The sequence below is a fragment of the Simiduia agarivorans SA1 = DSM 21679 genome (genome assembly GCF_000305785.2).
Taxonomy (GTDB): Bacteria; Pseudomonadota; Gammaproteobacteria; order Pseudomonadales; family Cellvibrionaceae; genus Simiduia; species Simiduia agarivorans.
In genome coordinates, this window is record NC_018868.3 from 3340444 (window position 1) to 3571129 (window position 230686).

General features: G+C 57.4%; 202 protein-coding genes and 1 riboswitch (2 of these 203 running past the window's edge). Of the genes, 79 read left to right on the forward strand and 123 right to left on the reverse strand.

From position 1 onward, the window contains the following. The 3 genes from M5M_RS15100 to M5M_RS15110 form a co-directional block, all read left to right on the forward strand. On the forward strand, positions 1 to 1831 hold the 3' portion of the coding sequence (locus M5M_RS15100; protein ID WP_015048362.1) for a DUF389 domain-containing protein. The gene continues 89 nt to the left of window position 1, outside the view; 1831 of the gene's 1920 nt are visible here — the last part of the coding sequence; its start codon lies beyond the left edge, outside the window; its stop codon occupies positions 1829 to 1831. Positions 1832 to 1946: 115 nt separating this feature from the next. Next, a complete protein-coding gene (locus M5M_RS15105; RefSeq protein ID WP_042455147.1) occupies positions 1947 to 2561 on the forward strand; it encodes a type 2 periplasmic-binding domain-containing protein in 615 nt (204 codons plus the stop codon). Continuing rightward, complete coding sequence (locus M5M_RS15110; protein ID WP_015048364.1) at positions 2558 to 3205, forward strand: type 2 periplasmic-binding domain-containing protein; 648 nt, start codon at positions 2558 to 2560, stop codon at positions 3203 to 3205. Before M5M_RS15105 ends, M5M_RS15110 begins: the two co-directional genes overlap by 4 nt. 36 nt (positions 3206 to 3241) lie before the next feature. Here M5M_RS15110 and efp read toward each other — a convergent pair whose 3' ends face one another. Beyond that, positions 3242 to 3808 (reverse strand): elongation factor P, encoded by a 567-nt coding sequence (efp, locus tag M5M_RS15115; protein WP_015048365.1) that lies wholly within the window; start codon positions 3806 to 3808, stop codon positions 3242 to 3244. Between the two features lie 41 nt (positions 3809 to 3849). After that, positions 3850 to 4998 carry an elongation factor P maturation arginine rhamnosyltransferase EarP gene (gene earP / locus M5M_RS15120; protein WP_015048366.1) on the reverse strand — a complete coding sequence of 383 codons (1149 nt, stop codon included), beginning with the start codon at positions 4996 to 4998 and terminating at the stop codon, positions 3850 to 3852. A 102-nt stretch (positions 4999 to 5100) separates the two neighbouring features. Here earP and M5M_RS15125 point away from each other — a divergent pair, with 102 nt between their 5' ends. Beyond that, positions 5101 to 5565 carry an META domain-containing protein gene (locus tag M5M_RS15125; protein WP_015048367.1) on the forward strand — a complete coding sequence of 155 codons (465 nt, stop codon included), beginning with the start codon at positions 5101 to 5103 and terminating at the stop codon, positions 5563 to 5565. On the opposite strand, the gene M5M_RS15130 is transcribed toward M5M_RS15125, so the two are convergent. The 9 genes from M5M_RS15130 to trpE all read right to left on the reverse strand — a co-directional run bounded on the left by M5M_RS15130 (position 5540) and on the right by trpE (position 15314). Beyond that, entirely contained in the window at positions 5540 to 5926 is a 387-nt protein-coding gene (locus M5M_RS15130; RefSeq protein WP_015048368.1) for a VanZ family protein, read from the reverse strand. The genes M5M_RS15125 and M5M_RS15130 overlap by 26 nt on opposite strands. Then, positions 5923 to 7575: a mechanosensitive ion channel domain-containing protein gene (locus M5M_RS15135; RefSeq protein ID WP_015048369.1), complete on the reverse strand. Its 1653-nt coding sequence runs from the start codon at positions 7573 to 7575 to the stop codon at positions 5923 to 5925. The genes M5M_RS15130 and M5M_RS15135 overlap by 4 nt, the downstream gene beginning before the upstream one ends. 56 nt (positions 7576 to 7631) lie before the next feature. Then, positions 7632 to 8261, reverse strand: a complete 630-nt coding sequence (locus tag M5M_RS15140) for a 2OG-Fe(II) oxygenase (RefSeq protein WP_015048370.1) — start codon at positions 8259 to 8261, stop codon at positions 7632 to 7634. Between the two features lie 106 nt (positions 8262 to 8367). Further along, positions 8368 to 10746: a fatty acid cis/trans isomerase gene (locus tag M5M_RS15145; RefSeq protein WP_015048371.1), complete on the reverse strand. Its 2379-nt coding sequence runs from the start codon at positions 10744 to 10746 to the stop codon at positions 8368 to 8370. Between the two features lie 15 nt (positions 10747 to 10761). Continuing rightward, complete coding sequence (locus M5M_RS15150) at positions 10762 to 11355, reverse strand: DUF2179 domain-containing protein (protein WP_015048372.1); 594 nt, start codon at positions 11353 to 11355, stop codon at positions 10762 to 10764. Positions 11356 to 11371: 16 nt separating this feature from the next. After that, positions 11372 to 12169, reverse strand: coding sequence for an indole-3-glycerol phosphate synthase TrpC (gene trpC, locus M5M_RS15155; RefSeq protein ID WP_015048373.1), 798 nt, complete (start codon positions 12167 to 12169; stop codon positions 11372 to 11374). Positions 12170 to 12199: 30 nt separating this feature from the next. Next, complete coding sequence (gene trpD / locus M5M_RS15160; RefSeq protein WP_015048374.1) at positions 12200 to 13237, reverse strand: anthranilate phosphoribosyltransferase; 1038 nt, start codon at positions 13235 to 13237, stop codon at positions 12200 to 12202. A gap of 12 nt (positions 13238 to 13249) precedes the next feature. Next, a complete protein-coding gene (locus M5M_RS15165; RefSeq protein ID WP_015048375.1) occupies positions 13250 to 13828 on the reverse strand; it encodes an anthranilate synthase component II in 579 nt (192 codons plus the stop codon). A 16-nt stretch (positions 13829 to 13844) separates the two neighbouring features. Further along, positions 13845 to 15314: an anthranilate synthase component I gene (gene trpE, locus M5M_RS15170; protein WP_037433904.1), complete on the reverse strand. Its 1470-nt coding sequence runs from the start codon at positions 15312 to 15314 to the stop codon at positions 13845 to 13847. Between the two features lie 308 nt (positions 15315 to 15622). Between trpE and M5M_RS15175 the strand changes: the two genes are divergently transcribed. Continuing rightward, positions 15623 to 17791, forward strand: a complete 2169-nt coding sequence (locus M5M_RS15175; protein ID WP_015048377.1) for a cation:dicarboxylate symporter family transporter — start codon at positions 15623 to 15625, stop codon at positions 17789 to 17791. A 476-nt stretch (positions 17792 to 18267) separates the two neighbouring features. Here the strand turns inward: M5M_RS15175 and M5M_RS15180 are convergent, their stop codons facing one another. Both M5M_RS15180 and rpe read right to left on the reverse strand, forming a co-directional pair. Next, positions 18268 to 18942 (reverse strand): phosphoglycolate phosphatase, encoded by a 675-nt coding sequence (locus M5M_RS15180; RefSeq protein WP_015048378.1) that lies wholly within the window; start codon positions 18940 to 18942, stop codon positions 18268 to 18270. Next, positions 18939 to 19613: a ribulose-phosphate 3-epimerase gene (gene rpe, locus M5M_RS15185; RefSeq protein ID WP_015048379.1), complete on the reverse strand. Its 675-nt coding sequence runs from the start codon at positions 19611 to 19613 to the stop codon at positions 18939 to 18941. Before rpe ends, M5M_RS15180 begins: the two co-directional genes overlap by 4 nt. Positions 19614 to 19712: 99 nt before the next feature. Here rpe and M5M_RS15190 point away from each other — a divergent pair, with 99 nt between their 5' ends. Then, entirely contained in the window at positions 19713 to 20780 is a 1068-nt protein-coding gene (locus M5M_RS15190) for a DUF3530 family protein (protein WP_015048380.1), read from the forward strand. Between the two features lie 55 nt (positions 20781 to 20835). Here the strand turns inward: M5M_RS15190 and M5M_RS15195 are convergent, their stop codons facing one another. Genes M5M_RS15195 through M5M_RS15205 form a run of 3 tightly spaced genes read right to left on the reverse strand, consistent with a single transcriptional unit; the run spans position 20836 to position 23405 of the window. Beyond that, complete coding sequence (locus tag M5M_RS15195; protein ID WP_015048381.1) at positions 20836 to 21573, reverse strand: hypothetical protein; 738 nt, start codon at positions 21571 to 21573, stop codon at positions 20836 to 20838. A gap of 38 nt (positions 21574 to 21611) precedes the next feature. Next, positions 21612 to 22307 carry an N-acetylmuramate alpha-1-phosphate uridylyltransferase MurU gene (murU, locus tag M5M_RS15200; RefSeq protein ID WP_015048382.1) on the reverse strand — a complete coding sequence of 232 codons (696 nt, stop codon included), beginning with the start codon at positions 22305 to 22307 and terminating at the stop codon, positions 21612 to 21614. Next, positions 22308 to 23405, reverse strand: coding sequence for an aminoglycoside phosphotransferase family protein (locus M5M_RS15205; protein WP_144062479.1), 1098 nt, complete (start codon positions 23403 to 23405; stop codon positions 22308 to 22310). A gap of 81 nt (positions 23406 to 23486) precedes the next feature. On the opposite strand from M5M_RS15205, the gene M5M_RS15210 reads away from it, so the two are divergent. From M5M_RS15210 to M5M_RS15235, 6 genes are read left to right on the forward strand one after another with little or no spacing between them, the layout of a single operon-like run. Continuing rightward, entirely contained in the window at positions 23487 to 26036 is a 2550-nt protein-coding gene (locus M5M_RS15210; RefSeq protein WP_015048384.1) for an LPS-assembly protein LptD, read from the forward strand. A 10-nt stretch (positions 26037 to 26046) separates the two neighbouring features. Next, positions 26047 to 27336 (forward strand): peptidylprolyl isomerase, encoded by a 1290-nt coding sequence (locus M5M_RS15215; RefSeq protein ID WP_015048385.1) that lies wholly within the window; start codon positions 26047 to 26049, stop codon positions 27334 to 27336. A gap of 24 nt (positions 27337 to 27360) precedes the next feature. Then, entirely contained in the window at positions 27361 to 28341 is a 981-nt protein-coding gene (gene pdxA, locus M5M_RS15220; protein ID WP_015048386.1) for a 4-hydroxythreonine-4-phosphate dehydrogenase PdxA, read from the forward strand. Further along, entirely contained in the window at positions 28338 to 29135 is a 798-nt protein-coding gene (gene rsmA / locus M5M_RS15225; RefSeq protein WP_015048387.1) for a 16S rRNA (adenine(1518)-N(6)/adenine(1519)-N(6))-dimethyltransferase RsmA, read from the forward strand. Before pdxA ends, rsmA begins: the two co-directional genes overlap by 4 nt. After that, a complete protein-coding gene (apaG, locus tag M5M_RS15230) occupies positions 29132 to 29509 on the forward strand; it encodes a Co2+/Mg2+ efflux protein ApaG (RefSeq protein WP_015048388.1) in 378 nt (125 codons plus the stop codon). Before rsmA ends, apaG begins: the two co-directional genes overlap by 4 nt. After that, positions 29509 to 30327, forward strand: a complete 819-nt coding sequence (locus M5M_RS15235; RefSeq protein WP_015048389.1) for a symmetrical bis(5'-nucleosyl)-tetraphosphatase — start codon at positions 29509 to 29511, stop codon at positions 30325 to 30327. Before apaG ends, M5M_RS15235 begins: the two co-directional genes overlap by 1 nt. A 246-nt stretch (positions 30328 to 30573) precedes the next feature. On the opposite strand, the gene galE is transcribed toward M5M_RS15235, so the two are convergent. Continuing rightward, positions 30574 to 31587 (reverse strand): UDP-glucose 4-epimerase GalE, encoded by a 1014-nt coding sequence (gene galE, locus M5M_RS15240; RefSeq protein ID WP_015048390.1) that lies wholly within the window; start codon positions 31585 to 31587, stop codon positions 30574 to 30576. Positions 31588 to 31898: 311 nt separating this feature from the next. Between galE and M5M_RS15245 the strand changes: the two genes are divergently transcribed. Genes M5M_RS15245 through M5M_RS15255 form a run of 3 tightly spaced genes read left to right on the forward strand, consistent with a single transcriptional unit; the run spans position 31899 to position 36630 of the window. Further along, positions 31899 to 33821: a PrkA family serine protein kinase gene (locus tag M5M_RS15245; RefSeq protein ID WP_015048391.1), complete on the forward strand. Its 1923-nt coding sequence runs from the start codon at positions 31899 to 31901 to the stop codon at positions 33819 to 33821. A 15-nt stretch (positions 33822 to 33836) separates the two neighbouring features. Beyond that, a complete protein-coding gene (locus M5M_RS15250; RefSeq protein ID WP_016389695.1) occupies positions 33837 to 35120 on the forward strand; it encodes a YeaH/YhbH family protein in 1284 nt (427 codons plus the stop codon). Beyond that, a complete protein-coding gene (locus tag M5M_RS15255; protein ID WP_015048394.1) occupies positions 35110 to 36630 on the forward strand; it encodes a SpoVR family protein in 1521 nt (506 codons plus the stop codon). Before M5M_RS15250 ends, M5M_RS15255 begins: the two co-directional genes overlap by 11 nt. Before the next feature lie 16 nt (positions 36631 to 36646). Here the strand turns inward: M5M_RS15255 and M5M_RS15260 are convergent, their stop codons facing one another. Together M5M_RS15260 and M5M_RS15265 are read right to left on the reverse strand one after the other, a co-directional pair. Next, positions 36647 to 36916: a hypothetical protein gene (locus tag M5M_RS15260; protein ID WP_015048395.1), complete on the reverse strand. Its 270-nt coding sequence runs from the start codon at positions 36914 to 36916 to the stop codon at positions 36647 to 36649. Next, positions 36913 to 37524 (reverse strand): response regulator, encoded by a 612-nt coding sequence (locus tag M5M_RS15265; RefSeq protein ID WP_016389698.1) that lies wholly within the window; start codon positions 37522 to 37524, stop codon positions 36913 to 36915. The genes M5M_RS15260 and M5M_RS15265 overlap by 4 nt, the downstream gene beginning before the upstream one ends. Before the next feature lie 534 nt (positions 37525 to 38058). Between M5M_RS15265 and M5M_RS15270 the strand changes: the two genes are divergently transcribed. Beyond that, the gene (locus M5M_RS15270; RefSeq protein ID WP_024330480.1) at positions 38059 to 39366 is read left to right on the forward strand and encodes a sensor histidine kinase; all 1308 of its coding nucleotides are present in this window, start codon (positions 38059 to 38061) and stop codon (positions 39364 to 39366) included. Between the two features lie 7 nt (positions 39367 to 39373). Here M5M_RS15270 and M5M_RS19685 read toward each other — a convergent pair whose 3' ends face one another. Together M5M_RS19685 and crp are read right to left on the reverse strand one after the other, a co-directional pair. Continuing rightward, the gene (locus M5M_RS19685; protein ID WP_015048398.1) at positions 39374 to 39988 is read right to left on the reverse strand and encodes an MliC family protein; all 615 of its coding nucleotides are present in this window, start codon (positions 39986 to 39988) and stop codon (positions 39374 to 39376) included. 2 nt (positions 39989 to 39990) lie between these two features. After that, the gene (crp, locus tag M5M_RS15280; protein ID WP_015048399.1) at positions 39991 to 40629 is read right to left on the reverse strand and encodes a cAMP-activated global transcriptional regulator CRP; all 639 of its coding nucleotides are present in this window, start codon (positions 40627 to 40629) and stop codon (positions 39991 to 39993) included. A gap of 395 nt (positions 40630 to 41024) precedes the next feature. Here crp and M5M_RS15285 point away from each other — a divergent pair, with 395 nt between their 5' ends. Further along, positions 41025 to 41447 (forward strand): OsmC family protein, encoded by a 423-nt coding sequence (locus tag M5M_RS15285; RefSeq protein ID WP_015048400.1) that lies wholly within the window; start codon positions 41025 to 41027, stop codon positions 41445 to 41447. A 56-nt stretch (positions 41448 to 41503) separates the two neighbouring features. On the opposite strand, the gene M5M_RS15290 is transcribed toward M5M_RS15285, so the two are convergent. From M5M_RS15290 to M5M_RS15300, 3 genes are all read right to left on the reverse strand, one after another. Next, positions 41504 to 41977, reverse strand: coding sequence for a GAF domain-containing protein (locus M5M_RS15290; protein WP_015048401.1), 474 nt, complete (start codon positions 41975 to 41977; stop codon positions 41504 to 41506). Then, positions 41974 to 42615: a 2-polyprenyl-3-methyl-6-methoxy-1,4-benzoquinone monooxygenase gene (gene coq7, locus M5M_RS15295; protein WP_015048402.1), complete on the reverse strand. Its 642-nt coding sequence runs from the start codon at positions 42613 to 42615 to the stop codon at positions 41974 to 41976. Before coq7 ends, M5M_RS15290 begins: the two co-directional genes overlap by 4 nt. A 92-nt stretch (positions 42616 to 42707) precedes the next feature. Continuing rightward, entirely contained in the window at positions 42708 to 45116 is a 2409-nt protein-coding gene (locus M5M_RS15300) for an ATP-binding protein (protein ID WP_015048403.1), read from the reverse strand. A 197-nt stretch (positions 45117 to 45313) separates the two neighbouring features. On the opposite strand from M5M_RS15300, the gene M5M_RS15305 reads away from it, so the two are divergent. Further along, on the forward strand, positions 45314 to 46813 hold the full coding sequence (locus M5M_RS15305) for an AAA family ATPase (protein WP_015048404.1): 1500 nt from the start codon (positions 45314 to 45316) through the stop codon (positions 46811 to 46813). A 52-nt stretch (positions 46814 to 46865) separates the two neighbouring features. Here the strand turns inward: M5M_RS15305 and M5M_RS15310 are convergent, their stop codons facing one another. From M5M_RS15310 to prmA, 8 genes are all read right to left on the reverse strand, one after another. Further along, complete coding sequence (locus tag M5M_RS15310; protein ID WP_015048405.1) at positions 46866 to 47846, reverse strand: HAD family hydrolase; 981 nt, start codon at positions 47844 to 47846, stop codon at positions 46866 to 46868. A 72-nt stretch (positions 47847 to 47918) separates the two neighbouring features. Then, positions 47919 to 49511 carry an arylsulfatase gene (locus M5M_RS15315; protein ID WP_015048406.1) on the reverse strand — a complete coding sequence of 531 codons (1593 nt, stop codon included), beginning with the start codon at positions 49509 to 49511 and terminating at the stop codon, positions 47919 to 47921. A 342-nt stretch (positions 49512 to 49853) separates the two neighbouring features. Beyond that, on the reverse strand, positions 49854 to 51143 hold the full coding sequence (purD, locus tag M5M_RS15320) for a phosphoribosylamine--glycine ligase (RefSeq protein ID WP_015048407.1): 1290 nt from the start codon (positions 51141 to 51143) through the stop codon (positions 49854 to 49856). A gap of 168 nt (positions 51144 to 51311) precedes the next feature. Beyond that, positions 51312 to 52895, reverse strand: a complete 1584-nt coding sequence (gene purH, locus M5M_RS15325; RefSeq protein ID WP_015048408.1) for a bifunctional phosphoribosylaminoimidazolecarboxamide formyltransferase/IMP cyclohydrolase — start codon at positions 52893 to 52895, stop codon at positions 51312 to 51314. Positions 52896 to 52991: 96 nt separating this feature from the next. Then, the gene (fis, locus tag M5M_RS15330) at positions 52992 to 53276 is read right to left on the reverse strand and encodes a DNA-binding transcriptional regulator Fis (protein ID WP_042455827.1); all 285 of its coding nucleotides are present in this window, start codon (positions 53274 to 53276) and stop codon (positions 52992 to 52994) included. Between the two features lie 17 nt (positions 53277 to 53293). Then, entirely contained in the window at positions 53294 to 54283 is a 990-nt protein-coding gene (dusB, locus tag M5M_RS15335; RefSeq protein WP_024330478.1) for a tRNA dihydrouridine synthase DusB, read from the reverse strand. Positions 54284 to 54480: 197 nt separating this feature from the next. Continuing rightward, on the reverse strand, positions 54481 to 55917 hold the full coding sequence (locus tag M5M_RS15340) for a zinc-ribbon and DUF3426 domain-containing protein (protein WP_015048411.1): 1437 nt from the start codon (positions 55915 to 55917) through the stop codon (positions 54481 to 54483). A 202-nt stretch (positions 55918 to 56119) separates the two neighbouring features. After that, complete coding sequence (prmA, locus tag M5M_RS15345; protein WP_016389708.1) at positions 56120 to 56995, reverse strand: 50S ribosomal protein L11 methyltransferase; 876 nt, start codon at positions 56993 to 56995, stop codon at positions 56120 to 56122. 177 nt (positions 56996 to 57172) lie between these two features. Between prmA and M5M_RS15350 the strand changes: the two genes are divergently transcribed. Further along, on the forward strand, positions 57173 to 58201 hold the full coding sequence (locus M5M_RS15350; protein ID WP_015048413.1) for a LacI family DNA-binding transcriptional regulator: 1029 nt from the start codon (positions 57173 to 57175) through the stop codon (positions 58199 to 58201). Between the two features lie 28 nt (positions 58202 to 58229). On the opposite strand, the gene M5M_RS15355 is transcribed toward M5M_RS15350, so the two are convergent. Beyond that, positions 58230 to 59195, reverse strand: a complete 966-nt coding sequence (locus M5M_RS15355; RefSeq protein ID WP_015048414.1) for an integron integrase — start codon at positions 59193 to 59195, stop codon at positions 58230 to 58232. Positions 59196 to 59872: 677 nt separating this feature from the next. Here M5M_RS15355 and M5M_RS20250 point away from each other — a divergent pair. Together M5M_RS20250 and M5M_RS15360 are read left to right on the forward strand one after the other, a co-directional pair. Further along, positions 59873 to 60331 (forward strand): hypothetical protein, encoded by a 459-nt coding sequence (locus M5M_RS20250; RefSeq protein ID WP_144062480.1) that lies wholly within the window; start codon positions 59873 to 59875, stop codon positions 60329 to 60331. Positions 60332 to 60739: 408 nt separating this feature from the next. Then, positions 60740 to 61174: an NADAR family protein gene (locus tag M5M_RS15360; protein ID WP_015048415.1), complete on the forward strand. Its 435-nt coding sequence runs from the start codon at positions 60740 to 60742 to the stop codon at positions 61172 to 61174. A 541-nt stretch (positions 61175 to 61715) separates the two neighbouring features. Here the strand turns inward: M5M_RS15360 and M5M_RS15370 are convergent. The 5 genes from M5M_RS15370 to M5M_RS15390 all read right to left on the reverse strand — a co-directional run bounded on the left by M5M_RS15370 (position 61716) and on the right by M5M_RS15390 (position 68263). Then, on the reverse strand, positions 61716 to 62588 hold the full coding sequence (locus M5M_RS15370) for a LysR family transcriptional regulator (protein ID WP_015048417.1): 873 nt from the start codon (positions 62586 to 62588) through the stop codon (positions 61716 to 61718). 24 nt (positions 62589 to 62612) lie between these two features. Beyond that, positions 62613 to 63104: a DUF6841 family protein gene (locus M5M_RS15375; protein WP_015048418.1), complete on the reverse strand. Its 492-nt coding sequence runs from the start codon at positions 63102 to 63104 to the stop codon at positions 62613 to 62615. A 337-nt stretch (positions 63105 to 63441) separates the two neighbouring features. Further along, positions 63442 to 63759 carry a DnaJ domain-containing protein gene (locus M5M_RS19690; protein WP_015048419.1) on the reverse strand — a complete coding sequence of 106 codons (318 nt, stop codon included), beginning with the start codon at positions 63757 to 63759 and terminating at the stop codon, positions 63442 to 63444. Positions 63760 to 63870: 111 nt separating this feature from the next. Continuing rightward, the gene (locus M5M_RS15385) at positions 63871 to 64956 is read right to left on the reverse strand and encodes an efflux RND transporter periplasmic adaptor subunit (protein WP_015048420.1); all 1086 of its coding nucleotides are present in this window, start codon (positions 64954 to 64956) and stop codon (positions 63871 to 63873) included. Beyond that, the gene (locus M5M_RS15390; protein WP_015048421.1) at positions 64949 to 68263 is read right to left on the reverse strand and encodes an efflux RND transporter permease subunit; all 3315 of its coding nucleotides are present in this window, start codon (positions 68261 to 68263) and stop codon (positions 64949 to 64951) included. The genes M5M_RS15385 and M5M_RS15390 overlap by 8 nt, the downstream gene beginning before the upstream one ends. Before the next feature lie 140 nt (positions 68264 to 68403). Here M5M_RS15390 and M5M_RS15395 point away from each other — a divergent pair, with 140 nt between their 5' ends. Together M5M_RS15395 and M5M_RS15400 are read left to right on the forward strand one after the other, a co-directional pair. Then, positions 68404 to 68592: a YgaP family membrane protein gene (locus M5M_RS15395; protein WP_015048422.1), complete on the forward strand. Its 189-nt coding sequence runs from the start codon at positions 68404 to 68406 to the stop codon at positions 68590 to 68592. 291 nt (positions 68593 to 68883) lie between these two features. Next, entirely contained in the window at positions 68884 to 69231 is a 348-nt protein-coding gene (locus tag M5M_RS15400) for a rhodanese-like domain-containing protein (RefSeq protein ID WP_015048423.1), read from the forward strand. Positions 69232 to 69268: 37 nt separating this feature from the next. On the opposite strand, the gene M5M_RS15405 is transcribed toward M5M_RS15400, so the two are convergent. From M5M_RS15405 to M5M_RS15435, 7 genes are all read right to left on the reverse strand, one after another. After that, the gene (locus tag M5M_RS15405) at positions 69269 to 70927 is read right to left on the reverse strand and encodes a two-component system response regulator (protein ID WP_015048424.1); all 1659 of its coding nucleotides are present in this window, start codon (positions 70925 to 70927) and stop codon (positions 69269 to 69271) included. 4 nt (positions 70928 to 70931) lie between these two features. Then, complete coding sequence (locus M5M_RS15410; RefSeq protein WP_015048425.1) at positions 70932 to 71357, reverse strand: response regulator; 426 nt, start codon at positions 71355 to 71357, stop codon at positions 70932 to 70934. After that, the gene (locus M5M_RS19695; RefSeq protein WP_016389716.1) at positions 71347 to 73824 is read right to left on the reverse strand and encodes an ATP-binding protein; all 2478 of its coding nucleotides are present in this window, start codon (positions 73822 to 73824) and stop codon (positions 71347 to 71349) included. The genes M5M_RS15410 and M5M_RS19695 overlap by 11 nt, the downstream gene beginning before the upstream one ends. Positions 73825 to 73981: 157 nt before the next feature. Continuing rightward, the gene (locus M5M_RS15420; protein ID WP_015048428.1) at positions 73982 to 74398 is read right to left on the reverse strand and encodes a hypothetical protein; all 417 of its coding nucleotides are present in this window, start codon (positions 74396 to 74398) and stop codon (positions 73982 to 73984) included. A gap of 11 nt (positions 74399 to 74409) precedes the next feature. Next, the gene (locus M5M_RS15425; protein ID WP_015048429.1) at positions 74410 to 74868 is read right to left on the reverse strand and encodes a hypothetical protein; all 459 of its coding nucleotides are present in this window, start codon (positions 74866 to 74868) and stop codon (positions 74410 to 74412) included. A 42-nt stretch (positions 74869 to 74910) separates the two neighbouring features. Then, complete coding sequence (gene feoB, locus M5M_RS15430) at positions 74911 to 76995, reverse strand: ferrous iron transport protein B (protein WP_015048430.1); 2085 nt, start codon at positions 76993 to 76995, stop codon at positions 74911 to 74913. A gap of 45 nt (positions 76996 to 77040) precedes the next feature. Then, entirely contained in the window at positions 77041 to 77268 is a 228-nt protein-coding gene (locus tag M5M_RS15435) for a FeoA family protein (protein WP_015048431.1), read from the reverse strand. A gap of 181 nt (positions 77269 to 77449) precedes the next feature. Between M5M_RS15435 and M5M_RS15440 the strand changes: the two genes are divergently transcribed. Further along, the gene (locus M5M_RS15440; protein ID WP_015048432.1) at positions 77450 to 77911 is read left to right on the forward strand and encodes a hemerythrin domain-containing protein; all 462 of its coding nucleotides are present in this window, start codon (positions 77450 to 77452) and stop codon (positions 77909 to 77911) included. Between the two features lie 35 nt (positions 77912 to 77946). Here the strand turns inward: M5M_RS15440 and moeA are convergent, their stop codons facing one another. Beyond that, complete coding sequence (gene moeA / locus M5M_RS15445) at positions 77947 to 79182, reverse strand: molybdopterin molybdotransferase MoeA (RefSeq protein ID WP_015048433.1); 1236 nt, start codon at positions 79180 to 79182, stop codon at positions 77947 to 77949. Between the two features lie 48 nt (positions 79183 to 79230). Further along, positions 79231 to 79875: a two-component system response regulator NarL gene (narL, locus tag M5M_RS15450; protein WP_015048434.1), complete on the reverse strand. Its 645-nt coding sequence runs from the start codon at positions 79873 to 79875 to the stop codon at positions 79231 to 79233. Positions 79876 to 80195: 320 nt separating this feature from the next. On the opposite strand from narL, the gene M5M_RS15455 reads away from it, so the two are divergent. The 5 genes from M5M_RS15455 (at position 80196) to M5M_RS15475 (ending at position 87059) form a co-directional block, all read left to right on the forward strand. Next, positions 80196 to 81866, forward strand: a complete 1671-nt coding sequence (locus M5M_RS15455; RefSeq protein WP_015048435.1) for an MFS transporter — start codon at positions 80196 to 80198, stop codon at positions 81864 to 81866. Between the two features lie 242 nt (positions 81867 to 82108). Beyond that, the gene (locus M5M_RS15460) at positions 82109 to 83596 is read left to right on the forward strand and encodes a glutamate-cysteine ligase family protein (RefSeq protein ID WP_015048436.1); all 1488 of its coding nucleotides are present in this window, start codon (positions 82109 to 82111) and stop codon (positions 83594 to 83596) included. Between the two features lie 10 nt (positions 83597 to 83606). Continuing rightward, positions 83607 to 84596 (forward strand): M14 family metallopeptidase, encoded by a 990-nt coding sequence (locus M5M_RS15465; protein WP_015048437.1) that lies wholly within the window; start codon positions 83607 to 83609, stop codon positions 84594 to 84596. Between the two features lie 24 nt (positions 84597 to 84620). Further along, complete coding sequence (locus M5M_RS15470; protein WP_015048438.1) at positions 84621 to 85820, forward strand: MFS transporter; 1200 nt, start codon at positions 84621 to 84623, stop codon at positions 85818 to 85820. Positions 85821 to 85865: 45 nt separating this feature from the next. Further along, complete coding sequence (locus M5M_RS15475; protein ID WP_015048439.1) at positions 85866 to 87059, forward strand: GAF domain-containing sensor histidine kinase; 1194 nt, start codon at positions 85866 to 85868, stop codon at positions 87057 to 87059. Here M5M_RS15475 and M5M_RS15480 read toward each other — a convergent pair. After that, on the reverse strand, positions 87037 to 88866 hold the full coding sequence (locus M5M_RS15480) for an ATP-binding protein (RefSeq protein ID WP_015048440.1): 1830 nt from the start codon (positions 88864 to 88866) through the stop codon (positions 87037 to 87039). The two genes, M5M_RS15475 and M5M_RS15480, sit on opposite strands and share 23 nt — an antisense overlap. Positions 88867 to 89109: 243 nt before the next feature. Between M5M_RS15480 and M5M_RS15485 the strand changes: the two genes are divergently transcribed. From M5M_RS15485 to M5M_RS15515, 7 genes are all read left to right on the forward strand, one after another. Next, positions 89110 to 92898: a nitrate reductase subunit alpha gene (locus M5M_RS15485; RefSeq protein WP_015048441.1), complete on the forward strand. Its 3789-nt coding sequence runs from the start codon at positions 89110 to 89112 to the stop codon at positions 92896 to 92898. Further along, positions 92898 to 94439, forward strand: coding sequence for a nitrate reductase subunit beta (gene narH / locus M5M_RS15490; protein WP_015048442.1), 1542 nt, complete (start codon positions 92898 to 92900; stop codon positions 94437 to 94439). Before M5M_RS15485 ends, narH begins: the two co-directional genes overlap by 1 nt. Next, complete coding sequence (narJ, locus tag M5M_RS15495; RefSeq protein WP_244431038.1) at positions 94436 to 95170, forward strand: nitrate reductase molybdenum cofactor assembly chaperone; 735 nt, start codon at positions 94436 to 94438, stop codon at positions 95168 to 95170. Before narH ends, narJ begins: the two co-directional genes overlap by 4 nt. Before the next feature lie 2 nt (positions 95171 to 95172). Beyond that, positions 95173 to 95847 (forward strand): respiratory nitrate reductase subunit gamma, encoded by a 675-nt coding sequence (gene narI / locus M5M_RS15500; RefSeq protein WP_015048444.1) that lies wholly within the window; start codon positions 95173 to 95175, stop codon positions 95845 to 95847. A gap of 127 nt (positions 95848 to 95974) precedes the next feature. Continuing rightward, entirely contained in the window at positions 95975 to 96736 is a 762-nt protein-coding gene (locus M5M_RS15505; protein WP_015048445.1) for a peptidylprolyl isomerase, read from the forward strand. Between the two features lie 25 nt (positions 96737 to 96761). Beyond that, the gene (gene can / locus M5M_RS15510; protein ID WP_015048446.1) at positions 96762 to 97406 is read left to right on the forward strand and encodes a carbonate dehydratase; all 645 of its coding nucleotides are present in this window, start codon (positions 96762 to 96764) and stop codon (positions 97404 to 97406) included. Between the two features lie 132 nt (positions 97407 to 97538). Continuing rightward, a complete protein-coding gene (locus M5M_RS15515) occupies positions 97539 to 98225 on the forward strand; it encodes a hypothetical protein (protein ID WP_144062481.1) in 687 nt (228 codons plus the stop codon). Positions 98226 to 98246: 21 nt separating this feature from the next. On the opposite strand, the gene M5M_RS19700 is transcribed toward M5M_RS15515, so the two are convergent. Beyond that, positions 98247 to 102140 carry an EAL domain-containing protein gene (locus M5M_RS19700; RefSeq protein WP_015048448.1) on the reverse strand — a complete coding sequence of 1298 codons (3894 nt, stop codon included), beginning with the start codon at positions 102138 to 102140 and terminating at the stop codon, positions 98247 to 98249. A gap of 137 nt (positions 102141 to 102277) precedes the next feature. On the opposite strand from M5M_RS19700, the gene M5M_RS15525 reads away from it, so the two are divergent. Further along, positions 102278 to 102838 carry a lipid-binding SYLF domain-containing protein gene (locus M5M_RS15525; RefSeq protein WP_015048449.1) on the forward strand — a complete coding sequence of 187 codons (561 nt, stop codon included), beginning with the start codon at positions 102278 to 102280 and terminating at the stop codon, positions 102836 to 102838. 7 nt (positions 102839 to 102845) lie between these two features. Here M5M_RS15525 and M5M_RS19705 read toward each other — a convergent pair whose 3' ends face one another. From M5M_RS19705 to M5M_RS15540, 3 genes are read right to left on the reverse strand one after another with little or no spacing between them, the layout of a single operon-like run. After that, positions 102846 to 104594 carry an ATP-binding response regulator gene (locus M5M_RS19705; RefSeq protein ID WP_015048450.1) on the reverse strand — a complete coding sequence of 583 codons (1749 nt, stop codon included), beginning with the start codon at positions 104592 to 104594 and terminating at the stop codon, positions 102846 to 102848. Between the two features lie 52 nt (positions 104595 to 104646). Further along, positions 104647 to 105420 carry a substrate-binding periplasmic protein gene (locus M5M_RS15535; RefSeq protein WP_015048451.1) on the reverse strand — a complete coding sequence of 258 codons (774 nt, stop codon included), beginning with the start codon at positions 105418 to 105420 and terminating at the stop codon, positions 104647 to 104649. Further along, the gene (locus tag M5M_RS15540) at positions 105417 to 107246 is read right to left on the reverse strand and encodes a serine/threonine protein kinase (RefSeq protein WP_015048452.1); all 1830 of its coding nucleotides are present in this window, start codon (positions 107244 to 107246) and stop codon (positions 105417 to 105419) included. Before M5M_RS15540 ends, M5M_RS15535 begins: the two co-directional genes overlap by 4 nt. Positions 107247 to 107369: 123 nt before the next feature. On the opposite strand from M5M_RS15540, the gene M5M_RS15545 reads away from it, so the two are divergent. Next, positions 107370 to 107990, forward strand: coding sequence for a DUF6962 family protein (locus tag M5M_RS15545; protein WP_015048453.1), 621 nt, complete (start codon positions 107370 to 107372; stop codon positions 107988 to 107990). Here M5M_RS15545 and M5M_RS15550 read toward each other — a convergent pair. From M5M_RS15550 to M5M_RS15560, 3 genes are read right to left on the reverse strand one after another with little or no spacing between them, the layout of a single operon-like run. Continuing rightward, positions 107973 to 108263, reverse strand: a complete 291-nt coding sequence (locus tag M5M_RS15550; RefSeq protein ID WP_015048454.1) for a DUF6482 family protein — start codon at positions 108261 to 108263, stop codon at positions 107973 to 107975. The two genes, M5M_RS15545 and M5M_RS15550, sit on opposite strands and share 18 nt — an antisense overlap. Before the next feature lie 55 nt (positions 108264 to 108318). Next, positions 108319 to 109554, reverse strand: a complete 1236-nt coding sequence (locus M5M_RS15555; RefSeq protein WP_015048455.1) for an MFS transporter — start codon at positions 109552 to 109554, stop codon at positions 108319 to 108321. A gap of 8 nt (positions 109555 to 109562) precedes the next feature. Then, the gene (locus M5M_RS15560) at positions 109563 to 111011 is read right to left on the reverse strand and encodes a pyridoxal phosphate-dependent decarboxylase family protein (RefSeq protein ID WP_015048456.1); all 1449 of its coding nucleotides are present in this window, start codon (positions 111009 to 111011) and stop codon (positions 109563 to 109565) included. 112 nt (positions 111012 to 111123) lie between these two features. Here M5M_RS15560 and M5M_RS15565 point away from each other — a divergent pair, with 112 nt between their 5' ends. From M5M_RS15565 to M5M_RS15575, 3 genes are read left to right on the forward strand one after another with little or no spacing between them, the layout of a single operon-like run. Further along, positions 111124 to 112293, forward strand: a complete 1170-nt coding sequence (locus tag M5M_RS15565) for an alanine racemase (RefSeq protein WP_015048457.1) — start codon at positions 111124 to 111126, stop codon at positions 112291 to 112293. After that, the gene (locus tag M5M_RS15570; RefSeq protein ID WP_015048458.1) at positions 112294 to 114705 is read left to right on the forward strand and encodes a penicillin acylase family protein; all 2412 of its coding nucleotides are present in this window, start codon (positions 112294 to 112296) and stop codon (positions 114703 to 114705) included. After that, entirely contained in the window at positions 114702 to 115652 is a 951-nt protein-coding gene (locus M5M_RS15575) for a threonine/serine dehydratase family protein (protein WP_015048459.1), read from the forward strand. The genes M5M_RS15570 and M5M_RS15575 overlap by 4 nt, the downstream gene beginning before the upstream one ends. A 47-nt stretch (positions 115653 to 115699) precedes the next feature. On the opposite strand, the gene M5M_RS15580 is transcribed toward M5M_RS15575, so the two are convergent. Together M5M_RS15580 and M5M_RS15585 are read right to left on the reverse strand one after the other, a co-directional pair. Continuing rightward, a complete protein-coding gene (locus M5M_RS15580; RefSeq protein ID WP_015048460.1) occupies positions 115700 to 116140 on the reverse strand; it encodes an aconitase X swivel domain-containing protein in 441 nt (146 codons plus the stop codon). Further along, positions 116141 to 117310, reverse strand: coding sequence for an aconitase X (locus tag M5M_RS15585; RefSeq protein WP_015048461.1), 1170 nt, complete (start codon positions 117308 to 117310; stop codon positions 116141 to 116143). It lies immediately after the preceding gene. 88 nt (positions 117311 to 117398) lie between these two features. Between M5M_RS15585 and M5M_RS15590 the strand changes: the two genes are divergently transcribed. The 5 genes from M5M_RS15590 (at position 117399) to M5M_RS15610 (ending at position 119497) form a co-directional block, all read left to right on the forward strand. Beyond that, complete coding sequence (locus M5M_RS15590; RefSeq protein WP_015048462.1) at positions 117399 to 117797, forward strand: hypothetical protein; 399 nt, start codon at positions 117399 to 117401, stop codon at positions 117795 to 117797. Further along, positions 117797 to 118249 (forward strand): YaiI/YqxD family protein, encoded by a 453-nt coding sequence (locus M5M_RS15595; RefSeq protein WP_015048463.1) that lies wholly within the window; start codon positions 117797 to 117799, stop codon positions 118247 to 118249. Before M5M_RS15590 ends, M5M_RS15595 begins: the two co-directional genes overlap by 1 nt. Positions 118250 to 118293: 44 nt before the next feature. Beyond that, complete coding sequence (locus M5M_RS15600) at positions 118294 to 118650, forward strand: SpoIIAA family protein (RefSeq protein WP_015048464.1); 357 nt, start codon at positions 118294 to 118296, stop codon at positions 118648 to 118650. Next, a complete protein-coding gene (locus tag M5M_RS15605) occupies positions 118647 to 119228 on the forward strand; it encodes a DUF1287 domain-containing protein (protein WP_015048465.1) in 582 nt (193 codons plus the stop codon). The genes M5M_RS15600 and M5M_RS15605 overlap by 4 nt, the downstream gene beginning before the upstream one ends. 65 nt (positions 119229 to 119293) lie before the next feature. Then, entirely contained in the window at positions 119294 to 119497 is a 204-nt protein-coding gene (locus tag M5M_RS15610; RefSeq protein ID WP_015048466.1) for a hypothetical protein, read from the forward strand. Here the strand turns inward: M5M_RS15610 and M5M_RS15615 are convergent, their stop codons facing one another. The 4 genes from M5M_RS15615 to M5M_RS15630 are packed head-to-tail and all read right to left on the reverse strand — an operon-like array spanning position 119498 to position 123390. Continuing rightward, positions 119498 to 120361 carry a phosphotransferase gene (locus M5M_RS15615; RefSeq protein WP_015048467.1) on the reverse strand — a complete coding sequence of 288 codons (864 nt, stop codon included), beginning with the start codon at positions 120359 to 120361 and terminating at the stop codon, positions 119498 to 119500. A gap of 1 nt (position 120362) precedes the next feature. Further along, complete coding sequence (gene pnuC / locus M5M_RS15620; protein ID WP_015048468.1) at positions 120363 to 120986, reverse strand: nicotinamide riboside transporter PnuC; 624 nt, start codon at positions 120984 to 120986, stop codon at positions 120363 to 120365. Positions 120987 to 120988: 2 nt separating this feature from the next. Continuing rightward, positions 120989 to 121249 carry a YkoF family thiamine/hydroxymethylpyrimidine-binding protein gene (locus M5M_RS15625; RefSeq protein WP_015048469.1) on the reverse strand — a complete coding sequence of 87 codons (261 nt, stop codon included), beginning with the start codon at positions 121247 to 121249 and terminating at the stop codon, positions 120989 to 120991. Between the two features lie 11 nt (positions 121250 to 121260). Next, positions 121261 to 123390: a TonB-dependent receptor gene (locus M5M_RS15630; RefSeq protein WP_015048470.1), complete on the reverse strand. Its 2130-nt coding sequence runs from the start codon at positions 123388 to 123390 to the stop codon at positions 121261 to 121263. Between the two features lie 66 nt (positions 123391 to 123456). After that, positions 123457 to 123552, reverse strand: a riboswitch (TPP riboswitch). Between the two features lie 72 nt (positions 123553 to 123624). Between M5M_RS15630 and M5M_RS15635 the strand changes: the two genes are divergently transcribed. Then, entirely contained in the window at positions 123625 to 125331 is a 1707-nt protein-coding gene (locus M5M_RS15635) for a hybrid sensor histidine kinase/response regulator (protein WP_015048471.1), read from the forward strand. Between the two features lie 163 nt (positions 125332 to 125494). On the opposite strand, the gene M5M_RS15640 is transcribed toward M5M_RS15635, so the two are convergent. From M5M_RS15640 to M5M_RS15680, 8 genes are all read right to left on the reverse strand, one after another. Beyond that, positions 125495 to 126070 carry a YajG family lipoprotein gene (locus M5M_RS15640; RefSeq protein WP_015048472.1) on the reverse strand — a complete coding sequence of 192 codons (576 nt, stop codon included), beginning with the start codon at positions 126068 to 126070 and terminating at the stop codon, positions 125495 to 125497. A 367-nt stretch (positions 126071 to 126437) separates the two neighbouring features. Next, the gene (locus M5M_RS15650; protein ID WP_015048474.1) at positions 126438 to 127100 is read right to left on the reverse strand and encodes a DUF4386 domain-containing protein; all 663 of its coding nucleotides are present in this window, start codon (positions 127098 to 127100) and stop codon (positions 126438 to 126440) included. 155 nt (positions 127101 to 127255) lie between these two features. Beyond that, positions 127256 to 127852 carry a DUF998 domain-containing protein gene (locus M5M_RS15655; RefSeq protein ID WP_015048475.1) on the reverse strand — a complete coding sequence of 199 codons (597 nt, stop codon included), beginning with the start codon at positions 127850 to 127852 and terminating at the stop codon, positions 127256 to 127258. 112 nt (positions 127853 to 127964) lie between these two features. After that, positions 127965 to 129041: a DUF5700 domain-containing putative Zn-dependent protease gene (locus tag M5M_RS15660; RefSeq protein WP_015048476.1), complete on the reverse strand. Its 1077-nt coding sequence runs from the start codon at positions 129039 to 129041 to the stop codon at positions 127965 to 127967. A 162-nt stretch (positions 129042 to 129203) separates the two neighbouring features. Then, on the reverse strand, positions 129204 to 129542 hold the full coding sequence (locus M5M_RS15665; protein WP_015048477.1) for a tRNA-binding protein: 339 nt from the start codon (positions 129540 to 129542) through the stop codon (positions 129204 to 129206). 101 nt (positions 129543 to 129643) lie between these two features. Beyond that, entirely contained in the window at positions 129644 to 130903 is a 1260-nt protein-coding gene (locus tag M5M_RS15670; RefSeq protein ID WP_015048478.1) for a 2-oxo acid dehydrogenase subunit E2, read from the reverse strand. A 191-nt stretch (positions 130904 to 131094) separates the two neighbouring features. After that, complete coding sequence (locus M5M_RS15675) at positions 131095 to 132072, reverse strand: alpha-ketoacid dehydrogenase subunit beta (protein ID WP_015048479.1); 978 nt, start codon at positions 132070 to 132072, stop codon at positions 131095 to 131097. Positions 132073 to 132074: 2 nt separating this feature from the next. Beyond that, the gene (locus tag M5M_RS15680; RefSeq protein ID WP_015048480.1) at positions 132075 to 133250 is read right to left on the reverse strand and encodes a thiamine pyrophosphate-dependent dehydrogenase E1 component subunit alpha; all 1176 of its coding nucleotides are present in this window, start codon (positions 133248 to 133250) and stop codon (positions 132075 to 132077) included. 355 nt (positions 133251 to 133605) lie between these two features. On the opposite strand from M5M_RS15680, the gene gndA reads away from it, so the two are divergent. The 4 genes from gndA (at position 133606) to M5M_RS15700 (ending at position 139553) form a co-directional block, all read left to right on the forward strand. Then, positions 133606 to 135135, forward strand: a complete 1530-nt coding sequence (gene gndA / locus M5M_RS15685; protein WP_015048481.1) for an NADP-dependent phosphogluconate dehydrogenase — start codon at positions 133606 to 133608, stop codon at positions 135133 to 135135. Between the two features lie 162 nt (positions 135136 to 135297). Next, the gene (locus M5M_RS15690) at positions 135298 to 136872 is read left to right on the forward strand and encodes a methyl-accepting chemotaxis protein (RefSeq protein ID WP_024330157.1); all 1575 of its coding nucleotides are present in this window, start codon (positions 135298 to 135300) and stop codon (positions 136870 to 136872) included. Position 136873: 1 nt separating this feature from the next. Next, on the forward strand, positions 136874 to 137632 hold the full coding sequence (locus tag M5M_RS15695; protein WP_015048483.1) for a type 2 periplasmic-binding domain-containing protein: 759 nt from the start codon (positions 136874 to 136876) through the stop codon (positions 137630 to 137632). Positions 137633 to 137705: 73 nt separating this feature from the next. Beyond that, positions 137706 to 139553, forward strand: coding sequence for a DUF4382 domain-containing protein (locus M5M_RS15700; RefSeq protein WP_015048484.1), 1848 nt, complete (start codon positions 137706 to 137708; stop codon positions 139551 to 139553). 225 nt (positions 139554 to 139778) lie between these two features. On the opposite strand, the gene M5M_RS15705 is transcribed toward M5M_RS15700, so the two are convergent. From M5M_RS15705 to M5M_RS15720, 4 genes are all read right to left on the reverse strand, one after another. After that, entirely contained in the window at positions 139779 to 140696 is a 918-nt protein-coding gene (locus M5M_RS15705; protein ID WP_015048485.1) for a histone deacetylase family protein, read from the reverse strand. After that, a complete protein-coding gene (locus M5M_RS15710; RefSeq protein WP_015048486.1) occupies positions 140693 to 142531 on the reverse strand; it encodes a GNAT family N-acetyltransferase in 1839 nt (612 codons plus the stop codon). The genes M5M_RS15705 and M5M_RS15710 overlap by 4 nt, the downstream gene beginning before the upstream one ends. A gap of 118 nt (positions 142532 to 142649) precedes the next feature. Beyond that, positions 142650 to 144332 (reverse strand): dipeptidyl-peptidase 3 family protein, encoded by a 1683-nt coding sequence (locus tag M5M_RS15715; RefSeq protein ID WP_015048487.1) that lies wholly within the window; start codon positions 144330 to 144332, stop codon positions 142650 to 142652. A gap of 63 nt (positions 144333 to 144395) precedes the next feature. Beyond that, positions 144396 to 145295, reverse strand: coding sequence for a hypothetical protein (locus M5M_RS15720; protein WP_015048488.1), 900 nt, complete (start codon positions 145293 to 145295; stop codon positions 144396 to 144398). 158 nt (positions 145296 to 145453) lie between these two features. On the opposite strand from M5M_RS15720, the gene M5M_RS19710 reads away from it, so the two are divergent. Then, positions 145454 to 149239, forward strand: coding sequence for an ATP-binding protein (locus M5M_RS19710; RefSeq protein ID WP_015048489.1), 3786 nt, complete (start codon positions 145454 to 145456; stop codon positions 149237 to 149239). On the opposite strand, the gene M5M_RS15730 is transcribed toward M5M_RS19710, so the two are convergent. After that, positions 149218 to 149541: a nucleoside triphosphate pyrophosphohydrolase family protein gene (locus M5M_RS15730; RefSeq protein WP_015048490.1), complete on the reverse strand. Its 324-nt coding sequence runs from the start codon at positions 149539 to 149541 to the stop codon at positions 149218 to 149220. The two genes, M5M_RS19710 and M5M_RS15730, sit on opposite strands and share 22 nt — an antisense overlap. Before the next feature lie 199 nt (positions 149542 to 149740). On the opposite strand from M5M_RS15730, the gene M5M_RS15735 reads away from it, so the two are divergent. Beyond that, complete coding sequence (locus tag M5M_RS15735; protein ID WP_015048491.1) at positions 149741 to 150361, forward strand: outer membrane beta-barrel protein; 621 nt, start codon at positions 149741 to 149743, stop codon at positions 150359 to 150361. A 113-nt stretch (positions 150362 to 150474) separates the two neighbouring features. On the opposite strand, the gene M5M_RS15740 is transcribed toward M5M_RS15735, so the two are convergent. The 6 genes from M5M_RS15740 to M5M_RS15765 all read right to left on the reverse strand — a co-directional run bounded on the left by M5M_RS15740 (position 150475) and on the right by M5M_RS15765 (position 156161). Next, complete coding sequence (locus M5M_RS15740; RefSeq protein ID WP_015048492.1) at positions 150475 to 151719, reverse strand: hypothetical protein; 1245 nt, start codon at positions 151717 to 151719, stop codon at positions 150475 to 150477. Then, positions 151716 to 152417: an ABC transporter ATP-binding protein gene (locus M5M_RS15745; protein ID WP_015048493.1), complete on the reverse strand. Its 702-nt coding sequence runs from the start codon at positions 152415 to 152417 to the stop codon at positions 151716 to 151718. Before M5M_RS15745 ends, M5M_RS15740 begins: the two co-directional genes overlap by 4 nt. 10 nt (positions 152418 to 152427) lie before the next feature. Continuing rightward, on the reverse strand, positions 152428 to 153660 hold the full coding sequence (locus M5M_RS15750) for an ABC transporter permease (protein WP_015048494.1): 1233 nt from the start codon (positions 153658 to 153660) through the stop codon (positions 152428 to 152430). After that, a complete protein-coding gene (locus M5M_RS15755) occupies positions 153657 to 154892 on the reverse strand; it encodes an ABC transporter permease (RefSeq protein ID WP_015048495.1) in 1236 nt (411 codons plus the stop codon). Before M5M_RS15755 ends, M5M_RS15750 begins: the two co-directional genes overlap by 4 nt. After that, positions 154889 to 155644 carry an outer membrane lipoprotein-sorting protein gene (locus M5M_RS15760; RefSeq protein ID WP_016389742.1) on the reverse strand — a complete coding sequence of 252 codons (756 nt, stop codon included), beginning with the start codon at positions 155642 to 155644 and terminating at the stop codon, positions 154889 to 154891. The genes M5M_RS15755 and M5M_RS15760 overlap by 4 nt, the downstream gene beginning before the upstream one ends. Before the next feature lie 226 nt (positions 155645 to 155870). Then, entirely contained in the window at positions 155871 to 156161 is a 291-nt protein-coding gene (locus tag M5M_RS15765; RefSeq protein ID WP_015048497.1) for a hypothetical protein, read from the reverse strand. Positions 156162 to 156411: 250 nt separating this feature from the next. Between M5M_RS15765 and M5M_RS15770 the strand changes: the two genes are divergently transcribed. The 3 genes from M5M_RS15770 (at position 156412) to M5M_RS15780 (ending at position 159004) form a co-directional block, all read left to right on the forward strand. Then, the gene (locus M5M_RS15770; RefSeq protein ID WP_015048498.1) at positions 156412 to 156939 is read left to right on the forward strand and encodes a hypothetical protein; all 528 of its coding nucleotides are present in this window, start codon (positions 156412 to 156414) and stop codon (positions 156937 to 156939) included. Between the two features lie 61 nt (positions 156940 to 157000). Beyond that, entirely contained in the window at positions 157001 to 158104 is a 1104-nt protein-coding gene (locus M5M_RS15775; RefSeq protein ID WP_015048499.1) for a phosphoribosylaminoimidazolesuccinocarboxamide synthase, read from the forward strand. An 87-nt stretch (positions 158105 to 158191) separates the two neighbouring features. Then, complete coding sequence (locus tag M5M_RS15780) at positions 158192 to 159004, forward strand: 2OG-Fe(II) oxygenase (protein ID WP_015048500.1); 813 nt, start codon at positions 158192 to 158194, stop codon at positions 159002 to 159004. 73 nt (positions 159005 to 159077) lie between these two features. On the opposite strand, the gene M5M_RS15785 is transcribed toward M5M_RS15780, so the two are convergent. The 3 genes from M5M_RS15785 to M5M_RS15795 are packed head-to-tail and all read right to left on the reverse strand — an operon-like array spanning position 159078 to position 163795. Further along, the gene (locus tag M5M_RS15785; protein ID WP_015048501.1) at positions 159078 to 159971 is read right to left on the reverse strand and encodes a DUF4340 domain-containing protein; all 894 of its coding nucleotides are present in this window, start codon (positions 159969 to 159971) and stop codon (positions 159078 to 159080) included. Continuing rightward, positions 159964 to 162846, reverse strand: coding sequence for a Gldg family protein (locus tag M5M_RS15790; RefSeq protein ID WP_015048502.1), 2883 nt, complete (start codon positions 162844 to 162846; stop codon positions 159964 to 159966). The genes M5M_RS15785 and M5M_RS15790 overlap by 8 nt, the downstream gene beginning before the upstream one ends. Then, positions 162836 to 163795 carry an ABC transporter ATP-binding protein gene (locus M5M_RS15795; RefSeq protein WP_015048503.1) on the reverse strand — a complete coding sequence of 320 codons (960 nt, stop codon included), beginning with the start codon at positions 163793 to 163795 and terminating at the stop codon, positions 162836 to 162838. The genes M5M_RS15790 and M5M_RS15795 overlap by 11 nt, the downstream gene beginning before the upstream one ends. 467 nt (positions 163796 to 164262) lie before the next feature. Between M5M_RS15795 and M5M_RS15800 the strand changes: the two genes are divergently transcribed. From M5M_RS15800 to M5M_RS15825, 6 genes are all read left to right on the forward strand, one after another. Next, positions 164263 to 167073, forward strand: a complete 2811-nt coding sequence (locus M5M_RS15800) for an ExeM/NucH family extracellular endonuclease (protein ID WP_015048504.1) — start codon at positions 164263 to 164265, stop codon at positions 167071 to 167073. A 70-nt stretch (positions 167074 to 167143) separates the two neighbouring features. Further along, positions 167144 to 167539: a hypothetical protein gene (locus tag M5M_RS15805; RefSeq protein ID WP_144062483.1), complete on the forward strand. Its 396-nt coding sequence runs from the start codon at positions 167144 to 167146 to the stop codon at positions 167537 to 167539. Between the two features lie 79 nt (positions 167540 to 167618). After that, positions 167619 to 169067, forward strand: a complete 1449-nt coding sequence (locus M5M_RS15810; protein ID WP_015048506.1) for an efflux RND transporter periplasmic adaptor subunit — start codon at positions 167619 to 167621, stop codon at positions 169065 to 169067. A gap of 12 nt (positions 169068 to 169079) precedes the next feature. Beyond that, positions 169080 to 172184 carry an efflux RND transporter permease subunit gene (locus M5M_RS15815; RefSeq protein WP_015048507.1) on the forward strand — a complete coding sequence of 1035 codons (3105 nt, stop codon included), beginning with the start codon at positions 169080 to 169082 and terminating at the stop codon, positions 172182 to 172184. 3 nt (positions 172185 to 172187) lie between these two features. Then, positions 172188 to 172886 carry a heparan-alpha-glucosaminide N-acetyltransferase gene (locus M5M_RS15820; RefSeq protein WP_015048508.1) on the forward strand — a complete coding sequence of 233 codons (699 nt, stop codon included), beginning with the start codon at positions 172188 to 172190 and terminating at the stop codon, positions 172884 to 172886. Between the two features lie 37 nt (positions 172887 to 172923). Next, positions 172924 to 173595 carry a YoaK family protein gene (locus M5M_RS15825; protein ID WP_015048509.1) on the forward strand — a complete coding sequence of 224 codons (672 nt, stop codon included), beginning with the start codon at positions 172924 to 172926 and terminating at the stop codon, positions 173593 to 173595. 98 nt (positions 173596 to 173693) lie between these two features. Here the strand turns inward: M5M_RS15825 and M5M_RS15830 are convergent, their stop codons facing one another. Together M5M_RS15830 and M5M_RS15835 are read right to left on the reverse strand one after the other, a co-directional pair. Then, positions 173694 to 175604, reverse strand: coding sequence for a ricin-type beta-trefoil lectin domain protein (locus M5M_RS15830; protein ID WP_016389746.1), 1911 nt, complete (start codon positions 175602 to 175604; stop codon positions 173694 to 173696). Positions 175605 to 175749: 145 nt separating this feature from the next. After that, on the reverse strand, positions 175750 to 177501 hold the full coding sequence (locus M5M_RS15835; protein WP_015048511.1) for a DUF885 domain-containing protein: 1752 nt from the start codon (positions 177499 to 177501) through the stop codon (positions 175750 to 175752). A gap of 148 nt (positions 177502 to 177649) precedes the next feature. Here M5M_RS15835 and M5M_RS15840 point away from each other — a divergent pair, with 148 nt between their 5' ends. Further along, on the forward strand, positions 177650 to 178687 hold the full coding sequence (locus M5M_RS15840; RefSeq protein ID WP_015048512.1) for an acyltransferase family protein: 1038 nt from the start codon (positions 177650 to 177652) through the stop codon (positions 178685 to 178687). Here M5M_RS15840 and M5M_RS15845 read toward each other — a convergent pair. The 7 genes from M5M_RS15845 to M5M_RS15875 all read right to left on the reverse strand — a co-directional run bounded on the left by M5M_RS15845 (position 178660) and on the right by M5M_RS15875 (position 183639). After that, the gene (locus M5M_RS15845; protein ID WP_015048513.1) at positions 178660 to 179193 is read right to left on the reverse strand and encodes a DinB family protein; all 534 of its coding nucleotides are present in this window, start codon (positions 179191 to 179193) and stop codon (positions 178660 to 178662) included. The genes M5M_RS15840 and M5M_RS15845 overlap by 28 nt on opposite strands. Positions 179194 to 179274: 81 nt before the next feature. Further along, positions 179275 to 180045: a heme ABC transporter ATP-binding protein gene (locus M5M_RS15850; RefSeq protein ID WP_015048514.1), complete on the reverse strand. Its 771-nt coding sequence runs from the start codon at positions 180043 to 180045 to the stop codon at positions 179275 to 179277. Continuing rightward, positions 180045 to 181067, reverse strand: a complete 1023-nt coding sequence (locus M5M_RS15855; RefSeq protein ID WP_015048515.1) for a FecCD family ABC transporter permease — start codon at positions 181065 to 181067, stop codon at positions 180045 to 180047. The genes M5M_RS15850 and M5M_RS15855 overlap by 1 nt, the downstream gene beginning before the upstream one ends. Beyond that, positions 181067 to 181912, reverse strand: a complete 846-nt coding sequence (locus M5M_RS15860; protein WP_015048516.1) for a heme/hemin ABC transporter substrate-binding protein — start codon at positions 181910 to 181912, stop codon at positions 181067 to 181069. Before M5M_RS15860 ends, M5M_RS15855 begins: the two co-directional genes overlap by 1 nt. A 4-nt stretch (positions 181913 to 181916) precedes the next feature. Continuing rightward, complete coding sequence (locus tag M5M_RS15865; protein WP_015048517.1) at positions 181917 to 182357, reverse strand: ExbD/TolR family protein; 441 nt, start codon at positions 182355 to 182357, stop codon at positions 181917 to 181919. Then, a complete protein-coding gene (locus tag M5M_RS15870) occupies positions 182354 to 182932 on the reverse strand; it encodes a MotA/TolQ/ExbB proton channel family protein (RefSeq protein ID WP_015048518.1) in 579 nt (192 codons plus the stop codon). Before M5M_RS15870 ends, M5M_RS15865 begins: the two co-directional genes overlap by 4 nt. A gap of 8 nt (positions 182933 to 182940) precedes the next feature. Then, positions 182941 to 183639, reverse strand: coding sequence for an energy transducer TonB (locus M5M_RS15875; RefSeq protein WP_015048519.1), 699 nt, complete (start codon positions 183637 to 183639; stop codon positions 182941 to 182943). A 235-nt stretch (positions 183640 to 183874) separates the two neighbouring features. Here M5M_RS15875 and M5M_RS15880 point away from each other — a divergent pair, with 235 nt between their 5' ends. From M5M_RS15880 to M5M_RS15890, 3 genes are read left to right on the forward strand one after another with little or no spacing between them, the layout of a single operon-like run. Then, entirely contained in the window at positions 183875 to 185896 is a 2022-nt protein-coding gene (locus M5M_RS15880) for a TonB-dependent hemoglobin/transferrin/lactoferrin family receptor (RefSeq protein WP_015048520.1), read from the forward strand. A gap of 7 nt (positions 185897 to 185903) precedes the next feature. After that, positions 185904 to 186293, forward strand: a complete 390-nt coding sequence (gene hutX, locus M5M_RS15885; protein ID WP_015048521.1) for a heme utilization cystosolic carrier protein HutX — start codon at positions 185904 to 185906, stop codon at positions 186291 to 186293. Beyond that, a complete protein-coding gene (locus M5M_RS15890; RefSeq protein ID WP_015048522.1) occupies positions 186290 to 186814 on the forward strand; it encodes a HugZ family pyridoxamine 5'-phosphate oxidase in 525 nt (174 codons plus the stop codon). Before hutX ends, M5M_RS15890 begins: the two co-directional genes overlap by 4 nt. Here M5M_RS15890 and M5M_RS15895 read toward each other — a convergent pair. The 4 genes from M5M_RS15895 to M5M_RS15910 all read right to left on the reverse strand — a co-directional run bounded on the left by M5M_RS15895 (position 186811) and on the right by M5M_RS15910 (position 189315). Continuing rightward, positions 186811 to 187659: a substrate-binding periplasmic protein gene (locus M5M_RS15895; RefSeq protein WP_081640206.1), complete on the reverse strand. Its 849-nt coding sequence runs from the start codon at positions 187657 to 187659 to the stop codon at positions 186811 to 186813. The two genes, M5M_RS15890 and M5M_RS15895, sit on opposite strands and share 4 nt — an antisense overlap. Positions 187660 to 187750: 91 nt before the next feature. Then, the gene (locus tag M5M_RS15900) at positions 187751 to 188455 is read right to left on the reverse strand and encodes an SDR family NAD(P)-dependent oxidoreductase (protein WP_015048524.1); all 705 of its coding nucleotides are present in this window, start codon (positions 188453 to 188455) and stop codon (positions 187751 to 187753) included. Between the two features lie 12 nt (positions 188456 to 188467). Next, positions 188468 to 188887, reverse strand: a complete 420-nt coding sequence (locus M5M_RS15905; RefSeq protein WP_015048525.1) for a thiol-disulfide oxidoreductase DCC family protein — start codon at positions 188885 to 188887, stop codon at positions 188468 to 188470. Then, on the reverse strand, positions 188884 to 189315 hold the full coding sequence (locus M5M_RS15910; RefSeq protein WP_015048526.1) for a DUF3429 domain-containing protein: 432 nt from the start codon (positions 189313 to 189315) through the stop codon (positions 188884 to 188886). The genes M5M_RS15905 and M5M_RS15910 overlap by 4 nt, the downstream gene beginning before the upstream one ends. Positions 189316 to 189401: 86 nt before the next feature. Here M5M_RS15910 and M5M_RS15915 point away from each other — a divergent pair, with 86 nt between their 5' ends. Both M5M_RS15915 and M5M_RS15920 read left to right on the forward strand, forming a co-directional pair. Then, positions 189402 to 190703, forward strand: coding sequence for a DASH family cryptochrome (locus tag M5M_RS15915; RefSeq protein ID WP_015048527.1), 1302 nt, complete (start codon positions 189402 to 189404; stop codon positions 190701 to 190703). Then, a complete protein-coding gene (locus M5M_RS15920) occupies positions 190700 to 192247 on the forward strand; it encodes a cryptochrome/photolyase family protein (RefSeq protein ID WP_015048528.1) in 1548 nt (515 codons plus the stop codon). Before M5M_RS15915 ends, M5M_RS15920 begins: the two co-directional genes overlap by 4 nt. A gap of 4 nt (positions 192248 to 192251) precedes the next feature. Here M5M_RS15920 and M5M_RS15925 read toward each other — a convergent pair whose 3' ends face one another. Continuing rightward, a complete protein-coding gene (locus tag M5M_RS15925; protein WP_015048529.1) occupies positions 192252 to 192869 on the reverse strand; it encodes a substrate-binding periplasmic protein in 618 nt (205 codons plus the stop codon). Between the two features lie 308 nt (positions 192870 to 193177). Between M5M_RS15925 and M5M_RS15930 the strand changes: the two genes are divergently transcribed. Further along, entirely contained in the window at positions 193178 to 193534 is a 357-nt protein-coding gene (locus M5M_RS15930) for a hypothetical protein (protein WP_015048530.1), read from the forward strand. A gap of 150 nt (positions 193535 to 193684) precedes the next feature. Here the strand turns inward: M5M_RS15930 and M5M_RS15935 are convergent, their stop codons facing one another. Beyond that, positions 193685 to 195919, reverse strand: coding sequence for a TonB-dependent receptor (locus M5M_RS15935; protein ID WP_015048531.1), 2235 nt, complete (start codon positions 195917 to 195919; stop codon positions 193685 to 193687). 250 nt (positions 195920 to 196169) lie between these two features. On the opposite strand from M5M_RS15935, the gene M5M_RS15940 reads away from it, so the two are divergent. The 4 genes from M5M_RS15940 (at position 196170) to M5M_RS15955 (ending at position 201408) form a co-directional block, all read left to right on the forward strand. Beyond that, positions 196170 to 197192, forward strand: a complete 1023-nt coding sequence (locus tag M5M_RS15940; RefSeq protein WP_024330150.1) for an AraC family transcriptional regulator — start codon at positions 196170 to 196172, stop codon at positions 197190 to 197192. Between the two features lie 100 nt (positions 197193 to 197292). After that, a complete protein-coding gene (locus M5M_RS15945) occupies positions 197293 to 198465 on the forward strand; it encodes a hydroxymethylglutaryl-CoA reductase (RefSeq protein ID WP_015048533.1) in 1173 nt (390 codons plus the stop codon). Positions 198466 to 198490: 25 nt separating this feature from the next. Next, the gene (locus M5M_RS15950) at positions 198491 to 199789 is read left to right on the forward strand and encodes a spinster family MFS transporter (protein ID WP_015048534.1); all 1299 of its coding nucleotides are present in this window, start codon (positions 198491 to 198493) and stop codon (positions 199787 to 199789) included. Then, complete coding sequence (locus tag M5M_RS15955; RefSeq protein WP_015048535.1) at positions 199786 to 201408, forward strand: AMP-binding protein; 1623 nt, start codon at positions 199786 to 199788, stop codon at positions 201406 to 201408. The genes M5M_RS15950 and M5M_RS15955 overlap by 4 nt, the downstream gene beginning before the upstream one ends. A gap of 187 nt (positions 201409 to 201595) precedes the next feature. Here M5M_RS15955 and M5M_RS15960 read toward each other — a convergent pair whose 3' ends face one another. From M5M_RS15960 to M5M_RS15970, 3 genes are read right to left on the reverse strand one after another with little or no spacing between them, the layout of a single operon-like run. Beyond that, positions 201596 to 202027: an acyl-CoA thioesterase gene (locus tag M5M_RS15960; RefSeq protein WP_024330148.1), complete on the reverse strand. Its 432-nt coding sequence runs from the start codon at positions 202025 to 202027 to the stop codon at positions 201596 to 201598. Positions 202028 to 202034: 7 nt separating this feature from the next. Continuing rightward, positions 202035 to 203195, reverse strand: a complete 1161-nt coding sequence (locus M5M_RS15965; RefSeq protein ID WP_015048537.1) for an iron-containing alcohol dehydrogenase — start codon at positions 203193 to 203195, stop codon at positions 202035 to 202037. Between the two features lie 3 nt (positions 203196 to 203198). Next, positions 203199 to 204959 carry an acyl-CoA dehydrogenase C-terminal domain-containing protein gene (locus M5M_RS15970; RefSeq protein WP_015048538.1) on the reverse strand — a complete coding sequence of 587 codons (1761 nt, stop codon included), beginning with the start codon at positions 204957 to 204959 and terminating at the stop codon, positions 203199 to 203201. A 93-nt stretch (positions 204960 to 205052) separates the two neighbouring features. Between M5M_RS15970 and M5M_RS15975 the strand changes: the two genes are divergently transcribed. Continuing rightward, a complete protein-coding gene (locus M5M_RS15975) occupies positions 205053 to 205958 on the forward strand; it encodes a LysR family transcriptional regulator (RefSeq protein WP_024330147.1) in 906 nt (301 codons plus the stop codon). On the opposite strand, the gene mgtE is transcribed toward M5M_RS15975, so the two are convergent. The 6 genes from mgtE to M5M_RS16005 all read right to left on the reverse strand — a co-directional run bounded on the left by mgtE (position 205953) and on the right by M5M_RS16005 (position 214441). Next, on the reverse strand, positions 205953 to 207296 hold the full coding sequence (gene mgtE / locus M5M_RS15980) for a magnesium transporter (RefSeq protein ID WP_015048540.1): 1344 nt from the start codon (positions 207294 to 207296) through the stop codon (positions 205953 to 205955). The genes M5M_RS15975 and mgtE overlap by 6 nt on opposite strands. A gap of 6 nt (positions 207297 to 207302) precedes the next feature. After that, positions 207303 to 208211: a universal stress protein gene (locus M5M_RS15985; protein ID WP_015048541.1), complete on the reverse strand. Its 909-nt coding sequence runs from the start codon at positions 208209 to 208211 to the stop codon at positions 207303 to 207305. Between the two features lie 169 nt (positions 208212 to 208380). After that, the gene (locus M5M_RS15990; RefSeq protein ID WP_016389759.1) at positions 208381 to 209982 is read right to left on the reverse strand and encodes a Na/Pi cotransporter family protein; all 1602 of its coding nucleotides are present in this window, start codon (positions 209980 to 209982) and stop codon (positions 208381 to 208383) included. Further along, a complete protein-coding gene (locus M5M_RS15995; protein WP_015048542.1) occupies positions 209983 to 211386 on the reverse strand; it encodes an MBL fold metallo-hydrolase RNA specificity domain-containing protein in 1404 nt (467 codons plus the stop codon). A gap of 66 nt (positions 211387 to 211452) precedes the next feature. Beyond that, positions 211453 to 213417: an alpha/beta hydrolase family protein gene (locus M5M_RS16000; protein ID WP_015048543.1), complete on the reverse strand. Its 1965-nt coding sequence runs from the start codon at positions 213415 to 213417 to the stop codon at positions 211453 to 211455. Between the two features lie 130 nt (positions 213418 to 213547). Then, positions 213548 to 214441 (reverse strand): LysR family transcriptional regulator, encoded by an 894-nt coding sequence (locus tag M5M_RS16005; protein WP_015048544.1) that lies wholly within the window; start codon positions 214439 to 214441, stop codon positions 213548 to 213550. A 139-nt stretch (positions 214442 to 214580) separates the two neighbouring features. Between M5M_RS16005 and M5M_RS16010 the strand changes: the two genes are divergently transcribed. Continuing rightward, positions 214581 to 214973: a DoxX family protein gene (locus tag M5M_RS16010; protein WP_015048545.1), complete on the forward strand. Its 393-nt coding sequence runs from the start codon at positions 214581 to 214583 to the stop codon at positions 214971 to 214973. Further along, positions 214970 to 215743, forward strand: a complete 774-nt coding sequence (locus M5M_RS16015; RefSeq protein ID WP_015048546.1) for a DODA-type extradiol aromatic ring-opening family dioxygenase — start codon at positions 214970 to 214972, stop codon at positions 215741 to 215743. The genes M5M_RS16010 and M5M_RS16015 overlap by 4 nt, the downstream gene beginning before the upstream one ends. Before the next feature lie 17 nt (positions 215744 to 215760). Here the strand turns inward: M5M_RS16015 and M5M_RS16020 are convergent, their stop codons facing one another. Continuing rightward, on the reverse strand, positions 215761 to 216474 hold the full coding sequence (locus tag M5M_RS16020; RefSeq protein WP_015048547.1) for a hypothetical protein: 714 nt from the start codon (positions 216472 to 216474) through the stop codon (positions 215761 to 215763). A 323-nt stretch (positions 216475 to 216797) separates the two neighbouring features. On the opposite strand from M5M_RS16020, the gene elbB reads away from it, so the two are divergent. Both elbB and M5M_RS16030 read left to right on the forward strand, forming a co-directional pair. Next, positions 216798 to 217448, forward strand: coding sequence for an isoprenoid biosynthesis glyoxalase ElbB (gene elbB, locus M5M_RS16025; RefSeq protein ID WP_015048548.1), 651 nt, complete (start codon positions 216798 to 216800; stop codon positions 217446 to 217448). Further along, positions 217448 to 217846, forward strand: coding sequence for a hypothetical protein (locus M5M_RS16030; protein WP_015048549.1), 399 nt, complete (start codon positions 217448 to 217450; stop codon positions 217844 to 217846). Before elbB ends, M5M_RS16030 begins: the two co-directional genes overlap by 1 nt. Here the strand turns inward: M5M_RS16030 and arsJ are convergent. The 7 genes from arsJ to M5M_RS16065 form a co-directional block, all read right to left on the reverse strand. Continuing rightward, positions 217843 to 219009 (reverse strand): organoarsenical effux MFS transporter ArsJ, encoded by a 1167-nt coding sequence (gene arsJ, locus M5M_RS16035; RefSeq protein WP_016389764.1) that lies wholly within the window; start codon positions 219007 to 219009, stop codon positions 217843 to 217845. The two genes, M5M_RS16030 and arsJ, sit on opposite strands and share 4 nt — an antisense overlap. A gap of 114 nt (positions 219010 to 219123) precedes the next feature. Then, entirely contained in the window at positions 219124 to 220134 is a 1011-nt protein-coding gene (locus M5M_RS16040) for an ArsJ-associated glyceraldehyde-3-phosphate dehydrogenase (protein ID WP_015048552.1), read from the reverse strand. Between the two features lie 17 nt (positions 220135 to 220151). Then, positions 220152 to 220493: a metalloregulator ArsR/SmtB family transcription factor gene (locus tag M5M_RS16045; protein ID WP_015048553.1), complete on the reverse strand. Its 342-nt coding sequence runs from the start codon at positions 220491 to 220493 to the stop codon at positions 220152 to 220154. Positions 220494 to 220574: 81 nt separating this feature from the next. Continuing rightward, complete coding sequence (locus M5M_RS16050; RefSeq protein ID WP_015048554.1) at positions 220575 to 221132, reverse strand: TMEM165/GDT1 family protein; 558 nt, start codon at positions 221130 to 221132, stop codon at positions 220575 to 220577. A gap of 60 nt (positions 221133 to 221192) precedes the next feature. Then, positions 221193 to 222542: a DegQ family serine endoprotease gene (locus M5M_RS16055; RefSeq protein WP_015048555.1), complete on the reverse strand. Its 1350-nt coding sequence runs from the start codon at positions 222540 to 222542 to the stop codon at positions 221193 to 221195. 59 nt (positions 222543 to 222601) lie between these two features. Then, positions 222602 to 223036 carry an Hsp20/alpha crystallin family protein gene (locus M5M_RS16060; RefSeq protein WP_015048556.1) on the reverse strand — a complete coding sequence of 145 codons (435 nt, stop codon included), beginning with the start codon at positions 223034 to 223036 and terminating at the stop codon, positions 222602 to 222604. Between the two features lie 72 nt (positions 223037 to 223108). Further along, positions 223109 to 223582, reverse strand: a complete 474-nt coding sequence (locus M5M_RS16065) for an Hsp20 family protein (RefSeq protein ID WP_015048557.1) — start codon at positions 223580 to 223582, stop codon at positions 223109 to 223111. Between the two features lie 301 nt (positions 223583 to 223883). Here M5M_RS16065 and M5M_RS16070 point away from each other — a divergent pair, with 301 nt between their 5' ends. Continuing rightward, positions 223884 to 224696, forward strand: a complete 813-nt coding sequence (locus M5M_RS16070; protein WP_015048558.1) for a sterol desaturase family protein — start codon at positions 223884 to 223886, stop codon at positions 224694 to 224696. On the opposite strand, the gene M5M_RS16075 is transcribed toward M5M_RS16070, so the two are convergent. The 8 genes from M5M_RS16075 to M5M_RS20255 form a co-directional block, all read right to left on the reverse strand. Beyond that, positions 224673 to 225185 carry an acyloxyacyl hydrolase gene (locus M5M_RS16075; protein ID WP_162141140.1) on the reverse strand — a complete coding sequence of 171 codons (513 nt, stop codon included), beginning with the start codon at positions 225183 to 225185 and terminating at the stop codon, positions 224673 to 224675. The genes M5M_RS16070 and M5M_RS16075 overlap by 24 nt on opposite strands. An 11-nt stretch (positions 225186 to 225196) precedes the next feature. Continuing rightward, positions 225197 to 225562, reverse strand: coding sequence for a hypothetical protein (locus M5M_RS16080; RefSeq protein WP_015048560.1), 366 nt, complete (start codon positions 225560 to 225562; stop codon positions 225197 to 225199). Beyond that, positions 225555 to 226100, reverse strand: a complete 546-nt coding sequence (locus M5M_RS16085; RefSeq protein WP_015048561.1) for an RNA polymerase sigma factor — start codon at positions 226098 to 226100, stop codon at positions 225555 to 225557. The genes M5M_RS16080 and M5M_RS16085 overlap by 8 nt, the downstream gene beginning before the upstream one ends. Continuing rightward, positions 226093 to 226458: a DUF6249 domain-containing protein gene (locus M5M_RS16090; RefSeq protein WP_015048562.1), complete on the reverse strand. Its 366-nt coding sequence runs from the start codon at positions 226456 to 226458 to the stop codon at positions 226093 to 226095. The genes M5M_RS16085 and M5M_RS16090 overlap by 8 nt, the downstream gene beginning before the upstream one ends. Before the next feature lie 73 nt (positions 226459 to 226531). Further along, the gene (locus M5M_RS16095; protein WP_015048563.1) at positions 226532 to 227158 is read right to left on the reverse strand and encodes a Rossmann-fold NAD(P)-binding domain-containing protein; all 627 of its coding nucleotides are present in this window, start codon (positions 227156 to 227158) and stop codon (positions 226532 to 226534) included. Continuing rightward, positions 227159 to 227725, reverse strand: coding sequence for a cob(I)yrinic acid a,c-diamide adenosyltransferase (locus tag M5M_RS16100; RefSeq protein ID WP_015048564.1), 567 nt, complete (start codon positions 227723 to 227725; stop codon positions 227159 to 227161). A gap of 17 nt (positions 227726 to 227742) precedes the next feature. Beyond that, complete coding sequence (locus tag M5M_RS16105; RefSeq protein ID WP_015048565.1) at positions 227743 to 228768, reverse strand: Rieske 2Fe-2S domain-containing protein; 1026 nt, start codon at positions 228766 to 228768, stop codon at positions 227743 to 227745. After that, positions 228765 to 230686 carry the 3' portion of a GNAT family N-acetyltransferase gene (locus M5M_RS20255; RefSeq protein WP_015048566.1) on the reverse strand. 349 nt of this gene lie beyond the right edge of the window, so 1922 of the gene's 2271 nt are visible here — the last part of the coding sequence; the start codon falls outside the window, past its right edge; it ends in the stop codon at positions 228765 to 228767. Before M5M_RS20255 ends, M5M_RS16105 begins: the two co-directional genes overlap by 4 nt.

Below are 230686 nucleotides of genomic sequence, written 5' to 3' on the forward strand. Positions count from 1 at the left end.
CGGCATTGCCCTGACGTTGATGCCCGAGGACAGCTTTTTTGCCCGCCCGCCGGTGGCCGGCTGCCATGTGGTGGCGGTGCTCAGCATTGATAATGCGCACGATTACCTGGATCTGGCGGCGCGCCAGAAGTTTTCGTTAGGTGCCATTCCGGTCTCGGGCCAGAGCCGGCTGTGCGAGTGGTTGCGATTGCCCGTGCAAACCGAGGATGCCCTGGCGTTGGCGTTCGGTTCCGAGCACCCGCCCATTGAACTGCTCCGGTGCAATGGTGAAATTGCCCTGGGCATGGTGACGCTGGGTTCCAACCCGTTCATCGATGGCCGCAGCAAAGCGTTTCGTAACCGCAATCAATCCTGGCTGGAACGCGTGCTGTTCCTGTGGGCGGTGGCCTGGCAGAGCGTGTTGAGTTTATTCCGGATTCAGCCCTTTGCCGCCACCATTACCTTGGGCGACGGCGCCCCGGTGAAAACGGCGATTACCGGCATGGTGGCACTGGAAAACGACATTCGCGGCCCTGCCGCGCGCCTTCTGGCGCCGCATTTGGGGATGGAAAACGGCTTTATCAATGCGTTGTTTATTGCGCCGAAATCGGTGTGGGCTTACCTGTCGTTTCTGAAAGACGGACTGGTGTATAAGAATCAGCCGCTGGCGAAGCTATCCGATGCCGTGAGTTTTATTCGCGTGCCATCGATCGTGGTGGAACTGAAAGCCGGCCGTGACTATTTCATCGATGGCCGGCGTCGCAACGCCGATACCCTGGTCATGGCGGTGGAGCCGGCGGCCGTGTGTATCAATGTGTTGCCGTTGGCGCAGGAGCAAAAAGAAACCAAGGAGATCACCCGCACCGATAAACTGCCGCGCGGCGACGAGCAACTGAAATTTATTGCCAACGCCTTGCCTTTGTTTACCCATGCGGGTGAGGGCGATTTCAAGGATCTGTTCATTCAGTTGCGCGAAGTGGCCCGTCCGCACTCCACTTTTCTCACGCTCATGGTGCTGAGCGCGGTGGTGGCCAGCCTGGGCCTGTTTCTGTCGAGCCCGGCGGTCATTATTGGCGCCATGGTGTTGGCGCCGTTGATGTCGCCGATCATTTCGCTGGCCATGGCGCTGTTGCGCCGTGAACGCAATCTGCTGGTGCAGTCGCTGGAAACCATCGGTATCGGCATGTGTCTGGCGCTGGGGACTGCCGCATTGGTGACCCTGCTGATTCCGGTGGATCGTATCACCAGTGAAATTGCCGGCCGCCTGCAGCCCAACCTGCTCGACCTGGGCGTGGCCATTGCGTCCGGCATCGCCGGTGCCTATGCCTATGTGCGCGAGGACGTGGCAAAAAGTGTCTCGGGCGTGGCCATCGCGGTGGCACTGGTGCCGCCCCTGTGTGTGTCTGGCATTGGTATCGGCTGGATGGACTGGCAGGTGATCAGCGGCGCCATGTTGCTGTTTCTGACCAACCTGGTGGGCATTTCCCTGGCCGCTGCCCTGACCTTTCTGGTGCTGGGATTTTCTCCGCTGGAACGCGCCCGCAAGGGCTTGATGTTTTCGGCGGCTCTGATGGGGGTGATCGCGATTCCCTTGTCGGTGGCCATGTGGGATATGGCCTCCCATTGGCAGTTGGAAAAGCGCCTGTCGGGGCTGGTGGTTTCGGTGGGTGACCAACAGGTGCAGTTGACCGAGCTGCAGGTGCGGGTGCACAGCGATACCACCGTGGTGTTGGCCGATGTGCTGTCGGATCGATTACTCAGTGCGGGCGAATTACAACAGCTCAAGCAGCTGTTGGAAGCACAGGCGGGCGAACCGCTGCAGCTGCAACTGACCCCGAGAATTCTGCTTTAGTCGGAAAATCGGATGATCCAGACGCCAATTCACGGCGTGCGCCCCCGCAGATCCTTTGCAGGCGCTAAACTTCCGGCATGATCTGCCGGGAGCGCGGAGTATGTGGTGTCGAGGATTGGGACTGGTTTGGCTGTTTTGCGTGGGGGCTGCCCACGCCCAATTGCAACTGGATTGTGCCGAGGTTTTTCGGCCTGCCAACGATCGGCTACTGGCGGCGTTGGCTGGCGGCGGCGTGAGTGCCCAATGTCATTATCTGCCTTCCGCGCGCGGCAGCCAGCAGGTGATGGCCGCCGAGCTGGATGGTGCTTTGCTGCGCACTGAAGATTACGGCGCTGCATTTCCCACCCTGATCAGACTGGAGCCGGCGGCCCACAGGGTATTGCTGATGCTCTACCGCCGGCGCGGTGGCGACATAGACCTGGGCAACTGGCGGGAGCAGTCCATCGTGTCGCTCCGGGGCGCGGTGGTGCTCGACAGAATGCTGGCGGGCCTGAACGTGAGTCGTGTGGGTAGTCTGGAATCGGGGCTTAAGCAGTTGTCCGCCGGGCGCGCCGATGTGTTGGTGGGCGATCAGCTGTCGGTACCGGCGCTGATGCGCGATTGGGGCATCGACAATGTGGAGATGATCTATCCGCCATTGGCCACTCAGTTGTTGTATCTCTATCTGCGCCCCGAACACGCCAGCCTGGCGGCCCCCATCTCGGCGATCCTGATGCAGCCATCGCCATGAGCTTAATGTCTTTCACCCGTTGGTTGGCAGGATTCTGCCTCGCGTGTCACGCCCTTAACCTGCCAGCGCAGCCCCTGACGCTGGATTGTAACCACGACCTGGGCACCTGGAACCTGGACGTATTGGCGCACTATCAGGCTCTGGGTGTCAGTGCAGAGTGTGTGTTTTTACCGCGTGCGCGCGGCTCTGTGCAGGTGGCGGCCGGTGAGTTGGATGGCAGTGCCATGCGGGGGCACGACTTTGGTGTCCAGTTTCCGCACCTGATCCGGGTTGAGCCGCCGATCAAGGCGGTGCCTTTGGTTGTGTTCCGCCGCATTGGCACAGATATCACCGTGGCAAACTGGCGCGCTCACTCCATTGCCACCATCCGGGGCGCGATTGTTTTCGATCAGTTGCTGGCCGGTTTGGACGTGACCCGGCTGTCGACTATTGAGGCAGCGGTCAAGCAGTTGTCTGCCGGTCGGGTCGATGTGTTGGTGGGGGACACAGTACTGGTGCCAGCGCTACTTCAGCAGATGGGTGTTGATAACGTGGAAATGGTTACCCCGCCGGTGACCACCGTGTTGCTGTATCACTACCTGCAGGAAAAGCATCGGGCTCTGGCGTCGCGCCTGAGTGAGCGCTTGCTGGAAACCCAGCGATAGAGGGAGTCGGCAGGGCCGGAGCCCTGCCGGTCAGGCTCACGCTTTGGCGCGGCCCTTGAACTCACCGGTGCGGGTATCGATTTCGATGGCTTCGCCGATCTCGATAAACGCCGCAACCTGCAGCTCGTAACCATTGTCCAGCTTGGCCACTTTCATGACTTTACCGGAGGTGTCACCGCGCGCGGCAGGCTCGGTGTAAGCCACGGTGCGCACGATGGTGGTGGGCAGTTCGATGGAGATGGCCTTGCCCTGGTAGAACACGGCTTCACACACATCGGGCATGCCATCGGAGATGTAGTTCACTGCATCGCCGAGGTTTTCTTTTTCCACTTCCACCTGGTTGTACTCCTCGTCCATAAAGACGTAGAGCGGGTCGGCAAAGTAGGAATAGGTTACTTCTTTGCGGTCCAGGATGATGGGTTCGAGTTTGTCGTCGGCCTTGAACACGGGCTCCTGAGAGGCACCGGTGATCAGGTTCTTGAGCTTCATTTTACAAACCGCCGCGTTGCGGCCGGATTTGTTGTATTCGGACTTCAGAACCACCCAGGCTTGACCATCCAGATTCATCACCTGACCGGCGCGGAATTCTTGTGCTGTTTTCATAACGTAGATACCAAAATACGGGCGTGTAAAATCGCGCAGTACTATACCGTATTGGTGCAAAATTGCACGATATTTGACGCGAGGTCGCCGTTGCTGCGCTGTTGTTGTTGCCAGAGACTGGCGTGGGCTTTGGCCGCCGGCAATTGCCGCAGCCATTGGCTGAAGGCCTGGCTGGGGGCTGCGCCCGGTTGATTCCAGGCCCGGTGCGCCTGTCGGCAAGCTTGCGCCAGCGGCGACGGTGCCTGGGCCAGGTAGGCGTTCAGAAATGCGTCCAGTTTGATCAGGTGGGTATCGGCGTCCTGCGGGTAGATATGCCAGACAAACGGTCGCGCCAGCATCTGGCTGCGGACAAAGGATTCTTCGCCGCGTACGAAGTTCACATCGCAGCTGGCCAGGAGCCGGTCGTATTCGGGTTGGGCCATGAACGGCAGCTCTTGCACGGTCAACCGTTCGCGCCGGATCGCCTGCATGGGCACCAGGTCTTCGCCCAACCAGTGTTCCACCCCGCGGCTGATACGCCCTTTAGGCACCAACAAGGTGACCCACTGCCGGCTCTGTCTGAGGTTATTGAGCAGGTCCGGCAGGGCGGCGTTTTCGTAGGCGAACAAACTGATCAAGCACTCGGCCCGTTCAACCGGCAAGCCGAGGGGCTGCAAAAACTCCGCGCGCCAACCCGGTTGATTGGCCTGGTCAGCCAGGTCCAATAGCGCCGTTTCCCACAACAGGCCGCCGGTATTAGCGCTGAAGCCGGGAAAGAAAAACGTTTTCCGCAGCCCGTGCACCGGCGATTGGTTCAGGTGATAGTCCTCCACCCACTCTTCAGCGCTCAGGTATTCCAGGTTCAGCCAGAGCGGCCGGGCAATCTGCATGGCGGTAATGTAGTTGGCGGGCAGGTGGCAGCCGAAGGCTTCGATGACCACGTCAGCTGGCGTCACCGGCGGCAGCGGTTGGGTCCAATGGCGCACACAGACGCCGTCGCAGTGCTGCTCCGTCAACGACAGGTCGAGCGCCGGACACAGCGCATTGAAACTGGCGAGGTCGTCCACAAACAGGGTGACCTGTTGCCGGTGTTGGTGCACCAACTGGCGGGCCAGGCGCCAACAAACGCCGATATCGCCATAGTTATCGATGACTTTACAAAAGAGGTGCCAGTGCTGCATGTCGTACGCGGGTGTCAGAGGAGGCGCCATTATACACCGCTACTTGCCAGCGCTGGGGCGCAAGCGTATGTTGCGGGAACTCCGGCGCGCTGCTCGCGTCAAACGGACATTCAGTTTTTTCAAGGATTCAGTATGAAGCGCGTTGCCCTGGTTTTTGTCAGTCTTGCAGGTTTGATGGTGGCGGCTTGCGGTCACACCCCCGAGGCCGAACCGGCCAAGCCCGTGACGGTGGCAGATCTGGCCCACCATCGGTGGGTACTGAAGACGGTGGATGGCGAGCCGGCCTTTAGCAAACCGGTGGGCACTTACGACAAGGGACTGGTGCCCGATCTGGATTTTGGTGAGGCGCCGCACGCTGGCGGCTTTGCCGGCTGCAACCGCTACAAGGGGCAGTTTGAGCTGAATGAGCAGGGCCAGTTCCGCATTGCCCGGGTGGCCACCACCATGATGATGTGCGAGCCCAAGGCCATGGCGTTTGAAAAACAATTCACCGACATGCTCGGTCAATGGACTGACATCACCCTGGCCGACAATCAGCTCAGCCTCACAGCCGATGGCAAAGTGTGGCTGTTTACGCTTCAGGACTGGGTGCAATAAGCCGGCTCAGCCAGGTATCGATGGCTTTGACCGGCCAGCGATAAAGCGCCAGACCGACCAGGATACCCGCGCCGTTGGCCAGCAAATCCAGCAGATCAAAGGTGCGGTAAGGCAAAAAGTGCTGCAGGCATTCGATGCCGAACGAATAGCTGAACAGAAACGCAAACTGCCAGCCAAACGCCAGCGCCGGCCGGTGCAAGCCAATGGCAATGCCGGCGATCACATAGCCGGCAAAGTGCAACGCCAGATCATTGGCACTGGCCAGGGTTGTGCCCGGGTTGGCGGTCAGACCGGCCCAGGTGTAGAGCGCGAGCATGACAAAAAACTGCCAGTACTTGGCCTGCTGATACAGTTTGCTCATGCGTCCGCCTTGACCGGATACAGGTGGACATCCCGCTGTGGGAACGGAATGCTGATGCCTTCGGCATCAAAGCGTTTTTTCACTGCACGGGTAATATCCCAATACACATCCCAGTAATCATCGGTGGCAACCCAGGGCCGCACCACAAAATCCACCGACGATTCGTTCAGGGTATGCAGTTTCACGATGAGCTCGGGCTCGTCCAGTACCTTCGGGTGTTGGGCGACAATATCGCTCAGCACCTGCTCGGCATGATCGATGTCATCGCCGTAGCCAATGCCGAAAACCATGTCGATGCGGCGGTGTTTCTGCGCGGTGACATTGCGGATCACATCGCCCCAGATTTTATTGTTGGGGATCATCAGGGTCTGGTTGTCGATGGTGAGAATGGTGGTGGACACCAGGTTCATGCGTTGCACCCGGCCCTGCACGCCGGCGGCCTCGATCAGGTCACCCACATCGTAGGGTCGGTAAATCAGAATCATCATGCCGGAGGCAAAATTGCCCAGCGTATCCTGCAAGGCAAAGCCGACAATAAAGCCCGCCACACCCAGCCCTGCCAGAATCGGCCCGAGGGAAAACCCCAGCTGACCCAGCGCGACCAGAATACCCACCAGCATCACCAGCCGCTGGGCCATACTGACCAGCATGTCCTCCATCAGGCTGGAGACCGGCACGGTGGCTTTGCGCAGACTTTTGGTGAGCAGTTTGCGCGCGGCTTTGGACAAATAGTGAAACAGCACCAGAATCGCGACGAAAATAACCAGCTTGAAGAAGAAGGCGATACCGTTGTCGGACACATAGGCGAAGGCTTTATCGAGCCAGGCCTGGCCGAGCCGCTTGATCAGGCCGGCGTCGAGGATGTCGGTGGTGATATCGCCGGTGGTGCGGATCAGCAATTCCTTGTAGCGCCCGGTGTCCATCGACTGGGCCTCAAGCAAGGCCACGGTTTCGCGCAGGCTGCCGGTGATGGTGGTGAGTTTTTCCTGCAGGTTGCGCCCCTTGACCAACGCTTCGGTGTCGTCGGGCGCATTGCTCAGGTGTTGCTCTGTGGTCTGGATATCTTTTTGCGTCAGGCTGATCAGCCCGGCCAACACCTCTGCCCGCTGTGGCAATTGTTCGCGCAAAAACTGTGAAGACTGCTCACTGTTGAGTGCCAGCGCATTGAGGTTTTCGATGTGCCGGGCAAGCGCCTGCAGCGCGTTGTCGATGAATGTCTGCTGTTCCCGGAACGCCCCCTGCCACTCGGGTGACAGCGGCGTGTACTGTTTGTCGAGTTTGTCCAGTACAGCCTGGCGCTGCTCAATGGCGCGACTGATGACCGGACCGACGTTGAGCAGGTCGGCGCGGATCTGATTAAGTGCGCCGTCAATGGGCTCGCCCCGCTGCTTCTGCGCGGCCAGTTGTGCGGTGAGTTTGTCGTACAGTCGCAACAGTTCCAGATAGCGTTGGGTATTGCGCAGTGCCAGGGATTCTTTGCGCTCGCCATCCACCGTTTCGGCTTCGGCTGCAATCTGTTCAATTTCCAGTTTGAGTGCCAGCGCCTGGTCCAGCAGATTGCCAGCGGGGGTGGGTTGGGCATGGGCCAATCCGGCACACCAGCAGACGATCAGGACCAGCAGCGGGCGCAATACAGCGTAGGGTTTCATGGAGGCATCCTGCACAAGGGGAGGGGGCCCCATTCAAGCACAGTCGCCGCCACAGCTCAAAGCGGGTTGGCGGTTTCCAGATTGCGCCGGAACCAGCCGGCAATGGAATACCTGTCGGCGCGCGCGGGCAATACTTCGTGCGGGAAGCGCTCGCTCCAGAACAACAATAAGTCGCCGCCGTTGGGCTCGATGCGCGCGAGGATGTCGGTGTCCTGTTCGTTGTACATCACCAGTTGGCCACCGTCTTCCGCGCACCAGTTGGGATTGAGGTAGCAGACACTGGTGAGCACGCGCGCGCCGCGGCCGCGCAGCGCGTCCACGTGTTTGCGGTAAAAGGCTCCGGGCGGGTAGTGGGCAAAGTGGCTTTCGTATTCGAACAGGCCGGCAAAAAATGCCCGGTTGACGGCCAGCCGGATATCCTCCATCAGCCCTTGGTATTGCGCTTGTGCCGGCGTCTTGCCGTCCATCCAGATGGTGTGGTCGCGCCGGATAGTGTTGTGGGTGGCGCCCTCAAGGCCGATGCCAGCGCGTTTCCAGTCGTTGCTTTGCATGGCTTCCCAGCGCAGGCCGGCGGTCAGTTCGGCACTCAGAAAACCGGGCAATAGCGCCCAGCCCTGGTTGGCCAGCAAGTCCAGGTAGTGGCCGCCGTCATCGCCGGAATCGGTGGTTAAGGGAAGTGTCGCCATGGTGCGCCTCCAACAGGGGGCGCGATTGTAGTGCTGGAATTTTGATCAGCACAAGCTTTTTTGCATAAACGCAGGGTCTAAACGCGGGGTCAGACCCCGATGTTATTCAGGGATTTTCTAACCGGTTGTAATCGAGCCAGCCAAAATTTTCCGGTTGCTGGGTGTGGAACAGTGCATGAATACGATCACTGACCGCCCAGAATGCCGGAGCATTGCGGGTGACGCCATAGGCCTGCTTCAGTTGCAGGTAGTCGGCCTTGCTGGTGAGTTGGGGGATGCCGTCGATAAACGCATTGAGTGAGTCGGGGTTCAGCTCATACAGCGCATTGGGGTAGTAGGTCAGCACACCGGCGGCCACGCTCAGGGTATCTTCTGCCGGCACCCGGTTCAGTTTTTCCAGCAGCAGGCTGTTGATATTGAGGTGGGCGCTGTTGCGGAACAGGGTTATCAGCACGGGCCGGTAAGGGCTGGCCTGGTTTACGTACAGCAGGCTGGTTTCGGGCAGCCATTGCAGGCTTGCACCGGACAGTGACTCCAGTCGGTTGAGCTGGGCACGGGTATGTTCAGATAAGTGAAGGTTGCCATTGATATTGTGGCTGACATTTTTGACGCCCCGCAACCAGTCAGAGAGTTTGCTGTACAGCTCGGCTTTCGGGTTGTCGGTTGTATAACGGATCTGAGTTTTCAGACCGTCGGCCATTTGGGTCTGGCGGAAAAATTTGGCGACTTCCTCATGGGCGTCGCGATACCAGAAGGCCAGTTCTTTCTGGGCCGCGTCATGGGGCAGGAAGTGCAGAAAATTCTGCTCGCCTTCCATGCGTAAAAAATCCATGTACGTGCGGGTGAGCAACTGATGACCGATATTGCCGTACACATCGAAACCGGCTACCAGTAAATAATGGATTCTCTCCAGCAATGAATAGGAAATCACCCACGCGGTTTTTGGCGGCTCGCCCACCAGGCCTTTGGCAACAGTGGCGCTGTCAAAATGACGCAAAACTGTGAGCGCGGCATTGTCATTGACGCCGTCGCCCTGCCAGATCATCTCCAGGCTCGGGCCCTTATATGCTTTCAGGTGTTCATTGATGTACTGTTCCTGCGCCTTCAGGTGTGCCAGCTGTTTTTTTGAGTAAGTGAGCCAGCCGGTAATGCCGGCGGTGCTGTCCCGCTCCGCCGGCAGCGCCAGATTATCGCTGTGCTCGGCCAGTACATCGCCGATGTCATCCAGATCCGGGTATTCGGGATCGAGGAAAAACACCCAGAATTGATCGTTGATCACGTTCAGTGCCGTCTGGCCCCGGCACACCGGACCCTTGATAAAGCCCATGATGGTGTATTGGGCTTCTTCCAGCATGAACCGGTAGCGCGATTTGGCGGGCAGCGCCTGAAAGGCCTTGAACGGGTTGGCGGCAATGCTGGGCTCATAGCCCGGCCATTGGGTCACCCGGTAGTCGGTTTGGTAAAACAGTGCCTGCCAGCGTTGCATGCGGGCGGCGTCCAAACGGTAAGGCATGTGGCTTTTCGCCACGATGGCTTCGGGGTTGGGAATGAGGCGGTAGTAAACCCGGTCCACGCCGGGGTCATCAAACGGACGCCGCGTCGCGATGCGGTCAGGTACCTCGCCGGGTGCGGTACGCGAACGTATCAGTTGGAAAAAACGATCCGGTTCCTGGCCGAAATGCAGATTGGCGAGATACAGGTGTTCGTACATGTAGCGCGCAACCAGCCGCCCCTTTAAATCATCGCGGTTAAAAAACGCTTCCCATTGTTTGATCGCGTCGGCGTGTGCTTGCGAGAGCGGTTGGTCGCGCGGGATGACCGGCGCGCCATTGGCAGCCCAGTTCATCAGGTCCTGCTGTTCATGTGCAGGAATGCCGGGCAATCCGTAGGGCATGCCGCCCAAGGGGAAGCGTTCGGCATAGCGGTCAAATTCCGCGGCGGTTGTGCAGCTTTGACTGCGGTCGAGAGAGAAATCAAAACTGTCGGGCAATGGGCCGTAGGTCGGCAATGGATGCTGTTGCTTGAGCGCCAGCATGCGATAAAAAACCGATGCCTTGTGCGCCTCAGGGGTTTGCTGACGTTCGTTCAGCACCGGAAAAAAGCCTTTGTCGCGCCATGCCTGGGTGCTGTCGGCATCTTCGAACAGGCGCGTCAGGTTGGCGGCGAGCAAGCGGGTACCGTTGTACACTTTCTGGCTGTTGGCGCCGCGTTCTAGTCCGGCAAGAGACTCCAGCTTCAGTTGGCAAGGCGCGTCGTAACAGGCGTGGCAAACCACGCAGCGCTTTTCCAGCACCGGCGCCACATCGGTGTAGTAATTGGGCGAATCGGTAGGGGTAACGGCGAAGGAATTGTTGGGCAGGATGATGCGATTGAGAGGGGACTCTACGCCGAATTGTTGGTCCAGCTGCTTACTGAGGTAAAGACTGCAACCGGCAAGACACAGCAGGCCGGTAAAAATCCAGAGCAGGGAGGAAATGCGGAACATGTGTTCACCGTGAGTTTATTTGCGTTTGCCGATGACCCGCCAGCCGGCGTTGATGACCGGCTTTTCATTGCTGAGCAGCTGCTCGACCTGAATCTGTTTCTTGATGTCGGAGGTGGTATAAAAAGCGCGCGGATCGAGCGTGCCGATTAACCGGCACAATTCGGGGATACGTTTACGCGACTCCGAAATGAGCAAAATTTCCACGTTTCTGTCATCGTCGAAGCGGGCCGCCAGCTCGATCACCGAATACCCGTGCTTACGTAATTCGGCGGCCAGGCACAGGTCGGGGTTGTCGGTGACGATGCGCACCAGTTCCCGGCCCATGGCAAGCTTGGCTTCGAGGGTGATACCGGCGTAATTGCCGGCGGCAAAGCCACCGGCGTAGGCGATGGCAAGGTACCATTGATCGAGGTGAGTAATCACCTGGCTTGCCGCCAGAATCCACAGCAGGACCTCAAAAAATCCCACCAGCGCACTGATCGCGCGATAGCCCCGGAACACCATCAGCGTGCGCAGCGTGCCTAAGCTCACGTCGGTCAGGCGCGCCAGAAAAATGGCTAGGCACATGGCGATTGGCTCGGCTTGCAGTGCCGCCAGCCAGCTCTCCATCAGAGGTTAGCCGCCATCAGTTGAACATTTCCATCAGCCGGCGGCCGGGTTCTTCGTCGCGCATGAACGCTTCTCCCACCAGAAATGCGTTGACGTTGTGCCCGCGCATGATTTTCACATCGTCGATATTGTGAATACCGGATTCGGTCACCACAATGCGATCACTACCAATGTGCGGCAACAAATTGAACGTGTTGTCCAGACTGGTTTCAAAGGTGTGCAGATTGCGGTTGTTGATCCCGATCAGTTTGTTGGGTAACTCTAGTGCAAGATCCAGCTCGGCGCTATCATGCACCTCCACCAGCACATCCATGCCCAGCTCCAGCGCGGTGGCATTGAGGCTGTTGAGCTGTTGCTTGTCCAGTGCCGCGACAATCAGCAGGATGCAGTCGGCGCCGATGGCGCGGGCTTCCGCGATCTGGTAATCATCGATGATGAAATCCTTGCGGATCACCGGCAGGCTGGTGCTGTTGCGCGCCTGCTTCAGGTATTCCTCATGGCCCTGGAAAAAATCCCGGTCGGTCAGCACCGATAAGCAGGCAGCGCCGCCTTTTTCGTAGCTCTTGGCAATTTCCGTGGGCACAAAGTTTTCCCGGATCACGCCTTTGGAAGGCGAGGCTTTTTTCACTTCGGCAATTACCGCCGCCAGTTGCTGTTCCAGTTTGCGTTCAATAGCAGCGACGAACCCGCGTGGCGCCGACTGGTGGCGTGCGCTATCGAGCAGGGACTGAATGCTGGTGTTCTGGCTGCGTTCGGCGATCTCTTCGCGTTTTCTTGCCAGGATTTTTTTTAAAACCGTGGGTGTATCGGTCATGCAATGTATCTCATATCGGTTTTAACTGGCTTACACCGAAATCAGGCATTCGGTAAATGCCGCCAGTTCCTGAATTTTTTCCCGCGCCAGGCCGGAGCCTACTGCGTCCTGCGCCATGGCGACGCCCTCCGCCAGCGAGCTGGCAATGCCGGCCACGTAAATGGCGGCGCCGGCATTGAGCGCGATGAGGTCGGCGGCTTTTTCCGCCGCGTTGCTGTCGCGTTTGCCGAGCGCATTTTTAATCAATGTCAAAGATTCTTCCGCGGTGTTCACGCCCAGGCCGTCCAGGGGCTGACGGGCGATACCGAAATCTTCCGGCTTGATGGTATAGCGGGTGACGCTGCCGTTTTTCAGTTCCGCCACCGTGGTGTCGGCGGCGATGGAAATTTCGTCCAGCCCATCAGCGGCGTGTACCACCAGTACATGTTCACTGCCGAGCCGGCCCAGCACTTCTGCCATGACCTGACACAAGTCAGCATTGAATACACCGATGACCTGGCGTTTGACCATGGCCGGGTTGGTCATGGGGCCCAGCATATTGAAGATGGTGCGCATGCCCATGTCGCGGCGCGGGCCAATGGCGTGCTTCATGGCGCTGTGGTGCGCGGGCGCAAACATAAAACCCACGCCCAGGGATTCGATACACTTTTTCACCTGTTCCGGTTGGAGATTCAGGTGCACGCCGGCGGCTTCCAGCACATCGGCACTGCCGGTGGAGCTGGAGACGGAACGGTTGCCGTGCTTGGCCACGCGGCCGCCGGCAGCAGCCACCACAAAAGCAGCTGCCGTGGACACGTTGAACAGGTTGGCGCCGTCGCCGCCGGTGCCGCAGGTGTCGACTAAATGGGTCTGGTCGATCTCCACTTTGGCGGCCAGCTCGCGCATGACGCTGGCGGCGCCGGTGATTTCATCCACGCTTTCGCCCTTCATGCGCAGGCCCATGAGCAGGGCGCCGATTTGCGCGTCGGTGGCTTGGCCTGTCATCACTGCGCGCATTACCTCGGTCATCTCGTCCTGCGACAGTGAGTGCCCGGCGGCAATCTGGCTGAGTGCGGTTTTCAATTCCATGTGATGGCCCCGTCAGGATTTCAGGAAATTGTTGAACAGGTCGTGGCCCTGTTCCGACAAAATGGATTCCGGGTGAAACTGCACGCCTTCCACGTTCAGGGTTTTGTGGCGCACGCCCATGATTTCGTCGATCTGGCCGTCCTCGGTCTGGGTCCAGGCAGTAATTTCGAGGCAATCCGGCAGGCTGTCTTTTTCAATTACCAGCGAATGGTAGCGGGTGCAGATGAGCGGATTTTTCAGGCCTTTGAACACGCCGGTGTTGTTGTGATAGACGGGCGAGGTTTTGCCGTGCATCACCTGGCGCGCGCGCACAATCTTGCCGCCGAACACCTGGCCGATGGATTGATGGCCCAGGCAAACACCCAGTAGAGGTAGCTTGCCGGCGTAGGTGCGGATGGTGTCCATGGAAATGCCGGCTTCGTTGGGCGTGCAGGGGCCGGGCGATACCACGATGCGCTCGGGTGCGAGCGATTCGATATCGCTGACGGCGATTTCATCGTTGCGCACGACGTTTACGTCTGCACCCAATTCGCTCAGGTACTGCACCACGTTGTAGGTAAAGGAGTCGTAATTGTCGATCATTAACAGCATTTTTTTTCTCCTTCCCTTACAGAACCATATCGACCGCGCGGAACATGGCGCGGGCTTTGTTCATGGTTTCTTTCCATTCCAGTGCGGGCTGGGAGTCGGCCACCACGCCGGCACCGGCCTGAATGTACAGAGTGCCGTTTTTTATCACCGCGGTGCGGATGGCGATGGCGGTGTCCATGGCGCCATTCCAGTCCAGATAGCCCACGGCGCCACCGTAAATGCCGCGTTTTTCGCTTTCCAGCTCGTCGATAATTTCCATGGCGCGGATTTTCGGTGCGCCAGAAAGCGTGCCCGCCGGTAGCGCAGCGCGCAGTACGTCCATGGCGGTCAGACCCGGCTTCACTTTGCCGGTGACGTTGCTGGTGATGTGCATCACGTGGCTGTAGCGCTCCACCACCATTTTGTCGGTAAGTTGCACACTGCCGGTTTCGGCTACCCGGCCCACGTCGTTGCGGCCCAGGTCGATGAGCATCAGGTGCTCGGCAATTTCTTTGGGATCGTTCACCAGATCCTGTTCCAGCGCGCGATCTTCTTCTTCGGTGTGGCCGCGCCGGCGGGTGCCGGCAATGGGCCGGACGGTGACTTCGCCGTGCTCAAACCGGGCCAGGATTTCCGGGCTGGAGCCCACCACCTGATGGTCGCCGAGATCGAGAAAATACATGTAGGGCGACGGATTCAGCACCCGCAAGGCGCGGTACAGATTGAGCGGTTCGGCGCTGAACGGAATCGACAGGCGCTGCGAGACCACCACCTGCATGGTGTCGCCGGCCAGTACATAGTCTTTGATTTTGTCCACCGCCTGGTGAAAATTCTGCTCGCCGAAGCTGGAGGTAAAATCCGCCTCGCGTGCGGCCTGGCCCTGCAGGCGCATGGGCGGCGTGGCGGGCGCCGGCGCTTCAAGCTTGGCCTGCAGTTGGTCCAGTCTTTTTTCGGCGGTGGCGAAACCCTCGGGCTTGCCATCGGCGTGCACAATTAGAATCAGCTTGCCGGCCAGATTGTCGAAAACCAGCAGCTCATCGGACACCATCAATAAAATGTCCGGGGTGCCGATCACATCGGCGGGTTGGCTGGCCTTGAGTTTGGGTTCCACATAGCGCACGCAGTCGTAGCCGAAGTAACCCACCAGACCGCCGTTAAAGCGGGGCAGGCCCTCCAGCTCCGGGGCCTTGAAGCGGGCTTTGAATTCGTCCACAAACGCGAGCGGGTCGGCGCTTTCATGGCGCTCGGTAACCTGCCCGTCCAGTTCAACCTGGATCTGCTCGCCGGTCACCCGCAACAGTTGACGCGCCGGCAGACCGATAATGGAGTAACGGCCCCATTTCTCGCCGCCTTGCACCGACTCCAGCAGATAGGAGTAGGGGCCTTTGGCAAATTTCAGGTAGCTGGACAGGGGCGTGTCCATGTCGGCCAATAGCTCGCGGGTGAGCGGGATGCGGTTGTAGCCCTGTTGGCAAAGTGTGAGGTATGCGTCTTGTGTGAGAGGCATGGGCATCGGGTTCCTATCGTTGGGTCTTGTGCGCTCTGGGCGCGTGCGCAGAGGCTCGGTGCCGGCTTTACCGGTACGTAATACTGAATGTGCTTCAGTGACGCCATCGCAGGCTGTGGGCCTGGTGTGTGGAAGTTGCCAATACCATGTGCTGATCCAGATATCTGGGACTTGCTTGTAAGAACGGCCGCTAGTCTACTGAAAAACGCCACATTTGCCTACTGTTGGGCGTTTTGCCGGTGCGGCTGTACCGGCAGGCGGGCCTTTGGGCGATAATGCCGCAATATTTATTACCGGGGATCTTCTGCATGTTGCTGTCGAATCGGATACTGCTTGGATTGTTGTTCGGCCTGATTGCCGGTGTGGCATTGGGTGAACGCATGGAAGTGGTGGCCTGGGTGGGTGATGTTTTCCTTGGCCTGCTGCAGATGACGGTACTGCCCTACATCATTGTGTCACTGATCTCGGCCGTGGGTGTACTGAAAAAAGCCCAGGCCAAAACCCTGGCCCGTTACGCGGCGGTGGTGCTGGCCGTTCTGTGGGGCCTGACGTTGACCTTGATTGCGCTGGCGACCCTGGCGTTTCCCCAATGGCAATCGGCATCCTACTTCAGCCCCTCCATGCTTGAGCCCGCCCAGGGCTTTGACTTCATGTCCACGTTCCTGCCGATCAACATCTTCTATTCGCTGGGCGCTGGCGCGGTACCGGCGGTGGTGGTGTTCTCGGTGGTGCTGGGGGTGGGTGTACTGCGTTTAGCCGAGCGCGACCACCTGCTCAAGGTGGTCAATGAAATCCAGAATGCCATTGCCGAGATGGCCGGGCTGGTGATGCGCACCGCGCCGGTGGGGGTATTTGCCATCGCTGCCAGTGCGGCGGGCAGCCTCAACTATGAGGCGCTGAAAGGCTTGTATGTGTATCTGACGACGCTGACGGTTATCACCGCGTTGCTGACCTTCTGGGTATTCCCCATGCTGGTCAAGACCCTGACCAACGTGCGTTACAGCGAAGTGCTGAGCGTGAGCCGCGATGCCCTGATTACCGCGTTTGCCACCGGCAACCTGTTTATTGTGTTGCCGCTGATTGTGGAAAACACCCGTCAACTGTTCCTGCGCTCCTACGAAAAAACCTCCGACGCCGCCAACCTGGTGGAAGTAGTGGTGCCGGCGGCATTTTCTTTGCCGGTGGCTGGCAAGTTGTTTGCGCTGCTGTTTGTCTTGTTCGCCGGTTGGTTTACCGGCGAGCCGGTGCCCCTGGCGGATTACCCTGGGTTATTGATCAGTGGGTTGTTCAACCTGTTTGCGTCCAGTTTTTCCGCCGTCCCGGCGATTCTGCACAGCTACAAAATTCCGGCGGAAATTTTCGATTTGTTTCTGATCTCGGAGAATATTTTTTCCAATCGCTTGGGTGCCATGACCTCGGTCATGTTTATTGTCACCCTGGCTATTCTCATCGCCACCGGGGTGACAAAAAAGTGGCGTTGGCAGCCAAAGGCCATGCTGCGGTTTGCGTTGATCGTGTTGACGGTGGTTTTGGCCATGTCTTACTCGCTGCGGTTTTTGTACAAGGCCGTGGGTCACGATTACACCGCCTATAACGAATTCATTGAGCGGCCCTTGTTGTTACCCGCGGCGCGTTCCGTCAATCGATTGGAATTGCCAGCGCACCTGCCGGTGGAGCCGGCCGGTAATACCCTGGAGCGCATCGCCGCGCGCAAGCTGCTGCGGTTTGGTTATTACCGCGATTGGTTACCCTACGCATTCCACAACCAACAAGGTGAGTTGGTCGGACTGGATGTGGAGTTGGCGCACCAGTTGGCACGCGATCTGGGTGTGGCGGTGGAGTTCGTGCGGGTTTACCGAAAAGATGTGGCGCGGCTGTTGGATAGCGGCTATCTGGATATGGCGGCGGGTGTGGCACTGACGCCGGCGGCCATCAGCCAGTTCACGCTGGGCGAAAGCCATATCAGCGAAACCCTGGCGTTGTTGGTGCACAAAGACAAGCGCGCCGAGCTGCGCGATTGGTCGGCCATTGAGGGCAGTAAAAAATGGCACTTGGGCGTGCCCAATGCGTATTACCTGGCCAGTTCGCTGCGCGCCACGCTGCCGAACTGGCAGGTGGAAGAAATCGCCTCGCCGCGCGAATTTGTCAAAGGCAACCGGCCGGAACTGGATGCCATTGTGTTCGGCGCTGCCGGTGCTTCGGCCTGGACCTTGTTGTACCCGGAATACGGCGTGGTGGTGCCCCAACCGGCGCTGCCGCCCGTGCCCATGGCCATGCCACTGGCCAGCAACGATCTTGCCTTCGTGCTCTACACCCGGCAGTGGCTCAGCATCAAGCGCACCAATGGCACGCTGCAAAAGCTGACGGATTATTGGATACGCGGTTTGCCGCTGCACAAACAGGCGGAGCGGCGCTGGAATCTTTGGGACGATGTCATTAATGCGCCGGAGGAAGTAGATTCTGCTACCGGCCATTAAGATCATTTGAAGTACGGATATCTTTAACGGTTAAAGTCTGCGCTCATAGCAATATTGCATCCGCGAAAACAGTGGATGTGGTGACTTTTGTGCCCATGGGCCTGTAAGGCGACAGCTTCACCGCTTAGCAAAACGTCCTGTTTTGATGCGCTCTCACCCCATCCCTGGGGTTTGCGAAGCTGTCGCCTTACAGTCCTTTCCACCAATGTGCCTTTTGCCGCGAAATTCAAATGATAGATAAAACGATCGCTTACTATTGGAAAAAGGGTCAAAGAATCTAATCTGTCTGAATCAACTTCTGAACTTGGTTTGGCGGTTCGTCTGGGGCATTTGCAAGCCACAGGGATGTGGCGCTAGCGAATCGATACAGGGGATGTATCGTTGAGCGGCAAATGTCCCAGACGAACCGCCACCCAGCGTGCGGACTAACGCTTTTCTGTCGAAGCGAATACGGCTAAGAGGGTTGAATTATTCCCCTAGGGCAACAACTCAACCAACCCATCAACCAATAAATCCGGATTCAATCCCGCCACCGGGTTGCCATTGTCGTAACCAAACGTCACCGCCGCCACTTTCACGCCAGCGGCGCGGGCAGCGCCGATATCGGCGGAGGAGTCGCCAACCATCAGGCTGGCGTCAGCACCAATACCGGCGTCCCGCATGACCTCCAGCAGCATGTGCGGCGCGGGTTTTTTCTCGGGTACGCATTCGCCCCCCAGTACCCAATCAAAGCGTGCGTTGATGCCCAGATGTTCGAGCAATGGGCGGGCAAACTGGATCGGTTTATTGGTGGTGAGCGCCAGCCGGCAACCGGCGTTTTGCAGCGCGGCCAGTAATTCGGACGCGCCCGGGTAGAGCCGGGTCTGACGGGTGCAGCACAGGGTGTAGGCCGCGCGCCAAAGTGTCATGGCCGTGGTCTGGTTGTCGGCGTCGAGTCCGGCGTCTTTCAGCGCGCGTGCGACCAGGGTGGCGGCACCATTGCCTACCCAGCCGCGCACCTTGGCTTCGCCCGCCGCGCTCACACCCAGTGAGGTGAGCATGGTGTCGGTGGCAGTGGCAATATCCGGCACCGAGTCCACCAGGGTGCCGTCCAGGTCAAACATCACCAGTTGCGGCAGTTCGCCAGCAAACAAGCCGCGCAGTGCACTCACCCGCGCACACCTGCAAGCGCGTCGCGCATTTTGTTGATTGCACTGGCGTAGCTGTCGGCGCCGAAAATGGCTGATCCGGCTACAAAGGTATCGGCACCGGCGCGGGCGATGTCGGCGATATTGGCCGGGGTCACACCGCCGTCAATTTCGAGCCGGGTGTTCAGCCCTTTCTGATCGATCAGTGCACGGGCTTCACGCAATTTGTCGAGTGTATAGGGAATGAATTTCTGGCCGCCAAAGCCCGGGTTAACGCTCATCAGTAACAACATGTCGAGCTTGTGCAATACCGGCTCGATCAGGCTGACCGGCGTGGCCGGGTTCAGTACCAGACCGGGTTTGCAGCCCTTGTCGGCAATCAGTTGCAGTGAGCGGTCCACGTGTTTTGACGCTTCCGGGTGAAAGGTAATGTAGGTGGCGCCGGCATCGGCAAACTGCACGATCAGATCGTCTACCGGTTCAACCATCAGGTGCACGTCGATGGGGGCAGTGATGCCATATTTGCGCAGCGCCTTGCACACCATCGGGCCGAAGGTCAGGTTGGGCACATAGTGATTGTCCATCACGTCAAAATGCACCACGTCGGCGCCATCGGCCAAGACCTTGGTCACGTCCTCGCCCAGTCGGGCCAGGTCGGCAGAAAGAATGGAAGGGGCGATCAGGAAATCCTGCATGGTGTCGGTCCGGTCAGTGGGTTCAGGCCGCTATTTTACGCATTCGACGCGGCGCCGTAACCCGCTGCGACTACACTTTGGGGAGAACAGGGGGATCTAGTGATCAGATTGAGTGTTGTTTTGTGGCTCTTTGCGGCCTCGGTATCGGCGCAGGCGCCTGTGTCCGACCCGGCCACTGAAGCTGCGGCGGAAACTGAACCGGCCGTTGAACCTGCGGCGCCTGCACCTGAACCTGCGCCCTACCGTAATCGCGAGCATCGGGATATGAGCCTGCTGGCGCAGAGCCTGCCGGATGATCAGGTATTGTGGGTCAATGGTCAGGAAGGCGAGGTGTTGGCGCTCTATATTCCGGCCATTTCGGCAGAACCTGTGGGCGCGGTGTTGCTGGTGCAGGATCAGGATCTGCACAGCCAATGGCCGCAACGGCTGGATGGTTTGCGCCGCTACCTGCCCGAATTTGGGTGGTCCACGCTGCTGGTCAGCCTGCCCCTTCCCGACCCTCTGCCAATCCCCGCCCGTCCTGCCGAGCCGGTTGCGCCGGTAACTGGTGGCGATTCAACAGAAGCAGAATCCGGCGACGCGCAAGATGCCGGCGCGGACGAAGCGCGTCCGGAAACGGAAGAAGTGTTTGATGACAGCGCAGGCGACGTGGCCGATGTGGCGGATATGCAGCAGGAGCCGGCGGCGCCCGAGCCGCCCCCGGAACCGGTGATTCCCGCTGCGCGCCTGGCCGATGAGCGGTTGGCGCAAGCGGTGGACGCTCTGCACGACCGGGGCCAGTTCAATATTGTGTTGTTGGCCGAAGGTGCGGGCGCGGTGCGTGCGGCCCGGTTGGCCGAGGCAATGAAATACGATGGCTTCCGTGCTTTGGTGCTACTGGATGCGCGCAACCGGTTAGCTGGCGAGACTGGCGATGTGTTGGCAATGATGCGCGAGAGCAATGTGCCGGTGCTGGATGTCTGGGCCAACGCGCACCAGGCGGACCCGATTGAAAGCCAGGCCCGCAATCACAGCGCGCGCCGCGCCGGATTGGAAATCTATCAGCCGTTAACGCTGCCAGCCTACGAGCCGGGCCAGCAGCGCTTGTACAAACGCGTGCGTGGTTTTATGGAAAAACACGCACGCGGGGTGAAGGTGGATAATGCAGAGGTGGTGCGATCGCCATGAAACACCGATCCGCAGCTACCTCTGGTGTCCGGGGTTTATCGATTGGCAGCATGTGTTATTGGGTTACTGATGTACCCGCATCTATCTCACTTTGCCAATCCACATCGGGCAGTTCATCCAGTGCCATGACAGCTGGATTACCATCGATAATGCCGTAGTTTTTACGATTGGCCCAAATGACCTGGCCGCTGGTGGTCGCAACGAGGGCAATGTCGAGCGTTGCCCCTTCGCTTTTTTGCATCAGATTGATGGGCAGTCCCGTACCGGCTGAGAGTGCAGTCGTGAATATTTTTGAATCTGTGGATCGTTTGGTGCCTCTGTAATGCATCAACAATACAGCGTCGGCGCCAGTTTTGTGATAAATCTCTTGGGTCACTGGACCCAAACTGGCTTGAAAAGACCGCGTGTTTTTTCTCTGTTTGGTATCGGCAGAGTAGATGTCTCGCTTGACGTCGTTCCAGGCGGCTTTGCAGCGCGCCACCGATTGGGCGAAGAGGGGGTCGCGCGCCGCTTCTTGTTGTAAATCGAACTCAATAACGATGAGCCCTTCTTGCTCAAGGCGGTTCTTTGCCAGCTGATAGATCTGTTTTTGAATCCGTGTTTCAGCGTCGGACAGTGGTTTACTTTCACCACTTAATTCGTATCTGTTGATCTCCATGTCGGCGGGTAGAATTACAATGCTTGCGATGCTTTGGGCCAGGTGTGCCGCGTCGGCATGCTGGCGCACTGTGTTGTGGTTGGCGCAGGCGTTTAATAAGCCAAGAATAATCAGAAGCAGGCTGACTTTCCTCATTGTTTATTGTCCATGTGATGTCTTTGGCAGGGCGCGTTTTAATGGTTGGCGCCGGTGTGGAGTGTTTGACAGCGCGCCAGTCGCTCCGGCGTGCCCACGTCACTCCACATCCCGGGCCAGTGCTGTCCGGTTAGCCGCTGGTGTTGCATTGCCCAGAACAGCGCATCGCGCAGTGGGAAGCGCTCGCGCCGGTCTGGAAATCGCTCAACCAGCTGGGGTTTCAACAGGCTGATGCCGGAATAGGTCAGGCGAGGTTGATGGCTGCGATCGAGCAGCGTGTGCTGCAGATGAAAGTCGCCGGCCGGGTGATGTGCCGGGTTGTTCACCAGCCAGAGGTGTGCCAGCGCATCACTTTGCGTGAATGCCGTCAGGGCCTGTGTGAGTTGGGCGAATGGCAGGTCGGTGAATACATCGGCGGATATGGCCGCGAAGGCTTTGTCCTGAAACCACGGCAGGGCATGATGAATCGCGCCGCCGGTCTCGAATGGCTCCGGCCCTTCGTGGGAATAGTCAATGTGCAGGCCGTAACGGCTGCCGGTGCCGCAGTGCTGCTCAATGGTGTCGGCCAGATAGGCCAGATTGATCAGGACCCGGGTAAAGCCCGCTTCGGCCAGTTTTTCCAGGTGGTAATCGATCAGTGCCCTGCCGTTGACCTGTAACAGGGGCTTGGGCGTGTGGTCGGTGAGCGGGCGCATGCGTTCGCCTTTGCCCGCGGCGAAGATCAGCGCCTGCATTCAGTTGCCTGCGGAGCGGTAATCGCGGTACCAGTCCTGTTGTTTGGCCAGCGGCACCAACGTGGTTTTGATCCAGTCGGCGAACGGCAGAAGCTCGGAGTAGCTGCTGGCAATTTCCAGGGTGTAGCGCAGCACCAGCGGTAAGTCCTGCAGGTAACCGTCTTTGCCATCGCGCAGGTGCAGGCGCGAAAAAATACCCAGCACCTTGATGTGACGTTGCAGACCCATCCAGTCGAACCAGCGCAAGAAAGTCTCGCGCGTGACCGGCCGCATCAGGCCCACTTCGACCGCCATGTTGCCATAGGCGAGCGCCCAGCGTTCCACACGTTCCTGCGGCCAGCGGATGTAGCAATCGCGCAGCAAAGACACCAGGTCGTAAGTCAGCGGCCCCACGACGCCATCCTGGAAGTCGACAATGCCGGGTGCGAGTCCGTCGCGGATCATCAGGTTGCGGGAGTGGAAATCACGGTGCACCAATACCTTGGGCTGTTCGGCCGCGAGGGCTTCCAGCTGCGCGAAGGTGTGCTCAATCAGCGCGATTTCAGGCTCGGTCAGGGTATGGCCCAGCAACTGGGGTACGAACCAATCGCTGAACAGGTCCATTTCCTGGCGTAATAACGGCTGATCGTAATGTGGCAGGTCGAGCGTTTTGGTGTTGATCTGCTGGATGCGCAGCAAGTCAGTAAGCACCTCGCCGTAGAGGGCATCGACGCTGTCGGTGTTGAGCAGCCCCAGCAGTTGCTGATCGCCCAGATCTTCCTGCAGTAAAAAGCCCCGGTCATAGTCGGTGGCCAGCACCGAGGGGGCGTGGACACCGTGTTCGCGCAACAGGCTGGCGAGACTGACAAAGACCTCGTTTTTCTCCGTGGTGGGCGGCGCGTCCACGGCGATCAGCGAGGGCTCGGTATTGAGGCGGTAATAATTGCGAAAGCCGGCATCACCGGCCAGCGGCGTCAGCGTCAGCGGACCACAGCAGGAGATATTCAGGCTGGGTAACTGCTCATTGACCCAGTGGTGTAAGGCGGCGTTAGCTTGCAAGTTGGTGGTTCCGGCGCAAAAGGCCACATGATCCCGAAACCGGCCCTTCACTGCAAGCATCAACGCATTACCCTTTGTGCGCCACACCATGTAAAATCCCCGCCTTTGTTCCGGCCGTGCGCTGAAAACTTCGGACCCGAGATGTTCAAACCGTACAATAAGAAACCCCTGGTTCTGGCCCTGGCGCTGGCATCGTCCGGCCCTCTGTGGGCGCAGGAGCCCTATGTCACGGGGCCTGATGGCGATATGTTCAGCAGCGAGCAGCGCCACCGCAAAGGCCTGGATAAGCTCGATTGGGTTCCGCGCAGCGAGATGACCGAAGCACAGCAGTCCCGTTGTAAGCTTGGCTGTGACGGCGCCTATGTAGAGCCGGACGTTGCGCATCCAGACGCTTCCCTGCGCCCCGATCGCGCGCCGGTGCGCGCCAGCGCTGACGAAAGCCGATGGATTCAGGATGACCATGCGCTGCTGACCGGAAACGTGGAGATTATCCAGGGCTGGCGCACCCTGAGTGCCGATCAGGCGCGGGTCAAACAAGCCGACCGCCAGGCTGAGATCAGCGGTCACGTGGTATTGCGAGAACCCGGCCTTCTGGTGATTTCCGACCGGTTACTCGTGGATGAATCCGCGGGCACGGCCAGTATGGAGTCGGCCCGCTTTGTGATGCACGGCGCGCACTTGCGCGGCGAAGCCGGGCGTTTGTCCCACGATCAGGGTGGGGCGGGTGAGCGCGACCTGTTTACCCTTGAGGACAGCCGGCTGACCATGTGTGAGCCGGGCAACGAGACCTGGGCTATTGTCGGTGAAAGCATCGAGATTGACGGTCAGGCCGGGCAGGGCGTGGCCCGGCACATGAAGCTGGAAATCAATGAGGTACCGGTGTTTTACGCCCCCTATTTCCGCTTCCCTGCCAGTGATCAGCGCATGACCGGCCTGTTGTTTCCGGCCGTTGGCTATGGTTCGCGCAATGGCCTGGATTACGAGCAGCCCATCTATTTCAACCTGGCCCCCAATTACGATTTGACCCTCATCCCCCGCTACCTCCAGCACCGGGGTGTGAGCGTGGGTGCCGAGGCGCGGCACCTGAACCGGTATTTCGAGACCACGCTCGCGGGTGCCTATCTTGGCAACGACAAGGGCGGCGAGAACAAATCCCTGCAGGAGCAGGCGGATGCGGGTGAAATCAGCCAGGATGAGGTGCAGCCCTACAAGGGCGAGAACCGCTGGATGGTTGCCCTGGATCAACGCGGGGGTGCCGGCCAGCCCTGGTACACCACCATTGATTACAACGAAGTCAGTGATGTTGACTACCTGCGCGATCTCGACAGCAATTCCCTCGACAGCGCCACCCAGTCGCACCTGAGCCAGATGGTGGGCGCCGGCTACCGGTTTGAACACTGGCAATTCGGCGTGAAGGCACAGGCTTATCAGTCCGTGGTGGCCGATCGCGACGAGCCCTACCGGATGCTGCCCGAGGTGCGTTTTGACGGGCGCTATCGCTTTGCCGACTATGGCTCACTGCAGCTGAACCACCAGTACACCCAGTTTGGTCATCGCTACGCTTACTGGGACCAGGAGGATGACGCACCGGACGATGCCAGGATTCTGGGCAGTCGCCTGCGAACAGACTACCGCCTGGGTTGGGATCAGCGCTGGACCTGGGGCTTTCTGAGGCCAGCATTGTTGCTCAAGCACCTGCAGTATGACCTGGACCCCGACACGCTGAATGCCGATGCCAATGCGACCCCCAGTATTACCGGTGCCCAGGCCAGCCTGGATGGCGGTTTACTGTTTGAGCGCGAGGGGGACATCTTTGCCCATGACTATGTGCAAACCTTCGAGCCGCGATTGTTTTATTTCAACAGCCCCGAGCAGGATCACAGCGATCTGTACGATGCGTCGGTAACCAACCGCGACGTGCTGTTTGACACCGCCGATTTGCGTTTCAGCTACGAATCCCTGTTCCGTGAAAGCCGCTTCAGTGGTGGTGACCGGATCGATGACGCCGACCAGTTGTCTGTTGGTCTGACCACGCGCTTCTTACAGGCGGGCAACGGCGTGGAACGCCTGCGCGCCAGTATCGGGCAGATTTTTTACTTTTCCGACCGGCTGGTGTCACTCACCGGCACCCCGGACGAAACCCCGCGCTCCGAAATCGCCGGTCAGTTGGCCGCCCAGATTGGCGACAACTGGACGTACAACCTGGACCTGGCCTATGCCGAAGACGGGCAGCAATGGACCCGGGGCTCCACCAGCTTGCGCCATGTGGGCGACAGCGGCACGGTAGTGAATATGGCTTACCGCTACGAGCGCAAAGGCATGGCCACTGACCCGGAAACCGGGGAACTTTATGACCTGACCATCAGTCAAACAGACCTGGGGGTGGTACACCCGCTCAATGACAAGTGGAACCTGTTTGCACGCAGTTTTTATGACCTGACCCTGAAGCGCGAGCTGGAGACCTTTGCCGGCGTGGAATACAACAGCTGTTGTTACCGCATGCGCTTTCTGGCGCGGCAGTGGACTGACAGTCGCGACCTGCGCGTGGTTGGCCCCTCAAACCTTGAGCTGGATCGTGGTATCTTCTTCGAGTTTCAGCTGAAGGGACTGGGCACACTGGGTCGCAACCTGGACCGGACGCTCAGAGAGGGGATAACCGGTTTTGATCGTCGCCCGCAATACGAACCTTAACGGACATTCAATGAAGTACATAACAACAAAAATCCTGGGCTTTTTCGCTGTGCTGTTGGTGGCTATGCCCGCTGTGCACGCTGAAGTGAAAACGCTTGATCGAGTGGTCGCCATTGTCGATGAAGGCGTGGTGATGGAGAGCGAACTCAATGCCAAGCTGCGCGCGATCGTGGGCAAGCTTCGCGCAAACAACACCGAGCTGCCGCCCGAAGATGTGTTGCGTGCGCAGGTGCTGGATCATCTGGTGAGTGAGCAGATCCAGCTGCAAATGGCCAGACGCGCCGGCGCGGATATCCCGGCTCAGGAGCTGGACGCCATGGTTGCGCGTATCCGCAGCTCCAATAACCTGAGCGAGGAGCAATTTGCCCAGCAGTTGGCTTTGGAGGGGCTGAGCCTTTCAGCGCTGCGCGAGGATATCCGGCGCGAGATGCTGGTGCGACAAGTGCAGCAGGGCAGTGTGAACCGCCGTATTCAGGTGACCGAAAGCGAAATTGAAAATTTCCTGAACTCTACCGAAGGCAAGTTCTGGACTTCGCCCGACTATCTGTTGGGGCATATCCTGATCGCGGTGCCCTCGGGCAGCAGTGAAAAAGACATTGCGGAACTTGAGGCCAAGGCGGTTGCGATCCGTGCAGAAGCACTGGGCGGCGCAGATTTCCGTCGACTGGCGGTGGCCAACTCCGCCGGTCAGAATGCCCTTGATGGCGGTGACCTGGGCTGGCGTAAAGTGGCCCAGCTGCCGGGTTTGTTCGCCGACAAGGTATCCGGACTCAAACCCGGCGATGTCACAGAACCTTTCCGCAGCGGTGCCGGTTTTCACCTGATTAAGCTGTACGAGCAGCGCGGCGGTGGCGAGGTTCTGGTCAAACAAACCCACGCCCGCCACATTCTGGTGAAAACCAATGAGGTGGTGAACGACACCGATGCCTTTGACAAACTCAACGCATTGCGGGAGAAAATCCTCGCCGGTGCGGACTTCGCGGAATTGGCCAAAGAGCACTCTGAAGATCTGGGTTCGGCACTGCAGGGTGGCGATCTGGGCTGGGCCAGCCCGGGTCAGTTTGTGCCTGCCTTTGAAGAAACCATGAACAAACTCGATATCAATGAGATCAGCATGCCGTTCCGCAGTCAGTTCGGTTGGCACCTGATGCAGGTGCTGGAGCGTCGCGACCAGGATATGAGCGATGCCATGATCAAGAACCAGGCCGCGAACTTATTGCGCAGCCGCCGCTTTGAAGAAGAGCTGCAGGTGTGGTTACAGGAAATCCGCGATGAGGCCTACGTCGAGCTTAAACTTTGATATGCGTCTGGTTGCAGCACTGATATGCGCTTGATTGTCACGCCCGGTGAGCCGGCGGGCATCGGACCAGATGTGCTGATACAAGCTGCCCAGACTGCCCGCCAGGCGGAATGGGTGGTGGTGGCCAGTGGCGACCTGCTGCGCGCGCGCGCAGCCAGCCTCAAACTCCCTCTCTCGCTATACCCTTTCGATCCGGCGTCGACCCGGCGCTCACAAGCGCCCGGTGAGCTGGCATTGATTGATGTCGCCACCGCAGTGCCCGTGCAGGCGGGCCGGTTGGATGCTGCCAATGCGCACTATGTTTTGCGCTGTCTGGATCTGGCGATCGACGCCTGTGAGCAAGGTCAGGTTCAGGCACTGGTGACCGGTGCGGTGCAAAAAAGCGTGATCAATGATGCCGGCATCGCCTTTACCGGCCACACCGAATACCTGGCCGATCGCGCCGGCCGGCCGGTGGTGATGATGCTGGCCACCGAAGGGCTCAGGGTGGCGCTGGCGACCACCCATTTACCCCTTCGCGCGGTGCCGGATGCGCTGACACAACCGTTGCTGGAGCAGGTATTGCGCATCCTGGACTCAGACCTGCGCGGACAGTTCGGTCTGGACCAACCGCGTATTCTGGTGTGTGGCCTGAATCCCCACGCGGGTGAAGGCGGGCACATGGGCCGGGAAGAAATTGAGGTCATGGAGCCGGTGCTGGCACGGCTGCGCGCCGAGGGTATGCTGCTTGAAGGCCCGCTGCCGGCGGATACCCTGTTCCAGCCCAAGTATCTGGCACGTGCCGACGCGGTCCTGGCCATGTACCATGACCAGGGCTTGCCGGTGCTCAAATACAAGGGCTTTGGCGGTGCGGTGAATATCACCCTGGGTCTGCCCTATATCCGTACCTCGGTAGACCATGGCACGGCGCTGGATCTGGCGGGTACCGGCCAGGCCAACCCCGGCAGTTTATTAACCGCAATTGACTACGCCACCCGGATGGCAACCAGCAGGAACCGCACGTGAGTGATTTTTACCACAAGGCGCGCAAGCGTTTTGGCCAGAATTTCCTGATTGATCAGGGCATCATCCGGCGCATCGCGCGCGCGGTGAATCCGGGTGCCAGCGAACAGCTGGTTGAAATCGGGCCTGGCAAGGGGGCTATTACCGAGCTGATGATCGATGGTTGCCCGCACCTGAAAGTGGTGGAGCTGGATCGCGACCTGATTCCCTGGCTGAAAGTGAAGTTTGAGCGATACCCCGATTTTGAGGTGATCTCTGCCGACGCGCTGACGGTGGATTTTGGCGCCTTGGCCGGCGGCAAACCGTTGCGCATTGTGGGTAATCTGCCCTACAACATTTCCACGCCGCTGATTTTTCATCTGCTGACCTTTGCCGACCAGGTGCGCGACATGCACTTCATGTTGCAGAAGGAAGTGGTGTTGCGCCTGGGCGCAGAGCCCGGCACCAAAGCCTATGGGCGTCTGAGTGTGATGGTGCAGTATTGGTGTGATGTGGAGTATTTGTTCACCGTGCCGCCCGAGTGCTTTGATCCGGCGCCGAAAGTGGACTCCGCCATTGTGCGGTTGGTCCCGCGTGCGCCGGCAGTACACGCTGAGGATCTGGCACTGTTGCAAAAACTCGTGACCACGGCTTTTTCCCTGCGCCGTAAAACGTTGCGTAACAGTCTAAAGCAAATGCTGGATGCCGATCAGTTGGCGCAGGTCGAAATTGACACCAGTCGCCGGCCTGAAACCATCGGGGTGTGGGAATTTGTGGCGCTGGCTAATCAACTCAAAGCCATGGGGGTGCAAGGGTGAGTGCCGGGGATGACATCCTGATTGAGGTCAAGAGTCTGTATATTCCCGGGCAATCCGATCCCAAGGCCAAGCGCTATGTGTTTGCCTATACCATTTCGATTACCAACCGGGGCAAAGAGCCTGCCAAGCTGCTGTCGCGTTACTGGCAGATCACCGATGGCCGCAACAAGGTAGAAGAGGTGCGCGGCGAGGGTGTTATCGGGGAACAACCCCGCTTATTGCCCGGTGGCAATTTTACCTATTCCAGTGGTGCGGTGATCAAAACCCCGTTCGGCACCATGGAGGGGGCCTATCAGTTCCGCACGGATGATGGCCGCTTGTTTGATGTGCCTATTCCTTTGTTTGCGCTCACCATGCCGGGTGCCCTGCACTGATGGCAACCTATGCCATCGGCGATGTGCAAGGCTGTTATGGTGCCCTGCAGCGATTGCTGGAGCGGATCGGTTTTGACCCGACCGCCGACACACTCTGGTTTGCCGGCGACCTGATTAACCGTGGGCCGGACTCTCTGGCGACGGTTCGGTTTATCCGTTCCCTGGGGGATCGCGCGGTCGCGGTACTGGGCAACCATGACCTGCACTTTCTGGCCGTGGCCGAAGGTGTCCGCCCGCCATCGCGCTCCGATACTCTGGACACATTACTGGCCGCGCCCGACCTGCCCGACATTACCGCCTGGCTACGCCAGCTGCCTCTGATGCATCGCGATAAGGCGCTGGGCTATAGCATGGTTCACGCGGGTATTCCGCCCATGTGGGGCCTTAAAAAAGCCCGGCGCCGTGCGCGCGAAGTGGAGGATTGTCTGCAGAGTGGCGATTACCGGCGTTTCCTGAAAGCCATGTACGGCAACCACCCCCCGGGTTGGCGCAAGGGTTTGCGCGGAATGAAGCGTTTGCGAGTCATCACTAACTATTTTACCCGCATGCGGTTTTGCAGCCCGGATGGCACCTTGGATCTGACCAATAAATCGGGCCCGATGGCGGTGACAGAAGGTTATGCGCCCTGGTTTGCACTGGAAAATCGTAAAACCCGTGGCAAGTCCATTGTCTTCGGTCACTGGGCCGCGCTTGAGGGCAACACCGCCGAGCCCGGTATTTTCGCGCTGGATACCGGGTGTGTCTGGGGTGGTTGTCTGACCGCGCTCCGGTTGGAGGATCAGGTGCGGTTCAGTGTGGAATGTGGGGGCTCGATCTGATTTCGCGCAATCGGAGCGCCCCACCATCGGCGCGCTGGCCCGAGCCCTGCTTGCGCTTTGCCGCTCAACAATACGTCAGTGTATTGATTCGCTCGCAGGCCATCCCTGGCCTTTGCAAAGCGCAAGCAGGTCTCGGTCAATCAGGATGGTGCGAGATTTCCGCGGGTTCTCATGTTCTGATTCCTAGCCACTAGCCACTAGCCACTAGCCACTAGCCACTAGCCACTAGCCACTAGCCACTAATTTTTAGTCGTTTGTTCGATACCCATTCGGATTCTTTGATGCCCAGTGCCAGCTGTGCGCGATCATGTCGTCCAGCGAGTATTCGGCCGACCAATCGATCAGGGCTTTGGCGGCGCTGGGGTCGGCATAGCAGGTGGCCTGATCGCCGGCGCGCCGGGGCTTAATGTCTACGGGTATGGGCTGGCCGCTGACGGCCCGGTAGGCCTTGACCACATCCATGACGCTGTAACCTTTACCGGTGCCCAGGTTGACCGCCCGGCAACCGCTGGCCATGTGCCGGAGCGCTTGCAGGTGACCGCGTGCGAGGTCGACCACGTGGATATAGTCCCGCACACCAGTGCCGTCCGGGGTCGGGTAGTCGTCGCCGAACACGGGCAGTACGGGCAATGCGCCGGTGGCTACCTTTGCCACATAGGGCACCAGGTTGTTAGGGATGCCGTTGGGGTCTTCACCAATAAGTCCGGAGGGGTGGGCACCAATCGGGTTGAAGTAGCGCAGGAGCCAGAAACGCCAGCGGGAATCGCTGGCTGCCACGTCAGCGAGTACTTGCTCCAGCATCAGTTTGGTGCGTCCGTAGGGGTTGATGGCGCCCAGCGGCGAAGACTCGGTCAGTGGCACAGTGGCTTCGGGTGAATAGACGGTCGCGGAAGAGCTGAATACCAAATCCCACACGCCGTGCGCTTGCATCACGTCAAGCAGAACCAGTGTGCCCGCAATATTGTTGTCGTAATAACTCAGCGGAATTTGTGAGGACTCACCAACGGCTTTCAGGCCGGCAAAGTGAATCACCTGACTGACCGGGTATTGGTCGAATACCCGTCCAAGCCCGGCTTTGTCGCGTATATCCACCTGATGGAAGGGAATGGGCTTGCCGGCGATTTGTTCCGCCCGGGCGATGGCGGTTTGCTGGCTGTTGCACAGGTTGTCCACCACAACGGGTTGGTAGCCGGCCTCGATTAATTCAACCAATACGTGACTGCCAATAAACCCGGCGCCACCAGTGACTAAAACGGTCATTTGATTCGTTTCCCATCCATGTGTAAACAGCCATTTTAACCGGTTTTAATGCCCAGTGAGCGGCTCACCGGATTTTTATATGTCTGTCAGGTTGGTGTGTGTACAAAATGTGCAGAAATCGTGCCCGGTAAAATATTTTTAACAAATTCGCTGGTTTAGTGTCTAACAAAGCGACTATGCTTAATTTAACTCAATACACCAGCGTCTGCGCCTGTCGCCCGACCTAACGGATTTTCGGAGTAACGTTTACACCGCATACATTCAGACTTACAAAGGCTAGCTTTCAAGGCTAAAGGTAAAGGAGCGTTTTAATGAGTATTTTCAGCCATTACCAGGACCGTTTCGAAGCAACCCAACAGGAAGAGATAAGCATTCAGGAATACCTGGACCTGTGCAAATCCGATCCGACTGTTTACGCCACTGCCGCCGAGCGGATGCTGGCTGCTATTGGTCAGCCTGAACTGGTTGATACGTCCAAAGATTCCCGTCTCTCTCGCATTTTCTCCAATAAAATTATCAAGCGCTATCCGGTGTTTGATGACTTTTTTGGCATGGAAGAGGCGATTGAGCAGATCGTTTCCTTTTTCAAGCATGCAGCGCAGGGGTTGGAAGAGCGCAAGCAGATTCTGTACCTGCTGGGGCCGGTGGGCGGGGGTAAATCGTCTCTCGCGGAAAAACTCAAAGCGCTGATGCAGCAACAGCCGATCTATTGTCTGAAAGGGTCGCCGGTATTCGAGTCGCCGCTGGGCTTGTTCAATCCCGACGAAGACGGCGCCATCCTCGAAGAGGATTACGGCATCCCCCGCCGTTATATAAAAACCATCATGTCGCCTTGGGCATCCAAACGCCTGCGGGAATTCCGGGGCGACATCAGTCAGTTCAAGGTGGTCAAACTCTACCCGTCGATACTGAACCAGATTGCCATCACCAAAACCGAGCCGGGCGATGAAAACAACCAGGATATTTCTTCTCTGGTAGGTAAGGTGGATATTCGGCAGTTGGAAGAGTTTCCGCAGAATGACCCCGATGCCTACAGTTTTTCGGGCGGTTTGTGTCGCGCAAACCAGGGTCTGATGGAATTCGTGGAAATGTTCAAAGCGCCCATCAAAGTGTTGCACCCGTTGCTGACGGCAACACAGGAGGGCAACTACAACTCCACAGAAGGCTTAGGCGCTATCCCCTTTGAAGGCGTGGTGTTGGCCCACTCCAACGAATCCGAATGGCAAACATTCAAGAACAACAAGAACAACGAGGCGTTCATCGATCGGGTCTACATTGTCAAAGTGCCTTATTGTCTGCGCGTTTCGGAAGAAGTGAAGATTTACGAAAAGCTGTTGCAGAACAGTTCGCTGGCGGGCTCACCGTGTGCGCCTGACACGCTCAATATGCTGGCAAAATTTACCGTACTTTCTCGCCTGAAAGAGCCGGAAAACTCCAACATGTTTTCCAAAATGCGGATCTATGATGGTGAAAACCTGAAAGATACAGATCCGAAGGCGAAGTCGATGCAGGAGTACAAGGATAACGCCGGTGTGGATGAGGGTATGAATGGCCTTTCCACTCGCTTTGCCTTCAAGATTTTGTCCAAAGTGTTTAATTTTGATCCTACCGAAGTGGCGGCCAACCCGGTACATCTGCTGTATGTTCTGGAGCAGCGCATCGAGCAGGAACAATTTCAGCCCGAGCTGCGCGATAAGTATCTGAGTTTTATCAAGGAGTATCTCGCGCCTCGTTATGTGGACTTTATCGGCAAGGAAATTCAGACCGCTTATCTCGAGTCCTATACAGAGTACGGCCAGAACATTTTTGATCGCTATGTGCTCTATGCCGACTTCTGGATTCAGGATCAGGAATACCGAGATCCCGAAACCGGCGAAATTCTGAATCGGGCGTCCTTGAACGAAGAGCTGGAAAAAATCGAGAAGCCCGCGGGTATATCCAATCCCAAAGACTTCCGTAACGAGGTGGTCAACTTCGTGTTGCGCGCGCGCGCCAACAATCAAGGTAAGAATCCGCCGTGGAACAGCTATGAAAAACTGCGCACGGTAATCGAGAAGAAGATGTTCTCCAATACCGAGGACTTGTTGCCGGTGATTTCATTTAATGCCAAGGCGTCCGCCGACGATCAGAAGAAACATCAGGACTTTGTTGCTCGGATGAAAGAGCGTGGCTACACCGAGAAGCAAGTGCGGTTGTTGTCTGACTGGTACCTGCGCGTGCGTAAATCCCAGTAATGACGAGGAGCGCCGATGAGTTACGTAGTCGATCGAAGGCTCAACTCCAAAAACAAGAGTACGGTCAATCGCCAGCGTTTTTTACGCCGCTATAAAGATCACATCAAGAAAGCGGTTTCCGATGCGGTCAATAACCGCTCCATTACCGATGTGGAGCGGGGCGAGAAAATCAGTATTCCCACACGCGATATCAGTGAGCCTGTATTTCATCATGGTCGGGGCGGGCGCAATGAGCGCGTGCATCCGGGCAATAAAGAATTCAATGCCGGAGATCGGGTGCCCAGACCGCAGGGTGGTGGTGGAGGCGGTGGTGCGGGCTCCGGTGCCAGCGATCAGGGTGAGGGCATGGATGATTTCGTGTTCCAGATCACTCAGGATGAATTCCTCAATTTTATGTTCGAAGATCTGGAGTTGCCCAACCTGGTCAAGCGCCAGTTGTCCGGCTCGGAAGAATTCAAGCTGCATCGGGCGGGTATCGCCAACGAAGGTAATCCGGGCCGGGTCAATATTGTGCGCAGTTTGCGCGCAGCCAATGCACGTCGGATAGCGCTGACGGGAGGCAAGCGGAAGCAGTTGGCGGCCATTGAAGCCGAGCTGGCCGCGTTGATGACGCAAGATGAAGTGCTACGGGATCATGCGCGAATTGAGGTGCTTGAGCAGGAAGCGGCACAGTTGCGTGCGCGCTTGAAAAAAGTGCCATGGCTGGATGATTTTGATCTCAAGTACAATTTGCTCGTTAAACACCCTGTTCCCAAATCGAAAGCGGTGATGTTTTGCCTGATGGATGTGTCCGGGTCCATGACCCAGGAAACCAAAGACATGGCCAAACGCTTTTTCATTTTGTTGTACTTGTTTCTGCAGCGGAATTACGAACGCACAGAGGTTGTGTTTATCCGACATCACACCAGCGCAAAAGAGGTGGATGAGCAGGATTTTTTTTACAGTCGGGAAACCGGTGGCACCATTGTATCCAGCGCTCTCAAACTTATGGATGAAGTGATTGAGGAGCGTTACTCGCCGTCTGAGTGGAATATTTATGGTGCGCAGGCGAGCGACGGCGACAATTGGAATGACGACTCCAGCGTATGCCGTGAGCTGATGGTGCAGAAAATTCTGCCCAAGTCCCAGTACTTTGCTTACATCGAAATTACACCCCGTCAGCATCAGGCGCTGTGGGAGGAATACGCGCGGGTTGCCGATAGTCAGTCGGATGCATTTGCCATGCAGCAGATAAAAGCCGTGGGCGATATCTACCCCGTTTTCCGTGAACTCTTTCAGAAGAAGCATCATGACGCGTAAGCCGATATCAACCAGTTCAGAGTGGACCTTTGAACTGGTGCGTGAATATGACGAAGCGATTGGTGCGGTAGCCCGCGAGTATGGGCTGGATACCTACCCCAATCAGATCGAAATTATCAGCTCCGAGCAGATGATGGATGCTTATGCCTCGGTGGGTATGCCCCTGGGCTACAACCACTGGTCATACGGCAAGCAATTCCTGAATGTGGAAAATTCCTACAAGCGTGGCCAGATGGGGTTGGCGTATGAGATTGTCATTAATTCCAATCCCTGTATTGCCTATCTGATGGAAGAGAATACGATGACCATGCAGGCATTGGTCATCGCTCACGCCTGCTATGGGCACAATTCGTTTTTCAAAGGCAATTATCTGTTCAGAACCTGGACCGATGCAGATTCGATCATTGATTATCTGGTGTTCGCCAAAAACTATATTGCCGAGTGCGAGGATCGTTACGGCATTGATGAGGTGGAAAAAATACTGGATTCCTGCCACGCCTTAATGAATTACGGTGTAGATCGCTACAAGCGGCCCTATCCGATTTCAGCGGCCGAGGAAATTCAGCGTCAGAAGGAGAGGGCGTTACATTTGCAGCAACAGGTCAATGATCTGTGGCGCACGATTCCGGTGAATGAAACCGAAAAGCAGGCGCAGTCGAAAAAACGTTTTCCGTCAGAACCCCAGGAAAATCTTCTGTATTTTCTTGAGAAACACGCGCCATTGCTCGAATCCTGGCAGCGGGAGGTTGTTCGGATAGTACGCAAAATTGCCCAGTATTTTTATCCGCAACGACAAACGCAGGTGATGAACGAAGGTTGGGCAACTTTCTGGCATTATACCTTGCTCAATACCTTGTACGATCGCGGTATGGTGACAGAAGGCTTTATGCTGGAGTTTCTCCAGTCCCATACCAGTGTGATTTACCAGCCGCCCTTCGACAGTAAATATTATTCCGGCATCAATCCTTATACGCTGGGTTTTTCCATGATGTCTGACATCCGGCGCATGTGTGAAAACCCCACGCCCGAGGATCGCCAGTGGTTTCCCGAGTTGGTGGATAAGCCGTGGATCGAGACGCTGGATTTTGCCATGCGTAACTTCAAGGATGAGAGCTTTATCCTGCAATACCTCTCGCCCAAATTGATGCGGGACCTGAAGCTCTTTGCGGTGGTGGATGACGACCGCGACCCGGAAATCCTGATTGACGCGATTCACGATGAACAGGGTTATCACAAAGTGCGGGAATCGCTGGCCGGCGACTATAACCTGGGTAACCGCGAACCCAATATTCAGGTGTGGGATGTGGATGTGCGGGGCAATCGTACACTCACCCTGCGCCACTTTCAGCACAACCGGCGGCCGTTGGCGGGTGATTCAACGCAGGAAGTGTTAAAGCACCTGCACAGGCTGTGGGGCTTTGATGTGGTGTTGGAGTCTGTGCGCGATAACGAAGTAATGGACCGGTTTGTTTGCCCGGAACCGGTGGTGGCCGACGTATCGCAGGATTAATCGTACTGGCTTGGGTTCAGGCGTCGACCCAGCGCCACACCATCAGAAGAAAGAGTCCGTAAGCGACGCACACGGCAGGAAAGGCCTTGTGTCCGAGATCCTTGCCCGCGCGTATTTGCCGGCCGCAGAATGCCAGCGCTGCACCTAACACCATTTGCAGAATCAGGTAAAACCACAGTCCGCTGGCGGGGGGAGAAAACAGGCCGAACACGGCGGCCAGGGCCAGTGCGAGCGCCAGGGCGATATTCAATGCGCCGAAACCCAGTAAGCACGCGGCCAGGGTCATGCGGAGTTCGCCATGGAAAGCTGGCCTTCGCCAATCAATGCCGACACATGGGCTAACAGCTCGCTGTTATCGAACGGCTTGGGCAGCACGGCATCGGCGCCGGTGGCAATGGCCCTGTCGAGGCCTTCGCGGGTTTCAGCTGAAATCACCAGCACTTTCACCTGGTTGTGCTCTTCGTGGTCGCGGATAAAGGTGAGTACCTGGTAGCCGTCGATGCCCGGCATTTTCAAATCCAGGGTCACCAGCGCGGGGTTATGGCTGAGTAGCAGCGCGCCAGCGACAAAGCCGTCTTTGGCTATTTCCACATCGTAACCGGCGCGTTTGAGCGCTCGCTTGATTGCCGCCGCCATTTCCGGCTGATCCTCAATCACCAGTACGCGGTTGTTGGCACCCATGAGCTCGGGTGGCACGGGCATCTGGTTGTCACGCAGAAAACTGACAAAGTCCTGTGTCTGAATGCGGTGGTCGCCGCGCCCTGGCAGCTTGTATGCCTTGAGTCGTCCTCGCTCTATCCAGCGGATAACCGTGCGGAAGTTCACGCCGCAGTATTTTGCGGCTTCACCCGTGGTAAGTACCTGGATCTCAGTCATCTGGCGAGGCTCGTTCATTTAACCCCTCTAAGAGTAGCTAACTTTTCACCTGACTTAAATGTCTAATGTGCTTAATCTCCCAATTATCCATAACGATTTAATATAATGTCACAATTGACAGGTTAGACAGAAAATGTAGAATAGTAACCATATTCAAGTGGTACAGGGCGTTAGTCGCCGGCACGGTGGAGGTTCCCTGAAGCAGTTGCTTAACGAATATGACCCTTGCAGTAGCTAGTCAGTTTTACCGGGTTTGCCGTAGTCGTTGTTAAGAAGGCTCACCCGGCCTTATGTGAAGGGGGTGGAAGTGTGTAGTCGCCCCCTGTTTTAAGCCAGGACGGCCCGACAACGGGCGCTTTACAGGCAGGTAAGACCAACGTGGTGTTGGCACTCAATGTACTGCAGATGTCCCGGGCCGACCGAACACCCTAAGACCTTGCCCTCAGTAGTATCGAGGGCTTTTTTTTGTCTGTAATTCGGGCCAGTCGCACGCGTGGCTTGTCAATGGCTCTGAGCTGGGTTTAACTGGTCGGGTCAGCTCTGGGAGAATGGATGATGCCCCACGCAATTCTGTTAGTGGATGACAATGACATAAACCGGAAACTGGTCAGGCACATCCTGTCCGACGAGTTTCCCGAGCTCTACGAAGCCGCCAATGGCGCCGAGTGCCTTACGGTGCTCCAGAGCCGGGCGGTCGATCTGGTGTTGCTGGACCTCAATATGCCGGAAAAATCCGGTTTTGATGTATTGCAGGAGCTGCCGGCGCTGCCGCTCAAGCGATTGCCTACGGTGATTGTGCTGAGCGCCGATAATGAACCCGATACCATCAGCCGGGCTTTTCACCTGGGCGCTGCCGACTATGTGTCCACCCCATTTAATCGCGATGAGCTGCTGGCCCGGGTGCGCACCCACCTGGCGCTGCACAACCGGGAACAGTATCTCGAAGAGCGGGTTCAGGCCCGCACGGCGGAACTGCAGCAGGCCAATCAGCGCTTGCAGGCGGCCACGGCCCAATTGATCCAGGCCGAAAAGATGGTCAGCCTCGGTCAGCTGGCGGCGGGCGTGGCGCACGAAATCAATAACCCCGTGGGTTACATCAATTCCAATCTGGACACGCTGAAAGCCTACCTCGGCGACGTCTGGCGTCTGGTGGATAGCTATGCGGAACTGGAGTCACAGTTACCCGATTCGGAAGCGTTGGACGATTTGCGCCAGCTCAAACAACGCATAGACCCGGAATACCTGCGCGAGGATTCCAACCACCTGATTGCCGAATCCATGCAGGGGGTCGAGCGGGTCAAGCACATTGTGAGCGACCTCAAGGGCTTTGCACACCCGGAGCAAAAGGCCTGGCAACAGGTGGATTTACACCAGTTGCTGCGGTCGAGCCTCAACATTGTGGCCAACGAAATCAAATACAAATGCACCGTCAATCTGGCGCTGGGGGAAGTGGTGCCGGTGCACTGCATCGGGCCGCAAATCAGCCAGGTGATACTGAACCTGCTAATCAACGCCAGCCAGGCGATTCCGGAAAAAGGAGAGATCACCATTCGCTCGGGCCAGGGGCCGGGCGCGGGTCAGGTATGGCTCAGTGTGGAAGATACCGGTATCGGTATGAGCAAAGAAGTGATGGGCAAGATATTCGACCCATTCTTTACCACCAAGACCGTCGGCGAAGGCACCGGCCTGGGGCTTTCTGTGTCTTACGGGATAGTCCAGATGCACGGCGGCGAGATCATGGTCAGGTCCGAGCCGGGCAAAGGCAGCTGCTTTACCCTGGTGTTACCGGTTGTGCCACCCGGCCAACCCACGCCAGCCGACGTTGAAGGCGGGCAATCAGGGCAAGCAACCTCGGCGTAAGCCCGCGCTAGGCGCGGGGGCGCTGGCAGCGCAGTTCGCTGTCGTCCAGCCGTAAAATGGCCTCGTCACCTTTGGTCCAGAAATCCATGCCATCGCCCCGATAGTGCGCGCCCGAGGCAGAGGGTTGGTGTTCCAGCGACCATTGTGCGCCGCGGAAAGCCACCCGCGCGCCAGTATTGTTAAACGTAACCTCGAGTGATTCGCCAGCGCAGTCAAACAGCGCTTTACGCGCCGGCGTCGTTGCTTTGACTGCACGTAGCGTCAGGCTCAGGAACTGCGTGTTGTCAGTGATCGGGTAGGCCTGATCGGTGGTCCACAACAACTGGCCTTTTGCATCCTCGATGCGGGCGCGCGCATTGTAGCGGTGGCCATTGGCCAACTGGACCGGCTGGTAGGAGAGTTCGAACTGCTGCGGAGATGGCGTGGCCGCCTGGCTGATTTCGGCGACCCGGAGTGCGGCGCGGTCCGCCGGCCCGACTTCCTCGATAATCACAGTGGCGCGGCTGCCTGTGGGTACTTCATCTGCGCCCGTGAGTTCACCGTGTAAGCTGGCAAAGCCTGAGGACGCAGGGTCGTTGCACGCGAATAGCGCGCCGCACAGGCAGAGCCAGATCCAACGCATGTTCAACGGGTGCCGTAGACAACCATGGTTTTGCCTTTGACCGATACCAGACCCTGTTCTTCCAGGGTTTTCAGTACCCGCCCGACCATTTCCCGCGAGCAGCCCACAATGCGGCCGATTTCCTGTCGGGTGATTTTGATCTGCATGCCGTCGGGGTGGGTCATGGCATCGGGTTCTTTACACAAATCCAGCAGGGTGCGGGCCACTCGACCGGTTACGTCCAGGAAGGCCAGGTCGCCCACTTTGCGGGTGGTATTGCGCAGCCGGCGCGCCATCTGGCTGCCGAGGGCAAACAGGAATTCGGGGTGCTTTTCGGTCAGCTCCTGAAATTTTGCGTAGCTGATTTCCGCCACTTCGCACTCGGTTTTGGCGCGCACCCAGGCAGAGCGGGAATCGGCGTCATCTTCAAACAGGCCCATTTCGCCGAAAAAGTCACCGTCGTTCAGGTAGGCAACAATCATCTCGTGGCCGTCATCGTCTTCAATCAACACCGTGACTGATCCTTTCACGATGTAGTAAAGCGAGTCGCTTTTGTCACCGGCGTAAATGATGGTGGTTTTAGCCGGGTAACGGCGGCGATGGCAATGTTCCAGGAATTTATCCACATTGCGGATGTGCGGTGTTAGCGAGACGGCTACCAAAATGGAACCCCTTATTATTTAACTCAATGTCAGTGAGGGCGTCGGCGCCGGGCGCAAAAGTAGGTGGCGCATGGGCGAAACTCCCCCGGTATTTCCCTGATCCGGTGCCTACCGGCATGGGCCTCGTGAGCCCGCACCGATTATGGCGCCAATGAGCAGTTTGTACCAGTCAACAGGTGACCGACGGTCCATGGAGAGTCAAAAAAACATGCGTTTGTGTGAACTGATCGCACTTTAGACTGATGCATAACCCTGAAAACCGCGCGGGTACTGCCGAAAAAGGTGTCAGGTTTACGGGCTGGCGCTGGCATTTAATTAAAGCAGCGCGAAAACCGATTTTGCGCGCAATTATGCTAATCTTGGCGCCCTTTTGAGATTTCGGTCGGACGATAACTATGCAGGCAAAGGTAAAGTGGGTCGATGGCGTCATGTTCCTGGGTGAGTCAGGCAGTGGCCACGCGGTGGTGATGGATGGCGCTGCCGATCACGGTGGACGCAATATGGGTGTGCGCCCCATGGAAATGATTCTGCTGGGTATCGGTGGCTGTGCGTCCTTTGATGTGGTGACGATTCTGAAAAAATCCCGCCAGGATGTGGCGGCCTGCCATGTGGAGCTGGATGCCGACCGCGCCGACGGCACGCCTTCCCCCTTTACCCGTATTCACATGAAATTTGTGGTCTCCGGGCGCAAGCTCAAGGCCAATCAGGTAGAGCGGGCTGTGGAATTATCCGCCACCAAATATTGCTCGGCCTCGGTCATGATGGAAGCGGCAGGGGTGGACCTGAGTCATTCCTTCGAGGTTGTCGAACTGGATTAACCGGGAGGCGCAGCGCAGGGGGAACAACGCCGTTGCCTGCGCCTGCCTGTCAACCGCTAGTCAAAACAGTGGCTGATAAGGGCGATCAGCGCGGTTAAGCCGCGCTCATCTTCGGCGCAGAAAGCGCCATAGTCATCGGAATCCAAATCCAATACCGCCCGTACCTGACCTCGCTTATCCAGCACTGGCAGCACGATCTCCGAGCGGGTGCTGCTGGAGCAGGCGATGTGGTAGGGAAGGGCCTCGACATCATCAACGAGTTGGACCGCCCGTTCGCGCGCGGCGCGTCCGCACACGCCCCGATCAAAACTGATTTGCAGACAGCCATGACCACCCTGATACGGGCCGACTTTCAGCATGCCCGGCTCGGTGACCCGGTAGAAACCGGTCCAGTGGCTGTAGGGTAGTGCGTGGTGCACTTCGCAAACCAACGTTGCCATCAAGGCAATTTCATCGCTTTCGCCGTCGGTCAGTGCGCTCAGGCGCTGGTGCAGTTCGCGGTAAAGGGCTTTTTTATCGGCGGCGTTCATAGACGGTAGCTGGCCTCGGTCATCAGTCGCGAGGTCAGCGACATCAGGCGTTTCACGGGGGCGGGAAATTTCAGGCCACCGGCATTGAGTGCGGTTTCGGCATGGCGGGCCTCATCTTCGCGCATCTGGCCGACGATGGCACGGCTGCGTGCATCCTGTTCAGGCAGTGACGCCAGATGGCTGTCCAGGTGTTTGCAGACCTGGTCTTCGGTGGCCGCCACGAAGCCGAGGCTGACTTTATCGCTGATCAGGCCGGCACCGGCACCTATGCCGAAAGACAGGCCATACCACAGCGGATTCAGCAGGCTTGGGCGGCTATCCAATTGATGCAGACGTTGTTCGCACCAGGCCAGGTGGTCAATTTCTTCCGCGGCGGCTTGCGCCATTTCGTCACGGACCTCAGGTAAACGGGCGGTCAGCGCCTGCCCCTGGTACAGCGCCTGGGCACAGACTTCGCCGCTGTGGTTAACCCGCATCAGCCCGGCGGCATGTTTGCGCTCGGTATCATTCATATCCGCTTCCGGCAGCGCTCCGGCGGGATTGGGGCGGTGATGGCTGAGTTTGCCGGGCGCCAGCGTGCGCAGTACTTTGTCGGCCTCAACGATCAGGTGGTCAATTGCAGTCAGGGTGGTTTTCATGGCGTTCCCATCAGTCAGAGCGTGCAGTTATCCAGAACGTAACTGCAGGATGCCGCTATTGTAACGGGTAATTGGTGTGTCCGCAGGTGTGATCAGTTCTCGTCGGGAATCCACACCACAAACCGGGTGCCGACCGCGCGATCGGTATCGACACTGATCTGGCCGTTGTGTAACTCGGTCAGCAGTTTGACCAACGTGAGACCGAGGCCGGTGCCTTTGGCGCTGCGGGTCAGGGAGTCATCCAGTTGAGTGAATGGGTGAAACAATTGATCCACCAGTGTTTTGGGAATGCCGGGTCCGGTATCGATGATTTCAAAGCTCATGCCGCGCCGGCGATGGCGGGTTTCGGCGATGGCGCGCAGGGTGACATTGCCTTGCTCGGTGAACTTGAAGGCGTTGCTCAGCAGATTGGACAGGATCTGGCGCAGGCGATTGGGGTCGGCGTGCAGGCTGCGCAACTCAATATCGGGGTCGCAACTGTAGTTGAAGGTTACCCCGGGTTTGCGCTCGGCATCGTGCTCGCGTGCAAGTTTGTCCAGAAATTCCGGGATCACAATCTGGCTTCGTTTTAACCGCACCTCGCCGGAATCAATTTTTTGGGTGTCCAGAATGTCGTTGATCATGGTCAACAGGTGCTTGCCGTTGCGGGCAATGGTGTTGAGTGCGTCCCGGTGCCGGGGCTCGAGCTGATCGCCGATGCGTTCAATCAAACGCTCTGAAAAGCCGTTGATGGCATTCAGTGGAGTGCGCAATTCATGCGACATGTTCGCCAGAAACCGGCTCTTGATCATACTGCTTTGTTCCGCTTCGGCCTGAGCCTGCAGTGCGGCTTCTTTGGCGGCTTCCAGGTCTGCGGTCCGATCGCGCACCCGGCGCTCAAGGTCTTCATTCATTTGCTGGATTTTTTCTTCGAACGCGACCTGCTCCGATATGTCTACATGCGTGCCCACCAGGCGCACTGGGTTGCCTTGCTGATCGCGCACGGCAAACGCTCGGGATAACACATGAACATAGTGGCCATCCTTGTGTCGCAACCGCAAGGTGATGCGATAACTGTTGGCTTTACCGGCGAGGTAGTTCTCTATGGCTTTGTTGGCCCGGTCCACGTCGTCGGGGTGCAAGAGTTCGAGGAAGCTACTGACCGTCTGACTGTGCTCAGTTTGATCCCGGCCCAACATGGAAAACCAGCGAGGAGAATAAAACACTTCGTCGCTGGCCAGGTTCCAATCCCACAGGCCGTCATTGGCGCCTTCGAGCGCGTAGTTCAGACGCGATTCGCTGTGGGCGAGTGCCTGCTCCCGCTCCATGAGTTTTCGGTGCAAAGTATCAAAGGTGGTGGCCAGTTCCTGCACTTCCGACAAATCGGTGTGCTGGTTAACCGGAATCGGGCGGCCCTGGCCCATCGCCTGCACGTCGTTGTTGAGGGCTTCGATGGGGCGGGCAATCTGGCGGGTCATGAGCCAGGCCATGGCGCTGCCTAACGTTAGCGTCGCGATCAGCAACCACAGGTAGTCGGTTTTGAGTTGGCGCAGGGGCGACAGCAACTCTTCCTGGCTGACCACAACGCCCAACATGTAACCGCTGTTCGGGATGGTTTTGTGTAACAGGTAGTAGTGGCTATCGCTCTGCCCCACACTGAATCGGGTTACCTGTACCAAAGGGTTGTCGCTCTGATCCGGCAGCGCGTCAAACTCTGGAATATTTTCATCCCGGATATTGGAGATGAGCGATAGCGCCTGACCTTGTGCGCCAGTAATGGCCTGGCCGTTTTCATCTTGCATTCTGCGGACGATCTTACTGCTGTTCCAGTGGTACCAGTAGTTGCCGTCCCGATCTGTCAGTAGCATGCGGGTGGGCCAATCGAATTCGCTGAAGTGATCCTGCTGCAATGTGTGGATAAACCGTTCAAGACTACGCCATTGAGTGGATGCGCCCAGCAGCCCCTGAACCTTGCCCTGGTTGTCCAGCAGGGTGCGGGCGATCACGATTTGCCGGACGCCCGTGGTGTAAGAGATCATTGGTTGTGAAACGTAAAAGCGCGCTTCGGCACCATGGTTATTGGCCACGGTGGCCTGCCAATAGTCGCGCTGGTTGATGCGGTGTAAGGGTGCCTGCGGATCCGCGTCGTCCAGGCTGAGTAAGCCGCCCTGGTGCGGGTTGCCGCCTGCCGTATTGTAGAAAGTGCCATCGGGTAGCCCGACAATAAATTTTTCAAACCGGTTGGGATAGCGGGCAATCAGTTGTTTGAGCGGAGGCAGGAACACCTCTGGCTGCATGCCATCGAACAAGCGGGACTCTGCCAGCAAATCCAGTAGCTGTTGGGTGGACAATAATTCGGCGTGCAGCCGATGGCCGCTGAGTGCCAAAGCCGATTGTACGCTTCGGAGCGCGTTGCGTTCAGCGCTGGCGCTCGACCATTGCAGCGAGACGTACACAGCCCCTGTGACGCTCACCAGCAATAGTCCACTGAACAACATACTCAGCTTGTGCTTGATCTTCACCTGAACCTGCTATAAACCGGGCTCCGGTTGGCCTGTGCTCAGCCGGCGCGCTATGATGGCGGAAATCCATGGTTTTCAGTCTAGCAGGCTGTCCGGAATCTACCTGTCAATGTCAGTGGCCGGCCTGTAATGAGACAGACCCAGCCTGGTCTTTGCCCGTTATCCGGTTTTCTAGCAATTAAGGATGATCAGTATTAATGACCGATATTCATGATCTCAGTCTGCTTTTGCGTGCCCGCACCCCGCTCATTGTATTGGAAACCCATGATGAACTACGCGCGCTCGACGCATTGCAGCGGGCGGTGGAAGATACCGGACAGAGCGAGCGCGGGCGCGTGCGCAGCCGGCCTTTGTACCGCTGGACCATCAGTGATGGGCTGGTCCGTGCGGGATTTGGTGAGCCCGAGCCGGGTAACGAAGCACACCAGGAGCCGGACGAGGTGCTTCGCCATCTGCGGAGTGTGCGCTCGCCGGCGGTGGTCGCGCTGTGTGATTTCCACCCATACCTGGAAGGCAATCCGAAAATTGTACGCCTGCTCAAGGATATCGCGCTGGCGCAGAGTCAGGCACGGCACACGCTGGTGTTGATCAGCCACGCCATGAAGCTGCCTGCGGAGTTGTCGCGCTTGTCGGCGCGGGTCAGCCTGGCGCTACCGGGCGAAGAAGAAATCATGACCATCATCCGCGAAGAAGCGCGTGCCTTGTCTGCCCAGGGGCGAAAAGTACGGGCCGATAATCAGACGCTGGCGCGCATGGTGCACAATCTGAAAGGGCTTTCCTATGCGGACGTGCGGGCGCTGGTGCGCTCTGCCATTATGGATGACCACGCCATTACCGAATCCGACTTGCCGGCGGTTAATAAAGCTAAATTTGAATTGCTGGATCTGGAAGGCGTGGTAAGTTTTGAATTTGAAACCGCCAATTTTGCCGACGTGGGTGGGCTTGGGCGGTTCAAGGACTGGTTGGCTAATCGGCGCGATGCCTTTACCGACAATTCCCTCAAAGATAAACCCAAAGGCGTGATGCTTTTAGGTGTGCAGGGCTCGGGTAAAAGCCTGGCGGCAAAAGCCGTGGCAGGTCTTTGGGGGTTACCTTTATTGCGGTTGGATTTTGGCGCTCTCTATAACAAATACCACGGCGAATCGGAGCGCAACCTACGCGAGTCCCTGCAACTGGCCGAGCGCATGGCGCCCTGTGTATTGTGGATGGATGAAATCGAAAAAGGTTTGGCCAATGATGGCAGCGACAGCGGTACCAGCAAGCGTTTATTGGGCAGCCTGTTGACCTGGCAGGCCGAACGCAAGCAGCCGGTGTTTGTGGTCGCCACTGCCAATGATATTTCCGCGCTGCCACCGGAGTTGTTGCGCAAAGGTCGTCTGGATGAAATCTTTTTTGTGGATTTGCCCAGTGAAAAAGTGCGCGAAGATATTTTCGCCATTCACCTGAAGTCGCGCGGGCTGGACCGTCTGGTGATTCAGGGGCCATTGTTGGCCGCGGCGGCGGAGGGTTTTTCTGGTGCAGAAATTGAACAAGCCATCGTCGCCGCCATTTACTCCTCCCGCGCCAAGGGTGAAGACTGTGGCGTGCAACAAATTCTCAAAGAACTCGCCTCCACCAACCCGCTGAGTGTGGTGATGGCCGAAAAAATCGCCAGCCTGCGCGCCTGGGCACAAGAGCGCTGTGTGATGGCGGATTAAACTGAACACCAAGGGGTCTGGTCCGACCGAGTCAGACCCCTTGGTACTTTGGTTAGTCCGGGTACACGCGCTTCCAATCCTGTTTCATATCGATGCGGGTCCATCCATTCGGTTCGATCAGATCCAGCGCTTGGTCCAGTTTGCCGACGTGCGACTTGCGGTCGTAGGCGGATTCTCGTGCGTTGTCCGTGTGGTGCACGATAGCGGCGAAGCGTGGACCGTTGCCGGCACTGGTCCACTGCAGCATGGCCAGGTCACCATCAGAATTGCCGAAGGCCATGAGCGGACGTTGGCCGATGATGTGGTGAATGGCCACGGGCTTGCCGCCTTTGTCGTTGACAAATTCCAGAGCAGGCTCGCGCATGAGCACTGGTGTATTCCCTTGCATGACAAATTGTGTGGCGATGCGACTGCCAATCACCTGCGGTGGTGCCACACCGTATACGCGCTCGGTCCAGGCGCGCATGAAGTCCACACCACCGCCGGATACGATGTAAACCGTAAATCCGTTGGCGCGCAGATAATTCATCAGTTCCAACATGGGTTGAAACACCATGGCGGTGTACAACTTGCCGGTAGCGGGGTGCTTGGCTGAACTGATCCACTGGCTGACCGACGCGCGGAATTCGTCGGTGCTCATGCCGCTGTGGGTGGCCATCATCATTTCAATCAGGGCTTTTTCGCCACCGGCCAGCGCCGACTCTAAATCACCTCTCAACACTGATGCGAAGGGTTCCTGGTTTTGCCACTCAGGGTGTTGGGGCGCCATGATTCTGATCTGATCAAAAATATAAAACGCCTGAAAATACAGCGGGGTTTCGCTCCACAGGGTGCCGTCGTTATCAAATACGGCAATGCGGTCTTTCTCAGGTACGTAAGTGGCTGCGCCTTTTTGAGTTGTTTTCGTCACAAAGTCGGTTATTGCCTGTTTGGTATTTCCGTCATGCCACGAAGGCAATGGATCTTGCGGTTTACACCCCAGGCTGACAAAAAATACCAATAGCACAAGCATTGCGCTGATTCTGGTTTTCATTCTGGACTCCTGTAAAAAGCAAAACAGCCAGGCAGTGCTGGCTGTTTATTGATTAACGTTTGCAGTGCCGAATCAGTTGGAACCCATATTGGAACGCAGCTGCTCTTCAATTTTGCTCAGGTTAAATGAACCGGGCGTTTGCGCCGGCGGGTATTCTTTCATGGACTGAAGGAACTTCGCCGCCAGCCCCTGAATGGGCACGATCACGTAAGGCCGATCCAGAAACCAGTCTTCGTAGGTGTTTGAATTGTGTTGCGATTTCTCAAACGGATCGCGACGCAAGTTGAACAGCAGTGGTACACGCAATTCCACAAAGGGTTCACGCCACACACCAAAACGCTGACCGCGGTTTTCCAGGAAAACCACTTTCCAGTCGTCGTAGCGTGCCGCCACCACCTGGCCATCATCGTTTACGTACCAGAATTCGTGGCGGGGGGATTCTTTGACTTTGCCGGTCAGGTAATCCAGCTGATTGTAACCGTCCAGGTGGGCCTTGTACGTGCGGCCATTGATCTTGGTGCCTTTTAACAAGCGCTGTTTGACCGTGGTGTCACCCGCGGCCGCGGCAAAGGTGGTTAGCCAATCTTCGTGCGAGACAATGCCATTCAACGTTTTACCGGCCGGGAATTTGCCGGGCCAGCGCACAAAGGTGGGCACGCGGTAGGCGCCTTCCCAGTTGGAGTTTTTCTCGCCCCGGAAAGGTGTTGTGCCCGCATCGGGCCAGGTGTTGTAGTGTGGACCGTTATCGGTGGAATACATCACCAGGGTGTTGTCGGCAATCTTCAGCTCATCCAGCAGTTTCAGGAACTGGCCGATGTGCAGGTCGTGCTCCACCATGCCATCGCTGTACTCGTCCTGCCCGGAAATACCGCGGTGTTCTTCTTTCACGTGGGTGCGGAAGTGCATGCGGGTGCCGTTCCACCATACAAACCAGGGCTTGCCGGCTTTGTGTTGTTCGCGGATAAATTCCATGGCGCGCTTTGACGATTCATCATCGATGGTCTCCATGCGCTTTTTAGTGAGCGGGCCTGTGTCTTTAACCTTTTGACCACCTTTCCCATCGGCCCACGAATGCATCACGCCGCGCGGCCCGAATTGCTGTTTGAAGGTTTTGCCGTTGGCCAGCACCATGTCGCCGGGGTAGTCGCGGTTTTCGGGCTCTTCTTCCGCATTCAGGTGATACAGATTGCCGAAGAACTCATCAAACCCATGCATGGTGGGCAGGTGTTCATCGCGGTCGCCCTGATGGTTTTTGCCGAACTGACCGGTGGCGTAGCCCAGCTCTTTCATTACCGAGGCCATGGTCACGGCCGATGCGGGCCAGCCTTCTTTGGCGCCCGGCAAGCCCACTTTGGTCATGCCGCTGCGCACAGGTACCGAGCCGCCGATAAACGCCGCGCGCCCGGCGGTGCAGCTTTGCTGCGCGTAATAATCGGTAAATGAAAGCCCTTCATTGGCGATGCGATCGATATTGGGGGTGTGGTAACCCATCATGCCGCGGTTGTTGTGGCTGATGTTCCAGGTGCCGATATCGTCGCCCCAGATCACCAGAATGTTGGGTTTGGGGCCGGCGTTGCTTTCTTCTGCGGCTGTGCAGGAAATAGACAGAGCAACCAGCAGGCTGGCGCCAAGCCAATTCAGTCTTCGTAACAATGAACGTTGCATTATGCGTCCTCTCTAATGCATGGATAGGAGATACCGCGCGGGCTTATAGTTGCCGTGATCCTAAGGGTATCGGGGCCATTGTAGAGGATTTGTGTTACGGAATGTGGAGCTGAGTGGTGTTGCGTTGCCTGGTTTGTTGATTTGGGTGCCAAAAGTTGCTGGGGTTGACCGGTTTCGGGTCGAACTGGCTAGATGGAAAAGACTAAATGGAGTTACTGTCTGGGGATTAAGTGCCAGGGGACATGTCCCACCGAGTCCCGTGTACGGGTTCAGACTCCCCCACACCAAAGCATGAAGCACTTGCGCTTCATGCTTTGGTGTGGGGGAGTCTTACTCCGGGTTTTACTTGCCTTGCTCGCGCGCGATGGCGCGGTAAGCGATGTCGTTGCGGTAGAAGCTGCCGTCCCACTCGATTTTTGCGGCGAGGTCGTAGGCGGCGCGTTGGGCTTCGCTCACGCTGTTGCCAAGCGCAGTAGCGCACAGTACGCGGCCGCCGTTGGTGACTACGCGACCTTCCACTACCTTGGTGCCAGCGTGAAAGACTTTGCCGTTATCGGACTGTGCGTCTTTCAGGCCCTTGATCACGTCGCCCTTGCGGTAGCTGCCGGGGTAACCGCCAGCGGCAATCACCACGCCCACGGCGGCGCGGTCATCCCAGTTGGCGTCGGCGCTGTCGAGGGTTTTGTCGATGGCGGCGTTACACAGCGCCACCAGGTCAGACTGCAAACGCAGCATGATGGGTTGTGTTTCCGGGTCGCCAAAACGGCAGTTGTATTCGATCACTTTGGGGTTGCCGTCGGCGTCGATCATCAGGCCGGCGTATAAGAAGCCGGTGTAGTCATTGCCTTCCGCCGCCATGCCGCGCACGGTAGGATAAATCACTTGCTCCATCACCTTATTGTGCACGTCTGCCGTCACCACAGGTGCGGGAGAGTAGGCACCCATGCCGCCGGTGTTGGGGCCGGTGTCGCCGTCGCCCACGCGTTTGTGGTCCTGGCTGGTGGCCATGGGCAGCACGTTTTTGCCGTCCACAATCACAATGAACGACGCTTCTTCGCCGGTGAGGAATTCTTCAATGACTACGCGGCAGCCAGCGTCGCCAAAGGCATTGCCGGAGAGCATGTCGCGCACGGCGTCTTCTGCCTGCTCCAGTGTCTCGGCCACTATCACGCCTTTGCCCGCAGCCAGGCCATCGGCTTTCACCACGATGGGGGCACCTTTCTCGCGCAGGTAGGTGAGTGCGGGTTCCACTTCGGTGAAGTTCTGGTATTCCGCGGTGGGAATTTTGTGACGGGCGAGAAAATCTTTGGTAAAGGCTTTGGAGCCTTCCAATTGCGCGGCACCTTTGCTGGGACCGAAACAACGTAAGCCCTGCTCGGTAAAATAATCCACCACACCTTCTACCAGCGGCGCTTCCGGACCCACTATGGTGAGCTGCACATTGTTGGATTTGGCAAAGGTCGCCAGCTTCTGGAATTCCATCACGTCGATGGCCACGTTTTCCAGCTTGGGTTCAGTCTCGGTACCGGCATTGCCTGGCGCCACAAACACTTTTTCCACGGCCGGATTCTGCGCCGCCTTCCAGGCCAGCGCATGCTCACGCCCACCGGAACCAATCACTAAAATATTCATAATTGTTTTCTCGTTACTAGAGCGTTTAGCTAATTTGAATTAAAAACCTCGGATTTTTCGTGCTGGCCAGGAGGCACTGCGCACAAGGCGGGCGCGTACATTGAGTACGCAACCAACTGAGCACAGCGCCGACGCCGCCAGCGCCGCAAAGGCGCGCTTTTAACCAAATTAGTGGCGGAAATGTCGGGTGCTGGTAAACACCATCGCCAACCCATGCTCATCCGCCGCCGCAATCACTTCCTCATCGCGCATGGAACCGCCGGGCTGAATCACCGCGGCAATACCCGCCGCTGCGGCATTGTCGATGCCGTCGCGGAAGGGGAAGAAGGCGTCGGACGCCATCACGCTGCCGGGCACTGCCAGACCGGCGTGCTCGGCTTTGATGCCCGCAATACGGGCGGAGTTCACGCGGCTCATCTGGCCGGCACCCACACCCACGGTAGCATTGGCTTTGCCGTACACAATGGCATTGGATTTTACCATCATGGCCACTTTCCAGGTGAACAACAGATCTCGCATTTCCTCTTCGGTGGGCACGCGCTTGGTGACCACTTTCAGATCGCTCTGGGTGATGGTGTCCACATCGCGGTCCTGCACCAACAGGCCACCGGATACGCGTTTGAAGTCCAGCGCAGCCAGACCGTTGGCCTGCGCATTGCTCCAGCTGCCACAGGCCAGCAGGCGCACGTTCTTCTTGGCGCTCACGGCTTCAACGGCGTCTGCCGCGATGCTGGGCGCGATGATTACTTCCACGAATTGCTTGTCCACAATCGCCTTGGCGGTGGCGGCGTCAAGCTCGCGGTTGAACGCAATAATACCGCCGAACGCCGATTCCGGATCGGTGGCAAAGGCGCGCTCGTAAGCCGCCAGAATAGAATCGGCACTGGCCACACCGCAGGGGTTGGCGTGCTTCACAATCACACAGGTGGGCGCGTCAAACAATTTGACGGTTTCAAGTGCAGCGTCGGTGTCGGCAATGTTGTTGTAGGACAATTCCTTGCCCTGCAATTGCGTTGCCGTGGCAATGGTGCCGGCGGCGGGATTTTTTTCCACGTAGAAGGCACTTTTCTGGTGGCTGTTTTCGCCGTAGCGCAGTTCCTGCACTTTGTTGAACTGGGTGTTGAAGGTGCGCGGGAAATGCTCGCTGCCACCCTCGACCAAACGACCGAAGTAATTGGCGATGGCGCCATCATAGGCAGCCGTGTGCTCGTAGGCTTTAATGGCCAGGTCGAAACGGGTTTTCAGACTGGTGGCGCCATTGTTGCCGGCCATTTCCGCCAGAATGTGCGCATAGTCGCTTGCATTCACCACAATGTTCACGTGCGCGTGGTTTTTGGCCGCGGCGCGCACCATGGTGGGACCACCGATGTCGATATTTTCCACCGCGTCGGCCAGTGAACAGCCTTCTTTGGCCACTGTCTGTTCAAACGGGTAGAGGTTCACCACCACCATGTCGATGGGTTTGATGCCGTGTTCGCTCATCACCTGCTCGTCGGTGCCGCGACGGCCCAGAATGCCGCCGTGTACTTTCGGGTGCAGGGTTTTTACCCGGCCATCCATCATCTCCGGGAAGCCGGTGTAATCCGACACTTCCACGGCGGGAATCTGGTTGTCTTTCAGCAGCTTGTAGGTGCCGCCAGTGGAAAGGATTTCCACGCCCTGGGCGTGCAGCCCCTGCGCGAATTCCACTATGCCGGTTTTGTCAGACACGCTGATCAGTGCGCGTTTAACCTGAACGAAATCAGAGCTCATGGTGTTGTCCTGAATATTGATAGCTAAAAACGTTAAATCAAAATTCCGTAAAACAAAAAGGGGTGTAACCACCCCTTCTCGTGCGCCGGCTGTAAATTACAGCAGGCCGTATTGCTTCAGTTTCTTGCGCAGGGTGCCACGGTTCAGCCCCAGCACCTGAGCGGCCTTGGTCTGGTTGTGGCGGGTATATTTCAACACCACTTCCAGCATGGGCGCTTCTACCTCAGCCATCACCATGTCGTAGACATTGGTGACGGGCTGCCCATCCAGGTTGCGGAAATAATTTTCCATTGCCTGGTCTACGCAATCACGCAGTGATTGATTTGCACTGATACCCGAGAAATTGTCTACCACAGTTTCTTTGGCGGGTGCCTCTGCCATAAAAGGTTCCAGTGTATTCATGCCGCTTTATCCTCTTTCAATCTCAGCTGTTCAAAAAAATTCTGAACGCTGGCATGTTGCTGTTTTGCACACTCTATCTGGTTGAAGGTTTTCCGAAACGCCGCCTCTTCGGGCAACGTTTTCAGGTACCACCCCACGTGTTTGCGGGCGATACGGGGCCCCATCGTTTCCCCATAAAACTGATGGAGGTGAGCCATGTGCTCGCACAAAATTGCTTGCACCTGCTCCAAACCGGGTTCACGCAAGGTGTCACCGGTTTGTAAAAAATGGTTGATAGCCTCAAAAATCCAAGGCTTGCCTTGCGCCGCGCGGCCAATCATCACGGCGGCTGCGCCGGTGTAGTCCAGCACCTGTTTGGCTTGCTGCGCGCTGGTGATATCCCCATTGGCCAGCACCGGAATCTGTACCGCCTGACAAATGCTGGCGATAGTGTCGTACTCTGCCTGGCCTTTGAAGGCGCAGGCCCGGGTGCGACCGTGTACGGCCAGCGCAGCAATGCCCGCATCTTCGGCAATGCGGGCAATGGTGGTGCCATTGCGCGCGTCCACGCTGGGGCCGGTGCGGATTTTCAGGGTAACCGGCACATCCACGGCCCTGACCACCGCGTGCAGTATCTCGGCTACCAGGGCTTCGTCGGCAAGCAATGCAGAACCGGCCGCTTTCTTACATACCTTTTTCGCCGGGCAACCCATGTTGATGTCGATGATTTCGGCACCCTGATCGGCGTTGAATCGCGCCGCCTCGGCCAGCATCAGAGCGTCGCCGCCGGCGATCTGCACCGCGCGCGGGCTGGCTTCAGCATCGTGCACCAGGCGCAAACGGGATTTGCGCGACTGGTACAGGCTCACGTCGCTGGTGACCATCTCGCTGGCGGCGAGCCCTGCACCAAAACGCAGACACAGTCGCCGGAACGGCAAATCGGTCACACCGGCCATGGGTGCAAGCACCGCTTGGCTATCGATGATGTGATGGCCGATTGTAAACAAGTGAACACCCTGGTCTTGCGTGAGTTGGAGCGGCCTCCGGGGCATATTTACGCCTTGGGGCCTCCCGAAAAAGGGCAGCTATGATACCCGCACGAGGGTGCGGGTTAAAAGCAGAAAATGCGCAAAATGGCGAAATTTTGATCTGGTTTTTTGCCGGGATTTATGCTTGCCGACCGGCCCTAGGGGCCGGTGCCGGCTCAGGGCACGATATGGGCGCTGTAATTCACCGCCTCGGGGCCCGGATCGAGAATTTCCAGCTCGATATGAATGGGCTGATTGCTGGGCATGATGGTCTGGCCGGCCAGTTCGCCACCCAGGTATTCACGCGGTGTGAATCGCCGGCTTGCCACAGGCTTGCCCTGCAGGTCGGAAAACTGGATCTGCAGGCGCGGGAAGGGCTGCTGGAATGCCGCTTTGTTCAGCAGCACCGCATCGATCAGCAGCGCGTCTTTCAGGCGTGGGTGCGAGCGCACCACCAGGTTGGAGGCCAGCACCTTTTCTGGCTGGCTCATGGGGGGCAAATCGCAGCCCAGAAGAGGACAAAACGCCTGGTAATACGGGCGGGTGGCCTCTGCCCGGCCCCAGGTGTCGATATTGTGTGCGCCCAGCTGCACAATGAAGGCAAGCAGCGCTGCAAACGATAAACCACCCCAGAGCAGGCGCTGAGGCCAGGGCGAGGACTCCACGTGAAAACCCAGCTCCAGCGGCTCCAGTTCGATGGCGCGCAGGGCTTCACGCTTTTCCCGCTGGTGCTCGTCTTCACCGCCGATTTCTTCCATGGCGGTAAACAGGGGTTCACGCGTGGGCTCCGGCTCGTCGTCATCTTCCAGACTGAACAGGTTGCGGCGGGGCGGCTCTGGTTCCTCTTCTTCAACAGCCTTGTGCTGGCCGGTGGTGCGGAAGGTGTCGCCGAGGGCGGCTTCGAGATCTTCATCGGTTAATGCCGAAAAGGTCCCGGTGGTGGCGCGGGAATACTCCTGCTTTTCTGCTGCAGAGCGGGCCTCCCGGTTATCGTCCTCGGCTTCTTCCAGAATATTCAGCGCCCAGGATTCGTCCACATTGTCCGGTTCGTCCTCGGGCTCTTCTTTCAGGTTACGTTCAAACAGCGACGTGGTGGCAGGGGTTTTCTTACCCTTGCGTTCGTAAATGTCGAAAAAGCTTTCCGACAACTCACCGGTACGGTCTTCATCTTTCTCGTCGTACAGGTCGTCGTGAATGAGCTGGTCGTCGTCCCACTCCGCTTCATCATCAATGGCTTGCTGGTTGAATTGCAGGCTGCCGGCTTTGGCGGACGCCTCGGGGCCTTTGCTCGCCGGTTTCGCCTGTGTTATGGGTTTGGCCGCTGGCTTCGCCGGTGCTGCTGGCTTGGGCGCCGCTGTGGCGGCGGACTTGGTCTGGGCTCCGGCGGCTTTGGCTTGCGCGGGTTTCGCAGCTGCCGGTGTTGCGCTGGCTTGCGCTGCAGCGGGTTTGGTCGTGGCTGCGGCTTTTGGGGCAGCTTTTACCAGGTGATCGGTTGCACGGAAAATCTGCAGGCAGGAGCCGCAGCGCACAGCACCCTTGGCACGATCCAGTTGTGCCTGGGTAATGCGAAATGACGTGCTGCACTGGGGGCAGCGGGTCACGAGATGGGTCATGAGCTTGAGCTTCCTTTTAGGCTCCGGGTACAACCTGCGCAAGGCCTTGTTGGCCCTTTATTCTATCGGGCATTGGTGTGAGCAGAGTTTAGTCGTTCGTGGAAATAAGGTAAATCGTGCCATTAGTTTACGGACGGCGCCGCCTGCAGGGCAGCCCCTGTCAGGCGGGTGGCCGGTTTATCGCCGTAAAATCGGCAATGGCTCACATTTTTAACCCGGTCAGCCGCACCCATTCTTCTTTTTGAGCCACAGGGTCGAAACGGAAATCCGGGTAGGCTGCCATCACCGTTTCGGCCTGGCTGGCGAGAATCCCCGACAAACACAATTGACCGCCGGTGCGCACCTGGCGGCTCAGCAGTGGTGCAAGCTCCACCAAAGGGCCAGCCAGAATGTTGGCCAGCATGATGTCGACCTCGGTTTCCGGTGCATCGGCCGGCAAATAGACAGGCATGGCATTTGCCAGTAACTGGTTTCGGGCGGCGTTGTCGCGGGTTGCCAGCAGTGCTTGTGGATCGATATCAACGCCCACCACTTGGTCGGCGCCCAGCAGCAGCGCGGCAATTCCCAGGATGCCGGAGCCACAACCGAAATCCACCAGGGTCTTACCCGCTAATGGCTGCCCGTCCAGCCACTGCAGGCACAGAAAGGTCGTGGGGTGTGTGCCGGTGCCAAAGGCCAGGCCGGGATCCAGCATCAGGTTTACGGCCGCGGCCTCGGGCGGTTGCTTCCAACTCGGGCAGATCCAAAGGCGCCCGCCACATTGGATGGGGTGGAAGTTATCCATCCATTCGCGCTCCCAGTCCTTGTCTTCCAGTTGTTCCCACTTGACCTGCAAAGGCGCGGCAGGCAGCTGACTGAGCAGCATCAGGCTGATGGCATCGGTATTCACGTCGGCATCGTATAAACCGGTAATGCGCGTGGCATCCCACAAGGGGGTCTCGCCCAATGCGGGTTCCAGGATGGGTTGATCGGCATCGTCCTGCAGGGTGACAGAAACCGCCCCGGTATCCATCAGCGCGTCTTCGATAGCGGGGGCCTGATCCCGGTTACTGTGGATGATAAGCTGCAGCCAGGGCATGGAGACCTCATGGGTAAAAACCGCGAGTATAACCCAGGCAGTGAAATAGGTGCGTTGGCAAATGGCTTGCCCTTGGCAGGCAGGAGTCATTTCTATAACCTGCAGTCATGCTGCGAAGACGGCACGCTACCGCTCCGGCGGGAAGCCAAACGATAAACGGACGAGCGAATTCAAGCGATGAAAGATAGCAGGCCAACCTCTCTGGACATAGCCTACCGGGCGGGCGTATCCCAATCTACCGTATCCCGCGCCCTGCGAGACAGCCCGCTGGTGAGTCTGGAGACGCGTGAAAAAATCAAAGCCATCGCACGCGAGCTCAACTACAAGGTCGACAAGGCCGCCAGTAATCTGCGGGCCAAATCCAGCCGCACGCTGGCGTTGCTGATTCGCGAAGACCCCACCACCGATGAGTCGCATATCAACCCCTTCTTTCTGTCCATGCTGGGCTCCATCACCCGGGCTACTGCCGCGCGTGGTTACGATCTGCTGGTTACGTTCCAGCAGCAAAGCGACGACTGGCATCGGGATTTTGAAGACAGTCACCGCGCCGACGGGCTGATTCTCTTGGGTTACGGCGCATACGATTCCTATGTGGAACGCTTGCGACACCTGTTGGAAGAAGGTGCGCATTTTATTTCCTGGGGCGCCGTGCATTCCAATCAGCCCGGTTGCTCCATTGGTTGCGACAATGAAGCCGGTGGTTACCTCGCAGGTCAGCACCTGCTTGGTTTGGGGCGTCGCAGGATCGCCTTCGTTGGAGATACCTCTGACAACAGCCCGGAATTCAGCGGGCGTTATCGTGGCTTTTGTCGCGCGCTGCAGGAGCATGGTTTAAGTCACTCGCCTGAATTGTTGGTGGCGGCTGAAACCATCGAGACGCTCGGCTACGAAGCCGTAGAAAAACTGTTGGAAAAAAACGTCGCGTTTGATGCAATTTTTGCCGCCAGCGACCTGATTGCCATTGGCGCCATACGGGCGCTGCAAAAGCGGGGAATGGCAGTGGGGGCGTCAGTCAGCGTGGTGGGCTTTGACGACATACAGTCTGCCGCCTATATCACTCCCTCGCTCACCACAATTCGACAGGACACCAACCTCGCCGGCGCAATGCTGGTAGAGAATCTGCTCCGGATTGTGGCCGGCGAAGCGGTGGGATCAACGCTGTTGGAGCCGAAATTGATTGTGCGGGAAAGCTGCGGAGCGGCGTGAGCCGTTGGCTTTCTTGTTCGCACCAGCGTTAAAAATTTTCTAAAGGGCTAATGACGCCCTGGCCACCCCGGTTTATTACGTGGGTATAAATTTCAGTTGTCTTTACATCGCTGTGTCCAAGCTGGCTTTGTACCGTACGGATGTCGGCACCGCGTTCCAACAGATGGGTTGCAAAAGAATGGCGAAGGCTATGGCAGGTTGCGTGTTTGACGATACCGGCGGCTCTCACCGCCTGCTTCACAGCCCGTTGCGGTACAGATTCCACAATGTGATGGCGCCGTTTTTTGCCTGAGCGTGGGTCCTGGCTCCAGCGTTCTGCCGGGAAAAGATATTGCCAGCCCAGCTCAAAGGGGGCATTTGGGTACTTGCGCTCAAGAGCATAAGGCAAAAATACACCATCCCATTGCTCATTGGCTTTGTCCTCCATAAATAATCCGCGGACTTTTACTATCTGCGCCTTCAATTGTTCAACAAGCGCTGGCGACAGGGTTGTTATGCGTGACTTTCTTCCCTTTCCATCGCGCACATAAACGCTCAGCCTGTCTAGGTCGACATCTTGTACCCTCAGGCGTACCACTTCCATAACACGCAATCCGGAGCCGTACATTAACCCTGCGGCCAGCCGCATGGGCCCGGACAAGGTATCAAACAGCTGCGCAATTTCCATATGGGTTAGTACAACCGGCAGTTTCTTTGGGCCCTTGGCTTTATGGAAGTCAGAAAAATCTCCCGGCTCGCGCTTAAGTACTTGCTTGTACATAAATACTAGGGCATTCAATGCGGTTTTCTGTGTGTTCGGACTCACGGTTCTGTTAAGCGCCAAATGGTTTAAAAATGCTCGTATATCTTCCGAATCGCCAATGGCCTCTTTATGCTTGTAAGCGTGAAACCGGATAAACGCGTTGGCCCAATAGAGGTAGGTATGCTCTGTGCGCATACTGTAATGCTTCAATTGAATCGCCCGACGTAATTCTGCGAGGAAGGGAGACTTCACCTTCAAATACCTTTTAGTGGTGCTGTTTATTTGTACAGTATCGCGGGGCTGGCGGGGATTTCAAGGATATGTGGCGTCTAGGCATATATCTTGGCGTTTAAATCTTCGTTAATTAACTAACCTATTGTTTTTAATGCTATTTTTGGTGTGTACTTCAGTGTCAGTTGGAAGATATGTGCCTTGGGGGCGCGATTAATCACGCTCAATATTGACCAAGGTCTGTAACTTGTTGATTATTGGAAAGTTTTAAAACTTCCGGAATGACTGCAAGGTGGATATGTGCCTCTGGGGCGCATTTAATCGCGCCTCTCAGTCACTGATTAAGACTGTTAAGTGTGCTCGGCTTTTTTAAATTGTCTGCCAGCATCAAGTAAGGCAGTAAAATCGAAGTATCCGGTATCAGGGAATGTGCCGCGTCAATATCGCAGTTTCTCCCGGTGCCAAAAAGCAGCCTCCAGGTGCAGCTAGTTCGTAGCATCTTTCGGCGCAATATTTAGGTTCCGCAGGCTCAGCCAATTGTGGCATTCTTGCGGTCAACATAACCAAGTTGTGGCTCCGCTTGCGCTTCGCAACGCGTTTCAAAGCAGCAAAGCGTGTCGCAACTTAACAAGCCAAGGCACCCGACCCAAAACGCTATGCGCGTTTTGGCCGGGTGCTTGGGGCGTTATGCAATTTGAATGAATAAACTAAGAAGCTATGGTTTAGTTAGTATCGCTGCATCGCTAGCATTCTTCGCTCTCGGGTTGCTTACCCATACTTTTGAAGCCGTCCCTGGCAAGATTGTTGTTTCGAAGGAAGTGTTCGGGTCTGCTGGTGGTGGCTCTTCTACCTATAAGAGTCCGATTTTATCTGGCAATGAATCTCCTACCGCATCATGGGTTTCAGTAGAGTACAGATACATATTAAATGGCAATGAGCATAACTCACGTATGATAGGGTTTTACTTGCCAGTAAACCTAAATATGCAATCACTTGAAAACGGACAAGCCGTTACTGTTTACTTGGCACCATTCAATTTGGTCTCAGTATTGAAGCGTGGCGCAGATTGGAGAATTGTTTTAGCACTATTTGGTCTTGGTATATGCCTGCTAATATTTTATGAATGGGCAATAAAAGCGAGAAGAGAAAATGCATAACAATCGCAACCAAACCGGCCTATCGGCCTCGACTCGCTACGCTCGCGTTTGTTGCGGGCGTTATTGAGCCTTTATTAATTTAGGGGTTGGCAAGAAAGGATTGGATTCAGATGCGTGCCACATTTCGGCGCGCCAGCATCAAGGAGTGTGCTGTCATCAGCATTGCAGTTTCGTTCCTGGTGCCAGTAGTTAGGCCCAATAGCCGGGTCGTACGGCACGCAGTAGTGTGGTGTGCCACTAAGCAAGTACAAAGCTGGGTCAAGTGCGGTATTCTTGTCCCATTGGTGGCCATAAGCTGTTAAACCTACGCTGTAGGATATTCAGTGCAAAAGGCCAATAACAAGCAAAAGCAAACCGACGCGCAAACAGCGCGCGCGGTTGTTTCGGGCGTTACATTGAAGACGTGAAATGACTATCTACTTCTATACCAAGAATGATGACTATGGAGATTTTTCTAATTTTTCCAGCCATGGAATAGAAATGGATGGTGTTTGGTGGAAAACAGTAGAGCACTATTTCCAGGCCCAGAAGTTTGAGATATCTACCTATAGGGACCAAATTCGGGAGAGCCATACTGCAAAGCAAGCTGCAGAGCTAGGTCGTAGCCGAAAAGTTCCAATCAGGTCAGATTGGGAAGAGATCAAAGACAGCATTATGGAAGAAGCAATATTAAGGAAGTTCCAAACACACGAAAGGTTAAGAGACTTACTTCTTTCCACCGGTAGCAGTGATATCGTTGAAAATGCTCCAGGTGACTATTATTGGGGCGCAGGAAAAGATGGTACCGGCTTAAATAAGCTAGGAAAAATATTGGTAAAAGTTCGTGCCAAATTGTCAATGTAACAAACGCAACCAAACCGGCCTATCGGCCTCGACTCGCTACGCTCGCGTTTGTTGCGGGCGTTAGAAGGCCAAGTTACCCACGATTAGTAGACACCCTGTATAGTTATATTAAGCTATATGGACGTGTCCTTATGGCACGCAAAAAACATCAGCATTACACCGAATAATTCTGCAAAGAAGCGATTTCTCGCTACTTATTTGGCTTTCCACCTTTTACCAGACTGTAGAGCATGGATTTCAATTTCTGCTGGTTTTGATCCGGAGGCATCATTGAAATGAAGTGCTCTGTGCGAATCCTGTACCGTTTTCTGTGAATATTACGTTTGGCCTGAAAGCTTCTGCTGTCGCGGTTCATGCGGGCTAATCCTACCAGCGAGGCTATTTCCTTTCTTTTTAGTTGGCCAAGCTCGGGTAGCTCGGTCATCAACGTGTAGGACAATACATTTCCCCCCTCCCTTTATGCTTAACATAAAACCTCGTTCCGCCGCCACTGAGCTATGCCTTCGATCGATTTGTGGAGAGCCTTATCAATTTTTTCAAATTACTTATTGTTGCCCACAACAATCTCCCTTTTTTTCTTCAGTGCAGAAATCAGCGCTTGCATCAGCCGCTTGATGCGAGGGAGGCCAATGAAGTCCGGGTGGGTCAGTACCCAGATATCCTGAAAAGGCATGTCGGGTGAGTTGTCTATCGGCGCCAGATTGGGAAAGTGGCTTGCAATGTAGTTTGCACCCCGGATCATGCCGTGGCCGTTAGCGGCAGCCTGGTGTCGGGCGGTCAGATCATCGATGCTCAAATGACAGGGTGCATCGGGATAGGGCGAGTCTGCAATCCAGGCATTGTGTTCAACCCCGGCCTGAGCGGTTATCCACTGCAGGTCCCGATGGTTCGTGTCATCAAGGTAGTCTTTACTCGCATAGTAATTTACGCCTATGGGAAACAGCCGGTGCCCAATCAGGTGGTCATCGGGTTGATTCGATACCCTGATGACCACCTGGGCCTCCGACAGGTCAAGATCCGCAAGCATGAACGACGATTCGATGGTCAGTTTAATGCCGGGATGTGCACGGCGAAATGCATTGATGTCATCGAGCAGTAGAAATTGAAGGATGGGTGGCGGCAGAGACAGCTTTATTTCGCCTGCCAGCGCAATGCGGTTCACCGCATACATGCGTTCATCTTCTGCAATCAGCTGCTCAATTTTTTCCGCTGTTTTTGCCAGCGCCACGCCCAACTCGGACAGCCGGTAATTGTTGCCTGCTTGCTCTACAATGGTGCTGGCGGACTTTTGATTGATCGAAGCGCACCTGCGTTGAACAGTGGAGTGGTTGACGCCCAGGGCTTTGGCTGCAGTACGTAAAGAGTTGCTGCGCTGTATTGCCAATAGAACCCGATAGTCATCCCAGTTGATCATTGAGCGTCCGTGTTATGAAATAAATCAGCGATAGTCGGGGTTGTGAACGGCAAAAGCGGTAATGCGCCATTCATTTTTTATTTTGTTCAGGAAATAAGTCGCGCCTACCCGGCTGAGGGTTTCGCCTTTCTCGTCGAAACGAACCGCGACGTTACTTGCCAGCGCCAGATTGCTGTCTAATAACGTAATGTCGACACTTTCCCAAGTGACCGATTTTACTCCTTTAGACTTGAGTGAGTCCAAGAAAACGGTGACTTGTCGATACATTTCATCTGACGTAACGCTCGTTGCGTCCCTTGCGGACGACATCACAACAAGATTGTCCGCATAGAGGTCAGGATTTTCGGGCAGCACACCTTGTGCAATGTAATGGTTGTATTTTCCCATGTAGCCGCTGAACAGTTTTTTTATCTCGGCTTCCGCTATGGCGGTTTGGCCATTGGTGCTGCTGTTAGCAGACAGGGGAAGCAGCATGGCCGTTAAAATTATCCCGCGCAGCAGTTGTGTGATTTTCATCTTTGATCCTTTATTTGTCGTGTTTTATGGGTGATCCTCAGGTCGAGTCTAACAATATAACCTTATGATTGGGTGGAGAGTTTTTTATCCTGCATGGTGCATATATGCACCACCTGCATTGGGGCTCACTCTGCTATTTCTGCCGGGGGTGAGCCCCGGGGGAAAGTTGGGCCACTGTGCTCAGTGAACCGCGTCTAAAGCACTTATTCGTTGCAGTGGTTTTTGTGGATCTTTGTCAGTCTGAACTGCGTCCATAAGCGCTTTTTGATCAGTCAATCGATGTGCGACTTTAATGATTCAATGACATGGACAACTGATGACGAGGCCAGCCAGCCTGCTAGGCAAAGTCATCCAGCCGGGTGCCCAGAAAGTCGGTTTCCAGGATGATGCTGAAGCGCCGTTGCGAGGGCGATCCGCGCCGCCCGCGGCGGCGCTCAGGGGCGGGGCTGCGAATGGTCAGCGCAGTCTCCGGCGCCGGTTTTAAATGCGGTTTCAGTTGTTCGTAAGCTTCGCACAGGCGCAGGTATTCATCGCTCGGGCGGCCGCCGGTGCGATCGGGGTGGTGCTGCATGGCCAACCGGCGGAACTGATGTTTTACCGTATTGGCACAGGCAGCGTCTGTTAACCCTAAAACCGAATAGTATTTTTTATGCATGCGCCTGTAGGCGCCCACCGGAGCGGCTTTGGTTTTATGACCGGTGAGCGGGGCGCAGTCTAAAAATGGCTGGCGTCTAAATCAACGTAGACTTACCAAAATGTGACGGTGTTAATGCTCGTTGTGTGGTGGCGGCATCAGCTGGTCACCGGCGGCGAGGCCTGCCAGCACTTCAATCTGTTCACCGTCGATCCGGCCGGGCTTCACAAAGCGCCGGTAAGCCTGCCCATCGGTCCACACCCACACCAGGTCGAGCTGACCGAACTGCACCAGGTAGGTGCGCGGAATCATCAGTGTCTCGGCGCTGCCGGCGGGCACTTGTAAGCGCGCGTACATGCCCGGCTGCAACTGGCTCGCATCGGTCAGGCGGGCTTTGATCAGGAAGCTGCGCGAGCCCGGATCGGCTGCCGGCACCCGCTCTTCCAGTCGGGCTTCGAGGGTTTTGTTCAGCGATGGCAACTCAACCGTGAGCGGCTGGTCCGGCGTCAAGGCCAGGGCCAGTTGTTCGCGCACCTGCGCTTCTACCCGCAGGGAATTGGGGTTGTACACGCTTAACAGGCGGGTGCCAGGGGTGGCGGTGTCGCCGGGTTCGGCAAACCGGTCTACCACTAAGCCATCGATGGGCGCGCGGATCTGGGCATAGGTAAGCGCGGTTTGCGCTTCGTTAAGCCCTTGTTCTGCGCCCGAAAGCTCCGCGCTGAGTGCATCGGCATTGGCGCGCGCGCGATCCAGATCGGCGGCCGCGAGCAGCCCTTGCGATTGCAGCTGTTCAGCGCGGGCGAGATTTTGGCGCGCTTCGGTGAGGCGCGCAGTCACTGCTTTGATTTGTTCTTGTGCCTGCCGGACTTTGGATTGCAAATCGGATTGCTCCAGCACAATCAGTAAATCGCCTTGCTTCACCCGGTCGCCAGCGCGCACTTTGATCGCATCTATGCGCGCCATGATGCGCGATGAAATTAAGGTGGCCTGCTTGGCTTCCACCGAGGCGGGCACGGCTTCATAGACCGGCTGCGGCTGGTGAGCGACCGTGTACAAATCTGCTGGCGCCGGTACCGAGGCGTCGTTCAGGCCGGGCGCGATTTTACTGTCGAAGGCGCCCGCCAACCAGGCCACGGCTAGCAACAGAAACACAATGGCGGCTGCGGGCAGGGCCAGTGCGTGCAGCAGGCTGCGTTGGGGTGTCTGTGTATCAGTCATGGGCGTGCTCCGAATTGCCAAAGACCAGCAGGTAAACCACCGGTACCACAATCAAGGTGAATAAGGTTGAGGCGATAATGCCGAAAATAATGGCGAGCGCGAGGCCGGAAAAAACCGGGTCGAGAGTAATCACTAAATTGCCCAGCAACGTGGTGCCTGCGGTGAGCAATACCGGCCGCATGCGCACGCTGCCGGCGGCAATCAGTGCATCGCGAATACTGTTGCCGGCGGCGCGTGCCTGTGTAATGAATTCCACCAGTATCAGGGAGTTGCGCACCACAATGCCGGCCAGAGCAATCATGCCGATCATGGCGGTGGCGGTGAACAACACTGGCTCTGGGCTACCTGCGATTACCCGTTCACCCCATTGGTTCAGGAACCAGAAGCCCGGCATGATGCCGATAATGGTGAGCGGAATGGCCGACATGATGATGAGCGACAGGGCGGTTGAGGCTGTTTGCATGCGCAGCACCACAAAGATGGCCGCCAGAGCGAATGCAAACGCCAGGCCCATATCGCGGAACACATCTTTGGTGATGCGCCATTCGCCTTCCCCGGTCCATTTGAGTGTAGTGCCCGCAGGTAATTGCCAGCCGTCGCCGGGCCCCGCAAAAAAGCTGGTGATGAAATTGCGTGATTGCCATTCGGTTTGCGCCGCACCCGGCTCAGCGCCCTGATCGGCGTTCACGTCGGCAATGATTTCGGCAGGTGTGCGGCCATTCAGTTCGGCCATCACATACACCACAGGTTGCAGGTCTTTATGGTGGATCGCGCGGTCGGCATCGAGTGCCACAAACCCGCCCAGTTCGCCGAGCGACACCAGTGGTTGAGGCGCGGTTTCTAACCCTTGCGGGTTGCTTTGTTGGGCGATGCCCGGCCGGCCTTTCACTTGCAGGCTCAGGAAGTCATTCAGGCTGGCCCGTTCGTCTACAGGTAAGCGCAACTGCACCGGCAGCGGTGCGCTCTCGCGCTCGGCATGTAAGTAACCCTGCAGGAAGCCCGCGTTGTAGCCGCCGTTGGCCATGGCCAGCGTGGCGTTGACATCTTCCGTGGCCACACCCGAGAGCGCGGCTTTTTGTTTGTCGAGCACAAAGCGCTGGCGGCTCTGGTGCGCTTCCACGGTGGAGTCGATTTCGGTTACGTGCGCTTCGCGCGCGAGCCGATCCATCAGGACCCTGGCCGCGTCCCTTTGGGTTGCGTAGTCGGTCAGCCCTTCTCCATAAATTTCTGCCACCAGCGTGCTCAGCACCGGTGGGCCGGGCGGCACTTCCACCACTTTGATGTTGATGTCGCCAGTATTAAAGGGAGCCAGTAATGCGCGCAGGCGCAGGACCACGCCGTGGGACTGATGTTCGCGTTCGGTCTTGTCGACCAGCGTTAAGCGAAGGTCGGCCATGTGGTTGCCGGTACGCTGATAATAGCGGCGTACCATGCCGTTGAAATCCATGGGCGAGGGCGTGCCCACAAAGGCGGCCACGGCGCGCACTTCCGGCACCTGGCTCACTTGCGCGGAAATGCGCCGGGCCATGGCGGCGGTCTGTTCCAGTGAGGCCGATTCGGGCATGTCCACCACTATCTGCACTTCGTTTTTGTTGTCGAATGGCAGCAGCTTCAATGGCACTGTGCGGAACATGGGCAGCAGGGCCGCGCCAATAAACAAGGCCAGCATGATCCAGAGTACGCCCTTGGCCCGGCGGGGGTTGTCCAGTAACGGGGTGATCATGCGCGCATAGGCGCTCTCGTTATTCGCGCTGGGTTCGGCCACATAGTCGTCGGCTTTGAGGAATTTGCTTGCGAGCCAGGGCGTGACCAGAAACGCCACCAGCGTGGAGGCAATCACCGATACCGGCACATTAAAGGCCATGGGTGCCATGTAAGGTCCCATCATGCCGGTAATGAACGCCAGTGGCACAAACGCCAGTACGATGGTGAGCGTGGACATGACCAGCGGGACTTTGAGTTCACTGATGGCGCCCACAATGCGCTCGGCTTTGCTGCCGCTGCCTTCTTTCAGAAAGCGCGAAATGTTGTCCACGCCGGTGATGGGGTCGTCCACCAACAGGCCGAGTGAGAGGATCAGCGCAAACAGGGTGACGCGATTTATGGTGTAGCCAAAGGCCATGTCCAGACCGAGTGTGGCGCCGTAACAGATTGGCACCGCCAGGCCCACAACCAAGGCCTGGCGCCAGCCCAGAAACACGCCGATAAAAATCACCACCGTAATAATCGCAAAGCCGAGACTGCTGGTGAGATTGTTCACTTTTTCGTTGGCGGTCTGGCCGTAATCGCGGATCACTTCCACCTGAATTTCCGGCGGCAGCAGTTCCTGCTCAAGCGTTGCAATCAATTGATGCACCGCGTCGGCCACGGTTACCGCATTGGAACCGCGTTGCTTGGCGACAGAAATAGCCACCATCGGGTAGCCGTCATTGGCGCTGCGGAATTCTGGGTGACCGGGGGCAAAATCAATCCAGGTGTAGTGACGGGCTTCTTCCGGGCCGTCGTTGATGGTGACCAGATCTTGTAAATACACTGGCACGCCATCAATGACACTCACCACCAACTGCTCCAGCTCGGCGCGGGTGCGGATAAAGTCGCCGGATTCCAGCTGAATGGCTTCATTGTTAAAGGTCCAGAGGCCGGCGGATTGCAATTGGTTGGACAGCCCCAGCGCACTGACGATTTCGGCCGGGGTGATTTTGCGCGCACTCAGGGCTTCGGGTTTAACCTTCAGCGTGATGGTGCGCGGCCGGCCGCCCACCACTTTCACTTCGCTGGTTTGCGGAATGGCCTGCAAGCCGGTGGAGATATCCTCGGCGAAACGGCGCAGCTCAAAATCGGTATAGCGGCCGGGGTCGCTGGACCAGAGGGAGAGCACCATGATAGGCACATCATCCACCTCCACCGGGCGCACTAACCAATCGGACACCACGCCCGGGATGCGGTCCTGATTGGAGTAGAGTTTGTTGTAGGTGTTGAGAATGGCCTCTTCCCGGTCCTGACCCACGTAGAAGCGCAGGGTGACGGCAGCCTGGCCGGTCTGGGACACCGAATAAACGTGCTCCACGCCCGGGATCTGCGCCAGCAGCTTTTCCAGCGGCGTGGTGACCTGGCGCTCGGTCTGGCGCGCGCTGAGGCCGGGGGCCTGTACCAGCACGTCAACCATAGGCACAACAATCTGGGGTTCTTCCTCGCGCGCGGTGAACTGCAGGGCCAGTACGCCGGTTAACAGGGAGGCGATAAAGATAAACAGTGGCAAACCACCTTTGAGGGTGCTGCCCACTGTTCTGTCCAGCCAATGGCTCATTGTGTGGCTTCCGGTGGGTGGGTGAATGTGTGCATATTAAATTAAATATTGCTAATTAAGCAATAGCTAATATAATAGAGCTGTTCAATCCTCATCCATTGAGGATAGGTGATGAATACTGAACCATTGAGGATCTGAAAATGACAGTAGATGAAGCGTTGCGTTTAATGGCCGGTGTGGCCGTGCTGGCCTCTGTGGCACTGGCGGTATGGGTTAACCCCTGGTTTCTGGCATTCACCGCCTTTGTAGGTGCTAACCTGCTTCAGTCGGCATTCACCCGATGGTGCCCGGCCATGTGGATGTTCCGGAAGCTGGGCTTGAAAGGTTAAGGAACCTCTGAATAACTCTGGTACCGCTCTGCGTGACCTGTAGCGGTCAGCCGCAAGGCGAGTTTCGTAGCTAATGGCCGTAGCCCTTAGCAAGAAGCTCAACGCAGCGGATGGCCGCTACAGGACACGCCCTCCGGGGCTTCCAGCAAATTCCATGCGCGGTGTTGCGACTTCTCGACAGACCCCGGTATGCCTTCGAAGCCGCGCCTAGTGCACGAAATTTGCTGGTAGCCAGAGCGGCACCAGAGTTATTCAGAGGTTCCTTTACAGCCTGTTCATAGGAGAAAAACCATGGCATTGAAAACCGTTCCCGAGTTAGTGGCCGAGGCACGCGCCAACGTGCGTTGTGTGGATGCGCCCACCGCCAAGGCGGAAATGGCGAATAACCAGGGCATTCTGGTGGATGTGCGAGAGCCGGGCGAAGCGGCGGCGAAGGCCGCCAAGGGTGCCATCAACATTCCCCGTGGCGTGTTGGAGATGAAAATTGGCGAGCTGTGCGCGAGCGCCGATCAGCCCATCTATATTCACTGCGCCACCGGTGGCCGTGCTGCGCTGGCGGCCGAACAGTTGTTGCGTATGGGCTATACGCAGGTGACCGCCTTGGCATGCGGTGTCGATCAGGTGTGCGGCACTTTCTGATGGCCGTCAGCCGGCCGCAAAAGGTTTTTGCGGCCGGCTAATGGTGTGCGAAGGGCGCAGGTTTGCCGTATAAATAGCCCTGTCCGTTGCTGATATTGAGGCTTCGGCACAATTGATGCTGTGCTTCGGTTTCAACGCCTTCAATCACTATGTCCAGCTCCAAAGCCTGAATCATTTGTACCAGGCCTTTCAGCAGTTTCTCCTGGCGAGGGTTTTTCTTCTCGGGCAGCATGGATCTGTCAATTTTTACCGTGCTGATAGGCAGATCCCGCAAATGAGACAAGGAAGAAAACCCGGTGCCGAAATCGTCCAGCGCGACGTTGAAACCGGCCTTTCGTAAATCACTCACCGCTTGGTAAACATCTGCACGTTGATCGGTAAACGCTGTCTCAGTCAGCTCCAGTACCAATCGCTCCGGTGACAGGTTGTAACTGGCAGCCTGCGCAATAATAAAGCTGGGCAGCTCCGGATCGCGCAGTTGCAGCGGCGACAGGTTGACCGTGACGTAATGATCGGCATCTAACACTGAAAGTTGACGGATGGCTTCACGGATGACCCAGTGACCGATATCCATAATCAGATTGGATTCCTGGGCAATGGGGATAAAGTCGTTGGGCGGGGTCAGTACACCCTCTCTTTGCCAGCGCACCAAAGCCTCGTAACCGCGAATCTGGCGATTGCTGATGGCGACGATGGGTTGAAAATGCAGGACAAATTCTTCGTGAGTCAGCGCTTTTCTCAGGCCATTTTCGATCATGACGCGGCGGGAAAATTCCGCTTGCATGTCAGCTTCAAAAAAACACACTTGGTTTTTGCCGTCCTGCTTGGCGCGATGCATGGCAATGTCGGCCTGCGTGATCAGTGTGTCGGCGTCTATGTTTTCGCTCGCCTGCGTACTGATGCCAATACTTGCGGAGGTGTAAAAAGTAAAACCATCAAACTCAAAGGGGGCAGGCAATACCTGCAGTATGCGGTTGGCGATTCGGGTGATTTCGTTAGCGGAGTGGACTTCCTGCAGGAAGATAACGAATTCATCACCGCCAAAGCGGGCAAATAATTCACTGCCGCGCAGGCAGCTGGAAATGCGACGCGCCACGCGGGTTAATAGTGCGTCGCCGTGTTTGTGCCCCCAGGTATCGTTGATTTTCTTGAAATTGTCGAGGTCGATAAACATCAGGGAGACCAGTTTTTTCTGGCGCCGTGACGCCAGTGCATTGGTTACGGTTTGCTCAAAAAAGAACCGGTTGCAAAGGCCCGTCAGGGTGTCGCGCTCCGCCAGAATTCGGGTGCGTTCGTGACTGGCAAGAAGTTTGGCTTCCAGTTCCTTGCGGGTTTTTGCATTGGCGATGACGGTTTTTAGCATGGTGGGATTGATGGATGACTTCAGTACGAAATCCTGCGCTCCAGCCTTCAGGCATTCAAGCGCCAGATTTTCATCGGTGCTGTTGCTCACCATGACCACCGTGCATTTGTTGGCTGATTGGTTGAGCTTCAGCTCGTTGAGAAAGCTGATACCGTCGACGTCCGGAAGGTGTTGGTCCAGTAGTATGACGTCGAAATTCATGGTGTTGATCATGTTGCGTGCCTCGCCAACACTTGCCGCAAAACACACCTTGATTGCATCCAGGCTTTTCTTCAGTGCGCGCTGAAACAGCTGTTGATCAAGATCGTCATCGTCTACAACCAATATGTCCATGTGCTTACTTCCTAATCGCCGGTATCTTGACTATTTTCCAATAGCCATCAAGAAGATGTACCACGTCAAGAAACTGGGTGCCACAATCGCTTTTCAGAAAATAGCCAGCTGAATTAAGCTCGTATGCTTTAATCTGATCCTGCTCGTCTTTTGATGTGGTGAGGACAAATACCACCGCGTCTTTGTGATCAGGCTCTGCGCGTAATTTTTCCAGAAACTCCAGGCCACCCATGCGTGGCAAGTTGAGGTCGAGTAATATCACGAAAGGCCTTTTGACCTCGCCGGTTGCCAGTGCTTCCAAGGCGCTCAATCCATCGTGGGCACGGTAAATGGGGTTGGCGATGCGGTTTTTTCTGAAGCTGCGCTCAATTGACATGGCATCAATATCGTCATCTTCCACCAGCAATAAGGTGATGTCTTCATTGCTCATGTTGCTGCTCCGTCATGGGGGGGACATCCAATGTGATCTTGAGTCCGCCCAGATCCGATTTGTTTACGCTGACCCGGCCGTGCAAACGTTTGATAGCCTTGGCGGTAATGGCCAGACCCATGCCGCTGCCTTCTACCTGGTCCCGTGGCTTCAGGGTTTTGAACGGTTGGAAAATGGTATCGTAGTAAGCTGGTTCAACGCCCGGGCCATTGTCTTCCACCTCTATGGTGCAGAAATCGCCGGTCTGGATGTGAATCCGGATCTGTTTATCGGTGCGCGGATTGTGTTTGATTGCATTGGAAATGACATTGCGCAAAACAATATCCAGTGCGCGACGGTCTGAATAAAGCGTAACGTCGTCGCCCGTGATATGAGTGAACTCGGCACAATCATGTAGCTGACACAAATCGCGGGCTAATTCATTGACGCTGAATGAAGTCGGCTCCAATGGCCGGGTACCGGCGCGCGAATAGAGCAGCAGATCATCCAGCAGTAAGGTCATGCGATCGCAGCGTTTGCGAATCAGGTTGAGGTTGTTCTGACCGTCTTCATCGAGTTTGTCATGATAGTCTTCTATGAGCCATTCGCTCAGGTTTTTTATGCCGACCAGTGGTGACTTGAGGTCGTGGGAAGCAATGTAGGCAAACTGTTCCACATCGGCATTGGCTTTGCTTAGCTGCTCAATGGTGGATTCCAGCTGATCGATCAGCGCGCGTTTTTCTTCAATCGACTGGAAGTTAACGGTGACAAGTTTTTGTTGGCTGTTATTGGTGGCATTGCCGGTAATGCGGCAGCTACACCAGATCCAGCGTCCATCTATCCGCAATTGACAGTCCAATGATAGCGGCTCGCCGGTGATATCCAGCGCCTGCCTGAATTGTGTATTAAAAGATGCCCTGTGCTCCGGCTGGATATAATCCACGATGCGTATGCCCGCGTCGGCCACATCGGTACCCACAGCCCGGTCAAACGGTTTGTTGCTGATAAAAATTTCACCCGCTTCATCGCACAAACACAGGTAGCTACCGGTGGCGTTCAGCGTCTGCTCAATAAGGCTGTCTTTTTCGCTGGCTTTCTCGGCTTGCTCTCGCATGCTCAGGTCTTTGCAGGTGAGCAGGCGTTCACCACCCAACCCCAATTGACTGACCGTGATTTCCACGCTGGTGCCGGCCAAGCGCGTTGCCAGCGTAAACTGGGGCTCCTGCAGCAAAGTGTCGAGCTGCAAGGAATCCAGCGCAGGGTGAATCAGATCGTGGAGGTTTGTTGCTGCAGGGGCCTGGCTTATGGCGTCGAGTGCCGGATTTTTCTTTTGGATATTGAGTGCCGGATCCAACAGCGCGAGTCCGTGCTGGCTGGTCTCGAACATTACGTTCAGGCGATTGTGGCTGGCTTCAAGCATGGCTTGCGCCTGCATGCGGGTGTGATTGAGCCTCAGCAACCACACGCACAGAGCCGCAATAAAGCCCGAAACAACCAGGGAAAAGTAAAAGTTACCGATAAACAGGTTGTTGTGTTCTTCGGTGTTAAACAGCTGAACGGTCAGCTGATGCGTATCCTGGTATACAGGGTGTTCGGCCAGCGCGGTCCAGTGGCCTGTGTAATTTCCTGCTAACGGTACACCGTCCTGCAGCAGATTGAAGTGGTAGTTTTTTTTGTCGGTGAAAAAGCGGATTTCATCTGCCAATAGCCGGCTGCCATCCGGGTCCAACGGCAACCTGAGGCCATAGAGCTTCATGCGGGTTTCCAGCCGGTTGGTCAGCAGTTCTGCATCCGCCTGCGCGGCGTCCAGTTGGAGTAGCTCCTGGCCGCGGATGTGCGGTAACTGCAGAGCCAGCAGGACAAACACGACGGCGGGTATGATCGTTGCGGTCTGCCATTGAATCAGTGTTTCCGGTCGTTTTTTACTGTGCCGGTACTGTGTGGTGAGCAAGGCCGTCGACGTCAGTAAAAACAGGGCTGCCGTATGAACCGCCATGGAGGTCATGGCCCGCCAGCCATAGGCAAAGGTCATGTTGGTGGCGTAGCCTGCCAGTGCCAATGCCGCTAAGCCAAGTGTCAGGCTGGCGGCGGGCGCGGCCAGTAGCCGTTGCCAGCGGCTCAATGCACCCGGCAAGAATGCAATACCCATCAACACAAACCCGGCCGCGGTATTGGGCGCCATGCGCCCGGGGTGCGACGTGCGGGTTTGCAAATAGTGCTGCATAAACAGCTCGTCAATGCCGAGGTCGGTGGCGAAGGCGTACTGCCAGAGAGTGGCGCTGCCCATCAGGATCAGGAGCGCGCCAGCAGCGCGACGAAGCAGTGGCCTGGATTCCAATAGCATGCCCACGGCGATGAGCAGGAAGCCAAGGGCGGTATTGAATTGCATGGGGGCCCACGCCGGGTTGACCTGAAGTACCCGGGGCCAATGAAAATACCAACCAAGCATGACCAGGCATGCGGCGGCCAGCACGAGTTGTGCGGCCACCCCTTGGCCTGCAATGTACCTGCGTCTCACTTCCATAGAGATGTCTACACGAACGGCGACGCCTTAAATATAGATGGTTGGCATCGGTTGGCAAGTAGGGGATGAAGCTAGCGGGGATTGTAAAAAAGGCTGCCCCAATGGTGAGGCAGCCGCAGTGTTATTCCGTTTTGGCCTGTTTTCTGGCATCGACAAGTGCGAGGTGAGTCAGCGCAAAAGCGATACCACGACGCAGGCCAACCCGCCAGTTTGTCAGATGGCGATCTTTGACCTCGCAATTGGTGCAGCCTAGATTGCGGGCGGACACCTGCTCAAACCAGATTTTTTCCTGGTTGTAATAAATATTGAGTTTGATTTCGTGGTTTTTATGAGCATACACCGCCAGAATTCTGCCTGGCTCCTCTTCTGCAACTACCCAGTGGTAGCGCTTCATGCCCTCTTTGATGGGGGCGGCCGGCTCGGTTACGTAGCTGGAAATCTGGAACGGGTCGTCGTATTTGGTAAAGGCGTTGACCTCGTGTGCCGAGACCAAGCAGAGGCCGAGCAGACTGGTAGCCAGTACTTTTGTCAGGTTCATGGCGTGTCTCCTTACAGGCGGCCCAAAGCACGGGTGATTTGTTTTACCAGTGACTGATTGTATTTGTAGTAATTGCTGTGAGTCTTGTAGCAATAATCTCCCACAAGCATTTCGCACTCGTAGGCATCCAATCCGCCAGCATATTTGATTTGAACGGCGTCTGCAGTGTATTCGATGCGGTGGAAAATCGAGTGGCCCTTGTAATCCCAGCGAGCCAGTACGTAGCCGTCGCCTTCCTGTTCTAACACCCAGGCAGCACCCTTGGTTTCCAGCATGCCAGTGAGGATCGCAAGTCGCGCCTTGGCTGCACTGCCAGTGGGGTTCTCAATTAAATCGTAGACGCCGCGCATTTTTGATTCAGAGGCGGCACCACGGGCAGGTTTTTTGTAGACGAATTCTTCTGGTGCGGCATGGCTGACGGCAGAGGTCAGCGCGGCGCCAAGCACCAGCGGAAGCAGTAGTTTATTCATGGCAAGATCCGTTGCTATTAATTGCCGGCACATTGTACCGGACTAGCTCAGGTTCACCACCTGGATTTCGCCCAGGTGCTTGTCGCGCACGCGCCGGACAATGAGTGCATAAACCCCCGCAAGAATGGCGGTGGATATGACCAGCCAGCTGATGCTGTAGACGGGTTGGCTCATCACCTGACTCATTTGCCAGAGGTTCGAGGCAATCCAGTAGGACAGCATCAGGCTCCAGATCAGGCTGAAGCGTAGCCAGCCGGAACCGGCTTCCCGCTGCATGGCGCCCAAGGTGGCGACGCAGGGGGCGTAAAGCAACACAAACGCCAGGAAACAGAACGCCGCCCAGGCGGAAGGGAACAGGCTGGCAATGGGGCTGTCTTTAATGAGGCTCAGACTGGAGTCGTCTTCTTCCTCGGCCTCAATGCCCACCAGCGCTTTGCCATTGTCGGCAATGCTGCCAAAGGCGCCGGCCAGGTCACCCATGAAGTCGGGCATCTCCACCGGGCCTTCGTTGGTATCCGCCTCTTCGTTGGTGTAGAGCGTCTGGATGGTGCCCACCATCACTTCCTTGGCAAACAGGCCTGAAAACAAACCGAGTGTGGCTTGCCAGTTATCTTCGCCAATACCGATGGGTGTGAGAGCGGGCGTGAGTTGTTTGCCAATCCAGGCGAGTGCGGAATCGGAGCTGCCCGGTGCGCCCCAGCTGCCGTCGGTTTTCACCGCGCCCAGACAGGACAATACGATCACCACGGCCATGATGCGCTTGCCGGCGCGCATCATGAAACTGTACAGACGATGGCCGGCCTGGGTGAATACATTGCGCCAGACCGGGCGGCGGTAGGACGGCATCTCCAGAATGGAGGGCTCGTGGTAGCGACCAAACAGGGTTTTGCGCAACAGCCAGGCGGAGCCCACTGCCACCAGAATGCCGAGCAGGTAAAGCGCAAAAATCGCCAGACCCGAGTGCTCGGGGAAAAATGCACTGCCCACAAACACGTATACCGACAGGCGGGCGCTGCAGGACATAAATGGCGCGATAAAAATAGTGGTCAGGCGCGCGGAGGTGGAATTGAGCGAACGTGCGGCCATCACGGAGGGCACGTTGCAGCCAAAGCCCACGATCAACGGAATGAACGCCTGGCCGGGCAAACCGATGCGGCTCATGACGCCATCGATGACGAACGCCGCCCGGGCCAGATAACCGGAGTCTTCCAACCAGCTCATGCACAGGTAGAGCGCGCCAATGACCGGGATAAAGGTGGCAATCAGCTGGATACCCGCGCCCACCCCATCGGCCAGGAAGGCAATCAGCCACGCCGGTGCGCCGGCGCTGGCCAGGGCCCAACGGGCACCTTCCACAATCCAGCTGCCGAGCCAGATATCGAAGAAATCGATAAAAATGGAGCCCACTTCCACCGAAATCATGAACAGTAAATACATCACGAACAGGAAGCTGGGAATCGCCAGTGCAGGGTGCAGTAACCAGCGGTCGATTTTCTCCGTCAGAGTGGCCTCGCCGGTAAAGCGGGTGGCGCGGTCGATCACGGCGATCAGTCCTTCCTGACTGAGGGGCTGTGTCACCGGGCCGCAGCCGCAGTCGGTATCGCAGTTGCCGTCGGTGGCCGGTGCCAGCGAGGCCGTCAGGGCCTGTTCGAGGGCGTGGTTCAGGTCGTTGATGCCAGTGTGTTTGGCGGCGGAAATCTGTACCAGCCGGCTGCCGAGCAGGGCCTTGAGTTCGGTCAGATCCAGCTGGATGCCGTGGTCTGCGAGGGCATCCATCATGTTCAGCGCAATGACCAGCGGGCGGCCGGTGGCGGCCAGCTGGGGGATCAGTTCCGCTTGCCGGCGCAATTGGGTGGCGTCCAGCACCAGGATAATGGCGTCCGGGCTCGCCGTGCGCAGATAGTCGTTGGTGACCTTGGCATCGATCGACAGCGGGCAGTCAGTGAGCATGTGCACACCGGGCAGGTCAATCAGCTCGACCTTTTCGTTGCCAACTTTGAATTCACCGATTTTCTGCTCAACCGTGACGCCGGCCCAGTTGCCGGTGCGTTGGTTGGATTTGGTGAGGACGTTGAAGAGGGTGGTTTTGCCGCAGTTAGGGCTGCCCACCAGAGCAATCTGTTTCAAGCTGTTTCCCGGAATTCAGCGCGGGCGTCAGAGCCCGCGGGGTGTTCAGGCCAGAGCGACCTCTATGTTGGCGGCATCTTCAGGGCGGATGGCGTAGAGCGCCCCCTGCACCTTGGCCTGCATGGGGCCGCGGCCCAGCGCCTTGTGCATCACTTCGATAGGCGCGCCCGGGGCAATACCCAGCTGCGCGCACTGGCTTTGTAAAACCTGGCTGTTGCTGTTGATGGCCACTACGCGGGCGGTCTGGCGGATTTTCAGCTGGTCCAGTGTCACGGGGTTGCCCTCAATACGAATAGACGATGCGTCAGAAGATGATAACCATTATCTTTTGTCATTATGTTCTTATCCTTGCGTTACATCAATAGCCGGTAAAATGTGAGTAACCTTTGGCGGATTTGGGGTATTGGACTGGTACTCGTCCGATCTGGGTTTACACTTCAGGTGGAGGTGTGACATGCAGCGAACCCGAGACATTACCGCGTTTTTCGTCAGCGATCAGGATCGCCTGAACGTATTACTGGAGGCCGCCAGCCAGGCGCAGAGTGCGGAGCAATGCCAGCAGCTCTTCATGGCGTTCCGGACGGGCTTGCGCCGGCATATCCAATGGGAAGAAAGCCTGTTGTACCCGGTGTATGAAAAAACCAAGGGTTCCTTGCAGCTGAGCCCCACCGGGCCCTTATCGGCAGATCACCGGCGCCTGGAAACACTGATGGACGCGGCGCTGGCCTATGAGTACCCGGCCGCTGCACCGGAAATCACGGCGCTCAAGGCGCTGCTTGAGCCGCACAACCAGCGCGAAGCCAGAATGATTTATCCCACCGTCGACAGCCATTGCCCGGGGCCGGAGCGCGATGCGTTGCTGGCCGAAGTGCAGGATGCACTGGCCAAGGCCGACGATCTTTACTGCCTCGGTTAACCTGGCCCCACGCTTGACCCACTGGTGGGGCCGGTTTACAGAATCCAACGGTCAAAGGGCAGTACTTCCACCGTTTCCCCTTCGGCCTGGTTACCGGCAAACTGACCGAGTTTGATGTAACAGTCGGCGCGGGTCATGGAGCTGAGTACCCCGGAGCTTTGTTCATCCTGCGGCGTAGCCACCAATTTGCCTTCCCGCGTCGTTAGTGAGCCGCGCTGAAAATCGGTGCGCCCGGGGCGTTTACGGGTGGTGGCGCCGAGTTCGGCTGGTAGGCAGAGGGGCGTTGCCGGCAATTCGCCGGCCAGCCGTTGCAGGGCCGGCAGGGCAATCTGGTGAAAGGTGAGCGCGGCCGACACCGGGTTGCCGGGCAAGCCGAAGAACCAGGCGCTGCCCAGCCGGCCAAAGGCCAGCGGTTTGCCGGGCTTCATGGCAATTTTCCAGAAGGTGATATCGCCCAGCTCGCCCAGTATGTCGCGGGTGTAGTCGGCCTCGCCCACCGAGACGCCGCCCGAACTCAGGATCAGGTCACACTCTGATTGGGCGCGCTCAAATGCCGCGCGGATGGCGGCCGGGTCATCGGCAATCAACCCGTAATCCAGGATCTCCACGTTCAGCCGGGTGAGGATGGCACTCAGCAGGTAGCGATTGCTGTCGTAGATCTGGCCCGAGGCCAGGGGCGTGCCGGGCGGGCAGAGTTCGTCTCCGGTGGATAACAGGCCCACCCGCAGGCGCCGGAATACCGGTACCTCGGCCAGGCCCAGCGAGGCCAAGAGGCCAATATGGGCCGGGCCCAGGCGAACACCAGCGCGCAGTATCTGGCTGCCTTTGTCGATGTCGCCGCCGCGGCGGCGCACGTTGGTACCGACTTTGAGTTTCTGGGGGTGGGTCAGGCGGATCTGTTCGCCTTCTACATTCACGTCTTCCTGCATCACCACCAGGTCGGTGCCTTTGGGCATGGGGGCACCGGTCATGATGCGCACGCACTGGCCACGGCCCACGTCACCGTCAAAGGCGTGGCCGGCAAAGGACTTGCCGACCTGCTTGAAGGTGGGGAACTGGTTCAGGTCGGCCGAACGCAGGGCGTAGCCGTCCATGGCGGAGTTGTCGTAGCCGGGCACGTCGATGGGCGCGTGAATGTCCTCGGCCAGAATGCGGTCGAGGGCGGTGGGCAGGGCCTGAGTTTCCGTTTCGCGAATGGCGTGGAGTTGGCGATAAATCATCGCCTCGGCTTCGTCCAGGGGCATCAGCCCGGGGGCGTCACAGCAGCCCATGGTGACCTCGGTTCAGTTAACTCATAAAGGGTAAAGGATACCGCAAACTCAGTGCTGTTGGTTGACCATCCATACGGCCGCTTCCACGCGCGAGCGCAGGCCCAGTTTTTTCAGTACATGTTTGACGTGGACTTTGACGGTGCCGTCGGAAATGTCCAGGTCGCGGGCGATGAGCTTGTTGGAAAGCCCTTTGGCGATGAGTTTGAGAATTTCATGTTCGCGGCTGGTGAGTTTGGCCAGCAGGCTGGTTTTGCTGGTTTCACCTTTGCGGATGGCTTTGGCCAGTACGTGGGTGAGTTTGTCGGAAATCACCATCTTGCCGCTGGCGGCCTGCTTGATCTGCTCCAGAATATCTTCCGGCTCCATGTCTTTTAACAGGTAACCATCGGCGCCGTAAGTGATGGCGCACACCACGTCCTCGTCGCTGTCGGATACCGTGAGCATCACGATGCGCGAGGTGACGCCGGCTTCGCGCATGGCACGCAAGGTTTCCAGCCCGTCCATGCCTTGCATGTTCAGATCCAGCACGATCAGATCTGGGTCGGTCTCTTCCGCCAGACGCAGGGCATCTTTGCCATTGCTGGCTTCGCCCACCAATGCCAGTTCGTCTTCCAATTCAATCAGCTGCACCAGGCCTTTGCGCAACAGGGGGTGGTCGTCTACTAACAGGATGCTGGTCAGGTCTGCGTTCATAGTCGTCATGCGGGTAAGTTTTTTCAGGCATTAACATGGCGAATTCGTGTGCCGGTCGCAACTGCAAACTGAATTTGGCTTGATGTAGGTCATGCTTTTGTTGCTCTTTATCGACCTAGCTGGTCGCCGGCCTACCTATTTGGTGTCTGGCGGCCTCCCGGGCCGGGGCTTATTCCGCGTGGGATGCCCGTTTGCCGATACCCCGCTGTAGGTAAACCGCCGCAGGGTTTTCTACCCCGGAGCTACTCCCCCTAGCGCATTGAGCCGTCTGAAGCCCCTCTTCATAGTGAAGCGGTAATGCCATCAATGTGGAGAGAGCAATGACTACAACCAGTGCCACCCAATCCGGTGCGCCCGCCAAAAGCGGCTACGGCCCCGGCGACAATATCAAACAATGGAATCCGGAAGACGATGCCTTCTGGGAAGCCACCGGCAAGAAAGTGGCCAACCGCAACCTGTGGATTTCCATTCCCAGTTTGCTGTGTGGTTTTGCCGTCTGGCTGTACTGGGGCATCATCACGGTACAGATGTTGAACCTGGGCTTTCCCATCGCCAAGGCGGATTTGTTTACCCTCACGGCCATTGCCGGTTTAACAGGCGCAACGCTGCGGATTCCGAGCAGTTTTTTCATCCGCTTATGCGGCGGCCGCTACACAATTTTCTTTACTACTGCGTTGCTGATGATTCCGGCACTGGGTACCGGTCTGGCGCTGCAGGACATGAACACGCCGTTGTGGGTGTTCCAGGCGCTGGCGTTTTTATCTGGCCTGGGTGGCGGTAACTTCGCCTCCTCCATGTCCAACATCAATTTTTTCTTCCCGAAAAAGAGTCAGGGCCTGGCGCTGGGCATGAATGCCGGTCTGGGCAATTTTGGTGTGACCACCATGCAAATCGTGGTACCCCTTGTGATGACCTTTGGTTTGTTCGGCGCCATGGGCGGCGACGCCATGGTGTTGAAAGAAACTTCCGGTACGCTGATTGGTAAAATCGCCGCAGGCAGCGACACCTACATCCAGAATGCCGGTTTTGTCTGGTTGCTGGTGCTGATTCCTTTGGCCTTCGCCGGTTGGTTCGGCATGAACAACCTGAACACCGAAGAGGCCACGCCTTCGCTGCCGAATCCGATCGTCGCCTTCTCGATCATCCTCGGCATGTTGGGTATTGGTTTGCTGACCGCGTTGGTGGGCCTGTGGTTGTTGTTGCCCGAAGCGGCCAATGGTTCCGGCTTTGGCGTGCCCAAAGAAATTGTGCTGGTGCTTGTGTTGGCGTCCACCCTGTTTTTGCTCAAGCTGATTCCCGGTCAGGTGAAAACCAACCTCAACCGCCAGTTTAAAATTTTCAGCAACAAACACACCTGGGTGATGAGTGTGATCTACACCATGACCTTCGGTTCCTTCATTGGGTTTGCGGCGGCCTTCCCGCTCTCGATCAAAGTGATCTTTGGTTACCAACACCTGTTGGTGGACGGCGTGATGACCCACAATACCGTCAACCCCAACGGTCCCAGCGCCCTGATGTTTGCCTGGATGGGTCCGTTCATTGGTGCGCTTATCCGTCCTTTCGGTGGCTGGATTTCCGACAAGTGGGGTGGTGCCCTGGTAACCCAGATCTGCTCTATCGGCATGGTATTGGGCGCACTGTCTGCGGCTTACTACATGCAAGCGGCCTACAGCTCGGCCACGCCCGAGCAGTACTTCGTGCCTTTCTTTGTCAGCTTCATGGTGTTGTTTGCCTCCTCCGGTATCGGTAACGGCTCCACTTTCCGCACCATCGCCATGGTGTTCCCGAAAGAGCAGGCAGGCCCCGTACTGGGTTGGACTTCCGCTGTGGCCGCTTACGGCGCCTTCTACATCCCGCAGGTCATCGGTGAACAGATCAAAGCCGCCACCCCGGAAGTGGCACTGGTGGGTTTCGCCATCTTCTACGCGGTATGTGTGGTGATCAACTGGGCCTTCTACCTGCGCAAGAGCGGTGAGTTCTACAACCCGTAACAGACCTTAAGTGTGCTCTGTACTGAGCCCATAGTCTTGGCCCGTTCGCGGGCCTTTTTTATGTCCAGGGATGGACTGTATGCCGACAGGAGCCATGGATGGCGAGTCGGCGACGACCGCCAATAAGTACCAAGGGGTCTGGCCCCTTGGTACTTTCGTGAAGGACGTTCAATTGACCTAGGTCAGCTTCGGCTTAGTGCAATCGCTTCTATTATGAAACTTTCACCAGTTCGGAGTTGGGCATGGGGCTTGCTGTTGACCGGGTTGAGTACACGCCTGAAGAATTTCCACCTTACTCGGATCGTTTGTACGAGTGTCTGGATGCACTGGCCACGGCGATCCGAGATCCGGCCTTTGGTCGCGGTGCGCGCAAGATCGGCGCCGAGCTGGAGCTGTGCATTGTGGATGCTGCCGGGCAGCCGTTGCCGGAGAACCGCGCTATTCTGGATCAGGCCGCACGCCTGTATCCGACCGACAATCCCTATACCGTTGAGCTCAACCGGCACAACCTTGAAATCAATGCCGAGCCACAGTTGGCCGCAGACATGGGGTTTTGGCAGCTGGAACAACAGCTGAGCCAGCACTGGCAGCGGCTGGAGGCAATCGCTGAAAGCCAGGGGGGCGGTCTGGTGGCGATCGGTATTTTGCCCACGCTCACGGAAGCGAATTTGCTGGAATCGGGCATGACCGCGATGGCCCGTTATCAGGCCTTATCGCATGCGCTTCGGGCCTGGCGGGGCGAGGATTTCCGGTTGTGCATAGAAGGCAGTGAACGTCTCGACACCCAATGCTCGCATGTGGCCCCGGAAGGCGCCAATACGTCGTTCCAGTTTCACCTGATGGTGGCGCCCGAGGCCTTTGCCGATACCTTTAATGCCGTCCAGCTCACCACGCCGTTGGTGCTGGCGGTAGCCGCCAATTCGCCGTGTTTTCTGGAGCGCCTGTTGTGGGATGAAACCCGTATTGCCCTGTTCAAACAGTCCATTGATTGCCGCAATCCGGCCCGCCGGGCCTGGCACGAGCCGGCGCGGGTGGCCTTTGGCCATGGCTGGGTGCGGACGGATGCGTGGGAGCTTTTTGCCGAAGCAGTGGCCTTGTATCCGCCGCTGTTTCCGGTGTTGTCGCCACGCTCCCCCTTAGATCCCGTGGCCGGCCAGCAATGGCCGGCATTACCCGAATTGGCGTTGCACATGGGCACCACCTGGCATTGGAACCGGCCGGTGTACGAGGCCGGCGATGGTGGCAGTGTGCGCATTGAAATGCGGGCACTGCCGGCGGGGCCGTCGGTGCTGGATATGATGGCCAATGCCGCACTCGCGACGGGTCTGGCCGAAGGGCTGAAAACCCGGGTGGCGCCTTTGTTGGCGAGTCTGCCGTTCCGGTTTGCCGAACAGAATCTGTACCGCGCCGCGCGGCAAGGGTTGGATGCGGAACTGATCTGGCCTGATCCGGCCAGCCACCGGCTTGGGTGTCGGCGCGCGGGCGACATTCTGACGTCATTGCTGCCGCTGGCCGAGCAGGGGTTATTGAACCTGGGCATGGAGGCGTCATTGGTGCAGCGCTATCTGAGCGTGATCAGCGAGCGGCTTGAGCGCAATATCACCGGCGCCCGCTGGCAGCGACAACAGCTCACCGATTGCGGGGGGCAATCCCGCCGGCAAGCGCTGGCCGCCATGCTCAGTCGCTATCGTCAGCATCAGGCCACCGGCGCGCCGGTGCACGCATGGTAAGAGCGTTCGCATGTTGCCGGTGATCGATGCCTCGACCTTGCAGGTGCCTGCCGATGCCGGGCAATTTCTGCACTCGCTCGGGGGCGCTGTTGCGATCGAGCATCGGGTGGATGATACCTTGCCCTGGTGTGTGGTGTCGGTACTGGTGCATGGCAACGAACCGTCTGGTTTTTTTGCCTGCCATCAATTATTGAAAGCGGGTTTTAAGCCAGCATGGAATACCGCCTGGGTGATTTCCTCGGTGCGCGCGGCCCGGACTGCGCCAGAATTTACCCACCGGCATTTGCCCGGCGAGTACGATCTGAACCGACGCTTTGGCGTGCATCCCATAGACGATCCGGTCACGGCACTGGCCTTTGATATGACGGACTACATTCGCGAACGCCAACCGCGCTGGGTGCTGGATATTCACAATACATCGGGTCGCGGGCCGGCCTTTGGTGTGGCCGTGGCCAACAGCCAGGCCATAGCCAGTTTGTTGGCACCCTTCACCGACCGGTTGATCGTCACCCATCTGGTCGTGGGTTCGCTGATGGAACAGAATTTCAATTGCCCGGTGGTCACGCTTGAGTGCGGCGGCTCGGCGGACCCGGCCGCGCATAGTTGCGCAGTGTTGGGGCTGCGCCAATTGCTGGCTTCGCCGGCTCTGTCTGCGTCGCCGTCGCAACTTACCTTGTATCAACACCCTGTGCGCGTACAATTGCGCGCGGGACTGTCGCTCGCGTATGGTGACAGCGCCTGCCCCGGTGCCGTACTTACTCTGCGTTCCGACCTTGAGCAGCTCAACTGTGTTACCGCCCATCCCGGTACTTGCTTTGGTTGGTTACAGTCACCGCTGGCCGATGCTTTGTCCGCGGTGAATGACCAGCGTCAGGATGTCATTGAGCAGTTGTTTGAAGTGGACAAGGGCGTGCTGCAGAACCGGGTACCCATGCAGGTTTTCATGGCGACGCCACGCGCGGATATCGCCCTGTCTGATTGTTTATTTTACGCCGCCTGAGACCGGGCGGCGCCGAGGTTTTTTATGTCCCCCCGTTATCTAACGCCGTTTATTGCGGCGCTGGTGGCCTTGTCGCCGTTGGCCATGGACAGTTATTTGCCCGCCATGCCGCTGCTGGCGGCACACTTTGGCGTATCGGATGCGGCACTCAGCTGGACCATCAGCAATTTCCTGTTGGGGCTGGCAGCCGGTCAATTGCTGGGCGGGGCGGCGTCTGATCAGAAAGGGCGGCGGCTGGTATTGCTTACCGGCCTGTGTCTGTTTGTGTTGAGTTCACTGGCGTTGTCGCTGGCCGACAGTTTACTCGCGGCCAATAGTTGGCGGCTGCTGCAGGGCTTTGCCGGTGGCGTGGTGATGGTGGCATCAACCGCCATGGTCAAGGATGTGACGCCGCCCGACCAGCTGGCGGCACAAATCACCCAGATTGTTTTTGTGGTGATGCTCACACCGATTGTGGCGCCGATCGTGGGTTCGCTCATGTTGCCGCTGGGCTGGCGCAGTATTTTTCTGCTGAGTTTTGGCGCCGCTTTGATCATGTTGGTGCTGGCCTGGTGGAAAGTGGCGGAAACCGCTGCCCAGTACACCAATCGCCTGTCGTTGCGCGATGGCATGGCGCAGTATGTCTACATCTGGCGGTTTGAGTTGGACGGCGTGCGCATGGTGCGCTGGCAAGCGCTCAGTCTGTCGTGCAGTGCGTTGTTGAGCCTGGTGTTTGTGACCCTGTCCAGTCCGTTGCTGATGGGCTATTACCAATTAAGTGCCGATATGTTTCCCTACGCGTTCGGCTGTTTTGCGGTGTCTATCCTGATCGGTAACCGGATTGGCAAATGGATGGTGGGGCGCTACACCCCGCTGGTTATTTTCCGCGCCGGGTTGCTGGTGCAAAGTGTTGCGGTGGCGAGCTTGTTGCTGGCGGCAACCCTGATATCGGTGCCGCTCTGGTTGTGTCTGGTTTTGTTTATGACCGCGATCGGTACCGGATCAGCCATCGGTCCTTCCGGCACGTCATTATTCCTTAATCTGCTCGATAAGTACTACGGCAGCGCCACCGCCTATGAAACCACGCAGCGCTTTACCCTTGGAGCCTTACTGGGCAGCGCCGCCGTAGCCCTGCCGTTTGATCTGGTGTTAAGCGGTGCATTGGTGATGAGCCTCAGCCTGCTGGTGAGTATTCTCGCTTACTGGCGGGTAAGTGCGCACTGGCCGGCCGAATACCGCCAGTAGCCTGCTATACTGCCGGTAATGCACTGCTGACAACAGGACGTGTTCATGCAATCTGCACCCGAACATCCCAGAGAGTCGGAGCGGCTATCGGCCCTGCTCAGGCTGGATATTCTCGATACCGAAGCAGAGAAGACCTTTGATGAGCTGACCGAGATCGCCAGCGCAATCTGCGATACGCCGATTTCGCTCATCAGTCTGGTGGACTCCGAACGCCAGTGGTTTAAATCCCGCGTGGGGCTGGACGCCGATCAAACGCCCCGTTCATTGGCGTTTTGCGCTCATGCGATTCTGGAAGACGGCGTGTTCGAGGTGCCCAATGCGCTCGAAGACCAACGCTTTGCCGATAATCCCCTGGTGACGGGTGCGCCCGATATTCGTTTCTATGCCGGTGCGCCACTGGTCACAGAAGACGGCATGCCCATCGGCACGTTATGTGTGATCGATCGCGAGCCGAAAAAACTGACGCCCACTCAGCAGCGAGCATTGAAAGTGTTGGCCAATCAGGTGGTGGGTCAGCTCGAGTTGCGTTTGCGCAACCGACGTCTGAAAGCGATTGTGGAAAACCGCGAGAAACTGTTTTCTGTGATTGCCCACGACCTGCGCGGGCCCTTCAATGGCATTCTGGGCTTTTCCCGCTCGCTCACCGAAAAAGCGGAAAAGCTGACGCCCGCTCGCATAGCCGATATTGCGGAATCCATTCTCAGCAGTGCGCTCAAGGTCTACGCCCGCCTGGATGAACTACTGCAGTGGTCCAAAAGTCATCTTGGGGCTTTTCGCGCGCATCTGCGTCCGTGCGATCTGGATTCATTGTTGAATGCCGATCTGGAATTAATTCAGGACGCGCTCAATCTGAAAAAGATTCAGTTGGTATTTGATCTGGAAGACGACTTGCGGGTGATGGCCGACCCCACCCTGACCAAGACCGTGGTGCGTAATCTGTTGACCAATGCGGCCAAGTACGCGCCCAGGGGCAGTGCGATTCAGGTACGCGCCCGACAGGAAGGCAACCGTGTCCGGGTCAGTGTCGAAAATGGCGGCGAGCCTATCCCGGAGACAATCCGGGATCATTTGTTCAAGGGCCCGGTGGACAGCCAGATAGGCAGTGGCGCTGAGTCGGGGCAGGGCATTGGGTTGTCTATTTGCTATGACCTTATGGCATTGCAAAGCGGCATCATTATGCTCGACCGCCAATTCCAGCAGGGTACGCGGATTATATTCAGCTTGCCCGCCGCAGACTGATCACGTCCGGCGTAAATTTCAATCGGATGGTGGTGCCGGCACCCGGTTTGCTGGTGATGTCCAGGCGGCCATTAAGGTTGCGTGCCCGCTCTTGCATGATGGCCAGGCCGTAGTGATTAAGTTTGGTGGGGTCATCCGGCATGCCCACGCCATCGTCACTGATCACCATCAGGATCTGGTCATCCAACAAGCGGCAGAATTCGATGTGTAAATGCGAACCGTCTGAATGGTTGATGGCGTTCTGCCCCGCTTCGCGCACAATTTGCAGCAAATGGATTTCTTCGCTGGGGGATAGCGGAATATCCTGTAGCTGGTAATCCAGCGTCACCTTCATCGCCGAACGCTCACTCAGGCTGTCGGTGGTCTGTACCAAGGCGCCTTCCAGCCCGGTCTCGTCCAGTTTAAGGCGGAAAGTGGTGAGCAGTTCGCGCAATTGTTTGTAGGCGCTGGCAAGACCTTCCTTCAGTTCAGTGATGATCGGTTCCTGTAAATCGTAGCGGCCTTTTTCAGTGGTTTTCTGCAGGCGTGTGACCTGAATTTTCAGATAAGAAAGTGCCTGTGCCAATGAATCGTGCAATTCGCGCGCAATCACATTGCGTTCGTCCAGGGTGGCGACTTTACGATCCAGCTGCTTTTGTTCTGTGAGCGTCAGCGCCAGCGCAATCTGATCGGCAGTCGATTGAATCAGTTGCTGTTCCCATTCGGACGCGGTGTTCTTGGTGTGCAGTGTCAGCAGCCCGAACTGTTTGCTGTCGCGGGTAATCGGAAAGGTCATCTCGGTCTGTGTGGTATTGCAGCTGGTGCTGCGGCAATCGTTGCAATCGCGCTGGCTGCAATCTTTGGCGGTGCCAAACGCATTCTGGTGGTAGTAAGGCTGGTTGCCTTCTTCGGTAAACAAGCACACTTCAATGTCCTGGTGCTCAATCAACTGGCCCAGGTTGCGCACAATCTGCCGGTAGTTCACCGGTGTATGGTAAGCGCTCATGATGGTGCCGGACGTATCCAGCAGAAACTGTAATGCCTTGGTTTGCTGTTGCAGATCGCGCGTGCGGCTGGCCACCCGCTGCTCGAGTTCTTCGTAGGTTTTGCCGATGGCATCGCCCATGCGGTTAAAGATGTCGGCCAGCAATCCCAGCTCGTCGTTGACCGAAAGATTGACCCGCTGGTTCAGATCCCCGCGACGGAAACGGTCGGCGGCGTGGGTCAGTTCTTTCAGTGGCCGGTCCAGGCGTTCGCGCAACACATAGAACACCAGGCTGCCCACGCACACGATCGTGAACAGGCCCAGTACCTGAATCAGGCGCAGCCGTTGGTTGCGACTTTCGGCGCGCAGCTGGAATTGGTATACCAGCTTGTCGGTGAGCACCACCTGGCGATCCAGCAGTGGCAGTAAGGTGGTGGTGGCTTGTTGTTTTTCATCGCCGGACAGCGACAGTATCCGTTCGAATAATGGCTTTACCTGTTCCTGCCAGTGGTTGTTCGCGAGTGTGAAGGCGCGGCTTAGTTCAGTGTCGTCACCTCGTTGGGCGAGCGGCGCAAACAGCGATGAATTCCAGGTGACGGCAAGGTTTTCCAGGTGGGTGCGCAGGGCCTGGTTATCTTGCTGATGGCTGGCCAGGCCAATGCGGTAGGTTTGCATGCGCAAGCTGCCGGAGAGGTTAATGGCCTGCCCGTCCAGCTCACCCTGTTCGGTGATCCAGTAGGACACAAAGATCGATAACAGGGCCACTACCATGATGGCCATGATGGACCAGGTGATGGTGCTGGTGACCGACCGGGTGAACTGCCTGCGGATGGATTCGACCACGCGATACCCCTAAATATCCTGCCCTTGCCTTTTTCGCACCCGCGAGAACAGAAAACCTTGATTTATCTGGGGTGGAACGCGACGCCATCTACCCACAAGGGGATAGAGCGGCTATTACACGCCGAAAACCGCCTCGCGCGTGTTGATCCATGTCAACTGAGCGCCAGCCTCCGGCCACTAAAGTGCGTTTACAGCTGGTCCGCCAGTAGCCAACGACCTCGTAGCAAGGGTGAGGAACAATCAATGAGTCAATTTCTGGATAAACTGCGCTTCTTCGATAAAAAGCAGCAGTCTTTCAGCGGTGAGCACGGCGTCACCACCAATGAAAACCGGGACTGGGAGCAGGGTTACCGCCGCCGGTGGCAACACGATAAGATCGTGCGCTCTACCCACGGGGTGAACTGCACCGGCTCCTGTAGCTGGAAAATCTATGTGAAGGACGGTCTGGTGACCTGGGAAACCCAGCAAACCGACTACCCGCGCACCCGGCCGGATCTGCCCAACCACGAGCCCCGTGGCTGCCCGCGCGGTGCCAGCTACTCCTGGTACATCTACTCGGCCAACCGGCTCAAGTACCCGAAAGTGCGCAAGGCGTTGCTGAAGCTGTGGCGCGATGCCCGCGCGACCCAGAAAGACCCGGTGAAAGCCTGGGCCTCCATTGTGGAAGACAGTGCTAAAGCGAAAAGCTACAAAACCCAGCGCGGCATGGGTGGCCTGGTGCGGTCTTCCTGGGCGGAAGTGAATGAAATCATTGCGGCGGCGAATATCTACACCGCGAAAAAATACGGCCCCGACCGCGTCACCGGTTTCTCGCCGATTCCGGCCATGTCAATGGTGTCTTACGCCGCGGGTGCCCGCTACCTGAGCCTGATCGGTGGTAATTGTCTGTCGTTCTACGACTGGTACTGTGACCTGCCGCCGGCGTCGCCACAAATCTGGGGCGAGCAGACCGATGTGCCGGAATCGGCAGACTGGTACAACTCGGGCTACATCATTGCCTGGGGCTCCAACGTACCGCAGACCCGTACCCCCGACGCCCACTTCTTTACCGAAGTGCGCTACAAGGGCACCAAGACCGTTTCGGTGACCCCCGACTATTCCGAAGTGGCCAAGCTCACCGACGAATGGGTGCACGCCAAGCAAGGCACCGATGCGGCCGTGGCCATGTCCATGGGCCATGTGATTCTGCGTGAATTCCACGTGGACAAACCGTCGGATTACTTCAAGCAGTATGTGCGTTCCACCACTGACTTCCCGTATCTGGTGAAGTTGGAGCAGGGCGAACATGGCCTGTCACAGGGTGCCTTCCTGCGTGCGTCGGATCTCGCCGGCAACCATGGCCAGGACAATAACCCCGAGTGGAAAACCATTGCCATCAATGAAGCCAATGGCGAGTTGGTATCGCCCAACGGTTCCATTGGCTACCGCTGGGGAGAGCCCTCAGCCAAAGAAGGGCGCGGCAAGTGGAACATCGAGCAGAAAGACGGTAAGTCCGGTGCTGAAATCACACTGGCGTTGTCGCTGAAAGACAACGCCGACCAGATTGCCGAGGTGGCCTTCCCTTACTTCGGAGGTCAGGAACACGAATACAACTACTTTGATCACACCGATCACGCGCCTATTCAGCAGCGCAAAGTGCCGGTGAAGAAAGTACAGCTGGCCGACGGTTCGGAAGCGCTGGTGGCCACCGTTTACGACCTGACGCTCGCCAATTACGGCGTAGATAACGGTTACGATTGCCCCAATTCCGCCAAAAACTTTGACGAAGATATTCCCTACACCCCCGCGTGGCAGGAAAAAATCACCGGTGTGCCGCGCGCACAGATCATCAAGATTGCCCGTGAGTTTGCGGATAACGCGCACAAAACCCACGGCCGCTCAATGATCATTATCGGCGCTGCCATGAACCACTGGTACAACATGGACATGAACTACCGGGGCGTGATCAACCTGCTGATGATGTGCGGTTGTATCGGCCAGTCCGGTGGTGGTTGGGCACACTATGTGGGCCAGGAAAAACTGCGCCCGCAGTGCGGTTGGTTGCCGCTGGCCTTTGGTCTCGACTGGCAGCGCCCGCCACGCCAGATGAACGGCACCAGCTTCTTCTACAACCACGCCGATCAATGGCGTTACGAAAAGCTGGACATGGCGGAAGTGGTGAGCCCGCTTGCGAACAAAGAGAAGTGGACCGGTTCCATTATCGATTACAACACCCGCGCCGAGCGCATGGGTTGGCTGCCGTCGGCACCCCAGCTGGGTATGAACCCACTGGAGTTGTGCAAGCGCGCCGAAGCCATGGGCATGGAGCCGAAGGACTACGCGGTCAAATTGCTGAAAGAAGGCGAGCTGAAATTTGCCTGTGAAGATCCGGATAACCCGCAGAACTTCCCGCGTAATATGTTCATCTGGCGTTCGAACTTGTTGGGTTCTTCCGGCAAAGGCCATGAGTACATGCTGCGCCATTTGTTGGGCACTAAGCATGGCCTGATGGGTAAAGACCTGGGCGAATCCGGCGAGAAGAAACCGGAAGACGTGGTGTGGCACGACGAGGCTCCGGAAGGCAAATTGGATCTGCTGGTGACACTGGACTTCCGCATGTCCACCACCTGTCTCTATTCAGACATCGTATTACCCACCGCCACCTGGTACGAAAAAGACGATATGAATACCTCGGACATGCATCCGTTTATTCATCCTCTGTCGAAAGCCGTTGACCCAGTGTGGGAATCGAAGTCCGACTGGGATATTTTCAAAGGTATTGCCAAGCGCTTCAGCGATCTGGCGCCCGGCCATCTGGGCGTGGAAAAAGATCTGGTGACCCTGCCCATGCAGCACGACACCCCCGGTGAACTGGCACAGCCCAATGGCGTGAAAGCCTGGTGGAAAGGCGAGTGCGATCTGATTCCGGGCAAAACCGCACCGGCCATGATTGTGGTGGAGCGGGATTACCCCAACACTTACAAGCGCTTCACTTCGCTCGGCCCACTGCTGGAAAAACTCGGCAACGGCGGCAAGGGTATTACCTGGAATACCGATAAGGAAGTGGAGTTCCTGGGCGAGCTCAACTATGTGCACACCGAAGAGGGCGCGCACAAAGGCCGGCCGAAAATTGAATCGGCCATTGATGCGGCCGAAGTGATCCTGTCACTGGCGCCGGAAACCAATGGTCAGGTGGCGGTAAAGGCCTGGGACGCGCTGGGTAAAATTACCGGTCGTGATCACACGCACTTGGCGAAACCAAAAGAAGAGGAAAAAATCCGCTTCCGCGACATTCAGGCGCAACCGCGCAAGATCATTTCGTCGCCCACCTGGTCGGGTCTGGAAGACGAGCATGTGTCTTACAACGCGGGCTATACCAACGTGCACGAGCTGATTCCATGGCGCACCGTCACCGGCCGCCAGCAGTTCTATCAGGATCACGAGTGGATGCGTGACTTCGGCGAGCAGCACTGCTCCTACAAGCCGCCCATCAACCTGAAAACTGTTGAGCCACTGTTGGGCAAAAAGCCCAACGGCAATCACGAGCTGGTGTTGAACTGGATTACCCCGCACCAGAAGTGGGGCATTCACTCCACCTACTCAGATAACCTGTTGATGCTGACCTTGTCGCGCGGCGGCCCCATCGTGTGGCTGAGCGAGCCGGATGCTAAACAGGCGGGCATTGAAGACAACGACTGGATCGAAGTGTTCAACGTCAACGGTGCTATCAGTGCGCGTGCCGTGGTATCCCAGCGGGTGCCGGTGGGCATGAGCATGATGTACCACGCGCAGGAGCGCATCGTGAACGTGCCGGGTGCGGAAACCACCAAAACCCGTGGCGGTATTCACAACTCGGTGACCCGGGCGGTGATGAAACCCACCCACATGATCGGTGGCTACGCGCAACAGGCTTACGGCTTTAACTACTACGGCACCGTCGGCTGTAACCGCGACGAGTTCGTGATTGTGCGCAAGATGGACAAAGTGGATTGGCTGGACGACGAAGGCGACGTCCAATACCAGGGCCGTGCAAACGGCGCGGAGGTGAAATAATGAAAGTACGTGCTCAGATAGGCATGGTGTTGAACCTCGACAAGTGCATTGGTTGCCACACCTGCTCCATTACCTGTAAAAACGTGTGGACCAGCCGCGACGGTATGGAATACGCATGGTTCAACAATGTGGAAACCAAACCCGGTATCGGCTTCCCGAAAGAATGGGAAAACCAGGACAAGTGGAACGGCGGTTGGGTGCGCGAGAAAAACGGCAAACTGCGCCCGCGTCAGGGTGGCAAGTTGCGGTTGTTGGCGAATATTTTTGCCAACCCGGATCTGCCGGAAATTGACGACTACTACGAGCCCTTCGACTTCGACTACGAGCACCTGCACAAGGCGCCCGAGTCCAAGCATCAGCCGGTGGCGCGTCCGCGCTCACTGGTGACCGGCCAGCGCATGGAAAAAATCAACTGGGGTCCGAACTGGGAAGAAATCCTCGGTACCGAATTTGACAAGCGCAAGAAGGACGTGAACTTCAATGAGGTAGTGCAGAAAGACATTTACGGTCAGTTTGAAAAGACCTTCATGATGTACCTGCCCCGTTTGTGTGAGCACTGCCTGAACCCCGCGTGTGTGGCCAGCTGCCCCAGTGGTGCCATCTATAAGCGCGAAGAAGACGGTATTGTGCTGATCGATCAGGACAAGTGCCGCGGCTGGCGCATGTGTGTGTCGGGTTGCCCCTACAAGAAAATTTACTACAACTGGAAAACCGGAAAATCCGAAAAATGTATTTTCTGCTATCCGCGCATTGAAGCCGGTCAGCCGACTGTTTGCTCTGAAACCTGTGTGGGCCGCATCCGCTACTTAGGCGTGCTGCTGTACGACGCAGACCGTATCGAGCAAGCGGCCAGTGTGGAACTGGAAAAGGATTTGTATCAGGCGCAGCTGGATATTTTCCTCGATCCCAACGATCCACAGGTACAAGCCGCCGCCCGCGCCGAAGGTATTCCGGAAGCGTGGCTGGAAGCCGCCCAACAATCGCCCGTATACAAAATGGCGATGGACTGGAAAGTGGCGCTGCCGCTGCACCCGGAATACCGCACTTTGCCTATGGTGTGGTACATACCGCCACTGTCGCCCATTACCAACGCGGCCGAAGCCGGTCACATTGGCATGGATGGAGTGATTCCGGATCTGAAATCCCTGCGCATTCCCGTGCGTTACCTGGCCAACCTGCTCACCGCCGGTGATGAGGCTCCGGTACTGTCGGCGCTGGAACGCATGCTCGCCATGCGCGCTTACAAGCGCTCGCAGCTGGTGGAAGGTCAGGAAGATCTGGCGGTGCTGCAAAAAGCCGGCGTGACTGCGGCGCAGGTGGAAGAAATGTACCGCTACATGGCCATTGCCAACTACGAAGATCGTTTCGTGATTCCCACCAGCCACAAGGCCTATGCAGAAGAAGCCTACAGCATGAAATCCGCCTGCGGCTTCAGCTTCGGTAACGGCTGCTCCGATGGCAACAGCGAGCTGAATATTTTCGGTGGCAAAAAGCAAACCAACCGCGACGTGATTGCGGTGTCCACCTGGGAGGGCGAATGATGCAGATATTACGAGTCATTTCCCGCCTGCTGGATTACCCCACCGCCGACGTGGCGGCGCATCAGGCAGAGATTCAACAGATGATCGCTGAATCGCCGTTGAAACCCGCACTGCGCGAAACGCTTGCGCAGTTTGTGACCAGACGGGCGGCACTTCCGCTGCTCGACTGGCAGGCGGAATACGACGGCATGTTTGAACGCGGACGCTCACTTGGGCTCTGGTTGTTTGAGCATGTGCACGGCGAGTCGCGCGATCGTGGCCAGGCCATGGTGGATCTGGTGGCCCTGTACCGCAAAGCCGGGCTGGAACTGAGCCAGCACGAGTTGCCGGATTATATTCCGCTGTTCCTGGAATTTCTTGCCACCCAGGGCGATGACAATGCCCGCGGCTGGCTGGACGATATGTCCCACATTCTGGCGTTGTTACAGGTGCGATTGGAAAAGCGCGAAAGCGACTACGCGGTGTTGTTCAGTGCACTCTTATCACTTGCCAATGCAGATCTCGATATGCGCGATCTTCGCGAGCAGGTGGCGGGCGAAAAGCGCGATGACACACGCGAAGCGCTCGACAAGGCCTGGGAAGAGGAAGAAGTGAAATTTGGTGCTGAAACGGAATCGTCCTGCGAATCCGGCGTGCGCCGCCCGTCTGAATCGCAACGCCGCGATCTGGATGTGCCACTGAATTGGGTTGGTTTTGATGCGGTGCCTGCTGATCAGGCCGTGAGGAGTTGAATATGAATCATTTTCTGTTCGGGATTTATCCTTATATTGCGTTAGTGGTATTTGTACTGGGTAGCTTGGTGCGCTACGACCGCGATCAGTACACCTGGAAAACCGGCTCCAGCCAGTTGCTCGAATCCAAGCAGCTGCGCAAGGGCTCGGCCGCGTTTCATGTGGGTATCATCGCGGTTCTCGCTGGCCACTTTGTGGGCCTGCTGACGCCGCATCAGGTGTGGGATTTTCTGGGGGTGACCGCCAGTTTCAAGCAGGCCTTTGCCATGGGCATGGGTGGCTTGTTCGGCCTGATCTGCCTGTACGGCATTGTGATTCTGTTGCATCGACGAATCACCAATCCGCGCGTGCGTGCCACCACATCCGATATGGACTTGCTGATTCTGTTGCTCATTTTTGCGCAGCTGCTACTCGGTCTGTTCTCTATCTTTGTCTCCGCCGGCCATATGGACGGTCAGGAGATGCTGAAGCTGATGGCCTGGGCGCAGCACATTGTGATTCTGGATGGGGCCTATGCGGCTGAGCAGGTGGTGGATGTGCACTGGATTTTCAAAGCGCACATTACATTGGGTATGACACTGTTTGTGCTTTTCCCCTTCTCGCGGCTGGTGCATATCTGGTCGGTGCCGGTGAAGTATTTCTCCCGGAATTACCAAGTGGTGCGTTCCAAAGGTTAAGGCGGGGTGGTGGAATGCTCTGGCGCTTATTCCACCCTACAAGGTCCCGTAGGGTGGAATAAGCGAAGCGCATTCCACCTTCAAGACCCACCTTCACACTGCAACAAATTCAAACAAGGATTCCATCATGATCCGCGTAAACCAAACCGAAATATCTGAAAACGCGATTCTGGCGGAGATGCAATATCATCCGGCGGAAAATCAGCGCGATGCGATGATCAGGGCGAGCGAAGCATTGATCATTGGTGAGCTGGTCAAGGCGCGTGCGCAAGCTTTGGGTATCACGCTGGAGGCGGACGCCGACAATGAGGAGGCGCTGGAGGCGCTGTTGGCAAAAGAGGCTATAACCCCCAGTGCCACAGCGGAAGACTGCGAGCGTTATTATCAGGCCAATCTGGATAAATTCCAGACCACGCCGCTCTTGGCTGTGCGCCATATTCTGCTGGCGGCGGCGCCCGATGATGACGATGCCCGCATTGCTGCAGCGGATAAAGCCATTGCGATTATTGACCAACTCAGCCAAGCACCGGCTTCGTTCGCGGCGTTGGCCGAGGCCCATTCGGCCTGCCCATCGGCCAAACTCGGCGGCAACCTGGGACAGATTACCCGCGGTCAGACGGTGCCGGAATTCGAGCGTCAGTTACTGAAGCTGCAACCCGGCCTGGCCCGTCGCCCGCTGGAGTCCCGCTATGGCCTGCACGTGGTGAGTGTGGATCAACGGGCCGAAGGCCGGCAACTGACCTATGAGCAAGTGGAGGATCGGATCCGGGAATACCTCAATGAAAAAGTCCGGCGCAAGGCCATTGCACAATATATCCAGACCCTGATTGCCGACGCCAGCATCGAAGGTTTTGATTTTTCCGTCAGTGAATCACCGTTATTGCAATAGCGACGAAGGTTGGGGAGTAGCCACAGTGTGTGAAAAATGCAGCCTGAAACACTTGCTTGATAATAATGATCGGTGGGCACGCGATTACGAACAGCGCGACCCCTCGTTTTTTCCGCGCCTGGCGGCGCAACAAAAGCCCGACTACCTCTGGATTGGTTGTTCTGACGCCCGGGTGCCCGCCAATGACATTGTCGGGCTGGAGCCGGGCGAGCTGTTTGTGCACCGCAACATTGCCAATCAATTGATCCATACGGATTTCAACGGCCTGTCGGTCGTGCAGTTCGCGTTAGACCATCTGAAAGTAAAACACATTATTGTGTGCGGCCACTACGGTTGCGGGGGTGTGCGTGCAGCGCTGGATCACACGGAAATGGGGCTGGTGGATAACTGGCTGCGTCACATCAAGGATATTTTCGTCCGGCATAAAGCCGAGCTGGTAGCGATTGCCGATGACGAGGCACGCGTTAACCGTCTGTGCGAGCTCAACGTCATGGCTCAGGTGGAAAACCTGAGTAAAACCAAAGTCGTACAGCGAGCCTGGCGGCAGGGACGGTCCTTGTCCATCCATGGTTGGATATACGGTTTGCAGGATGGGCGGATTGTGGATCTTGACGTTACCGTTAACCGGCCCGATGGTGTGGATGATATATACCGGATGAGCCCTGGTTGAGCGGACCACCCCGCACCTGTAGCCGGCGAAATCATACTTTTGGCTGCTGTTTCACCTGTCGGATGCTGATTGAGCCTGCGTGCCAGAATGAGTAAGATGCACGCCTGAGGTGCCAGATCGGGTGCCGTTGGTGTGAGGATCGCATGGAACGCAGTGTACAACGAGGGCCCGGCTGTGGCGCTTGCTGATTTTTCTAAAAGCGTGCGGGCGCTGTTTTCCCGTGCCCGAAAACCCTCGCACTTGTCTCAGAAAACCCTGGACGAGCACTTTGAGCTCTTTTGCTCGGTCATGGAACGCGGCTTTGCGATTCATACCGGTGCTACCGGCCGGCTGGTTGTGGAATACAAGTTGTCCGATACCAGCAGTGCACGACGGTTGCCGAGGATTCATCCCGACGGCAATATGAGTTTCAAATTACCGGAGTCCTGGTTGATCCCGTCGGATCACTTCCTGTTTTATGACCCATCCGATGAAACCGATTTTCCTCAGCTGGCGGTGTACGACGAAAACGAAAGTCGCTTTATTCAGGCCGAGTGGGAAGATCTGGTGGACCTCAACCGGTTGCACGGACAGCAGGTGTTGCCGATTGCCAAATTGAGTTGTCTGTTGGGCCTGCACTACATCAAAGACATCGCCTGTCTGCAATTGTTTGAATTGGATTTCGACCGGCTGTTCGAAGCCGATGCCATTCTGGCCGATCACCTGCGTGGCGTATTGGCCGAAAAAATGGATCGCCATGTGGAAGGTTCCCGGCAATGGTTGCGCGCGTCCAAGGCCGAGCAGATTGCGCTGAAATACCTGTCGAAAACAAAAAAATAAAGGCCTGGCGTCAACACTGTTTCACTGCTGCCGGGTTTGACGGGGTGCCAGCCCCAATATGTGCTCGATGTCCTTGGTGCTGACCGGCTTACCAAACAGGTAACCCTGCATCTCATCACATTGGTTTTCACTGAGGAACTTCTGTTGCTGGAATGTTTCCACACCTTCCGCCACGATTTTCAGGTTCAGGTGATGACCCATGGCGATGATGGTGGTGGCAATGGCGGTATCGTCCGTGTCGTCGGGGATGCCATCCACAAAGCTCTTGTCGATCTTGAGTACGTCGACCGGTAAATGCTTCAAACGCGAGAGGTTGGAGTAGCCGGTGCCAAAGTCATCAATGGCCAGGGTGATACCGAGACTTTTCAGTTGGTGCAGTTGAACGGTGGTGTCGTGGGCGTCATCCATGACCATCGATTCGGTGATTTCCAATTCAAGCAGCTCGGGTGGCAGTGCCGACTGGGCCAGAATGTGGGCGACTTTTTCGGTCAATGCTGGATCGCGGAACTGCCGGGGAGACAGATTCACCGAAATAGACAAGGGCGTGCTGAGCTGATTCAGCCACAAATTGACTTGGGTGCAAGCGTGATTGAGTACCCATTCACCCAATGCGGTGATCAGCCCGGATTGTTCTGCCACCGGGATAAACACATTGGGTCCCAACGTGCCACGCGACGGATGCTGCCAGCGTACCAGGGCTTCCAGACCGATAATTTTTCCGGTGCGGTTATTGACCCGCGGTTGGTAGTGCAGATAAAACTCCTGCCGTTCCAGCGCCGCACGGATTTCGCTTTCCAGGGTAATCCGTTCCATGGCTGCCCGGTTCAGCTCTTCGGTATAGTATTGCGCATTGTTGCGGCCCAGCTCTTTGGCCCGGTACATAGCGGCGTCGGCGTTGCGCAACAGGCTTTGCGCATCGGCGCCGTCGCGCGGATAGAGCGCAACGCCAATGGAGCAGCTCACGTGCAATGCGTGTTCATCGATCTGAAATTTTCGGGTCATGGCTTCCAGGACTTTTTGTGCCACCACATCCGCCAGGCTGTCTTTCGGACCGTGCAAAATCACGATGAATTCATCGCCACCGAGGCGGGCCACGGTGTCGTTTTCGCGCACGCATTTATCCAATCTGGCAGCCGCTAGTTTCAACAACCGGTCGCCCACGTGATGACCCAGGCTGTCATTAATGGTTTTGAAGCCGTCCAGATCAATGAACATTACCGCCAGGGATTCGCTGCGTCGCTGGGCGTCACTGATGGCGCGGCTTAGTCGGTCCATGCCCAGTGCGCGATTGGGCAGACGGGTGAGAGAGTCATAAAACGCCAGTTGTTTGATACGGGTCTCGCGCCGGTCGTGGGTGATGGCCAGTGTTGCAACGTGTTGCGCCATGTTAATGATGCGTTGATGAGTCTCCGTTGGTGTCCTTGGTGTCCGGAAGTAGAGTGCAAAACTGCCAAGTACTTCGTTCATGGAAATAATGGGGGTCGACCAACAGGCGAGCAGATTATGCTTAAGCGCCAGTTCGCGGAAATCCTCCCAGTGGGGATCGGTGCGGATATCCGAGCAAATAATCTGTTTCTGATAATACACGGCGGTACCGCAGGCGCCGACCTTCGGACCAATCGCCAGCCCGTTAATGGCGGCATTGATTTCGCTCGGGAGTGAGGGGGCGGCGCCATGCAGTAAACGCCTGCCGCTACTGTCGAGCAGCAGAACCGACGCAATCAGATCCGGCGCTAACTCTTCTATGTCCCGGACCAGGGCGTCGAGCGTGATGGGCAGTTCCGTGTTTGTGGCAATCATGCCCAGAATGTGGTCCTGAGCCTTGAGTAATTTGTCGTTATTGTGGCGCTCGGTGATATCGCGCACCATGCCGATGAACTGGCGTTGGTTCTGATGCCAGATTTCGGCAATACGCAGTTCCATTTTAAACAGGCTTTCGTCCCTCTTTTTGCCGTCGACGACGCCGCCTTTGCCGATGATTTTTGCTTCGCCGCCATTCAGGTAATTCTGAATGTATTGGTCGTGCTGATGATGGTGTGGATCCGGTACCAGCAGGTTAACATTTTTACCAAGAACTTCTTTTTCGCTATAGCCAAACAGCGCCTCAGCGGCGGTGTTAAACTGGCTGATTAAGCCTTGTTCATTGATGGTAATGATGGCGTCCATTACGCCATCGATAATCGCTTGGGTATTTTTGGCCTGCTGCTCAACGGCTTGCTGGGCCGCCATGGATTCTGACACGTCGGTATTGGTGCCATACCAGGCAACGACATTACCAAGCTCATCCTCAACCGGAATCGCGCGGGAAATAAACCAGATGTAGTCGCCGTTGGCCGGTTTTAGCCGGAACTGGCAGCTGTAATCCTCGCCGCTGTTGGTGGCGTGCAGCCATTGTTCAATGGCATGGTTCTGGTCGTCCGGATGAATTTGATCAAACCATTGTTCGCGCAGCTGATCGAAACTGAGCTTAAAAAAATCGAGGCAGCGTTCATTGGCATAGCCCAATTCGCCATCCGGTTGGGTGATCCACACATGTTGCGGCATGGCGTTGGCGAGCTTTCTGAAGGTCGCTTCGCTGTCGGCAATTTGCCGTTCGATTTTGCGTCGTTCAGTGACATCATCAAGGGTAGCAATGATGTGGTTTTGATCGTTAATCCGGATAGTGGAAAGGCCCAGCGCGGCGGGAAATATGTGGCCGTCTTTTCTGCGCACCATCATGTCTATACCGGGGTTGTCGCGCATGTCCGCATTGCTGAATTGCAGGTTCTGGCCATCCGGTGATTCGCCCATGATCAGGGCAAAACTGGCGTCGACTAATTCATTGCGCTGATATCCCGTTTGTTCACACAGCTTTTTATTGACCGCAATGAACTGGTAGCTGGCATTCAGCAGCATCATGCCGCAGGGTGCTGCATCAATGAGCAGGCCCAATTGCTCCTGTTGGTTTTGTTCCAGCAACACACGCTGTTGCCTTTGAGTTTCGAGCAGTGCCTTCACGGCGGTGATCAACAGGCCGGTGGCCAGCACGGCCAGAAAGATCAGGCGCGGATCGTGGATTGCCAGCGTAGACAAAAATTTCGGCCCGGGGCTCACGCTCAGCTGCCATTGCCGGCCATACAAATTCAGGTCTTTTTGCGAACCTAAGGGTGAGGCGTTGAGATAAAGCCAGGCCCGTGTTGGGGCAGCCTGTCCCAGGCTGAATCTGGCGTCGGCGTCAGTCAGAACTAGATGGATGGAGGCGTCGTCGCCCATCACCTGGTGCAGGAAGGGCGTCATATAAATGGGTGCCAACACCCAGCCCCGATGGCCGGCATCAGCCTCCACCGACAGAATGGCCAGATAATCCGGTGTGCTTTGCAGCCGGTGTTGGGATTGTTGCAGTGGCGCCGACAGCACCAGTTTATTGGTTGTCTGTGCATGAACAAGCGCCTGACGACGACCCGGCTCGGACGCCAGATCCAGGCCAAGGCCGGACTGGACGAACAGGGTCGGTTCTACGTAGCGCAGCAGAAACAGGTCCTGCTCGTTGGGCATGTATTGGCGCAGGGTAAAACCCGGTTGTTCTTCGGCTGCGCGCCGGAGCACGTCCTCGCGTTGCGCCGGTGGCACCCGCTCAATCCAGGCGAAACCCGGGATGCCCGGAAATTCCCGGGCAATGTCGCGGGATTCGATGTAGCGCTTGAATACTGTGTGGTCGAAGCGCTCGCCGGCAGCGATGATAGCACCTCTGGTGCCTCTGACGCCGTGTTCTACCGCCAGCACCAGCTGCGATAACTCGCGCGCGAGCGCTGCAGCGTCGCGCTGCAGTTTGGCTTCGGCCAACTGCCGGTTTTCTGCCGCGGTAAAGTAGGCCGCTGCTGCGGCCAGCAGCAGACTGGCAATCACGCCCAGAGAGAGGGTGAGGGTTCGGGTCATCCGGCTAACTGATTGGATCCTTTATTTGAGCTTAGACCCAAATTCATGCGTTTGATGGAATTATGGCGGCAGCGAGTAGGTATAAGTGGCACGGATGGGATAGTCTTGGTGTGCAATTATCACCTCAGGAGCGAGTTATGAGATTTTCATTGATATTGGGATTTGTCGTCGGCGTATTGGCATTCACAGCGCAGGCCGATGATTATCAGGAAACCATCAAAACATTCAGAAGCTCGGATGTGGGTAAGTCTTTTTTCAGTTCCGCCTATGGCTACGCGGTATTTCCCACCATTGGCAAAGGGGGGATTGGCGTCGGTGCGGCACATGGTCGTGGCCAGGTTTACCGGGGTGGAGTGGTGACGGGAACCACCACCATGACGCAGTTATCCGTGGGTTTTCAATTGGGTGGCCAGGCTTACAGCCAAATCGTATTTTTTGAAGACAAGCGCGCCTACGAGGACTTTACCTCCGGCAATTTTGAGTTTGCCGCAGGTGCCAGTGCAATCGCCATTACTGCCAGCGCACAGGCTTCTACCAGTACCACCGGTACCAATGCCAGTACCGGCACTCACAGTACGACCACCAAGCAATTAGGTGCCAGCTACACCAAGGGCCTGGCGGTGTTGACTGTGGCCAAAGGCGGGCTGATGTACGAGGCATCGCTGGCCGGGCAAAAATATACCTTTACGCCGAAGTAATCGCGGCTTATTCCGCGGGGATCAACTGCTTTTGGAGATTGCAGGCCGCTGCCACCGCCTCTTCCAGTTGATTTGCCGCCACCGGCTTGTGCAACAAGGTAATGCCGGCGGCATTGGCCTCGCGCAGCCGGTCCGGTGCGGTATCGCCGCTGATCAGCAGGGCCGGTAGCGTGGGGTAGATGCCGCGCAGGGTGCGGATGGTATCGATGCCGTTATCGTCGCTACGCAGGCGCCAATCGGCCAGTAGCACCGACGGTTTATTGGCCAACGCCAGCGTCAGGGCCTCCTGGGTGCTGTCGGCCAGATCCACGGTGGCGCCCAGTGTCTGCAGCAGCGCCTGCATACCTAACCGGACCTCCATTTCATCATCCACCACCAGAATCCGCATGTCGCTCCAGTCAGTAATGGGGCGCGCACGGGAAACATGCTGGCTGGGTGCGTTCTGGGAGATGGGCAGGCACAGGCTGATACGCGTGCCGTCATCGGGCACGGAATAGAGCGAGAAGCGCAAGTCCAACAATTTGACCAGCCGTTTGACAATAGCCAGCCCCAAGCCAAGGCCTTTGCGTCGATCGCGCTCGGGATTTTCCAGTTGATAAAATTCTTCAAATACCCGGCGCTGTTCATTGCGGGGAATGCCTCGGCCGGTATCCACGATGGACACTGTGGCCTGATCGTCTTCGGCATTGATGGATATGAGAATGCGGCCCTGTTCGGTGTACTTGATGGCGTTGGATAGCAGGTTGCGTAGAATGCGTTCGAACAGGCCCGGGTCCGTGTCCACGTACACATCGAGATAGCAGTCGAGCCAGATTGACAAACCTTTCTGCTCGGCCGCCGGGCTGAATTCCACCTGCAGCCGCTCGGCCATGTCGAGCAGATTAAAGGTCTGGCGATTGATGTCCACCACGCCGGCATCGAGCTTGGAAATATCGAGCAGCGAGTCCAGCTGGGAGGCCAGTCCCGATAAGGCCGCATCCATGTGTTGCACTATCTCGGCGGCATCGCTATCCAGTTTTTTGCGCGCCAGTGCGGCACAAAATAACGTCAGAGCATGAATCGGTTGGCGCAGGTCGTGGGAGGCCGAAGCCAGAAAGCGGGTTTTGGCGCTGGAGGCGGTTTCTGCCTGTTCCAGAATCAGTTGCAGTTGGGTGTTAACCGCGGTCTGCGCCACCCGCTCGCGAAAGGAACGGGCAAACACCCTGAAGCTGTTGCCGGATACATACAGCAGCATGGGAAAATACAACATCAGCATGCCGGCAATGGTGATCGCCGGTGCGCGGCTGTCGGGGTGAATCCAGGCGCACACCAGCCAGGTCATGGCGGCCGTTCCCAGAGCGGGCACGCTGTAGCTGAGCGCGATGGGTCGGTAGCCGGCAGTGGTGGTCACTGAAATTGCACTGGCACCGATCAGCAGCATGGTGACAATGGCGCGCTCCAGACTTGAAAAGGTGTCAATCAGGACCAGCGGCAGGGCATGCACAATACCGTTAATGCAGGTGCAGGCCATCACCCATTGCAGTCGCCTGCGCTCGGAGTAGCGCACGAGATCGGGCAGAATGCGCACCAGATAGGAACGGAATTGCAACGCACCCAGCGACACCAGCAGCCAGCTGATCCATACCCAGGTGGGCAGGTTATCGCTGGCGAAGTAGGCCACGGCGCCCAGCGCCAGTGACATGGGATAAATGGAGATGCCACTCTGGTTGGCAAGCAGTTGCAGCAGTTCGCCGTCCAGCGTGTTGCGGGTGGCCATGGCTTGATTCCGTGTTCCGGGCTCAGGAGGATTGTGGCGCCAAAAGGCCAGCTTACCTGATCTCGGTGGATTGTAAACGTTCCACCCAATAGGCTTCCAATCGGGCTAAGGTACCGTCCACTGCCATCTGGTCGAACGCATCCATCCAGCGTTGTTGTGCCTCCTCCGGATAATCACTCTGTTTGCTGAACGCCACGTACACCGGATGCTCATCCACCGCCGGTGCCAATAAGGCCAGGCTGAGCCCCAGCTTACGTTGGTAATACAGCGCCGACAGGGCAGGCATCACACTGTAGTCGGCGCGGTTGGCTGCGATCATCCGGCCGATGGACAGAAAATTATTGGTCAGTTGTGGCGTGATACGGCCGGAGGCCACCAGACTGTCGAACACCGGGCCGATGCTGGCGCCGCGCACCTGCACAAACCGGCCGGTAAACAAGCTGGCGGTTTTGCCCTTATAGTCGCTCGCCAGCTCAGGACGGGTCAGCACCACAAATTTAAATGTGTGCGCGGGTGTGTTCGGGTACAACAGTAAGGCGCCGCGCTCGGGTTTGAATTGCGTGGGGATTATCGCATCGCCATCGCCCGTGACCATCTGGCTCATCGCGCGGGTCCAGGGCATGAATTCGATATGGAAAGTTAATTGCGTGCGCAGGCTGGCCTCGGCCATGGCATCCACGATCAGTCCCGTGGGCCCATAATCCGATTGGTAGATAAACGGCGGTAATTCCACCGCACTCACACGCAGAACAGGCGCCGCGGCATTGCCGGCCATTGCCAGCAGCATCAACAACATAAGTGTGCAGCCCAGGCCTGTGTACTTCATGGCTTCTGGCTCAGGCTTGGGGGTGTCAGGAAGCGCTCGGGCAATCGCTCCTGACGGGGGAAATATTTAGTGTCGCGGTAGGGCAACTTCATAAAGCCCGAAACCCCAAGCCCTTCTATGCGATGCAAATTGCTGAGGATTTTGTCAAGACAGGCCTGAAATTGATCGGCTTTGCCTGGGTCGCGCAGGCGCAGGTAATTGTGGATTTTCAGGTCTTTTTCCAGGCTTTCAAAAATAATACAGCCGGAATGGTGAATCTGGTTCATCTCGGTGATGGGCGCCATGATTTCCGGTGGCAGCGTGAGCATTTCATCCGGGTCGTCACCGTCTTCAAAGTAGGAGTGGGAGCGCGAGCTTTGGTCTTCGCTCGCAATAATGTCAAAGGTAATTCTGGCACCGGGTTTGACCCGGAAGGGTTCGGCGCTGTGCTTGCGTTCCACGTGCAGGGTTTTGCGCGCATCGAAAATACAGCTTTTGAATACCCCCTGTTTGTTAATGGCCCGACCCAGGTGCACCATGTTGTTCACTGCACTGTTGAACGCCAGGCGCAGAGACTCGTCATACAGATTGAGACTGCAATCCACGTGCATACCACCAGCGTCCCAGTGAATGGCGAGGCCGCCCACCAACGGGTAACGGCCCAGATGACTGACGGACAGCACAAAGGCTTTTTCGGTATCGCCCATGCCGCCGAGGAAATTTTTGTAGTACTTGTCCAGCTCAGTGGGATCAATGGCGCGGAAGGTTTCCTCGTCCATTTCCCGGCGCAAAAAGGATTTGCGTGAGCTGTATACCACGGTATCGACTTCGTGGGTTTTGGGATAACGGGTGATGGGCAGCAGGGCCTGCGCGTCATTGTTTGACAGGTCCTTTTCCGTGCCGGTAACAATACGCTTCATATGACGCATGTTGCGCAAAAAATAATTGCCTGCGGTATCGCGCAACGTTTTATCGGGGCTCAGCATGTTGGACAAGGTATGGGCAAATTCTTTGGGCAGACCGAGGGACTCGGGCGGAATCGCCTCGGTACCAAAACGGCTGGATTGCCCCGACGCGAGCGCATACAAGGTGCCCGCCGCGCCCTGTTCATCAAATCGCGGCGAAGACAAGCCGCCATTGAGTTGGTCGTCGCCAATAAAATAGATATCACCGAGTTTGGCGTTGGTTTGTTGCAGGTCGGCGGACAGGGCATTGAGGCCGGCTTGCATGGCAAAGTTACCATCGGCGTCGAGTTGCGCATACACGGCCGCGCCCCAGTCAATCAGGCGCAGGGTTTCGGTGCTTTCATCCCACATCAGGTTGGAGGGTTTGATATCGCCATGGACAATCGGTGCCTGGTCCCGTTCGGCCGCCTGTTGGCGGATCCCGAGCAGGATGTCTGCCAGCTGGCTGGCGATTTTCAGCAGCAGGCGCGGCGATAAACGGCCCACGCGCCGGGCGTAATCGTCGAGGTTGACGCCCGGCGCGCGCTCCATCATCAGAATCGATTGACCGTGCACCCGCTGGAATTCAATAAACCGCGGTACGCCTGGCAGGTCCACTTGCGACAACATATAGCCTTCGTCCTCCAGGCGGTCCTGAACTTGTTGCGGCAAGGTAATGCGGGAAAATTTGAATACATAGTCGCGGTTGTCGGAGTCGCGCGCTGAAAAGACAAAACCGTAGGCGCCTTTGCCGATCATGCTGACGCCCGTATAGCCCAGCCGGCGCAATTGCGCCTCGCACAGGCCCAGCCAGGATTTCAGTTTTTTGGCATCGCGATGACTGAGCAGGTAAATTGACTGCTCTTCATTGATGTAAAAATGCTGTAAGTTACGGTGCTCCATGAACGCCACTATAAATTGAAGGCCCGATTCTGCCTATGGGCTGCCGGTTTTTCTGCCTGTTTTAATGGTGGCAAAGCCCCTGGCGGACGGCAGGCACAATTGACTTAGCAGGAAACCAATAGCATGTGGGTAGACTCCCTAACTGAACTGACGACCGCGGCCACCGATCTGCTGCTGGCGTTAATGGCGCTGGCCCTGGCGGTGTTTTACCGGCATCACGGCAACTGGAGCCGGGTATTTGGTTTGCTCGCGCTGGGCGCTGGTCTTGGGGCGGTTGCCCATGGCCTGGCGCTGCCGGTGGGAGCCATTACAGCCTGTTGGCTGGTGATTTATGCGGCGTTGGCGTTGCTGGTGGCGCAATTCGCCTTGATCGTGATCCAAGACCTGTGGGGGCCAGCTGCAGTCCGGCGTGCCACCCTGCCTTTGTTGGCGCTGGCCGCAGGTTTCTGGTTGTACACATCATTTGTGGGCGACAGTTTCCTGCCGTTTATTGTCTATGAGGTGTTGGCCATGGGGTTTGCGCTGGCAGGTTTCAGCTGGCAGGCGTGGCAGAGGCGCGCCGGCGCCGGCTGGCTGGTGTTGGGCGTACTGCTTACGCTTGTGGCCGCTGCCGTGCAAGCGTTAAAACTATTCACCTTCACGTTGATCTGGCCGTTCGACCACAACGGCGTCTACCACCTGATTCAGATGGTAGCGCTGGTGCCTTTCTGGTTGGGGGTGCGGCGCTTACCAGTGCAGAGGTAAGGCCGACGCCTGACTTTCGCCCATGCCAATCATCTCGTCATAGGCCATGTGATGCACCAGTTTGGCCTCGGTGACAGTGACGTCGGCCAGGCTCGTGCGCATGGCTTCTAAGCTGCGGGTCATCAGGTTTTCCCCCTGGCCATTGCAGATGATGCCTTCGGCACCGTCGGGCAGGGTGACGCGGGCAGTGTAAATATCGCCCTCGGATGAAAATACCTGTACGGCCACAGGCAGATTTTGCTGGGAAAGGTGGTCTACGGAAAAGCGGTTCATACTGCATGCTCCTCAGGTTATCGTTATTGAGATACGGAGGGGTACTGCAGGGGGATCAGTAGTTGGTCCGTCGCCCCAGCCACCAGAGTACCGCAGCTGCGCACACAAACAAACCACTTAACGGCGCCACGCTGCCCATCTGGTTGGCGTCGGCCATGAACTGGCCCACAAACCAGGTGCCAAGCCCGCCGCCAATCATCACCGACAGGCCATTGTAGAGGCCGCTTCCCTGGGCGATGTTTCGTTCAGGTAACAGATACTGAACCATGGCAAATTCGCAGGCGTTGAAGGTGGTGATGAAAAACACTCCGGCGCAGAAGAGCGCCAGTGAAAGCCATAAATCATCGGCACTGAAGGCGCCCGTTACGCACAGGCCGGCGGCGACAAAGCCAAACGCCGCATTGCGGCCGCGCTTGCCGGTGCGATCGCCCAGCCAGCTGAACAGGGCCAGACCTAACAGTGAGAACACGTAGGGCAGGGCGGCAATCCAGGTCAGCTGGGCGTAGTCCACGTCGGCCCGGCTGGCGAAGTAGGTGGGCAGCCAGTTGGAAATGCCCAGCGACAGCATGTTGTTGAGTATGCCGGCCAGCAACATCAGCGCCACTGAGGGGTGTGCCAGCAGGCGCCAGGGCGCCGGGTCCAGCAGTTTGGGTGGGGTATGATCGGATGTCTGGCCGGGGGGCGCGTCCTGTACGTACAGGCTGATCAGCGGCAGGGTAATCAATAAGCCGGCCACCGCCAGGCCGTGAAAGCCGGCGCGCCAGCCCCAGGCGTCCATGATGGGCACCAGCAGCAGAGGCGCGGTGAGAATGGCGAGGAAAATGCCGGAGATCCAGATGCCATTGGCGCGCGAGCGTTCCTCTGGTGCAAACCAGCGCTGGGTGAGGGTGTTCATCATTGGGAAATGAATACCCTCTGCTAGCCCCAACAACACCCGGGAGGCCAGAAACAGCACCAGTATCTGGCTGAACCAGGCGCCCATGGCGGTAAATACCGACCAGAGCACCACAATCAATTGCAGGCTGCGCTTGGCACCAAAGCGCGCGCCCAACGGAGTGAGCAGGATGTTGGCCGCGCCATAGGCCAGGTAGAACAGGCTCATGAGCAGGCTGCCGTAGTGCTGTTTATCGGCCGTGCTCCAGGCGAATTCTTCGGCAATCAGGGGCAGGGCCAGACTGATATTGAGCCGGTCCAGATAGCCGATAAACAGGCTCACCATCAATACCCAGGCCAGCCGCCAGCGCCCGGTGGCCGGGGCGTTGGTGGTGGATGCGCGAGCAGTGTGAGTCATACGCGCGATTATTGCGCGCGGTAGAGGCGATTGACAAATTCTGACAGCAATTTGTCGCGAATCTCATGTGGCATCACATTGAGCAGGTTGTTGATTTCGTCCATCCGGCCGGGCAGGGCGCTGCCGTCGGAGCCCAGAAGCCCGGTAAGCTGATCGAACAGGGCGTGGCCGGCATCGCCCTGGCTTTGCAGCAGGGCGCCGATCTCTTCCGGCATTTCGGTTAGTGAAGGGCCTTGGGCGGCGTCGCGCAGTTGCGCGACCGCGTCCTGCAGGTCGCGCAGGAAGGCGTCGATGCGCGGCACATTGCCGTTGCCCACGCTCAGGTGGATATTCGCAGGGGAGGGGCCAAAGCCGAACTGGGGTTGAATGTACCAGCCCTTGGCTTTCATCACCTCAGACAGGGCAAACACGTCCAGTGTTTTACTGGCAAAGGAAAACAGGTTGGCTTTGGGGTCGCCCAACACGTACAGCTCAGGGATAGCGGCAATGGCCTCGCGGATCTTCACTGAGGCAGCCTGGGTGCCTTCAACCAGCTTCAGATACCCTTCCTCACCCAGGTGATTCATGATCGCCCAACAAGCCGCCACGGGGCCGGCACTTTTGGTGGACATGATGGTGGGGTTCACCACCGAGTAGCCGGTCCAGCCGGACCAGGCAAAAATCTGGTGCCGGCGCATTTTAGCGCCCTGCTTGTAAATGATGGCCGAGGCGCCCTTGGCGGCGTAGCCCCATTTGTGAAAGTCCATGCTGAGCTGGGTAACGCCGGGCACGCCCAGGTCAAAGTCGGGAATGTCGTAGCCGAGCTTTTTCGCAAACGGCAGGTACATGCCGCCCACGCAGCAATCCACATGGAACAGAATGTCGTGCTTCAGCGCCAGTTGGCCCAGTTCGGCAATGGGGTCCACCACGCCGTGGGCGTAACCCGGCGCCGAGCCCACCATCATGATGGTATTGGGGGTGATGGCCGCGGCCATGGCGGCGGGATCGGCCTTGAAGGTGACCGGGTCCACCGGCACCCGCACCGGTTTGATATCGAAATAATGACAGCCCTTGAAGAAAGACGCGTGCGCGGTTTCCGGCAACAGCAGCTCTGGTTCGGTGATTTCCGGCTTGTGTTCGCGCATATAGTCGCGCGCGGTTTTGATAGACAGCAGCAGGCTTTCGGTACCACCGGAGGTGAAGCTGCCCTGGGCCTCCGGGCCACCGTTGACCAGGTCGATGGCCATGGCCAGCACTTCTTTTTCCAATTCCATGGCAGACGGGAAGGTGGTGGGGTCCAGGCCGTTTTCGGTGATGAAGGCGGTAAAACTGTCTTTCAGCAGTTTCATGGCGGTGTCGCCGGCATCGTACACATAGGCGAATACCCGGCCGTCGGCCCAGTCCAGATCGTGCTGCTTGCGGCGCTCCAGCTCGTTCAACAGTTCCTGTGGGTTGCGGCCGGTTTTCGGCAATGCCATGGGGTGCTCCAGGTTTTTATATCGGGTGAAAAATGTTCAGCTTTCACTCTACTTTAAATAGTACGAATGTGCAATAATTCGTTTGTGACGTTCTGATACAGTGTACGCACCTATGAGTCCAAACGATGATTTCACCCTTTATCGGCAAGTGTTGCAGCAGCACGGCGATGGCCGGCCAAGATTGCTGCTGGACCTGCAGCGCCTGGGTGCCAATGCCGATCGGGCCTGCGGCTTGTTTCCCGGGCAGCCCCTGCGCCTGGTGGTGAAGTCGTTGCCGTGCCTGCCGCTGCTGCGTTGGTTGAGTCAGCGCATGGGCACCCGTCGTTTCATGGTATTTCATTGGCCCTTTCTGCAACAGTTACTGTCGGCTATGCCGGATGCCGATGTGCTACTGGGCAAACCCATGCCGGTGCTGGTGCTCACGCGTCTGTTGGCGGCCGGCGTCGGTGCCGAGCGGTTGGCGTCGGCGTGTTGGTTGGTAGACTCTGCTGAGCGGATAGACGCCTATGCCGGATTTGCCCGGGCGCATGGCCTGCGGCTCAGGGTTGCAGTGGAAGTGGATGTTGGCATGGCCCGGGGCGGTGTCCGGTCACCTTATGAGCTGCAACAGCTGCTGGCCCGTTGGCCCGAAGCACTCGAGCTTGAGGGCCTGATGGGTTATGACGCCCAGGTTGCAAAAGCGCCTTGGTGGTGGGGCGGCAGTCGGCGCGCCTACCGCCAGAGTCAGGACCGCTACAGGGAATTTATCGGGCTGCTGGCGCCGCATCAGCGTCGTTTGCTCAACGGTGCCGGCAGCCCGACGTTGCCGCTGCATGGAGCAGGCAGTGTGGCAAACGATTTCAGTCTGGGATCCTGTTTGCTTAAACCCACCGATTTTGACCTGCCGCAATTGGCCGTGTTTACGCCGGCGTTGTTGATTGCCGCACCGGTATTAAAACGCTTGCGGGGTGTGACCTTGCCGTTTGTGGGTCGGTTGGCGTCGCCGTTGGGCGGTCGCGACAGCCTGTTTTTGTACGGTGGGCGCTGGATGGCGAAACCTTGTTGGCCGGAGGCGATGGCGACCCAACCCTGGTACGGTCTGAGCTCGAATCAACAGTTAATGACCTTACCCGCACAAACGCCTTGCGGCCCCGATGACTATGTCTTTTTCCGGCCCACGCAAAGCGAGGCCGTGATGCTGCAATTTGGCGACCTGTGGGTTTTGAATGAGGACCGTTCAATGCAAGCCTGGCCGGTGATGAGTAATGAAGTGTCCGAACACCCAGACGTGACGGGAGTCTGAATGCGATTTTTATGCCGGCGGTTAGTCCCGTTTTCCCTGGTGCTTTTGCTGATCCTGATCGGTTGTGTTTACTGGCTGCTGCAGGCGTCACTGTTGCCGCGTCAGTCGACCTTACAGGTCCGGGGAATTTCCAGCCCCATTGCAATTCGCTTTGATGACTACGCCCGACCCTTTGTGCACGCCGCCAACCTGAAGGATGCTCTGTATGCCCAAGGTGTGTTGCACGCCAGTGAACGTTTGTGGCAAATGGAGTTATTGCGTCTGGCCGGCCGTGCAGACTTGCATAGGTTGTTTGATCGCGATGGCTTGGCAACCGATGCCGAGCTCTGGCGCATGGGGGTGCCGCAATTAGCTGAGGCATTATCAGTCAACGTGGAGCCCGAGGTGCTCGAGTGGGTGCGGGCCTACGTGCAGGGCATTAACGCCGGACTCGCCCGTTATGCCGTGCTGCCGCCCGAATTACTGCTGTTAGGTTACCAGCCGGAAGACTGGACTGTTGAGGATGTGTTTGCCGTGGGCGCGATCATTGCGTTTCAGAGTGGCAATAATTACACCAAAGAATTATTGCGTCTGGCGCTCAGGCACAAGCTAAGCGACGATGACTTTGCGTTATTTTTGGACGACTTTTCCGATCGCGCGGATTATCCGTTTGTCATTGCGACTGCCGGCCGGGCGGCAGAGCAGAACGGGGAGGTAATCCCCGGTGAGGTGCCCGCGCACCTGTTCGCGCAGACCGCCTTGCTCGATCCCGCCCGCAATCCGCGCTTGCCCCGGGGTGCTTTTGGCAGCAACGGCTGGGTGGTGGCGCCGGCAAAAAGTGCGACGGGCAAACCGCTGTTTGCGTTTGATTCGCACGACGCGCTGGGACTGCCGAATTTGTTTTACGAGCTGCATTTATTTTTCGGACGGGGCGAACAGATCCGCGGCTGGTCGGTACCGGGGTTGCCCGGTGTCATCAATGGCTACAACGAAGCCATTGCCTGGGGCTTTACCAATATTGGCGATACTCAGGATCTGTTTATTGAAACCCGGCACCCCGAGCAACAGGACACATTTTTATACGACGGCGAGTGGGTTGCCGCGGAGGTGCAGACGCGCACACTCACCTTGGCGGATGGCTCCAGGGTAGCGCACACGCGCAAGCTGTCGCGCCACGGACCCCTGATCAGCGAAGATCCGCCTATCAGTTTTGCCTGGACCGGTCATCATCCAGGCGAAAAAGGTTTAGGGGCACTATTGGCGATCAATCGCGCCACCGATTGGCAGGGATTCAATCGCGCGGCCGACACCTTGTTGGCGCCCACCCTGAACGCCACTTATGCCGACGTGCACGGCACCATCGGTTTTCGCACGGCTGGTGTACTGCCCCTGCGCGGCAGGGGGCAGGGTCTATATCCGCAGGATGGCAGCAACGGATCGAACGCCTGGCGTGGCTGGGTGCCGGTGTCGGCCACGCCCCGATTGGAAAATCCCGCCGAGGGTTTTGTGGCGGCGGCCAATGCTCGGGTTCACGCCGCGGGTGAAATGCCCTTGGTGTCGGCGGATAACGCCGCGCCCTATCGCATCGCCCGCATTCAGTCGCAGCTGGCGGCAGCGGAGGCCATGACGCCTGCGCGCATGGCCGCGCTGCAAATGGATTGGTACGACGGCCAGGCGGCGTGGTTGTTGCCACACCTGTTGCCGTCCTTGTCACCGGAGCACGCGGCCTGGCGTACACGGTTCGCGCAGTGGCTGAAAAATCCGGTGGCGGCCGCAGACTCGGTGGAAGCTCTGGTGTTCCAGCAGTGGTATCTGTGCCTGGCCGAAACGGTTTTCAAATCGCGACTGGGCGAAGACTACGATGCCCTGATCAAGCAAAATTATGTGCTCAACCAGGCCCTGGATGTGCTGATTGCCAGCGACCGGCACGCCCAGTGGTGGCAGGGTCAGCGCGCGCAAACCATTGATCGGGCGTTGGCGCAAGCCCTTGCAATGCTCGAAAAGCAATTGGGCAATAACGTGGCGCAGTGGCGACTGGATCGATTGCAGCGGGCGCAGGCGCCGCACGAGTTGGCGCAAGCGCTACCGGTGCTGGCCGGCGTGTTGAACGCGCAACCTGCCCCTTGGGGCGGCACGCCGGCAGCGGTGGGCCGGGCGAATTACCGCTACGACCGACCGTTTCAGGTCCGCAATGGCGCCACTGTGCGGGTAGTGGCAGAATTGGACGCAACCATCCATGCTGCCTCGGTGATGCCCGGCGGACAATCCGGGCATCCGTTGAGCGATCACTACGCCGATCAATGGCCGCATTGGTTGGCGGGTGATTTGTTACCGATCGTTCGCCCTGCCGATCCGATTCAGCAGCGCGGCGAAGCCGAGGCCAACGTCGACGGGACAGTTTTTCGCCAACTCATTCTGGAACCTGCGCAATGAACGGACAACACATTATCGACGCCTATGCCCGCATCCAGCATCAGATTCACACAACGCCAGTCATGCATAGCCGTCTGCTCAATGAGCGCTTGGGCTGTGAAGTGATTCTGAAATGTGAAAACCTGCAAAAAGTGGGCGCGTTCAAAGCGCGCGGTGCAGCGAATGCCGTATTGCAGCTAACGGAGGCCGAGGCGAGCAAGGGTGTGGCGACCCATTCCTCGGGCAACCACGGTGCAGCACTCGCCTTTGCCGCGCGCGAACGCGGCATCCCCTGTTGGGTGGTGATGCCGGCGAACGCGCCGCAGGTAAAGAAAGATGCAGTGGCGGCGTACGGCGCTCAGATCATTGAATGTGAACCCACACTCGCCGCGCGCGAATCAACCTTGGAAAAAACCGTGCAGGCGACCGGTGCGCAATTTATTCCGCCCTATGATGACGAACGCATCATTGCCGGTCAGGGCACGGCTGCATTGGAGCTTTATCAGCAACTGGCTGAACAGGGGCAGCCGTTACCGGAATTTATACTCGCGCCCGTGGGCGGCGGTGGGCTGTTGGCCGGCACCGCCCTGTACAGCAAATCCGTGGCGCCCGGCGTGACAGTGATAGGCACAGAGCCCAAGGGTGCCGATGATTGTGCGCGTGGGTTTAACAGCAAACAGCGCGTTACCGACGCCAAGCCGAACACGATCGCTGATGGCTTGCGCACTCTGGTGGGGGAAGCCAACTTTCCGATTATCTGCGACTATGTGGATGAGGTGCTGACCGTGAGTGAAGCCGCCATAGTGGAGGCCATGACCTTGGTGTGGACCCGCACCAAGCTTATTATCGAACCCTCGTCGGCAGTGCCCATTGCGGCCATCCTGGAAAACCCCGCGCGCTTTGCCGGGCGCAGGGTGGCGGTCATTCTCAGCGGCGGTAATGTGGAGTTGGGGCAGCTACCGTTTTGATTGTCGGCCGCGATCTGTCTTTTGCGCGGTTGTACGGCCAGTGTTCGTCAGCTCAACGTCAGTAAGCCCTGGGTATCGATAGTAATGGTTTGGCCGGTGGTGAAGTTGGCCTGCGACAGCCCCTCGGGCAATGCGATAATCGGAATCGAACGCTCAAACCACACCGCCGACAGGGTCACGCCGGACACCAGCAGTGAATCTGCCTCCCCCACAATCAGCCCGGCCGGGCCTATGCCCTGGCTCACCAGGTCGAGCAGTACCAGGCCCGTGTGGGTGCTGCCAATACAGGAAGGAAATACCAGAATTTTGCCACGGCTTTCGGCGCGGTAAAGCGGGTGATGGCGGTCATGCATGCGTGATTTTTTGCCCGGCAATAAATTCGCCGGTTTGCAATGGGCGGCGGTGAAGTTGATGGGCTGATCGGTCACCAGTGCCGGGCCTTTTGCGTTGCCCGCGAGAATGACGCGGCCCTGAATTAGGTTGTTCATTTACAGGACTCCGCACACGGCCAGCAACTCAGACAGGTCGCCGTACTCGGTGCCGTCGAGATAGTAATAAAGCTTGCCGGAATTGGTGAGCACCTGTTGCGAGCCGAGCCCGATGCGCACAGACAGGCCGGCCAGCGGGCAATGCGCATACAATTCGACGCCTGCCTCTAATAGCGCCCGGTGCATCGGCAATTTTTCCAAGCGCCGCAGGTCGGCTGGCACAAGATGAAACAGCGTGCGCTTTTTGACTTTTTTACCAACAAAATGTTCGCCGGTCGCCAGCGCTTCTTCCAGCGTCATTTGCGGGCAGCCAAAGGCAACGATTTTGGATGCGTTCTGTATTTCCTGATTGGCGCGCACCGCGGTTAAATCGGCCTGGGTGATGGTGATGACCTGTTCCGGTTCGCGTCCCCGAAACGCGGTGGCTTCATCGGGTGCTTCCGGGGTCAGACCCAGCACGTGGAATAACGAGACGCTGCCGCTCGCAGCCATGGCGCCACCCATGTTTTTCAGCTCGGTGGCTGAGAAAGGGTAGTGATCGAGTACCGGGGTTTTGTCCACGCACCGTTTGCCCAGAATAAAACCGAGCGCGGCGGCGTCCATCACCTGTATGTCGAGCTTGACGCGGATCTGGCCGGCCCGGTTCTGGTCCAGCAGAAAACCGAATTCCGGCGTAAGACCGGTAATGGCCTGACAGATATCCACCAGAATGGAGTTGCGGTTGCTGCGCGCACCGATCACTGAATTGGCGTAAATAATCGCGGAGCTTTCGGCCCAGCCGAGAATATCGCCAAAGCGGGGTATATTGGCCTCGTGGTAACACACGCAGGAATAGTTGGGTGTCACACCCAAGGCTTCCAGGTTCTGCTCGTGTTGTTGTTGGCCACGCAATACCAACCGGTTCTGCAGACTGAAATCGTAGCCAGGGCGGGGATTGGCGGTGGTCGGTACTTTTACTTTGAGTCCGGCGGCTACCAGCTTTTCCACCACGGCGTAATAGCCTTTGAAGGACGCAATTTTAAAACTGCCGGTAAGGTGCGCGCTCACGATGGGCACCAGCCGGGTGGCACCAAAGGCTTCACCGTAGCGCACCAGCGTCGCCATGCACTGGGCGAATTCCGGGCCCAGGCTGCCGTCCAGCCAGGCCTGTTGTTTATCGGTGAGTTGCATTTTGGGTGTCTCGCCGCCATCTTAGCTGCTGAATAAGCACCATAACTTAAATTGTACTTTAGTGCAAAAAAATAAAAGGACGTGTCAAATGAAATGGATGCAAACGCTTCAGGCCGGGATCCGGACCCCGGGTTTCTGGCGCCGGGCAGCGCTTTGGGCGCTGTTGTTGTGTCTGGCGCCCTTTGCCATTGAGATCATCATCATGGCGGACCTGATAGGCATTGAGCTGGCCATGGCGTTTGTGGCTTATTGGGGCCGGGATCTTTGGGCCCAGTGGCTGACGCGTTGGGACCGGTGGGTGGCATTCTGTCACGAATCTTGTCTGATCCTGGCCAGTCACTGCCAGTTTGAGCGGCGCAATTTCCTGGTGTTGTGCGGCTTCAGCGTTGCGTTGGTCGTTCTGGGTTCACCGCTGCTGGCCTCTGCAGGCTGGTTGCCAATGATGGTGTTGGCGCCTGATTTGTCCCCTTTCACAGGATTCAGTTGATGACCATATGGGTGGATGCGGACGCCTGTCCGCAAGTGATAAAGGAAATCCTGTTCCGCGCCGCCGAGCGCGCGCAGGTGATGGTGACGCTGGTGGCTAATCAGGCCATGCGTACACCCAATAGCCGTTGGGTCACGTCACTGCAGGTGAGTCAGGGCTTTGATGTGGCCGACAATGAGATCGTCCAGCGCCTGAGCCCCGGCGATCTGGTGGTAACCCAGGATATTCCACTCGCCGATGAAGTGTTGCAAAAGGGCGCCGATGCCATCAACCCCCGTGGCGAGCGCTATACCCAGGCCAACATCAAGGCGCGCCTGAACATGCGCGACTTTATGGATACCCTGCGCGCCAGTGGCGTGCAGACCGGTGGGCCGCCGCCATTCAGCCAGGCTGATCGCAAAGCCTTTGCCGATCAACTCGATCGCTGGCTGGCCAAACGGGCAAAGCGTTGAGCCAGCAGCTAAGGTTAGGAAGTAACTGGCAAAGCGGGTGCCCGATGGCGCGCAAAGGCTTTAAATACGAAATGGAGCTCACCGAGCGCGGTTTGTGTGTGCAGCTGTGGGCGGTGGGGCGCCCGGACGATGAGGATTTCGCCCGGGTAGCGCCGTTGTTGGAGCTCGCCCGCAAGAGTGTGGATGATGAGCGCATTGACCTGTGCCTGGATGTGTCCGGCTGCGGTAATGCCGCCCTCAGCGTGCTTTGTATGTGCCTGGCCTCGCACCCCTATCGGCGGGTGGCGATTGTGGGCGAGGGCGACTGGCACCGTTGGTGCGTGCAAACCGCGATCCCTATTGTCTCCGTACCCTTGCATTATTTTGATTCAAAAGTCGCGGCAATGGATTGGTTGTCATGATGCGTATCGGCCTTTTCCTGTTGGCCTGCGCCTTGGGGTGGCCCACGGTATTGGCGGCCATTTCACCAGCGCAGTTGGTGGACGCAGCGCGCGAACGCACCCAACACAGTGTGACCTACGACGGCCGTTATCTCGCCATTGATTATCCGGGCGGCGACGTGCCGGCAAACATCGGTGTGTGTACCGATGTGGTCATCCGCAGTTACCGCGCCTTGGGCATCGATTTGCAGGTGTTGGTGCATGAAGACATGCAGCAGCGCTTTGATGCCTATCCGTCTAAGCGGTTGTGGGGGTTAACCCGCACTGACCGCAATATCGATCACCGGCGGGTGCCTAATTTGCAGGCGTTTTTCAGCTATGCGGGCGCGGTGTTGCCGGTTACGGACACGCCATCGGACTACCAGCCCGGTGATCTGGTGACCTGGATGTTGCCTGGCAACTTACCGCACATCGGCATTGTGTCCGACAAGAAAACCGGTGAACGGCCGTGGATTATCCACAACATCGGTGCCGGACCCAAAGAAGAAGACCGCCTGTTCGATTACCCCATTACCGGCCACTACCGGTATTTACACTGATGCCGCGGTGGAACTAACGCGCGCCTGCGAAGTCCAAGGCTCCAACCCGTTCAAGGAATGAAACAATGCCACGTCTGTTTATGTTTTTCGCGCTGACCCTGTGCCTGAGTGCCTGTTCCAACAAGCAGATCTACGACGGTGCCCAGTACAACAACGAGCGCGAATGCTACCAGCGGCCGGAATCACAGGTTGATGAATGCCTGCAGCAGAACAGTCAGTCCTATGAAGACTACCAGCGCGAGCGCGAGGCATTGAAAAAGGCAGAATAATCAGGCGTGCAGCTGATAGAGCGCGTCGCGGATCCAATTCGGACTGCCCACACCTTTGTGCCACATGATCAATGACCAGGAGGCGGCATAGGCCCAATACACCTGACGGGCCCAGGCCAGTTCGCGCGCGCTGACACCATAGGATTGCAGTTGCAGCAAACGCCGGGCCTGATCGTTGGTGAGCGTGTGGCACGCGAGCAAGGTGGCCAGATCCACTCGTCGGTCACTCACACAGCTGTATTCAAAATCGATGCACACCAAACGGTCTTGATGTACCAGTAAATTGTGCGGGTTCAGGTCGCGATGGCAGAAGCTCAATTGTTGTGAGTCCTGCAAGCCCGCGATGGCCTCTTCAATTTTATCCTCTTGTGCCAGCAAGGCGTTAAAAGCTTCCCGCTGATGGGCATCGAACGTGGGCGCGTATTGCGCGAGCAGGTCACGGTAATGTTGCCACTGGGTTGCCGGCGTGATCACCCGCGCGGTTTTCGGTAAAAACTGCAGGCTGGTGAGCAGTTCGTGCAACATGCGCACGGTTTTCAGGTCGTTCGGGTAGCGCTTGTGCCAGGGCGGTTCAGTGTGCACATAGCGGCTCAGATAGTAGCGGTAGTCACCACTGACAAAACGCAGTTCCGGCGCCAGTCCGGCCGCTGCGGCCAAGCGCCAGCAGGCCACTTCCCGCTCGCGCGGGCAGAGTTCGGTGGTATGCCGGCTGTTGACCCGCAGCACCCAGCTCTCGCCCTGGCTTGTGGCCAGAAAGTTCTGGTTACTGGTGCCCATGCACAGGGGCGCCACCGGCTTGAGGCCGTGGATGCCCGCGTCCGCCAGTTCGGCGTGCAGCAGTGGGTCGGCAAATTCAGGCAGCATGTCAGGCCGGGCGGTGTGCTACGTGTGGCTGGCGCGGGTGCAGGCGTTGGTACCAGAGCCAGTAGCCAGCGGCGGCAATACCCACATACAGTACGAACAGCGCACTGGTGAGCAGCAAGCCCTTATTCAGGTACAGATAGATCGACACTATGTCGATTACGATCCAGTAGAGCCAGTTTTCCAGCACCTTCTGCGCGACCAGCCAGGTGGCAAAGACGGCAAACACGGTGGTGGCGGCATCCAGCCAGGGATAATCGGCGTGGGTATAAGTGGACATCACGAAGCCTGCCACCATGGCAATGGCGGCCATCAATGCGACCCACAACACGTGCCGTTGCCAGCGCCAGCTCTGGATGGCTTTGGGCTTGCCCTTGTCATCCCGACGCCACACCATAAAGCCGTACACGGCCATGGCCATGTAGTAGGCGTTCAGCAGTGATTCCATCAGCAGCGACACTTCCCAGAAAATCACCGTGTAAATGGCAGTGCTGAACAGTGCCGCCGGCCAGCACCAAAGACTTTCTTTGGCGGCCAGCAGTACATAGGCCAATGCCAGTACCACGGCGAGGGCTTCCCACTGACTCAGTGCGCTGGCGTCGCGCAACAGGGCGTTGATCCACTCCACGGTTATTGCCTGTGGGAAAGGTCGAGTGCGCCGTTGATGAACTTGCACACGAACACGGCGCGGCCAAAGCGTTCGTGTGCGGCTTTCATTTCGACGCCGAGCATCTGCATGACCGCGTCGTAATCACCACTCACCTGCGTGGCCATGGCATTGGTCACGCGGGTGATGCCAGGGTACTGATCGAGCCGTCCGATAAACCATTTGATCGGCTCGATGTAGTCGTCGCGCAGTGGATACAGGGATATTTCCGCGGTGAGTTGCATTTGCTGTTGCCTCAATCAAAGTGCAGTTGTGCGGTCACGCCAATCTGGCGCGGATCGCCAAAGCGGATGTATTGGGTGTCGGCCCAATCTTCCGACGGATCATTACCAAAGTAAAATCCGCGTACGCCATAGCGCTCGTCCGTGAGGTTGCGACCCCAGGCATACAGTGCCCAGGATTGCGCTTCATAGCCCACGCGCGCGTTGAACAGGGTGTAGGCCTGTGAGCGGGAATCGTTGCTGTCGGAATAATAAAACGCGCTCTTGCCGTTCAGGCTCAGGTTGGCAAACCAGCCGAGGCTGCGGAAACTCATGCCGGCGCTGTAAGTCCAGCGCGGCGCGTGTGCCAGGTCGCGGCCCGATAAATCCACCGGGCTGCCGTATTTGTCCTGGTACACATAGTCGCCATACTGCGCCTGCAGGTAGCCCACGCTGCCGTAAAATTCGATCTGCTCGGTGGCGCTGATGCGGCCTTCAAACTCTGCGCCGTAATTGTCGGAGCTGCCGGCATTTTCGGTGAACAGAATGAAGCGCTGCGGATCGTCCGGGTCCTGCAGCGACGCCGCCACCTGTTGATCCTGCCGGTCCATGTAAAACAGCGTCACGGTGGTGTGCGCACGGCCTTCGGCCCAGTTGGATTTCAGGGCCCACTCGGCGTTGTACAAGGTCTCGGCATCAAAGGTTTTTTTGTCAGCCAGTGCCGGTGGCAGGGTCATGTTAAAGCCACCGGCTTTGTAGCCGCGCGCCAGACGCACATAGCTGGTGTGGCTGTCGGACAGCACTTTCGTCAGCGCCAGATGACCGCCCCACATGGATTCGGAGGGTGAGAAATTGTCGTTGTTAGAGTCTTCGTATTTGGCATTGCGCGTTTCCGAGCGGAGGCCCACCGACAGTGCCCAGCCCGCGCCCAGGTCGGAATCCGTCTGGGCAAAGACCGCGGTGTTGGTGGCGCGATATTCAGAGGCCAGTACTTCATCGGGCCAGCTGTTGTATTCGGAATAGAGGTCGTTGTCCTCTTCCAGCGTGCGACCGTAAATGCCGAGCAGCCAATCGGTGCTGCCATTAAACAGGCGGCTGGCTTCTGTGGAGGCAAGACGGAACTCCTGGCTCAGGGTGTCGCGTTCGGCTTGTTTGTCCCATATGTAATCGTACACGCAGGGCTCGGTGCCCACCGGGTTCCAATCGTCGTCGTAGGCGGTGCAGGTTTTTGCGGCCCAGTAGTCCGGGTTGGCCCAGTCGCCGTCATAGGCGTGCTGGTGCTCTGTATTAGCCAGCGAGGTAATCGCGGTGAGCGCCACCTCATCAGTCGCCCATTCGATTTTCAGGCTGGCGCCCTGGGTGGTCTGGTTGTCGGTACCGGGCTTATCGGTGAGCGTATCAAAGCCGTTGTTGTCCAGCGTCCAGGCGTCGTAGCCGTTGTCCAGTCTGGCGTAGAGGTAATTCAGGTCGATGCGCAGGTTGTCAGTGGCGTCCCAACGCAGTTTGGCGCGCGTGGTCAGCTCGTCCCGGCCGTTGGTGTCATCGCGGCCGAGATAGGCGTTGTCGCGGTATCCATTTTGCTGCTGGGATTCCACCGCCAGGCGGTAGCTCAGTTGTTCGCCGGCCGGGCCGGACACGCTCAGGCCCAGGCCTTGCTGATCATCCTGACCCAGGGTCACCTGGCCGTTCACGGCAAAGGTGTCAGTGGGGTCTTCGCTTTTCAGCCGGATCATGCCGGCCAGGGCGTTGGCGCCAAAGCGAGTGCTTTGCGGGCCGCGCAAGACTTCAATCTGCTGGATGTCGAAGGTGCTGGCGGCCATGCCGAGGCCTGACAGGTCGACGTCATCCACCATAAAGCCCACAGAACTGTTTGGGGCGCCTTGGTAATCTTCCTGCTCACCGACGCCGCGAATCTGGAAGTAACGCGGGCGGCTGGTGGCGCCGGACCAGTTCAGGTTGGCCACGCTGTTGAGCACGTCCTCAAAGTGGCGCGCACTTTCATCGCGCATGGCTTGTTGGTCGATCACCGTGATGGAGCTGGGGACCTCCTGCCAGGTGGTGTCGCGGAAATCGGCGGTGACAGTGATTTCTTCCAGTGGCGCGGCAGCCACCTGGCCGGCGATGGCCAGCGCCAGGCCGGATACTATTAAGCGATATTCAGTCATTTACATGGACCTCAATTCATTAAGAAGTGAGATCCGGCGGTCATGCGCGGGGGTCAAACAGAAAGGCGAAAGCCTGTGTGCCTATTCCTACGCCGGTACTAGCCGGATCAGGTTCAAGGGTGTGATCTCAGTCTGGTAGGCCAGACACCCCTTGGCGGGCGCTATGGTACCAGCTGCAGGTGTTTGCGTCAGCTTGTCTATACTCAGGAGATAATGCTAAGGCGGAGGGCGGCCATGACCGCAACGGTTGTCGAGCTGGATTACTACCGCAACACCATCCCCAAGGTGATGTCCGGTATAGCCAACAGTACCGGCGAAGATTTTTACGCCGCCATTACCCAACAGTTGGCGTTGAGTATCCATTCTGACTTTACCTTCATCAGCAGGCTGTTGCCGGGTGACACCCGGGTGAAGACGCTGGCCCTATGTGCTGGCGGTGAACTGGCCGACAACATGGAATACGATCTGTTGCACACGCCTTGTCAGGACGTATTGGACAATACGATCTGCGTCTACCCGCGTAATATTTGCGCACTCTACCCCAAGGATCAGTTGTTGATTGATATGGGCATCGAAGGCTATATCGGGACGCCTTTGTATGACCGTGCCGGCAACTGCCTGGGGTTGATCGTGGCGCTGTACAAGCAGGAGATTCGTGATCCGGACCAGGTGCGTGGACTGTTCGAATTGTTCGCCGGTCGCATTGCGGCGGAAATCGAGAATCACGAGCTCAATCAGGCCCTGGCCAAGGCCAACGAAGAATTGCGTGCGCACCAACTGATGCTGGAATTAAGGGTGCAAAGGCGCACGGTAGAACTCGAAAAAGCCAAGGCCAGCGCTGAAGCGGCCAATCAGGCCAAGAGTCAATTCCTGGCGCAGATGTCACATGAAATCCGCAATCCGCTGAACGGGGTTCTTGGTGTCGCGGATTTATTATTGGATACCCCGTTAACGCCTGAGCAAATGCATTTGGCCCGTGTGATTAACCAGAGCGGGCAACATCTGATGGGGGTCATTAACGACATTCTCGATTGGTCAAAGGTGGAAGCCGGCATGCTGCAGTTGGAATCGCGGCCGGTGCAATTGCGGGCGTTGGGGCAGCAGGTCGTGGAGATGTTCCGCCACCAGATTGGCACCATTGCATTGAATGTGGAGACAGAGGATGCAGTGCCCGAATGGATCATGGGGGACAGCACGCGGCTCAGGCAGATACTCGTTAACCTGTTGAGCAATGCATTTAAATTCACACGCGCGGATTCGGTCACCATCACCAGCCGTTGGCGCGATGGTTTGCAGGTTTCCGTCACCGATACCGGCGAAGGCATTCCGGCCGCGCACTTGAGTAGTTTATTTGAGCGCTTCACTCAGGCAGACAGCAGCGTCACGCGCAAATTCGGTGGCACAGGTCTTGGTCTGGCTATTTGCAAAGGCCTGGCCGATGCCATGGGGGGTAATATCCGTGTAACGTCCGAGGTGGGACGGGGGAGCTGTTTTACGGTGTGGCTGCCATTGGAAGCAACCGAAGGGCCGCGACCAGAAGCACAATCCCCGGTTGAACAGCCGGCGCTCAATCAACTGAGGGTGTTAGTGGCAGAGGGCAACTCCGTTAATCAAATGGTGATCAATGGGCTGCTGGCCCGGCATCAGATACAGCCTACGATGGTGGCCAACGGCGCCCAGGCGGTGGATGCTGTGGCTGAAGGGGACCGATTCGACCTGATTTTTATGGACTGTGAAATGCCTGTGATGGATGGCTATGAGGCCACCGCCGCGATCCGGGAGCTGGAGCGAAGACGCGGTCTCAGACCCGCGAAAATAATCGCGCTTACCGGCCATGTGATGGAGGATGAGTTGCGCCGCTGTAGCGCCAGTGGCATGGATTCGTACCTGGCAAAGCCATTATCGCGAGAAGGTTTACTGCAGGTAATGGCTGACTTGTGAACCGGGGCTTCTTCAGACTGAGTGCCGGCATTAACCTGGCCCCTTTCCGCCAGTAATAAAGCCCCGGATTTCCGGGGCTTTATTACTGGTGCATTTATCTCTGGCCTTCAGGCGATGCGGCGTTTACGCGATGCAAACAGCCCCAGCCTACTAGAGTGGAGGCTTATTCTTGCGGAATATCGTTAATAAATTGAGTTAAAATTTTATCGATTGCGGAGCGGGTCGAATCCAGCGTAGCGCTCTTCATGCCAAACGGCCCAGCCCCCCACATCTGTCCGCCCTTGGACGAGCCTTCGCTGGTGTAGTTTTTGTTCAATACTTCTTTGCCGTTTTTCGACATGGCGATATTCATAGATACATAGGCACGATAGTCCTTGAATTCATAACTATTCAATGTGAATTCTATGGCGTTTCCTGCGTCGGTCGCAGAGGCTTTTTCCAACTTGCCGAAGGACTCCTGAACGTAGGGTGCGTTCAGCGTCTGTTCCAGGATCTTGCCGAACTCAACTATCCAAAGATGCGCGTATCCGACGGATGCTGCTCGAAATTCATACCGGTGTTTTTCAGTCTGCTCGTCAATACCATAGGTTGATTCAAGCGAGGTTTTTGGCAGGTTGCCAACCTGACCATGTTCTACTAAATAATCCGGGTAGTCCTTGGCAACAGGATGATTGATTGAACAGCCAGACAGTACGCTAGCCAGAACAAGAAATAAAAGACCCACGTGTTTAACGTTCATATAATGACCTTGGTTAAATTTGAACACTTATTTTTTTGTTTATTTAACTCGGAAACTTCGACCGTTTTTTCCGGTTGTGCAAGGTGTTGCGGACCGCTTACCTGCATCATAGGGAAAACCATGGACCGAAAAGACTGGATAGCGCTGATGTGTTGTCGCGTCAGGCGTTGCCGGAATCCGATCTCGCCAATGTAAATCATCAGTTGATAAAATCCTAGCCCCTTTGAGGCAGGAGTGAAACGACAAGGGAATTGGGTGCTCGGTCGGAATCCGCTTTGTCGGAGGCAATCGACTGCCGATGTGACGTAGTGTCGGTTAGCACCGACGGTTATTATTCCCACTAAGGCCGCGTATGTACAGTTTGTAATCAGCGTCGATACAGGCTGAGGCCCAGCCAGAAAAACCACGGAATCTGGCCCAGGCCGAAAATGAGCGTCAGCCATTCAACGGCCGGGTTGCCTTTAAAGGTCGAGAAAAAATTGAGTAACGTCAATGTCCCGGCCGCGCCAACCATCAAGCCAAGGTAGCTCAACCAGCGGTTGAAGATGTTGTGCTTGATGCAAATGACGCTGATACACGCGGTCCACACGGCGCCGATCAGCTCAATATCACCGCCCAGGCCACCCGACACGACACCTGCGGACCGTTGTAAGGCCAGCGCGGCATCCGGGTCTGTAATGAAGAGTTCGGCCAGTGCGTTAATACTGACCATCTCGATCATGGCAGACGCCAACACAACGGCCGCCCAGAAATAACCGATGACCGTGGCAAAGCGGGTGAGATCGGGTGCGACGACGACCAGTTGTTGGTGTATGGCTTGCACCAGCACTACTAATGCAAAGCTGAATAAAAACCCGGACACGAGCAGACCCAGAATGTAACGGTCACTGTTTTCTGTCATGAACTGCAGACGAGCCATGGCGCCATCATGGCCGGCGGGATTGAGCACGATCAGAAACAGCACAATGCCGAAAATATAGGTAAGGCCTTCGATGATGGCGGCCACGCCACCGGATTGTTGTAGTGTCATGATGTTCTTTGCCTGTGCTCGAAATTGGGTGGCTATCAGGCATTGTACAAGTTGCCCATGCGTATGAGCGAGGGTTGCGGGTAAAAGGCATTGGTTCGGGTTGAAGTGAATGGCATTGCTTAATTTAGCGGGGCAAGATTGGTGTTGATTGCGCCCTAAACAGCCAGCTCCAGCGAAAGCAGTGCCAGCCAGGCCAATTGAAATCCGTAGCTGATGCGTTGATGCAGGCCGGGTTTGGTCTTGTTCTGGTAAGCGCTCGCGAGAGTGACTGTGAATGTTATGCAGCCAATCACAGACAGCGCGGAAATCCACCTGAACCACAATGGCACGGTGTCCGAAAACATCGCTGCCAATGGAGCAATGAGTAGCGACATCAGCATGACAGCGCCCGCTGTCGCATGCACAGTACCTATGCGTGTGGGATGCTTAATATAAGGGTCGCTGTCCATCGGAAAATAGCCCGCAATCCATGTGCCGACCCCGTGCACAATAATCATGGCGCCGATGATAATCCAGCTCGGGTATGCTGGCTGGCTGCCAAGCACATAACAGCCAAAGGCGATAAACAATGCGCCTAATGGATAATTGTTGATGATGGGTGATAAACGTTGCGTCGGACTACCATCGGCCCCGAGCTCGCTGCAAAATTGTTTCAGGTGACTGTAGCCGGGGTAAAACCGTGCAGCGATAACGATACCAATGCACAGCCAAATGCACGCGATCAATCCGCTAAGGGCCAGAATGGTCTCCATAGTGTAATGTCCATTGGTTTGCAGTGTGGTTATGAACAGGGAGCCTGTGTGTCACAGGCCGCCAGATGATACCTTGGTGTCATGAAAACGTTTTGCGGTACATAGCAATCATTCATTGCTGTGCTCTTTTTGCATAGGCCTGCAGTACTTTTTTGGAAAACAGCGGCAACTCTTCATTCAGCTGTATCGCAGCGGTATTGTATAAGCGGAACAGGTCACGTGGTTGTGTCAAGCTGTTTGCCAGCGCCTGATCCAGGCCGGCGCGCACGATTGTCTGGGTCATGTACCAGCCCACACTGTGACCCCATAGAGGCAGAGCGTCTTGTTGCACGGCGGAAAAAGTGTCGAATTGTTGACTTTCGATGGCGGTCTCCAGGTGTTGATTCAGTTTAGTGATGTTGTCCGGAGCTGCCGTCATTGCAGTATTTAAGTAGGTTTTGATGGCCTGGGAAAAAGGCGAGCCGGGTTGCAGGAAACGTTGCTTGTCGATGAGGTTGGCCACGCCTTCGTGGATCAGGTGGTCCGCTAGTCGATCTAACACACTGTCGCGATCAAGCGCGGGGGTGACGGCGATGTTGCGACGGAAAAAGTGGTGCAGTTCATGCGCGCCCAGTTCGTAGGGGGCGTGTTGGTCCGAACGGTAATTGAGGTAGGCATCCATCACCACACCCTGCGCGCTGGCGTGTGCATTCTGGCCGAAGAGTCCGAACACAAAGCGAAGACCGGTGGGCTTGCCTGTGCTGTCGGCAGGCAGCCAGCGCTGGGCCAGAGTAATGCTTTTTTCCAGCGCCTGCTCGCGTGGCAGGCGTCGTATTTCGCCTTGCAGCCACTGGGTGTCGTTCAGTGCGCGCCGGAGGTGGTGAATGTCCTGTTGCTCGAATTCGCTGACGTTTTTCCACTCATGTGTGGCTGCGGGATCAAACGCCAATCGGAAACGTTGCCTCAAAGTATCGGGCGTCAATGAAGAAATGCTGAACACCAACTGGTAGGCCTCCATGGCGATCAGGGCCTGCCATTGGGGCTCAGTGGGTGGTTGGCCAGCCTGCCAACGTTGGGCGAGCGCAATGGCTGCTTGGGCGGCAGCAAAATCGTAAGTGGGCCCTTCGCTCGCGGGAAGTGCTGCAGCGCGGGCATGCGCTGCAACCAGCACACTGGCGATGACGATGCATTGAAGGAATCGCAAAAACATAGTGATCGACTGACATCCATGTGGAACAACTGGCATGGCTTGTTGCTGAAAGCCGGAGGCATGTTATCGGCAGCAGGCGCATGAAGGGTGGGCCAAATTTACCACAGGAGACCGGATCAGGATAAAGTCAGGTTGACTGTTGCGGATTGGCGGATGCGTCGTTCAGGCCAGTTTGGCGCCATTGGCGAGTGGCTGGTCAGTCGTGGCCAGAACCACTGAACCGTCGGGCTGGTGCAGGCCGGTGACGAGGCACTCCGACATAAAGGGTCCGATTTGTTTGCGCGGAAAGTTCACCACCGCCAGCACCTGTTTGCCGATCAGTGTTTCCGGCTGGTATAAGTCGGTGATCTGCGCACTGGATTTCCTGATGCCGATTTCCGGCCCGAAATCAATGGTGAGTTTGTAGGCCGGCCGACGCGCCTCCGGAAAGGGTTGGGCATCAATGATGGTGCCGGCGCGAATGTCGATTTTCTGAAAATCGTCCCAGCTGATGGTGTCCATAAACTAACCCTCCTAAAAAAAGAAAAAGCCGGCAAGTGCCGGCTCTAACCTATCATGGCCAGTAAGCGGATGGCCGCCCTCTGAAACCAGCAATTCGCATCTTATCTCATTGTTACCAGCATACTGCTGGGGTCTTCCAGGAATTGCTTCCAACGGTTGCAGAAACGGGCGATGGTGCCGCCGTCGATGATGCGGTGATCACCGGACCAGCTCACGGTCATGATCTGGCGGGCTTCCACTTCACCTTTTTCGTTAAAGCGTGGCAGCGCCTGTACTTTGCCGAGTGCCACAATGGCCACTTCCGGTTTGTTGATAATCGGTGTGGCCACTGTGCCACCCAATGCGCCCACGTTGGAAATGGTAATGGTGCCGCCTTTCAGATCTTCTGGTGCCACGCGACCCGCGCGTGCACTTTCGGTGAGGCGACCGATGGCGCCAGCTACTTCCAGCAGGTTCATGGTCTGAACGTTTTTCACGTTCGGCACCAACAGGCCCACTTTGGAATCCACGGCCATGCCGATATTGTGCGAGCTCACGTAGGTGAGTTCGGTGCAGTCGGCGTTGGGGCGGCTGTTCATGATGGGGAACTCACTGATCGCAAGCGACAGTGCCTTCATGAATAGAGGCATCATGGTGATTTTCACATCGGGGTACTGGGCCTTGAGCTTCAGTCGCAGGGCGATGAGATCGGTCAGGTCGATTTCGTCCACGTAAGTGAAATGCGGGATGGTGGAAACGGATTCCTGCATGGCGCGCGCCATTACGGCTTTGATGCCCTTGATAGGCTCAACGCGGTCGCCTGCAACCACTGGTGCTGCGGTTGATGCCGCAGGCGCAGTGGCAACCGGCGCATCACCGGACAAAAAGTTGAGCATGTCTTCTTTCAGGATACGGCCATTTTTACCGCTTGCCGGCACCTGTGCCAGATCCACGTTATTTTCCCGCGCGATGCGACGCACGGCGGGAGTGGTCAGTGCTTTGGAGGTGCTGCGTTCCATCTGGCGGTCGCTGCTTTCCTGTTTCACGGTCGCAACGGCGGTCGCCGGCGCGGTGGTTGTTGCTGCTGGCTCTGTTGTGGCTGCCGCTTTAGTGGCGTGCGCGTCGTTGTTGCTGCCCACCTCGTCGGCCAATTCAATCGCAAACAGTGGTTCGTGTACTTTGGCAATCTCGCCTTCTTTGTAGTACAGCTTGACCACGCGACCATCAAACATGGACGGAATCTGCACCAGCGCCTTGTCGGTAGATACATCGGCTACGGGCTGGTCTTCGGTGATGGTGTCGCCTTCTTTAACCAGCCACTCCACCAGTTCACATTCCACAATGCCTTCACCAATGTCGGGCAGAATAAAATCTTTAATCACGTCGCAACTCCTGAGTTGTCATAGACGGTCAATCAATTGCCAATTTTGTGTAGGGTGCAATAAACGCAGCGCATTGCACCTTCGTATTTCGTCTGTACCGGTGGATTGCGCTTCGCTTAATCCACCCTACAAGGTGCGGGGCCAACGTAGGGTGGATTAAGCAAAGCGCAATCCACCACTCGCAAGCCATATCAATAATTCATGGTGCGTTTTATCGCTTCAAAAATCTTGAACTGGTCGGGCATGTATTCTTTCTCGTGAATTAACGGGAAGGGCGTGTCCATGCCGCACACGCGCGCGATCGGCGATTCCAGATACAGGAAGCAATGCTCTTGAATGGTGGCGGCGATTTCGCCGGCATAGCCACCGGTGAGCGGTGCTTCGTGGGTAATCAATAACCGGCCGGTTTTCTTCACCGAACGTGCAACCGTATCCACATCCCACGGCAGCAGCGTGCGCAGATCGATCACTTCACAGGAAATGCCCTCCGCTTCGGCCATGGCGGCCGCCGCTTGCAGGTATTCCATCTGCGCGCCCCAGGCCAGCAGGGTGATATCACTGCCCTCTTTGACCACTTCGGCGACGCCGAGCGGGATTTCAAACTCTTCTTCCGGCACTTCACCCACGGCGGCGCGATAGAGGCGCTTGGGCTCAAAAAACACCACCGGATTGGGGTCGCGGATCGATGCCAACAGCAGCCCTTTGGCCTGATAGGGCGTGGAAGGCACCACTACTTTCAGGCCTGGAGTCTGGGTGAAATAGGCTTCGGGCGATTGCGAGTGGTACAGGCCGCCGGCGATGCCGCCACCGTAAGGCGTGCGGATCGTCAGACCGGCTACGTTGAACTGATCGCCCGAGCGGTAACGGAATTTGGCGGCTTCGTTCACGATCTGGTCGAATGCAGGGAAAATGTAATCGGCGAACTGCATTTCCGCTACCGGCACGTGGCCCTGCGCCGCCATGCCGATGGCAAAACCGGCGATGCCCTGCTCGGTGAGCGGGGTGTTGAAGCAGCGCTCGCGGCCGTATTTTTCCTGCAAGTTGGAGGTGGCGCGGAATACACCACCGAACTTGCCGATGTCTTCACCAAAACACACCACCCGGCGGTCTTTGGCCATGGCGAGGTCAAGCGCGCTGTTGACCGCTTGCAAGAGGTTCATTTTTGCCATGGTTATTTCACTCCCTGTGCGGTTTTGGGATATTTTTCAGGGTATTTGGCAATGTGCTCGCGCAGCTCAGCCAGTTGTTGTTGTAAATGTGCTGGCGGTTGGTCGTACACGTCGGTAATGATTTCTTCGAGTGCGGGTGCCGGCACTTTTTCGGTGGCCTTAAGGGTGTCCAGCACTTCTTTGCGGTAGGTTTCCAGCACGGCTTTTTCCTGTTGCTCGGCCCACCATTTTTTCGCGATCAGCCAGTTCTTCATGCGCAATACCGGGTCCACACTGCGCCATTTTTCTTCTTCGTCTTTGGAGCGGTAGCCAGATGGGTCGTCCGAGGTGGAGTGCGCGCCCAAGCGGTAACTCATGGCCTCAACCAGCACGGGCTCCTGTTTTTCCACGGCAATTTTGCGCGCTTCCACGCAGGCGGCGAACACCGCCAGGACGTCGTTGCCGTCTACGCGGATGGTCTGCATGCCGTAGCCGACACCGCGGGCGGCGATACCGTCGCCGGCGTACTGCTCTTCGGACGGTGTGGAGATGGCATAGCCGTTGTTGCGGCAGAAAAACACGGTGGGGCATTTGAGCACGGCGGCCATGTTCATGCCGGCGTGGAAGTCGCCCTCGGACGCCGCACCTTCACCAAAGTACACCAGGGTACAGGCTTTCTTGCCGTCCAGTTTCTGGCCGTAGGCGTAACCGGCGGCCTGGGGAATCTGGGTCGCCAGCGGTGAAGAAATGGTCATGTAATTGAGCGCGCGGCTGCCATAGTGAATGGGCATCTGCCGGCCTTTGCCCAGGTCTTTGCTGTTGGACAGCATCTGGTGCATGAACTGCTCGGTGGGGAAGCCGCGGTAGCGCAGGGCGCCGTGTTCGCGGTACTGGCCCATGATCATATCGTGGTCTTCAAAGGCGGCGGCCGAACCGATCACGGCGGCTTCTTCGCCGATACAGGTCATATAAAAGCTCAGCCGACCCTGGCGCTGGGCCGCTACCATGCGTTCGTCCAGCACGCGGATAAACAGCATGGTGTCGTAAATGCGCAGGGCGGTTTCTTTGCTGAGCTTGGGGGCTTTGGCGCCATCGTGCAGGCTGCCGTCGGGCTTTAACAGGCTCAGGGTGTCGATGGGGAGTTCGAACCCAGACATCATCCGGAGCTTGTGGGTGATTTTGCTCTCGTTGCCGCTCATCTGTTACCTCTCGCCCTTGTGGGGCTGGTTTGAGACTTGTTATTGGGGTGCCGGCAAGTGTAGTTGCCGGACTGAAGGACACAGGCTCAAAAAAGTACCACGCCGCGCATAGGCGAGTCCTACCGATCTTTGGATCGGACTTACGGGTTTTGTGATATTTATTGCGCCTTATTGGACAATTTTAGTTGAAATGCCTAATTATTGCGCCATGAGTGGTCAGATTACCCGTCTGACACGGCGAAAGTCTGTCTGCTGGGTCAAAAAGGCGGCAGCTTGGGCTAAATTACAGTAACATGCGCGCCTTTTTATGCCGCCGCGCGGCCTGCCCATTCCGACCCGTGAGGAGAGACTATTCATGCCTGTAACCGATCAACCCTGCGATATTGGCTTTGTAGGCGCCGGCGTGATGGGGAAAAACCTCATTATGAATCTGGTGGATAACGGCTTCCGGGTGATTGCCTTCGACCTGGATCAGGCCAAGCTGGCGGCGTTAGTGGCGCAGGATGAGGCAGAACGCGGCGACGGCCCGGCGCGGGTGCTGACCTGTAATTCCTATACTGATTTGCTGGCCAACCTGGCGGCGCCGCACCTGATTGTGGTGTCGGTGCCCGCCGGCAGCCCGGTGGATGATGTGTGTCACAAGCTGGTGGATGCGGGCCTCAAGGCCGACGATATCGTCGTGGATACCGGCAACAGCCTGTGGACCGATACCCAGCGCCGGGAAAAGGAATATGAAGGCCAGTTCATCCTCTTCTCAACCGCGGTGTCTGGCGGCGAAGTGGGTGCTCGCTTCGGGCCATCCCTGATGCCTTCCGGCGACCCCTACGCATGGACCCGCATCAAGCCCCTGTGGGAAGCAATTGCCGCCAAAGTTGACCCGGATACCGGCAAACCCATCGAGCGCAAGGCGCCGGGTGAGGTGGTGGCCAAAGGTGAGCCCTGCGCCGCCTACATCGGCCCGAGCGGCTCTGGCCATTATGTGAAGATGGTGCACAACGGCATCGAGTATGCCGACATGCAGCTCATATGCGAGGCCTATCAGGTGATGCGCGATGCGCTGGATATGACCGATGTTGAAATTGCTGCAGTGTTCAAGCGCTGGAATGAAGGCCTGTTGAACAGCTACCTGATTGAAATTTCCGCCGAGGTACTGGCCACCACCGACAGTGAAACCGGTAAGCCTTTGGTGCAGATGATTCTGGATAAAGCCGGCCAGAAAGGCACGGGCCTGTGGACTGCGGTCTCCAGCCTGGAGCTGGGTTGTCCGGCGCCCACTATCGCCGAGGCGGTTTACGCCCGTTCGATTTCAACACTCAAAGACCAGCGGGTGAAAGCCTCCAGGCTGCTGGCTGGCCCCGCCTTTGACAAGCCTGCGGCCAGCGAGCGCGAAACTATTATCAACCAGCTGCACGATGCGCTCTATTGCGCCAAAATCTGCGCCTATGCGCAGGGTTTCGACCTGATGCAAACCGCCGCGCGCGAGCAGGAGTGGACGCTCAATTACGGCGAAATTGCCAAAATCTGGCGCGCTGGCTGCATTATCCGCGCGGTGTTCCTGCAATCCATTGCCGATGCCTTCGAGCGCAATGAAGAGCTGGAAAACCTGCTGTTGGACGAATTCTTCGCCGGCCAGATTTCCGAATATCAGGCTAACTGGCGTCGAGCTGTGGCCAATGCCAGCCTCTGGGGCGTACCTGTATCGGCCCTGAGCTCGGCGCTGGCCTATTACGATGCCTACCGCACCGAAACCCTGCCGGCCAATCTGCTGCAGGGCCAGCGCGATTACTTCGGCGCCCACACCTTCGAGCGCACCGACAAACCCCGTGGCAAAAAATACCACGTAGAGTGGAGCCAGCCCGGCCGCCCGCTGATCAAAATGAAGTAAAAGACAGGGTCAAAAGCATGGGGCCAGACCCCTTGGTACTTTGGTGCGGGCGCCAGCGCACGCACCAAAGTACCAAGGGGTCTGGCCCCATGCTTTGCACGTTTTCCGGTGCAAACGTCTATGCTGGAAGGGCAGTGGATACGGATGCTATCGGAGGATCACGTGCGCAAGACAGGACCCGTCACCGGCCGGGAGGTGCCTTTCCGGGCCGGCCAGGAAATCATCAGCGCCACCAACACCAAGGGCGTGATCACCTATTGCAACGACTATTTTTGTGAAATCGCGGGTTTCAGCCGGGAGGAGTTGCTGGGGCAGGCGCACAACATTATCCGCCACCCGGATATGCCTCAGGCGGCCTTTGCCGGTCTCTGGCAAACGCTGAAGCAGGGACGACCCTGGATGGGCGTGGTGGTGAACCGCTGTAAAAACGGTGATCACTATTGGGTGGATGCCTATGTCACGCCACTTAAAGACAGGGGCGAAATTACCGGTTACGAAAGCGTGCGCTCGCCGGTGAATGCCCAGGTAGTGGCGCGGGCGGAGGCTGTGTATGCCCGCTTGCGCGGCGGTCAGGCGCCCATTGCGGCAATGACCTTTGCCATTGAACTGATCAAATCCTGCCTGCTGGTGGCGGTGCCGGTGGCACTGGTGATCTGGGCCTTGCTGTGGTGGGCGGGCGGCCTTTCCGGCGCTACGGCGCTGGTGGCACTGCTGGCGGCGGCAGGACTGGGTTACGGCGTGAATCGCCTGACCGAGGCCGGGCTCGCGCCGGCAGTGCGGCTGGCCAGGCAGGAGATCAACGACCCCATCGCGGCCTACATTTACACCGGTAAAACCGGACCGCTGGCCGATATCGAATTGGCCGCACTGGCGCGCAAGGCGCGCCTGAAAACCGCGCTTGGGCGGTTTGGCGAAGCGTCGCGTCAGCTGTTTTCGCAAGCGGAAAAAGCACGACAGCAGGCGGAGGCGTCCAATCAGGGGATGCAGCAACAGCTGGATGAAACCCAACAGGTTACCGGTGCGATCCACCAGATTGCTGCACAGGTGCATCAGGTCGCCGCGTCGGCGTCGACCACTGCCGAGGCCACGGGAAAATCCCTGCAGCAGGTGCAGGCCAGTCATGAGGTGCTGGCGTCGGCCAATAATGCAATCAACGACCTCACCAATAAAGTGGACAGCCTGGCGCTGGTGACCGAGCGACTCACGGAAGACAGTGGCCGCATTTCCAGTGTGGTGGATGTGATCCGTGGCATTGCCGAACAGACCAATTTATTGGCGTTGAATGCGGCGATCGAGGCGGCGCGTGCAGGTGAACAGGGACGGGGCTTTGCGGTGGTGGCCGACGAGGTGCGCACGCTCGCCAGTCGCACGCAGGAATCCACCGAAGACATTCAGCAGATCATTGCCAAATTGTCGGCTGCCACGCGCGACGCTGCCACTAATATGGGCGAGTGCACGTCACTGGCCGATGTGACGTTATCGGAAATGACCTTGGTGTCCGATGCACTGAGCGCGATCAAAGACTCGGTGGCGGCAATCAATGGTCAGACTCAATCCATTGCGCGCGCCGCCAGCGCCCAGTCGGACAGCGCCACCAAAATAGAAACCATTACCGGGCGTATCGAAAAGATTTCCACCACCACGCGTGAGCAAACCAACCAGACCGCCAGCATGTGCGGTGAGCTGGCTTCACTGGCGCAACACCAATTCCAATTGATCGAGCGCTTTGAAGGGTAATATGCAGTCGCTTGTCGCTTGGCTGACCGTTTGTCTGTTGCTGTGCTGGCCAGGTGCCGCCCGGGCGGCAACTGGCGTCTCGCAGGCTGACACCGAGACATTGTATTACTACCACCAGAAGCCGCCTTACGTGGTGAATGCCGAACGGGCTGAGGGCGACTATTTTGATTTAGTGCGTCAACTCAATGAGGTGGCGGGCAAAAATCGTTACGTGCTGCGGTTTCTGCCCAGAGCCCGACTGGACCGCGACCTGAATACCGGCAAGCTCAAAGGCGCGATCCTGGGTGTTAATCCCGTTTGGTTCAACGATGTGATGCAGCAGCGGTATTTCTGGACGGACCCCATTTTCCGCGACCGCGATCTGGTGATATCGCACCGAAATGCCCCTTTTCGGTATGGCGAAGAGCTTATGACGGGAAAAACCGTGTGCTACGTCAGGGGCTATTTCTACGAGGGTATTACCCAACGGGTGCGCAGCGGTGAGATGCATTTATTTCCGGTGGCAAAAGAAGATGTGATATTTGACTCACTGGATCAATCGCGCTGTGATTTCGGCATTATCAGCGAATCCATGTACCGCTACCTGATTCGCAGCGGCGAGGTTGGGGCCGATTACTTCATCGCCAACAAGCCGCAGGCCGAATTCGACCGCATGATTCTGGTGCCATTAAATCAACCCGCTCTGTTCAACGAGTTGCAATCCTTGCTCCGGCGCATCAATGCGCCTGGTACCGAAGATGTGAGCGGGCTCACAAAATAACGCTCATCCCTGTCAACCCTTCTGCCTCAGCCCCGTTGGAATAACCGTGACTCAACAATAACGGGAGCAGACAATGACTCATTCAAAAACGCTACTGTCGCTGGCGTGCGCCGCATTAATGGCCTGTGGTGGCGGCAGTAACTCAGATGTTGAACAACCGCCGCTGGATTCTGAGGTCAGCCTCACCAGCCTGACGCTGGCGTTGACCGATGCCGAAGGCGATTTCCTGCAATACGAAGTGGATGTCAAAAGCATTCGTCTGACCAACACCCGCGGTGATGTGGTTGATGCACTGCCCGGCAGCACACGCGTGGATTTTGCGCAGTACACCGACGTGTCGGAACTGGTGGGCATCACCCAGGTGCCCACGGGCTATTATCGCTCTGCCGTGGCGCGGGTAGATTTTTCCAGTGCCCTGATTGTGGCGCAGGATGAAAACGGCAATGCCATTGCTGCCACGGCAGTGGATGCCGAGGGTAACCCCTTGGGTGAAGTGGATGTTGAAATTGACGTGTCGCGTTTTGAAAACGCGCAGGGTTTCTGGTTGCGCCCAGGCCGTGCGGCGCGCTTTACGCTGGATTTTGATCTTGATGCGTCTAATCTGCTGACTATCGACGATGCAGGCACACCGGATGATGTAAGTGATGACAGTGCCACCACCGAGGTGAGTCCGGTGTGGGTGGCCGAGCCGGAACTGGATACGGAGCGCGAGCACCGCATCCGTGGCTTGCTGCAATCGGCAGATACAACGGCTTCTACGATTACCCTGGCCGTGCGTCCGTTTCATCACCGTACTGGCGATTTTGGTGAATTGACACTGGCCGTTGCCAGCGATGCCCACTATGAAATTGACCAGCAGGATTTTGACGGCGAGGCGGGCCTGACAGCGTTGGCGGCATTGCCAGCCGATGCGCCTTTGGTGGCGTCCGGTCATTTTGTTCAAAGTGAAGAGCGCTTTGTGGTTGATACGGTATTTGCCGGGTCCAGTGTGCCCTGGGCCGACGGTGAATTTGCAAAAGGTATTGTGATTGCGCGCGATGCACAAACGCTCACCTTGCGCGGCGTGCGTTTCGCGCCCAGCGCACCTCACGGCATTGCGATTGGCAATGACATTACCGTAAATCTGGACGAGAACACGACTGTGTCGCGTGTTGGTCGTAGCGTGGATCATGGCACTCACGGGATCTCTATTGGCAGCCGTGTGCGCATTTATGATGAGGTGACCGGTGGTGAGTTGCATGCCACGCATGTGGGACTACTGAAAAATCAGTTGCGCGCCCGCGTCAATACCACTCAGGATGGCGTGGTGTCCTCCGAACTCAGTTTGTTCAACGGTTTGCGTCCGGATGCACTGCAATGGACGCTTGCGGGTGCAGATCCGGCGAATTACCGGATTGCCGATTCCGGATTGCCACACAGCCTGACCGATGGTGATTATCTCAAAGCCCGGGGTTGGGTCAGTGCCTATGACTTTACCAACAATCAGACAATCAACAGTTTTGATTTTCACGCCAGTACGCTGGTGAATATGGCGGTGGATAGCCGGGGTGCAGGTTTGCACCTGCACTGGGAAGATGGCAGCGCGCCCTTTGTCAGTGCCGGCGCCGATGCAGTTCATTTGTCCTTGGCAGGGCTCCACAAGGGGAGTGTATCTTTCGCCGGCTTCCGTAACCCGCTGACGGAAGATTCCGTAGTGACCCTGGTGCCGGCGCAGGATGGCCGTTCTGTTTTTGCCATTGCCGATCGCAATGAGCAGAATATTGCCATGTTCACCAGTTTTGAATCCATGTCTGCCGCCGCCGCGGAAACCGTAGCAGCCGGTCAATCTCTGGCCCGCATCAATGCGGTGGGGCAATGGGATGAGCAGATCGGTGAATTCACTGTGCGCCGGATGGTCATGGTGTTCGCCAGTGACGAGTGACCTGATCGTGTAAGGTGCAGGGACGCACCGATATTTTACCGCCCGGTAGTCTGCCGGGCTTTTTTATGACCGCCAGGGATGGCGGTTCGGCGTGCTGCAGATCACTCCGGTTTTCGTTTAACTGAGCCAGTGCAAAACAGAAAGCCGACAAACGGTTCCTATTACTGCTTGAAAATCTAGCCAGAATCATTCGCGGATGGGAATCCGCTCCTACAGCGGGATTGTTCACTGCAACGCTTTTAAATGCGCCACCACACTGCGCCCCAGCGCGCCGAGCGCATAGCCACCTTCCAGTAAGCTGATGATGTGACCGTTGCAGGCTTTATCCGCAATCGCTTTCAATTGTTGGGTGATCCAGCTGTAGTCGGCTTCGTTAAACGCGATGCCGGACATGTCGTCTTCCACGTGGGCATCAAAGCCGGCTGAAATCAGAATTAATTCCGGCTGCCATTGTTCCAGGTGCGGCAACCATTGCTGCTTTACTTTGGTTTGCCATTCTTTGCCGCCGGTGCCTGCGGTCAGTGGCATGAAGTGCAGGTTGGGTTCAGTCGCATCGGCACCACTGAACGGATAAAAGGGGTGCTGAAAGGAAGAGTAAAACTGAATGCGTTCGTCGCCGGCCACAATATCTTCCGTGCCATTGCCATGGTGTACATCAAAATCCACGATGGCAACGCGCGTGAGTCCATAATGTTCAATGGCGTAGCGCGCGGCGATGGCAATGTTGTTAAAAAAGCAAAAGCCCATGGCTTTATTGTGGCAGGCGTGATGGCCCGGCGGGCGCACGGCGCAGAATACCCGCGTAGCCTCGCCTTGCATGATCAGGTCTACCGCCTGAGTCGCGGCGCCTGCGGCGTGCAGGGCGGCGTCCCGTGTGTGTGCCATTAACTGGGTGTCATCATCGAGCCAGACGGGGCCCTGGCTCAGATCGCGCGCGAGCAAATCGTCCACGTAAGTTGGGTCGTGCGCAAGACACACATAGTCCCGATGGATTGGCAGCGCGTCGCGCGCCGGCACCACAAAATCCAGGCCCGATGCAATCAGCTGATCATTGATGGCGCTCAATCGTTCGGGGCACTCGGGGTGGGCCGGCCCCATATCGTGTTGGGCGCAGCTGGGGTGGCTCAGGATAATCAGGCTCATTGCGGGTCCAGGGCTAACAATAATAAGACTTCGTCCGGGTCGGTACCGGATTGTCGCACAAATCCCGCTTGTTCAAATATGGACAACATGGGTTTATTGGCCGCGCGCACATAGGCGCGCATGCCGGCCAGTTGTCGCTGCCGGGCGATAGCCATCATTTCCTGTAACAGGCGCGTGGCCATGCCTTTGCCGTGCGAGCGTTCACGGGTGACAAAGGCCACTTCACAGGTATTGTCTTTATCATTCAGGTAGTAACGGCCCACTGCCTCAATTTCCACGCTGGAGCCTTTCTGTCTGACGATGCACAGGGCCAGATCCCGGGTCTGGTCTACGCTCACCAGCGCACAGGATTGTTCCCGGCTCATCTGACGCGGATGGTGGTTGTAACGCAATAGCAGGGTTTGTTTGGTGTGCGAATAAAACAATTCCTGCAGCTTGCGCTCGTCGGCCGGATTGAGCGGCCGCAGGTCAAACGCTTCGCCATTGATGTCGAGCGTTTTCATTCCCAGTCCACCCAGCTCGTGTACCGTGTGGGGCGACTGGGTCTGGTAGTGGGGTACCCAGTAGTGCGCGCGCACCTGTTCCAGCAGCTGGTTGCGGAACTTGGGATGGGCGATGCGTATCAATTCTAACGCCCGCTCGCGGATGCTTTTACCTTTCAGGCAGGCGACGCCGTATTCAGTGACCACATAGTGCACATGACCGCGCGAGGTGACCACGCCGCCACCCTCGGTAATGTGCGGCACGATGCGCGATACGGTACCGCCCTTGGCGGTGGACGGCAGTGCGATGATCGGCTTGCCGCCGGGCGCGAGCGCGGCGCCGCGAATGAAGTCCACCTGGCCGCCAATGCCGGAATAAAATTTATAGCCAACAGAGTCCGCCACCACCTGGCCGGTCAGGTCCACTTCGATGGCGCTGTTGATGCTCACCATTTTGTGATTGCGTTTGATGTTGACCGGCGAGTTGATGTATTCGCTTGGGTAGAATTCCACGTGCGGGTTGTTGTGCACAAAGTCATATAACTGCTTACTGCCCATGCAGAAAGTGGTCACGGTTTTGCCCGGATGAAAGGTTTTGTATTTGTTGGTGATCACGCCTTTCTGCATTAAGTCGATAATGCCATCGGACACCATCTCGCTGTGCACGCCCAGATCTTTGTGATTGCCAAGGTAGCGCAGCACGGCATCGGGAATTTTGCCAATACCCAATTGCAGTGTTGCCTGATCCTCCACCAACAGCGACACATACTGGCCGATGCGTTCGGTGATTTCATCCAGCTCGCCGGTGTGCAGTTCAGGCAGCGCCTGTTCGCATTCAATGCAGGCATCAATATCGCGCAGGTGGATAAAACTCTGGCCGCTGGTGCGCGGCATGGACGGATTGATCTGGGCGATGACTTTTTTTGCATGCCGTGCCGCCGCCAATACCACATCGACGGTGACACCCAGCGAGCAATAGCCGTATTCATCCGGTGGGCTGACCATGATCAGCGCGGCATCCAGCGGCAGGATATCGCTGGCAAATAAGCCCGGCACTTCACTTAAAAAACTTGGCGTGTAATCGGCCCGGCCTTCGGCAATGGCGTTGCGGATTTTATCGCCGCCGATAAACAGCGTATTGACCTTGAACAGGTGCGCGTATTCCGGATCGACCCAGCGGTTATCGGACAAGGTGAGAATGTGCACCACTTCCAGATCGTTCAGACTGCCGGCGTTGTCAATCAGGTGGTCCACCAGTGCGTTGGGCACGGCGGCATTGGAGCCGATAAACAAGCGATTGCCGGAGCGGATTAATGAAGGCCAATCGGGGGCGGGGGGAAGGGCGTGTGCCATGGGTTACCTCATTTGCGTGAGCAGTGAGTATGGCACAGCCCCGCTGGAGGCAATTGATGCAGATCACGGGGGCTGGCGGCTTCGGGAAAAGTGCCTGCCCCCGATCTGTATTAAAGGATTATTTTAACCCCAGAACCTCTTTGCCTTGGGTGAACACGATATCCACCGGAATGTTGGCCTGGGTGAGTTTATCTAGCTCGGCCATCAGATCGGCGCCCATCTCGCCTTTTTCTGCCACCAGTGCGTGCACGCCGTCGTAGTCACCGTTGCCCTGCAGGGTCAGCAGCAGGTTGGACAGGTCATTCACCGCCTGGGTCATTTTGTCGAAATCCACGCGGTAGCGGCCGTCTGCATCGGTACTGAAGGCGCCGGCGTCTTTGAAGAAATTGAACCGCACCATGTTGGCTTTGCCGTGGGCGGAACTGGCGCCAAAACGTACAGAACGGAAGATACCAGCGAGGAAGGTGACGTAGTTATCCATCAGTTCGCCGTCGTCGATCTGGTTGCGCTTGTACAGTTCGGAAATCATGTACAGGCCCAGCACATCGGCTTTGCCTTCTTCCATGCTGGAGGCGTGTTCCTTCAGGGCGGTGCGCACCAGGCCTTTGCCGTTGATGGTGTTTTTGATGCCGAGACCATGGGCCACTTCATGGAACATGGTGTTGCCGAAGAAGGCATCAAAGGTGATGTGTTGCTGCTGGTCGGCCACGATCAGCTGTTCGGCAATGGGCACCAGAATCTTGTCGAATTTGGCGCGCATGGCGTTTTTCAGCTGCAGGCGACGGGTGCCTTTTTCCAACTGCACTTGTTCATCGTTAGGCAGGTTGATGGCGATGGTTTTGGAACCGGCGTTGGAATGGCCCGCGTAGTAGACCACGTCATAAGCATTCAGGTCGGCGTCGGTGCCGGGGGTTTCGGTTTTGTAGGCGGCATCCACCGGTAAACCGGCCTGCAATTCCGGCAGAAACGCAGCGTATTTAGCCAGGCGTTCGCTCCAGGCCTGATCTTTGATCAGCACGTAGGACTCATAGGCGGCGCGGTAACCAAACAGCATGTCTTCGTAGGTTTCAATGGCGCCAATCACCAATTCCACCGGGTTGGTTTTCATGTCCATCCAGGCCATGTCGGAGGGCTGGTAGTCATCGGTCTCCAGCGCTGAGGCACGCATGATCAGGTATTGTTTGAAGCTGGCGTCCTCTGCGTACTTGGCCGCTTCGCGCAACAGAAAGGCGGCTTTCTGCAATTCGGGCGCGAAGGCTTTGCTGTAGGGCACAAATTGCAATTCGCCGGCGGCGTTGCGACGGATCAGCGAATAGAGCTCCAGGTCGCGGGTGGTGTCCATTTGCGTCTGGTTTTCACTGCGCCAGGCTTCATATTCGGCCTTGGTCATGTCGGCAGGGTAAAACGCCGCGCCCAGGGGCTTGGCATCAACGCCCTGAATGAAGGGCGCATCGCCGGCCAGTCGGTCCCAGGGGCCGTAGTTGATTTCGGCAAAACGGCGGGTGGCCGGGTCTGGGATGCGGTCCAGCAGGCTGGCCTTGTCGCCGTAGGCCTGACGCCAGAACAGGTCATCCATAATTTCGCTGGCATCAATCAACAGTGCCACCATGGTGCGCTGACTGTCGGACAAATGAGACAGGTCTGCTTGCAGGGTCACATCGGCATAGATGCCAAAGCGATCGGTGCTGGAGGCAACCATCGGTGCGACGGCAGCCTGGGCTTTGGGCTCTTCCTGTTTGGGTGAGCAGGCGGTCAGGGCGACGGCGGCGGCCAGCGCCCCCATCAGAAGGTGCTTACGCATGGGGTTCTCCATTGCTGATTATTGTGCTCATAAGACGGTTAGTGGGCGGGGTTCCGCATGGATTCAGGGCGCAATGAACCAATGCAGGGTCAGGCCGGCGTAGGTACTGTCCGCCAGTTGATCACCACGCGCTTGCCCGAAATAGACATCCAGACCCCAATCCGGGCTCAGATTGTGGCTCCAATACACACTGGCGCTTTCGGACAGGCTGCCATCCACCTCGGCCTCGTTCAGCGTGTAATTCAGACTGAGCCAGTGCTCACCCACGGGGTAGTCAAGCCCGGCGGAATAACCGTTGGCGATGAGATTGCCGCGCACCTGAGCATTGGCACCCCGGATATTGAACAAGGCAGTCAGAATCCGGCGTCGGTCGTCGGGCCTGAAAATGTACAACCACCGCAATTGCCGCAGCGTGTCTTCCAGCAACTGGTCTTTGGAGTAGTCGTAGTGGATATAGTTGCTGTACAGGCTGGCGCTGTTGTCGAATGCCCAGCGAACGCCGAGCCCGAGGCCTGTGCTGTCAAAGGCATCGCGCAATGCCGTATCCGACAAGGTGAGCGCGAGGTCGTGTTGACGTTGGCGGGCATTGACAGAGAGTTTCAGTGGACCGTGACGCCAGGACGCCTTGGCTGACCACTCGCGGGTCAGCACCAGCTCGCCATCATCGTAATGGTTGTAGGCAAGACCGCCTCCCCATATCTCGCCCTGGTAGCTCAGGTGCGCGCCGGTATTTTGGGTATTGACCTGTGTCGTTCCATTGCGCTCTTCATAGGTGACATCGCGCTGGGTCAGGTAGACACCCAGCATCCAATCGTCGATCAGCAAATCGGTAGCCAGATCACGCGCTTTGCCCCGGTTGTTGTCGGCTTCTAATGTGGCAGACAGGTGGCCACCCAGCTCGGCGGCGTACAGCGCAGGTGCCAGCAGCAACAGTGCGGCAGTGAGAAGGCGTCGGTAGTGCATGGTGAATTCCCGAGGCTTATGTCAGCGGGCAATCTACCACAGAAAGGTAGCCGCGCGTGTAAACCCACGGCGGCGTTGCCGGACTGTGCTTTACTTGTTGGATGACCAACCCTGAAGTGCCTCTCCTGCCTGCAAAACCCCGTCTTCAATGGGGACTGATGCTTATTATTCTGATCGCCAGCGGTCTGGTGGCTGCTCTGTTGTGGTGGGAAGGCCATGCGCACCAGCGCAAAGTGAGTGAAGCGCTGGCGCGCGACCTGCTCCGGGTGGTGAAACATGAGCTGGTGCTCATGGGGCATGTGGAAATCCTGCTGGCCAGGCGATGGTTGTCGCGACAGGGTCTGCCTGAATCCGAGTTCCGCGCGGATGCACTGGCCCATATACAGGCCAATCCCAGTTTCCGCAGCCTGGCCTTTGTGGATGAAAACAAAATCGTTCGCTGGGTTGAGCCTCTGGCGGGCAACGAATCCGTGCAGGGATTGGATAACGGCCGCGAGCCTTCCCGTCGCGCCCTGCTGGATCGTGCCCGGCGTGAACTGAAACCCTGGGTAGGGCCGCCAATAACACTGGTGCAAGGCGGCGTGGGCCTGCTGGTGGTGATGCCCATCGAGGATGGCGAACAATTTCATGGCTGGATTACCGGTGTACTGGATTTGCAGGCGTGGCTGAGCACGGTGGTGCAGCCGCGTTTGATTGCCGAACTCGGGTACAGCAGTGAACACAGTGTGTGGGCCAACGACAAGCGGGTCACCGAAACCGGTGCCAGTGGCGATATATTGTTGGCCAGTGCCAGGCTGGAAAACGGTGAAGTTGAACTGGCGGTGCGGGTCGGCTCCTTGGGCGGTGAGTTTCATTTGTGGTTGGCGCCCATGCTGATTTTTTTGGCCGGGCTCGCGCTGGCACTTATGGTAGGCAAGCTGCAGGTCCAGTTCCGGCACACACGCCAATTGTTGGCCGATACTGAAACGGCGCGGGCTGCGCTGAGTGACGAGGTGCGGGAGCGACGCACCATGCAGGCCATGTTCGCGCAGGGGCAACAGCGGGCCGAAACCCAACGCAATGCCATTGCGGCGCTCGCGGTGGATCAGACCATTCAGTCGGGTGATTTTGCCGGGGCCTGCGATCAGTTGGCCAAGGTTCTGTCGCGGGTTATCAATGTTTCCCGCGCGGGCATCTGGTTGTTTTCCGACGACGGTGAAGCATTTGATTGCATCAGTTTGTTTGATGCCAGAGAAGGCGAAACCAGCGCGGGTTTGCGTCTGCGGGTGGCAGATTACCCACGCTATTTTGGCGCATTGAAAACCGACAGCCGTATTTTTGCCTCCGACGCCTGTACCGACCCGCGTACATCAGAATTCGCAGAAACCTACCTCAGGCCTCTGGGCATCACCGCCATGTTGGATGCCGGCATCATCAGCGCAGGTCGTTTGATTGGGGTGATTTGCCTTGAGCATCGGGGTGGCGTGCGCCAGTGGCATCCCGATGAAGAGGCGTTTGCCAGCCTGATTGCCAGCCTGGTTGCGCAGTTGTTGGGTGATCAACGTAAAAACCGTGCGGAGTCCGAGGCGCGTCAGGTTACCAATTGGCTCCAACACTTACTCGATGCGGCCTCGCAAGTGTCTGTTATCGCCACTGATCTCGATGGTGTCATCACTGTGTTCAATCGCGGCGCGGAAAATCTGTTGGGTTATCGCGCCGATGAAATGGTAGGTAAGCAAACACCGGCTCTCATTCATTTACCGATCGAGGTCAAGGAGCGCGGTCTCGAGCTGAGTGTGGAACTCGGTCAGAAGGTGCAGGGTTTTGATGTGTTCGTCACCCGCGCGCGTGCCAATCCTGAAAGCCATGAGGAGCGCGAGTGGACCTATGTGCGCAGGGATGGCGGGCACATACGCGTGTCGTTGAGTGTAACGGCGGTGCGCGACAGCGCCGGTGAGGTGATCGGTTTTCTTGGCGTTGCCATAGATATTTCCGAGCGTCACCGGGCCCGGTTGGCATTGGAGGCCAAAAACCGGGCGTTGGAAAAATCCAATCAAAAGGCCCAGCGGGCGGCTGAACGAGCCGATAAAGCCAACAAAGCCAAAAGCGCATTCCTCGCCAATATGAGCCATGAAATACGCACGCCCATGAACGGCGTGCTGGGAATGCTGAATCTGTTGGGGCGCCAACCGCTGTCCGAGGCGCAGGCGCATTATCACGAATTGGCCAGTTCCAGTGCGCGCGCGTTGCTGAGTATCATCAATGACATCCTCGATTTTTCCAAAATTGATGCAGGGAAACTCGCGCTGGAAGTCATGGATTTTGATTTGCCCGATCTGATCAGTGATGTGGTTGAGTCGCAGGCTCAGCGGGCCGAGGAAAAGGGCATCGGCCTGGTGCTGGATATGAGTGAGGTGTCCGTGGATTTTGTGCGGGGCGATCCGGGCCGGTTGCGCCAGATTCTCACCAATCTGTTGTCCAATGCGATCAAGTTTACCGATCAGGGCGGGGTGACGCTGCATTTTGCCCTGGCGTCTTCCGAGTCGGGATTGCGCCTGAGTGCCTGTGTCAAAGACACGGGTATCGGCATCGAGCCGGAAGTGCAGCTGCGGTTGTTTTCGGCGTTTTCACAAGCGGATGAATCCACCACCCGGCGATTCGGCGGGACCGGGTTAGGGCTGGTGATCAGTAAACAGTTGGTGGAGTTGATGGGCGGCACCATTGTGCTCGACAGTAAACCGGGCAAAGGCAGTGCGTTCAGTTTCACGGTGCAACTGGAGCTCCCGCAAAGTGATGCAAATCGGCACCGCATAACATTGTCCGGCCAATGGGGCGTGTTTACGCCTTGGGAGACATGGGGCAGGGCCTTGGCCAGGCAACTATCCGCCTGGGGCGGTCAGGCTGAGTGGTACCCATCGATCGATGCGCTGGCGACGCAAACATCAGCGCCGGTTTTCGATGGCATATTGTTGGATGTTGCGTTGGCGCAGGCCGAATGGCACGGCAAGCTTGCGGCGGGCCAGCGGGTGATGATTGTGCCGGTAACCTACGATCAGGGCCTGCCCGATTATTGTCAGGCCTATGTACGCAAACCGGTTACGCCAAAAGCGCTGCGGCATTTGTTTTGCCCTGATAGCGGAAAAAAAACCGATAGATCGGCCCATGTTGTGCGCTCCTTACGGGGGCGTCGACTGCTGTTGGTGGAAGATAATGATGTGAATCAGCAAGTGGTACTGGGCCTGCTGGATGATCTGGGGTGTGAGGTGACGGTGGCGAATAACGGCGAACAGGCGCTGGCGGCACTGCGCACTGCCGGTCGCCATATCGAGTTAGTGCTGATGGATTGCCGGATGCCGGTCATGGATGGTTATGAGGCCACGCGGGTATTGCGCAGCTGGGGCGGCTATTACGAGCAACTGCCGGTGGTCGCCCTGACGGCCAATGCGTTAGCCGGTGACAAAGCCACCTGTCTGGCAGCGGGTATGAATGATCACCTGGCCAAGCCTATTCACCCCGAACTTCTGGAGCACAAACTCCAGCTTTGGCTTAATCCTGAAGCGCCTGCACCCGACTCGATAACAACGCAGAGGGATGCCAAGGTGGAAAGCGATCAGAGCTGGGTTCAGTCGCGAGCGCTGGTCACAGTGCGGGGCAAACCCGAGCGGTTGGTGGACCTGCTTCAGCTGTTTTTACGGGATACTCCAGAACGACTCAACGCCCTGACGCAAGCACTCGACGGGCAGGACCGCGAACAGGTGCAGGCACTGGCACATCAGATCAAAGGCGTGGCAGGAAATATATCGGCGGACCAGCTGCATTGTCTGGCGGGTGAGCTGGAACAGAGTGCGGGCCTGGCAGGCTGGGATCAGCTGCATCAGCTGATTGAGCAGATGCGCCAGGCCTATGCACTGGCGTCTGCCGCGATGCAGGTATTTATCGATGATTATGCGTCAGGGGCACCTTGATGGTCTTCCGCGTCCTTGAGCGCTTTTTTCAGCACGGCCTGTTCGAGGTCGATACCAGACCGGTTGGCAAGCGCCAACAGATGAAAGAAAGTTTCGGCAATGCCGGCTTCAATCTTGTCGCGGCTATTGGGCAATCTCGCCAGCGACAATGACTCTTCCTCGGTGATCCATTGATAGTGTTCCAAAATTTTTGCGCTGCTGACACACATGGCGGAGGCAAGGTTCTTGGGTGTATGAAATACCTGCCAATCATTATCTTCGCACAGTTCGTTGTATTGTTTGAGGATTTTAGGTAGATCCATTGCGCATTCTCCGAAATGTATGGCGTTATATTCGTTATTGATTGCCGCGGTATGATGACAGCAGACATATTGTTGTTAAACTAATCCCTGCTAAACTGTCACGCAAGCAGATATTGCCGATTTTCAGATGAGCAGCGCAAACGGCTGATCAGTGCCGGTCGGCAAGTATTCAATCAGGACTGAAACTAGGGGTGGGATTATGAAAAAATCATTATTGGCCGTGGCATGTTGCACGCTACTGGCGGCGCCAGCTGTAATGGCTGAACACAAGTCACATATTGATGTCAGTTATCTGGGCAGTGTCAGTTACGACAGTGGCGACGGCCCCGATGTCTCCATTAATCTGCAGGGCCTTAAAGGCGGCTTTTACGTGCCGATGACCAAATATTTTTTCTGGTCCGGCTCGGCAGATTATGGCTCCGACAGCGATGTTGAAGGCGTGAAAGTTGAACTGACCACGGCAAAAGTTGCCGGCGGTGGTCGTCTGCCCCTGGGTGATATGTTTGCCGCCCGGGCTTACCTGGGTTACCTGAACGCAGAAATCAACGGCACCGGTGTGGTGGATGGCAGTGGTGCAATGGGTGGGATTGCATTGGATTTTTCACCGCTTGAGGCGCTGGATGTTGAAGTCCTGGCTGAATTCAGCAACGCCGGTGATATTAAATTTTCCGAGGCCGGTATCAACGGTTTCTGGAGTTTTTCACCTGCGATTGCGGTAGGCCTGGGTTACAAGTACCGCAATTATCAGGTTCAGCTTGATCCCGGCGAGGCCGACAATAAATTCGGCTATGTGGAAGCGGGATTACGCATCTCCTTTTAACGCGAAACGGAAAGCGGGCATTGCCCGCTTTTTTATTGGTTGTTCTTTTTCCGGTTTGTCCAGCAGGCAAAACTTTGGGATCTGACGCTAAAACCTTAGCTCCAAGGACGCCACTAAAAGTACCAGGCTATCTGCCCGAACAATCCCGCTTCGATACGGGCGGGCGGCCAGTTCTCCTCCAGCCGTATGCCACCGTACTCGCTGTTGTCGGGGCCGAGAGGCAAATTGAACGACGCGGTCACCTGGGTGTTCTGGCTTGGGTTCCAGTTCAGCACCAACTGCGCGAGCACCGAGCCATCCCCCAGATTGGCAAACAGGTTGGGGGACGCGATCAACAGCGGGGTCATCTCAATACTGAGACTGGCGCCCAGGTAGTGTTGCCCCAGATTGAACAGCTCGCCCCGGCGCAGGCGCGCGAGCAGATCCGGCGCCTCGCTGAGTTGGGCGTAGCCGGCCTGACTGACGCCAAATCCGTTGTAAAAATATTCGATTAATCCACTCAGATTCCGCCCATAGCGCTGGCTGGAAAAGCTCAGGCTGGTGACCAGCGACCCGGCCCAGCCCGCGTGTTCGGCATCTGCCAGGGTGATGTCGCCGGCCCACAACCAATCGCCCAGATTGCGGGCAAAGCCGAGTCCCAGAATGGTTTCGTCATAGTGTCGCGCGGCCAGCAGATCGTATTCCCAGGTGCTTTCAAAGCCATGGTATTTGAGCGCTTGCGATGCAACAGCCTGGGTTGCCGCGCCCTGTTCATCGCGACGGCCTACCCACACCGCTTGCAGGTCGGCGCCGCTGTCGTACAGGTATTGCCCGTACAACAAGTCGTCCCCTGCCTTGTATTCCTTGTCCACCGCCGCCGGATCAAAGGGGTTGAAAATATCCATGGGGGTGAACAACAGGCCATTGCCCCAGCTGATGGCCTGACGGCCAGCGCGCACCACCCAGGCGCCTTCGGCGTAGCCCAGGTGCAACCGATCCAGTCGGTGCAACAGGGCCGCATCCTGGCCTTCGCTGATGCTATGGGTCAGGTCGAACAGGCGCTGACTGTCGTCCGGAAATGCGCGTTGCGGGCTCGGGCCCGGTAATTGCTCGCGCTGGCGATAGCGGTCGCCGGCCACGGCGGCCAGCTGGTAATCCGCCTGTAGCGACCAGATGGTTTGCTGCCAGCGGACGTTGAGCCGGGCATTGGCGGCCTGATCCAGCGACTGGTTGCCAAACACGGTCTGGTAAAGGCTGTTTGTGGGGTAGCGTTGCAGGTTTGCATCGTATTTCAGGTGGCCGCGCAGATCGGTGTTGGCGCAGGCGGCGTGCATGACGCCAAGGTAAAACCAAACTGCTGCACAGGTAATGCGCGTCATTGCGCCAACAGCTCGGCGCTGGGCCCGTCCTGGACAATGCGCCCGTCCACCATGCGAATCAACCGGCGCGTCAATGCCATGACCCGTTGATCGTGGGTGGCGATAATAAACGTGATCTGGTGTTGCTGATTCAGGCGCACAAATAATTCCATCAAATGCACCGCGGTGTGCGAATCCAGATTGGCCGTGGGTTCATCGGCCAATACCAGCGCGGGCCTGGACACGATGGCGCGTGCCACCGCCACCCGTTGTTGCTGGCCGCCCGACATGTCTGCCGGGCGCCGGTCTTCAAGCCCGGCCAAACCCACTTCGTGCAGCACCTGTTCTGCCAGTGCGCGCCGGGCGTGTGCGGGTTTGCCCTGCATTTGCATGACAAACTCCACGTTTTCACGCGCCGATAATACCGGGATGAGATTGTAGGCCTGAAACACGAAACCGATGTTGTTTAAACGGGCATCCGCAAGTGCTGCGCTATCGAGTTTATTGAGTGCAATATCGCCCACCAGGACGTCGCCTTCATCGGGCGTGTCCAGCCCGCCAATGGCGTTGAGCAAGGTGGTTTTGCCGGAACCGGACGGGCCGGACAGGCACACAAACTCGCCCTTTTCCACGGTCAGATCCACGTGATCCAAACCGATAATGGTCTGACCACCTTGTTCAAAGCGTTTGCACAATTGTTTGCAGATGACGCGACTCATAAGCTGTCCTTCAGGATTTACGTAGCGCGGCGATGGGGTCAAGCCGGGCGGCGCGCCAGGCCGGCAGGCAGCTGGCGAGTGTACCTAAGCCGAGCACCACCGCGTTGGCCAGCCACAGGTCGTGGGTGTAGAGGGCTGGTCGCAGTACCGCACTGGCGCCCATCATTTCCATGCCCTGTGCCACCGCTGAAATATCGATGCCGCCCGCCATGCTGCGGATACTCACCCACGCCAGTGCATTTCCGAGTGCCAAACCGAGGGCAATCAGGCTGAGCGATTCCGCCAATACCAACAAGACAATAGCGCTGGGCTTTAGGCCCAGGGCTTTCATCAATCCAAATTCGCGCATGCGCTCAAACACCGCCATGGCCAGGGTGTTGACCAGGCCGAAGGAAAGCGCAGTAAACACGATTAAAATCCACACCAGCACAAAGCCGTCCATCATGCTGAGTGAGCTGTTGAGAAATTTGTCGATGTCCTGCCAGGCGCGGCTATCGGCGTTACCGGCGTCGCGCGCCAAGGTTGCCGCGACGGCAGGGGCCTGGTTGTAATCAGGCAGTTGCCAGCCGATTTCGGTGACGTCATCGCCCACACCTAAAAATTGCTGCGCCGTGTTGAGGCTGATAAAGGCCCACATTTTTTCCCGGTTTTTCAGCGCAGTCCGGTAGATGCCCACAATGCGAAAGCCCCGATCGGCCACCTGGTTGTCGGGCCCCTGGGTCATCACCACGATGCGTCGTCCCAATCGGGTTTCAAGCTGGTCGGCCAGGCTCTCGCCGATAATAATGCCAGGGTCATCGGCGTTTTCGAGATAGCGTCCGTGCACTACCGCCTGGGCGATAAAGGACAAGTGTGCTTCGCGTTGCGGGTCAATGGCCAGCAGTTGTACGCCAGTGGTTTCCCGCTCGCTGGCAATGACGGCCGGGACCCGGATGCGTTGGCTCCAGTGCCGCGTTTCGCGATCGAGCGCGCTTGCTAATGCGGGCCCAGGGGCCGGCAGCCGGTTATCGATGCTCGGGTCGTCGGCGTATTGCTGGTGCCTGATCTGGCCATGATCCAGGAAATTACTGACCGCGCCATGGATCATGTCGTCGAGCATGCCGCGGATCAGCGCTGTCATGAAAATCATCGCCCACACGCCCACGCTGATTGCCGCCAGCATGATCAGAGTGCGCCGGCTGTTGCGCCACAGGTTGCGCCAGCCAATCGCCACCAGCGCGGTCAGTGCGCTTGAGCCGTTCATGTGGCAGACCTCATGGCATTCAGCGGTTGCAGGCCGAGTAAGCGCAGCGCGGGGTAGAGCGAGGCCAGCAGCGATGCGGTGAAAATCACCAGTGGCCCGGTCATCACCGACCAGAAGGTCAGGCGCGGATAGATGCGCGCGTCCATGTTGAATTGCGCGGCGTATTCTTCCATGCCGGGAAAGGTAAAGCCGGTGTGGCTGAGCAAGGCGGCCAGACTGCCGCCCACCAGCAGGCCGAATACAAGACCGAGCAGCGCCAGCATGGCAGTTTCAATCAGTACCAACAGGCTCAATCGCGCCGGCCGTAGTCCCAGTGCCAGCATGACACCGAATTCACGGATGCGCTCCAGCACGGCCATGAGTTGCGTGTTCATCACACTGAACGCCACCAGGATAATCAGCACGCCGTACATAAACCAACTGCTGGCCATGTCCGCGGCAATGGCCTGCCGCAACTCGGGCTGTAGCTGGTCCCAATCCAGTGTCGTCAATTCCGGCCTTGAGTTCAGTGTCTGGCTCACCGCTGTTTTCAGGGCGGCCACGTCCGCGAGCGAGGCCGAGCGCAGCACGATCTGGTGCCCCGCACCCTGCATGGAAAATACGGATTGAAAATCCGCCAGGTGCATCTGGGCGAGCCCGCGGTCCAGGTCGTTCAATCCGGTTTCAAAAATCCCGGTGACGGTCAGTACGGCGGCGGCGAAGGAGCCGTCCAATCCGGACCCGAGCAAGGTGATTTCATCCCCCACACCGACTTTCAGGTTGCGTGCCGCCACCGAACCCAACACCAGTTGTCGTTGCGCGTGTTCACTCAGGTAGCTGCCCCGTTTGATTTGCGCCGGCAGAAAGCTGATGTGCCGCTCCTGGGCCGGCTCGACGCCGAGAATCTGCACGCCAAAACTGCGCTGTTCCGAGGACAGCAGCGCAAAGCCCTGGGCCCGGGCTGCGGCTGGCCGATGGAGTTGATCGCGCAGTTGTCTGGCCAGCGGCTGTATCTGTGCCACGGTGGTGCGCATGCGGGGGTCGTCCAGATACCCCTGCGCTTGTACCTGTAGGTGGCCGGTGAGCAGGCGCAGGCCATTGTCGATCATCATCTGGTAGGTGCCTGTTTGCAGGCAGATACCGAATATCAACAAGGCGTTGGCAAAAATCATCGCGCTGGCGGTGAGCCAGGTGCGCCGGCGATGGCGCCACAGGTTGCGCCAGGCCATCAGCAGGCTCGGCGGCAAGGTCAATGCCGGGGGTTCCGCAGGTTGGACTGGGTGAACAGCCAGTCCGGCATGGCTTCGTTGAAACGCACCTGCTCCAGCCGGATTTCCGTCCACTCTTCTGGCGCTTCGGCATTGGTGATGCGCTGGATGCTAGGCAGGAGTCGTCCGCCCAGAGATTTGATCTCGGTGGTGCGCAACGACTTGATCAGCAGGTCACTCTGGTCGTAAAAATCGTGCGCCAGCAGCAAGTGGTCGGCGCGGACCGTGAGAACTTCCTTGCCCCAGACCACCGCGGCGTGCTCGTGCGGGCGGGCTTCGATGGTGTAGATTTTCATGCCGTCCTGTTCGGCTTGGCCGATCAGCGAATGACTGTATTGCGCCAGGATATCGTCAGCTTTCGCGACATCGTTATTGGAAAAATCCGAACCCATCCAGCTCTGGCCCATCATGGAGGAGGGCACCTTGATAATCCGGTTGACCTTGGGTGCAAAGGTCCACATGTCGCCGTCTATCAACAGGGTGGCGGTGCCGGCATCTTTGGTGGGGGCGGTGATGCGTACCAATGAGTGCTTGCTGCCCCGGGTCCATGAGCGCATGGACAGCGAGCGCTGCCAGTCGGCGCGGTGGATTATCATGGTCATTTCTGAGTAAGACGAATCGCCCCGCCAATGGTCCAGCGCAGCTTTGACCAGATCGCGGGCCTGGGGAGGATCCGCAGCCAGCGCCAGCGGAACGGGCAGCAAGAGAAGCAACGTCGCAATTGTCCTTAAGCGCATAGCACCCTCCGGGTTTTAGGCCATGCTAGCGGAGTGGTGGTGGGGGTGCAAATGGCGGCAGGATATCGGATTGGTCGCAGTTTCTGGTGCTGCACGGTTCATGGCTGCCGTAATCTGTAACACGCCACCGAAGTGTCGGACCACCGATGTGTCGGACCACGACTTACTGTGGGACATAAAAAAGCCCCGCATTGCGGGGCTCTGAAACTGACTGGTCTAACCGGGATCAGGCGTTGGACATACGCGCTTTGTATTCGCGCACGGCCGTGTTGAACTTGTCTGCCACGTCTTCCATTTCCTTGACCATGGCATTGTGGCGGCTGGCGCTGCCACTGACGCAATCTAAATATTTTTTAGCCGCATCGATATACGCATTCACTTCGTTCTTTGCCTTGATCATCTGCGGCGTTACCGCGGTAGCGGGATCAGGCAGTTCAGGGGCAGAGGGCTTGTCGCACGCCATGGCGCTTACAGAAAACAACAGGGTGGCGGTTGCTGCGGCAAAAATCTTTTTCAATTGACTCGACTCCATAACTAATTGACCCGTAGGTCTGAATGACGAGTCACACTATAGTCAGCAGAAAAAAAACCAGCCAATATTGTTTTCGAATGGAAAAGCCGATATCTATACGCCACTGTAAGTGCTTATAACCTCCGGTTTGCAATGTGGATAAGACTATGGGATTTTGGCGTAGTCGACCCGCGGGGTCGCAGGGCCATTGAGTCGCCTTTTCTGCTCAAACCGGTACAAATTCAGGATCCCGTTGATGAAACAGCTTTTTCTGCTTGCCTCCTTGGCATTGATTACCCCTGCTACCCAGGCGGCTGGGCAATGTGATGCCGTCAACCCCAGCGAGGCGTTGGCATGTTTTGACCGTCTGGCACAATGTGCTGTGATTCAGGACGATGACGGCCGTCTGGCCTGTTACCGGGCCGGCGGTGCAGAGGCGTCTCCGGCAGCCCAGACGCTGACCGCCGCCAGCCCGCGCCCGGTTGCCGAGGCGCCCACCGCGATGCCCGCGGACACTATCGAGCAAGCATATCCGGTGGCGGGCAGTCGCACCGAAACCGAAGACGCGCCGGTGCTCACCGCCAAAGTGGTAAAACTGGATCGCAACGCGCATAAGTACTACTTTCTGTGGCTGGACAATGGCCACATTTGGCGGGAAAAAGAGCGCTCCCGCTTCCGCTATAAAGTGGGCGACAGCATTACCATTTCCAAAGGTGCTTTTGGCGCAAATCAGTTAAAGCTGGAAGGCAAGACCGGCATGGTGCTGGTAGAGCGCGTCAAGTAATGCGAGCCTGGCGGGGCTTCTGCTAGAATCCCGCCTTTGACTTTCGCACCAGGAATCTCCCATGTCCGTTGCCCAATCGGTTTTGGCCGTCAATGACGATCTGCCCATCCGCACCCAGCTGCCCGTCCACTCCGGCAAGGTGCGCTCGGTTTACTGGCTATCGCCCGAGGACAGCGCGCGTCTGATTGCCCAGAAGGGCTACGACGTGGCGCCGGACGCCCCTTTGGCGGTAATGGTGATCAGTGACCGGATATCGGCCTTTGACTGTATCTGGCGGGCCGAGGGCGATGTCCGTGGCGTACCGGGCAAGGGCGCGGCGTTAAATGCCATTTCCAACCACTGGTTCCGTCTGTTCAAGGCGCGCGGCCTGGCCGACAGCCACATTCTCGATATTCCGCACCCGTTTGTGTGGATTGTGCAAAAAGCCCGTCCGGTCATGGTGGAAGCCATTTGTCGTGCCTACATTACCGGCTCCATGTGGCGCGCCTACAGCAAAGGCGAGCGCGACTTTTGCGGGATTCAGCTGCCCGAGGGGTTGGCCGCCAACCAGAAACTCGACGAGCTACTGATAACGCCCTCCACCAAGGGCGTTATCCGCGGCGTGGCCGGGGTGCCCGAGGCCGACGATGTCAACGTTACCCGCCAACAGTTGCTGGATAACCTGAAGGTATTCGGTTTCCGCTCGGCGACCGATGTGGATCTCTATGAAACCCTGCTGAAACAGGGATTCGGGGTTATCAGCGAGGCCCTGGCCCGCGCCGGCCAGCTGTTCGTGGATACCAAGTTTGAGTTCGGTTATGTCACCGACAGCAAAGGTACCGAAAAGCTGATTTATATGGACGAGGTGGGCACACCCGATTCGTCGCGTATGTGGGATGCAGCCGAATACCAGGCGGGCCGGATCGTGGAGAATTCCAAAGAAGGTTTCCGCCAGTTCCTGCTCAACCATTTCCCCGATCCCGACATCATGCTGAATAAGGATCGCTTTGCGGAACGCGTGGCGTTGGCGCGTGACAACGCCCTGCCGCTGCAGTCCTTTATGGATTTGTCCAATACCTACACCAGCGTGGCGGAGAAAATTACCGGCCAGCCGATAGTGTTGTCGGACAACCCCAAGGCCGAAATCACCCAGGTACTGGCCGATCAGTTTGACCTGATAAAGTGATACCGTGGATTGAAAACAAAGGCTGCCAATGGCAGCCTTTGTTTTATTGGCCCCATGCTGAATAACAATAAATAGCGAGTCACTGGAATGAATGAAGAATGGCGTGATTGGACCCGGCTCAACCTCAGCCGCGGCTGTAATCCGGTTGAACTGGTAGATATACTGCGGCGCAATGGTTTTGGCACCAAGGTCATCAAGGCGGTGATGAAGGATAAATTTCCCGCTGATTACCGCGCGCCCGATGAAATAGATTATCCCGCCTTGGCCCGGTGTGCGCTGGCACGCGACCCGGCATCAGTGGGCGCCGAGGCGTTGGACGACCAGCGACTGCAGCTTTTTGTTTTGAAGGATTTTCTGTCTGCCGCCGAGTGCGAGGGCGTGATGGCGCTGATGGATTCGAAATTGCGCCCATCCACCGTCACCACCGGCAATTTGCACTACGGCTACCGCACCAGCAGTACCTGCGACCTGGGTCGGATGGTGTCGCCGCTGATCCGTGATATCGATCAGAAAATTGCCCGTACCCTGGGGGTCAATGTGGCGTGGTCAGAAGAAATCCAGGGCCAGAAATACCTGGTGGGGCAGGAGTTCAAAGCCCATACCGACTACTTCCAGCCGCAATCGGCCGAGTACGAAAAATTTGCTGGCGCCCGTGGCCAGCGCTCCTGGACCTTCATGATTTACCTCAACACCACCGAGGCCGGTGGTGCCACCCGTTTTACCAAAATCGAGCGCGACTTTTTACCCGCGCAGGGCACCGCCGTCATCTGGAATAACCTGCTGGACGATGGCACGCCCAACCCCATGACCGAGCATCACGGCATGCCGGTGGAAAAAGGTTACAAGTCGATTATTACCAAGTGGTTTCGCGATCGGGGTGAGGGGCCGCTGGCAGGCTGACGAATGAAACCGGCGTGTTAAACCGGATGCAGCCGGGCGGTACAAGACCGCCCGGTGTGTTTGTGGGCCGTTATCAGCCCTGAGCGTTCGTGGGTTCGGCGTTGTCGCTGTCAGATGTCGACGCCAGATTGGTTTCCGTCAACGCATCGTATTGCCATTTTGACAGCCGGAACCAGGTGTCCAGATCGGCGCGTTTGATCAGGAAGCTGTCCTCGTGTGCGAGCAGATGGTAGATCAGGGTTTGCTCGCCCTGCCGCACGGTGTAGGTCAGGGCCTTGTCTTCCGGCCCTTGGTAATCGCTGATACCCGAGACGGTAATGGATTGCCAGCGTTCAACCAAGGTCTTTACCCGCTCGAGGTCGAGTGCCTCCGGGCGCGACCATTGCCACTGGTCGCCTTCCGCCTTCAACGAGAGCGCTGCACTTTCCAGCCCGGTAATCTGTTTGGCGGCAATTAACGATTTATCGAGCCAGTCATCCACGCTGACGGCAAGTCCGAAGCGGTCCAGCGGGACTGCGTAAATAGTGCTCTGGTCATGCCGTCGGAGGTGACTTTTGCGCAGGCCGGCCGAGGTGCCCACGTACACCTCGGCCGCAGCCTCATCGCGGGCGCTGAGGCTGAGCTTTCGTTCATAGTCCGATGCGGCCACCTTGAACCGCGTTTGCGCCGAGGTTGAGGTTGCCGTTGGCCAGCGCACCTCGATCGCCGCAAGGTCGTCTAATAGCGCATCAACCTTACCGCTATCGGCGGGCAGACCATTGGCCAGCTGCCATCGATCATTGTGCTTTTCAAGCTGAACGCTCGCGTCCGGGCTACCGAGTTCGATGCGTTCGATATTGGCGGCCGGGAAAGGCAGCAAGGCTTCCGGTGCGGATACCGACGCGGTTGCGCTGTGCCAGAAGATGCCCCCGGCCAGGACCACCTGGGTAGCCAGGGCAATTGCCAGAAATCCCGATTTATTAAGCATGAGCAACCTCCTGAGTCGTTGCAGTGAATGCGCGTTCCAGCCGGCGCTGGTTGCGTAACTGTTGGTGCTTTTGCGCCAACGCGACCAGCGCAATCAACAGAAATGCCATCAGATAATTGCCGTACTCCCACAGTATTTGTGCCGATTGTTCCATGGGCGGCAAAGTGCGGTTGAAATGGCCGCGCGCGCGAATCGCGGTCAGGCCATCGTCATCCAGCGCCCAGTCGAGCGTATTGCTGACCAACGCCAAGGGGTTGGTGTATTCGGCGCCCAGGCTGGCCGACGCCAGGCTCAATGCGGCGTCACTCAGGAAGTCATTGGAGCTGAACACAATCAGGCGCGCGCTCGCCGGTGATCGTTCGATTACCTGGCTGATCACCGGTTCGGCATCTGCTTTGGATTCCGATCCGGTATCCTTGTCGTCTGGCGTTGCGTCAGGCAGCAGCGGTGACGCCTTACCTTTGAAAAAGGACTCAAACTGGCCGCTGATGGCCACGCCAAGGACCTGGCTGTCGGCACTGTCGCCAAGCGCAACCTGGCCGCGATTGTCGGGCAGAATCCGGGTGGAATCCGACAACCAGGTTTGCGCGGAACTGCGCAGCAATGTGTCCACCGCGCGGCCGTCGTTGCGCGCTGCGTCAATCTCGATGGGCGAAGCCCAGGTCAGCGTAGCCTGTGGCAGGCCGGCAGTGGCCGGGTGATCCGCATGTAACCCTTCAGGGCGGATATCCACGAAGTAGGGGTAATCCACCATGTGTACATCCTGAATCTGGAATCCACCCAGATTGCGCGTGACCGGAATGGGTAAGGTCGCGTTGCTGGCGTCCTGTACCAATTGTTTTGGCATACTCACACCGTGGTGCGCGAGCCAGTCCTGCAGGCCGCTGTTGTGGCTGCTCAGACTGAGCGACCGGTTGTTGAGGCTCGCCCCAAACGGCGAGCTGGCCATCACCACCGTACCGCCTTGCATGAGGAACTGGTCCACCGCAAATACCTGTGCATCGGTGAGGTTTTCGGGCGCGGCCAGCAGCAGAATGTCGGTGTCGCCACTGACGCTGCCATCGCCAATGTCCTCGCTTTTCACCAGCAGATTATCGCCAAGGTATTGGCTTAAACGGCTGAACTGACGGCCGCCAAAGCGCTGGTTTGGTGGGGTTACCAGGCCCACGGTTTTACTGAAGCCCCGTGCGAAGCGCTGCAGGCCCGCCTTGAGGTTGCGGGCAAAGGCTTCCTGACTGAGATCCTCAAGAGGAATCGTCAGCCACTGATCGCTACCTTGCAAGGTGAGATAAAAATAGAACGGTTTAGCTGCAAAAATATCGGCCACCAGTGGCGACAAACCGTGCGCCTCGGCGAGTTGCTCGGCCAGTTGCGTGTCGTTATCCGGATTGGCAAAACTGACCGCAAGCTTGCCGTCTGACTTTTCCACCCAGTTGTTCAGCTCTTGCTCGACTCTGGCCCTGAACTCGATGAGTTGGGTGGGCAGCACGGCATCATCGGAAATGTAGCCAGTGAACTGCACGGGCGCCGAAATGGCGTCGAATACATTGCCGCTGGTTTGATAGCGTTGCAGGTTTTTCTTTATGGCACTGGTCAGGTCGTGTTCCGGGTTGCGCAATGCCACGTCGATATTGCCTTCGGCGCGGGCCATTACCTCAATAAAATCCCGGAACCCCAGCGTTTGGTATTGATCGCCGTACTGTACTAAAACGTTGAAATAGGAGCTGACAATAGAAGCCTGGTAACGGTCGGCCACCTGGAAGGGCACCGGCGCGATGCCGTATTTTTCGTTGGCCTCCTGCTCCAGCGCCTGATCGGTTTGCGGGTCGATAAATTCCACCCGAACTTTGCCTTTACCGGCCACCTCGTATTCACGCAACAGGTCTTTCAGCTGGGGCACCAGTGGCGCCAGCAGCGGATGGGTTTTGTCGCTGAAATAGCCGCGCAGTAACAAGGGTTCCTGCAGTTCGGACAAATAGCGATGGGTGGCGTCCGACAGAGAATATTGCTGGCCTTGGGTGGTATCAATACGCAACGCATGGATTTGACCGATCCAGACGTTGGATACCAACAGGTTCAGCACCGCCAGCGCGGTAATTGTGCGCCACTGCCGGTGGTAACGCTTGTTGCCGTTATTGGCCCAGCGCGCTTGCTCAAGCGTCAGGGTGTTGAGCGATAAAAATACCAGCGTCAGGCTCAGGTAATACACCAGGTCGCGCAGATCGATTACGCCGCGGGCGATGGCCTCGAAGCGGGCACCGCTGCCCAGCAGCTTGAGCCAATCACTCAGCGGTGCGCTGACAAAATCGGTCAGCGCCGGACTACCAATCAGGTAAAAAACACTGCACAGCGCCATGGCGCCAATGAGACTGACAATCTGGTTGTCACACCTGGCGGAGACAAACAGGCCAATGCTGAGATAGGCCGCGCCCAATAAAAATGTTGCCAGATAGCCGGACCACACCGGGCCCCAATCCAGATCGCCCAGCAGGGCGACGGTCACGGGTAACGGCAGGGTCAGGCAGAGTGCCAGCAACAGCAGCCAAAGGCAGCTCAGGAATTTGCCCGCCACAAAATGCCAAAGCCCATAGGGGCGGGTCAATAAGAACTCGAGCGTGCCGGTTCGTTTTTCCTCACTCCACAATCGCATGGTCAGGGTTGAACACAGGAAAATCAGCAGCACCGGCATCCATTCGAACATGGGCCGGATATCGGCAATGTTGCGGGAAAAAAATGCTTCGACCCAGAAAAAGACGAACAGGGTCACCGCGAGAAAAACGCCCAGGAACAGATACGCGACGGGCGACGAAAAAAACAGATCGATTTCTTTTGCGGCCGTGCGGCGCACGACTGGCCAGGATGTATTATTCGGCATGACTGAGCTCCTCCTTGCGAACCTCCTCGGCTGTGGAGGTAAGTGAACCGGTAATCTGGTGGAACAAGGCCTCAAGCGTGCGTTTTTCCGGCATCAGCCCGAACAATTGGTGGCCGTTTTTAATAACGGCTTCAGCCACACGGTGCGCAGCCTGCTCGGGGTTCTGGTGCTGATGTAATTGCAACCGGTAGCCACCTTCGATGGATTCCATTTGCGCCACACCTTCGAGCATGAAAATTTTGCGCGCGTCGGATTCGGGTAAGTTGGTTTTCACTGCCAGCTGATCGCTTTGGCGCAGTTGTGGCAATGACTCATCCACCGCCAGCTTGCCGTGACTGATGATCAGAACGCGATCGCACAGTGCTTCCACTTCCTGCAAGATATGGGTGGACAAAATAACCAGCGAATTCTCCGCCAGCGCCCGAATGGCATTGCGCATGTGCTCGATCTGGCTTGGGTCCAGGCCGTTGGTGGGTTCATCGAGAATTATCAGCTTGGGCTTACCGATTATGGCCTGGGCCACGCCCACTCTTTGCCTGTAACCACGGGACAGGGTTTGGATGGGTTTGTGCAGCGTATCCGACAGGTCGGTTACCGCCAGCGCCTGTTGGATCGCCTGGATCTTCCGGTCGCCGCTAAGACCTTTGATGTCCGCGGCATAGTCCAGGTAATTGGCAACAGTCAGTTCCGGGTATACCGGCAGGCTTTCGGGCAGATAGCCCAGTTGTTGTTGCAGGTGTTGCGGTGTGTCGGTGCAATCCTGGCCGTCAAACCGGATGCTGCCGGCATCGGGCTCCAGAAAACCACTGATCATTTTCATGATGGTGGTTTTGCCCGCGCCATTGTGACCGAGCAAGCCCAGTATTTCACCGGGCTTTGCACTGAAAGACACGTCGTCTACGGCGCAGTAATCACCGTAAAAACGCGTGAGGTTTGTTACCTCCAGCATGGTGCCTCCTTATTACGAGAGGTGGTAGGTTGTTAAAAACAGACGGTAAAACCCGTTATAAAATCTTGCTGTGGCGCGCGGGCATCGGGGGCGCGCGGCCAAAGGCGGGATTGGGAATGTGAGCGGGCGCCACAGCGGCACCGCAGCGTTGGTACCGAGCCGGTGAGTGGTGAGGCTTTGGCACCGTGAGTCCGGGGCGATCAGTGTGTACTTGGTACGTTTGTTTTTGCATGGGTTTCAAAGCTCTACTGAAATCATCGGATTGCCAAGAGCGATGGGGCGCTCGCGGTAACCGGGTATCCGGCGTCACTAAGAATCGCCGGATTTTAAATCAGCCTGACGAACAGGAAAAGAGGGTATTGTTCTTGCGCTGTCACCTGTCTGCCACACAGGGTTCATAAATCCTTTGCCGTACCGTCATCTGTGTTTGCTTAGATGGCGGCGATAACTTTTGCAAAGGATTGACCATGAAATCGCAACTCTTCGCGCTGTGTGCGCTGAGCCTGGCTGTAAGCGCCAACGCCACGCCGCTGATCAGCACGGTATATGACGGCCCCTTGTCGGGTGGTGTCCCCAAAGGCGTTGAAATTTACTGGCCCGAGGCCGTGGCCGACGCCAGTGTTTACGGCCTCGGCAGCGCCAATAACGGTGGAGGTAGCGACGGTGAAGAATTCACCTTTCCGGCCATCGCTATTGCGGCCGGCAGTTACACCACTGTCGCCAGTGAAGCCCATGGCTTTACCGCCTTCTTTGGCCAGGTGCCCGATTTCATCTCTGGCGCCATGGCGATTAATGGCGACGATGCCATTGAACTGTTTCACCAAGGCGTGGTGATCGACACCTTCGGGGATATCAACCAGGACGGCACCGGCACCGCCTGGGATTATCAGGACGGCTGGGCCGCGCGCGTGCAAGGCAGCGCCGGCGCATTTCAGTTGGCCAATTGGCAATTCAGCGGCATTGACGCACTCGACGGCGTAACCTCCAACACCACGGCGGCCAAACCGATTCCGCTCGCCAACGGTGATGATGGCGACGACGGCGAGGCGCCGGCCATGGTAAAAATCTCCACCATTCAGGGCACGCCCGAGACTCAAACCACCAACAGCTTTGGCGACTCTGATGTAAGCCCGCTGATTGGCGAGATCGTCAGCGTGGAAGCCATTGTGGTGGGCGATTTTCAGGATGGCGATGCCGATGGCAATCGCAACCTGAACGGCTTTTTCCTGCAGGAAGAAACCGCCGATGAAGACGGCGATGCACGCTCCAGTGAAGGTATTTTCGTGGCCGCCAGCACACCCGATGTGCAGCTTGGCGACACCGTGCGCGTGACCGGCAAAGTGGGCCAGTACTTCGGCGAAACCCAGCTGTACCAGGTATCGTCCATTGAGGTAGTAGCACCCGGTACGTCGGCGCAATTGGCGCTGGTGACACCGGCACACATCCAGTTACCCGCCGCGGCGGTAAGCCGTGATCAGGCCGGCAATTGGCAGCCCGATCTGGAAGCCTACGAGGGCATGCTGGTGCGCTTCCCGCAAACGCTGACCCTGGCCGAACAATTCCAGCTCGATCGTTTCAATGAAGTGAGTCTGGTGGCGGGCAACCGTCCCTATCAGTTCACCCAATTGAACGCACCCGACGCTGCGGGTAATGCCGACTACCAGCGCACACTGGGTGCTGCTTGTATTACCTTGGATGACGGTCTGAATGTGCAGAATGCGCCGATTACCCTGGTGTCCGACTACCGCACGGAAACCGCACCGCGCATGGGCGATCAAGTCACCGGTCTCACCGGTGTGCTCGATTATAAATGGGCCGGTAACAGCGCATCCGGTGCCCGCTGGCGGGTGCGCGCGCACGTGGATGGCGCGAATGATTTCACCCGCGACTGGCTCGGTAATTCACCCAACCCGCGCCCAATACTGGAGATGCCCGAGGGCAACCTGCGGGTGGCGAGCGTGAACGTGTTGAACTTTTTCACCACCCTCGACAATGGCAGCGCCCACACCGCACTCGGTCACGCGCCGCGCGGTGCCGATGACCTGAGCCGTTTTGGTGTTGACCCGGCAACGTTTGAGTACGATCGTCAGCTGCAAAAGTTAGCGCAGGCGCTGTTCGCGATGGACGCGCATTTGCTCGGCCTGGTGGAACTGGAAAACGCTTTTGCAACCGCCAGTGACAGCGCCATCGATGCGTTGGCGACAGCGCTCAACGCGCTGGCCGGTGAGCCGCGCTATGCCGTATTGCACCCCGCCGATCACGTGGGTACCGATGCCATTGCCGTGGGCATTTTGTACCAGCCGGCAACCGTCAGCCCCGAAGGCACGCCGGTATTACTGGACGATGCGGTCGTTGCCACGCTGCCCGGTTTTGCCGCACACGATTTCGCCACCAGCCCGATCTTCAATGGCGAGGCTACCAACCGGGTGCCGGTGGCGGCGAGCTTCCGGCATCGCGTCTCTGACGAAGTGATTACCCTGTCGGTCAATCACTTCAAATCCAAGGGTGCTTCGGGTCTTACCGATACCACCAGCCCCGATTACGATCAGGCCGATGGCGCCGGTTTCTGGAACGCGCGCCGCACGCTCGCTGCACAGGCGGTGAGCGAGTGGCTGGCCAGCGCGCCCACGGGCGTGGCGACAGACCACCAGATAATTGCCGGCGACCTCAACGCCTACGCCATGGAATCCCCGGTGCAAACATTACTGGCGCGCGGTTTCCGCAACGTCGAGCCTGAGCTGGCCTATTCCTACGTGTTTGATGGCCAACTCGGGACCCTCGATTACCTGCTGGTGTCGGACAGTCTGCATCCAGCCTTAACGCAGGCCGTGGTGTGGCACATCAATGCCGACGAAGCCGATGCCCTGGATTACAACGCCGACTTCGGACGTGATAGTGGCTATTACTCGGCCTCAACCGCTGTACGCTTTTCCGATCATGATCCGGTGCTGGCGGGCTTTCACCTGGTGCCCGGCATTCAGGCCTGGCCCGATCTTCTAGGGCTTTACGACCGCGCGGTTGCGGAGGGTAAGCTGGTGGGCACATCTGCACACCCGTGGCTGCAGCACTTTTATGTCCGGCTGTATCGCCTGCAGCTGCAGCACCTGATCTGGCTGGGGGAACGCGGGCGTTCACATCAGGCCTGCGCCCGCTTGCCGCGTTTGCAGTTGCTCTCTGATGGTGAGGCGAGGCCGGGCGATTGGTTGGCCGGGGCGGGCAGGGCCGCCTGGGCCGGTCACTTGCGGTTGGCGGAACAGGCGTTCTGTCCTGTGCAATAGTGCCGGGCTTGAGTGGGCCCGTCAGGGAGGCTACTATCGCTGTATCTGATTGTGAGCCGTGACAATGCCCGTGCGTCGCCTGTTAATACTGCTGCTGAATCTGTGCCTGCTGCTGAGCTTGTCAGCGCAGGCACTGTCGGCTGCCTTACATCCTTGTATGGGGGCAGCGCCGGTGGCAGCGGAGGCGTCAATGGATGCCATGGCCGGCATGGATCACAGCCAGCACATGGGCATGGGTGCTCTCGAATCAATGGCCGGTATGGATGACGCTGCCGACCACAGCAGCATGGACTGTTGTGAAGGCGCCGATGACTGCCCCATGGACCAGTGTGTGCTCCTGCCTGCGACACTGGCCACCGGTCAGCTGCAGTTGATTTGGATTGCCGGCAGTGCCGAATACAGTAGCCTCACCGGTGAGCCCGCAAGCGCTCAATTCCCGCCGTATCACCCACCCTACCTCGCGTAACACAGCCTGAATCCGTCTGAAATTTGCCCAATGGCAAGAAAAGGTCGTCATCGACCCTGTGTAGATTGCGAGAAACACGATGAAAATTTTATTCAGCGCCCTGGCTGGCGCATTGTTAACCCTGGCGGCTGTGCACTATTGGCCCGCGGGTGATTCCGGTGGTGAATCAGAAGCCAAGCCGCTCTACTGGGTGGCCCCCATGGACCCCAATTTCCGACGGCCCGGCCCCGGCAAATCGCCCATGGGCATGGACCTGATTCCTGTGTATGAAGAAGCTGAGGAAACCGAACCCGGGCTGATCCGCATTAATCCCGAAGTGCAGAATAATCTGGGGGTGCGCACCGAGCTGGCCCGGGAGCGGGCGTTGGACCCGCATATCCGCACCGTGGGTTACGTGGGCTATAACCAGGACACGCTGGTGCACCTGCACCCGCGGGTGGAAGGCTGGATTGAAAAACTCTATGTGAAAGCGGAGGGCGATCCGGTGACTGCCGGTCAACCGCTGTACGATCTGTATTCGCCGGAATTGGTCAATGCCCAGGAAGACCTGATGCTGGCGCTGCGCCGTGGCGAAGAGCGCCTGGTGGAAGGCGCCAAGGGCCGGTTGCGCGCACTGAAACTGGCAGACAAAACCATCAACCAATTGGTGGACACCCGCAAGGTCATGCAAACCGTTACCTACTTCGCCCCGCAAAGCGGCGTGGTGGAAGCGCTCGCCATTCGGGAAGGTTTTTACGTGCAGCCGGGTTCCACCTTGTTCAGCATTGGCGCGCTCGACTCCGTGTGGGTCGAGGCCGATGTGTTTGCCGCGCAAGCCCATCTGGTGCGCGCCGGTTTGCCGGTGGTGGCGCGTTTCAAACACCTGCCGGGCAAAAGCGTCGAGGGTCGTGTGAGCTATGTATACCCCACGTTGGATGCCGATACCCGCACGCTGCGCTTGCGCGTGGTACTCGACAATGCGGGTAAATTGTTAAAGCCGAACATGTTTGCCGAGCTGACCATCGCCGGTGACGCGGGTAAGCCTGCGTTAACCGTGCCGCGCGCGGCGGTGATCCGCACAGGGTCGCAAGACCGGGTGGTGCTGGATCGTGGTGATGGCCGCTTCAAATCGGTGGCGGTGCATCTGGGTCGCTCGGATAAAGACTATGTGGAAATTCTGCACGGCCTGAAAGCGGGTGACCCGGTGGTGGTATCGGCGCAATTCCTGCTGGATTCCGAATCCTCACGGGAAAGTGACTTTCTGCGCATGACCCCGCCACTGGCCAAAAACGAAGCCGAAGTGAACGGTGTGGTGAACAGTGTGGACGCGGCCAACCGCACCGCCAACATCAGCCGCGAGGCCATCGATAAATGGAATCGCCCGGCCGCCACCATGGATTTTGCGATCGATCAGGCTGTCAGTCTGGATGCCTTCGTACCCGGGGCCGAGATCCGGTTTAAATTCCGTGCTGAAAACGGCGAGTTCACCATTCTGACGGTGACTCCCGCCAAGAAAACGCCTGCGGCCAATCCGCACGCGCACCACTAAGGGGATCGCGCAATGATTAATGCATTGATCCGCTGGAGTGTCAGCAACCGGTTTCTGGTGTTGTTGCTCACCGCCATTGTGGTGGGCTTGGGCTTGTTCAGCGTGCGGCAAACGCCGGTGGACGCGATTCCGGATTTATCCGACGTGCAGGTGATTGTGAAAACCCGTTACCCGGGGCAGGCGCCGCAAGTGGTGCAGGACCAGGTGACCTTTCCGCTCACCACTGCATTGTTGTCGGTACCGGGTGCGGAAACCGTGCGCGGCTTTTCGTTTTTCGGCGACAGTTTTGTGTACGTGATTTTCAACGACGATACCGATCTCTACTGGGCCCGCTCGCGGGTGCTGGAATATTTAAGTCAGGTACAGTTGCCGGCCGGCGCCAAAACCGAACTGGGGCCGGATGCCACCGGCGTGGGTTGGGTATTCATGTATGCACTGGTGGACCGCACCGGGCAGCACGATCTGAGCGAGCTGCGCAGCCTGCAGGACTGGTTCCTTAAATTTGAATTGCAATCGTTGCCGGGTGTGTCGGAAGTGGCGAGTGTGGGCGGCATGGTGCGCCAATACCAGGTGCTGGTAGACCCGCAAAAACTGCGCGCTTTTGGTATTCCGCTCGCCATGGTGCAGAGTGCCATTGAGCGCGGCAATCAGGAAACCGGTGCCTCGGTGGTGGAAATGGCCGAAGCGGAATACATGCTGCGCGCCACCGGGTACATCCAGTCGTTGGATGATCTGGCCAATATTCCGCTCATGGTCAATGCCCAGGGCACGCCGGTCTTGGTGCGCGATGTGGCCGAGGTGCAATTCGGCCCGGCCATGCGCCGGGGCGTAGCAGAGCTCGACGGCGAAGGCGAAGTGGTGGGTGGCATCGTCGCCATGCGCTACGGCGAAAATGCGCAGCACACCATCGATGGTGTAAAGGCGCGCTTGCAGGATTTACAGGCGAGCCTGCCCGAAGGTGTTGAGGTGGTGACTGTGTACGACCGTTCCGCGTTAATAGAGCGCGCGGTCAACAACCTGTGGCAAAAGTTGGGCGAAGAGCTGCTCATGGTGGCGCTGGTATGCGCGGTATTTTTGTTTCACCTGCGCTCGTCACTGGTGGCGATAATAAGTTTGCCGGTGGGCATACTGGCGGCCTACGGGGTCATGTACCTGCAAGGGCTCAACGCCAATATCATGAGCCTGGGTGGCATTGCTATTGCCATTGGTGCCATGATTGATGGCGCCATCGTGATGATTGAAAACCTGCACAAACACGCTGAACGCACGCCCATTACCCGCGACAATCGCTGGCAGCTGGTGAGTACCGCTGCACAGGAAGTGGGGCCGGCGTTGTTCTTCAGTTTGTTGATCATCACCGTGAGTTTTATTCCGGTGTTCACACTGGAAGCACAGGAGGGGCGGTTGTTTGCGCCGCTGGCCTACACCAAAACCTACGCCATGGCGGCGGCGGCCATTGTGGCGGTGACTCTGGTGCCGGTACTGATGGGTTACTTTATCCGTGGGCGCATGCGCGCAGAAACCGATAACCCCATTAATCGCGCCTTCATCAATGCCTATTTGCCCGTGCTGCGTGGCTTGTTGCGTTTCCCGCTGCTGACGTTGTTTGCGGCGATATTGCTGGTGGCGTCCAGCGTGTATCCGCTGTCGAAACTCGGCAGTGAATTCATGCCGGAACTGGATGAGGGCGACCTGATGTATATGCCCACCACTTACGAAAGCATTTCCATTGGCAAGGCGCGTGAGTTATTGCAGCAGACCGACAAGCTGATCAAAACCCTGCCGGAAGTGGAAACCGTCTTTGGCAAAGTGGGGCGCGCCGATACGGCCACCGATCCGGCGCCGCTGACCATGATTGAAACCTTCATTCAATTGAAACCGCGCGACCAATGGCGGCCGGGTATGACCACGGAAAAACTCAAGGCCGAACTGGATGCACTGGTGAAGTTGCCGGGCGTGTCCAACGCCTGGGTGATGCCCATCAAAACCCGCATCGATATGCTCGCCACCGGCATCAAAACGCCGGTGGGCATCAAAGTGGCCGGCCCCGATCTGAAAGTCATCCAGAACATCGGTGAACAGATTGAAAGCCTGTTGGGACAATTGCCGGGTACCGTGTCGGTGTACAGCGAACGAGTGGCCGATGGCCGCTACATCACCATACACATTGACCGATTGGCGGCGGCGCGCTTTGGCCTCAATATCGGCGATGTGCAGCAGGTGATTGCCACCGCCGTGGGCGGCAGTGATGTGGGTGTGACAGTGGAAGGTGAAGCGCGCTACCCGATCAATCTGCGCTACCCGGAAAGCTATCGCGATACGCCGGAGCAATTGGCGCTGCTACCGGTGGTGACGCCCAGTGGCGCGCACATCACCCTTGGCGATGTGGCGCACATTGGGGTGACCGTGGGCGCGCCCGGTATCAAAAGTGAAAACGCCCGGCTCAATGGCTGGAGTTTTATCGATATCGATACCGACGTGGGCAGCTATATTGCCGCGGCAGATGAAGTGCTGAGCCGGGAGCTGGAACTGCCGGCCGGTTACTCACTTAATTGGGCCGGCCAATACCAGTACATGGAGCGCGCCAAAGCCAAACTGAGTTACCTGGTTCCGCTTACGCTCGCGATCATTGTGGTGTTGCTGTACCTGTGCTTTCGCAATGGCATACAAGTGGCGATGATCATGTTGACCCTGCCGCTGGCATTGGTGGGTTCGGTGTGGTTTTTGTGGTGGCTGGATTTCAATTTGTCGGTTGGCGTCGGCGTCGGAATGATTGCGCTGGCCGGGGTGGCAGTGGAAACCGGGGTCATCATGCTGGTGTATCTGGATCAGGCCTGGCAGCGTTTGCGGGAACAAACGTCAACGCCTGACCTTGCCCAGCTGCGCGCGGCCGTGGAAGATGGCGCGGCCCAACGGTTGCGGCCCAAGCTCATGACCGCACTCGCCACCATTGTCGGTCTGGTGCCGATTCTCTGGGGCAGTGGCACCGGGTCGGAAGTCATGAGTCGACTGGCCGCGCCCATGGTGGGCGGTATGGTAAGCTCCGTTATCCTTACTTTATTTGTGCTACCGGTGCTGTATCTGCTGTGGCGGCAATGGGAAATCAAGAGAGCTTAAGACATGCGTAACACCACCGTCGATCTGATGCGCACCCTCGCCATAGTGCTGATGGTGGTGTTTCACTTTATTTACGACCTGCGCACCTTTGGCTATCACCAGTGGGACATTCCCGATGGCCCGGGTTGGAAACATTTCCGCTATGTGATTCTTACCCTGTTTTTTTTGTGCGTGGGCATTGGCCTGGTCTACGCCCACAGCAAAGTCATCCATTGGCAGAAATTCTGGAAACGGGAGTTACAGGTGATAGTGGGGGCCCTGTTGGTGACCGCTATGTCGCTGGTGATGTTCCCGGCTAACTGGATCTATTTTGGCGTGCTGCATTTTATAGTAGTGGCCAGTGTGCTGGCGCTGCCGTTGCTCCGGTACCCCACAATAGCGCTAGCGTCAGCGTTGGTAGTAATAGCCGGTTACAATATGGGGTGGCTGAAATCCTACTGGCCTTTTCATTTTATACATCAGATCTGGCCGGATGTTCTGCCCTCCTACGCCAACGATTGGGTGCCGCTTATCCCGTGGGTGGCAGTGGTGTGGCTGGGTGTCTGGCTGGCGCAGCAGCCGTGGTTTATCCGGGATCCTCTCAAACAGATTCAATTGCCAGACTGGGCCCAATGGCCTGGGCGGCATAGTTTAATTGTGTACCTTGTTCATCAACCGCTATTGGTGGGTGGATTGCATGTCTGGCGGTGGTTAGTGCAATAAAAATAAGTTGGTTGGCGCTCGGTCATTAGAGGCTCTCGTGATTAATCTTCTGCCCCGATGGGTTGAGTTAGGTGCTTTTCTTTTAGCGTTGATAGCCGGTGCGGTGAATGCTGTCGCCTTGCTTGGGTTTGAGCATCAATCGGTATCTCATGTTTCTGGTTCGGCAACGCTGATGGGGTTGGCTATAGCAACGGCCGACCTACCCGGTCAATTGAAGCTTGTTGGTGTATTGGTGACCTTTTTTCTTGGCGCGGCGATTGCGGGTCTATTGATAGAAAATACTGCTCTAAAACTGGGGCGGCACTATGAAACTGTCTTGGTGCTCGAAGCGATTTTTTTGATTGTTGCATGCGGCTTATTGGTCAAAGGCGTCGTTTGGGGGCATCTCTTTGCCTCCGCTGCTTGTGGGCTGCAAAACGCTATGGCAACCGCTTACAGCGGCGCGGTAATCCGGACGACACATCTGACCGGCATTTTCACTGATCTTGGGTTTATGCTCGGCGCCTGGCTCAGGGGCGACAAACCCGATCGCCGGAAGGTCCTGCTGTTTCTCTTTGTTATTGTGGGCTTTATCATTGGCGCTGTCCTGGGTGGATTAACCTATTCCCATATTGGGTATTTCGCGCTTTTGATGCCAGCCTGTGTATGCCTTTTCCTAGCCGTCTGCTACCGCGGCTATTTGGTATACCTTCGGCATGGCAAGCGCTAACGTTATTGCCCGTCTGTCGCTGTCGACACGCGACGCAGTATTAGAAGTAAAAAAATGAAAAGACGCCGGCGCAATGAAATACGCCAGCTTACTTCAATTTAGTAGCTAATATTCCAGCCGTTGAAAATTTCACTCACGTCCTCGCCTGCGGCCTCGCTGAAACGCTGATGCAGAAAGCTCCAACCATGCCCAGGGTGCTCATTGAATTTTGCGTAAAACCGCTGATAAAAATCCCAGCCATAAGCCTGTTGAAATTCCATCAGAAAACACAAGCCGGTCCAGGCGTCGCCAAGGCTGTCTTTATGTTCATTTTTAGCCAGGTAACTGGCTTTACGGTCTGCACAATCAGACAGGTCGCGCGGTGGTAGTCCCAGTTTGTCGATGGCGTGCAGAGTGAAAATATTGGGCCAGGCTTCCAGTCCCCCAAAGCTTGTGTAGTACCAGTCGCCGCCGGCGAAGTTGAAATCGTGGCCGAGTTCGTGGGCAAAGCCCCAGCCGTTGTTGCCGTCGTCGGCGATCAGCGTTATGCGGTGTTCGCCATGGTGATCCACCAGCGCCGGGTCCATACGTACCGGATTGCCCGCCAGCATCCAGCCGGGCGCGTCTTTGGTGTCGGCGAACCAACGGATCGCCTGCCCCTGATAAGGGGCCTTGCCCCGCAGTGCCAGGTGCTGCTTGTAAAATGCATCGAGGCGATCGCCGGCCGCTTCCAGTTTGCCGGCATCTTTTATCGCTGTTGCAATCGGCAACGTCATGATGTTGTGTTCGCTGCGGATTTCAATCCAGCCGGAACTGACTGCGGCGAAGTCGTAGTTGGCGGCTTCATTGTGGGCGATGGTAGGCACGGTTTCGCCGTTGCTTTCGACGGTGACAGTGAGCGAACCGGTTGCGCGGGTGCGGGTGTCGTAGGCTTCGCCCAGGTCATTGCTGACCACTGAGCCCATATAAACAATGCCGTCTTCGTGCGCAGTAAAAGTGGCGCTGCTGCCAATGCAGCTGATGGCCGGATCTTTGTAGTAGAGGCCAATACGGGCGGTCAGCTCACCCAGCTGACAGCCGCGCGACTGTTCGCCGCTGGCACCATCCGGTCCATAAAGCTCACCGCCTTTTACATTCCACATGCCAGTAGCGGAAATTGTGGCGGTCTGCCCTTTGCGTAAATATAAACCGGTGTTTACCCAGTTTTGTGCGGCCGGTACAGAAAAACTCCGGCTGCCATAGGGAGCGATGGATGGGACTTCAACTGCGCCCCATCCGGCCTCGGGCGGGGGTGTTGATTGATTTGCTGATGTCAGCCATTGTTGGTTGTCGCCGCCGTGGAAGCTATAAACGATTATGGCGTTGGTATTGCGGTTCAGATCCAGTGCCCAATTGCCGTTGCGCAGGTAATTGTTTTCGTATGTCCATTGTTGCCGCGCATCGCCGTTACAGGTTTGCAGTTGCACGTTGGCGCCATTGGCCAAGGTGGTGGCGGTAACGCACAGCTGGCTGTTCCAGGCAGCGCGCAGCGTACCTTCAAAAGGCAGCCAGCGCTGTTGCAATGATTCGTTGCAAGCCTGTGCCGTCAGTGTGTTGTCGGGCTCGGCAATACACAGGCTTTGGTTGAACGCAGAGTGCAGCGGATGGCTGCTTGGTGTATCCACCGGATCTTCGTCGGGTGTGTTGTCCGTGGAATCCTCGGGGGCAGTGGCGTCGTGTTCTTGGGCGCCGCCTTCGGTTTTTTCGCCGCCAGACGCGCCATCCTGATCTTCCGAGCCGCCGTTATCGGCATCAGGTGTAGCGGCATCCTGGTTGCCATCATCACCCGGTGATTGATCTCCACTGGTATCCTGGCCTTCATTAGGGCTCTGTCCCGAGCCTGAGTCATGTTCCGGTTGGGTTTCCGTTGTTCCGGGTTGTTCTATGGCAGCATTGTCCTCGCCCGGGGTTGCTACAGATTCCACATTGCAACCGGCGAGTGTCAGTCCACTGGTCATCAGCATGGTCAGGATTAATTGGTGTGTGTTCATGGCCCACTCATCATTGAAGAATAATGCCATGCAGCATAGGGGCCAGTGGGTTTATGAACTATCGGCCATAGGGTAGGGGGACTGAAGGCATTTGGCTTAGGCCATGCGGGTGACTGTCCCTGTCACCCGGCTGTTAGTGAGGGGGCTACTTGTTGCTTTGGATGTAGGCATCCATTTTCGCTTCAAGCATTACCAGCGGCAGGGCGCCATCGCTCAATAGTGTGTCGTGAAATTCGCGCAGGTCGAATTTATCGCCCAGTGCTTTTTCTGCGCGTGCGCGCAGCTCGCGGATTTTGATTTCCCCCATTTTGTAGCTGAGTGCCTGGCCGGGCCAGGAAATGTAGCGGTCCACCTCGGCGCGCACATTACCTTCTGAGAGCGCGGTGTTGTCGGCTAAAAAAGCCAGCGCTTGCTCGCGGCTCCAGCCCTGCGAGTGGATACCGGTATCAATGACCAAACGGCAGGCGCGCCACATTTCATAACTCAGGCGACCGAAGTGTTCGTAGGGTGTATCGTAAATATCCATTTCTTTGCCCAGGCGTTCGGTATACAGCGCCCAGCCTTCGCCAAATGCACTGAGGTAAAGGTTTTTGCGGAAGTTGGGAACGTTTTCCAGTTCTTGCGAGAGTGCGCCCTGCAGGTGATGGCCGGGTACTGCTTCATGCAGGGTGAGTGCGGGCAGCTCGTATAACGGGCGCTGGCTCAGATCGTAGGTATTGAGCCAGTAGGCGCCGCCATGGGTACCGCCAATCGCTGGCGGGTTGTAGGACGCGGTGGTGTAATTGGGTGCGATTTCCTTGGGCACCGGCACTATGCCATAAGGCGTGCGGGGCAGGTGGCCGAAAAATGCCGGCAGCTGATAATCCACGCGTTTGGCAATATAGGCTGCTCGCATGAGCAGTTCTTCTGGCGTCTTGGCGTAAAACTGCGGGTCGGTGCGCAGGAAATGGGTGAAGGCTTTGAAGTCGCCCTTGAAACCGCTTTGTTTGATCAGTGCATCCATTTCCGCGCGGATGCGTTTCACTTCTGCCAGACCGGTCTGGTGAATGTCATCGGGGTCCATGGCCTGGGTGACATAGGTTTCAATGGCGTGGCGATAATAGGCTTTGCCGTCGGGCAGTTGCTCGGCGCCCAGGGTGTCTGTGGCCGCGTTAAGGTATTCACCTTCCAGAAAATCGGCAACCCGTGCCAGCGCAGGCAGGGTTTTTTCACGCAGCACTTTTTTTCCTGCCGCCGCTAAACGGGCTTTGTCTTTGGCGGAAAAGTTGGCGGGCATTTGCGTGAACGGTTGGTACAGGCTGCTGTCTTCCGGGTTTTTGTAAACCTGTGCGCGCACGGTAGGTGCAATGCCGGTAACCACAATGCGCGGCAGCACAAAACCGGTTTTGATGCCTTCGCGCATGTTGGCGATATTTTCGTTGAAATACCGGTCGAAATCCGCCAGCCGTTTGAGGTAGTCCTCGTAGTCTTTCACGGTCGGCATGGCCAGGCCTTTACTGGCATTGTTGGCGGCGGAAACGAAGGTGTAAAAGGTGTTCAGGGGAATGCGATCCAGAAACAATTCATTGTCGCGCACCGAATTTTTCAGCACCCAGGTCAACAGCGCATGGTTAGTGCGATCGGCCGGTGTTAAGGCACCAGTGTCAATGGCGTTTAAGCGCGCCAGAAATTCGCGCTCGGCGGCCAATCGTCGTTGCCGGTCGGTCCCGGCGACACCGGGCAGCCGGTGGTTGGAACCTGCAATGCCCATACGGCCGGCGAGAATCGGGCTTTCCTTCAGACTGTATTGCCAGTGGTCATCAATGACCCGCTGCAATTGCTGTGCAGGGGTTGCGTTGACGCTTGTTGAATGAAACGAGAAAAGCAGGCAGATCAACAGAAAAAGAGTGCGAATCATGGGGCTGTCCGGTGTGGTGGTCGTGATATGTTGCGTCTGGCCGGCTATTCGGCCCAGTGCAGACCTTAGCACAAGCTGTGCATACGTTTTCATCTTGTTCCGGTTCAAGCCTTTACACATGATGGCTGTCTGAGTCAGGAGCGTCAGTATGTCAAACACCTTTTACGGATCGATTCATGCCTTTCGGGGTATCGCCATTGCCACCATTGTGGCTGCACACACCTGGGCATTTCTTATTTTCTGGACGGGTAAGGTGGACTCACCCTCAATCAATTGGGTTTATGCGATCACCGAAACCCTGTTTCATGGTTCCACGCTGTATTTCGCGCTGATCTCGGGCTTGTTGTTCAGTCTGGTGTTGCAACACAAAGGCTGGCGGCGTTTTGCCAGCAGCAAAGTGAAGTTTGTATTGCTGCCTTATTGCGTATTCACCCTGCTGTGTACCTGGCTCTATTGGGACTTTACCCGTCAGGCTTCGCCCGAGGCCGAGCCCTTGCCAACCGTTTTGGCCGGGCTCGTCCAGGGCAGTGCGAGTGTGCAGCTTTGGTATATTCCGCTGTTGTTCGGGCTGTTTGTGCTGACGCCTTTATTGGTTTGGTTGCAGCAACGTGGCCCCTGGATGCTGCTGGTCATCGGTGTCCTGCCATTGTGTATCAGCCGCTCTGCGTTTCCCGATCTGCTCAGTTGGCAGACGCTGGTTTATTTTGCGGGTGCCTACGCGTTGGGGATGCTGTGGGGCGCACACTACCTGCGGGTGATCCGTTGGCTGCAGCGCTTTCAGTGGCAATTGCTCGGATTAGTGTTGCTGACGAGTGGCGCGGTGGGGTGGAGTTACTTGCAGGGTCACACCCAGGAGGGATTCTGGTTCTACCGCCAGTCGTTGATTTATGTGCAGAAGCTGGCGGCGGCTGCCTTGTTGTTGGGCTGGCTCGAGTCCCGCGCGCAATCGCTGGTCTGGGCCCGGCGTTTGGGCGATTATGCCTTCGCCATTTTTTTCCTGCATGTGTTGGTGCTGGACCGGTTTTATTTTGGCGTCTACGACTGGTTGATGACCAATCGTACCGGGCTCACACTGGCGTGGCTGGGCCTGTTTAATCTGGCCTGGACTTTGTTGGGATCGCTCGCACTGGCCTGGCTGATCCGCACTATCGGTGGGCGCTACTCCCGTATGTTGGTGGGTGTCTGAGTGCGCAGCGCCCGGTGTAAAAAGCGGGTGAAGGTATCTTTTGGGCGGCTGTGGCCCAAATCGGCAATCAGCATGCCCACATTGCCCCTGTGATAGGCCCCGTGCAGCAGCAAGTGGGTCAGGATTTGCTCTTTGCTCATGCAGCCATCATCGCCGTCGGTGAAGCGAAAACACAGTGTGTGTGTGAGTTCCTCACTTGTGATTGCTTTGACCAGATCCAACAACTGCTGGTCTGATCGGTGAATGGACTGTGTCAGCGCATCGATGCTTGGCGTGTCCACAGTGTTGTCTGCGGTAAAGGCGTGAGCGCGATCCTGCAGATGCGCGTAAAAAATCTGGTCCACCACCCAGGTATGATTCATCAGGCGTATTGCCTGGGTATATTTCTCGGGTGCGCGGTCGGGGTTGCATTGCGCCAGCACGCTGAGGATTTCCGCATTGGCCCAGGCTTTATAGGCGAAGCTTTGCTCAAGACATTGAACGGATTGAACAGCGGGGAAAGTCATGGCGCCTCCGGGGAAAACGCCATTCTGACCTGCCCGGGCGCGATGGCAATCAGCTTGTTGGCTGATATGGCCGGCTCAATCCTAAATCAATGCCCGGCCAAACGGGGTGATGGTTTCCTGCGGGAGATACTGCCAGTGCGCCTCTACCGTCTGTGGGGTCAGCAACTGTTGTGGATCGCCCTGGCCGATGAGTTTGCCCTGGTCTAGCAATACCGCGTGCTGGCAATAGCGCAGCACCTGATTCAGGTCGTGCAACACGGCCACCACCGCCCACTGCTGTTCTGCCGCCTGCGCGCGCAGCATGGCGAGCAGGTGATGTTGCTGACCCAAATCCTGGGCGGAGGTGGGCTCATCCAACAATAACAGTGCCGATGCCTGCCCGGCGGCTGACGTTGACTCGGAAAGCTGCAGCAGCACACGCGCCAATTGCACCCGCTGTTTTTCACCGCCCGACAAGCGCGGGTAAGGTTGATGCGCGAGCGGGAGGCAGTGGCATTGATCCATGATTGCCTCGATTCGCGCGTTGAGTTCGGTGCGTGCGCAAGCCAGGGGGGTTGCCCCCAGCGCCACCACTTCGCGCGCGGTAAACGGGAATGCCAGGCTGGAAGCTTGTGGCAATACGCCCACACGGCGGGCGCGGGCAACGCCTTTCAGCTCCGACAATGAGTGGTCGTTAAACCTGATCTCGCCGCGGTAGCGTTGATCGCCGGCGAGGCACTTCAACAAGGTGGATTTACCCGCGCCGTTGGCACCTAATAAGGCAGTGATTTTGCCAGCGGGAAAATCCGCGCTCACCTGTTCGAGTAACGCGCCGGATGCGGATGGCACGGTGATATTGTGGGCCTGCAACATCAGCTGTAATCCCTCCGGCTTTGCAGCAATAAAAACAAAAAGAAGGGCGCTCCAATGAGTGCCGTCAACAGGCCCACCGGCAACTCGGCGGGTGCCACCAGCGTGCGTGCCATCAGGTCGGCAAGCGCTAACAACAGGGCACCGAGCAGGGCGGAGAGGGGCAGCAGTTGCTGGTGGTTGGGGCCGGCCAGCAGGCGCACCAGGTGCGGCACCACCAGCCCCACAAACCCGATGATGCCGGTATAGGCCACGCTAACACCCACACCGAGTGCGGTGGCGGCAATCAGGCGGCGCTTGAGCCGTTCCACATCAATGCCCAGATGACGGGCCTCGGCTTCGCCCAGCAGCAGGGCGTTAAGTGCGTTGGCCTGACGTTGGAAATACACCAACAGCGACACCGTGAGACCGGCAATCAGCCACAGGTTCAGCTGACCCGCGCCGGACAGGTTGCCCATCTGCCAGAGGCTCAACGCCCGCAGCTGCTGGTCATCGGCGAAGTACGATAAAAACCCCATGGCGGCGCCGGCAAAGGCGGCGATGGCCACGCCGGCCAGCAGCAACACAAACACCGAGGTGCCGGTGCGGGTTTGCGAGAGCGTATAGATCAGCCAGGTGGTGCCCAGCCCGCCGACAAAGGCGCCAGTGGACACCCAGTGAAAATGCGCGAGACCCGCGCCCAACACAATGGCCACCGCCGCACCGAGGGCGGCGCCGGCGCTGACGCCAATAATGCCGGGGTCCGCCAATGGGTTGCGGAACAACCCCTGCATCACCGCGCCACATTGCGCCAGAAGAGCGCCGGTGAACAGCGCCAGCAACAGGCGCGGCAAGCGCAGTTCCAGCACCACCGTGCGCTCAACCTCGGATAGCTGCGACCAGCCGCTGCCCAACACGGCATCGGCCAGCGACAAAAACGCCTGCCCGGGCGCCAACGCCAGGGCGCCCATGGCCATGGACGCGCCGGCGCAGAGCAGGATCAGCAGCCACAGGCCGTGGTGCAAGTAAGCGAAGGGAATGCGCATCAGTCGGCGAGCAGTTGCCGGTGAATCTGCTCGGCTTGTGCCACCGCGGCCAGGCTCAGGCCGGCCACCAGGGCACTGGCATCGACCCGCAGTAACCGCTGCTGTTTGCCTGCGGGCGTGTGTGCCAGCAGGGGATGCTGTGCCAGCAGCGCGTCAAAGCTGGCCTGGTCGCCACTGGCGATGAGCAGGGTGGTGGGCTCAAGGGCCAACAGGGACTCATCGCTCAGGGTCTGGTAGTTGGTGTGGCTGGCGGCGTTTTGCGCGCCCATGAGCTCAATGAAAGCCTGGCCGCCGCTGCCTTGGCCGGCCACCCGCAATTTACTGGCATCCATCGCCAACAGGAACACCATGCGTTCCTGATCGAGCGGTGTCTGGGTAAGGCGTTGCAGTTGTTGTTGCAGTTTTGCCAATAAAGCCGCCGGGTCGGCGCTGACCGCCTGGCCCAGCCGTTGGATGTTGTCTGCCAGCTGGGCGGCGGTGGTGGGCGATGGCAATTGCAGGGTCGGAATCCTGGCCTGTTGCAGCGCCGTGACCACCACCGGTGGTCCCATGTGGTCACTGCCCACCACCAGATCCGGCTGCAGGCTCAACAGCCCCTCAGCGGACAGGTTGCGATGATAGCCCACGCGCGCCACCCCGGGCCGGGGCGGCTGGCTGGTCACATCCACCGCAACGATGTGTGGACCCAGCCCCATGGCGACCAGCAGTTCGGTGGCTGCGGCATCGGTGGAGACAATGCGTTCCGCCGCGCCCACAAACGGCGCGCTGGAAAGGAGGGCGAACAGGGTTACCACGGCGCAGGCAAAAGGTGCGCGCCGGCGAAACAGAATAGGTCGAAGGAACATGGCGTCAGGCCTCTGGGGTCATCAGTAGTTGGGTATTGGTGATCTGCTGGCTGTGCAGGTGAGCGAGCAAACGGATCAACGCTTCAGCGGGCGCGGTTTTTGCCGGTTGGATCTGTACTTGCGCGTCGGGCGTTGCGATCAAGGCTTGTTCAAGCGCACGCTGCAGGGCAGGCCAGTCCAGCGGGCGTTGATCCTCCAGTTGGTAGTGCGGGGCTTGTTCATGCACCGCAACCCGGATGACGTGGGGCTCGGCCACTGCCGTCTGGCCTTGTTCCACACTCGGCAGCGAAACCGGCAGCTGCAATACGCGGGCATTGGCCGTCAGTAACAGGAAGGCCACCACCAGAAACACAATGTCGAGCAGGGGAGTCAGCTCCAGGCCATCGTCGCTGTCGGCGGTGTAGGCGTGGGCCCGCAAGGGTGCGGTTAAACGCAGGGGGCTCACAGGCTGTCCGCTCCGGATTTGGCCAGGCCCTGGCCCGCCACTAACTCACTGGCGCGTTGCTCTCTGACCAGGTGCCAACCGGCGCTGTGCGCGGCGTGCTGAATCTGTTGCCCGGCCCAGTGTCTGAGCGCGTGATAGCCGCACAGGGCGGGCAGGGCAATGGCGAGCCCCGCCACCGTGGTGCCCATGGCAAAGCTCAGACCATCGGCCAGCTGGGCCGGGTGGATGGCGCCCTGCTGGCTGGCGAGTGCTGAAAAACTCTGCATCAGGCCCATGACCGTGCCCAGCAGGCCCACCAGCGGTGCCGCCAGCGCCACGATGTGCACAGTTTTCAGGCCGCGGGTCAAGCGCTGGTGTTGCTCGCTCAGCCAAAGCTGGAGTGCCGCTTCGCGTTCGCCTTCGCCGTAGTGGGCGAGCAGCTGGGTGGTGCCGTGCGCCAGCCGGTGCGAGCACTGGTTGACCGTTAAGGTGATCAGGCGCTCAAGCAATAGCAGGCCGGTTATCAGGGCCAGGGCCAATAGTGGCCAGGTAAAACTGCCGAGAGAATCGATCAGGGTGTGGGCGGTAGGGTGCATGGGATGACTCAGTTCAGTGAAAATTCCACCGGGATATGCACCCGGCTGGCCAGCGCCTGGCCGTCGACCCGGTAGGGCAGGAAGCGCCATTGACTCACGGCCTCCAATGCCGCCTGGTCGAGTGCGGAAACGCCCGAGCTGGCTAACAGCGATAAATCATCGGGACTGCCGTTGGCATCGAGGGTTACCGCCAGCCAGACAGTGCCGGTCTGGCCGCGGCGGCGGGCCAGCATGGGGTAGCGGGGCGGTTGCGGCGGTTCGGCGAACAGCGGGGTGTCCATCAGCGGTAATTCGTTCGGGCCATTGTGCAATGGCTGCTGGACCGGTGCCGCGGGTGCTGCCTGTGCATCGGGCGCTGAGTCCTGGATGGTGTCTTCAGGCGCGGGTTCTGCCCGGGCCGGTTGCGCCAGCGCCGGCTGGGGGGCTGGCAAGGGCTCGGCGACGGGTTCGGGTTTTGCCGGCACAGGTGCCGGCGTAATAACTTCTTTTGCAGGCGCCGGCTTTGCAGGCGCCAGTGGCCGTGACTGCTGGACAAACGCCAGCGTCAGTGATGCCAGTGGCGCGGCGCTGGAGGAGGCCAGGGTGAGCGGCGACGACGGATGCCATTGTGGCAGCAGCAACATTGCACCCACGCACAATGCCAATGCGGCGCGCTGGTGGCGGCTGCATTCCCAGGTATTGAGCGAGTGTGTGGTAGACAGTGGCATGGATGTCGGGGTGGTTGTTTTAGTGTTTTACCAGTATGCACAGACAAGATGTTAATGTAAATGATAATGACTCGTATTTACATATTTAAAAGGCGTCGTTAGAATGGCGCCCTCGCTCAGCCAGCCGTACCGGTCAGCCATGCGCATTTGAAAGCCCCAGCCGCACAAGCAGCAATGCGGGGCTGCAACACTGACTGATCAATGACCCGGCGTGGTGCCGGGCGCGGAGCTGACCATGTACCGACACCTTTCCCGGGGCCTCGTGCCCGCCTCCCTGTTTTCTACGCTGGCCTTGTCGGCGAGTCTTGCGCAGGCCGAACAACAGACGTTTGAACTGCAATCGGTGGTGGTCAGCGCAACGCGGGTCAATCAAAACCAGGTCGAGGCCAACCGCTCGCTCGCGGTGGTGACCCGCGAACAACTGGATATCAAGCAACCGCAAACCGTGGCGGAAGCGCTGCAGGCGGAGCCGAATATCGAAATCAATGGCGGGCCGCGTGCTTTCAACCAGCAAGTCAACATCCGGGGCCTGAGCGGCAACAAAGTGCTGCAAACCGTCGACGGCGTGCAGCAGCGGTTTGAGTCCGGTCACCGACCCAGCTACTTCTTGGATCCGGTGCTGATTCAGCAAGTGGAAGTCATCAAGGGGCCGGCCTCCAGTTTGTGGGGCAGTGGCGCGGTGGGCGGTGTGGTCGCCATGCAGACTATCAGTGCGTCGGACCTGCTGGCGCCAAATGCAAACTTTGGCGGGCTGGTGAAGACCGGCTACACCGACAACAACGCCCACAGCGCCTCCACGCTGGCGCTGGCTGGCCGCTCCGGCAGCGTGGACTGGCTTGCCAGCGGTTATTACCGCGACGGTGATGACCTGGAAATGGGCAACGGCGAAACGTTGCTTGGTTCCAAAACCCGGGACTTTGGCGGCATGCTGAAAATGGATTGGGCGCTGGCAGACAACCAGCTGTTAACCGCACAAATCCGCGAAGCCCAGGCCGTGGGGCAGGTGCCATCAAATGGCTCTGCCGACAGTAACGGCAGCAGCAATTTTGATATCAATCGCGAACAAACCGTGCGCAATGCGCAGTTGAACTATGCCTGGGATGCCGATGCGGATTGGCTCAATCTGCAGGCGTCTGTTTACCTGAATGATGTGACCATGGATGAAAGCCGCGTCAGCGACGGCCGGGCCGACAGCACCGAAAGCCGGACCGTGGGCTTTAACCTGTTGAATCAATCCAACACGGGCGCGGTGGAATGGTTGTATGGCGTGGACGGCTACCGCGAATCCTTTTCCGCCAGCCGCAGTGGCGATAACCGGCCAACACCGCCGGATGCGGAAAACGATGTGGTGGGTGCGTTTGTCAGTGCCGGCATTCCGCTGACTGAATCCTGGCAACTGGAACTGGGTGCGCGTTACGACCGCTTTGCCACCCGCGCCGACAATCTGGCGCAGGATCGCTCCGACAGCGCCACGTCACCCACGGCGGCGATCACCTGGAAAGCCACCGATTGGTTGCGCATGAGTTTGCGTCACGACCAGGCGTTCCGCGCGCCGGGTTCGGAAGAGCTGTACACCACCGGCTTTCACTTTTGCATGTTCCCCGGTTTCTGTAATGCCTTTGTGCCCAACCCCGGGTTGAAAGCGGAAACCGCGGCCAATACCGAATTGCTGGCGCAACTGGGCTTCGACAATGTCTGGGGAGAGGATTACCTGACGCTGGAAGCCTCGCTGTTTAACAATCGGGTGGATGATTTTATTGAGCAGATAGTGGTGGGCCCGAGCTTTGGTCCGGTGATGGACCCGGGTTACACCACCTGGGTGAACGTGGATAAAGCCACCATCAAGGGTTTTGAACTCACCGCAGAATACTTGCGCGCCAACTGGAACCTGAAGCTCGGCTACGGCCAGACCCGCGGTACCGATGACAACACCGGCGAAGACCTCACCGGCATTCCCGCCGATAAATGGACGCTCGACGGCGCCTACCAGTTTTCCGGCACCGGCGTTAAAACCGGTGTGCGGTTGATGGCGGTGAACGAACAATCGCGCACGGATTACGCGGCAAACAGCACCGGCCAGACCTACGACGGCTACACCATCGTCGATGTTTATGCCCAGTGGCAACCGGCGTCGTTGAACGGTTTACAAGTGGATCTGGCACTGAACAACCTGACCGATGCCTACTACCGCCGGGCCTGGTCTGAACTGTACGAACAAGGCCGCGCCATTACGTTGAGCGCCCACTATCGCTTCTGAGGTATCTATGCAAACAATCCATACGCTGAACGCCCTGCCAGGCGTTCAGGCTGAAACGGTTCTGCGGGCCTTGCCCTCATGGGGACCGGTCACCACCATCGTGCTGCACGGTGGCTCGGTGTTTGAATTTAAAGGCCCGTTTCCGGACGGCTTTGTGGCGGAGGGATTTTATAACCTGAAGGGTGAAACCGGCTTTGAAGGTCATCTGAATTTATCAAAAATCGACCACATCGCGTTTCAGGATAAATTGCACCGCGGGCGCCAGTCGCTTGCCTTGGTGTTTAACGATGCCAGTGGCGCGCCGGTCTTTAAAGTGTTTGTCGGGCGCGACAGCGAGGGCGAACTGATCGGCTCGCAGGTGAACGAATTTCGTCAATTACAGGAAGGTGTGTTATGAAAAACCAGAAGCTTGAGCAAAAGCTGTCTGATGAAGTGATGGCTTTTATCGGCAACCGAAAAAGTCTGCATCTGGCCAGCATTGCGCCTGCGGGTGAGCCCTATGCCAGTTATGCGCCCTTTGCCATCGGCGATGAATGCCTGTATGTGTTGCTATCAGAAATCGCATTGCACGCCGTTAATCTGCAGGCCAATCCACGCGCATCCGTATTGATCGTGGAAGATGAAGATTCCGCGCCGGAATTGTTCGCCCGTATCCGCGTGAATTACAGCGTGCAAGCGGAACTGATTGCCCACGGCGCACCGGATTGGGATGTCGGTGTGGCGGCATTGGTTGCCCGCCACGGCGAGCGATCCAAAAACCTGAGTGAATTGGCGGACTTCAGGCTGTTCCGGCTAAAACCTTTGGGTGGTCGTTACGTCAAAGGGTTCGGCCGTGCTTACCAGTTGGCGGGCAATACGCTGGCGGGCGAGTCTATCGATCATCTGCGCGATGGTCATAAAAAACGGGAAGTGGCTTAGATTTTTGGCGCGCCGGTGCTGTCGTTATCGCCAGAGGATTGGGCAACGGATTGTCCTGAGTTGTCCAGTCCTTGTAGCTTTTCAGAGGTGACTTCCCAGTCCTCCATGCCATAACGCATTAATATGCGCTGTAGCTCACCGCCGGCACGCAACGCTTTGATTCCCTCGTCCATCATGCGTGCGTGTCGCTCACCCTCAGGGCCTGGCGTGAAGCCGATATAAACCGGGGTGTAAACGCCTGTGGATGAAAGACTGATCTGCTCGGCAATATCCAACGCCTTAACTTTATGTTGCGCTACATAACGATTTTCCAAAATCACATCAATGCGCCGTGATAACAGCATGAGCAGTAGCGATTCGAGCGCGGCCTCATGATAAAGCACTTCAACATTGTCTGAGTGCTCAGCGAGAAACTGGTCAATCTCTCCGCCATTGTCATAGGTATAGTGGGTGATGACGCCGATGCGTTTACCTTTGAGACTGTCTGTGCCCTGGTAATCCAACGGCTCCAGTCTGCGGGTTATAATGACGGTTTCATCATAGCCAAGCATCTGCTCACCAATGACAGTACCGTGCGTCTGTTGGCGTGTGACTGCCAGAGCGCCGTCAACCACACCTTGTAAACTGAATTCCAGCGCCCTGCGCCAGGGAAGGTTAATATACTTTACCTTGATATTCTGTTTTTCGTACAACGCGCGCGCAACGTCAACCATGTAGCCTTCCCTCGATGAGTCAGGTACGCAGTTATAAGGGCACCAAGGGTCGGCAGCGAGCGTTAAGGTGGTATCGTCCTCGCTGCTGGCTGCGAATGCAATAAAGAGAAGAGCAAAACAGATCAGGCGCATGGTATTTGGATGACGAAGAAACTCTCTTTACTATAGCCACTGTACCGGATTGATCAATACGACGACTTTCCGAAGATTTCACTGACGACTGCTACCAATCTACCGTTTGCCCGTTCCAGTCCACAAAACTTAACGTACCATCCAGTCTTTGTTGTTGCGCTACCTCGAGCAGCCTGCCGGCTACAAACGATGGGCTGAACAATTTGTGTTCAGGTACGTTTGCCTGAAAAGGCTCTGAAAGTCTGGTATCGGTTGTCCCCGGATGAAAGGCAATCAACTTGACCCCTTTTGCGCGCCGCGCCAATTCGATCGCGGCGGTTTGCAGCATCATGTTCAGTGCCGCTTTGCTGGCGCGGTAGCTGTACCACCCGCCCAGACGATTATCGCCAATGGAACCCACGCGCGCGCTCAATACACTGACCCGGCAATCCGCTTGTTTCTGTAGCAACGGCAATAGCGCTTGCAACCAGGCCAGGGGCAGCCAGGTGTTGGCAGCAAACACGGCCTGAGTGCTGGCACTGCACAAATCTTCGAGGCGTTTTTCGGGTTTGATTGTCTCTGTGTGTAACACGCCAGTGGCGATGATCAGGTGGCGCACGGGTTTGTCATCGATACTGTTCACCAGGTTTTTTGCCACCCGGTGAATGGACACCTCATCATCGCGGAACACGCGGTGATGGTCGCTCGCCTGATTTGATCGGGACAAGGTCCAGACCTGGTGCTGGGTGCTTTTTAGTTGCTGTACGCAGGCGGCGCCGATGCCACCATTGCTGCCGATAACAATGGCCTGATGCATAGTGTGAATTCTCTAATTTTTATCGCACACACGGGTGCTGAGATTGCAGTTTTCACAGCGTGCCTGACCGGTCAGCCAATAGGAGATGTGATAACGGTGGCGCGCAAACAGGCGATAGGCGATATCGGCCAGCGGCCGTATTAACGGCAGCCGCAGCAGACGGAATAGCCGGTTGCCTACCAGCGCCCAGGCGTGAGCGGTGACGTCCAGGCCATAAATCATCTGCCCGTTTTCCAGTTGCCCATGCAACACTGCGTTGGCCGAAGCCGGATCGACGTGCGGATAACGCACGCCGAAATCCGGCTGGTGGATATCCTCAAAGGCTAACCGCTGTTGCTCGTCTTTGGCTTTCAACAGGTGCATTTCTTTGACGCACAGGGGGCAGTAGCTGTCAAAGAACAGGGTCAGATGGGGACGTGGTTTTTCGATCATGGTAATACCGTCAGTTGAACGCCGAGTAAGCAGGCGATGACCGTCCCAGTCGCGCGACGGCGCAGCCGCAGGTAATTCTCGGTGCGCTTGAGTACTTGCCGTTCCGTCAGGTAAATCGCCCCGAAGATCAGTGCCATGCCCATAGGCCACAGTACGGGTTGCCATACCCCCAGAACCCAGGCGCAGAGCGTCAACAGGTTTGAACCGATGAGGACGCCGGGAGCCTGATCGGGCCGCCACAGGGTGCCTGCCATAAAGCTGGCAATGGCCAGACTGTAGCCGGCAAGCCAGCTTAGGGGTGATATGCCCAACGGCTGCCAATCAGGCATTAATGTGTGCAGCAGGCCAAGTCCCAAGAACGGCAGAATGCCTGCCAACGTCAGCGCGGCCACCGTGCGGGAAGGGCTGAAAGGGGTTGATTGGTTCATGCCAGTGTTACGTCCTCGGCCTATGTTCGGATCTGGAGCGGCCAGCCTTGCGTAGATAACGGGACTTAGTCAGCAGGATTTTTTCAATGCCCTCGGTTTCGCTTCACTGGTTCATCAATGATCTGCGTCTGGCCGATAACCCCGCCTTGTGCCGGGCGGCCATGGCTGATCGATTGATATGCCTTTACGTAATAGATCCGCGCTGGTTCCGACCCGGTCGCCAGCAATTGCCGTCGATGGGTGAAAAGCGGCGCACGTTTCTGTTGCAGTCACTGGCCGATCTGGATCGCCGGCTGCGCGCACTGGGGCAACAGCTGTTGGTGTTAGAGGGGCACCCTGAATCGTTGATTCCGGAGTTGGTGCGGCGCTATCGCGTCAATCGCCTGACCGTGAATGAAGTGTGCACAGTGAACGAGTACCGAACGCTGGCCAGCATCGACAATGCCTGTCACGCGTTGGTGGTGGATACCTTCGCCGGTAATCAGTTGCTGTCGTCGAGATACCGGGGCCACCGGGAATTTCCACTGGGGTTCAGTCAGTTCCGCAAACAGGTTGAACCGCTGGAATGTCGCCCAATCATGGCAGCGCCGCCCAGTTTACCTGCTACGCCGCTGCCACGCACGCAACCGGTCAGTCTGGCGAGTCCTGGTTCTGGTGCATTTGCCGGTGGCGAGACGTTTGCACAAGTTCAGCTCGGTAAAGTCTTTGATGGCATGCTGCCGCGTCGTTACAAAAGCAATCGGGATGCGCTGGATCAATGGGATGGGTCGACCAAGCTATCGCCCTGGCTCGCGCTGGGTTGCATCAGCCCCGTGCAAGTGTGGTGGCGCCTGCTGCACTGGCAGGACACCCATGGGTTTTGTGAGTCGAGTTATTGGGTAGGTTTCGAGTTGTTGTGGCGGGAATTTTTCCACCATCTTGCGCGCGAGCAGGGCACGACACTGTTCCGTTTTGGCGGGATGCGTAATAAAAGGCCTCTCACCAGTTTTTATCCGTCCAGATTCAAAGCTTGGTGTGAAGGATCGACGCCCGAGCCGCTAGTCAATGCCATCATGAAACAATTGCGTTGCAGCGGATTTATCAGTAACCGGGCACGACAAATTGCCGCCAGCTATCTGGTTAACGAACTGGCGGTGGATTGGCGTTACGGCGCGGCCTGGTTCGAGTATCAGTTAATTGACTATGATGCCGCGGTGAACTGGGGCAACTGGCAATACATTGCCGGTGTGGGTGTGGATCCGCGTGGGGGTAGACGGTTCAATATGGATATTCAGCGTGCGCGCTTTGATCCGGACGGCGAGTATGTTGCCCGGTGGTCTGGACGGGTTGGCATAGCCGGTGAGCGCCCGGTAGAAGCCATCGCGCATGACTATGTGGGCTGGCCATGAACGCGCGCGAATTGCGATTGGTGCTGGGCGATCAACTTAATGCCGAGCACAGTTGGTTTCGCACGCGCGATCCCGAGGTGGTATATCTGATTGCCGAACTGCACCAGGAAGCGGGTTACGTACGCCACCATGTGCAAAAAGTCTGTGCGTTTTTTGCGGCGATGGAATGCTTTGCGCATGCGCTGGCACAAGCCGGTCACAGGGTCATCTACCTGACGCTTGATGATACCGTGCACTACCAGGATCTGCCGTCCCTGATCCGGGCCAAGACCGAGGAGTTATCGGTCCGCGAGTTCCGATACCAGCAGCCGGACGAGTACCGGCTTGCCCGGCAGCTGGACACGCTCTCCTTGTGCGGGGTAACCATCCACTGTGTGGATTCAGAGCATTTTTACATTCCTCACAGCGAGCTGAAGCGTTATGCCCGGGCGGGTGAGCGCAAACAGATGGAGGCGTTTTACCGGCGCATGCGCACCGAGCATCAACTGTTGATGGAGGGTGACAAACCACTCGGTGGACGCTGGAATTATGATCAGGAAAATCGCCAGTCGTTGAGCGCTAAGGCGCTGCAATCGGTGCCGGCACCGAAACTGTTTTCCAACCCGGTTGCACCTATTTTGTCGCGGCTGGCGCGGCATGGCATAGACACAATGGGCGTCGCACAGGAAGATCTTGTGTGGCCCGTGACCCGCGCGCAGGCGCGCGAACTACTCGCGTTTTTCTGCCAATACCTATTGCCGGATTTTGGTCGCTATCAGGATGCCATGACCCATCAATCGGCGCACGGATGGAGCTTGTACCATTCGCGCCTGTCCTTTGCGCTCAATGCAAAAATGCTCAGCCCGCGGCGGGTCATTGAAGCCGCTATCGCAGCCTGGCGTGCGAACCCCGATGGCATCGACCTCGCCCAGATCGAGGGTTTTGTCCGGCAGATTCTGGGTTGGCGGGAATTTGTGCGGGTGATTTACTGGGCCAACATGCCAGACTATCGCGCGCTCAATGCCCTGGGCGCCACGCGCCCGCTGCCCAGTTGGTTCTGGACCGGCAACACCCACATGCTGTGTATGAAGGAGGCTATCGGCCAATCCTTAACCCATGCGTATGCCCACCACATTCAACGGCTGATGATCATTGGTAATTTTTCCCTGCTCGTGGGATTAGACCCAGCGCCTCTGGACGACTGGTACCTTGGCGTTTATGTGGATGCGATTGAGTGGGTTGAACTGCCTAATACCCGTGGCATGAGCCAATTCGCCGATGGTGGCATCGTAGGATCAAAACCTTATGCAGCCGGCGGTGCCTACGTCAACAGAATGAGCGACTATTGCCGTACTTGCCGCTATAAGGTGAAGGAAAAAACCGGCGAGGATGCCTGCCCATTGAACAGTCTGTATTGGCATTTTCTCGAACGTCACAAACAAACTCTCGGCAATAACCGGCGCTTGGCGTTGACCTACGCCAATTGGCGGAAACAATCTGCCGAGGCGCAGCAAGCAATACTCCATCGTGCGGAAACCTTACTGGCAGACCTGGAAAAACTGTAGGGCTTCATGGCGTTGATTTTCCGCTTTGTAGCCGGATGCGTTCGCGCGCCACGGCCGCCCACAGGCGCGCTGTAAGCTGGGGTTGCGATAACAATAAATCGCTGGAAAACACCAGATACCAGTCTTCGGTCATAAAGGGAATAGGAAGCACTTTCACCTGCTTTTCTATGCCCAGGGATTGAAGATTCTTGAATCCGATTTCTTTTTGCACCACGTAGCCTGGCAGCCGGTTTTTGGAAACCAGTAACAAACCTTTGTCGGGCGGGCTGTCGAACGCGAATGCGTTGAGGCTGCGCAGTTTTTCGCTGCTGGCGTAGCCAAGCGGTGAGGCCATGCCACCCTCGAGATGGCTGAACTGCTTACCGTCCCACTGGACCGGCGACCGGGCCGGTAGCATGATCAGGTATTCACCTTGCCAGATTCGCCGTTGACGATCCACCTTGCCGGCAGCGTTCAGTGGATAGGCAAACCGTGCTTGCCGGTCTTGGTTCCAGACCAATGCCAGCGCGCCGTCAATTCCTCCTTGTTCGACCATGGTCAGACAGCGCTTCCAGGGCAGGGGGTGGTAGTGCACCGCTATGCCGGCTTGCTCGCTGGCGCGGTTGACTAATTCGATCAGCATTCCGGTACTGTCAGAAAGGATATAAGGCGAGTTATCCCGGTTCTCAAAACAGAGATTAACTGAAGCCTCTGCGTTTACTGCAATAGGCAAGACGGTCAGCATTACGCCGAGCAAGAGAGCAGTAGACGTTTTAGGCATTAATCACTCATTCAAAGGTCAGAAACGGCAATGGTAATTGAGAGTTTAGTTCAAAACGACGCAACCGGGGATTAGATCGCTTTCTCTAACCAATGAGAGGTTAATGACCAACCGGTATTTCGATTGGGAAGGTGTTTGCACTATAGTAAAAAACCAAGGAGAGGTGTGCTATGCAGGGTAAGCGTTCGTTGATTGGTCTTTGTCTGTTGCCGGCGATTGCACTCGGCGGGCAGATCGCAGATATGAGCGTTCAGACGCAACCGTTGGATGAGCATTGCAATCAATTTTTCAGCCCGGAAGTACGGCAAAGCGAAGCGCGTATGGCGGGTGGAGGAATCATTTGCGTTAAAGGTGAGCGGATCGTCCAGCCGGCGTCGGAACCACAGCCCGGGAACGACAATGCCATCGACAGTCAATTGCGTGAACTGCGCGAATTGCCCGCAACATCCTCAGGTAAGCGGCGTTGTCAGTCTGGTCGTAAGCAGCGTGTATCACCTGAAAATGAAACGGTTTCACCGCCGGCATAACGTGCAGTGGCAGCAGTGAGCGCATTCATTGTTTTCAAGAAAAAGGCCGCCCGTTAAGGCGGCTTCACGCATATATCACCATATGCCAAGAGAGGGAACGCAGGTTCCCGCTAGAGAGCCGACCGCGTGCGCGGCCGGTGATCACTGAAGTCAGAAGTTGTAGGTAAGGTCCAACCCATAGGTGCGGCCCTTGTTGAGCGGTGCAAAACTGCCGCCCAGGGGAACCGGTCCCAGGGTTGCGGGCAGCTGGGTATCGCCGCCGTGATTCACACTGTTGAGCAGGTTGTTGCCGTACAGACCGATGGTCCAGTGGCCGTCGTTACTGTGAAAATCAATGCCAGCGCCGAGATTTTCCTGCTTGTTGATGCTGCCCAGATTGTTATCGGTGTAAGCGGATTTATCGCGGAACGCAAAGCTCACGCGCGATGCCATGTAGCCCCAGTCGCCAAGACTCAGGTCGTGGTTGAGACCGATGCTGTAGGTGAGTTTTGCGGCGCGTGGCAGGTCGAGCGCCAGATCGGCATCATCGATCATGCCGTCGCCATTCAGGTCATAAAACACTTTGTCGTATCCGGCATCGGTAATGCCCACCGACGCAGATAGTACCAGGCTGTCTGACAGGGCGTAGGTGCCATCCAGTTCAGCGCCTGCGATGGTCGCGTCGGCGGTATTGCGGATGACCTGCACCACACCGGCGAACGGATCGCTCAGATTCACTTCCCGTTGCATATCGGTGATGCGGTTATAGAAAAAGGCACCGTTCAGCCGCAACTTGCTGGCCACATCGGTTTTGAAGCCGATTTCGAAACTGTCTACGGTCTCTTCGTCAAACGGACCGGGAGCTTCGGTGATGGACGTGTTGCGCAGGTTGTAGCCGCCAGAGCGGAAGCCGCGGGTCAGGCTGGTGTACAACATGGTTTGTTCAGACATGTCGTAGGTCAGGCCCAACTTGGGCGAGAAGCTGTTCCAGCTTTCGTCGTCAACGAAGTCGAGCGTGCAGGTGTTGTCCAATACCTGGCAGGGGCTGTTGACGTTCAGAATCAGCGAGGCGATTTCCGCTTCCTTGTTTTCCTGAGTAAAGCGGCCACCCAGTGTCAGCGTCCATTGGTCATTCAGCGCGTAATCTGCTGAGGCAAACACCGCGGCGGTATCCACCTTGTAGTTGCCACCGCCATCCAGCGTTTGTGCGCCGCCAAGATAGAAACGGCGTTCGTGGTAATTGAGGGTGTTGGTGAAATAATACAGTCCGGTGGTCAAGCCCAGATTGCCGGTAAGCTGTGCGTTGTAGCGTAATTCATTGCTGAATTGTTCGGCGTCGAGCCATGCGTCGGAATGGAACAGAAACTGAGGCGATGCATCGATGTCTCCGCGCGATGGCGCTGACGACTGACGCCAGGCGGTGATGTTCGTCAAGCGACCGGATCCCACATCCCAATTCATTTCAAGGCTCGCGAGATTGGCGTCAATATTGTAAAAGCCTTGTTCGTTAACGGAAAAATCGTGTGAGTCGCGGTCAAAGTTGCCCCAGAAACCGTCCACACCGCTGCCATTGGTATGACTCTGCGCCGCGGGACCGTCGGTGTCCTGCTGAACGTTTTCATAACGAAAGGTGGCATCGAAGTCGTTGCTGGGCTCCCAGCTCAGCACGGTGCGCACCAGTTTGGTTTCCGAGGCACCGAAAGCTTTGTCATTGAAACTGTTTTTAAACCAGCCCTGATCCTTGTTGTAGTAGAGCGCCACTTTGCCTGCCAGCGTATCGGACAGGCCGCCACTCACGGTTGCCATCAGGTAGCTGTTGGGTTTTTCGCCGCCGCCTTCAATGGCGGTGCGGATTTTGGCTTCGGTTTCCTGGCTGGGTTTTTTGGTGTTGATCAGAACTGCACCGCCGGTGACGTTGCGGCCAAACAGGATGCCTTGCGGGCCGCGCAATACTTCAATGCTGGCGAGATCAAAGGTGTCGAGAATGATGCCGTTGTTCACACCCATATAAACGCCATCGACAAAAATACCCACAGTGGGATCAATGGATGGAATCGAAGAATTGATGCCTAAACCGCGGATGGAAAAGTTGGCGGTACCGCGGGTGGTGCCGGCGTCGTCCATGGCCACGTTGGGCAGGCCTACCGACAGGCTGGTGAGGTTTCTGACTTTCAGGGCTTGCAACTGTTGCTCGCCGATTGCTGCTACAGACAGCGGTGCATCTTGTGCGCTCTCGGCTTTTTTACGGGCGGTCACCACAACTTCTTCCAGCAGTGCGCTGGCGCCGGCATTTTGTTGTGCCATGGCAGGTAGCGAGTGCGACGCAGTTATTGCAAGGGCCAGTGCCAGCTTACCTGGCAGCAGGTGATGACCGGCTTGGGATCTGGCGTGGTTTTTTTCTCTCATTATTATGCTCTCCGTGGGCAGAATTTCTTAGCGTTGTAACGCCCCGCCTGTGACATACAGGCCACTTGATAGTAGGCGTGCCGGGCCTCTGCCGGTTATTCCCTGGCGGCCATTTCGTTTAGCATTTTCGGACAAGTGGTGTTGAGAATGAGTAAAATGCCTGTGGTAGACTCGGATCAGAAGAGCAAATAAAAAACGCTATCAACTCCGTGAATTTGACTTATCACTGAGATTGATAACCGGGATTATAATGATGATGAAAGGTCCGGATGTTATTGGCTGCTGGCTGACGTTGTTTGTCAGCGCCTTGGAGCAATACGGTATCGATGGCCGTGAATTTTTGCAGCAGCAAGGCGTGGATTACGATCTTGCCTCAGACCCTAATTACCGTCTGCCGGTGGTGATTATGGCGCAACTATGGCACGCGGCGGTGGCGCGCACGGGCGATAAGACCTTTGGCCTTAAGGCCGGTGTGTTAGTGACGCCCAATACCTTCAGTGCATTAGGCGTGGCACTGTGGAGCTGTTGTACCATTCGCGATCATTTCAATTGTCTGGTGCGCTACATGCATGTATTCACCAATGCGGTGGATATTTCCCTGGAAGAAACCGACGAGCACATCATTACCACCAGCCGCTTACGCCTGGAGGGTGGCCGGAGCCCGGCCTCCGATTACGCGCAAGATGCGGTCTACGCGGCAATGATTACGCTGTGCCGATCGCATTACCGGCAGGACTTTTCCATGGTCAAACTGGAACTGACCCGCGCGACTCCGGAAGACCCTGCGGCCTATGAAGCCTTGTTCGGTTGTCCGGTCAGTTTTGGTAACGCATTGAGTCGCGCCTGGTATAACCGCGCCGATGTGGAAGTGCCGATTCCGGGTTGCAATCGCGAGATTGCACGGGCAACGGAGAAGCTGGTTCAGGATTACCTTGCGCGCATCGAGGCCCAGAGCGAGGATCTGCTACATCAGGTGCAAAGTGCCATTACCAAACTGATGCCGCAAGGTGAGGCCAGTCTCGAGCGGGTGGCGGATAAGATGCACATGAGTCCGCGCACCTTGCACCGCAAGCTGGAGTCATTGGGCACCAACTTCCGTACGGAAGTGGATGGTGTCCGGCACCGGGTGGCGCTGGATTATATGGCCAGTTCGGATTTATCACTGGGGGATATCGGCTTCTTGTTGGGCTTCTCCAGTTCCAGTAATTTCACCCGGGCGTTCCGGCGTTGGACCGGCGTCACGCCACAGCAATACCGCAGCCGGACCGACTGAATTCTGTCAGAAAAAGTCAACGCACTTGTCCGGTTAGGAATAACAACGCTATAGCGCACAGGGATAGTCTTACCTTGAAAAATAACAACGAGGTAATTCTATGTCCCGTGCACCAGCCATTCCCCGATCCAAAACCGATGACTACACCAGCGACCAGGCGCGTGAGCGGCGTGAATTCCTGCGCGTTCAGACCGGGGCTGAGCTCAGTAGCGCGGGCAGTTTTTCGGTGGACCCCCAACAATTGCGCGGCAATATTGAAAATTTTATCGGCACCTTGCAGATGCCGTTGGGTGTGGCCGGGCCGCTGAAAATTAACGGCGAAGCCGCGCAAGGCGATTTTTACTTGCCCTTGGCGACCACCGAAGGCACGTTGGTGGCCAGCTATAGCCGGGGTATGCGGGTGATCTCCGAATCCGGTGGCTGTACCACGGCAGTGGCGCGCCACGCCATGCAAAGGGCGCCGGTGTTTATGCTTGATTCGGTGTTAACTGCAAAACGTTTCGGCCAGTGGCTCGAGCAGAATATGACGTCGATCAAAGCCGCCGCGGAAGCGACTACGCGCAGTGGGCAGCTGATCGACGTCGAGCAGTATCTGGTCGCCAATATGGTGTACACCCGCTTTAACTACACCACAGGCGATGCAGCGGGTCAGAACATGACCGGCAAAGCCACGTTCGCCGCCTGCGAGTGGATCAAAGCCAACTGTCCTTTTGCGCCCAATTACATTCTCTCCGGTGGAATCGACACCGATAAAAAACATTCCGCCATGAATATGATCCGCACCCGCGGTAAACGGGTGATTGCGGAAGTGACCATCAAAAACGAGGTAGCCAAGCGCTTGTTGGGTGTGGACACGCAAACGCTGTTCCGCGCGCGCCAGATTGCCAATGCCGGCAGCATCCAGGCGGGCAGTGCCTATAACGGACCGCACAGTGCCAACGGCATTGCTGCGCTGTTTATCGCCACCGGCCAGGATGAAGCCAACGTGGCGGAATCCCATGCCGGCATTGCCTACACCCAGCTACTGGACAACGGCGACTACTACTGGTCGGTGACTTTGCCCGCCGTTATCTGCGGCACGTTTGGTGGCGGTACGGGCTTGCCGGGGCAGCGCCAGAGCCTGGAAATGCTGGGCTGCTATGGCGCAGGCAAGTCGGACAAGTTTGCCGAAATTGTCGCGGCAGTGGTGCTGGCGGGGGATATTTCGCTCGGCAGTGCTGTGCTCGCGGGCGATTGGGTCAGCAGTCACGAGCAATACGGTCGCAACCGATAAAAAATAATACTGACAAGAGATGAACATGAACAGCGCACAACCCCCTGTCCAGATGGATGTTCCAACCGCGACTTCCAGCGGGCGGCGTTACTACATATTGGCACTGTTGACCTTTGCCTATGTATTTAATTTTGTTGATCGCCAGATCATCGCCATATTGCAGGACCCGATCAAAGCCGAGTTCAGCCTGAGTGATACCCAGCTGGGCTTGCTGAATGGCTTTGCGTTCGCGCTGTTTTATGTAGGCTTTGGTTTACCGCTGGCGCGTTGGGCCGATGCCGGTAACCGTCGCAACTTGCTGGCCTGGGCCGTTGCGCTCTGGAGCCTGATGACCGCGCTATGTGGTCTCGCGCAGAACTATGTGCAGTTGCTGCTGGCGCGTATGGGTGTGGGTGTGGGTGAGGCGGGTTGCAGCCCCGCCGCGCACTCGATGATTTCCGATTTATTTCCTGTCGAACAACGCGCCACTGCGCTGGGGGTTTATTCGGTGGGCGTGAACGTGGGTATCCTGGCGGGCTTTATTGCCGGTGGCTGGTTGAACGAAGTGTATGGTTGGCGGGTGGCGTTGATGGCGGTGGGCTTGCCAGGATTGTTGCTGGCGCTCTGGATTCGCATCAGCGTGCCGGAACCGGAACGTCTGGGCGCGGTGACCGAATCATTGGTGTCTTTCAAACAGGTACTGGTGCATTTGTGGTCGCTCAGAAGTGCGCGTTGGTTGGCGCTGGGCTGTGGCCTTACCAGCGTGGCTGGTTACGGCTTGGCGAATTGGATGCCGTCTTTTCTGATCCGTTCGCACGGTATGGGCACTGCCGAGCTGGGCGTCTGGTTGGCACTGATTGCCGGTGTAGGCGGTGGCCTGGGCACGTTCCTGGGTGGTTTGCTGGCCGACCGACTGGGGCAACGCGACGCCCGCTGGCCCTTGTGGTTGCCGGCCGGCGTCTTGTGTACTGCGTTGCCGTTTCTGGTGCTCACGTTTCTGCTGCCATCCAAACTGCCCGCCTTGTTAATTTATATCTTTCCCGCCTCGGTGATTTCCTGCTATCTGGCGCCCGCCATTGCTGTGCTGCATGGGCTCGCGCCCAACCGCATGCGGGCGATGGCCTCGGCCATGTTGTTTCTGGTGATTAACATTATTGGCTTGGGTGTTGGGCCGGTGGCCATTGGGCTGTTCAGCGATCTGTTGTCCGCAAGCCTGGGCGCGGAAAGTTTGCGCTATTCCCTGCTGATCATTGTGTGTGCGGGCACTGCTGCAGGGGCCGTATGTTTCCTGGTGGCGGCGCGCTACCTGCCTTCGCGTCCGGCAGCGCACGGGGGTGCAGTATGAAGCCGGTGACAGAGTTGGCACCCACTCCGCTGGAAAAATTCTATCAGTGGGAACGCAGCGCGCCGGATACTATTTTTCTGCGACAGTCGGCGGCGAATCAATGGATCGAATACACCTGGAGCGACGTGGCGGAAATGGTCCGTCGTGTTGCCGGCTTTCTGCGCGCTCGCAATTTGCCCGCGGGCAGCCGGATCGGCTTGCTGGCCACCAATTGCGCCGAGTGGCTGGTGGTGGATCTCGCGATCATGTTGGCGGGCCATGTGAGTGTGCCATTGTATGCCGCACAGGACATCCGATCAGGGCGTTATATTTTTGACCATGCGGGTGTGTCACTGGTGTTTGTCGGCCACTTTGCGCATGAGCAGAATCCGGATACCCTGTTGGTGGAAGGTATCTATCGCGTGGCCCTGTCCGACTGTGTGGTGCCATGTGATATCTCTCTTCCGGAAATCTTTGAACACGCCGAGCGATTTGAGGCCTGTCCGCTATACCCGCGCGAGCAATTGTTTACGCTCATTTATACGTCGGGCACGACCGGTAATCCCAAGGGCGTTATGCACAGTCTGGGCGCCTGTGCCGAAGTGGTGCAACGACGCACGCAATTTCTGCCATCGGCGGACCCAGGCGCACGCGAACGTTTTATCTCTTACCTGCCGCTGGCGCATGTGGCCGAGCGCGTTGGCATCGCCATCCGCGCGGTCTACGGCAATGCGGAACTTTCCTTCAGCGCCGGACCCGAACGCTTCGCCGAAGAAATGCGCGAAGTCAGGCCCACTGGTTTCTTTGCCGTGCCTCGTCTGTGGGAAAAATTCCGACAGGGGTTGGAAGCTGCCATGCCGGGATTGGATCCCCATGCCTTGTCGGACGCACAAAAACTGGCGGTGCGGCAACGGCTGGGACTGGATCAGGCGCGCATCATTACCACCGGTGCCGCGGCGACAGCGCCGGACATCATGGCCTGGTATGCCGCGCTCGGTATCCGTTTACAGAATGCTTATGGCATGACCGAAAACCTGATCGATGGCTGTATCGATATGAGTGAGTCGCCAGCGGACCCGGGCTGCGTGGGTAAGCCGTTGCCCGGCGTACAGCTCCGGTTTACCGAGGATGGCGAAGTCTGCTTCAGAAGTGCCGGCCTGATGCAAGGCTATTACAAAGAGCCGGATAAAACCGCACTGGTGTTGCACGCCGGCTGGTATCACACCGGTGATCGCGGCTATCTGGATGCGGAGGGACGGTTGGTGTTGACCGGTCGCGTGGGCGACATTTTCAAAACCGCCAAGGGCAAGTTCGTCAATCCGTTGGAACTGGAACATAAACTCACTGCCACCGGTTTATTTGAGCAGCTGTGCGTGGTGGGGCAGGGGCTGGCGCAGCCGGTACTGATTGCCCGCCCCTTTAGCGCCAATTGCGACATCCGGATCAGTACCGTCATCGAACAGATCAATACTGAGCTGGCGCCACACGAACGTATTGGCCAGATACTGTTGACGGATAGCCTCTGGAGTGCTGACAACGGCCTGCTGACACCTACATTAAAAGTCCGCCGTCAGGCTGTGGCGGATCGGTATCTGCCGGAACTTGAGCCAGATGTGCCATTGTGTTGGTGTAAAAACTAAGATCGCAGATAACGGGTTCAGGCTGGTTAAAGTGTCCCAGCTCAAAGCGACGTTGTTACCATCCCGGCCAACGTCGCGCACAATTCGTCGCAACCCTGATGCCACGCATCAACAAAATAACGTAGGGTGGATTAAGCGCCAGCGCAATCCACCAATAAATCGAACGCAGAGCGCAAACTCAAATTTTCTACGATCCAGAGACCAACCCGCTCAACGCCACCCTCAACCCGTCCGGAATAGCCCTCGGCCGCTGATCTTGCCTGTCGACAAACACATGCACAAATTCGCCCAGTGCGCATAGGCTGTCTTCCCCTTGCCTGAATACCCCCAATTGGTAGGTCACCGAACTGTTGCCGAGCTTGATCACCGACAGACCCAATTCCAATAGATCGGGAAAGCATACCGGCTGGTAATAGCTGCAATGGGAATCCACCACAAAGGCGATGGTGTCACCGGCGTGAATGTCGAGCCCGGCATCAATCAGAAAGCGGTTCACCGCGGTATCGAAATAGGCGTAGTAGGTCACGTTGTTGACGTGGCCATAAATGTCGTTATCGGCCCAACGGGTGTCGATCGCCTGAAATCGGGGAAAATGTTTGCGACTGAATGTCTGGTGCATAAGCGTATCAATAAATCTGTTGGTAAATCGCCAGCGCATCGGCTTCCGATACGGGGCGGGGGTTATTGACCAGCAAGCGGGTCTGTTGCATGGCGTCGCGGGCGAGCGCGGGCAGGGCATCCTGTGGAATGCCCACATCACGTAAACGCACAGGTACACTGCTGTCGGCAATGAGTGTTTCCAGCGCGGTACAAAATTGCTCGCAACGCGCTGCGTCATTGTCGGCTAACGGCTCGTTCACGATCAACGGCGCGAGTTCAGCATAGTGGGCGGCTGCGTGACTGGCATTGAAGCGCAAAACAGCGGTGAGAAGTAAGGCATTGCTGACCCCATGGGCGATACTGAATTGGCCACCAAGAGGATAGGCCAGTGCGTGCACGGCAGCCACCGGTGCATTGGCAAATGCCTGGCCGGCCAGATTGGCGCCCAACAGCATCGCTTTGCGCGCAACCAGATTATTGCCATCGCGCACGGCGGTGAGCAGGTTGCCGCCCAGCAGGCGCAACGCTTCGCGCGCCAACATATCCGATAACGGGTTTTTTTTGTGGGCGCTGGTATAGGCCTCGATGGCATGCACCATGGCGTCGATGCCGGTGGCGGCGGTAATGGCCGGCGGCAGGCCGAGCGTCAATTGCGGATCGAGCAGGGCCAGGTCCGGCAGCAGCCGCTGGGATACCACGCCGGCCTTGGTGTGGGCGCCGGTAGTGATGATGGCAATGGGCGTGACTTCGGAGCCGGTGCCTGCGGTGGTGGGCACCTGGAACAGGGGCAGGCGGGGCGCGGTGATCTTGTCGACGCCATAAATGGCATCGAGCGATTGAGTGCACTGCGGGTGCGCGAGCAAGGCGGCGAGTTTGGCTACATCCATGGCGCTACCACCGCCGAAGCCGATGATCAGTTCCGCACCCAGCGTTGTTGCCGCGCAGACGGCGGCGAGCACATTGGCTTCACTGGGGTCGGCCTGCACCTCACTGAAACAATCTACGGTGATGCCGGCTTTCTGCAAGGGTGCGAGGGCGGCATCAACCAGCCCGAGTCGCACCAGCCCCGGGTCAGTCACCAACAAAATTTTTTGTGCACCTTGTTGCCGGCAATGCTCCGCCAGTGTTGCCACGGCGCCGTCGGCCATGATCAGGTTGGCACAGGTATGAAAACTGAAATCCTGCATACTTCACGCCTCCGCAAACTGGCTGTCGGGAAAGCGGAACACAGTGTGCCCGGGATTTTGTAACATCTGTAATAAACTCTGGTTGCGCGGCAGAATCCGCTCAAAATAAAACTGCGCGCAAATGATTTTTGCCTGCAGAAAATCCGTGTTTTCCGCCTTGTCGTCCAGCATCGCGCCCGCGGCCTCTGCTTGTAACAGCCAGCACCAAGCCAATAACAGGTATGCACAAAAATGCAGGAAATCACAGGCGTTAAGACTGAGCGCATCCGGCTGGTCGTTGGCGCATTGGCGCAGCTTTTCGGCCTGGGTATGCCACAGGGGAAGCCAGTGAGCGAGTTGTGTGGCCAAGGGTCGCAACGTTTCATACGCGTGTAGCCGTTCGCAATCGCGTGCGATTTCATCGATCAGATCCGCCAGCGCCTGTCCGTTATCGCCCAGCAATTTACGCCGCACCAGATCCAGTGCCTGGATGCCGTTGGTGCCTTCGTAAAGCTGGGTTATGCGGCCATCGCGCACCAACTGCTCCATGCCCCACTCGCGGATATAGCCGTGGCCACCGAAAATCTGTACGCCCAGGTTGCTTACTTCCATGCTCATGTCGGTAAGAAAGGCTTTCATGATCGGAATTAACAGCGCCGCGCGTGCCGCCTGTTGGGCGTCCTGCTCACTCAGGTCCAGTGCTTGCGCGGTTTTCAGTGCCAGCAAGCGACCGCCTTCCACCAGGGATTTTTGGGTCAATAGCATGCGGCGCACATCGCCGTGCACCAGAATCGGGTCGGCTGGCTGCGCCGGCGATTTGGTGCCGGACAAGGCGCGGCACTGAAGACGTTCAACGGCGTAACGCTGTGCGCCGGTGGCGGCCGCCGATGCAATGCCCAGGCCCTGCAGCCCTACCTGAAAACGCGCATCGTTCATCATGGTGAACATGCACGCCAGGCCCTGGTTCGCGTCACCCACCAGATAGCCTTCCGCAGCGTCGAAATTCATCACACAGGTGGCCGCGCCACGGATACCCATCTTGTGTTCGATGGAGCCGCAACTGACGGCGTTGGCATTGCCGTTTTCCAGTCGTTTGGGTACCAGAAACAAACTGATGCCTTTCACGCCTGCAGGCGCATCGGGCAGGCGCGCGAGCACCAGGTGCACGATATTGTCGGTGAGATCCTGCTCGCCGCCGCTGATAAAAATTTTCGTGCCCGTGATCCGGTAGCGGTCGGCGGCGGGCTCGGCTTTGGTGCGCAGCAGGGCCAGATCGGTGCCGGCCTGGGGCTCGGTCAGGCACATAGTGCCGGCCCACTCGCCGCTGACCAGTTTGGGCAGGTAGCGGTTCTTCAGCTGCTCATTGGCATGGTGGCGCAGCGCCAGCACCACGCCTTCGGTCAGGCCGGAATAAATGCGGAACGACAGGTTGGCACTCATGAGCATTTCGTGGAACGGGCTCGCCACCAGCGCAGGCAGCTGCTGGCCGCCAAAGGCTTCCGGCCCGGTCATCGCGGCCCACCCCTGTTCGCAATAGCTGTGGTAGGCTTCCACAAAGCCCGGCGGCGTGGTGACCGCGCCATTGTCGAACTGCGCGCCCTGTTCATCGCCCTCGCGGTTTAACGGTGCAGCGATTTCGCCGGCAAAACGCGCGCCTTCGTCGAGAATGGCGCTCACCAGCTCGCCGTTGAGCTCGGTGTGCCCCAGCGCCTTGAGGTGGTCATCCACATTGATCACCTGGGTCAGCAGGAATTGAAAGTCGTTCAGTTGCGCGCGGAAGTTCATAATGTGTCAGTCTGTTGTGTGTCTGAATCCGCTACTGTAAGAAAAGCGGGCGCAAAAACTGAATTAAACTTGGTGATGGAATTTATCAGCACTATGAATATCCGGAACTTTGATCTGAATTTACTGGTGGTACTGGATGCGTTACTGCGTGAACGCAGCGTGTCGCGCGCCGCGGAACGGCTTTCATTAACCCAGCCGGCGATCAGCAATGCGCTTAATCGTCTGCGCAGCCAGCTGGATGATGAAGTGATGATCCGCACCGCCAACGGTATGCAACCCACAGCGCTGGCAAAAAGTCTGGAAGAGCCGATCCGCCGGGCCTTGCGTCAGATTGAAAGCAGCCTGAATGCCAATCTCGCGTTTGAACCCGCGCAGGCAGAAAACCGTTTTACCCTGGCACTGACCGATTATGTGGAGTTGATGCTGATGCCCGCGCTGGCCGCACATCTGGAAAAAGCCGCGCCGCAGATCTCGATCAAGGTAGTGGATCTTGGGCGCGAATTCCCGTTGCAGGCATTGGAGTCAGGCGAAGTGGATCTGGCGGTGGGCCGTTTTACCGAATTGCCGGCACGCGCCAGTCACCGGCGTTGGCTGGAGGAAGATCTGGTGATTCTCGCTGACCAGTCTACTGAATTGCCCGATCCCATCGATGTGGATGCCTTTACCCGCTTGCGGCACTTGTGGGTGAGTGGCGCCCAGACCAAGGGCATGGTGGACAGCTGGTTGGAGTCGGAAGGTCTTAGCCGGGTGCTCAGCTACGTGACACCCAATTACATGATGGCGCCGCACCTGGTGGCCGCCACCGGGATGGCCGTGGTGTTGCCGCGTCGCTTCGCGCTCAAATACCAGCAGCTGTTGAAATTGCAGGTGCGTGAATTACCGATGGCATTGGGCAGTTTTGCGCTCGACATTGCCTGGGCTGGACTGCGCGATAAAGACCCGGCACTGCAGTGGCTGATTCAATCGATTCACACGCTGGAACTGCAGCCGCCGTCATAATCCCAGCATGACACTGGCAAAGCCGAGATAAATCAGCACGCCGGTGGCATCCACAATGGTGGTCACGAGCGGGCCCGACGCCGCCGCCGGGTCCATGTTAAAGCGCGACAGAATAAACGGCAGACCAAAGCCGATCAGCGAACCTGCGAGCACCACGCACACCATGGCACTGGCCACCACGATGGCCACATCGGGGCCGCCGCGCATCCAGCCCAGCCCCGACACGGCCAGCGCGAGGGTAAAGCCCAGCGCTGCCGCCACCATCACTTCCCGGCCCAACAAGGAGAACCAGTCTTTCATTTGCACTTCGCCGGTGGCCATGGCGCGCACCATCAATGCCGACGCCTGCGAGCCCGCATTACCCCCCGAGCCCACCAGCAGCGGCAGGAAAAACACCAGCGCCACATTGCGGGCAATGATGTCTTCAAAGTAGGCGATACCGGCGCCGGAAAACAGAGCGCCAAATACCAGCAGCAACAACCAGCCGATACGTTTGCTGTACAGGCGGCCGAGTGAGATATCCTTGAAGGAGGAATTGAGTGTCGCCACCGAGCCGCTTTTCTGGGCGTCTTCTGTGGCTTCTTCCACTGCCGCATCCATGGCATCGTCGTAGGTGATGATACCCACCAGCTGTTGCTCATCGTCCAGCACCGGAATGGCCAGCAAGTCGTAATGGCGGATGGTTTCGATTACGTCTTCCTGATCGTCGGCAACGTTAACGCTCACCACATCGGTGAGCATCAGGTCGGCAATTTTTGTGTCCGGGCTCGCGAGAATGAGTTGCTTGAGCGACAGGGTGCCGAGCAGGGTGCGGAACTTGTCGATCACATACATCTGGTAAATGGTTTCTTTATCCGGCGCTTCCAGACGCAAACGCAGTAATGCCTTGTGCACCGTCCAATGTGCTTTCAGGGTGGCATAGTCGGAGGTCATCAGGGCGCCGGCAGTCTGCTCCGGGTAACTGGCCAGGCGTCGCACATCGTCGCGCTCTGCTTGCGCCAGACCAGGTAATACGGCCTGCCGTTGCTCGTCGGTGAGTTTGTTGTACAGGTCGGCCCGCTCGTCCGATTCCATCTGCGAAAACAGTGCGGCCAGATCATTGCGCGACATGGCCGTGGCAATCTCCGCTTGTCGTTCCTCGGTGAGAAAACTGAACGCTTCGGCGTGATCGTGCAGTGTCAATAAATCGAGCAGGCGTGCGGCTTGCGGTGCAGAGAAGCCGTCCAACGCATCGGCGAAGTCCGCGATGTGCCGGTTTTCCATCACCGCCCGCAATTGATGTTTGTCGGGCGATTCCAGCATCTGCTCCAGCAGCTCGCGCAGTGCTTTGTTATCCATAAACAATCAGCCCTTAACCATCAACAGATGACAGGGAGGTGTGCGCAATAGTTCTTCTGCGGTACTGCCAATCAGCAGGCTCGACAAGGCACTTTTGGCGACGGCGCCAATCACCAATAAATCGATGGGTTTATGGCTGACAAAATCCAGAATGCTTTCATCCGGCGCTCCGCGGATCTGGGCGATTTCCGGATTGCTGATGCCCGCCAGCGTGGCCACCCGATTGAGGGTGGCTGCCTGATCATTCACCGCCTGGTCGTTCCAGCGGTCCTGATCATCCTGTTTGATATTGCCCTGGGAAAACGCGTTCAGCATGTTGATCACCGCGTCGCTGTAACAACTGAGAATTGTCAATCGGCTGTTGAACCGGTGCGCCAGCTCGTGCCCCGTTTGCGCCAGGCGGGTGGCCATGGAGTCGCGTATGTCATCCGCACTCAATAGGCCATCCACCGCCAAGGCCATGGCGATGCGTTTGGGGGTTGCGCGCAAGGGACGGTCGGGCCGCAGAAACAACAGGGAGCAGGGTGTTTTCTTGGCCAGCGCCATATCGGTGGACAAAAAATCAAACAGCGGGTTATGCAGATTTTTTTCTTTGACCACCAGATCGATGCCGTTTTTTTCCACCGCATCGGCAACCCACTGGGTGACCTTGGGGGTGTCCACTACCTGAATGGTCACCTCCGGCTGGTCGCCCGTGTTGGCCGCCACGCGCGCAGCAGCGAGTGTGTCGGCCGCGCGGCTGTTCAACGCCTGCAGGAAATCCTGTTCGTAGCCTTTGAGCGAATCCGGCATTTTAGGTGCAAATGCAACCAGTGTAAGCCTGGCAGACAGCGCCTTCGCCAGCGACAGCACGCCGGTGAGCGACTGCAGATCGGTGTCTGTGTTGTTCAGGATATAGAGCAGATGCTGAAACATTCAGGGCTCCTTGGCGGTTGCGCCCGTCAGGCGCCCGCGGGAAAGGTAAGGATCAAAGGTTTTTACTTACGCACGGTTGCACACTATACCAATTGCGCGCGGGGTGATGACACCCCGGCCACCAGCGTCATCCGGTATGCGCCAGATAAACGATGGCGCGTCGGTGATGTCAGGCAGCGGGCTTGTCTGCGGCCGCCACGTCGGCGTTTTCCTTGCCATTATTGTCGCTCAGGCTCTGTAATTGTTGCAGTGCCTGATGCGCCTGTATGACCTGTTCGGTAGCTCGTCTGCGCTGACTGGCGAGTGTAAGCGCCGCGTCGGTAAGGTCTATCGCCAATGCGCCCACCGAGGCCTTGGCGATCAAGCCGGCTTTGAGCTCATCATAGTGTTGCTTCAGGGTTTCGAAGTCCTGGCGCGCCTGAGTGTCTCCCGGTGTGGAATGGGAATTCAGCCAGTGGTCGGATTGAGCGAGCCAGTCTGTCAGCGCGCTTGGCAGGGCGCGTTGCCGGTGCTGAAACAACGCCATCTGTTCGCGCACATCATCCATTGCTCTCAGTGCGTAGCCGAGATGATGGCTGGCCTTGAGGGCGGCGGCAAACGCATCTGAATGGGACTGGGCCAGTTCGGAGCGCAAGGCTTTGGCGATGAATTCGTTTACCTTGTTCAGGGTGTTGTGCAGCGCTGCCGCTTGAGTTGCGTTGCCTGAGCCAATGTCCTTGCGCACTCGCAGGAACACGTCATCCAGTTCCAGGGCAACCGCGCGGGTTGCGAGGTCTGGCACTGACGCCACGTTTTCGTCCAGGTGTTTTGGCGCATGGGCTTCGGTCTGCGTGTACAGCGTCAGCAGCCAACGCGACAGGTGTTTTTCTAACGGCAATATCAATAGCAAGCCCAGCAGATTGAAGCCGGTGTGAAAAATCGACAGGAGTACAACGGGGGCCTGCCCCAGGCCGGTATCCTGGGCAATTTCCTGCACCAGTGCCAGGAACAACGGCAGAAAAATCAAGGCAACAGCGCCCGTCAGTAAATTGAATATGACGTGCGCCCAGGCCAGGCGTTTGGCATTGGGCGTCGCCCCCAGTGCGGCCAGCAAGGCGGTAGAGGTGGTGCCGATATTGGCGCCAATCACGCTGGCGGCGGCCTCTTCCATGCCGACGATGCCACTGGCCACGGCGGTGAGGATGATGGCAATGGCGGCGCTGGAGGACTGGGTGAGTGTGGTGAGTACAGCGCCCAATAACACCGCGACAATAACCGGTGATCCGGTATCGGCGAAGATACCGGCCACGTCTAATCCGTCGGCTACCGATTGAAAATTATTTTTCAGCGCATCGATGCCGAGAAATAACAGGCCGAATCCCGCCAGTGCCATGCCCAGGGCGCGCCCGCGTTCCCGGTTGGAAAAAATGCGCAGAAATGCACCAATGCCCACCAATGGAAAAGCAAAGGCATTGATTTTCACAGTAAAGCCGAACAGGGCTACGATCCAGGCGGTAAAGGTGGTGCCCACATTACTGCCAAACACCACCCACAGGGCCTGATAAAAACTGATCAGACCGGCGTTGACGAAGCCGAGAGTGGCTACTGTTACAGCACTGGAGGACTGCAGCAGCGCGGTGATGCCAATACCGGTGAGAAGACCGCGGATTTTGTTGCGGGTCCAGCGGCCCAGCAAATGTTCCAATGCCCGACCGCCGGCCAGTTTCAGGCCTTCGGTCATGAGCCACATGCCCAATAAAAACAGGCCCAGGGAGCCAAGTAATTCCGACATTCAGAATGCGATCGTCTGGTTAAGTTGCGGAATCTTAGCCTCTATGCCTTTTTCCTGCCACAGGCGGGTGGCGAGTGCATCCTGCGCCTCCGGTTCACCGTGCACCAGGCAAAGCTGCGGCTGGCTGGTGAAATGGCTGGCCCATTGCACCAGTTCGGATTGGCCCGCGTGGGCAGAGAAGCCGTTGATGGTTTCAATGCGCGCCCGCACCATGTATTCATCGCCGAACAGTTTGATCCGTTTGGCACCATCCACCAATATCCGGCCGAGCGTGCCGCGGGCCTGGAAGCCTGCGAATATCAGCGTGTTGCGCTTATCCCAGATCCGGTGCTTGATGTGGTGGCGGATGCGTCCGCCAGTGCACATGCCGCTACCGGCAATGATGATGGCGCCTTTTTTGATTTTGTTGATCGACATGCTTTCGTCGGTGGTAGTGGTGGTTTGCAAGCGCGGCAGGAAATCTTTCAGGAATGACTTGTCCGTTTCGCACAAGGCGCGCACGTCTTTGCAATCCATGGTGTGTAACCAACGGTCGTAGACTTCGGTGACTTTGATGGCCATGGGGCTGTCGAGAAAAATCTGCCAGGGCGCTAGCCGGTCCTGTTGATGCAGTTGCCCGAGGTAGTACAGAAGCTCCTGTGTGCGGCCCACCGCAAATGCCGGGATCATCACATTGCCACCGGCGTCCCAGGTTTCGCTCAGCACCTGGGCAATTTGTTCCAGCGAATTATCGAGCGTGCGGTGGTCGCGATCGCCATAGGTGGATTCCATCAACAGCAGGTTCGCGTCGGTCACGATGTCCGGGTCATTCATCAGCGCCGAATTTTGCTTACCGAGATCACCTGAGAACACCAGTTTTTTGGGGTGGCCGCGTTCATCAAAACTGACTTCCACAATAGCCGAGCCCAGAATATGGCCGGCATCGCGTAAGCAGATGCTTACGCCATGCTGTTCGGTATGGGGTTCGTTGTACGCCAGGCCGTGACACAAGGCCAGTACCTGTTTCACATCGGCTTCCGTGTATTCGGGGGTTACCGGATCCTGGCCCCGTCGCTCGCGCTTTTCGTTTTCCCGTTCGATATCGCGGAAATACAAACCGGCGGCATCGTCCAGCATGATCGGCAGCAAGTCGGTGGTGGCAGTGCTGCAATAGACAGGACCGTCAAAACCGTTGGCCACCAGTTTGGGCAGGAGCCCCGAGTGATCCAGGTGGGCGTGTGACAGGATGACGAAATTAATGTGGCTCGGGTCAAAGCTGAATTGTTCTGCCCCGATGCGCTCGATAGCATCGCCGCCCTGATGCATGCCGCAATCCAGCAGGAATTTGGCTTGCCCGGGTATGTTGATCAGATGGCAGGAGCCGGTAACTTCCTGCGCTGCACCATGAAACGTTACTGTTGCCATATAGCCCTCCCGATTTTCTTCTTTTTAACATAGCCTGAAACGGGAAGGCTTGACGGGGATCAAGGGTCAGCGGGTTGTTATCTGTTTGGGCTGCAGGTGTTCATTCAGAAAGTCGATAATGGATCTGAGTGCCAGCTGGCGATTGTCCTGGTTCATCAGATGATGATTTTCATCTTTGAGCTTGATCAGCTGAACCGACTTTTTATGATCCTTCAGCTCCTCGTACATGAGTTCGGACTGGTCAAACGGTACTGTCTCGTCATTTTCACCGTGTATTAACAGCACGGGGGCCTTGAACTGGGCGGCAAACTCACTGGGCGAAACGGCATTCAACTTTTCTTTTGTGGCTTCGCCCGGCACCATAAACTGTTCAAAATAAGTGATCACCCAATGGTGTTTGCCGTAGCGCTTGCGCTCAAACTTCAGCATGTCCGGCAGGTTGCTGACGCCATTAAAAGACACGACACAGCGGTAGACGTCAGGAGTAAATGCGCCGCCCGCAAGGGCCGAATAGCCGCCGTAGCTGCCACCGACGATGCATACACGGTCGCCATCCACAATGCCTTTCGCTACGAGCTTTTGCAGGGATTCTGTCACATCGTCCTGCATTTTCCGACCCCACTCGCCAAAGCCGGCGACCAAGTGATCCCTGCCATACCCGGCAGACCCGCGGAATTGTGGTTTGATGACCAGATAGCCCTGCGAAGCAATGGCCTGGGCGAGCCAGTCAAATTCGGTGCGGTCGTAGGATTCGGGGCCGCCGTGGGGCAGGACAACGGCAGGCAGATTTTTCAGCGCCTGCGCTTTATCTTGCGGAATGGTCAGGATGGTAGGCACTTTCATACCGTCGGTCATGGCCAGGGTGATGCGCCCCGTAGGGTGCAGATCGTCGGGTGTGATTTCGCTGCGTGCTGAGGCGATATAACGCGGTTTTTCGCCTTGGCTGAACAGGTAATAGTCACCACTGGTGGTGTCGCCTTCTACGTAAACCAGCAGTTTTTTCCAGTCGTCGGACCAGCTGGTAAGCCAGACCGAATCCTGCGGAAAGGCGTTAACAATGGTGTTTAGTTGTTGGTCAATTGCCGGATCGAAAAATTTATAGCTGGGCTTCAGTCCGCTGTATTGAACGCCAAATGCGGTTCTGTTGACATTGGTAAACACCCGTTCCACGTCGGCACTGTCATTGGTGAGCACTTTGGGGGTAATGTTACCCGTGGCCAGCTCCAGGGTGGAGTAGGTGTCGCGTCCGGATTCAGGGTCGATATGTAGCATGACCAATGAAGCAAAATCTGGTGTGCTGGCGACAAAACTGACCTGCATCATTTCGGCTTCTTGCTGAAACACAGCTTTCCAGCTGGCGCCATCCTTTACCTCAATCTGGTGCCGGTTCTGAGCGTTGTTGTAGGTTTCGCGGGCGATGATTTTTCCTTTGTCATTCAGAAAAAAGTCGTTGGTGCCATTCTTGCCCTTGGCTGCGCGGCGGGGTCTTCTCGGTTTATCAATATTAACCTTCATGAGGCTCAGGTCGGGTGCGAGATCGTCCTCGGTTCGTCCTACAAGTGCTGGCATATAGAGGGTTTTCTTATCCGCAGAAATACCTACCACGCGACCCAATCCCGTTTGTGCGTAAGCGATATTGTCTCCCGGCGTAAGAAGTTGTTGTGCGCTGGCGTCACTTACGTTAACCACAAATGCGGTGCTGACGTTGTATTCGCCCCGATAGCCAAAGAATCGTTTGAGTTGCGACATCACCAGGATCACATGTTCATCGTCTGCAAAGTAAATCTGGTGGGGCATCAGTTTGGATATGTCGGTCGCCAATAAGGCCTTATTTTGTTCCAGTGAATATACGATCAGACGATCTTTGTCGTTGGCCAGACTGCGGAATGCAAGGAATTTACCGGAAGGCGAGAGAGCCATTTTTTGCGTATTTGCTAATGCACCATACTGTTCAATAGTGGGGGCGGCTTGTGCAGATGCCAGAAACAGGAGTGCCAGTAACCACAGTCCGACAATTGGGAGGCTTTGCATTGCGCATTGTCCTTATGCATTTTTCGGGAATCGGGCAGTGTACTGCCTGGCAGTCTGTCGCGATACTACTTCGGTGTTTTTGTCTGGGTGGAAACCGCTGGCAAATACCGCCTGCCGGTGTGCTTGGCCATTATGCCCACAGTGGTGTGTCTGCCAGCGCGGCCGACAAATGATCAATCAACAATCGCACTTTTTGCGGTGTAAACCGCCCGGCGGCATAGGTGGCCTGGAGCTCGCGGCTGGGTAGCCGGTAACCGGGCAGGACTTCTGTCAGGCGCCCGTCTGACAGTGCCCGATAACTGATAAACCGGGGGGCCAGTGCAATGCCTTTGCCGGCCATGGCCAGCTGGTTCAGCAGATGGCCATCATTGGCGCTGATCCGGGGTTGGCTTTCAATGTCGAAGTGCTGCCCCTCTTGATCTGCCAGCGTGAAGTGGGTGGCCCGGCCGGTAAATCCGAGCAGCTGGTGATGCTGCAGATCGTCGGGGTGGTTGGGGTGGCCCGCGTTAGCCAGGTAGTCGGGAGAAGCTACAAGGCACAGGTTAATGGTGCACAGGCGCCGGGCGCGAAGGGTGGGGTCCGGATTGCCGATACGCAGAGCCACGTCGATGCCTTGTTCCATCACATTGACGAAATCATCGCTCAGGGTCAGCACCAGATTGAGCATCGGATAGCGCGCGTTGAAGCTGAGCAGGAGAGCGGGCAGCTGTTCCTGACCAAACGCCTGGGGGGCGGCAATACGCAGTGTGCCGGTGAGTGCCTCGGGTGCCGGTTGAATGGTTTGCGCCAGCTCCTGATGGGCATCAATGATTTTCAGGGCTTGTTGGTAGCATTGTTGGCCCGCTTCGGTCAGGTGCCAACGTCGGGTGGTGCGGGCAATGAGCTGGGTGCCCAGGCGGGTTTCCAGGTCAGTCAGGCGCCGGCTGACCGCGGATTTCTGGAGCTGGTGCAATTCGGCGGCCTTACCGATGCCGCCGGCCTCCGCGATGCGCACAAAGTTTTCCAATTCTTCCAGCTGCCCCATGGGAACTCCACGCAGGATTATTGTTGCTGATAATGCAACTATCATAATCAAATATCCATGTTTATCTTGTTTCTAGTTGCTAATAATCTGGATTCACCCGATGGCGCTGTGCCACGGGCATGACTCAGGAGATAAACCGATGAACACCTTGACCCAATTTGCTTCACCCCTTGGCCGCAGTTTGCTGGCGCTGATTTTCATTTTGTCCGGCGTCACCAAAATCGGTGCCTATGCCGGTACCCAGGCTTACATGGAGGCCTTTGGCCTGCCCGGCGCCTTGCTACCCTTGGTTATCGCGTTTGAAATCGGTGCCGGGCTGGCGATTGTGCTGGGTTGGCAGACGCGCCTGGCAGCGTTCGCACTGGCCGGCTTTTCTGTGGTGAGTGCAGTGGTTTTCCACGCCAATTTCGGCGACCAGATACAGATGATCATGTTCCTCAAGAACCTTGCCCTGGCGGGTGCCTTTCTGACACTGGTGGCTGCCGGCCCCGGCCACTTTGCGCTGGATAACCGCGCGGTTGCGAAGGCATGAGCCAGGTGGTGTTTGTGTCCCACGGCGGCGGCCCGCTGCCGCTGCTGGGGGACCCGGGACATGCAGAACTGGTGGATAGTTTCAGCGAAATGAGGCGCGCTCTGCCCAAAGCACCTTCGTTGATTGTGGTCATCAGCGCGCACTGGGAGGCCTCTGCGTTCAGTTTGTTAGCTACCCCGGAACCCGGGTTGCTATACGATTACTCGGGGTTTGACCGGGCGGCCTATGAGTTGAACTACCCCGCAAGCGGTGTGCCCGAAATGGCAGGGGACTGGGCGCAGCGCCTGAATGCCCGTGGCTGGCAGATTGGGCTGGAGTCAAACCGGGGCTGGGATCACGGGGTGTTTGTGCCGCTCTTGTTACTGTTCCCGGATGCGCAGGTACCGGTACTGCAAGTATCCCTGCAACGCGGGCTCGATGTGGCCCGGCATTGGCTGTTCGCTGAAGCTCTGGCCACCCTGTTACCCGACGATGCCCTGGTACTGGGGTCGGGCTTCAGTTTTCACAATATGCCGGGATTCTTTGCGGAAAAAACGCCGGCGTTCCATGCGCAGGTCGCTGACTTTACCCAGTGGTTGGACCGCAGTGTGCAAGTGCCCGATAGCCGGCAACGTTGGTTGCAATGGAGTGATGCGCCCGGTGCGCGGTTCAGTCATCCGCGGGAGGAACATCTCATGCCTCTGATCATGTGCGCTGCCATCGCTAAGCGGCCAGGTAATGCATATGCGACTCATGTGATGGATGTTGAGGCCCGGCATTATGTGTGGTGAATCTTGAGCGGGTGGGACTATTGAAAGGGGGCGACGGGATTATCTGGCGCTGTAAGTCGTTGGTTGAGAGATTTTGCCAGAGCCGGCGCCAGTGACTGGTGCCGGGTATGCAGGTATGGATACAACGGATAGCGTTGCCACGCGCCCCAGATTCGTGGTGTTGTTGTTTGCGCTTTCATCAGTGCTGATTCCATGAGTACCTGTGGGAAGATGAGCAGGTCTATTCTTCCGCTACTTAACATTTTTAAACCCTGAGCGGGGCTGTTGAGTCCAACGGCGATTATACCGGTGATTTGGGTGATTTCCTGTTCAACCGACAGGTTGCCCTTGATGTAACCAAAACGCAGGCCTTCAGCGATCAGCTGCTCCCGGGGCATTGCCAGCAGGCGTTGCTCGTGGGTCATGGCCACAGCCTCAACCATCGCCAATTGGACGTCAACGCGCACCACGGGCATTTTTAAAGCGGGGGCGGCAAATGCCTGCACCCGACCGCAGTCGCCATCGTAACGCCCGGCCCTCAGATCCACCTGGGCGCGACGCGTGGGGCGGAATTCCATTTCAAAGCCATACCCTAACGAATGCATTGCCTCCCGGTACAATTGCTCACCCGCGCTGAAAACCGGGCTGTCTGCCGGAATGGTACACACGAAGCGTAATACGGGCGGTTCGGCGTCGGCCGTCGCTGTGCCAGCCCATGACAACGCTATCAGACAGATCAGTATTCGAATCATCGTTAGAGTCTAGCAGGCAGTTGTTAAACTCTTTGTATATTCCGCCTGTCCTGACGCTAACGCCGACGGACAGGAGGGGCCGGAGGCAAGGCGCAGAATGTGAGCGCTTCAGACTCTGCACATCAGGATTTTCGGGTCGGCACCTGCTCGTTGTTGCCGTCTCTTGGTGGCTGGACACACACCGGCCAAACGATGTCTGGATTACGGTCCCGTCCGCAAGCCTGAGTCCGCAAAAAGTTTAGCAACCGCGCTGCAGGTCTTGGCGCTGCCAGGCTTCCGCGGGTATTCTGGACTTAAATCTGGAAACCTATGGGAGAGTAACGATGGCTGGCGTCGCTGTAATTTTGTCGGGATGTGGTGTTTATGATGGTGCTGAAATTAACGAAGCGGTGCTGACACTGTTAGCCATTGAAGAGGCGGGGGCGAGCTACCAGTGTTTTGCGCCGGATATAGAACAGCACCATGTGATCAACCATTTAACCGGCGAAGAGATGGGCCCTGCGCGCAACGTGCTGGTGGAAGCGGCGCGTATTGCCCGCGGCAATATCAAGCCGGTGGATCAGTTATTCGCCTCTGACTTTGATGCAGTCATTGTGCCGGGCGGCTTTGGTGCGGCCAAAAATTTATCGGACTTTGCTTTCAAAGGCGCTGACTGCCGGTTGGAGGCGCACACCGAAAAAGCCCTGCGTGCATTCGCCGATGCCGGCAAGCCCATGGGCTTTGTGTGTATCGCCCCGGCCATGATCCCGCGCCTGTTCAGCCAGCCGGTCTCGCTCACCATCGGCACCGATGCCGAAACCGCAGGTGCCATCAATGCCATGGGCGGCGAGCATGTGAACTGCCCGGTGGAATCGTTTGTGGTAGATGAAAAGCACAAGGTGGTGTCGACGCCGGCCTATATGTTGGCCGGATCTGTGTTGGAAGCCGCCACTGGTATCCGGGCGGCGGTGAAGGCGGTGCTAGGGCTCTGCTGATGGCGTTCCGGCGCTATGGGGGAGATATTCATCCGGCAGGGGCGGGTGGTGATCCTCGTTTCTTTTGGGCCGCGCTAGGTGCTTTGGCGTCGGGGCTGGGGATTGGGTTCTGGAGTGACGGTCCCAGTCTTTTGGCGGCGTTGTTGGTTTTCAGCAGTTTCGTTATCGCCGCATTGGGTTATTATCGGCCAGTAGCTCGTTACTCGCGTATCCGACAAGGACGTAGAAAGTTACACATAGAGAATGCTAACAATGCAATTCTGGCCGGTGATACTGTGGCGTTTCAGGAAGCTATCCGGCGAGCAAAAATATATGGCCCGCTGCCAGAGGCGTTGGCAGCCGCAGAGCAAAACCACCATCTGAAGCGCAGAAGTCTGTCGCCTGAACGGCCTGACTAAATCTGTTTGTTCGATGGCGCCAACACGGTTGCCAATAGCAGCATTCCCGCCGATGCCCACAGGCAGGCCACCAAGCCCCATTGCTGATACACCCATCCTGAAAGCAGTGTGCCTGCCAGGCGGCCGCCGGCGTTGGCCATGTAGTAAAACCCCACATCCAACGAGACGCCATCGGCGCGCGCAAGCTGCGCAATAGCAAAGGAATGCAGGCTGGAATTGATGGCGAACAGCGCGCCGAATACCCATAACCCCGCCACCAAAACCCAGGCTGAAGGCAGCCAAAGCATCAGGCCGGCCAAGGTGGCAGTGATACAGACCAGCGGCCAACCCCAGAATGTGATGCTCGCATTATTTCCGGTAATGCGCGGCGCCAGCGCTTGTACCGCGCCGTAGCCAATGACCCACAGAGCCAGCAGCCCGCCCACCTCCAGGTGGCTCCAGTGGAACTGGCTGGCAAGAAAAACCGGCAGGGCTATGACAAACCAGACATCGCGGGCACCAAACAGGAAAAAGCGTGCGGCAGACAACTGATTGATGGCGCGGCTTTTGGAAAACAGTTCGGTGAACTTGGGTTTGAAGGCTTTGCGACCGATGTCCCCTTGCAACAGCCAGAAACTCAGCAACCACACCAGTATCAACAGTGACGCCATGGCACAGGCTGCGCCCTGAAAGCCCAGTGTCCACAAGAGTGCACCGCCAAGAAAAAAGCCCACGCCCTTGAGCGCATTTTTGGAGCCCGTGAGCGCTGCCACCCAACGGTACAGTCGGCCGGATTCGTTGGCGGGGATGAGTAACTTGATGGCACTTTTTGCGCTCATTTTGTTCAGGTCTTTGGCGATGCCCGATAACGCCTGTGCTGCCATGACCCAAATGACGGAGAGGTATTGGTCCGGTAAAGTCAGCATGGCCAGCGCCACAATCTGCAAGCCCAGACCCATTTGCATGGTGCGGTTCAGACCCGCGCGCGCGCCTAACCAGCCACCGAACAAGTTGGTGACAATGCCAAAAAACTCGTAAAACAAAAACAAGCTGGCAATGGCCAGTGGCGAATAACCCAGGCCATGAAAATGCAGCACCACCAGCATGCGCAAGGCGCCATCGGTGAGCGTAAAGGCCCAATAGTTGCCGGTTATGACCAGGTATTGTTTCAAACTGCTATTCATAATTTGCAATGCATACCCGTAGGGTGGAATAAGCGCCAGCGCATTCCACCTTAGCAATAGGTTTATGTCGCACCCAAAGCTGAGCATTCGCGCAAAGGATTGCGCTCCTACCGCTTATTGATCAGACAACCCAACCATCCGCGCCAATTCCGCTGTGCGATTAGCATAGCCCCACTCGTTGTCGTACCAGCTGTAGATTTTAACCTGGGTGTTATTGATCACCATGGTGGACAGCGCATCGATAATCGAAGAACGTGGATCGGTTTTGTAATCCACGCTCACCAACGGGCGTGTTTCATAACCGAGAATATCTTTCAGTTCATTTTCTGCGGCTTGCTTTAATAATCCATTCACTTCATCCACCGTGGTACTGCGGCTTACCTCAAACACGCAATCCGTCAGTGACGCATTGGCCAGCGGCACCCGCACGGCGTGGCCATTCAGTTTGCCTTTCAGCTCCGGAAAAATATGGGTAATCGCTGTGGCCGAACCCGTAGTGGTGGGAATCAGGCTCTGGCCGCAGGCGCGTGCGCGGCGCAGGTCTTTGTGCGGTGCATCCAGAATGGTCTGGGTATTGGTGATGTCGTGAATCGTGGTCATGGAACCGTGCACAATCCCGAGGGATTCGTGAATCACTTTTACAATCGGCGCCAGACAATTGGTGGTGCAACTGGCAGCGGTGACGATGTGGTGCCGGGCTGCATCGTACAGGTGATGGTTTACGCCCATCACCACATTCAGTACGCCGTCTTCTTTGACGGGGGCCGTGACCACCACGCGTTTTACGCCCTGATCGAGGTAGGCCTGCAATAGTGCAGTGGTTTTCATTTTACCCGACGCCTCAATCACCAGATCGCAGCCGGACCAGTCGGTATCGCCAATAGCTTTATTCTGACTGCAGGCGATGCGCTGGCCATTGATGACTATCGCCTTGCCATCAGCATCGGCCTGATGCTGCCAGCGGCCATGCACCGAATCAAAATTCACCAGGTGAGCCAGAGTGGCGGCATCGCCTGCCGGGTCATTGATCTGCACAAATTCCATTTCCGGCCAATCAAAGGCGGCGCGAAAACTGAGCCGGCCCATGCGCCCAAAACCGTTGATGCCTACGCGGATCTTTTTCATGGTGAAACCTCGGGTGTTCAGCAGCAGCTGGCCTGACGATTGGGTCTGTCGCCCATGTTGGCCAGATGCCTTGTGGCGTGGGTGAGAAAGTCGGGGTTGCGTTGCGCGGTGGATTGCAACAATTCGGCTAACCAGGCGGCGTCGGGATTCAGCCGGTAGTAAACCCATTGGCCTTGTTTGCGATCGAGCAGCAGACCTGCATTGCGCAATAAAGCCAGGTGGCGGGACACCTTTGGCTGGCTTTCCAGCAGTGCGCAGGTGAGCTCGCACACGCACAGCTCGCCCTCGGCATGAATCAGCAGCAGCGTCGTCAGGCGGGTGTCGTCCGCGAGCAGTTTGAACAGGTCTGTGGGTGTCATAGTGCCTACCAGTTAACACAGGCAGGCACTATATATGGAATTTCGTATATATGCTATTTCAGATATATGAAACAGGTATTGTCAGGCGCTCCACAACACCCACACGCCCACACCCACAAACAGCGCCGCCGCCACGCGGTGGGCCCAGACCATGGGCAGTTTGCGCATGAGTGCTTCGCCGTAAAACACCACCGGCACATTGGCCAGCAGCATGCCCAGAGTGGTGCCGAGTGTGACCCAGAAAACACTCTGGTATTGGGCCGCGAGGGCGACGGTGGCCACCTGGGTTTTATCGCCGATCTCGGCCAGAAAAAACAGGATAAAGGTCACCACTAAGGCGCCGTATTGGGCCAGACGTGGATCTTCGTCGTCGGCCTTGTCGGGTATCAACAGCCACAGGCCCAGTGCGATAAAGCTCGCGCCCAGCAGCCCTTGTCCGATACCGGACTGCAGGAACTGGCCCAGCCAAACCCCCAGCCAGGCGCTGGCAGCGTGATTGAGCAGGGTGGCGGCGAGGATGCCGGCGCAGATGGCCAGCTTGTTCCGGAAGCGCAGCGTCAGCAGTAACGCCAGTAGCTGGGTTTTGTCGCCGATTTCGGCGAGGGCAACGGCAAACGTAGAGGTCAGAAAAGCGTCCATACACTGCGGCCTGGTTTCAACAGGCCGCAGTGTACCCCGGTTCGGCGCCGGGTGCGCGGGTCAGCGGATCACCAGATAGAGCCCATAGCCACTGCGATTGATGTGCAGCAGCACCGCATCCCGGTCTTTGGCGAGCGCAGCATTGAAGCTTGCCATATCGGTGACCCGCCGCCGGTTGGCGCCGATGATCAGATCGCCCGGGCGCAGGCCGGCGTAGGCGGCCTTGCTGGTGGGTTTCAATTGCGTGACCCGCACACCCTCGCCTTGCACTGGTTCAAACTCGGCGCCTTCCAGCAGCGGGTGCAGATTGCCGGGCAAGCCACCGCCGGACTGGCCATCACCCACGGTGACTTTAACGTCGCGCTTTTTGCCATTGCGCAGCAGCGTCAGTTTCACTTTTTCGCCGCGTTCGACCACGCCAATGGCGCTGCGCACCTGACCCACATTGGTGGTATTGCGACCGTCTACCGCAATAATAATGTCACCATTCTCCAGACCGGCTTTATCGGCCGGCGAGTCCGGATACACTTGAGTAATCAATACACCCTGCTGGCCGTTTTCCAGGCCGAAAGCGCGTTGCAGGTCGGGCGTAATATCCTGAATACCCACGCCAATAGTGCCGCGCCGGACTTCGCCATGGTCGCGGATTTGTTTGATACTGGCGTTGGCCATGTTGGTGGGAATGGCAAAGCCGATACCCACATTGCCGCCGGCCGGCGCGATAATGGCGGTGTTAATCCCCACCAGCTCCCCTTTGAGGTTCACCAGCGCGCCGCCCGAGTTGCCGGGATTGATGGAGGCATCGGTCTGGATGAAATTTTCGTAGCCTTCAATGCCGAGGCCCGAGCGACCGAGCGCGCTGACGATGCCGGTGGTCACTGTCTGGCCCAGTCCGAACGGGTTGCCAATCGCCACCACAAAATCGCCCACCCGCAGCGCGTCGGAATCGGCCAGGGGAATTTCGGTGAGCCGGTCGGCGTCAATTTCGAGCAGCGCGATATCCAGATCCGGATCTGAGCCCATGAGTTTAGCTTTGAACTGGCGCCCATCCACCAGTGCCACCTGAATGTCATCGGCGTTTTTGATCACGTGGTGGTTGGTCACCACCAGGCCTTTGTCCGCGTCAATAATCACGCCTGAACCGGCACTTTGCTGGCGGCGTTGAGGCCCGCGCGGTTGCTGTTGCGGGGCGTTGAAAAAATAGCGGAAAAACGGGTCGTTCATCAGCGGGTTGTAGGCCTGCTGCTGGGTGGAGTAAGTGGCGATGTTGACCACCGCCGGGTTGACCCGTTCCAGCATGGGCGCGAGCGTGGGCAGAGGTTGTGCCTGACTGTCGGACCACGGCAGCGCGGCCTGAGTGGGGGTGGTAAGGGTCAATGCAAGCAACAACCCGAGCAGCGGACGATACATCCTGGCCTCCTTGTAAAAAACGCCCCGGCACAAATCCGGGGCAAAAGTCTTTAGGGGTGTTAGTGAATCGTGATGGTGCGGCGTTCAGGTCGCGCGCCGCCAGTGCGCGCGACCTTTAACGTCAATACGCCGTATTTCAGTTGTGCTTCCAGCGTGCTGGCATCGGCATCGGCTGGCAGGGTGAAGCGTCGCTGGAAAAATCCTGCGCGTGCTATCGACCATTGTTGGCCATCCACGTCAATAGAGCGCTGACGGGATTGGGCGCCACTGATGATCAGTTGGTTACCTTCCAGCTCAATATTCAGGTCTTCCTGCGTTAACCCGGGCACCGCGAGTTCTATGTGATAGCTGTTGTCCGATTCCAGCAAGTTCACGCCCGGGCCGTAGCCCGACAGTAGCGGGCTCCAGTTGGATTGGACCCTGGGCGCTGCCGGTTCATGGCTTTGTGCCGGCTTTTTAAACCAGTTCAACGGGTTCAGGTTTGCAAAATTCATGACGGTTTACCTCGCACTCATTTGCTCGTGGCTCACGGGGCTGACAACCCCGCAGGGTTGTCAGCCAACCGGTCAGGCTGCCTTGGACGGCGCAGCTTCGGCCTTGTGCTCCAGCGCCGCTTTGCCTGTGTGATTGATGGCAATGGTGCGTGGTTTCATGGCCTCGGGCAGTTCTTTGACCAGCGCGATAGTGAGCAGACCATTGACCAACTGGGCATCCACCACTTCCACGTGATCGGCCAGACTGAAGCTGCGCTCGAACGAGCGGTTGGCAATGCCTTGGTACAGGAACTTGTGTTCCTTCTCGTCTGCTTTTTTACCGCGTACGGTCAACGTGCCGCGCTCTACTTTGATATCGAGTTCCTGTTCGGTAAAACCGGCGACTGCCAAGGAAATGGCATAGCGGTTTTCGCCCAGCGATTCGATATTGTAGGGCGGGTAATTACTGGCGCTGCTGTCTGCGCGCAGGGCGCTGTCGAGCAGCTGTGCGAGACGGTCAAAACCCACACTGTTGCGATAGAGTGGGGTGAGATCAATGGCATTCATAACATATCCTCATACAGATTAAGCTATACACTACAAATACAATTGTTGGCGGCCGCACCTGACACAGATTGTGCGCACTTGAGGCCTTGGCCGCAGGGATTCAGATAGGGTGATGCTCAGATTTTTCAAGCCGGGTCTTTATAAAATGTTGCAATAATGTTGTGGCGTTATATAGATCCGATCAATAACCGATAACCCTGGTGCTTGTGCACTATCGCGTGATTTGCCAGACTGCCGATACATAATATAAGCGGCTTTGGGTGGCCCTTGTGGCGTCTGCACCGGGCCGGGGAGACAGTGGATGGATTGGTTGCAAAGGGAAGTCGAACTCTGGCTGAATATTTTTGCCATCGACACGGCCCGTTATTTTGTCGGCGTGGGTGCCGTGTTGTTTGTGCTGTTTGTACTGGCGCGAGTCTGGTCCGAGCGTTACCGCATTCAATCCCGGCGGGCGACACGCGCCGATGTCAGGCGTGAGATCAGCTGGTCGCTGCTGACCACAGCCGTCTATGCCTGTGTGGGGCTGTTTACGGTGCGGGTTGAGCAAGGCGGTGCTTCGCTGATTTATTTCAAGGTGGAAGAATGGGGGTGGCTGTACACCTGCCTGAGTCTGCCGCTGGTATTGATTGCTCACGATGCCTATTTCTATTGGGTACATCGGGCCTTGCATCACCCGCGCCTATTCAAAGCGTTCCATCGACTGCACCATCTCTCGCGCACACCCACTTCTTGGGCGGCCTACAGTTTCGCGCCCGGTGAAGCCATACTGATGGCCTTGTTCATGCCGTTGATCGTGGTGCTCATGCCCTTACACGTGTCGGTGATTTTCGTGTTTCTTGCGGTGATGATTGTGCGCAACGCCGTGGGCCATTGCGGGGTGGAGTTCCATCCTCGCTGGTGGCTGGATTCGCCTCTGGGTTTCCTGAATACGCCAACCCATCACGACCTGCACCACCAGAAATTCAATGGCAATTACGGGCTCTATTTCACCTGGTGGGATAAGTGGATGGGGACAGAGTTTGAAAACTACAAAGCCGCCTTCGTGAAAGCGGCCAGCGGCGGCGAACCGGTTGCAGGTGCCATCGAGCCGTCAGAGCCGGCGGCCGAGCGTTAACAACAAAGTTGCATCCATGCCTTCATTGGGCTCGTCCAGCCCGGCATTGGAATAGTGACGATAGCCCAGATTCGCAGACCAGCGGTTTTGTTCACCAAATCGGAAGCCCACGCCGACCTGAGACTGAAACACAAAGTGGTTGCCCTGTTTACGTTCGCCGAGGCGGGTTTCACTGATCCAGGTGGGTGCTAAAGTGCGCACATAAAAAAATGCGTCATGGCTTTTTGCCCAGGGCAGCGGCAGATTCAATTGAGGATAAATGCTGAGCGCCCACAGTGCGTTGTTCTCGGCATCCGGTGTGTGGGCACTGAGGTGGGCGGCGCTGAACCCCAGATGCCAGGTTTGCACCGCTGAATACCGGTGGCTGAGCAGGTGTGCGTCCAGTGCGATGGCCCGGTTGGTCTGCTTGTCGGTATGCAACTGCGGGCCGCCGCCCAGCGCCAGCATCCATTCTGAGGCACTGACCGCGGGGACCAGCCCAAACCACAATACGACAGCGATTAACGTGCAAGCGTGAGTGACCAGCCGCAACCCGTTAAGGTGAGTGTCCAACCTGCCAGAATCCATAAGCCCATGCCCGAAACGGTAAACCCGGCGAAGGATATCACCTCTTCACGGCTGGCTGACAGTAACCCTGCAAGATCAACAGCGGAAATGCCCAGCAGGGAAACCAGCAGCCCCGCCAGCGCGGCCAGTAGCAGAATCAACCAATGGCGTTTATCCATGTGATCTGCGGCGGGTGATGCCGTAGGTTTGTTGGCGGTCTCGATACCGGCCATGACGCGGTGCGTAAAACCCTCGTCGGCCAGCGGCGTTTCCTGTTCGCTCAGCCATTCGGCCAGTGGATCTTTGTGTTCATCAACCATGACCCATTGCCTCCGTAGTGGATGAATAATCTGCCATTAATACCTGCAGCGCTGATCTGCCGCGGTTGATGTGGGTTTTTACTGTGCCCACAGGCAAGTTGAGAATGTCCGCGGCTTCTGCGTGAGTAAAATCCCGTTGGAGACACAGGTGAATACACAAGCGTTGAGGCTCGCTTAAGCGGGCAAGTGCCCGCGCGATATCCCGACCGGTGCCGGGGTGCGACGCTGTTTGTGGTTCCGCTGTTTCGTCGTTGCAGGCAGTGGCCGGCTGGTACCTTGCTTTCACATTCAGCCAGTGATTAAACGCGATACGGTACAGCCAGCTGGAAAAGCGCGCCCGGCCGTCAAACTGCCCGAGCTTTTGCCAGGCCCGGATAAACGCTTCCTGAGCCATATCATCGGCGAGCGCCGCGTCACCGGTCCATTGCCGGGCACTCAGTCGCAGGTTGGATTGATAGGCTGCAACCAGCTGGCCAAAGGCGGTGGTGTCACCGGCTTTGGCGCGCGCAATGCACTGTGCTTCCTGGTGGTTATCCATTCACGCGAGCGCTGGGTTTGTCGAGCTTGTGCAGTATCAGAAATGCCACACCCAGAAAGAGGGGCAGGGCTGCAACGCTGGCGATTTTGGGGCCGGTGAGTACAGTAAGAAAAAACGCCAGGCCAAGTCCCGTTGCCAGCAATATGGCGCCTACCTTCAGGTGGTTGTCTGGTTTGTTGGCTTCAAAGGCGGCAATCATATCGGCCGGCACAGGCTGGCCCGAGTCGATCATTTTATTGATGGTTTCGTGCATCAATGCGCGTTTGCGCTTGTACGCCGCGAGCGCCAGAGCAACGATAACTACGGGCGAACCGAATACGAAAATAATGCCGAAAATAGGGATAAGCAGGTCTTCCATTGTTTCTCTCCTGAGTAGGTTTACTGGTTAGACAGTCCTGCCTATGGATTTGGATTCAAAAAAAAGAAATTTTTTACAGATCCCTGGATTCGACGATAGAGATCCCCGGCCTTGGCGCCAGTGCTGAGTTCAGCATTGCCTGTGCAATCTGCCCGGGTCGGACCGATCGGTATTGCCGGGGTATCAGGGGGTTGAGTAGCCGGCATAACCAGATGGCCAGTTGCTCCGCGGGCCTGGGCTGCGCCCGCGCTGTATCAATCAGGGATGGCCGGACCCAGGTGACACACGGGTAGCCCAAGGCCGCGACGCCACGTTCCGCCTCATGTTTGGTGCGCAGATAGAAGCTGCCCCTGGCACTGGCACCCACGGAAGAATTCAGGATGAAATGACTGGCCCCTCTGGCCCGCGCAAGCTTGCCGATTGAAATGGGCAGATCACGGTCAATGCGCGCGAAGGCTGCTTGCGAGCCCGCCTGCTTGATGGTGCTGCCCAATGCACAGATCACTGCATCCGCGCGCCAATAATCAGCGCCAGGATCAAGCGCGGTAAAATCCACGACCGGATTGTCGAGTTTTACATGGGTGTTGCCAAGCGGGCGGCGTGTGGGTGCAATGAGCCGGGAAATGCGTGCCTCGCTCAGCGCCAGATCCAGCACAGCCGAACCCACCGCGCCGGTGGCGCCCAGCAATAGCAGGCGCACTTAAACGCCCTGCTGCCACAGCACTTCCTGGCCACCATCGCGGCGCGCCACTGTGCGCGCGGCAACAAACAGGAAATCCGACAGCCGGTTAATGTACGCCTGCAGCGTGGGCCGGGTGCCGGGCAGGGCTGATTGGGCATCGGCCGCCGACAGTGCCGCAATGGTGCGCTCGGCGCGCCGGCACACCGCCCGCGCCTGATGGGCGGCGGCGGCAGCTTTGGAGCCGCCGGGCAGAATAAAGTTCTTCAACATGGGCAGGTCGTCGTTCAGCTGATCCAGCCATTGTTCCAGTTCGGTGGCGTGCTCTTCTTTAATCAGGTGGTAATCCGGCAGGCACAACTCGCCGCCCAGATCAAACAGCCGGTGCTGGATGCGCGCGAGCCAGGGTTGCAGGGCGTCGTCGTTGGCAAGCTCCGCCACCAGTAAGCCCACCGCGCAATTGGTTTCATCCACATCGCCGATGGCCTGCATGCGCAAATCGTATTTGGCAATGCGCACGCCATCGCCCAGGCCGGTGGTGCCATCGTCGCCGGTGCGGGTGTAAATTTTTGATAATCGGTGGCCCATTTGGCGTCCTCTTTTTTCTACAGATAAAGTGTTGCCTGACGATTTACGATACCGCCATTGGATTGTTGTTCGAACAATGTGCGCAATGCGGGGCCCATCAGGTCGTGCCGCGCATCCAATGGTTTGCCGTGCATCAACGCGTCGGGGTGTTGCTCAAATGTGCGCCGGTTGTGCGTCACCGCTTCGGTGATCGCGATGTCCTGCTGCAACACCCGCCGGAACAGGGGCGTCAGCAACATTTGTTTTACGCGCGCGGGCAACAGGCCGCGGCGGGTACTGATACGCGCAAACAGCTGATGCCGTTCATTTTCAACGGGCGTGATCCACAGGTCGACCCGCAGGGTCAGGCGCTGTTGGGCATCATGATACTCAATCTGCGCAAGATTGGGCCACAAAAAGCGGCCCCAGCTGGCGCCCCGGCTGGGCTCAAATAAGCGCGACAGCCAGCCGTTCTGGGTTTGTTCATTCTGATACGCCACTTCAATCCCGCCGTCGATCGGGCGCAACAGCGCATCCACTTGCTGGCGTTGGGTATCGCGCCGCACCAGCCCGCGGTGGACAAAGTGGGTGTGAAACGCCTCCAGAAAATTTTCCGCGATATCGAGCAGCGTGGCGTCGACCGTAGACTGCATAAAAAATTGGTCGACCCCGTTGGATTCATCTGGCAAGTTGAGTGGGGCACCGGCCTCGGTCTGCACCCAAATCAGCCCGGCGGATTCAACGCACCCCAAGGCCCGCACCAGCGGCCTGCGGCTCAATGCGTGTGCATCCTGCATGCCCGGTATCCGGACACAGCGACCTTGCCCATCGAAGGTCCAGCCGTGATAGGGGCATTGAATCTGCCCTTGCGTGCATTGCCCCTGACTCAGGGGCGCCATCCGGTGTGGGCAGGCGTCGACCAGTGCTGCCGGTTTTAGTTCATTGGTGCGGAATATCACCAGGGGCAGCCCGTTCAGCTGACGGCGCATCGGGCGATCGGCGCTGAGCTCGCGCGCGACGGCCACCGGCCACCAGCATTGGGATCCATCGGGAAAAGCTGTCATAGTTTCAATAGCTTCATGAGAGGAACGCCCAGGGTTTTCAGCAACAGGGAAAGTATTGTCCAGGCCAGTCGGCGATGCAGCGGCAAATGCCGGATATACACCAGCGAGTATTCAATGGCGGGCTCGCCGCCCCGCAAGCGTTTAAAGCCCGCGGCACCGGAACTGAAATTCAACAGCAGGCGTTGTTGCAATGCCCGGGCGATACACAGGTGAGTGAGTTGACGGTATAAACCCAGACTTTGGGGAAGCGAAGTATCGTAGCCGACAATCGGCGCGGTCAGCGTATCGCCCAGGGCAAAAAAGCCCACCACACCCATCAGCTGCGTATCGGGCGCGCGTAACCCTATCAATTCGAGCCAGCCATCGCGGTGGCCGGCGGCGAGCCATTGCGCCGTATATTGTGGATTCAGCGGCGAGTATTTTTCCAGATACAGTTGGTTGTAGAGCGATTCCGCACGCACAAAATCCGCGTCGGTAAAGTCGGCGCCGGGCACTTGGGTCAACCCGGATGTTTCGAACAGTTTGCGATCAATTTTATTGTTGTGTCGCTGTGCAATGCGCTGAGCACCGTCAGGGTTGCGCGCATCAAACAGATACACCTGCCGGCTCGGCACTGTGATAAAACCGAGCCTTCGCAGATTGCTGATCAGGCTGGCATTGCTTGTGTGATTCAACGAACGGAACCCGACGGCATTGTCCGGGTTGGCGTGCAGGCATTCAGCCAGCGCCGTCTGGATTTCCTGCTGGGAAAAATGCTGCGGGTAGAGGTTGGTGGATAACAGCCAGTTGTTGATGTGGGTCACATCATCCAGACGCGCTTTGCCGAGCAATGTGCCGATTATCGCTATCAGTTTTTGCAGGCCATGGCCCAGCCAGGCGGGCCGTATCAGGTAACACTCGTAGCGGGCGTAATCAATGTAAGTGGCCATGGGTGATACCACATAGCAATTGTCTGGCTCGCCATGATTGATTGAGCAGGGCACCGGGTAGCCCCCCAGCGTCACCTGCGTGAGCTGGGTCCTGAGGTTTCTGATGGTCTGATTCTGCCGGCTTGCCAGCAGGCGAACATAGGCGTGCGTTTTTGCGGTAAGTCGTTGTCGCTCCGGACCGAGACTGCACGCAGGCAAGTCATTGCCATCCCATTCGATATCCCGGGTAGCGGCCGCCAATAATCCGGTGCGGTGTCGTAGGGCCCGCCATAAAATTTCTGTAAAAGGTAGCAGCTGCAGCCAACCGGGCCGACGATCATGGGCCAGCCACAGCACGTCGTCGGCGCGCACGATGTCGCGCCAGAAAGTCCGCGAAAAATAATGCGGCAAGCCGAAACTCAACATGGCCAGAATAACCATGAGAGGCTGGCTGGGCGGTTCGGCTTTTTCCTGCGTCCGGGTCAGCACGTGTGTTAACGAGGGGCAGTTGGCCAGCAGGTGAATGCCGCTGGTGGCCCGGGGGTTACATTCGAGCAACCAGAATTTGCCGTCGGCTGCGCGAATGAAATCAAAACCCACCTGGCCGGTATAACTGGTGGTTTGCCCGAACTCGGCGAGAAAGGCGGTGATGTCCGGGAAATCATGCGGTTCAAAATACATGCCCGAGCCTTGCCCGGCACGATAGCGGGGTTGGTACACGCAGTGCGCCAGTAATTTGCCGTCGCGCAGCAGGCTGTAGGAGCAGTATTCGGTACCGGCCACGAACCGTTGGGCGATCCACGGATTGTGCGCATCATGGGCAAGATGGTTTAAGGCGTCGGCCTTGGGTTTGATTAAGGTGCGATTGGCGAAGCGTGAATAGGCGGGTTTGAACACCCATTGCTCAGGCGTCTGACGCAGGGCGTCCGGTATTGGGCGCCCGTGCAGAACCCGGGTTTCCGGTGTGCGGATGGACCAGCGTTGACTCAATTCCGCAAACCGGCCCTTGT

Excerpts from the sequence above, each read along its gene's own strand:
- M5M_RS15165 (WP_015048375.1), bottom strand. The coding sequence starts at position 13,828 with ATGCTGTTAATGATCGACAATTACGACTCCTTTACCTACAACGTGGTG.
- M5M_RS15800 (WP_015048504.1), top strand. The coding sequence starts at position 164,263 with ATGAAATCGCAACTCTTCGCGCTGTGTGCGCTGAGCCTGGCTGTAAGC.
- trpD (WP_015048374.1), bottom strand. The coding sequence starts at position 13,237 with ATGGAATTGAAAACCGCACTCAGCCAGATTGCCGCCGGGCACTCACTG.
- M5M_RS16005 (WP_015048544.1), bottom strand. The coding sequence starts at position 214,441 with ATGGGGCAGCTGGAAGAATTGGAAAACTTTGTGCGCATCGCGGAGGCC.
- M5M_RS15720 (WP_015048488.1), bottom strand. The coding sequence starts at position 145,295 with ATGCACTACCGACGCCTTCTCACTGCCGCACTGTTGCTGCTGGCACCT.
- M5M_RS15310 (WP_015048405.1), bottom strand. The coding sequence starts at position 47,846 with ATGAAAACCAGAATCAGCGCAATGCTTGTGCTATTGGTATTTTTTGTC.
- moeA (WP_015048433.1), bottom strand. The coding sequence starts at position 79,182 with ATGGGCTGCTGTGACGCCCCCGGGCTGATGCCCCTGGACGAAGCCGAG.
- arsJ (WP_016389764.1), bottom strand. The coding sequence starts at position 219,009 with ATGAATAGCAGTTTGAAACAATACCTGGTCATAACCGGCAACTATTGG.
- M5M_RS15870 (WP_015048518.1), bottom strand. The coding sequence starts at position 182,932 with ATGCACCCTACCGCCCACACCCTGATCGATTCTCTCGGCAGTTTTACC.
- M5M_RS15395 (WP_015048422.1), top strand. The coding sequence starts at position 68,404 with ATGACAGTAGATGAAGCGTTGCGTTTAATGGCCGGTGTGGCCGTGCTG.
- M5M_RS15770 (WP_015048498.1), top strand. The coding sequence starts at position 156,412 with ATGAAACAGCTTTTTCTGCTTGCCTCCTTGGCATTGATTACCCCTGCT.
- M5M_RS15235 (WP_015048389.1), top strand. The coding sequence starts at position 29,509 with ATGGCAACCTATGCCATCGGCGATGTGCAAGGCTGTTATGGTGCCCTG.
- M5M_RS15920 (WP_015048528.1), top strand. The coding sequence starts at position 190,700 with ATGAACGCGCGCGAATTGCGATTGGTGCTGGGCGATCAACTTAATGCC.
- M5M_RS15735 (WP_015048491.1), top strand. The coding sequence starts at position 149,741 with ATGAAAAAATCATTATTGGCCGTGGCATGTTGCACGCTACTGGCGGCG.
- M5M_RS16050 (WP_015048554.1), bottom strand. The coding sequence starts at position 221,132 with ATGGACGCTTTTCTGACCTCTACGTTTGCCGTTGCCCTCGCCGAAATC.
- M5M_RS15985 (WP_015048541.1), bottom strand. The coding sequence starts at position 208,211 with ATGTTTCAGCATCTGCTCTATATCCTGAACAACACAGACACCGATCTG.
- M5M_RS15695 (WP_015048483.1), top strand. The coding sequence starts at position 136,874 with ATGCAGTCGCTTGTCGCTTGGCTGACCGTTTGTCTGTTGCTGTGCTGG.
- M5M_RS15955 (WP_015048535.1), top strand. The coding sequence starts at position 199,786 with ATGAAGCCGGTGACAGAGTTGGCACCCACTCCGCTGGAAAAATTCTAT.
- M5M_RS15910 (WP_015048526.1), bottom strand. The coding sequence starts at position 189,315 with ATGAACCAATCAACCCCTTTCAGCCCTTCCCGCACGGTGGCCGCGCTG.
- M5M_RS15570 (WP_015048458.1), top strand. The coding sequence starts at position 112,294 with ATGCGATTTTTATGCCGGCGGTTAGTCCCGTTTTCCCTGGTGCTTTTG.
- M5M_RS15475 (WP_015048439.1), top strand. The coding sequence starts at position 85,866 with ATGCAATCTGCACCCGAACATCCCAGAGAGTCGGAGCGGCTATCGGCC.
- M5M_RS15740 (WP_015048492.1), bottom strand. The coding sequence starts at position 151,719 with ATGACGCGCATTACCTGTGCAGCAGTTTGGTTTTACCTTGGCGTCATG.
- M5M_RS15465 (WP_015048437.1), top strand. The coding sequence starts at position 83,607 with ATGTTGCCGGTGATCGATGCCTCGACCTTGCAGGTGCCTGCCGATGCC.
- M5M_RS15140 (WP_015048370.1), bottom strand. The coding sequence starts at position 8,261 with ATGGCGACACTTCCCTTAACCACCGATTCCGGCGATGACGGCGGCCAC.
- M5M_RS15850 (WP_015048514.1), bottom strand. The coding sequence starts at position 180,045 with ATGTTGCAGGCCCACAATATCACCGTGCCATCCGCATCCGGCGCGTTA.
- M5M_RS19705 (WP_015048450.1), bottom strand. The coding sequence starts at position 104,594 with ATGGCCACCCGCAACACGCTGGACGGCGAACTGCTGCAACTGCTTGCC.
- M5M_RS15400 (WP_015048423.1), top strand. The coding sequence starts at position 68,884 with ATGGCATTGAAAACCGTTCCCGAGTTAGTGGCCGAGGCACGCGCCAAC.
- M5M_RS15535 (WP_015048451.1), bottom strand. The coding sequence starts at position 105,420 with ATGAAGTACACAGGCCTGGGCTGCACACTTATGTTGTTGATGCTGCTG.
- M5M_RS15810 (WP_015048506.1), top strand. The coding sequence starts at position 167,619 with ATGAAAATTTTATTCAGCGCCCTGGCTGGCGCATTGTTAACCCTGGCG.
- M5M_RS15340 (WP_015048411.1), bottom strand. The coding sequence starts at position 55,917 with ATGACCCATCTCGTGACCCGCTGCCCCCAGTGCAGCACGTCATTTCGC.
- M5M_RS15900 (WP_015048524.1), bottom strand. The coding sequence starts at position 188,455 with ATGCATCAGGCCATTGTTATCGGCAGCAATGGTGGCATCGGCGCCGCC.
- M5M_RS15945 (WP_015048533.1), top strand. The coding sequence starts at position 197,293 with ATGTCCCGTGCACCAGCCATTCCCCGATCCAAAACCGATGACTACACC.
- M5M_RS16045 (WP_015048553.1), bottom strand. The coding sequence starts at position 220,493 with ATGACACCCACAGACCTGTTCAAACTGCTCGCGGACGACACCCGCCTG.
- M5M_RS15545 (WP_015048453.1), top strand. The coding sequence starts at position 107,370 with ATGTGGGTAGACTCCCTAACTGAACTGACGACCGCGGCCACCGATCTG.
- M5M_RS15975 (WP_024330147.1), top strand. The coding sequence starts at position 205,053 with ATGAATATCCGGAACTTTGATCTGAATTTACTGGTGGTACTGGATGCG.
- M5M_RS15705 (WP_015048485.1), bottom strand. The coding sequence starts at position 140,696 with ATGAGCCTGATTATCCTGAGCCACCCCAGCTGCGCCCAACACGATATG.
- M5M_RS20250 (WP_144062480.1), top strand. The coding sequence starts at position 59,873 with ATGAATAAACTAAGAAGCTATGGTTTAGTTAGTATCGCTGCATCGCTA.
- M5M_RS15615 (WP_015048467.1), bottom strand. The coding sequence starts at position 120,361 with ATGCTGCCTGAATTTGCCGACCCACTGCTGCACGCCGAACTGGCGGAC.
- M5M_RS15440 (WP_015048432.1), top strand. The coding sequence starts at position 77,450 with ATGCAGCGAACCCGAGACATTACCGCGTTTTTCGTCAGCGATCAGGAT.
- fis (WP_042455827.1), bottom strand. The coding sequence starts at position 53,276 with ATGGCAGAGGCACCCGCCAAAGAAACTGTGGTAGACAATTTCTCGGGT.
- M5M_RS15610 (WP_015048466.1), top strand. The coding sequence starts at position 119,294 with ATGCCACGTCTGTTTATGTTTTTCGCGCTGACCCTGTGCCTGAGTGCC.
- M5M_RS15460 (WP_015048436.1), top strand. The coding sequence starts at position 82,109 with ATGGGGCTTGCTGTTGACCGGGTTGAGTACACGCCTGAAGAATTTCCA.
- M5M_RS19690 (WP_015048419.1), bottom strand. The coding sequence starts at position 63,759 with ATGCATAAAAAATACTATTCGGTTTTAGGGTTAACAGACGCTGCCTGT.
- M5M_RS15680 (WP_015048480.1), bottom strand. The coding sequence starts at position 133,250 with ATGAGCGGCAACGAGAGCAAAATCACCCACAAGCTCCGGATGATGTCT.
- M5M_RS16100 (WP_015048564.1), bottom strand. The coding sequence starts at position 227,725 with ATGGGCCACCGATTATCAAAAATTTACACCCGCACCGGCGACGATGGC.
- M5M_RS15965 (WP_015048537.1), bottom strand. The coding sequence starts at position 203,195 with ATGCAGGATTTCAGTTTTCATACCTGTGCCAACCTGATCATGGCCGAC.
- M5M_RS15915 (WP_015048527.1), top strand. The coding sequence starts at position 189,402 with ATGCCCTCGGTTTCGCTTCACTGGTTCATCAATGATCTGCGTCTGGCC.
- M5M_RS16085 (WP_015048561.1), bottom strand. The coding sequence starts at position 226,100 with ATGGATAACCACCAGGAAGCACAGTGCATTGCGCGCGCCAAAGCCGGT.
- M5M_RS15260 (WP_015048395.1), bottom strand. The coding sequence starts at position 36,916 with ATGACCCTGGCCGCGTGCTTACTGGGTTTCGGCGCATTGAATATCGCC.
- M5M_RS15110 (WP_015048364.1), top strand. The coding sequence starts at position 2,558 with ATGAGCTTAATGTCTTTCACCCGTTGGTTGGCAGGATTCTGCCTCGCG.
- M5M_RS15360 (WP_015048415.1), top strand. The coding sequence starts at position 60,740 with ATGACTATCTACTTCTATACCAAGAATGATGACTATGGAGATTTTTCT.
- M5M_RS15550 (WP_015048454.1), bottom strand. The coding sequence starts at position 108,263 with ATGAACCGCTTTTCCGTAGACCACCTTTCCCAGCAAAATCTGCCTGTG.
- pdxA (WP_015048386.1), top strand. The coding sequence starts at position 27,361 with ATGCGCTTGATTGTCACGCCCGGTGAGCCGGCGGGCATCGGACCAGAT.
- M5M_RS15575 (WP_015048459.1), top strand. The coding sequence starts at position 114,702 with ATGAACGGACAACACATTATCGACGCCTATGCCCGCATCCAGCATCAG.
- M5M_RS19685 (WP_015048398.1), bottom strand. The coding sequence starts at position 39,988 with ATGCGTTGGATCTGGCTCTGCCTGTGCGGCGCGCTATTCGCGTGCAAC.
- M5M_RS15135 (WP_015048369.1), bottom strand. The coding sequence starts at position 7,575 with ATGAAACCCTACGCTGTATTGCGCCCGCTGCTGGTCCTGATCGTCTGC.
- elbB (WP_015048548.1), top strand. The coding sequence starts at position 216,798 with ATGGCTGGCGTCGCTGTAATTTTGTCGGGATGTGGTGTTTATGATGGT.
- M5M_RS15795 (WP_015048503.1), bottom strand. The coding sequence starts at position 163,795 with ATGCTGGAGGTAACAAACCTCACGCGTTTTTACGGTGATTACTGCGCC.
- M5M_RS15370 (WP_015048417.1), bottom strand. The coding sequence starts at position 62,588 with ATGATCAACTGGGATGACTATCGGGTTCTATTGGCAATACAGCGCAGC.
- M5M_RS15970 (WP_015048538.1), bottom strand. The coding sequence starts at position 204,959 with ATGAACTTCCGCGCGCAACTGAACGACTTTCAATTCCTGCTGACCCAG.
- M5M_RS15990 (WP_016389759.1), bottom strand. The coding sequence starts at position 209,982 with ATGTCGGAATTACTTGGCTCCCTGGGCCTGTTTTTATTGGGCATGTGG.
- M5M_RS15470 (WP_015048438.1), top strand. The coding sequence starts at position 84,621 with ATGTCCCCCCGTTATCTAACGCCGTTTATTGCGGCGCTGGTGGCCTTG.
- M5M_RS15935 (WP_015048531.1), bottom strand. The coding sequence starts at position 195,919 with ATGAGAGAAAAAAACCACGCCAGATCCCAAGCCGGTCATCACCTGCTG.
- M5M_RS15210 (WP_015048384.1), top strand. The coding sequence starts at position 23,487 with ATGTTCAAACCGTACAATAAGAAACCCCTGGTTCTGGCCCTGGCGCTG.
- M5M_RS15205 (WP_144062479.1), bottom strand. The coding sequence starts at position 23,405 with ATGCTTGCAGTGAAGGGCCGGTTTCGGGATCATGTGGCCTTTTGCGCC.
- M5M_RS15700 (WP_015048484.1), top strand. The coding sequence starts at position 137,706 with ATGACTCATTCAAAAACGCTACTGTCGCTGGCGTGCGCCGCATTAATG.
- M5M_RS15635 (WP_015048471.1), top strand. The coding sequence starts at position 123,625 with ATGACCGCAACGGTTGTCGAGCTGGATTACTACCGCAACACCATCCCC.
- M5M_RS15730 (WP_015048490.1), bottom strand. The coding sequence starts at position 149,541 with ATGGATCTACCTAAAATCCTCAAACAATACAACGAACTGTGCGAAGAT.
- M5M_RS15265 (WP_016389698.1), bottom strand. The coding sequence starts at position 37,524 with ATGAACGAGCCTCGCCAGATGACTGAGATCCAGGTACTTACCACGGGT.
- M5M_RS15630 (WP_015048470.1), bottom strand. The coding sequence starts at position 123,390 with ATGACTGAATATCGCTTAATAGTATCCGGCCTGGCGCTGGCCATCGCC.
- M5M_RS15660 (WP_015048476.1), bottom strand. The coding sequence starts at position 129,041 with ATGTTTTTGCGATTCCTTCAATGCATCGTCATCGCCAGTGTGCTGGTT.
- M5M_RS16000 (WP_015048543.1), bottom strand. The coding sequence starts at position 213,417 with ATGCAAAGCCTCCCAATTGTCGGACTGTGGTTACTGGCACTCCTGTTT.
- M5M_RS15600 (WP_015048464.1), top strand. The coding sequence starts at position 118,294 with ATGGCGCGCAAAGGCTTTAAATACGAAATGGAGCTCACCGAGCGCGGT.
- M5M_RS15995 (WP_015048542.1), bottom strand. The coding sequence starts at position 211,386 with ATGGCAACAGTAACGTTTCATGGTGCAGCGCAGGAAGTTACCGGCTCC.
- M5M_RS16065 (WP_015048557.1), bottom strand. The coding sequence starts at position 223,582 with ATGAATGCCATTGATCTCACCCCACTCTATCGCAACAGTGTGGGTTTT.
- M5M_RS16070 (WP_015048558.1), top strand. The coding sequence starts at position 223,884 with ATGGATTGGTTGCAAAGGGAAGTCGAACTCTGGCTGAATATTTTTGCC.
- M5M_RS16040 (WP_015048552.1), bottom strand. The coding sequence starts at position 220,134 with ATGAAAAAGATCCGCGTAGGCATCAACGGTTTTGGGCGCATGGGCCGG.
- M5M_RS15715 (WP_015048487.1), bottom strand. The coding sequence starts at position 144,332 with ATGCGTAAGCACCTTCTGATGGGGGCGCTGGCCGCCGCCGTCGCCCTG.
- M5M_RS16090 (WP_015048562.1), bottom strand. The coding sequence starts at position 226,458 with ATGGAAGACCTGCTTATCCCTATTTTCGGCATTATTTTCGTATTCGGT.
- M5M_RS15840 (WP_015048512.1), top strand. The coding sequence starts at position 177,650 with ATGTCAAACACCTTTTACGGATCGATTCATGCCTTTCGGGGTATCGCC.
- M5M_RS15125 (WP_015048367.1), top strand. The coding sequence starts at position 5,101 with ATGAAGCGCGTTGCCCTGGTTTTTGTCAGTCTTGCAGGTTTGATGGTG.
- M5M_RS15820 (WP_015048508.1), top strand. The coding sequence starts at position 172,188 with ATGCGTAACACCACCGTCGATCTGATGCGCACCCTCGCCATAGTGCTG.
- M5M_RS16105 (WP_015048565.1), bottom strand. The coding sequence starts at position 228,768 with ATGACAGCTTTTCCCGATGGATCCCAATGCTGGTGGCCGGTGGCCGTC.
- M5M_RS15420 (WP_015048428.1), bottom strand. The coding sequence starts at position 74,398 with ATGAACCTGACAAAAGTACTGGCTACCAGTCTGCTCGGCCTCTGCTTG.
- M5M_RS15655 (WP_015048475.1), bottom strand. The coding sequence starts at position 127,852 with ATGGAGACCATTCTGGCCCTTAGCGGATTGATCGCGTGCATTTGGCTG.
- M5M_RS15485 (WP_015048441.1), top strand. The coding sequence starts at position 89,110 with ATGAGTCAATTTCTGGATAAACTGCGCTTCTTCGATAAAAAGCAGCAG.
- M5M_RS15385 (WP_015048420.1), bottom strand. The coding sequence starts at position 64,956 with ATGACTGATACACAGACACCCCAACGCAGCCTGCTGCACGCACTGGCC.
- M5M_RS15710 (WP_015048486.1), bottom strand. The coding sequence starts at position 142,531 with ATGGCACACGCCCTTCCCCCCGCCCCCGATTGGCCTTCATTAATCCGC.
- M5M_RS15580 (WP_015048460.1), bottom strand. The coding sequence starts at position 116,140 with ATGAACAACCTAATTCAGGGCCGCGTCATTCTCGCGGGCAACGCAAAA.
- M5M_RS15930 (WP_015048530.1), top strand. The coding sequence starts at position 193,178 with ATGCAGGGTAAGCGTTCGTTGATTGGTCTTTGTCTGTTGCCGGCGATT.
- M5M_RS16055 (WP_015048555.1), bottom strand. The coding sequence starts at position 222,542 with ATGTATCGTCCGCTGCTCGGGTTGTTGCTTGCATTGACCCTTACCACC.
- M5M_RS15565 (WP_015048457.1), top strand. The coding sequence starts at position 111,124 with ATGAGTCCAAACGATGATTTCACCCTTTATCGGCAAGTGTTGCAGCAG.
- M5M_RS15830 (WP_016389746.1), bottom strand. The coding sequence starts at position 175,604 with ATGAACACACACCAATTAATCCTGACCATGCTGATGACCAGTGGACTG.
- rpe (WP_015048379.1), bottom strand. The coding sequence starts at position 19,613 with ATGCAGGATTTCCTGATCGCCCCTTCCATTCTTTCTGCCGACCTGGCC.
- M5M_RS15305 (WP_015048404.1), top strand. The coding sequence starts at position 45,314 with ATGACCGATATTCATGATCTCAGTCTGCTTTTGCGTGCCCGCACCCCG.
- galE (WP_015048390.1), bottom strand. The coding sequence starts at position 31,587 with ATGACCGTTTTAGTCACTGGTGGCGCCGGGTTTATTGGCAGTCACGTA.
- narL (WP_015048434.1), bottom strand. The coding sequence starts at position 79,875 with ATGAACGCAGACCTGACCAGCATCCTGTTAGTAGACGACCACCCCCTG.
- M5M_RS15145 (WP_015048371.1), bottom strand. The coding sequence starts at position 10,746 with ATGTTCCGCATTTCCTCCCTGCTCTGGATTTTTACCGGCCTGCTGTGT.
- M5M_RS15455 (WP_015048435.1), top strand. The coding sequence starts at position 80,196 with ATGACTACAACCAGTGCCACCCAATCCGGTGCGCCCGCCAAAAGCGGC.
- M5M_RS15675 (WP_015048479.1), bottom strand. The coding sequence starts at position 132,072 with ATGGCAAAAATGAACCTCTTGCAAGCGGTCAACAGCGCGCTTGACCTC.
- M5M_RS15130 (WP_015048368.1), bottom strand. The coding sequence starts at position 5,926 with ATGAGCAAACTGTATCAGCAGGCCAAGTACTGGCAGTTTTTTGTCATG.
- M5M_RS15315 (WP_015048406.1), bottom strand. The coding sequence starts at position 49,511 with ATGCAACGTTCATTGTTACGAAGACTGAATTGGCTTGGCGCCAGCCTG.
- efp (WP_015048365.1), bottom strand. The coding sequence starts at position 3,808 with ATGAAAACAGCACAAGAATTCCGCGCCGGTCAGGTGATGAATCTGGAT.
- M5M_RS15270 (WP_024330480.1), top strand. The coding sequence starts at position 38,059 with ATGATGCCCCACGCAATTCTGTTAGTGGATGACAATGACATAAACCGG.
- M5M_RS15650 (WP_015048474.1), bottom strand. The coding sequence starts at position 127,100 with ATGACACTACAACAATCCGGTGGCGTGGCCGCCATCATCGAAGGCCTT.
- M5M_RS15665 (WP_015048477.1), bottom strand. The coding sequence starts at position 129,542 with ATGGACACCATCAGCTGGGACGATTTTCAGAAAATCGACATTCGCGCC.
- M5M_RS15215 (WP_015048385.1), top strand. The coding sequence starts at position 26,047 with ATGAAGTACATAACAACAAAAATCCTGGGCTTTTTCGCTGTGCTGTTG.
- M5M_RS15505 (WP_015048445.1), top strand. The coding sequence starts at position 95,975 with ATGATCCGCGTAAACCAAACCGAAATATCTGAAAACGCGATTCTGGCG.
- M5M_RS16080 (WP_015048560.1), bottom strand. The coding sequence starts at position 225,562 with ATGGTTGATGAACACAAAGATCCACTGGCCGAATGGCTGAGCGAACAG.
- M5M_RS15895 (WP_081640206.1), bottom strand. The coding sequence starts at position 187,659 with ATGCGCCTGATCTGTTTTGCTCTTCTCTTTATTGCATTCGCAGCCAGC.
- narJ (WP_244431038.1), top strand. The coding sequence starts at position 94,436 with ATGATGCAGATATTACGAGTCATTTCCCGCCTGCTGGATTACCCCACC.
- M5M_RS15390 (WP_015048421.1), bottom strand. The coding sequence starts at position 68,263 with ATGAGCCATTGGCTGGACAGAACAGTGGGCAGCACCCTCAAAGGTGGT.
- M5M_RS15860 (WP_015048516.1), bottom strand. The coding sequence starts at position 181,912 with ATGTTCCTTCGACCTATTCTGTTTCGCCGGCGCGCACCTTTTGCCTGC.
- purH (WP_015048408.1), bottom strand. The coding sequence starts at position 52,895 with ATGAGCTCTGATTTCGTTCAGGTTAAACGCGCACTGATCAGCGTGTCT.
- M5M_RS16030 (WP_015048549.1), top strand. The coding sequence starts at position 217,448 with ATGGCGTTCCGGCGCTATGGGGGAGATATTCATCCGGCAGGGGCGGGT.
- M5M_RS15255 (WP_015048394.1), top strand. The coding sequence starts at position 35,110 with ATGACGCGTAAGCCGATATCAACCAGTTCAGAGTGGACCTTTGAACTG.
- M5M_RS15585 (WP_015048461.1), bottom strand. The coding sequence starts at position 117,310 with ATGCAACTCACCGATAAACAACAGGCCTGGCTGGACGGCAGCCTGGGC.
- M5M_RS15150 (WP_015048372.1), bottom strand. The coding sequence starts at position 11,355 with ATGGAGAGCTGGCTGGCGGCACTGCAAGCCGAGCCAATCGCCATGTGC.
- M5M_RS15405 (WP_015048424.1), bottom strand. The coding sequence starts at position 70,927 with ATGGACATATTGGTTGTAGACGATGACGATCTTGATCAACAGCTGTTT.
- M5M_RS15785 (WP_015048501.1), bottom strand. The coding sequence starts at position 159,971 with ATGCTTAATAAATCGGGATTTCTGGCAATTGCCCTGGCTACCCAGGTG.
- M5M_RS15560 (WP_015048456.1), bottom strand. The coding sequence starts at position 111,011 with ATGGCATTGCCGAAAACCGGCCGCAACCCACAGGAACTGTTGAACGAG.
- M5M_RS15815 (WP_015048507.1), top strand. The coding sequence starts at position 169,080 with ATGATTAATGCATTGATCCGCTGGAGTGTCAGCAACCGGTTTCTGGTG.
- prmA (WP_016389708.1), bottom strand. The coding sequence starts at position 56,995 with ATGCCCTGGCTGCAGCTTATCATCCACAGTAACCGGGATCAGGCCCCC.
- M5M_RS16060 (WP_015048556.1), bottom strand. The coding sequence starts at position 223,036 with ATGAATTTTGCAAACCTGAACCCGTTGAACTGGTTTAAAAAGCCGGCA.
- hutX (WP_015048521.1), top strand. The coding sequence starts at position 185,904 with ATGCAAACAATCCATACGCTGAACGCCCTGCCAGGCGTTCAGGCTGAA.
- M5M_RS15175 (WP_015048377.1), top strand. The coding sequence starts at position 15,623 with ATGTTGCTGTCGAATCGGATACTGCTTGGATTGTTGTTCGGCCTGATT.
- M5M_RS15790 (WP_015048502.1), bottom strand. The coding sequence starts at position 162,846 with ATGCCGAATAATACATCCTGGCCAGTCGTGCGCCGCACGGCCGCAAAA.
- trpC (WP_015048373.1), bottom strand. The coding sequence starts at position 12,169 with ATGACCGATACACCCACGGTTTTAAAAAAAATCCTGGCAAGAAAACGC.
- M5M_RS15410 (WP_015048425.1), bottom strand. The coding sequence starts at position 71,357 with ATGAGCAATGAAGACATCACCTTATTGCTGGTGGAAGATGACGATATT.
- M5M_RS16020 (WP_015048547.1), bottom strand. The coding sequence starts at position 216,474 with ATGATTCGAATACTGATCTGTCTGATAGCGTTGTCATGGGCTGGCACA.
- M5M_RS15890 (WP_015048522.1), top strand. The coding sequence starts at position 186,290 with ATGAAAAACCAGAAGCTTGAGCAAAAGCTGTCTGATGAAGTGATGGCT.
- coq7 (WP_015048402.1), bottom strand. The coding sequence starts at position 42,615 with ATGAAAACCACCCTGACTGCAATTGACCACCTGATCGTTGAGGCCGAC.
- purD (WP_015048407.1), bottom strand. The coding sequence starts at position 51,143 with ATGAATATTTTAGTGATTGGTTCCGGTGGGCGTGAGCATGCGCTGGCC.
- M5M_RS15595 (WP_015048463.1), top strand. The coding sequence starts at position 117,797 with ATGACCATATGGGTGGATGCGGACGCCTGTCCGCAAGTGATAAAGGAA.
- M5M_RS15590 (WP_015048462.1), top strand. The coding sequence starts at position 117,399 with ATGAAATGGATGCAAACGCTTCAGGCCGGGATCCGGACCCCGGGTTTC.
- M5M_RS15540 (WP_015048452.1), bottom strand. The coding sequence starts at position 107,246 with ATGGAGCACCGTAACTTACAGCATTTTTACATCAATGAAGAGCAGTCA.
- M5M_RS15760 (WP_016389742.1), bottom strand. The coding sequence starts at position 155,644 with ATGCGCTTAAGGACAATTGCGACGTTGCTTCTCTTGCTGCCCGTTCCG.
- M5M_RS15425 (WP_015048429.1), bottom strand. The coding sequence starts at position 74,868 with ATGAATAAACTACTGCTTCCGCTGGTGCTTGGCGCCGCGCTGACCTCT.
- M5M_RS15375 (WP_015048418.1), bottom strand. The coding sequence starts at position 63,104 with ATGAAAATCACACAACTGCTGCGCGGGATAATTTTAACGGCCATGCTG.
- M5M_RS15290 (WP_015048401.1), bottom strand. The coding sequence starts at position 41,977 with ATGAACGCCGCCGATAAAAAAGCCCTTTACCGCGAACTGCACCAGCGC.
- earP (WP_015048366.1), bottom strand. The coding sequence starts at position 4,998 with ATGGCGCCTCCTCTGACACCCGCGTACGACATGCAGCACTGGCACCTC.
- M5M_RS15780 (WP_015048500.1), top strand. The coding sequence starts at position 158,192 with ATGAATGAAGAATGGCGTGATTGGACCCGGCTCAACCTCAGCCGCGGC.
- M5M_RS15245 (WP_015048391.1), top strand. The coding sequence starts at position 31,899 with ATGAGTATTTTCAGCCATTACCAGGACCGTTTCGAAGCAACCCAACAG.
- M5M_RS15835 (WP_015048511.1), bottom strand. The coding sequence starts at position 177,501 with ATGATTCGCACTCTTTTTCTGTTGATCTGCCTGCTTTTCTCGTTTCAT.
- M5M_RS15250 (WP_016389695.1), top strand. The coding sequence starts at position 33,837 with ATGAGTTACGTAGTCGATCGAAGGCTCAACTCCAAAAACAAGAGTACG.
- M5M_RS15875 (WP_015048519.1), bottom strand. The coding sequence starts at position 183,639 with ATGCCACTGTCTACCACACACTCGCTCAATACCTGGGAATGCAGCCGC.
- M5M_RS15855 (WP_015048515.1), bottom strand. The coding sequence starts at position 181,067 with ATGCGCATTCCCTTCGCTTACTTGCACCACGGCCTGTGGCTGCTGATC.
- narI (WP_015048444.1), top strand. The coding sequence starts at position 95,173 with ATGAATCATTTTCTGTTCGGGATTTATCCTTATATTGCGTTAGTGGTA.
- M5M_RS15845 (WP_015048513.1), bottom strand. The coding sequence starts at position 179,193 with ATGACTTTCCCCGCTGTTCAATCCGTTCAATGTCTTGAGCAAAGCTTC.
- M5M_RS19710 (WP_015048489.1), top strand. The coding sequence starts at position 145,454 with ATGCTTATTATTCTGATCGCCAGCGGTCTGGTGGCTGCTCTGTTGTGG.
- M5M_RS15925 (WP_015048529.1), bottom strand. The coding sequence starts at position 192,869 with ATGCTGATCGAATTAGTCAACCGCGCCAGCGAGCAAGCCGGCATAGCG.
- mgtE (WP_015048540.1), bottom strand. The coding sequence starts at position 207,296 with ATGGATAACAAAGCACTGCGCGAGCTGCTGGAGCAGATGCTGGAATCG.
- M5M_RS15960 (WP_024330148.1), bottom strand. The coding sequence starts at position 202,027 with ATGCACCAGACATTCAGTCGCAAACATTTTCCCCGATTTCAGGCGATC.
- M5M_RS15195 (WP_015048381.1), bottom strand. The coding sequence starts at position 21,573 with ATGAGGAAAGTCAGCCTGCTTCTGATTATTCTTGGCTTATTAAACGCC.
- M5M_RS16010 (WP_015048545.1), top strand. The coding sequence starts at position 214,581 with ATGAACACCTTGACCCAATTTGCTTCACCCCTTGGCCGCAGTTTGCTG.
- murU (WP_015048382.1), bottom strand. The coding sequence starts at position 22,307 with ATGCAGGCGCTGATCTTCGCCGCGGGCAAAGGCGAACGCATGCGCCCG.
- M5M_RS15555 (WP_015048455.1), bottom strand. The coding sequence starts at position 109,554 with ATGACTCACACTGCTCGCGCATCCACCACCAACGCCCCGGCCACCGGG.
- gndA (WP_015048481.1), top strand. The coding sequence starts at position 133,606 with ATGCCTGTAACCGATCAACCCTGCGATATTGGCTTTGTAGGCGCCGGC.
- M5M_RS15940 (WP_024330150.1), top strand. The coding sequence starts at position 196,170 with ATGATGATGAAAGGTCCGGATGTTATTGGCTGCTGGCTGACGTTGTTT.
- M5M_RS15775 (WP_015048499.1), top strand. The coding sequence starts at position 157,001 with ATGTCCGTTGCCCAATCGGTTTTGGCCGTCAATGACGATCTGCCCATC.
- M5M_RS15950 (WP_015048534.1), top strand. The coding sequence starts at position 198,491 with ATGAACAGCGCACAACCCCCTGTCCAGATGGATGTTCCAACCGCGACT.
- M5M_RS15880 (WP_015048520.1), top strand. The coding sequence starts at position 183,875 with ATGTACCGACACCTTTCCCGGGGCCTCGTGCCCGCCTCCCTGTTTTCT.
- trpE (WP_037433904.1), bottom strand. The coding sequence starts at position 15,314 with ATGCCTCTCACACAAGACGCATACCTCACACTTTGCCAACAGGGCTAC.
- M5M_RS16015 (WP_015048546.1), top strand. The coding sequence starts at position 214,970 with ATGAGCCAGGTGGTGTTTGTGTCCCACGGCGGCGGCCCGCTGCCGCTG.
- narH (WP_015048442.1), top strand. The coding sequence starts at position 92,898 with ATGAAAGTACGTGCTCAGATAGGCATGGTGTTGAACCTCGACAAGTGC.
- M5M_RS15350 (WP_015048413.1), top strand. The coding sequence starts at position 57,173 with ATGAAAGATAGCAGGCCAACCTCTCTGGACATAGCCTACCGGGCGGGC.
- M5M_RS15905 (WP_015048525.1), bottom strand. The coding sequence starts at position 188,887 with ATGATCGAAAAACCACGTCCCCATCTGACCCTGTTCTTTGACAGCTAC.
- M5M_RS15745 (WP_015048493.1), bottom strand. The coding sequence starts at position 152,417 with ATGAGTCGCGTCATCTGCAAACAATTGTGCAAACGCTTTGAACAAGGT.
- M5M_RS15625 (WP_015048469.1), bottom strand. The coding sequence starts at position 121,249 with ATGCAACTCACCGCGGAAATATCCCTGTATCCACTGCGCGACGACTAC.
- M5M_RS15525 (WP_015048449.1), top strand. The coding sequence starts at position 102,278 with ATGAGATTTTCATTGATATTGGGATTTGTCGTCGGCGTATTGGCATTC.
- M5M_RS15285 (WP_015048400.1), top strand. The coding sequence starts at position 41,025 with ATGCAGGCAAAGGTAAAGTGGGTCGATGGCGTCATGTTCCTGGGTGAG.
- M5M_RS19700 (WP_015048448.1), bottom strand. The coding sequence starts at position 102,140 with ATGACCCGAACCCTCACCCTCTCTCTGGGCGTGATTGCCAGTCTGCTG.
- M5M_RS15605 (WP_015048465.1), top strand. The coding sequence starts at position 118,647 with ATGATGCGTATCGGCCTTTTCCTGTTGGCCTGCGCCTTGGGGTGGCCC.
- M5M_RS15640 (WP_015048472.1), bottom strand. The coding sequence starts at position 126,070 with ATGAACGTTAAACACGTGGGTCTTTTATTTCTTGTTCTGGCTAGCGTA.
- M5M_RS15750 (WP_015048494.1), bottom strand. The coding sequence starts at position 153,660 with ATGAACGGCTCAAGCGCACTGACCGCGCTGGTGGCGATTGGCTGGCGC.